187 protein-coding genes, 3 tRNA genes, 1 rRNA gene and 6 pseudogenes are annotated in these 205,015 nt (G+C 48.5%); 138 read left to right on the top strand and 59 right to left on the bottom strand.

Annotation, left to right across the window (positions count from 1 at the left end; translation table 11 throughout):
• The first annotated feature begins 145 nt into the window (after positions 1–145).
• From rrf to G5S52_RS13535, 4 genes are all read left to right on the top strand, one after another.
• Positions 146–261, top strand: a 5S ribosomal RNA gene (gene rrf / locus G5S52_RS13550).
• Positions 262–276: 15 nt separating this feature from the next.
• Positions 277–353: transfer RNA gene (locus G5S52_RS13545), tRNA-Asp, on the top strand.
• A 36-nt stretch (positions 354–389) separates the two neighbouring features.
• Positions 390–466, top strand: a tRNA-Trp gene (locus tag G5S52_RS13540).
• 134 nt (positions 467–600) lie between these two features.
• Positions 601–1,458, top strand: a complete 858-nt coding sequence (locus G5S52_RS13535; protein WP_165014653.1) for an endonuclease/exonuclease/phosphatase family protein — start codon at positions 601–603, stop codon at positions 1,456–1,458.
• Positions 1,459–1,473: 15 nt separating this feature from the next.
• Here the strand turns inward: G5S52_RS13535 and focA are convergent, their stop codons facing one another.
• A complete protein-coding gene (focA, locus tag G5S52_RS13530) occupies positions 1,474–2,931 on the bottom strand; it encodes a formate transporter FocA (protein ID WP_165014650.1) in 1,458 nt (485 codons plus the stop codon).
• Between the two features lie 219 nt (positions 2,932–3,150).
• Here focA and G5S52_RS13525 point away from each other — a divergent pair, with 219 nt between their 5' ends.
• Positions 3,151–4,056 carry a LysR substrate-binding domain-containing protein gene (locus tag G5S52_RS13525; RefSeq protein WP_002537981.1) on the top strand — a complete coding sequence of 302 codons (906 nt, stop codon included), beginning with the start codon at positions 3,151–3,153 and terminating at the stop codon, positions 4,054–4,056.
• Positions 4,057–4,121: 65 nt separating this feature from the next.
• Here G5S52_RS13525 and G5S52_RS13520 read toward each other — a convergent pair whose 3' ends face one another.
• Both G5S52_RS13520 and gloB read right to left on the bottom strand, forming a co-directional pair.
• Positions 4,122–5,693 carry a lytic transglycosylase gene (locus G5S52_RS13520; protein ID WP_205743894.1) on the bottom strand — a complete coding sequence of 524 codons (1,572 nt, stop codon included), beginning with the start codon at positions 5,691–5,693 and terminating at the stop codon, positions 4,122–4,124.
• Positions 5,694–5,764: 71 nt separating this feature from the next.
• Positions 5,765–6,523, bottom strand: a complete 759-nt coding sequence (gene gloB / locus G5S52_RS13515; RefSeq protein ID WP_165014647.1) for a hydroxyacylglutathione hydrolase — start codon at positions 6,521–6,523, stop codon at positions 5,765–5,767.
• Positions 6,524–6,554: 31 nt separating this feature from the next.
• On the opposite strand from gloB, the gene G5S52_RS13510 reads away from it, so the two are divergent.
• The gene (locus G5S52_RS13510) at positions 6,555–7,280 is read left to right on the top strand and encodes a methyltransferase domain-containing protein (protein WP_046302852.1); all 726 of its coding nucleotides are present in this window, start codon (positions 6,555–6,557) and stop codon (positions 7,278–7,280) included.
• Positions 7,281–7,285: 5 nt separating this feature from the next.
• Here the strand turns inward: G5S52_RS13510 and rnhA are convergent, their stop codons facing one another.
• The gene (gene rnhA, locus G5S52_RS13505; protein WP_046302853.1) at positions 7,286–7,753 is read right to left on the bottom strand and encodes a ribonuclease HI; all 468 of its coding nucleotides are present in this window, start codon (positions 7,751–7,753) and stop codon (positions 7,286–7,288) included.
• A gap of 51 nt (positions 7,754–7,804) precedes the next feature.
• On the opposite strand from rnhA, the gene dnaQ reads away from it, so the two are divergent.
• Together dnaQ and G5S52_RS13495 are read left to right on the top strand one after the other, a co-directional pair.
• Positions 7,805–8,548: a DNA polymerase III subunit epsilon gene (gene dnaQ, locus G5S52_RS13500; protein ID WP_165014644.1), complete on the top strand. Its 744-nt coding sequence runs from the start codon at positions 7,805–7,807 to the stop codon at positions 8,546–8,548.
• A complete protein-coding gene (locus G5S52_RS13495) occupies positions 8,545–9,828 on the top strand; it encodes a TIGR03503 family protein (RefSeq protein WP_165014639.1) in 1,284 nt (427 codons plus the stop codon). The genes dnaQ and G5S52_RS13495 overlap by 4 nt, the downstream gene beginning before the upstream one ends.
• Before the next feature lie 67 nt (positions 9,829–9,895).
• On the opposite strand, the gene fadE is transcribed toward G5S52_RS13495, so the two are convergent.
• Entirely contained in the window at positions 9,896–12,346 is a 2,451-nt protein-coding gene (gene fadE, locus G5S52_RS13490) for an acyl-CoA dehydrogenase FadE (RefSeq protein ID WP_165014636.1), read from the bottom strand.
• Positions 12,347–12,677: 331 nt separating this feature from the next.
• Between fadE and lpcA the strand changes: the two genes are divergently transcribed.
• Both lpcA and G5S52_RS13480 read left to right on the top strand, forming a co-directional pair.
• Positions 12,678–13,256 (top strand): D-sedoheptulose 7-phosphate isomerase, encoded by a 579-nt coding sequence (gene lpcA / locus G5S52_RS13485; RefSeq protein WP_002537972.1) that lies wholly within the window; start codon positions 12,678–12,680, stop codon positions 13,254–13,256.
• A gap of 15 nt (positions 13,257–13,271) precedes the next feature.
• On the top strand, positions 13,272–14,096 hold the full coding sequence (locus G5S52_RS13480) for a class II glutamine amidotransferase (RefSeq protein ID WP_165014633.1): 825 nt from the start codon (positions 13,272–13,274) through the stop codon (positions 14,094–14,096).
• A gap of 65 nt (positions 14,097–14,161) precedes the next feature.
• Here G5S52_RS13480 and purN read toward each other — a convergent pair whose 3' ends face one another.
• On the bottom strand, positions 14,162–14,797 hold the full coding sequence (gene purN / locus G5S52_RS13475; protein ID WP_165014630.1) for a phosphoribosylglycinamide formyltransferase: 636 nt from the start codon (positions 14,795–14,797) through the stop codon (positions 14,162–14,164).
• A 2-nt stretch (positions 14,798–14,799) separates the two neighbouring features.
• Positions 14,800–15,843: a phosphoribosylformylglycinamidine cyclo-ligase gene (gene purM / locus G5S52_RS13470; protein ID WP_165014627.1), complete on the bottom strand. Its 1,044-nt coding sequence runs from the start codon at positions 15,841–15,843 to the stop codon at positions 14,800–14,802.
• Positions 15,844–16,033: 190 nt separating this feature from the next.
• On the opposite strand from purM, the gene upp reads away from it, so the two are divergent.
• Positions 16,034–16,660, top strand: coding sequence for a uracil phosphoribosyltransferase (upp, locus tag G5S52_RS13465; protein ID WP_002537967.1), 627 nt, complete (start codon positions 16,034–16,036; stop codon positions 16,658–16,660).
• A gap of 66 nt (positions 16,661–16,726) precedes the next feature.
• Here the strand turns inward: upp and G5S52_RS13460 are convergent, their stop codons facing one another.
• Positions 16,727–17,968, bottom strand: coding sequence for a uracil-xanthine permease family protein (locus tag G5S52_RS13460; protein WP_165014624.1), 1,242 nt, complete (start codon positions 17,966–17,968; stop codon positions 16,727–16,729).
• Positions 17,969–18,230: 262 nt separating this feature from the next.
• Between G5S52_RS13460 and G5S52_RS13455 the strand changes: the two genes are divergently transcribed.
• Positions 18,231–19,340, top strand: coding sequence for a DUF2066 domain-containing protein (locus G5S52_RS13455; protein ID WP_165014621.1), 1,110 nt, complete (start codon positions 18,231–18,233; stop codon positions 19,338–19,340).
• An 80-nt stretch (positions 19,341–19,420) separates the two neighbouring features.
• Here G5S52_RS13455 and G5S52_RS13450 read toward each other — a convergent pair whose 3' ends face one another.
• Genes G5S52_RS13450 through bepA form a run of 4 tightly spaced genes read right to left on the bottom strand, consistent with a single transcriptional unit; the run spans position 19,421 to position 22,277 of the window.
• On the bottom strand, positions 19,421–19,834 hold the full coding sequence (locus G5S52_RS13450) for a DUF2069 domain-containing protein (protein ID WP_165014618.1): 414 nt from the start codon (positions 19,832–19,834) through the stop codon (positions 19,421–19,423).
• Positions 19,835–19,851: 17 nt separating this feature from the next.
• Positions 19,852–20,433, bottom strand: coding sequence for an NAD(P)H:quinone oxidoreductase (gene wrbA, locus G5S52_RS13445; RefSeq protein WP_165014616.1), 582 nt, complete (start codon positions 20,431–20,433; stop codon positions 19,852–19,854).
• Positions 20,433–20,777: an arsenate reductase (glutaredoxin) gene (gene arsC / locus G5S52_RS13440; RefSeq protein ID WP_165014613.1), complete on the bottom strand. Its 345-nt coding sequence runs from the start codon at positions 20,775–20,777 to the stop codon at positions 20,433–20,435. Before arsC ends, wrbA begins: the two co-directional genes overlap by 1 nt.
• A 42-nt stretch (positions 20,778–20,819) precedes the next feature.
• On the bottom strand, positions 20,820–22,277 hold the full coding sequence (bepA, locus tag G5S52_RS13435; RefSeq protein WP_165014671.1) for a beta-barrel assembly-enhancing protease: 1,458 nt from the start codon (positions 22,275–22,277) through the stop codon (positions 20,820–20,822).
• Positions 22,278–22,448: 171 nt separating this feature from the next.
• Between bepA and G5S52_RS13430 the strand changes: the two genes are divergently transcribed.
• The 3 genes from G5S52_RS13430 (at position 22,449) to G5S52_RS13420 (ending at position 25,340) form a co-directional block, all read left to right on the top strand.
• Positions 22,449–22,670, top strand: a complete 222-nt coding sequence (locus G5S52_RS13430; protein ID WP_002537956.1) for a sulfurtransferase TusA family protein — start codon at positions 22,449–22,451, stop codon at positions 22,668–22,670.
• Between the two features lie 12 nt (positions 22,671–22,682).
• Positions 22,683–23,762 (top strand): AI-2E family transporter, encoded by a 1,080-nt coding sequence (locus tag G5S52_RS13425; RefSeq protein WP_165014610.1) that lies wholly within the window; start codon positions 22,683–22,685, stop codon positions 23,760–23,762.
• A gap of 99 nt (positions 23,763–23,861) precedes the next feature.
• Positions 23,862–25,340, top strand: a complete 1,479-nt coding sequence (locus tag G5S52_RS13420) for an FAD-dependent oxidoreductase (protein ID WP_165014607.1) — start codon at positions 23,862–23,864, stop codon at positions 25,338–25,340.
• Positions 25,341–25,410: 70 nt separating this feature from the next.
• Here G5S52_RS13420 and bcp read toward each other — a convergent pair whose 3' ends face one another.
• Positions 25,411–25,881 (bottom strand): thioredoxin-dependent thiol peroxidase, encoded by a 471-nt coding sequence (gene bcp, locus G5S52_RS13415; protein ID WP_165014603.1) that lies wholly within the window; start codon positions 25,879–25,881, stop codon positions 25,411–25,413.
• A 221-nt stretch (positions 25,882–26,102) separates the two neighbouring features.
• Here bcp and dapA point away from each other — a divergent pair, with 221 nt between their 5' ends.
• Both dapA and bamC read left to right on the top strand, forming a co-directional pair.
• Positions 26,103–26,981: a 4-hydroxy-tetrahydrodipicolinate synthase gene (dapA, locus tag G5S52_RS13410; RefSeq protein ID WP_046302952.1), complete on the top strand. Its 879-nt coding sequence runs from the start codon at positions 26,103–26,105 to the stop codon at positions 26,979–26,981.
• An 18-nt stretch (positions 26,982–26,999) separates the two neighbouring features.
• Positions 27,000–28,025, top strand: coding sequence for an NlpB/DapX family lipoprotein (bamC, locus tag G5S52_RS13405; RefSeq protein ID WP_165014600.1), 1,026 nt, complete (start codon positions 27,000–27,002; stop codon positions 28,023–28,025).
• Between the two features lie 66 nt (positions 28,026–28,091).
• Here the strand turns inward: bamC and G5S52_RS13400 are convergent, their stop codons facing one another.
• From G5S52_RS13400 to G5S52_RS13380, 5 genes are all read right to left on the bottom strand, one after another.
• Complete coding sequence (locus tag G5S52_RS13400) at positions 28,092–29,195, bottom strand: phosphoribosylaminoimidazolesuccinocarboxamide synthase (RefSeq protein WP_165014597.1); 1,104 nt, start codon at positions 29,193–29,195, stop codon at positions 28,092–28,094.
• A 208-nt stretch (positions 29,196–29,403) separates the two neighbouring features.
• Positions 29,404–29,613 carry a DUF2897 family protein gene (locus G5S52_RS13395; protein ID WP_002537949.1) on the bottom strand — a complete coding sequence of 70 codons (210 nt, stop codon included), beginning with the start codon at positions 29,611–29,613 and terminating at the stop codon, positions 29,404–29,406.
• Between the two features lie 2 nt (positions 29,614–29,615).
• Positions 29,616–30,287, bottom strand: a complete 672-nt coding sequence (locus tag G5S52_RS13390) for a M15 family metallopeptidase (RefSeq protein ID WP_165014594.1) — start codon at positions 30,285–30,287, stop codon at positions 29,616–29,618.
• Complete coding sequence (gene dapE / locus G5S52_RS13385; RefSeq protein WP_165014591.1) at positions 30,284–31,420, bottom strand: succinyl-diaminopimelate desuccinylase; 1,137 nt, start codon at positions 31,418–31,420, stop codon at positions 30,284–30,286. The genes G5S52_RS13390 and dapE overlap by 4 nt, the downstream gene beginning before the upstream one ends.
• A gap of 31 nt (positions 31,421–31,451) precedes the next feature.
• Positions 31,452–31,802, bottom strand: coding sequence for an ArsC family reductase (locus G5S52_RS13380; RefSeq protein WP_165014588.1), 351 nt, complete (start codon positions 31,800–31,802; stop codon positions 31,452–31,454).
• 204 nt (positions 31,803–32,006) lie between these two features.
• On the opposite strand from G5S52_RS13380, the gene G5S52_RS13375 reads away from it, so the two are divergent.
• Both G5S52_RS13375 and G5S52_RS13370 read left to right on the top strand, forming a co-directional pair.
• Positions 32,007–32,303, top strand: coding sequence for an ArsR/SmtB family transcription factor (locus G5S52_RS13375; protein ID WP_062710013.1), 297 nt, complete (start codon positions 32,007–32,009; stop codon positions 32,301–32,303).
• A 103-nt stretch (positions 32,304–32,406) separates the two neighbouring features.
• On the top strand, positions 32,407–32,688 hold the full coding sequence (locus G5S52_RS13370; protein ID WP_002537945.1) for a winged helix-turn-helix domain-containing protein: 282 nt from the start codon (positions 32,407–32,409) through the stop codon (positions 32,686–32,688).
• Between the two features lie 38 nt (positions 32,689–32,726).
• On the opposite strand, the gene G5S52_RS13365 is transcribed toward G5S52_RS13370, so the two are convergent.
• Genes G5S52_RS13365 through G5S52_RS13355 form a run of 3 tightly spaced genes read right to left on the bottom strand, consistent with a single transcriptional unit; the run spans position 32,727 to position 33,870 of the window.
• Positions 32,727–33,083, bottom strand: a complete 357-nt coding sequence (locus G5S52_RS13365; protein WP_165014585.1) for an MmcQ/YjbR family DNA-binding protein — start codon at positions 33,081–33,083, stop codon at positions 32,727–32,729.
• Positions 33,084–33,521 carry a DUF1499 domain-containing protein gene (locus G5S52_RS13360; RefSeq protein WP_165014582.1) on the bottom strand — a complete coding sequence of 146 codons (438 nt, stop codon included), beginning with the start codon at positions 33,519–33,521 and terminating at the stop codon, positions 33,084–33,086. It abuts the gene before it with no gap.
• 13 nt (positions 33,522–33,534) lie between these two features.
• Positions 33,535–33,870 carry a DUF2956 domain-containing protein gene (locus G5S52_RS13355; RefSeq protein WP_165014579.1) on the bottom strand — a complete coding sequence of 112 codons (336 nt, stop codon included), beginning with the start codon at positions 33,868–33,870 and terminating at the stop codon, positions 33,535–33,537.
• Between the two features lie 123 nt (positions 33,871–33,993).
• Here G5S52_RS13355 and G5S52_RS13350 point away from each other — a divergent pair, with 123 nt between their 5' ends.
• The 5 genes from G5S52_RS13350 (at position 33,994) to G5S52_RS13330 (ending at position 39,107) form a co-directional block, all read left to right on the top strand.
• Positions 33,994–34,314: a heavy metal-binding domain-containing protein gene (locus tag G5S52_RS13350; protein ID WP_165014576.1), complete on the top strand. Its 321-nt coding sequence runs from the start codon at positions 33,994–33,996 to the stop codon at positions 34,312–34,314.
• A gap of 170 nt (positions 34,315–34,484) precedes the next feature.
• On the top strand, positions 34,485–34,970 hold the full coding sequence (locus tag G5S52_RS13345) for a DUF2919 domain-containing protein (RefSeq protein WP_165014573.1): 486 nt from the start codon (positions 34,485–34,487) through the stop codon (positions 34,968–34,970).
• Positions 34,963–35,358, top strand: coding sequence for a hypothetical protein (locus G5S52_RS13340; RefSeq protein ID WP_062663039.1), 396 nt, complete (start codon positions 34,963–34,965; stop codon positions 35,356–35,358). The genes G5S52_RS13345 and G5S52_RS13340 overlap by 8 nt, the downstream gene beginning before the upstream one ends.
• A gap of 114 nt (positions 35,359–35,472) precedes the next feature.
• Entirely contained in the window at positions 35,473–36,369 is an 897-nt protein-coding gene (locus G5S52_RS13335) for a Dyp-type peroxidase (protein ID WP_165014569.1), read from the top strand.
• Positions 36,370–36,665: 296 nt separating this feature from the next.
• Positions 36,666–39,107 (top strand): beta-mannosidase, encoded by a 2,442-nt coding sequence (locus G5S52_RS13330; RefSeq protein WP_165014566.1) that lies wholly within the window; start codon positions 36,666–36,668, stop codon positions 39,105–39,107.
• An 89-nt stretch (positions 39,108–39,196) separates the two neighbouring features.
• On the opposite strand, the gene crr is transcribed toward G5S52_RS13330, so the two are convergent.
• From crr to cysZ, 5 genes are all read right to left on the bottom strand, one after another.
• Positions 39,197–39,706 (bottom strand): PTS glucose transporter subunit IIA, encoded by a 510-nt coding sequence (gene crr / locus G5S52_RS13325; protein ID WP_002537936.1) that lies wholly within the window; start codon positions 39,704–39,706, stop codon positions 39,197–39,199.
• 42 nt (positions 39,707–39,748) lie between these two features.
• A complete protein-coding gene (gene ptsI, locus G5S52_RS13320; protein ID WP_165014563.1) occupies positions 39,749–41,476 on the bottom strand; it encodes a phosphoenolpyruvate-protein phosphotransferase PtsI in 1,728 nt (575 codons plus the stop codon).
• Positions 41,477–41,531: 55 nt separating this feature from the next.
• Positions 41,532–41,789, bottom strand: coding sequence for an HPr family phosphocarrier protein (locus G5S52_RS13315; RefSeq protein WP_002537934.1), 258 nt, complete (start codon positions 41,787–41,789; stop codon positions 41,532–41,534).
• Positions 41,790–42,104: 315 nt separating this feature from the next.
• The gene (gene cysK / locus G5S52_RS13310) at positions 42,105–43,073 is read right to left on the bottom strand and encodes a cysteine synthase A (RefSeq protein WP_165014560.1); all 969 of its coding nucleotides are present in this window, start codon (positions 43,071–43,073) and stop codon (positions 42,105–42,107) included.
• Between the two features lie 209 nt (positions 43,074–43,282).
• Positions 43,283–44,044, bottom strand: coding sequence for a sulfate transporter CysZ (gene cysZ, locus G5S52_RS13305; protein ID WP_062663035.1), 762 nt, complete (start codon positions 44,042–44,044; stop codon positions 43,283–43,285).
• 492 nt (positions 44,045–44,536) lie between these two features.
• Here cysZ and zipA point away from each other — a divergent pair, with 492 nt between their 5' ends.
• Positions 44,537–45,496 carry a cell division protein ZipA gene (gene zipA / locus G5S52_RS13300; protein ID WP_165014556.1) on the top strand — a complete coding sequence of 320 codons (960 nt, stop codon included), beginning with the start codon at positions 44,537–44,539 and terminating at the stop codon, positions 45,494–45,496.
• Between the two features lie 74 nt (positions 45,497–45,570).
• Here zipA and G5S52_RS13295 read toward each other — a convergent pair whose 3' ends face one another.
• From G5S52_RS13295 to G5S52_RS13270, 6 genes are all read right to left on the bottom strand, one after another.
• Positions 45,571–47,133 (bottom strand): lytic polysaccharide monooxygenase, encoded by a 1,563-nt coding sequence (locus tag G5S52_RS13295; protein WP_165014552.1) that lies wholly within the window; start codon positions 47,131–47,133, stop codon positions 45,571–45,573.
• 225 nt (positions 47,134–47,358) lie between these two features.
• Entirely contained in the window at positions 47,359–47,880 is a 522-nt protein-coding gene (locus tag G5S52_RS13290) for a protein disulfide oxidoreductase (RefSeq protein ID WP_165014549.1), read from the bottom strand.
• Positions 47,881–47,884: 4 nt separating this feature from the next.
• A complete protein-coding gene (locus tag G5S52_RS13285) occupies positions 47,885–49,987 on the bottom strand; it encodes a protein-disulfide reductase DsbD family protein (protein WP_165014546.1) in 2,103 nt (700 codons plus the stop codon).
• A 168-nt stretch (positions 49,988–50,155) separates the two neighbouring features.
• Positions 50,156–51,052, bottom strand: a complete 897-nt coding sequence (gene secF, locus G5S52_RS13280; protein WP_165014543.1) for a protein translocase subunit SecF — start codon at positions 51,050–51,052, stop codon at positions 50,156–50,158.
• 2 nt (positions 51,053–51,054) lie between these two features.
• Positions 51,055–52,881, bottom strand: coding sequence for a protein translocase subunit SecD (gene secD, locus G5S52_RS13275; protein ID WP_165014539.1), 1,827 nt, complete (start codon positions 52,879–52,881; stop codon positions 51,055–51,057).
• A gap of 106 nt (positions 52,882–52,987) precedes the next feature.
• Complete coding sequence (locus G5S52_RS13270) at positions 52,988–53,452, bottom strand: hypothetical protein (RefSeq protein WP_165014536.1); 465 nt, start codon at positions 53,450–53,452, stop codon at positions 52,988–52,990.
• Between the two features lie 155 nt (positions 53,453–53,607).
• On the opposite strand from G5S52_RS13270, the gene ligA reads away from it, so the two are divergent.
• The 3 genes from ligA to G5S52_RS13255 all read left to right on the top strand — a co-directional run bounded on the left by ligA (position 53,608) and on the right by G5S52_RS13255 (position 57,943).
• On the top strand, positions 53,608–55,620 hold the full coding sequence (ligA, locus tag G5S52_RS13265) for an NAD-dependent DNA ligase LigA (protein WP_165014533.1): 2,013 nt from the start codon (positions 53,608–53,610) through the stop codon (positions 55,618–55,620).
• 530 nt (positions 55,621–56,150) lie between these two features.
• Positions 56,151–57,152, top strand: coding sequence for a porin (locus G5S52_RS13260; RefSeq protein ID WP_165014530.1), 1,002 nt, complete (start codon positions 56,151–56,153; stop codon positions 57,150–57,152).
• A gap of 83 nt (positions 57,153–57,235) precedes the next feature.
• Entirely contained in the window at positions 57,236–57,943 is a 708-nt protein-coding gene (locus tag G5S52_RS13255; protein WP_165014525.1) for a DUF2057 family protein, read from the top strand.
• Positions 57,944–58,027: 84 nt separating this feature from the next.
• On the opposite strand, the gene G5S52_RS13250 is transcribed toward G5S52_RS13255, so the two are convergent.
• Complete coding sequence (locus G5S52_RS13250) at positions 58,028–58,201, bottom strand: hypothetical protein (RefSeq protein WP_165014522.1); 174 nt, start codon at positions 58,199–58,201, stop codon at positions 58,028–58,030.
• 875 nt (positions 58,202–59,076) lie between these two features.
• Between G5S52_RS13250 and gltX the strand changes: the two genes are divergently transcribed.
• The 4 genes from gltX (at position 59,077) to G5S52_RS13230 (ending at position 62,742) form a co-directional block, all read left to right on the top strand.
• Positions 59,077–60,501, top strand: coding sequence for a glutamate--tRNA ligase (gltX, locus tag G5S52_RS13245; protein WP_165014202.1), 1,425 nt, complete (start codon positions 59,077–59,079; stop codon positions 60,499–60,501).
• 446 nt (positions 60,502–60,947) lie between these two features.
• Positions 60,948–61,949: a porin gene (locus G5S52_RS13240; RefSeq protein ID WP_165014200.1), complete on the top strand. Its 1,002-nt coding sequence runs from the start codon at positions 60,948–60,950 to the stop codon at positions 61,947–61,949.
• Between the two features lie 83 nt (positions 61,950–62,032).
• Complete coding sequence (locus G5S52_RS13235) at positions 62,033–62,527, top strand: DUF2057 family protein (protein ID WP_165014197.1); 495 nt, start codon at positions 62,033–62,035, stop codon at positions 62,525–62,527.
• A gap of 11 nt (positions 62,528–62,538) precedes the next feature.
• Positions 62,539–62,742: a hypothetical protein gene (locus G5S52_RS13230; RefSeq protein ID WP_165014195.1), complete on the top strand. Its 204-nt coding sequence runs from the start codon at positions 62,539–62,541 to the stop codon at positions 62,740–62,742.
• Positions 62,743–62,983: 241 nt separating this feature from the next.
• On the opposite strand, the gene G5S52_RS13225 is transcribed toward G5S52_RS13230, so the two are convergent.
• Together G5S52_RS13225 and G5S52_RS13220 are read right to left on the bottom strand one after the other, a co-directional pair.
• A tRNA-Arg gene (locus tag G5S52_RS13225) sits at positions 62,984–63,059 on the bottom strand.
• A 79-nt stretch (positions 63,060–63,138) separates the two neighbouring features.
• On the bottom strand, positions 63,139–64,272 hold the full coding sequence (locus G5S52_RS13220; protein ID WP_165014193.1) for a flagella assembly protein FlgT: 1,134 nt from the start codon (positions 64,270–64,272) through the stop codon (positions 63,139–63,141).
• Positions 64,273–64,472: 200 nt separating this feature from the next.
• Here G5S52_RS13220 and G5S52_RS13215 point away from each other — a divergent pair, with 200 nt between their 5' ends.
• A complete protein-coding gene (locus G5S52_RS13215; RefSeq protein ID WP_165014191.1) occupies positions 64,473–65,108 on the top strand; it encodes a FlgO family outer membrane protein in 636 nt (211 codons plus the stop codon).
• Between the two features lie 13 nt (positions 65,109–65,121).
• Positions 65,122–65,550, top strand: coding sequence for an LPP20 family lipoprotein (locus tag G5S52_RS13210; protein WP_165014189.1), 429 nt, complete (start codon positions 65,122–65,124; stop codon positions 65,548–65,550).
• A 62-nt stretch (positions 65,551–65,612) separates the two neighbouring features.
• Here G5S52_RS13210 and G5S52_RS13205 read toward each other — a convergent pair whose 3' ends face one another.
• The 3 genes from G5S52_RS13205 to flgA all read right to left on the bottom strand — a co-directional run bounded on the left by G5S52_RS13205 (position 65,613) and on the right by flgA (position 67,149).
• Positions 65,613–66,041: a flagella synthesis protein FlgN gene (locus tag G5S52_RS13205; RefSeq protein WP_165014187.1), complete on the bottom strand. Its 429-nt coding sequence runs from the start codon at positions 66,039–66,041 to the stop codon at positions 65,613–65,615.
• A gap of 6 nt (positions 66,042–66,047) precedes the next feature.
• The gene (gene flgM / locus G5S52_RS13200) at positions 66,048–66,365 is read right to left on the bottom strand and encodes a flagellar biosynthesis anti-sigma factor FlgM (protein ID WP_165014185.1); all 318 of its coding nucleotides are present in this window, start codon (positions 66,363–66,365) and stop codon (positions 66,048–66,050) included.
• 85 nt (positions 66,366–66,450) lie between these two features.
• A complete protein-coding gene (flgA, locus tag G5S52_RS13195; RefSeq protein ID WP_165014183.1) occupies positions 66,451–67,149 on the bottom strand; it encodes a flagellar basal body P-ring formation chaperone FlgA in 699 nt (232 codons plus the stop codon).
• Positions 67,150–67,281: 132 nt separating this feature from the next.
• Here flgA and G5S52_RS13190 point away from each other — a divergent pair, with 132 nt between their 5' ends.
• From G5S52_RS13190 to flgL, 14 genes are all read left to right on the top strand, one after another.
• A complete protein-coding gene (locus G5S52_RS13190; protein WP_165014181.1) occupies positions 67,282–68,220 on the top strand; it encodes a chemotaxis protein CheV in 939 nt (312 codons plus the stop codon).
• A 3-nt stretch (positions 68,221–68,223) separates the two neighbouring features.
• Positions 68,224–69,051 (top strand): CheR family methyltransferase, encoded by an 828-nt coding sequence (locus G5S52_RS13185; protein WP_165014179.1) that lies wholly within the window; start codon positions 68,224–68,226, stop codon positions 69,049–69,051.
• Between the two features lie 198 nt (positions 69,052–69,249).
• Complete coding sequence (gene flgB, locus G5S52_RS13180) at positions 69,250–69,645, top strand: flagellar basal body rod protein FlgB (protein ID WP_165014177.1); 396 nt, start codon at positions 69,250–69,252, stop codon at positions 69,643–69,645.
• A 3-nt stretch (positions 69,646–69,648) separates the two neighbouring features.
• Positions 69,649–70,059 (top strand): flagellar basal body rod protein FlgC, encoded by a 411-nt coding sequence (gene flgC, locus G5S52_RS13175; protein ID WP_002537908.1) that lies wholly within the window; start codon positions 69,649–69,651, stop codon positions 70,057–70,059.
• A gap of 17 nt (positions 70,060–70,076) precedes the next feature.
• The gene (gene flgD / locus G5S52_RS13170) at positions 70,077–70,832 is read left to right on the top strand and encodes a flagellar hook assembly protein FlgD (protein ID WP_165014175.1); all 756 of its coding nucleotides are present in this window, start codon (positions 70,077–70,079) and stop codon (positions 70,830–70,832) included.
• A 21-nt stretch (positions 70,833–70,853) separates the two neighbouring features.
• The gene (flgE, locus tag G5S52_RS13165) at positions 70,854–72,161 is read left to right on the top strand and encodes a flagellar hook protein FlgE (RefSeq protein ID WP_165014173.1); all 1,308 of its coding nucleotides are present in this window, start codon (positions 70,854–70,856) and stop codon (positions 72,159–72,161) included.
• Between the two features lie 177 nt (positions 72,162–72,338).
• Complete coding sequence (flgF, locus tag G5S52_RS13160) at positions 72,339–73,088, top strand: flagellar basal-body rod protein FlgF (protein WP_165014171.1); 750 nt, start codon at positions 72,339–72,341, stop codon at positions 73,086–73,088.
• 16 nt (positions 73,089–73,104) lie between these two features.
• Entirely contained in the window at positions 73,105–73,893 is a 789-nt protein-coding gene (flgG, locus tag G5S52_RS13155; RefSeq protein ID WP_002537902.1) for a flagellar basal-body rod protein FlgG, read from the top strand.
• Between the two features lie 15 nt (positions 73,894–73,908).
• Positions 73,909–74,700, top strand: a complete 792-nt coding sequence (flgH, locus tag G5S52_RS13150; protein WP_165014169.1) for a flagellar basal body L-ring protein FlgH — start codon at positions 73,909–73,911, stop codon at positions 74,698–74,700.
• 28 nt (positions 74,701–74,728) lie between these two features.
• On the top strand, positions 74,729–75,820 hold the full coding sequence (locus G5S52_RS13145) for a flagellar basal body P-ring protein FlgI (RefSeq protein WP_002537900.1): 1,092 nt from the start codon (positions 74,729–74,731) through the stop codon (positions 75,818–75,820).
• A 3-nt stretch (positions 75,821–75,823) separates the two neighbouring features.
• Entirely contained in the window at positions 75,824–76,804 is a 981-nt protein-coding gene (gene flgJ, locus G5S52_RS13140) for a flagellar assembly peptidoglycan hydrolase FlgJ (protein WP_165014167.1), read from the top strand.
• A 54-nt stretch (positions 76,805–76,858) separates the two neighbouring features.
• A complete protein-coding gene (locus tag G5S52_RS13135; protein ID WP_205743893.1) occupies positions 76,859–77,317 on the top strand; it encodes a hypothetical protein in 459 nt (152 codons plus the stop codon).
• Between the two features lie 228 nt (positions 77,318–77,545).
• Positions 77,546–79,423 (top strand): flagellar hook-associated protein FlgK, encoded by a 1,878-nt coding sequence (gene flgK / locus G5S52_RS13130; protein ID WP_002537896.1) that lies wholly within the window; start codon positions 77,546–77,548, stop codon positions 79,421–79,423.
• Between the two features lie 11 nt (positions 79,424–79,434).
• Positions 79,435–80,628, top strand: a complete 1,194-nt coding sequence (flgL, locus tag G5S52_RS13125; protein WP_165014165.1) for a flagellar hook-associated protein FlgL — start codon at positions 79,435–79,437, stop codon at positions 80,626–80,628.
• Between the two features lie 93 nt (positions 80,629–80,721).
• Here flgL and G5S52_RS13120 read toward each other — a convergent pair whose 3' ends face one another.
• Positions 80,722–81,609: an AraC family transcriptional regulator gene (locus tag G5S52_RS13120; RefSeq protein WP_165014163.1), complete on the bottom strand. Its 888-nt coding sequence runs from the start codon at positions 81,607–81,609 to the stop codon at positions 80,722–80,724.
• A 190-nt stretch (positions 81,610–81,799) separates the two neighbouring features.
• Between G5S52_RS13120 and G5S52_RS13115 the strand changes: the two genes are divergently transcribed.
• Positions 81,800–83,020 (top strand): sugar efflux transporter, encoded by a 1,221-nt coding sequence (locus G5S52_RS13115; RefSeq protein ID WP_165014161.1) that lies wholly within the window; start codon positions 81,800–81,802, stop codon positions 83,018–83,020.
• A gap of 74 nt (positions 83,021–83,094) precedes the next feature.
• Here G5S52_RS13115 and G5S52_RS13110 read toward each other — a convergent pair whose 3' ends face one another.
• Entirely contained in the window at positions 83,095–84,297 is a 1,203-nt protein-coding gene (locus G5S52_RS13110; protein ID WP_165014159.1) for an Acg family FMN-binding oxidoreductase, read from the bottom strand.
• Positions 84,298–84,406: 109 nt separating this feature from the next.
• Between G5S52_RS13110 and G5S52_RS13105 the strand changes: the two genes are divergently transcribed.
• The gene (locus tag G5S52_RS13105) at positions 84,407–85,411 is read left to right on the top strand and encodes a helix-turn-helix domain-containing protein (RefSeq protein WP_165014157.1); all 1,005 of its coding nucleotides are present in this window, start codon (positions 84,407–84,409) and stop codon (positions 85,409–85,411) included.
• 53 nt (positions 85,412–85,464) lie between these two features.
• Here the strand turns inward: G5S52_RS13105 and G5S52_RS13100 are convergent, their stop codons facing one another.
• Positions 85,465–87,561, bottom strand: a complete 2,097-nt coding sequence (locus G5S52_RS13100) for a tetratricopeptide repeat protein (RefSeq protein WP_165014155.1) — start codon at positions 87,559–87,561, stop codon at positions 85,465–85,467.
• 492 nt (positions 87,562–88,053) lie between these two features.
• Between G5S52_RS13100 and G5S52_RS13095 the strand changes: the two genes are divergently transcribed.
• From G5S52_RS13095 to G5S52_RS12920, 36 genes and pseudogenes are all read left to right on the top strand, one after another.
• Positions 88,054–89,196, top strand: a complete 1,143-nt coding sequence (locus tag G5S52_RS13095; RefSeq protein ID WP_165014153.1) for a flagellin — start codon at positions 88,054–88,056, stop codon at positions 89,194–89,196.
• A 372-nt stretch (positions 89,197–89,568) separates the two neighbouring features.
• On the top strand, positions 89,569–90,708 hold the full coding sequence (locus tag G5S52_RS13090) for a flagellin (RefSeq protein WP_165014151.1): 1,140 nt from the start codon (positions 89,569–89,571) through the stop codon (positions 90,706–90,708).
• 189 nt (positions 90,709–90,897) lie between these two features.
• Positions 90,898–91,197: a flagellar protein FlaG gene (locus G5S52_RS13085; protein ID WP_002537883.1), complete on the top strand. Its 300-nt coding sequence runs from the start codon at positions 90,898–90,900 to the stop codon at positions 91,195–91,197.
• Between the two features lie 16 nt (positions 91,198–91,213).
• Positions 91,214–92,584 carry a flagellar filament capping protein FliD gene (gene fliD / locus G5S52_RS13080; RefSeq protein ID WP_165014149.1) on the top strand — a complete coding sequence of 457 codons (1,371 nt, stop codon included), beginning with the start codon at positions 91,214–91,216 and terminating at the stop codon, positions 92,582–92,584.
• Between the two features lie 11 nt (positions 92,585–92,595).
• On the top strand, positions 92,596–92,889 hold the full coding sequence (locus tag G5S52_RS13075) for a hypothetical protein (protein ID WP_002537880.1): 294 nt from the start codon (positions 92,596–92,598) through the stop codon (positions 92,887–92,889).
• A 12-nt stretch (positions 92,890–92,901) separates the two neighbouring features.
• The gene (gene fliS, locus G5S52_RS13070; RefSeq protein WP_002537878.1) at positions 92,902–93,306 is read left to right on the top strand and encodes a flagellar export chaperone FliS; all 405 of its coding nucleotides are present in this window, start codon (positions 92,902–92,904) and stop codon (positions 93,304–93,306) included.
• 172 nt (positions 93,307–93,478) lie between these two features.
• The gene (locus tag G5S52_RS13065; protein WP_002537877.1) at positions 93,479–94,954 is read left to right on the top strand and encodes a sigma-54 dependent transcriptional regulator; all 1,476 of its coding nucleotides are present in this window, start codon (positions 93,479–93,481) and stop codon (positions 94,952–94,954) included.
• Between the two features lie 173 nt (positions 94,955–95,127).
• A complete protein-coding gene (locus tag G5S52_RS13060) occupies positions 95,128–96,177 on the top strand; it encodes a sensor histidine kinase (RefSeq protein ID WP_165014147.1) in 1,050 nt (349 codons plus the stop codon).
• Positions 96,174–97,595 carry a sigma-54-dependent transcriptional regulator gene (locus G5S52_RS13055; protein ID WP_165014145.1) on the top strand — a complete coding sequence of 474 codons (1,422 nt, stop codon included), beginning with the start codon at positions 96,174–96,176 and terminating at the stop codon, positions 97,593–97,595. The genes G5S52_RS13060 and G5S52_RS13055 overlap by 4 nt, the downstream gene beginning before the upstream one ends.
• Before the next feature lie 126 nt (positions 97,596–97,721).
• Entirely contained in the window at positions 97,722–98,033 is a 312-nt protein-coding gene (fliE, locus tag G5S52_RS13050) for a flagellar hook-basal body complex protein FliE (protein WP_002537874.1), read from the top strand.
• A 15-nt stretch (positions 98,034–98,048) separates the two neighbouring features.
• Positions 98,049–99,809 (top strand): flagellar basal-body MS-ring/collar protein FliF, encoded by a 1,761-nt coding sequence (gene fliF, locus G5S52_RS13045; RefSeq protein WP_165014143.1) that lies wholly within the window; start codon positions 98,049–98,051, stop codon positions 99,807–99,809.
• Positions 99,802–100,842 carry a flagellar motor switch protein FliG gene (gene fliG / locus G5S52_RS13040; protein WP_002537872.1) on the top strand — a complete coding sequence of 347 codons (1,041 nt, stop codon included), beginning with the start codon at positions 99,802–99,804 and terminating at the stop codon, positions 100,840–100,842. The genes fliF and fliG overlap by 8 nt, the downstream gene beginning before the upstream one ends.
• Before the next feature lie 58 nt (positions 100,843–100,900).
• On the top strand, positions 100,901–101,926 hold the full coding sequence (gene fliH, locus G5S52_RS13035; RefSeq protein ID WP_165014141.1) for a flagellar assembly protein FliH: 1,026 nt from the start codon (positions 100,901–100,903) through the stop codon (positions 101,924–101,926).
• Positions 101,910–103,226, top strand: a complete 1,317-nt coding sequence (fliI, locus tag G5S52_RS13030; RefSeq protein ID WP_002537870.1) for a flagellar protein export ATPase FliI — start codon at positions 101,910–101,912, stop codon at positions 103,224–103,226. The genes fliH and fliI overlap by 17 nt, the downstream gene beginning before the upstream one ends.
• Before the next feature lie 7 nt (positions 103,227–103,233).
• The gene (gene fliJ, locus G5S52_RS13025) at positions 103,234–103,683 is read left to right on the top strand and encodes a flagellar export protein FliJ (RefSeq protein WP_165014139.1); all 450 of its coding nucleotides are present in this window, start codon (positions 103,234–103,236) and stop codon (positions 103,681–103,683) included.
• A gap of 89 nt (positions 103,684–103,772) precedes the next feature.
• Entirely contained in the window at positions 103,773–105,719 is a 1,947-nt protein-coding gene (locus tag G5S52_RS13020; RefSeq protein ID WP_165014137.1) for a flagellar hook-length control protein FliK, read from the top strand.
• A gap of 65 nt (positions 105,720–105,784) precedes the next feature.
• Positions 105,785–106,282: a flagellar basal body-associated protein FliL gene (fliL, locus tag G5S52_RS13015; RefSeq protein ID WP_165014135.1), complete on the top strand. Its 498-nt coding sequence runs from the start codon at positions 105,785–105,787 to the stop codon at positions 106,280–106,282.
• 7 nt (positions 106,283–106,289) lie between these two features.
• Positions 106,290–107,356, top strand: a pseudogene (gene fliM, locus G5S52_RS13010) (flagellar motor switch protein FliM).
• A 21-nt stretch (positions 107,357–107,377) separates the two neighbouring features.
• On the top strand, positions 107,378–107,767 hold the full coding sequence (fliN, locus tag G5S52_RS13005; protein ID WP_005506661.1) for a flagellar motor switch protein FliN: 390 nt from the start codon (positions 107,378–107,380) through the stop codon (positions 107,765–107,767).
• Between the two features lie 121 nt (positions 107,768–107,888).
• Complete coding sequence (gene fliO / locus G5S52_RS13000; RefSeq protein ID WP_046302923.1) at positions 107,889–108,278, top strand: flagellar biosynthetic protein FliO; 390 nt, start codon at positions 107,889–107,891, stop codon at positions 108,276–108,278.
• Complete coding sequence (gene fliP, locus G5S52_RS12995; RefSeq protein WP_046302924.1) at positions 108,268–109,101, top strand: flagellar type III secretion system pore protein FliP; 834 nt, start codon at positions 108,268–108,270, stop codon at positions 109,099–109,101. The genes fliO and fliP overlap by 11 nt, the downstream gene beginning before the upstream one ends.
• Positions 109,102–109,110: 9 nt before the next feature.
• A complete protein-coding gene (gene fliQ / locus G5S52_RS12990) occupies positions 109,111–109,380 on the top strand; it encodes a flagellar biosynthesis protein FliQ (protein ID WP_062662983.1) in 270 nt (89 codons plus the stop codon).
• Between the two features lie 13 nt (positions 109,381–109,393).
• Positions 109,394–110,191 (top strand): flagellar biosynthetic protein FliR, encoded by a 798-nt coding sequence (gene fliR / locus G5S52_RS12985; RefSeq protein WP_165014133.1) that lies wholly within the window; start codon positions 109,394–109,396, stop codon positions 110,189–110,191.
• Positions 110,191–111,324: a flagellar biosynthesis protein FlhB gene (gene flhB / locus G5S52_RS12980; protein ID WP_165014131.1), complete on the top strand. Its 1,134-nt coding sequence runs from the start codon at positions 110,191–110,193 to the stop codon at positions 111,322–111,324. Before fliR ends, flhB begins: the two co-directional genes overlap by 1 nt.
• Positions 111,325–111,442: 118 nt before the next feature.
• Positions 111,443–113,548, top strand: coding sequence for a flagellar biosynthesis protein FlhA (gene flhA / locus G5S52_RS12975; RefSeq protein WP_165014129.1), 2,106 nt, complete (start codon positions 111,443–111,445; stop codon positions 113,546–113,548).
• 31 nt (positions 113,549–113,579) lie between these two features.
• Positions 113,580–115,208 carry a flagellar biosynthesis GTPase FlhF gene (gene flhF, locus G5S52_RS12970; protein ID WP_165014127.1) on the top strand — a complete coding sequence of 543 codons (1,629 nt, stop codon included), beginning with the start codon at positions 113,580–113,582 and terminating at the stop codon, positions 115,206–115,208.
• Positions 115,201–116,088 (top strand): MinD/ParA family protein, encoded by an 888-nt coding sequence (locus tag G5S52_RS12965; protein ID WP_046302928.1) that lies wholly within the window; start codon positions 115,201–115,203, stop codon positions 116,086–116,088. The genes flhF and G5S52_RS12965 overlap by 8 nt, the downstream gene beginning before the upstream one ends.
• Complete coding sequence (locus tag G5S52_RS12960) at positions 116,081–116,803, top strand: RNA polymerase sigma factor FliA (protein ID WP_039849820.1); 723 nt, start codon at positions 116,081–116,083, stop codon at positions 116,801–116,803. The genes G5S52_RS12965 and G5S52_RS12960 overlap by 8 nt, the downstream gene beginning before the upstream one ends.
• Positions 116,804–116,852: 49 nt before the next feature.
• Positions 116,853–117,221 carry a chemotaxis response regulator CheY gene (cheY, locus tag G5S52_RS12955; RefSeq protein WP_002537850.1) on the top strand — a complete coding sequence of 123 codons (369 nt, stop codon included), beginning with the start codon at positions 116,853–116,855 and terminating at the stop codon, positions 117,219–117,221.
• Between the two features lie 32 nt (positions 117,222–117,253).
• Positions 117,254–117,988: a protein phosphatase CheZ gene (locus tag G5S52_RS12950; protein WP_002537848.1), complete on the top strand. Its 735-nt coding sequence runs from the start codon at positions 117,254–117,256 to the stop codon at positions 117,986–117,988.
• 9 nt (positions 117,989–117,997) lie between these two features.
• Positions 117,998–120,172, top strand: a complete 2,175-nt coding sequence (locus G5S52_RS12945; protein ID WP_165014125.1) for a chemotaxis protein CheA — start codon at positions 117,998–118,000, stop codon at positions 120,170–120,172.
• A 16-nt stretch (positions 120,173–120,188) separates the two neighbouring features.
• Positions 120,189–121,340, top strand: coding sequence for a protein-glutamate methylesterase/protein-glutamine glutaminase (locus G5S52_RS12940; RefSeq protein ID WP_165014123.1), 1,152 nt, complete (start codon positions 120,189–120,191; stop codon positions 121,338–121,340).
• Between the two features lie 9 nt (positions 121,341–121,349).
• Positions 121,350–122,129, top strand: coding sequence for a ParA family protein (locus G5S52_RS12935; RefSeq protein ID WP_002537843.1), 780 nt, complete (start codon positions 121,350–121,352; stop codon positions 122,127–122,129).
• A pseudogene (locus G5S52_RS12930) lies at positions 122,119–123,290 on the top strand (chemotaxis protein CheW). The gene G5S52_RS12935 and the pseudogene G5S52_RS12930 overlap by 11 nt, the downstream one beginning before the upstream one ends.
• A 33-nt stretch (positions 123,291–123,323) precedes the next feature.
• On the top strand, positions 123,324–123,812 hold the full coding sequence (locus G5S52_RS12925; protein WP_002537841.1) for a chemotaxis protein CheW: 489 nt from the start codon (positions 123,324–123,326) through the stop codon (positions 123,810–123,812).
• Complete coding sequence (locus tag G5S52_RS12920) at positions 123,812–124,237, top strand: DUF2802 domain-containing protein (RefSeq protein ID WP_002537840.1); 426 nt, start codon at positions 123,812–123,814, stop codon at positions 124,235–124,237. The genes G5S52_RS12925 and G5S52_RS12920 overlap by 1 nt, the downstream gene beginning before the upstream one ends.
• A gap of 17 nt (positions 124,238–124,254) precedes the next feature.
• On the opposite strand, the gene G5S52_RS12915 is transcribed toward G5S52_RS12920, so the two are convergent.
• Both G5S52_RS12915 and G5S52_RS12910 read right to left on the bottom strand, forming a co-directional pair.
• Complete coding sequence (locus G5S52_RS12915; RefSeq protein WP_002537839.1) at positions 124,255–124,548, bottom strand: EscU/YscU/HrcU family type III secretion system export apparatus switch protein; 294 nt, start codon at positions 124,546–124,548, stop codon at positions 124,255–124,257.
• Positions 124,545–125,324, bottom strand: coding sequence for a flagellar hook-length control protein FliK (locus tag G5S52_RS12910; RefSeq protein WP_165014121.1), 780 nt, complete (start codon positions 125,322–125,324; stop codon positions 124,545–124,547). The genes G5S52_RS12915 and G5S52_RS12910 overlap by 4 nt, the downstream gene beginning before the upstream one ends.
• Positions 125,325–125,491: 167 nt before the next feature.
• Here G5S52_RS12910 and ccmA point away from each other — a divergent pair, with 167 nt between their 5' ends.
• The 10 genes and pseudogenes from ccmA to G5S52_RS12860 all read left to right on the top strand — a co-directional run bounded on the left by ccmA (position 125,492) and on the right by G5S52_RS12860 (position 133,343).
• Entirely contained in the window at positions 125,492–126,106 is a 615-nt protein-coding gene (ccmA, locus tag G5S52_RS12905; RefSeq protein ID WP_165014119.1) for a cytochrome c biogenesis heme-transporting ATPase CcmA, read from the top strand.
• Positions 126,106–126,774 (top strand): heme exporter protein CcmB, encoded by a 669-nt coding sequence (gene ccmB, locus G5S52_RS12900; RefSeq protein ID WP_039849818.1) that lies wholly within the window; start codon positions 126,106–126,108, stop codon positions 126,772–126,774. Before ccmA ends, ccmB begins: the two co-directional genes overlap by 1 nt.
• A gap of 41 nt (positions 126,775–126,815) precedes the next feature.
• Positions 126,816–127,553, top strand: coding sequence for a heme ABC transporter permease (locus tag G5S52_RS12895; RefSeq protein WP_046302933.1), 738 nt, complete (start codon positions 126,816–126,818; stop codon positions 127,551–127,553).
• Positions 127,554–127,555: 2 nt separating this feature from the next.
• Positions 127,556–127,761: pseudogene (gene ccmD / locus G5S52_RS12890) on the top strand (heme exporter protein CcmD).
• Positions 127,758–128,240, top strand: coding sequence for a cytochrome c maturation protein CcmE (gene ccmE / locus G5S52_RS12885; RefSeq protein WP_165014117.1), 483 nt, complete (start codon positions 127,758–127,760; stop codon positions 128,238–128,240). Before ccmD ends, ccmE begins: the two are co-directional and overlap by 4 nt.
• Positions 128,240–130,216, top strand: a complete 1,977-nt coding sequence (locus G5S52_RS12880) for a heme lyase CcmF/NrfE family subunit (protein ID WP_165014115.1) — start codon at positions 128,240–128,242, stop codon at positions 130,214–130,216. The genes ccmE and G5S52_RS12880 overlap by 1 nt, the downstream gene beginning before the upstream one ends.
• A 2-nt stretch (positions 130,217–130,218) precedes the next feature.
• Positions 130,219–130,773 carry a DsbE family thiol:disulfide interchange protein gene (locus G5S52_RS12875; RefSeq protein ID WP_002537828.1) on the top strand — a complete coding sequence of 185 codons (555 nt, stop codon included), beginning with the start codon at positions 130,219–130,221 and terminating at the stop codon, positions 130,771–130,773.
• Entirely contained in the window at positions 130,773–131,264 is a 492-nt protein-coding gene (locus tag G5S52_RS12870; protein WP_165014113.1) for a cytochrome c-type biogenesis protein, read from the top strand. Before G5S52_RS12875 ends, G5S52_RS12870 begins: the two co-directional genes overlap by 1 nt.
• Positions 131,261–132,475, top strand: coding sequence for a c-type cytochrome biogenesis protein CcmI (ccmI, locus tag G5S52_RS12865; protein WP_165014111.1), 1,215 nt, complete (start codon positions 131,261–131,263; stop codon positions 132,473–132,475). The genes G5S52_RS12870 and ccmI overlap by 4 nt, the downstream gene beginning before the upstream one ends.
• A gap of 79 nt (positions 132,476–132,554) precedes the next feature.
• Positions 132,555–133,343, top strand: coding sequence for an MlaA family lipoprotein (locus G5S52_RS12860; protein ID WP_165014109.1), 789 nt, complete (start codon positions 132,555–132,557; stop codon positions 133,341–133,343).
• Between the two features lie 63 nt (positions 133,344–133,406).
• Here the strand turns inward: G5S52_RS12860 and G5S52_RS12855 are convergent, their stop codons facing one another.
• The 4 genes from G5S52_RS12855 to G5S52_RS12840 form a co-directional block, all read right to left on the bottom strand.
• The gene (locus G5S52_RS12855) at positions 133,407–134,723 is read right to left on the bottom strand and encodes an outer membrane protein transport protein (RefSeq protein WP_165014107.1); all 1,317 of its coding nucleotides are present in this window, start codon (positions 134,721–134,723) and stop codon (positions 133,407–133,409) included.
• A gap of 319 nt (positions 134,724–135,042) precedes the next feature.
• A complete protein-coding gene (locus G5S52_RS12850) occupies positions 135,043–136,287 on the bottom strand; it encodes an outer membrane protein transport protein (RefSeq protein WP_165014104.1) in 1,245 nt (414 codons plus the stop codon).
• Positions 136,288–136,495: 208 nt separating this feature from the next.
• A complete protein-coding gene (locus G5S52_RS12845) occupies positions 136,496–137,221 on the bottom strand; it encodes a DUF3379 family protein (protein WP_165014102.1) in 726 nt (241 codons plus the stop codon).
• The gene (locus tag G5S52_RS12840; RefSeq protein ID WP_002537816.1) at positions 137,214–137,783 is read right to left on the bottom strand and encodes a sigma-70 family RNA polymerase sigma factor; all 570 of its coding nucleotides are present in this window, start codon (positions 137,781–137,783) and stop codon (positions 137,214–137,216) included. The genes G5S52_RS12845 and G5S52_RS12840 overlap by 8 nt, the downstream gene beginning before the upstream one ends.
• Before the next feature lie 866 nt (positions 137,784–138,649).
• Between G5S52_RS12840 and fadI the strand changes: the two genes are divergently transcribed.
• Together fadI and fadJ are read left to right on the top strand one after the other, a co-directional pair.
• Positions 138,650–139,960: an acetyl-CoA C-acyltransferase FadI gene (gene fadI / locus G5S52_RS12835; RefSeq protein WP_165014100.1), complete on the top strand. Its 1,311-nt coding sequence runs from the start codon at positions 138,650–138,652 to the stop codon at positions 139,958–139,960.
• Positions 139,960–142,079, top strand: a pseudogene (fadJ, locus tag G5S52_RS12830) (fatty acid oxidation complex subunit alpha FadJ). The gene fadI and the pseudogene fadJ overlap by 1 nt, the downstream one beginning before the upstream one ends.
• A gap of 88 nt (positions 142,080–142,167) precedes the next feature.
• On the opposite strand, the gene G5S52_RS12825 reads toward fadJ, so the two are convergent.
• Complete coding sequence (locus G5S52_RS12825; RefSeq protein WP_165014098.1) at positions 142,168–144,945, bottom strand: insulinase family protein; 2,778 nt, start codon at positions 144,943–144,945, stop codon at positions 142,168–142,170.
• Between the two features lie 141 nt (positions 144,946–145,086).
• On the opposite strand from G5S52_RS12825, the gene sixA reads away from it, so the two are divergent.
• Positions 145,087–145,581: a phosphohistidine phosphatase SixA gene (sixA, locus tag G5S52_RS12820; protein ID WP_165014096.1), complete on the top strand. Its 495-nt coding sequence runs from the start codon at positions 145,087–145,089 to the stop codon at positions 145,579–145,581.
• Between the two features lie 77 nt (positions 145,582–145,658).
• On the opposite strand, the gene smrB is transcribed toward sixA, so the two are convergent.
• A complete protein-coding gene (gene smrB, locus G5S52_RS12815) occupies positions 145,659–146,192 on the bottom strand; it encodes an endonuclease SmrB (protein ID WP_002537807.1) in 534 nt (177 codons plus the stop codon).
• Between the two features lie 109 nt (positions 146,193–146,301).
• Between smrB and prmB the strand changes: the two genes are divergently transcribed.
• Both prmB and aroC read left to right on the top strand, forming a co-directional pair.
• The gene (gene prmB, locus G5S52_RS12810; protein ID WP_165014095.1) at positions 146,302–147,234 is read left to right on the top strand and encodes a 50S ribosomal protein L3 N(5)-glutamine methyltransferase; all 933 of its coding nucleotides are present in this window, start codon (positions 146,302–146,304) and stop codon (positions 147,232–147,234) included.
• A 220-nt stretch (positions 147,235–147,454) separates the two neighbouring features.
• Positions 147,455–148,540: a chorismate synthase gene (gene aroC / locus G5S52_RS12805; protein WP_165014093.1), complete on the top strand. Its 1,086-nt coding sequence runs from the start codon at positions 147,455–147,457 to the stop codon at positions 148,538–148,540.
• A 120-nt stretch (positions 148,541–148,660) separates the two neighbouring features.
• Here the strand turns inward: aroC and G5S52_RS12800 are convergent, their stop codons facing one another.
• Positions 148,661–149,320 (bottom strand): trimeric intracellular cation channel family protein, encoded by a 660-nt coding sequence (locus G5S52_RS12800; protein ID WP_165014091.1) that lies wholly within the window; start codon positions 149,318–149,320, stop codon positions 148,661–148,663.
• A 224-nt stretch (positions 149,321–149,544) separates the two neighbouring features.
• On the opposite strand from G5S52_RS12800, the gene G5S52_RS12795 reads away from it, so the two are divergent.
• Both G5S52_RS12795 and G5S52_RS12790 read left to right on the top strand, forming a co-directional pair.
• Positions 149,545–150,069 (top strand): elongation factor P hydroxylase, encoded by a 525-nt coding sequence (locus G5S52_RS12795; protein ID WP_165014089.1) that lies wholly within the window; start codon positions 149,545–149,547, stop codon positions 150,067–150,069.
• 9 nt (positions 150,070–150,078) lie between these two features.
• Positions 150,079–150,345 (top strand): YfcL family protein, encoded by a 267-nt coding sequence (locus G5S52_RS12790; RefSeq protein WP_002537801.1) that lies wholly within the window; start codon positions 150,079–150,081, stop codon positions 150,343–150,345.
• Between the two features lie 59 nt (positions 150,346–150,404).
• Here G5S52_RS12790 and mnmC read toward each other — a convergent pair whose 3' ends face one another.
• The gene (gene mnmC, locus G5S52_RS12785; RefSeq protein ID WP_165014087.1) at positions 150,405–152,408 is read right to left on the bottom strand and encodes a bifunctional tRNA (5-methylaminomethyl-2-thiouridine)(34)-methyltransferase MnmC2/FAD-dependent 5-carboxymethylaminomethyl-2-thiouridine(34) oxidoreductase MnmC1; all 2,004 of its coding nucleotides are present in this window, start codon (positions 152,406–152,408) and stop codon (positions 150,405–150,407) included.
• Between the two features lie 199 nt (positions 152,409–152,607).
• Here mnmC and fabB point away from each other — a divergent pair, with 199 nt between their 5' ends.
• The 10 genes and pseudogenes from fabB to purF all read left to right on the top strand — a co-directional run bounded on the left by fabB (position 152,608) and on the right by purF (position 166,898).
• Positions 152,608–153,819 carry a beta-ketoacyl-ACP synthase I gene (fabB, locus tag G5S52_RS12780; protein WP_165014085.1) on the top strand — a complete coding sequence of 404 codons (1,212 nt, stop codon included), beginning with the start codon at positions 152,608–152,610 and terminating at the stop codon, positions 153,817–153,819.
• A gap of 207 nt (positions 153,820–154,026) precedes the next feature.
• Positions 154,027–155,166, top strand: a complete 1,140-nt coding sequence (locus G5S52_RS12775; RefSeq protein ID WP_165014083.1) for a 4-phosphoerythronate dehydrogenase — start codon at positions 154,027–154,029, stop codon at positions 155,164–155,166.
• Positions 155,167–155,168: 2 nt separating this feature from the next.
• Positions 155,169–156,194 carry an aspartate-semialdehyde dehydrogenase gene (locus G5S52_RS12770; protein WP_002537796.1) on the top strand — a complete coding sequence of 342 codons (1,026 nt, stop codon included), beginning with the start codon at positions 155,169–155,171 and terminating at the stop codon, positions 156,192–156,194.
• Positions 156,195–156,427: 233 nt separating this feature from the next.
• Positions 156,428–160,612, top strand: coding sequence for a FimV/HubP family polar landmark protein (locus G5S52_RS12765; RefSeq protein ID WP_165014081.1), 4,185 nt, complete (start codon positions 156,428–156,430; stop codon positions 160,610–160,612).
• Positions 160,613–160,889: 277 nt separating this feature from the next.
• A complete protein-coding gene (truA, locus tag G5S52_RS12760; RefSeq protein WP_002537793.1) occupies positions 160,890–161,684 on the top strand; it encodes a tRNA pseudouridine(38-40) synthase TruA in 795 nt (264 codons plus the stop codon).
• A 239-nt stretch (positions 161,685–161,923) separates the two neighbouring features.
• A complete protein-coding gene (gene accD, locus G5S52_RS12755) occupies positions 161,924–162,850 on the top strand; it encodes an acetyl-CoA carboxylase, carboxyltransferase subunit beta (RefSeq protein ID WP_046306163.1) in 927 nt (308 codons plus the stop codon).
• A 94-nt stretch (positions 162,851–162,944) separates the two neighbouring features.
• Positions 162,945–164,212: pseudogene (folC, locus tag G5S52_RS12750) on the top strand (bifunctional tetrahydrofolate synthase/dihydrofolate synthase).
• Between the two features lie 2 nt (positions 164,213–164,214).
• The gene (locus G5S52_RS12745) at positions 164,215–164,751 is read left to right on the top strand and encodes an SPOR domain-containing protein (protein WP_165014079.1); all 537 of its coding nucleotides are present in this window, start codon (positions 164,215–164,217) and stop codon (positions 164,749–164,751) included.
• Between the two features lie 63 nt (positions 164,752–164,814).
• Complete coding sequence (gene cvpA / locus G5S52_RS12740) at positions 164,815–165,306, top strand: colicin V production protein (protein WP_046306156.1); 492 nt, start codon at positions 164,815–164,817, stop codon at positions 165,304–165,306.
• Positions 165,307–165,383: 77 nt separating this feature from the next.
• The gene (purF, locus tag G5S52_RS12735; RefSeq protein ID WP_165014077.1) at positions 165,384–166,898 is read left to right on the top strand and encodes an amidophosphoribosyltransferase; all 1,515 of its coding nucleotides are present in this window, start codon (positions 165,384–165,386) and stop codon (positions 166,896–166,898) included.
• Positions 166,899–167,156: 258 nt separating this feature from the next.
• Here the strand turns inward: purF and G5S52_RS12730 are convergent, their stop codons facing one another.
• Together G5S52_RS12730 and G5S52_RS12725 are read right to left on the bottom strand one after the other, a co-directional pair.
• Positions 167,157–167,756, bottom strand: coding sequence for a Yip1 family protein (locus G5S52_RS12730; RefSeq protein WP_002537783.1), 600 nt, complete (start codon positions 167,754–167,756; stop codon positions 167,157–167,159).
• Positions 167,757–168,099: 343 nt separating this feature from the next.
• Positions 168,100–168,990 carry a LysR family transcriptional regulator gene (locus G5S52_RS12725; protein WP_165014075.1) on the bottom strand — a complete coding sequence of 297 codons (891 nt, stop codon included), beginning with the start codon at positions 168,988–168,990 and terminating at the stop codon, positions 168,100–168,102.
• A gap of 298 nt (positions 168,991–169,288) precedes the next feature.
• On the opposite strand from G5S52_RS12725, the gene G5S52_RS12720 reads away from it, so the two are divergent.
• From G5S52_RS12720 to G5S52_RS12630, 19 genes are all read left to right on the top strand, one after another.
• A complete protein-coding gene (locus tag G5S52_RS12720; RefSeq protein WP_165014073.1) occupies positions 169,289–170,344 on the top strand; it encodes a response regulator in 1,056 nt (351 codons plus the stop codon).
• Positions 170,345–170,565: 221 nt separating this feature from the next.
• Positions 170,566–171,063 carry a transcription/translation regulatory transformer protein RfaH gene (rfaH, locus tag G5S52_RS12715; protein WP_165014071.1) on the top strand — a complete coding sequence of 166 codons (498 nt, stop codon included), beginning with the start codon at positions 170,566–170,568 and terminating at the stop codon, positions 171,061–171,063.
• Positions 171,064–171,145: 82 nt separating this feature from the next.
• Complete coding sequence (locus G5S52_RS12710) at positions 171,146–172,231, top strand: Wzz/FepE/Etk N-terminal domain-containing protein (protein WP_165014069.1); 1,086 nt, start codon at positions 171,146–171,148, stop codon at positions 172,229–172,231.
• Positions 172,232–172,251: 20 nt separating this feature from the next.
• On the top strand, positions 172,252–173,442 hold the full coding sequence (locus G5S52_RS12705; protein ID WP_165014665.1) for a UDP-N-acetylglucosamine 4,6-dehydratase: 1,191 nt from the start codon (positions 172,252–172,254) through the stop codon (positions 173,440–173,442).
• A gap of 9 nt (positions 173,443–173,451) precedes the next feature.
• The gene (locus tag G5S52_RS12700; RefSeq protein WP_165014067.1) at positions 173,452–174,603 is read left to right on the top strand and encodes a LegC family aminotransferase; all 1,152 of its coding nucleotides are present in this window, start codon (positions 173,452–173,454) and stop codon (positions 174,601–174,603) included.
• 94 nt (positions 174,604–174,697) lie between these two features.
• Positions 174,698–175,879 carry a UDP-N-acetylglucosamine 2-epimerase gene (neuC, locus tag G5S52_RS12695; protein WP_165014065.1) on the top strand — a complete coding sequence of 394 codons (1,182 nt, stop codon included), beginning with the start codon at positions 174,698–174,700 and terminating at the stop codon, positions 175,877–175,879.
• Between the two features lie 3 nt (positions 175,880–175,882).
• Positions 175,883–176,956 (top strand): N-acetylneuraminate synthase, encoded by a 1,074-nt coding sequence (neuB, locus tag G5S52_RS12690; protein ID WP_165014063.1) that lies wholly within the window; start codon positions 175,883–175,885, stop codon positions 176,954–176,956.
• Positions 176,949–177,617, top strand: coding sequence for an acetyltransferase (locus tag G5S52_RS12685; protein WP_165014061.1), 669 nt, complete (start codon positions 176,949–176,951; stop codon positions 177,615–177,617). The genes neuB and G5S52_RS12685 overlap by 8 nt, the downstream gene beginning before the upstream one ends.
• A gap of 13 nt (positions 177,618–177,630) precedes the next feature.
• Positions 177,631–178,692, top strand: coding sequence for a nucleotidyltransferase family protein (locus G5S52_RS12680; RefSeq protein WP_165014059.1), 1,062 nt, complete (start codon positions 177,631–177,633; stop codon positions 178,690–178,692).
• Complete coding sequence (locus G5S52_RS12675; RefSeq protein WP_205743891.1) at positions 178,693–179,691, top strand: Gfo/Idh/MocA family protein; 999 nt, start codon at positions 178,693–178,695, stop codon at positions 179,689–179,691. It abuts the gene before it with no gap.
• Positions 179,692–179,695: 4 nt separating this feature from the next.
• A complete protein-coding gene (locus G5S52_RS12670) occupies positions 179,696–180,385 on the top strand; it encodes an acylneuraminate cytidylyltransferase family protein (protein ID WP_165014057.1) in 690 nt (229 codons plus the stop codon).
• Positions 180,385–181,155, top strand: a complete 771-nt coding sequence (locus G5S52_RS12665) for an oxidoreductase (protein ID WP_165014055.1) — start codon at positions 180,385–180,387, stop codon at positions 181,153–181,155. The genes G5S52_RS12670 and G5S52_RS12665 overlap by 1 nt, the downstream gene beginning before the upstream one ends.
• Positions 181,156–181,185: 30 nt before the next feature.
• Positions 181,186–182,604 carry a capsular polysaccharide export protein, LipB/KpsS family gene (locus tag G5S52_RS12660; RefSeq protein ID WP_165014053.1) on the top strand — a complete coding sequence of 473 codons (1,419 nt, stop codon included), beginning with the start codon at positions 181,186–181,188 and terminating at the stop codon, positions 182,602–182,604.
• A 198-nt stretch (positions 182,605–182,802) separates the two neighbouring features.
• A complete protein-coding gene (locus G5S52_RS12655; protein WP_165014051.1) occupies positions 182,803–183,768 on the top strand; it encodes a hypothetical protein in 966 nt (321 codons plus the stop codon).
• A gap of 87 nt (positions 183,769–183,855) precedes the next feature.
• The gene (locus tag G5S52_RS12650) at positions 183,856–185,073 is read left to right on the top strand and encodes an MATE family efflux transporter (RefSeq protein WP_165014049.1); all 1,218 of its coding nucleotides are present in this window, start codon (positions 183,856–183,858) and stop codon (positions 185,071–185,073) included.
• Entirely contained in the window at positions 185,060–186,913 is a 1,854-nt protein-coding gene (gene asnB, locus G5S52_RS12645; RefSeq protein ID WP_165014047.1) for an asparagine synthase (glutamine-hydrolyzing), read from the top strand. Before G5S52_RS12650 ends, asnB begins: the two co-directional genes overlap by 14 nt.
• Positions 186,914–186,919: 6 nt before the next feature.
• On the top strand, positions 186,920–188,557 hold the full coding sequence (locus G5S52_RS12640; protein WP_165014045.1) for a heparinase II/III family protein: 1,638 nt from the start codon (positions 186,920–186,922) through the stop codon (positions 188,555–188,557).
• Complete coding sequence (locus tag G5S52_RS12635; RefSeq protein ID WP_165014043.1) at positions 188,557–189,735, top strand: glycosyltransferase family 4 protein; 1,179 nt, start codon at positions 188,557–188,559, stop codon at positions 189,733–189,735. Before G5S52_RS12640 ends, G5S52_RS12635 begins: the two co-directional genes overlap by 1 nt.
• Positions 189,736–189,794: 59 nt before the next feature.
• Complete coding sequence (locus G5S52_RS12630; RefSeq protein WP_165014041.1) at positions 189,795–191,741, top strand: nucleoside-diphosphate sugar epimerase/dehydratase; 1,947 nt, start codon at positions 189,795–189,797, stop codon at positions 191,739–191,741.
• 140 nt (positions 191,742–191,881) lie between these two features.
• Here G5S52_RS12630 and wecC read toward each other — a convergent pair whose 3' ends face one another.
• The gene (gene wecC, locus G5S52_RS12625; protein WP_165014039.1) at positions 191,882–193,156 is read right to left on the bottom strand and encodes a UDP-N-acetyl-D-mannosamine dehydrogenase; all 1,275 of its coding nucleotides are present in this window, start codon (positions 193,154–193,156) and stop codon (positions 191,882–191,884) included.
• Between the two features lie 16 nt (positions 193,157–193,172).
• Positions 193,173–194,293, bottom strand: a pseudogene (wecB, locus tag G5S52_RS12620) (non-hydrolyzing UDP-N-acetylglucosamine 2-epimerase).
• 265 nt (positions 194,294–194,558) lie between these two features.
• On the opposite strand from wecB, the gene G5S52_RS12615 reads away from it, so the two are divergent.
• The 3 genes from G5S52_RS12615 to G5S52_RS12605 all read left to right on the top strand — a co-directional run bounded on the left by G5S52_RS12615 (position 194,559) and on the right by G5S52_RS12605 (position 197,659).
• A complete protein-coding gene (locus G5S52_RS12615; protein ID WP_165014037.1) occupies positions 194,559–195,506 on the top strand; it encodes a UDP-glucose 4-epimerase family protein in 948 nt (315 codons plus the stop codon).
• 21 nt (positions 195,507–195,527) lie between these two features.
• Positions 195,528–196,079: a sugar transferase gene (locus G5S52_RS12610; protein WP_165014035.1), complete on the top strand. Its 552-nt coding sequence runs from the start codon at positions 195,528–195,530 to the stop codon at positions 196,077–196,079.
• Between the two features lie 203 nt (positions 196,080–196,282).
• Complete coding sequence (locus G5S52_RS12605) at positions 196,283–197,659, top strand: MBL fold metallo-hydrolase RNA specificity domain-containing protein (protein WP_165014033.1); 1,377 nt, start codon at positions 196,283–196,285, stop codon at positions 197,657–197,659.
• Between the two features lie 199 nt (positions 197,660–197,858).
• Here the strand turns inward: G5S52_RS12605 and G5S52_RS12600 are convergent, their stop codons facing one another.
• The 4 genes from G5S52_RS12600 to G5S52_RS12585 all read right to left on the bottom strand — a co-directional run bounded on the left by G5S52_RS12600 (position 197,859) and on the right by G5S52_RS12585 (position 201,856).
• Positions 197,859–200,012 (bottom strand): YjbH domain-containing protein, encoded by a 2,154-nt coding sequence (locus G5S52_RS12600; RefSeq protein ID WP_165014031.1) that lies wholly within the window; start codon positions 200,010–200,012, stop codon positions 197,859–197,861.
• A 2-nt stretch (positions 200,013–200,014) separates the two neighbouring features.
• Positions 200,015–200,833, bottom strand: coding sequence for a capsule biosynthesis GfcC family protein (locus tag G5S52_RS12595; RefSeq protein ID WP_165014029.1), 819 nt, complete (start codon positions 200,831–200,833; stop codon positions 200,015–200,017).
• Between the two features lies 1 nt (position 200,834).
• Entirely contained in the window at positions 200,835–201,545 is a 711-nt protein-coding gene (locus G5S52_RS12590; protein ID WP_165014027.1) for a YjbF family lipoprotein, read from the bottom strand.
• 98 nt (positions 201,546–201,643) lie between these two features.
• Positions 201,644–201,856: a hypothetical protein gene (locus tag G5S52_RS12585; RefSeq protein WP_165014025.1), complete on the bottom strand. Its 213-nt coding sequence runs from the start codon at positions 201,854–201,856 to the stop codon at positions 201,644–201,646.
• A gap of 259 nt (positions 201,857–202,115) precedes the next feature.
• On the opposite strand from G5S52_RS12585, the gene G5S52_RS12580 reads away from it, so the two are divergent.
• The 3 genes from G5S52_RS12580 to G5S52_RS12570 all read left to right on the top strand — a co-directional run bounded on the left by G5S52_RS12580 (position 202,116) and on the right by G5S52_RS12570 (position 204,945).
• A complete protein-coding gene (locus G5S52_RS12580; protein WP_205743890.1) occupies positions 202,116–202,475 on the top strand; it encodes a hypothetical protein in 360 nt (119 codons plus the stop codon).
• Between the two features lie 744 nt (positions 202,476–203,219).
• A complete protein-coding gene (locus G5S52_RS12575) occupies positions 203,220–204,353 on the top strand; it encodes a polysaccharide export protein (RefSeq protein ID WP_438590721.1) in 1,134 nt (377 codons plus the stop codon).
• A 202-nt stretch (positions 204,354–204,555) separates the two neighbouring features.
• Positions 204,556–204,945: a four helix bundle protein gene (locus G5S52_RS12570; protein WP_165014023.1), complete on the top strand. Its 390-nt coding sequence runs from the start codon at positions 204,556–204,558 to the stop codon at positions 204,943–204,945.
• The last annotated feature ends 70 nt before the right edge of the window (positions 204,946–205,015 follow it).

Below are 205,015 nucleotides of genomic sequence, written 5' to 3'. Positions count from 1 at the left end.
CTGCGAGGCGTTGAGCTAACTGATACTAATTGCCCGTGAGGCTTAACCATACAACACCCAAGGGGTTTTGACGGACTCGAAGAGAACATTGAATGTGTAAGAACGAGAACAAACAAAGTCACTTTCCAAGATTTTAACGAATTTGCTTGGCGACCATAGCGTTATGGACCCACCTGACTCCATGCCGAACTCAGTAGTGAAACGTAACAGCGCCGATGGTAGTGTGGGGTCTCCCCATGTGAGAGTAGGACATCGCCAGGCATCCAATTTAAGTGTGGAGCGGTAGTTCAGTTGGTTAGAATACCGGCCTGTCACGCCGGGGGTCGCGGGTTCGAGTCCCGTCCGCTCCGCCACTTCTTAAAGAGAAGCTAACTCTTAAAAACAGCAACAGGGGTGTAGCTCCAATTGGCAGAGCAGCGGATTCCAAATCCGCGTGTTGGGGGTTCGAATCCCTCCACCCCTGCCACCTTTAAGCCTCAGCAGTAATGCTGGGGCTTTTTTGCATTTTGGTGTTTGGCTTTGCTCTTAAATCCCTGTGCGGGAGTGACTGTTTATGTGTATCCTTCAGGCTGGTTTAGTTCTCAAACACTAATCGGCACTATGAATCAACTTCGAAGCCTTTGGGTTATTCTCTCTACCGCATTTCTTCTACTAGGTATTGCTCTCGTCTACTTTCTTGTTGATGTCCCTGACTCACCTCAGCTTGCTTCAGGGCAAGGTGCTGTGAAATGCCGCGAGTATAAAAGTTCTTCGGAGATTGATGTATCGAAGCCTTTGAACATCGCTGTATGGAATATCTATAAACAGCAGTTGGAAGGTTGGGATACTGAACTTAAGTCGCTGGCGGCGGACAACACCATCATTTTGCTTCAGGAAGCGCAAACCAAACCACAAATGCTTAGCTATCTAGAACAAAGTGGCTGGCATAGTAATCAGGCTTATGCTTTTGCGATTAATGGGGAAATAGCAGGCGTGATGACGTTGTCTGAAGCTATTCCAGAGAAAGTCTGTGCTTATACCAAGGTTGAACCCTACTTACGATTACCAAAGAGTGCGTTGTACAGTGCTTTCCCGCTTTCCAATGGGGAAGTGTTGTCTGTGATTAACCTTCACAGTATCAATTTTACTTATGGCGTGACTGAGTACTCTGAGCAACTGGATGTGTTGGTAGAAGCGGTAGAGCCACTTAAGGGGCCTTTGATTATTGCAGGAGACTTAAACACCTGGAGTAATGAACGACTGTCTGTCGTGAGAGATAAGTTAAGTTCAATTGGGCTAAAGGAAGCGAATTTTCAGCCAGATGAAAGGCTACGGGTTTTCAGCCATCCGTTGGACCACGTATTTTATCGTGGTGTGACGTTACAGCACGCTAAATCTATCGATACTCCCGCCTCCGATCACGCGAGGCTCGAAGCGAGCTTTGTGTTTGATGAGGCAAAAGAAAAAGGCAGCGATTAACGCTGCCTTTCTTTTTCAGACTGCCTGCGACATTTGACTGATTGTTTCATTCGCATTGTAGAGTGGGCGCATCGCTTTCAATACATCTGAGCGAGAGATTACGCCAACCAGACGATTGTTTTCCAGTACTGGAAGGATATGAGGTTTACTCATTTTCGCTTCACAAACGCGGTCTTTAAGTGGTTTATAGCTTAGGCTGGTTGCAATACCCATATCAGAAACAGGAAAGGCTTTTTCTTTGTCGACGACTAAAAATTCAGCGACATCAATCAGGCTTTCGTTGGCGCTAAGAGCTGTCACATCGTCGTTCATTAAGTCGCCTACGCATTGTTCTGCATCTGGTAGGTAGTCCTCACACCATAGGTTGACCATCACATCGTGCACTGAGAAGAAGCCGACCACGTGCAGTTGATTGTCGCAAACCGGAGCACCAGTCAGTTGGTTTGAAAGCAGCACATCAATAGCATCTGCAGTGCGATCAGTGGCTTTCAATACGATAGGGCTGGTATTCATCAGATCTTTAACTTTCATTTTGTTCATCATGGCAGAATCCTTACTGGCTTTATTGAGTGTCACTGGCGAGTTGACGGCCAGCATTTCAGGTTGTTGCATTTGCTTTGTATAAATCCCCCAGTTGGCAAGGCCAACCAGTACAGCACCACCGACAACGTTGCCAAGCGTCACTGGGATAAGGTTATTAACGATAAAGTGGGAAACAGTTAAGTCAGCGTAACTTGATGCTGATACACCTAATTGCGTCCAGAAAGCGTCCGGTGAAAAGTGAGAAATGACGATACCCAGCGGAACCATAAACATGTTGGCGATACTGTGCTCGAAACCGCTGGACACGAACATGGCGACCGGCAGCATAGTCATCACAGCTTTGACGACAGGATTTGCAGAGCAAAAGGTTAGCCAAATCGCTGTGCAGACAAGAATGTTACAGAGCACGCCGAGCGTGAAAGCTTCAAGCCAAGTGTGATGGAGCTTATGCTGCGCTATATTGAGTGCATTCAGCCCCCATTGACCGCCATCCAACTGGTATAGCCCTGCTGCTGTTACCAGCGCTAGCAAAATCATCGCGCCGATAAAGTTGCCTAGGTAGACCTTGCCCCAGGTACTGAAAAGCTTTCCGATGCCTACCTGGTTGTTGGCCCAGGAGATACTAGAAAGTACTGTGCTGGTAAACAGCTCGCCTTCAAAGATCACTATAAGTATCAGGCCCATACTGAATGCGAGTCCGCCAATCAGCCTGGTCATTCCCCAACTTGCGCTGTCATTACCTGTGGTGACTGTGATGTAGAAAAGAAACGCGAGGCCGATAAAGGCGCCAGCTAGCACAGCGAGACTGATGGTGGCTCCACTTCTTTTGCTGATTTTCTTCAGTGCATAGCGCTCTGCCTCGGACATCATTTCAGCCGCAGAGAAGCCTTTCACTGAGACGAAGTCGTGATCAGAATACGCAGTTGTCATTTCTTCCCCTCCTGTGTTGTTTCATGGTGTTTTCCTTTTTCTTCGAGTCGGGCGGTATACCTGACTTCCCTTTCAGAGTAAGTGTGATTGAGTGGTCAAGTACAATTGATAATCCTTTGCTTTGTATTCAATTTTATTGATGAATTTTTTAGGGTGAGTACAATAAACCCATAAAAATAAAGAGGTTTAACGTTCGCTGCTTTTCTGGGGAGGGAAGTCATGCGCTATTCACTTAAACAACTGGCAGTTTTCGATGCCGTTGCGGATTGCGGCAGCGTCAGTCAGGCGGCAGATTTACTGGCTTTGACCCAGTCTGCGACCAGTATGTCGCTGTCTCAGCTCGAGAAAATGTTGGGCAGGCCGCTTTTTGAAAGGAAAGGGAAACGTCTTATCCTGACGCATTGGGGAGCATGGCTTCGACCAAAGGCCAAGCGGTTGTTGAGAGACGCCAAGCAGATTGAAATGGGCTTCTATGACCAGCACCTGTTGAGCGGCGAAATCCGCCTTGGGGCAAGTCAAACCCCAGCAGAACACCTGGTTCCGGACCTTATCAGTATTATTGATAATGACTTTCCAGAAATTCGAATTTCCTTAGGCGTGCGAAGTACCAGCTCTATTATTCAGGGTGTATTGGATTACCGCTATGATCTGGGGATTATTGAAGGTCGTGTAGATGACAATCGTCTGCATCAGGAGCCATGGTGCACGGATCACCTAACGATTGTGGCAGCGGCTCATCATCCTTTTGCCAAACGTGAACGCGTAAGTATGGCGCAGCTGGAGCAGGCGCAATGGATTTTGCGTGAACATGGTTCGGGAACAAGAATGGCTTTTGAGAGCGCAATTTCTCGCCATATCGCTGACCTTGATGTTTGGCGCGAGTATGAACATATTCCAGTTATCCGAAGTCTTGTTGCCAATGGGCCTTATGTTACGTGCTTACCTTACTTAGATGTTGAGCAGTATATTGAAGACGGAAAGTTGGTGGCGCTGAACGTACCAGAGTTAGATATCTCACGTTCACTTTCTTTTGTATGGCGGGCCGATATGGCGGAAAACCCGGTGGTGGATTGCTTTAAGCGGGAAGGTATCAGGATGATGAAGCGACACCCTATGGTGATGTAATCAATTTTGTTGATACAAAAAAGCGCGCAGCGAAAACGCTGCGCGCTTTTTTTACAAACTAGAAGCTAAGCGCTCACTTTGGTGACATCGATATACAGTTTCAGTTTTTGTCCTGGCTGGATATATGCGTTCTTCTTCAGCGAGTTCCATTTCACCAGATCGGACACGGACACCTTGTAGCGTGCTGCAATGCCGCTCAGTGAATCACCTTCACGGATTTGGTAGAAAATAGTGCGAATACGTGCGCCTTCATCGGCTTTTTTCCAAATCACCAAGTCCTGACCAATACGCAGCGGATCTTTCGGTGCCATACCGTTCCAGCGTGCCAGCGAAGTATGTGACACGCCGTGCTTGCGTGCGATCGTCCAGAAACTATCACCTTTTTGAACGGTATGAGTAAGTTTGATATCACCACGTTTCTTACTGGTCAGTTTGGCCAGACGCTGTGGTGCACTTAGCGTGTACTGACCTTCATCTTTTAGGGACACAGGAATCAGTAGGTGCTCGCCTACACGGATATTGGTGCCTTTTAAGCTATTGGCACGTTGAATGACTTTGACCGTTGTATTGTGGCGTTTTGCAATCAGACCCAGAGAGTCACCGCTTTTCACTTTATAGCGGGTCACTTTCACGCCCTGATTATTGTTTTCCGTTAGGTTGCTATTAAAGCGAGCCACATTATCTTTAGGTAACAGCAAGTGGCTTGCACCGTCTGGTGCTGTCGCCCAGTGGTTATAAGCAGGGTTCAGGCTTTGAAGCTCAGACAGAGACAGGCCAGCGTAGTTAGCTGCCAGCGCCAAGTCCATCTGCACACCTGGCTCTACTTGTTCAACCACAGGTTTATTGGCAATCGCTGGCAGATCCAAACCATAACGTTCTTTGTTCTTGACCACATCTGCAACGGCGATCAGCTTGGGTACATAGCCGCTGGTTTCCTTTGGTAAGGACAGATGCCAGAAGTCAGTTGGCAGCCCTTTGGCTTTGTTCTTTTTGATTGCTCTGAACACGCGACCTTCACCGGTGTTATAAGCGGCCAGCGCATGTAGCCAGTCACCATCAAATTTCTTGTGAAGGTATTCCAGCAAATCTAATGCAGCATCCGTTGAAGCGACGACATCACGGCGACCGTCATACCACCAGTTTTGTTCCAGGCCAAAGCGGCGGCCTGTGTCTGGAACAAATTGCCATAAACCCGCTGCGCGGCCATGGGAGTACGCAAATTGATCAAATGAGCTTTCTACGACTGGCAGAAGCGCGATCTCGAGTGGAATGCCGCGCTCTTCAACTTTTTCAGTGATGAGATACAGGAAAGGTTCAGCGCGTTCAGAGACTGTTTTGAGGTGTTGCGGATGCTTTAAGTACCAGTTGCGGTAGTAATTAACTCGCTTGTTTTCAGGTACGGGCATCTCAAGTTGCATGGCAATCCGTTCCCAGACATCGTCCTGCGTTTGAGGCGTGATGACAGGTTTGGTCTCCTCGACCTTTTCGGTTTCAACTGGCGTCTGAACGATGTCAGTCTTTAGGAGCGCTTCTTCCTGTTGCTCTGGCGTGTTAGTCGTGGTTGCGACATCACTTTGGCCGGTAATCTGGCATCCTGCGAGGAACATCGATCCCACTAACACATAACGGAACTTCATTAATCTCTGACCTTTCAAAAAATGGCCGATGATGATACTCGGCCGGAACTCCTGCTTACAAGTGACTTGTGTCAAAATTCATCTTTCCAGCGTCTGAGCGCCGCAAAAGTTTCGGTATCCGTAGAGTCAGTCGCACCTTGGCTTACCGCTGCTTTGACACTGTCGATGTGGGCGCGTAGGAAAGGGTTGATACACTTTTCTTTCCCAATCGAACTCGGCAAAGTGGGGATGTTTTTCTCCCGAAGTGCCTTAGCTTCAACAACATATTCGTTAAGCGCAGTATTGTTCGGTTCGACCGCGAGAGCAAATTTCAGGTTTGAAAGCGTGTATTCATGCGCACAAAACACCAGTGTGTCATCCGGTAAAGACGCCAGATGTGTCAAGGACTGGTGCATTTGTTTTGGGAGGCCTTCAAACAGCCGACCGCAACCTGCAGAAAATAGCGTATCCCCGCAAAACAGCATTCCCTCAGCGTAATAAGCAATGTGGTCGAGTGTATGTCCCGGAACGTGGAAAACTGTAAAGTCAGTGTTGAACAGTGTAAAACTCTGACCGTGTTTGAGAGGATGGTTGACCATAGGGAAACGGTCGGTCGCTGGGCCATAAATGGAGAGGGCTGGGAAGTGTTCCAGCAGGGTGCGGATACCGCCAATATGGTCATTGTGATGATGAGTGACCAGTATCCCATCCAGCTCCAGCCCTTCATTATTAAGGGCTTCAAGTACAGGCGTGGCATCACCGGGATCGACGACAACACAATGATTGTCATCATTTTTTAGCAGCCAGATGTAATTGTCATTGAATGCAGGTATGCTTGTTACAGATAGCATTGAATCTCTCCAGCTATAACTCTAAAACACTATGAAACCAGCACGCAGCCAACGTCCACTGGAATACCCGTACACTTGGGACCAATTCGCGCACGGCGAATGGGCGTGCACGCACGTGCAAACGCGGCTGGACGAGTGGTTGCCACGCTTGTTTGGTTACCACATGCTGAAACTTGGTGGCCTCAGCTGTGAGATGGTGACCGGGCATTGTAACATTCAGCATCAGGTCTGTATCGACAAGCTCAATCCTTTGCGGAACATGGAGGCCGAGAACTACGACCTGCCTTTTCTCGACAAAGCCTTTGACGTTTGCATTCTCGCCAACCAACTTGACTACACGGATGACCCTCACCGATTGCTGCGTGAGATCGACAGAGTCATGATAGACGATGGCTATCTGATCCTTTCAGGAGTTAATCCCAGTAGTTTGATGGGGATCGGCCGATTGATACCTTGGCGCAAGAATCGACTGCCTTGGAATGGACGAATGTTTACGCCATTGCGGGTGAGGGACTGGTTGGGAGTGTTAAACTACGAAATCGTTGAAATGTCGTGTTTCGGACTGATTCCGGCAACACGCCACCGTACGTGCGGCGTATGGTTTGAAAATGCCTGTTCGGGGCTTCTGCCTGCTATTGGCTCGCTCTATTTCATTGTTGCCCGTAAGCGAACTTATCCGCTGAAACCTATTAAACCGAAGTGGAAGCTGAAAAAATCGCTGTCGCCGGTGAGTGTGAACTACCGCACCGGCGGATAAGAGGTTTATTCAGAAGGAATGTAACCTTCGTCTGGCCCTGTCGGGTTTTCTGCCGCTGTTCTTGCCAGTTCATCACAGCGCTCATTTTCTGGATGACCTGCATGACCTTTCACCCATTGCCAATCCACAGTGTGGCGCTGGGTTTCGGTATCCAGACGCTGCCATAGGTCAGCATTTTTTACTGGCTTTTTATCTGCGGTTTTCCAACCACGTTTCTTCCAATTGTGTATCCACTGGGTGATCCCCTGACGCACGTATTGACTGTCTGTGGTCAGCGTGACGTTGCAAGACTCTTTCAGGCTCGCCAGACCCACAATGGCCGCCAGCAGTTCCATGCGGTTATTGGTGGTGAGCGCAAAGCCTTCGCTCATCTCTTTCTCGTGTTGTTTATAACGCATGACCACGCCATAACCACCCGGTCCTGGATTACCGAGACAAGAACCGTCCGTGAAAATTTCTACCTGCTTGACCATATTTGTTAGTATCTGTGGAAATTAATCGCCAAGTCTGACACAAGTGCCGCTATGAAAGCCAGTTACGACAGAATTATCGTTCTCGATACCGAAACCACGGGTATGAACCGTGAAGGTGGTCCCCATTACGAAGGGCACCGCATCATTGAAATCGGCGCGGTGGAAATCATCAACCGCAAGCTGACCGGTCGCCATTTCCACGTGTACATCAAACCCGATCGAGAAATCGATCCGGAAGCGATTTCCGTACACGGTATTACCGATCAGTTTTTGCGTGATAAGCCGGAATACGGCGATATTCATGCCGAATTCCTAGATTTTATCAAAGGCGCGGAACTTGTTGCCCACAACGCGCCCTTTGATACCGGCTTCATGGACTATGAATTCCAGATGCTGGATCCGTCGATTGGCAAAACCGACGACTTCTGCAAGGTGACCGATACCCTTGCCATGGCGAAGAAGATATTCCCGGGCAAGCGGAATAACCTTGATATTCTCTGTGAACGTTACGGCATAGACAACTCGCACCGTACCCTACACGGCGCATTGCTCGATGCCGAGATTCTGGCTGATGTATACCTGTTGATGACAGGTGGCCAGACAACGCTCAAGTTCAGTGGTAGTGATTCAAACGAAGAAGGCGATGAAAGTGAAGCCATTCGACGTGTCGAAGCCGGTACGAAAAAACTAAAGATTATCAGTGCCTCTGCCGATGAACTAAGTGAACATGAAAAGCAGCTCGATATCATCGAAAAGAATGGCAGCTGTTTGTGGAGGCAACAGGAGAGTGTATGAAAACAAGGTGGGCTGGGTTGCTGCTCACTCTGCTGATGGCGTTCAACGTCGCAGCGGAGCAGACATCGGATCGAGACATACGGTTACTGAATAATCGTTTCCGTATCGATTCCACCATTACTCAGGTTGCCTTTGTTATCTATCGCCAAAAACCCAGTCAGCCGGTTGTGCTTGTGCAGCCGGATGGCTCCAAGCTATATGAATTCCGTCATCCCGATAATGTTTCATGGCATAAAGAGGCGGACATGGACATTATTTCGATTCAAAACCCAATGCCAGGCCCGTGGCAGGCAATTGGTAAAGTCACTCCTGAAAACAAAATCCGTATTCTCTCCGAACTCAGTATGAAGGTAGATACCTTCCCAAGCCGTCTCTACCAAGGCGAAACCCTGAAGTTTACCGCCCGTTTAATGCAAGGTGATGTGCCACTGAATCTCAGGGATTTTCTCGATCGTGTTGAATTGACCGTTACCTTTACAGAGTATCTGGAAAGTGTGGATGACATTCCGGTGGATCAGCGCCCGCAGGAAATGTCTCTGGGCCGCTTCAAAGATGATGGGGCGGGGTTGGATGAATACGCCGGTGACGGCGTGTTTACCGTCGAGCTTTCTGTGAATGCTCATCCTGGAAAATATCGCGCACGGGTCACTTCAGGTAACGGCGTGTTTTTCCGCACTCTGGAGCAGGAAGTCTTGGTGTACCCAACGCCACTGATGGCGACCTTTAAACAAAGCCGCAAAAAAGCGCTGCCTCACCATCTTCTGGTGGAGTCTGATACCGCAAGCATAGAGCCAGGTTCAATCGCTGCACATTCGGAGTTTACGGATCCCAATGGCAAGTTATCTGTCTATCAGGGCGTAGCGGGCGAAGATTACACGGCGCTCACCGTCGATATCGATAACTTCGAAGAGCCGGGGCGTCATAAATGGCATGCATGGCTATATGGTACGGATAAGCTTTCCGGACGCCCTTTGATGTTCCATCTTCCTGAGCAGACGTTTGCCGTGGCAGATTATGAGGCGATCGAGCAGGCGAAGATCGAGCGTGAAGAGCGCGAAGCGGAGCGTAAGCGTATAGAAGATGAGCGCATTGCGGCTGAGAAACGTGAAGCAGACAGAAAGATGGCAATGATCACCATTATTGGTGGCAACATCTTGCTGCTTATCTTGGCGGTCGGTGGCTGGTTCGTCGTTCGTATGATCAAGCGTAAGAAGCTTGCTGCAGAAACGGAAGAGGAGCTGGAAGCACCGCCACCGGAAGAGCCGGACAAAGCGGCTTAATCCGTTTATTCAGTGCAAAGAAAAAGGAGAAGCTAAGCTTCTCCTTTTGTCGTTATCGGGTTTGATGTTAAGCAGCGTGTACCACTTTATCCAACGCTTTGCTCGCTGCTGCGAGCTCTGCAGGGTCAAAATCGTCAACATTGATAGTTTCGAGGCGACCTTCCTCTGCAATACGCAGGGTGTCTGCTTCTTTCTCTGAAATTACACCTTCACGAAGACCAATTTCAGCCACCTTGTCCAGGAACATAAACGGCAGTTTTTGACCTGTCGAATCGCACACTTTCTGGTAGACAGGCTCTGCGGCAAGGATATCCAGCAGGGCTTTTTCAATCTTACCTACCGCATTGTGCTCAGAGGCTTCAAGGAATTGGCCACGGCCAATACGGCTGCGGGTTTCACCTGGGGTTTGCAGAATCGCAGCCACTTTACCATCCAGTAAATCGCTTGGTTTGGTGCGACGGGTGCCGAATGGGAATAGCAGAGCACGCAGCGGTGCAGCTACCCAGCGGGCAGGGAAGTTGGCAAGGAAATCATCCAGTGCTTCTTCAGTTTGGTACATAGCATCTTGCATGCCCCAGTGAACCAAAGGCAGATCCGCTTTTTGGTAACCTTCGTCGGCATAGCGCTTCATGGTTGCCGAAGCCAAATACAATTGACTCAGAACATCACCCAGACGCGCTGAAAGACGCTCTTTACGCTTCAGGTTGCCACCCAGCACTGCCATTGAGATGTCAGATAACAGGGCGAGGTTAGATGCGTAGCGGTTCATCTGTTGGTAGTAGCGTGCCGTTTCGTCTTTACGTGGCACGCTGGAAGTGCGGCCATCAGTCAGGCCCAGCCAGACCGAACGAACCAGGTTACTGATCACAAAGCCAACATGGCCAAACAATGCCTGGTCAAATTCTGCCAAAGCTTCGCGCTCGTCTTCTTTGTAAGCGGCGTTTATTTCTTCCAGAACGAATGGATGACAACGGATAGCGCCTTGACCGAAGATGATCATCGAGCGGGTCAGAATGTTCGCACCTTCAACCGTAATGGCAATCGGTGCACCTTGATAACCGCGGGCTAGGAAGTTTTTCGGGCCGATACAGATACCTTTACCGCCGACGACGTCCATAGCGTCAATCACGCCACGTTGACCGCGGTGGGTACAGTGGTATTTCACAATGGCAGAGATGACCGAAGGCTTCTCACCCAAGTCGATACCAGCCACGGTCAATGCACTGGCTGCATCCATGACATAGGCGTTACCACCGATGCGTGCCAATGGTTCTTCAATACCTTCCATTTTACCGATAGGCAATTTGAACTGACGGCGAATGCGGGCATAAGCACCAGTCGCCAGCGCAGCCGTTTTGAGGCCACCTGTCGAGTTTGAAGGCAGGGTAATACCACGGCCAACGGACAGACATTCAACCAGCATTCGCCAACCCTGGCCTGCCATTTCTGGACCACCGATAATGAAATCAAGTGGTACAAAAATATTCTCACCACGGGTAGGACCGTTTTGGAACGGCAGGTTCAGCGGGAAATGACGGCGGCCGATGTCCACGCCTTCAATATCCGTAGGGATCAGCGCACAGGTGATACCCATATCCTCCTGATCGCCCAGAAGACCTTCCGGATCTTTCAGCTTAAATGCCAGACCAAGAACGGTCGCGACTGGCGCCAGCGTGATGTAACGCTTGTTCCAGGTGATGGACATACCCAGCACTTCTTTGCCTTGCCACATGCCTTTAGTGACAACACCTTCATCCGGGATAGAACCTGCATCAGAGCCAGCTTCAGGGCTTGTCAGTGCGAAACATGGGATTTCAAGGCCATTGGCCAGGCGTGGCAGGTAGTAATCTTTCTGGTCTGTAGTGCCATAGTGTTGCAGTAGCTCACCAGGTCCCAGACTGTTTGGCACACCAACGGTGGAAGATAGCACGCCTGAAACGCCGGTCAGTTTTTGCAGGACCAGTGATTGTGCGTACGCGGAGAATTCCAGACCACCGTATTCCTTTTTGATGATCATAGCGAAGAACTTGTTGTCCTTAAGGTATTGCCAAACCTCCGGTGGTAGATCAGCCAGTTCATGGGTGACTTGGTAGTCATTGACCATGCGGCACACTTCGTTGACTGGACCGTCTAGGAATGCACGCTCTTCAGCACTCAGGCGAGGTGCAGGAATGTCATGTAGCTTGTTCCAATCTGGCGCTCCACGGAAAAGATCGGCTTCCCACCAGACGGTGCCTGCGTCAATCGCTTCTTTTTCGGTCTGAGACATTTCAGGCATCACGCCTTTAAACATCTTCAACGCTGGCTTACTCAGCCAAGACTCACGGAATGAGCGGACGTTCAAAGGAATGGCGATTGCGATGAACACCAGCCAGCTGATTTGGCCAACAATGCCCATCACAGAGCCAACAATTAACATTCCCGCAGCCGCGGCGGTGAACAGTTTCAAGCCTGCACGGTGATACGCAAGTATCGCCATCAGTGCCAGAAACGTTATCAGGTACAGGGTTGTCGCCATTTTCGGTTCTCCTTATCCTTCAACCCAATCTTATAATGGTAAGAGGTCATACCACTTAATTGTAAGCAGGTTTTTAAGAGAATGTAAAACAGTGACCGGTAAAAATGTGCACCTCACTTCACAGAGAAACATAATGAAACAGTGTTCAGTTTTCAGACGATTGTTTTTACGAGAGAAGCATAAGGTGAGGCAGATTATCGACAGCTTCATCTTTTTGCGGGTACACTGCTTCTCATATCTTCGGGCGCTTGCCCTGCTAATAAATTCTTCTGGTCGCTATCAATAGCGCGGCTGGTAATGGACGAATAAACCAATAAATAGAGAATTGCCCATGTACCAAGATCTCATTCGCTCAGAGCTTAACGAAGCAGCTCAGGTGCTTAACGCGTTTCTAAGTGACGACAAGAACATTGCAGACATCGAAGCGGCAGCGAAACTGCTGGCTGATTCCTTTAAAGCGGGCGGTAAAGTGCTGTCATGCGGTAATGGCGGTTCGCATTGTGACGCGATGCACTTTGCTGAAGAGCTGACGGGTCGTTACCGTGAAAACCGCCCTGGTTATCCGGCGATCGCAATCTCTGATCCAAGCCACCTTTCTTGTGTATCGAATGACTTTGGTTACGAATACGTTTTCTCTCGTTATGTTCAGGCGGTAGGCGCAAAAGGTGATGTGCTGTTTGGTCTATCGACTTCTGGCAATTCTGGTAACGTTTTAAAAGCGATTGATGCCGCGAAAGAGAAGGGCATGAAGAGCATTATGTTGACCGGTAAAGATGGCGGCAAAATGGCGGGCTTGGCAGACATTGAAATCCGTGTCCCACATTTCGGCTACGCGGATCGTATTCAGGAAGTGCACATCAAGATTATTCACATCCTGATCCAGCTTGTCGAAAAAGAAATGGAAAAATAAGGATAACGTAAAGGAATGTGTGAACTGCTTGGCATGAGTGCCAATGTACCAACGGACATTTGTTTTAGTTTTACCGGCTTAATTCAGCGTGGGGGGAATACAGGCCCTCACCGTGATGGCTGGGGCATTGTCTTTTATGAAGGCAAAGGGTTTAGGACTTTTAAAGATCCGAATCCGAGCTGCGACTCTAAAATAGCTGAGCTTGTTCAGAGTTATCCGATAAAAAGCTGCGCCGTGATAAGCCATATTCGTCAGGCGAACCGCGGTGAAGTCAATCTGGAAAATACTCATCCGTTTACCCGCGAAATTTGGGGACGTTACTGGACCTATGCCCACAATGGGCAATTATCAGATTACGAAGATTTGCCGACAGGACACTTCAAGCCTGTTGGGGAAACGGACAGTGAAAAAGCCTTCTGCTATTTGCTGCACGAAATTGAAAAGCATTACCCCGACAAGCCGGACGATATGACAGAAGTGTTCCGTTTTATCGCCAGCCGCTGCGATAAACTTCGTGAACTAGGCGTGTTTAACATGTTGTTCAGTGACGGTGACTATGTGATGGCGTATTGCACCAATAACCTTCACTGGATTACCCGTCGAGCCCCGTTTGGCAAAGCCAGCCTGATTGATGAAGAAGTGACGGTCGACTTTCAGGAGGAGACGACACCGAATGACGTGGTGACCGTGATTGCGACACAGCCTCTGACCAACAATGAAACCTGGCACAAGATGCAGCCGGGTGAGTATTGCGTGTTTCATTTAGGTGAAGTGAATACCTGCAACCGCGCTGATATTGCAGCACAGGCAGAAGAGGCGGCTAGCGAATCCGATTCGTAATGCCATCTTCAGACGATAAAAAACGCGCCGTAAGAGGCGCGTTTTTTGTGTCCGGTAAAACGGAATTAATCAGCTGCGTAGCCAGACTGTCCCAGCACTTCGCCATCCATCACGGCTTTTTCATCCGCCATGTTGAGTCTGCCCTGACAAAACCATTCCACCACCAATGGGTAGATACGGTGCTCTTGCTCCTGAACACGTTCGAATACACTTTCCGCATCGTCATCTTCAAAAATCGGCACTCTGGCCTGAAGAATGACGGGGCCACCGTCGAGCTCTTCTGTTACGAAATGTACTGAAGTACCGTGCTCGTCATCCCCTGCGTCAATCGCACGCTGGTGGGTGTTGAGGCCAGTGTATTTCGGCAATAGGGAAGGGTGAATGTTCAGCATCTTGCCCTGATAGTGACGGACAAACTCTGGCGTCAGGATACGCATGAAACCCGCCAACACAATGAGGTCTGGCGAGTATTCATCGATAGTAGCCATGAGCTGACTGTCATATTGGCTTCGGTCTGAAATCCCTTTGCTGGCAACTACAACTGCCTCAATCCCGGCCTCTTTCGCACGGGTAAGGCCGTATGCGTCTTCTTTGTTTGCAATAACAGCCGAAATTTCAATACCGTTATTGCCATGACAGCGATCGATGATCGCCTGAAGATTTGAGCCGTTTCCAGAAACCAGAACAACCAGCTTTTTCATGGTTACCCCTTGATCTCTACCTGTTCTTCGCCAGCCGCAGCGTTCTCGATCGTGCCCAGCAGCCATGCGCTTTCGCCTTCCTGATTCAGGATGTCGATTGCTTTCTGAGCTTGTTCTGCAGGCAGCGCAATCACAAGACCCACGCCACAGTTGAAGGTACGGTACATTTCGTGCTCGGTCACGTTACCGTTTTCTTGCAGCCAGTTAAAAATAACAGGCCATTCCCAGCTGTTGCCATCGATCACGGCTTTGGTGCCTTCGGGCAGCACGCGTGGGATGTTTTCCCAGAAACCGCCACCTGTGATGTGTGAGATAGCGTGAACATCGCAGCTTTCAAGCATCTTCAGGGCAGGCTTAACATAAATGCGGGTCGGTTCCAGCAGATGGTCAGCCAACGTCTTGCCGTCAAGCTCAGCGTTAACGTCTGCGCCTGAAACCTCGATGATCTTGCGAACAAGGCTGTAGCCGTTAGAGTGAGGACCTGATGAAGCGACAGCGATGATCGCATCACCTTGAGCGACTCTAGTGCCGTCGATCACTTCTTCTTTCTCAACGACACCAACGCAGAAACCTGCCACGTCATAATCTTCACCGTGGTACATGCCCGGCATTTCAGCAGTTTCACCGCCGATAAGCGCACAGCCAGCTTGCAAACAGCCTTCGCCAATACCGGTTACCACGTCAGCAGCTGTATCAACGTCCAGCTTGCCTGTTGCGTAGTAATCAAGGAAGAACAGTGGTTCAGCCCCCTGAACAATCAGGTCATTGACACACATTGCCACCAGGTCGATACCAATGGTGTCGTGTTTTTTCAGATCCATCGCCAGGCGAAGTTTGGTACCTACACCGTCAGTACCTGAAACCAGGACTGGCTGTTTGTATTTTGTAGGCAGTTCACAAAGTGCACCGAAACCACCGATGCCACCCATCACTTCAGGACGACGAGTGCGCTTAACAACGCCTTTAATTCTGTCGACCAGGGCGTTACCTGCATCGATATCTACACCTGCATCTTTGTAGCTTAGAGAAGACTTATTATCGCTCACTGGGGATCCTTACCGAGTTATGGACTAAAAAGCGGCGCCATTTTAACAGCGGTATTTCAAAAAGGAAAACGTTTGCGTCAGGTTCAAAGCAGCGAATTTGGCCTAAAAAAGCGCAACCAGTTGTATGTAACTATTCCACCGAATTTTCTTGTGTATAATTCGTGGAATTTGTTTTTTGCAGGAGTCTGTCATGAAAGTCGTCGAAGTTAAGCACCCGCTGGTAAAACACAAAATCGGTCTTATGCGTGAGGGTGATATCAGCACCAAGCGTTTCCGTGAGTTGGCGACAGAAGTAGGCAGCCTGCTGACCTATGAAGCGACTTCAGATTTCGAAACTGAAAAAGTGACCATTGAAGGCTGGAATGGCCCGGTTGAAATCGACCGCATCAAGGGTAAGAAAGTGACTGTTGTGCCAATCCTTCGTGCAGGTCTGGGCATGATGGATGGTGTTTTGGAGCACATTCCAAGCGCACGTATCAGCGTAGTCGGAATTTACCGTGATGAAGAAACGCTGGAACCGGTTCCTTATTTCCACAAGCTTGCGAGCAATATCAACGAGCGTATGGCGCTGGTGGTTGACCCAATGCTGGCAACCGGTGGTTCTATGATCGCAACCATCGATCTACTGAAAGAGCACGGTTGTGACAACATCAAAGTGCTTGTTCTGGTAGCTGCACCGGAAGGTATTGAAGCGCTGGAAAAAGCACACCCGGATGTAGAGCTTTACACTGCAGCAATCGACCAGAAACTGAATGACAAAGGCTACATCGTGCCTGGTCTGGGCGATGCAGGCGATAAGATTTTCGGCACCAAATAAATAGCACGAAATCGAAATATGAAAGAGGCTTCCATTTGGAAGCCTCTTTTCGTTTGGTGCGGTGAATTAATCTTCCATCTGCGCGTTGTCGACAACGTGGGTTTCACCCATGTCGTGGGGCAGGATGAGGTTCAGCAAAATCGCAACGATACCGCAAAGGCTGATACCTTGTAGGCTGAACTCGCCAATACCAAACGCCATACCGCCGATACCAAAGACCAGAGTCACAGCCACAATAGCCAGGTTACGCGCTTTGTGTAGGTCGACCTGGTTTTTGATCAGGGTGTTCAGACCGACGGTTGCGATAGAGCCGAACAGCAAAATCATGATGCCACCCATCACAGGAACGGGAATGGTCTGTAGAATCGCACCCAACTTGCCAACGAATGCCAGTACAATCGCCGTAATGGCACCCCAAGTCATGATGGCAGGGTTGAAAGCGCGGGTGAGCATTACAGCGCCTGTGACTTCACTGTAAGTGGTGTTCGGTGGTGCGCCAAACATCGAAGCGGCCATCGTCGCAACGCCATCACCTGTCATGGTGCGATGAAGCCCTGGTTTTTTCAGGTAGTCTTTGTTGATCACGTTTGAAATCGCCAGCATGTCGCCAACATGCTCAACGGCCGGCGCAATCGCTACCGGAATCATGAACAGGATTGCGTTGATGTTAAATTCCGGTGCAGTGAAGTTTGGCATCGCCAGCCACGCTGCATTTTGGACCGGAGAAAAATCAACCACGCCAAAGAAAAGCGCAACCACATAGCCTGACACGATACCTGCCAGAATCGGCACCAGCTTAAAAAAGCCTTTAGCGAACACTGACACAGCGATGGTCGTGATGAGCGAAACTGCTGAAATCCAAAGTGCTACTGAGCCATCAACCAGCTGAATGGCACCGTCGCCGGATTTACCTACCGCCATGTTGACGGCTGCAGGTGCCAGACCCAAACCAATCACCATGATCACCGGGCCAACCACCACGGGTGGAAGCAGCTTGTGGATGAAACCAACACCACGCACTTTGATAAATCCGCCCATGCACACGTACACCAAGCCTGCTGCCATTAGGCCACCCATGGTTGCTGGAATACCCCAGGTCTGAACACCGAACAAGATGGGTGCAATAAAGGCAAAAGAGGAAGCGAGGAAAATGGGGACAGAACGTTTGGTGATGATTTGGAAGAGAAGGGTACCAATACCGGCACCGAAAAGAGCGACGTTAGGGTCAAGTCCCGTAAGGAGTGGAACCAGCACCAACGCGCCAAAGGCAACAAATAGCATTTGTGCCCCTTGTAACACTTGCATCATGACGCACCTTCCTGAAGTTTAAAAAATCGCGGGATACTATCATGATTTATAGGGGCAATTAAGTGAGCTATTGCATACTGTCAGTATACTTCACACTGATAGACAAACTTTCTGTCGGAAAAAATGTCAATGAAATAGAAGAGAGCTTGAATATTAAAGGGTACGCAACTGGTATAGCGCTCAATTTCGATGTTTAGCCATTGCTGACAGTAGGGCTTCACTTTATGATCAACGTTTAAAAATCGAGTTATCTGGCAAATATATGTTACGAACCTTCATTTTCGTTTTGGCACTCGTACTGGGGCAAACCAGTGCAATGGCCGCTTCACTGTTCAGTGCTGAAGTGGTGTTGGATGACAGCGATGCAGCAACGGAACAAGCTGCGAAAGAAACAGCATTTGTTGATGTATTGATCCGCGCGTCTGGCCAGTCTGAGGTGGGTAACAATCCCGTTATTCAAAAAGCACTCCCAACGGTGAACCAATACATTACACAGCTCGGCTATGGCAATGTCGAAGGTCAACGTTCTTTGGTTCTTGGTTTTGATGACCGGAAGATCCGCACACTGTTAACGCAAGCTCAAGCGACTTACTGGGGCACTCCGCGTCCGGAAGTCCTGTTCTGGCTGGTGGAAGATAATGCTTCTCAGCGCAATGTGGTGTGGGAACAATCTGCATCTCCACTCATCAACGAGCTGAAAGCGGAAGGCGAACGCCGCGGTTTACCTGTTTTGATGCCTGTGGGTGACTTTGACGATGTGGTTGCTGTTTCTATTCCTGATCTTTGGGGTGGATTCGCAGGACCTATCGCTCAGGCAAGTGCAAGATACAACCCGGCAGGTGTTGCCGTTGTCAAAGTGCACAATAACCGCATTAGCTGGCAACTTTTCCCAAATGCAGCAAGTATCGGTCAGGATGCACCTTTTGAAGGTCGCGCTTCAGGCTCACCTGAACAAGCATTCGCCACCATGATTGATGAGATGGCTGACTTCTATGCAGGTCGCCTTGCTGTGAATCTTGGTGTTGCTGACAGTGGTGCGAAAGCGTTGGAAGTGTCTGGTCTTGATGATGCAGAAGATTTCTTTGTTATTGAACGTACATTGAAAGGCTTAAACTCAGTGGCCTCGTTGCGATTGGAGTCGATTGTTGATGGTACCGCAACTTTCCGTATCAGCCTGCTAGCGTCTGAAGACATCTTTCACAATGAGATGATGGTAGACCGTCGTCTGCGTCGTGTTGAAGTACTGCCTCAACCACTGGTGGAAGAAGCTCCTGTTGTGACCGAAAGTGTTGATGGTGTGATTGTGCCTGTTGAGCCAACACCTGTTGCAGAGCCCGCAGAAGCGGCGATTCAATATGAGTGGATTGGCTAAGCTCCCTCAAAATCCCATACGTTGGAATCAAAAAAAGCAGGTTGAGAAACCTGCTTTTTTATTGCTTGAGGTTTGTGGCTTTATTGCTCGAAACGCGCTTTTTCTTCTTTCTCAACTTGGGAAAGTTTCTTTAGTCCCAATCCTTCTTCCTGACCTTTGCGCTTGGCGTAATACACGTTGCAGACAAACGAGAAAGAAGTCAGCACCAATTCAATAGCAGCCAACCAGCGCTCTCCCACATCGACCCATAGAATGGTCAGCGCATGCAGGAAATAGAACATCAAAACGAAATTAGCCCAAGCGTGGGTATACGCTTTGCCCTTCAAAATGCCCAAAAGCGGCAATAGCAAAGGAAGTATCCAAGCGATTGCCACACCAATTGGGTTTACATGTGGGTGCGGTGAAATCACACCGTGCCACAATGCGACCCAACCAATCAGTGCCAAATACGCGCCGAGAGCCAGAGGCCTCAGAGTTGAACTTGAAGAAAACAACGGGATAACTCCTTTTATCAATCTTTGAGGCGCGCGGCTATTTCAGCCAGACGCTTACCGCCAGAAATGGCGAGGTTTTTCTCTTCAGCATCAGGCTGTCGCCGACCTTCACCCGTGATGTGTGAAGGGCCGTAGGGGGAACCGCCGCCTTTTGTTGTGTGCAGGGCGGGCTCTGAGTGAGGCAGTCCGACAATCACCATACCGTGATGAAGCAGGGGCAGCATCATAGTGTTCAGCGTGGTTTCCTGACCGCCATGTAACATCGAGCCTGATGTAAACACCATGGCTGGCTTTCCGATCAGGGTGCCGGCGAGCCACTCTTTGGCCGTGCTGTCGATAAAGTGTTTGAGTGGTGCGGCCATGTTGCCAAAGCGAACAGGACTTCCGAGCGCCAAACCATGACAAGCTTTCAAGTCCTCTATCGACACGTACGGATCTTCCGGGATCTCAGCAGATGGTGTTTCGCCAACGGAGGCAATGTCAGGGACGGTCCGCAATCTTGCCACCGCACCTGATGCTTCGATGCCACGGGCAATCAGGCGGGCAATGCTTCTTGTCCCGCCATGTCGGCTGTAATAGAGAACCAGAACCTCAGTCATTACAGAATGGTCAATACGTTTTCTGGTGGTCGGCCCATCGCCGCTTTACCGTTCGCAACAACAATCGGACGTTCGATTAGCTTAGGGTTTTCAACCATGGCTAGAATCAATTGTTCGTCTGTCGCGTCAGCCAGTTGTAGCTCTTTATAGATGGCTTCTTTGGTGCGCATCATTTGGCGTGGGGAGTCGAAGCCCAGTTGCTCTAGCAGGGTTTTAAGTGTGTCTGCAGATGGCGGCGTTTCCAGATAAGCCACAACGTCTGGCTGAATGCCTTTTTCTTCCAGTAGCGCCAATGTTTGGCGGCTCTTTGAGCAACGGGAGTTGTGGTAAATAGTGACTGACATGACAGTTCCTTTCTCGTTTTATTTTGTTGTTCGGGCGATGACTTAGCGTTGCAACTCAGCGAAACGCGCTTCCTGCACCCTGAGCTGATCTATACGTGCATCGTAGCGAGCCTGATCAAGGCTGCCAAGCTCCACAAGCTGACTGGCTTGTGTGTAATTGTTAATGGCTTTGTGCCAACGTCCTTGAAGGGCATAAAGCTCTGCTTGTGCGGCGAGCGCGCCATGGCGGACACCATGGCTGTCGTAAGCTTCCTGAAGCAATGACCAACCGTTAGTATTGGTTGGGAAACGGTGTGTCACTTTCACCAAACCTTTTATCGCTTCTTCATAACGCCCTGCTTTTACCAACACGTAATCATGGTTCAAAAGCAACACGGCATTGTTTGGTTGGGTCGCGAGCGCTTTTTCAAGACGTTTCAGGGCTGCATCATAGTGTTTCTGTGCGACATCTAAATCTGTCATCGCATCCAAATAGAAGCGATTGTTTGGCTGCGCCTTGTAAAGCGGAGCTAAAAGCTTTCCGGCTTTGTCAAACTGTCTGCTGTCGATATATACCAGTGCTTTACCGTAGTTCAATGATTGAGCGCGGGCAGGGGAGGCCTTTTTAAGCTGGCGATCGAACCAGTCGATGGCAGCCGCGCTGTCGATACCGGCAAAACGCGCGATCACACGGGCACGGGCAAGATGGTATTCCGGTGATAATGGAACAGTACGTTGCGGATATTGCTGCGCACGGGAGCGAGAGTCAGTGATACGTGAGTCTGGCAATGGGTGAGTCAGCAAAAACTGAGGTGGCTTTGATGCAAAGCGGTATTGGTCAGCCATGCGGGTGAAGAACACAGGCATGGCGTTTACATCAAACCCTGAACGTGAAAGGGTTTCCAGACCAATACGGTCGGCTTCTTTCTCGTTGCTGCGGGTGTAGTTGATTTGGCTCTGAATAGAAGCCGCAGTGGTGGCTTGAGCCGCAGCAATGCCCGCTTGGGGCGCAGCAATCGCCAGCATCAATGAACCAACCAGTGCCGCCATGGTTAGCGGTGTTTGTCTTGCTTGCTCTTCCATGGCACGGGCTAGGTGGCGCTGTGTTAAGTGTGCGATTTCGTGCGCGACCACAGAGGCGAGTTCACTTTCGCTCTGCGCATGGAGAAACAGACCTGTGTGTAAGGCAACGTGACCACCAAAAAAGGCGAAAGCATTAATGTCACGATTCCGTATCAGAAAAAACTCAAAAGGTGTTTTAACATCATTAGCATTGGCAACCAGAGATGCCCCTAAAGCGGAAATGTATTCGGACAAAACCGGGTCATTCACGATAGGCTGGCTGCCACGAAGCATCCGCATATAAGCGTCGCCGTATTCGATTTCTTTCTGGACAGTCAAGGTGCCCGCAGCGGCAGTGCCGATTTCGGGGAGATCGTTATACGACGTCGCCATCACAGGTGATGTGAGGGCAAGTGATGCAATAAGAAGGCTCGTTGTGGCTTTTTTGAAAAGCAGCATGACTGACGTTGGTGCCTCCAGCACGCGAAATCTTTGGGGTGTTGATATAGATAGACAACGAGGCGGGCGAGAGGTTCTGGCTTTCGCGGCGAGGTTGTCAGAATACCCAAACTACTTATCCGCGTTGTTTGAGTATACAATGCCGACGATAATAGCGGTCAGCGAGAAAGAATGGAAATTCAATCCCTTGATTTGCGTGAGCAGCGTTGCCCTATGGCGCTGCTTTTGGCGAAAAGAGCCTGTGCATCACTGAAGCAAGGACAGCAAATAGCGCTATACATTACGGACAGTGGCGCCTTGAAGGATATTCCCCGCTACTTGGAGAAGAGTGGTTTTGAATTTGAGTGCCAGCCTGTTCAGGGAGCGACGGTGATTAACGTCACCAAACTATAAACAGGAAACTACATGCTAGAAATGCTTAACCGTTGGTATCAACGACGGTTCTCAGATCCGCACGCAGTAAGCTTGATTGCACTGCTCATCATGGGCTTTGTAGTCATCTACTTTTTCGGCAACCTGATTGCCCCACTTCTCGTCGCTATCGTATTGGCCTATCTGCTGGAATGGCCTGTCGCCAAAATGGTAGGACTGGGCTTAAACCGGACACTATCGGTGATACTGGTTTTGCTGCTTTTCGTTGGATTTATGATTCTGGCCTGCTTTGGCTTGATGCCAACTATCTGGAACCAAATCATCAACCTTATCGCTGACATTCCGAAAATGTTCAACGATTTCCAAAGCTATGTTTCCCATCTTCCTGATGAGTACCCTGAACTGATTCAACCGCATATGGTGAATACCTTTATCGACACACTGCAAAGCCGTGTGCTGGGTATGGGTGAAAGCGTAGTAAAAAGCTCCTTGTCTTCGCTGGTGAGCCTGGCTGCATTGGCGGTATATCTGATTTTGGTGCCATTGTTGGTTTTCTTCCTGCTAAAGGACAAAGAGGAAATGATGCGTTCGTTTACCTCGTTGCTGCCAAGAAACCGCCGCTTGACCAACAAAGTAGGGATGGAGATGAATGAACAAATCTCTAACTACATCCGTGGCAAAGTGACGGAAATTATTATCGTGGGTATCACCAGTTACATCACCTTCGCGATTCTGGACCTCCGTTACGCTGCGCTGTTGAGTGTGGCAACAGGTTTGTCTGTGCTCATCCCTTACATCGGTGCAGCAGCGGTCACTTTGCCCATCTTTATGGTGGCATTGTTCCAATGGGGCATCAGCCCAGAGCTTGGTTACCTGATGCTGGCATACGGTATTATTCAGGCGCTTGACGGTAATGTATTGGTGCCGGTGCTTTTCTCTGAAGCTGTGAATCTGCACCCTGTGGCAATCATCGTGGCGGTACTGGTATTTGGAGGGCTTTGGGGCTTCTGGGGTGTTTTCTTTGCTATCCCACTGGCAACCCTGGTGAAAGCAGTATGGAATGCGCTGCCTTCTAATGAACCGGAAGAAGCAATAGCAGAAACTAACAACTAAAATGATCTTCACCGTGATACAGTGAGTAAACACAAGTAGGGACCTGAATTTGGGTCTCTCTTTATTTTTGCCAGTGCTCAATGACTGGCTGCGATTAGAATGAACGAAAAGACCGAATTGTGTGTTGAGGGTAGTGCGTTGACGTTAAACAAACCGTTTACTGTTGGCATCGTGGGTGGTGGTGTTGCCGGTTCGACTGCAGCGTTGAAGCTGTCAGGGTTAGGCATCAATACCGTGCTGTTTGAAGCCAGTGAAAGCCTCGTCAGTGGGCCACCGATTTGTCACCTTCACGCAGGGGGAAACCTGTACCGCGAGATTTCTGAACAGCAGTGTGTGAAACTGTTGGAGCAATCTATTGCCACTGTCCGAGCCTACCCGCACTCTGTTAACCGACGCCCAACTGTGATTGCTATCCCGACCTCAGACCCGGGCGAACCTGAAGCGATTTTGAATCGCCTTGATGTACTTACCGCGCATTACAAAGCGTTGGTTGAGCAAGATCAGAACAATGCCGTATTGGGGCCTCCTGAGGATTATTACACGCTGTTTTCACGCGAAGACATGGACGCATTGGCGCAGCTTTCCCTGCCTGAATCGCCTCAAACGCCTCAGGAATGGATGATTCCTGTGGCGCATCACATGCCCCATGAAAATTTTAAATATCCGATCGTTGTGGTTCAGGAATATGGTCTGAGTGTTTTCCGTTTGGCCGCCACTGCTGCCCTGGGGCTTGAAAACTCACCATATTGTGAGATGAAACTTGGTCATAAGGTCATTGATGTGGTCAAAGAGCATGACGGCTGGACTATCCACGCACAGGACGTAGAAGGCGACGTCGTATCGCAATGTGTCGATTACCTCATCAATGCTGCCGGCTTCCGCACAGGTAAACTTGACGATATGGTTTCTTCACCGAGAGAGCGTTGGGTCGAGTACAAGGCGGCATATGTGGCTCATTGGCCCTCAAAACCCGGCCAATGGCCAGAAGTGATTATTCATGGAGAGCGCGGTACACCCCAAGGCATGGCGCAACTCACGCCTTACCCACAAGGCTTCATCCAGCTTCATGGTATGACGCAGGAGATCACCTTGTTTGAAGGTGGTTTGGTGAAAAGTGATGCAGAAACCGCTTATCCGCCGCTGCCTGAAAGCATGGTGGTGAAAGCGGATGGTGGCTGGGAATGGCCTGAAATCCGTGAGCGTACTTCCCGTGCCATTTCCCATTTCGCCAATTGGCTGCCTGCATTCGAACGAGCCGAAGTGGGTGGAAAGCCGCTTTGTGGCGCTCAGCAAATTCCGGGAGAGGATCCGAGTTTGCGTGCGGCTGACGCGTCCTTTGAAGGTGAGCGTTACGCACGTGTCGAGTTGGTGAAAGCCTCATCCGCACTGCAAGCCGCTGACCGCATCCTTGAGCAGCTAGAAGCGCTTCACGGTGTGAAATTGCCCGTTGGTTGGAATATTCCAACGCTGTCGCTGACCGAGTCATTGACCGAAGCGCAGGTAGTGGAGAAAGCGAAATCATTGACGGCGCTGAGAGGTTACCCGGAAGCACTGGCAATTCCGTTTCCAGAAAAATAGCGACCATAGGTGCGTTAGTCGCAGAAACAGCAAAGGCCGTCATTGACGGCCTTTTTCGTTCCTGTAGGGCTTACGCGCCTTTCAGGTAGTTGATCACCACATCATGGTGGTCTTTGGTTTTGAACTTGTTGAACACATGTTCGATAACACCGTTCTCATCGACCAAGAAGCTCAGACGGTGAATGCCGTCGTACTCTTTGCCCATGAACTTTTTTAGGCCCCAGACGCCGAAAGCGTCGGCAACAGCGTGGTCTTCATCACTCAGCAGGGTGAAGTTCAGCTCTTTCTTTTCTTCAAAGCCTTTCAGCTTTTTGACTGGATCTGGGCTTAGGCCAAGAACGACGGTGTTCAGTGCATCCAGTTCTGCTTTACTGTCACGCAGTGAGCAGGCCTGAGTTGTGCAACCCGGTGTCATTGCCTTCGGGTAGAAGTAAACCAACACCTTGTTTTTGCCTTTGAACTGACTCAAAGAGACAGTGTTTCCGTTTTGATCTTGCAGCGAGAATTCTGGTGCTGCTGCACCGGCTTCGAGCGTTTGCATGTTTCTTCCTTCTTAATTTTCATGTCGCAACGAATGAGCATGCGTCTCGTTAAAATACGCGGATAAATCAATGTCGCGAGTGGCAATACGTCCAAGCGCACAATATCGTTCATTTTCACGGTGATCAACCGCGCAAACACAGGGTATAAGGCACCTCTGCGTGCTTGTTTTTGCCTGTCGCCAAAAGTACCATGGGTCAAAACGCGTTTTTGGAGATGGAAATGTTTTCAGGAAGTATCGTGGCACTTGTCACGCCTATGGATAGCTCTGGTGAAGTTGATTACGCCAGTTTGAAAAATCTCGTTGATTTTCATGTTGATGCAGGCACTGACGCCATCGTCTCTGTCGGGACGACAGGTGAATCTGCCACTGTCACCGTAGAAGAGCATATCAAGATTGTTCTGAAGACACTCGAATTCGCCGATGGACGCATTCCCGTCATCGCAGGTACTGGTGCAAATGCCACCCATGAAGCGATTACCTTCAGCAAAATGTTTGCAGGTTCTGGTATCGCAGGCTGTCTGAGTGTAGTGCCTTACTACAACAAACCTTCTCAGGAAGGTCTGTACCAGCATTTCAAAGCTATCTCTGAGTCGAGCGAACTTCCACAGATTCTGTACAACGTACCAGGTCGCACTGTCGCTGACATGTTGCCTGAGACTGTCGCACGTCTTTCTGAGTTTGAAAACATTATTGGTATCAAAGATGCAACTGGTGATTTGGACCGCGTTCGCATTCACCGTGAACTTTGTGGCGAAGATTTTATCTTACTGAGTGGTGATGATCTCACTGGCCTGGATTTTGTTGCCGCTGGTGGCCATGGCGTGATTTCAGTAACCAACAACATTGCTGCTGCGCAAATGGCAAAAATGATCAAACTGGCGCTGGCAGGAGAAATGGACGAAGCCCGTTCAATCAATGAGAAGATAATGCCTCTGCACACTGATCTTTTCGTTGAAGCGAACCCAATTCCAGTGAAGTGGGCATTGCATGAAATGGGCTTGATTGCGGACGGAACACTGCGTCTGCCGCTGACCACTTTGGATGCGAAACTGCAGCCTAAAGTGAAGCAGGCTCTTGTAGATGCAGGCGTGCTGTAACGCTTCTTTGGAGTTTTAATGAAACCTGTTTTTAAGTTCGGCTTGAGTGCTGTGATGGTCGCCATGTTGGCGGCCTGCTCGAGCGCTGATTCGCGCCGTCAGGCGTCGGATGATTTTAAATACCTTGAAACACCACCGCTGTCAGATTGGAAAAACCTTCCTGATCAGCAGCCTGAGTTTTCCGGTGCTTACCGCATTCCAGCTAATGATTTCCAAGGCCCGGTAGGTCGTGATATTGATATTCGCCCTCCTCAGCAAATTCTCGAATTGATCCCTGGTGCGCGGTATGAGCGTGACAGACAAGGTGTCACCGTGTGGATGCCTCGTGAAGATCAAGCTCAGCGTCTTTGGTCAACCATTGAAGATATGGTCGCTAACTCCCAGATCCCGGTTCGTACCTCCTCACCGGATGGCATTGAGACTGACTGGTTAGTGTGGACGATTGATGAAGACGAAGAAGTCATTGAAAGCCGCTATGTCGTGAAGCCTACTCAAGATCGTGGCCGTCAGGGTTTCCATATCGAAATGGTGGAATGGAAACGCAACGGCTCGCCAGATAACCTGACTCAGGCATCACGTGATCGCTACAACGCACAGATGACCAACATGATCACTGCCCGCTATGATGCCGACCTGCGTGAAGAAGCGCGCCTGCGTGCATTGGAGTTGGTGAAGAACATCCCAATAAGCCTGGGTAAAGACCGTGGTGGTTCACCGGTGATTATTGCCCGTGCGCCTTACGAAGTGTTCTGGGAGCGTTTCCCGAACATGCTGAGTGAGCTTGGCTTTACTATCGAAGACCGAAACCGTTCACAAGGTACGCTGAGTGTGGAATACAAGTCTCCGGACGACGAGTTCTGGGAAGAAATTGGTGTGTTGCCACTGCAACTCAGCAAGAAGAACTACAACATCCTATTGGGGGACTTGGGTAACCGTACGTCAATTAACGTGACGGACAGTTCAGGCAAGCCTGTAAGTGAAGATGTGTTGGCAGGTATGGCGCCGGCATTCACTGCGGCTGTAGAGCGTTTGAATAACCAATAAGCCTGTACAGAACGAGAAAGAGGACGCCTTGGCGTCCTCTTTTTTTGTCTGTCGATTTGTTAGGGATCAGTCGATTAAACCGTATTCTTCTTTCAGGATATCAATGATTTCCTGTTTCGGGTTGTCACTCAGATGAATCGGTGCGCCAGTGATTTTCTCTGCAATACCAATGTAGGTGCGCGAAATGTCCATAAGCGCTTCAACGGGCAGGTCGTTATCGCGTGCTAAAGCTTCACGCTCTGGCATACGTTCTTTGTTAAGCAGAATGTCTGGATCAGGGAAATAGTTCAGCAGGAACTGGCGGAAGCCTTCTTTGGAGTTTTCCACGATATTGCCAGCCTCGTATTCCTTGGTGTCCCAAATACGTGAAGAATCCGGTGTACCCACTTCATCCATGTAGATGAGCTTTTCTTTACCTGCCGCATCAGTGACATAACCAAACTCAAACTTGGTGTCGACAAAGGTTTGGTCAATTGCTTCCAGTGCATTGCTGATCACACTGAAACCTTCTTTAAGCAAGGTTTCGTATCGTGCAATGTCATCGGCAGATGAGAAGTTAAATGCAGCGAAGTTGTCTTCGATGTTCTTGCGGGTGATGTTTACGTCATCCGCTTCAGGCACACCTGGAATGCCGCGCAAAATACCTTTAGTCGATGGTGTGATCAGAAGCTCTGGCAAGGCTTTGTCTTTTTCGAGTCCTTCAGGCAATTCAATGCCGCAGAATTCACGCTCGCCTTTTGCGTAGGCTCGCCACATGGAACCTGTGATGTATTTGCGGCAAATCGCTTCAATCATAACGGGTTTGGCTTTTTGAACAATCCAGACGAATGGGTGGGGAATATCAAGAATATGACTGTCTGCCAGGCCATTTTCCTTGAACAAGCGGAACCAATGGTTGGAAATGGCATTCAGTGCAGCGCCTTTGCCAGGGACACCTTTCAGACCGCCTTCGGCATGCCAGATACAATCAAACGCGGAGATACGGTCACTGATCACCATAATGGCCAGTGGCGCATCAGGGGCAACATCATAGCCTTTTTCCTGAATAAGACGTTTACTGTCTTCTTCTGTCAGCCAGTAGACAGAGCGGACTTTACCGCTATGAACAGGTTGGTGGGTACGAATGGGAAGATCGTCGTTAACGGCGAGAACTTGATCCGCAAGGCTCATTGAGACATTCCTATCTAAAAGTGGCCGGACGAGGCTTCGTCACTGGCAAGACAACATTCTATGCGGTGAGAGCGGCGACTTCCTGACTCTCACCCTCCAAACGCCTTGCATGATACCAGAACTGAACAGGGGCTGTTACCGAAAACGCAAACGTTTGCGCAAAAAGTTTCCTACAGAAAAAAGGCGACCCTGTGGTCGCCGCTATCGATCACCAGAAAGACGATTTGTCGTCGTCATCCTCATCATCGTAAGGTTTTCGCTCTTTCTTTTGCTCGTTGCTTTGGTCTTCATCTTTTGGTTTAGGCTTTTGCTTCATACCGAATTTGGCATTGGCCGTGTATTTCAGTGCCATGATGTTGCTGACCACAACGGCGACCACAATAAAGATGATCACGTAGGGATTGGTGAGTATATCCATGCTCAGACCTCGCACACGTTCGAGACGTATTGAGAATATATCCAATCCAGCAGGTTTAGGACAGTTTCCCGCCCGGCAATGTCAGAAGATGCGATCGCGGTGCGCAGTGCCTGCGGCGTGAGGATATCCAGCGCCCCTTGCGTGGTTGGGATGTGGCTGATATGCCAGGGCTCAAATGCCACACCGCCTCTATCTTCACGATAAGGCAGGTAAAAGCTGTGCGTTTTCATGTTAGCCAACAGCCAATCAAAGAAAGGCTTTTGGTGTCCGGTAAGGTATTCCCAAGGTTCAAGTTGGATGGAAACACCTTCAGGCAAGAGGTTTCTGGCATAGATGTCTATATCGGTGCCCCAGTGATGACGGCTTGCTCCCGGCAAGGCTGACCACCGCAAAATAGCCCGGACTTTATCGTCATCACTGAGCTGGCTGGCATCCAAAGTGTTTCCGTCGCCATCAAGCATGGGGCGTAGGCCATTGAACTTGTTGTCCCATATCATCTGCTGGCGGCTAAAATCACGAAAGCTGCTGGCAATAGTGAGTTCAAAGCCGGCTGTTTCTGCAGCGCTCTGCAGAGCTAAGAAATCCGCCTGAACGTCTTTATGCAGCAGACCATCGGTTAGAGAGCACAGATGATCTTGCGATTGTCCTGTCAGTGATGAAAGGGTCCAACTCATTTTGCCAGCACTTTCTCCAGTACCTTCTGGTACATGTCCGTCAGTTTTTCGAGATCATCAATCTTCACACACTCATTCACTTTGTGGATGGTGGCGTTGACTGGGCCCAGCTCAATAACCTGACCGCCCATTTGCGCGATAAAGCGACCGTCCGAAGTACCGCCCGTGGTGAGAAGCTGAGGCTTCTCGCTGTTCACTTCGTCCACGGCTTCAACGACAGCATCAAGCAAAGAACCGGCATCTGTCAGGAACGGCAAACCGTTGTAGGTCCATTTGATATCGTAGTCCAGACCGTGCGAGTCGAAGATAGCGTGAGTGCGGGTTTCGATGTCCTGCGCGGTCAATTCGGTGCTGTAGCGCAAGTTGAACTGGACGTGGAATTCACCTGGAACCACATTACTTGCACCTGTTCCTGCCGCGACGTTTGGAATTTGCAGGCTGGTTGGCGGGAAGTAGGCGTTACCTTCATCCCACTGAACGCTGGTCAGTTCTGCCAGTGCTGGCAGCGCCAGATGAACCGGATTTTTCGCAAGGTGCGGGTAGGCAACGTGGCCCTGGATGCCTTTGAAAGTGACATCACCCGTCAGTGAGCCGCGACGACCGTTTTTCACCACATCACCCACTGCGCTGGTGCTGCTTGGTTCACCCACAATGCACATGTCGATGATTTCATCACGCGCCATCAGGGTGTCTACGACACGGGTCGTTCCGTTGATAAACGGACCTTCCTCATCAGAGGTAATGAGAAAAGCCAGTGAGCCTTTATGGTCTGGGTTTTCTGCGATAAAGCGTTCGGTGGCAACAACCATCGCGGCCAGTGAGCCTTTCATGTCTGCCGCGCCGCGTCCATGCAGGTAACCGTCTACGATCGTCGGTTCAAAAGGCGGCGTTTTCCACTGCTCTAGCGGGCCTGCAGGCACCACATCGGTGTGGCCTGCAAACGCAAACAGTGGGCCTTCCGTGCCGCGACGAGCCCAAAGGTTGGTGGTGTCTTCAAACACCATACGTTCAATTTTGAATCCTAGCGCTTCGAGGCGCTCGATCATCAGTTCCTGACATCCTTCATCTTCTGGAGTCACGGATGGACGGCCTATTAATTCCTTGGCCAGAGACAATACCGCACTGTCTGTCATGGGGTTGTGTGTCCTTTTACTCTAATCGGTGTTATTTGCTAAATATGGTTTCGTATTCTGTAGCTTTGAAGCCGAGATGGTACGTGTCGTTGTGAACCAGAAGAGGGCGTTTAATCATCGCAGGATGAATCAGCATCAGCGCGATGGCGTTGGATTCATCCAGATTGTTTTTTTGCTCTTCTGACAGTGCACGGAAGGTGGTGCCACGTTTGTTGACCAGTGCTTCCCACCCCAGCTTTTCCACAAATTGCTTCAACATTTCCTGATCGATACCGTCTTTACGGTAGTCATGAAACGTGTACGGTTTGCCTTCCGCATCAAGCCACTTCAGCGCTTTCTTGATGGTGTCGCAATTCTTAATCCCGTAAACCATTGTGGTCATTCACTGTTTCCTCATAGTGCTACGTCGAGGGTGCTAGATTGACATTGCGAAGTGTTGAAAGCAAGGCGTGAAGCGACTTCACCTATCATTGAATTAACTTCTATTCGAATAGCTTCATAAATCAATTTCATTCAAAATTTCTACATTAGTGAATTCTGATGTAAATTAATTAGATAAGTCTAATTTAAAGGGTGTTTGTCAGTAATGGGTAAAGAACTTCAACAACAAGCCAATGAGGCGGCCAAAGTGCTGAGAATTCTCGCACACCCGGAAAGGTTGATGGTGCTCTGTCAGTTGCGGGAGGGGGAGAAAAATGTCTCGAGCCTTCTTGAGAACAGTGCCTTGAGTCAGTCTGCTTTTTCCCAGCACCTCACTGTGTTGCGACAAGCGGGATTAGTTGAGACACGCAAGGAGTCGCAATCAGTGTTTTACCGCATTGCAGGTGGCAAAGTGGAAAACCTGATCAATGCAATTCAAGGTGCATGGTGTGGCGAGCGCTAACGAGCAAACGACATGCTGATGAATAGGCGTTCAATTTGATCAAGCGCAATACCTCCTTTGCAATTCATTGAATAATGGAAAGCAGTCATATTAGGAGGTCTCAATGGAACTGAATCCGGTTTTTGCAAGAAGACTGTATCTCGCTTTTTTGGTTGAAGAAATGGAGCGCCCGAACGTTCCGCGTTTAATTGAAGCCACGGGCTGGCCACGTCGCACGATTCAGGACGTGATCAAATCACTGGCAGGTCTTGGTATTGAATTGTCATTCATTCAGGATGGACGCCGCCATAATGACGGATATTACCGACTGACTGACTGGGGCCCGTTCAAGCGTGAGTGGGTTGAAGACCGTAAACAGGACATTATGGGAACGCTTACGGTATAAAACAAAAAACGCAGCTAACGAGTCTGCGTTTTTTGTTTTCAGGCTTCGGCGTGAACTGGCCTTAGTGATTTCTGAACGTACTTGGGCAGTTTATCTACTACCAGATGCCAGGAACGGGAAATGATATTCTCTATTTCCTCCGTTGGCAGAGGGCAGTTTTTGCCAAATTCTATCCACCCAGCCCTAGCCAGGTGCGGTGCCGGACGGCAATCCGGGATCTCCGCCATCATAATGAACAAATCTTCCGGCACTTTGCAGGCCATCTTCTCTCCATCGTAGAAAATGCAAACCATCTTAGTCTGGTGCACGCTGTATACATCAACGCCACCCCACTTTACATCATGACGGATACCCACCAGTGATGCGCAGTGTGCCTTGAGTGCCGGGATGTCCATTTACTTGATGAGTCCTTTTTCCTTAAGCGCTGCTCTTAACGCTTCAACGCGTTTTCGGTTTACGCCAAAGTCAGAGTACCCAACGCGTGATTCAGAACGGACTATCAGCTGGTCGCCATCGATACGGAGTTCCAGGTCATCCACGAAACGCATGATTTTACTGACGCTCTCAACACGCACATAGCCAGGCTCCTGATCGCCAATACGAGTGCCTGGCATGCTGAGCGCGACTTCCAGAATGGGTGCTATCGAAGCACCTTCTGCCAACTCGAATGGCGCAACGTTGAAATCTTCACGTGGGTCATGTGTAGAGACACAGTTTGGTTTGTCGCCACATGGGGTAAGAGATTTATCGGTCACTGCGTCTTCTCCTTGTGCGCATCCGAGTGTGACTATCATTGCTACGCCGACAGCGGCGAATGAGAGCGTCTTTTTCATTGTATATTCCCTGTTATTGGTTGCTCAGTATATAGGCTGCAAACCCTACCCAACTCGCTATCAGGAGTCCCCAAGGCAGAAGATTGCGAGACGTAGACACGGGTTCAACGGTTTCTGTCACATCGTTTATTGATACGGTATCGACTTGTTTTTGCTTGAGTTGCTTTTTCCGTTCTTTATCGCGATCCCGAGCTTTGGCCTTTTGCTGTTTTTTGTATAGCGCAATCCCTTTCTCGATGCCTTGAGCAATCAGTTTTGTCTGCTCTTTGGTTTGCCCAGGCTTTTGGGTGGCCTTGGCAATCTTCATCGCTTCTTGTTGGGTCTCCGGTGAGGGTGTTGCATTACTCATTATTTATTCATCTTTAACCGTATTACGTTGTAAGCGATTATACCGATGATAAGGGACTGCCATGAAACCAAAATCTGAGAATCGTGTCAGACCTCTAATGACAATAAAAGGGAGAAAGGACAAATGATCTTAACCACGACCCCAACTATCCAAGGGCACGAAATCACGCATTACCACGGTGTAGTAGTAGGAGAGGCAATCTTAGGTGCGAATATTTTCAAAGATATCTTTGCGAGTATTCGCGATATTGTTGGCGGGCGTTCTGCCGCTTACGAGCAAGAACTTGCTAAAGCGCGTGAAATTGCATTTGAGGAGCTCAGAGAGCGTGCACGCGCCGCAGGCGGAAACGCAGTGGTGGGTATCGACCTTGATTATGAAGTGGTCGGCCCCAATGGTGGAATGTTGATGGTGAGTGTTAGCGGAACCGCAGTCACTGTCGGATAAATGTGAGCGAGCTAAAAGCTTGGGCTGAAAGATACTGCGCTACACCGCAAAATGATGAGCCCGAGCTTTGTGCTCCCCATTACTACTGACAAAGTGCCAAGGAGGGTTATGAACATTGTTTTATTGCGCGCAGGATTTTGCGGGCACATAACCTTGAAGAACAAAGATAGATGAATACGCTTTTGTACCAATCTCCTGACTATTACGACAAACACGGTAACGCGAAGCCAAACCTGATGTTCTGGCTGACAGGCATCTTTCTGGCGCGTTCCTGGATAGTGTTTGTCATTGCAGGCGTCAGCCGGGAGCAAGGTAAAGATTTGCTCTCGCTGATTTACCCAAGTCATGATGCACTTTATGTCGGGCTGGCGTTGGGATTTCCCGCTGTAGCTTTGATGCTGATGGCGGGAAGTCTTCATCGTTTCCCAGCATTTTTTCAGCGTATTTGGCGGTTGGGTAAGTACATCCTCCTAGCGGCGTTGAGTGGTGATTTGATACTGCAAGTCAATCACCTGATGGTTCAGCGTTGGGAGTTCCACTGGAGTGGGGCGTTAATGTTACTGATAGCGATTTGGCTAGCGTTATACCTATTAAGAAGCCGCCGCATTCGGTTTTTATTCGAAGCCCCCATTACAAGAGAAGAAAAAAATGAATGAGTGGAAGAAAGGGCTTGTCCTGTTCAGCGCAATGTTAAGCCCCTTAGCCATGGCTGACTGGCAGGTTGATGTTAATTTCGAAATGGATCGTGCCGGCAAGCAACACCGCGCACAAACCTCTGTATCATTAGTGCCTGGAGAAGAAACTGTTCTGTTTGATAACGGTGAAGCGACAGGTGCACTCATTGGCAAAGCTGAGCTTTTGGAAGTGACGGCTGATGAGGTGAAAATTTCTCTTCTGGTTCAAGAGCAGTGCGACGATGGCGGCTGGCGAACCATCATGTCGCCAGTTGTCAGTGCGGGACTGAATACGCCGGCTTCTGTTAATCAAAGCAACGAGCAACTGGATGAATTTGCATCTTTAAAAGTGGAAATTACGTCGGTATAAGTGCCAGAAAGCCCACTTTACAGATCTGAGACAAAGTCTCGGCGCTTCACAGGTAATATGCTAGTTTTCTTAAAACTAAAATGAAAACTAGCAGTTTTTACTTGGAGGTAATACATGGCGGTTTCTCAACCGGCAATCGTTGCAGATGCAGGTCCTTTCGCGCTTTACACAGTTCTGAAAGTCAAAGGCTCTGCTTCAGAAGTTCTTGCTCAGTGTCGCGCACTTCACTCCCTTGTGGATGACATTAATGCCCAGCAACCCGATGCTGATTTGAAAGCAGCTGTGTCTTTTTCCTCAGCTTTCTGCGCGGAAAACGGTATTGCGACACCGACTGATTTCTCCGCTTTCCGCCCTCTGGGCGAAGGAGATGCCCATGCGCCCGCAACGGAGTGTGATATTTTCCTTCACGCTCACTCAACCCGTCATGATCTGAACTTCTTCCTGCTACGCAAGTTCTTGTCACCTATTGCTTCAGAGGTTGACGTCATTGATGAAACCTACGGCTATCGTTACCTTGATTCCCGTGACATGACAGGGTTTATCGACGGCACTGAAAACCCGGAAGGCGAAGAAGCGCGTCGCGATGTGGCGATTATCGCTGATGGTGAATGTGCTGGTGGCAGTGTCGTTATGATGCAGCGTTACGTACACAAACTGGCAGCATGGGAACCACTGACCATCAAGCAGCAAGAGAAAGTGATTGGCCGTACCAAGCCTGACTCGATTGAGCTTGACGACGTGCCACCAACTTCTCATGTTGGCCGTGTCGATATCAAAGAAGAGGGTAAAGGCCTGAAGATGGTTCGCCACAGTTTGCCCTATGGCTCTGTGTCAGGAGATCACGGGCTGCTGTTCTTGGCTTACTGCCATACCCAGCATGTTCACAAAACCATGTTGGAAAGCATGTTCGGTGAGCGCGATGGTAAAACCGACATGTTGCTTCGCTTTACCACGCCAGTCACAGGCGCTTACTTCTATGCGCCTTCAATGGAAGCACTAGAAAGTATCTGATTTATCAATATCTTGAATTCTATTGATAACATTAAAAGCACCGTCGCCCGGTGCTTTTTTTATGTCAATTTGTGAGCGTGGTTAAAAGGGCATTTCTGGTTTTTTGAGCCAGATTTTGGAAATGACAATTGGCGGGCATGTGCACGTTTATTCTTCTCGACGACATTTATTATCTGTGGTGTTCTCAGCCCAGTTTTTATGTTTTGAGAGTCGTTGAATGGGCGTGGTAACAGGGACGCTTTGCAGAATCAAGGAACTAGCGGTTCGCGGCATCTCGTTCTATTTGGAGAAATGGCGTGACCCAATTAATACTTGACGGTGAATGGAAACTAGCATCCTTAACAGATGGCAGCATTGTTGCACCGATCCAAATTCCCGGCGATGTTCATAGTGCCTTGTTGGCCTCTGATAAAATCCCTGACCCTTATTACGGCTGCAACGAAACTGACGTTCAATGGGTCAGTGAGCATGATTGGCTCCTGACGAAATCGTTCGAGGTAGATTCATCAACGCTGGAAGCACCTCGTGTTGACCTAATGCTGAGCATGGTCGATACCGTGGCATCTATAGCGGTGAATGGCGAGGTTGTCTTGCTGTGTGCCAATATGTTCCGAGAATATCGCGTTGATGTGCGTCCTTACCTCAAGCAAGGTGAGAACATTCTGGCTGTCACCTTGAAGCGTGCCGATATTGAAGCGAAAGCACGTGCTGAACGTTTGCCATTTCCTGTGCCTTGGGCGGTAGGTAACAATCAAATTCCTCATATGAATACCCTTCGTAAAACCCAATGCCACGCTGGCTGGGACTGGGGGATTTGTCTGCTTGCCAGCGGTATCTATGACAGCGTGAAGCTGCAGCCAATCCACAATATGGCACTCAAAGGAGTTCGTACCGCCCAGCAATGGCAAAGTAACGGTCAGTGTGACCTTACTGTATCGATCGAAGCTGAACGCCTTGGCACTGACTCTGCGTCGATTGAATGCGTGCTGACATCTCCATATGGTGAGTCGCAAAGCACTACCATTTCAGCGGACGCTGAGTCTTTGGCATGTGGTTTCACGATAGCTCACCCAGAGCGCTGGTGGCCAGCAGGGTATGGCAGTCAACCGCTCTACTCACTGACTGTATCGGTTGATGGTCAACAAGTCACCAAACGTATTGGTTTGCGAGAACTCCATCTGGATACCACGAAAGACGAAGCAGGATCGGCAATGACTTTTGTCGTCAATGGCAAAGCGATCATGTCCAAAGGGGCCAATTGGATTCCGTTGGATGCCATGCCGGGATGGCAAACACCAGAACGATACCGCCAACTTTTAGAAGATGCGAAAGCGGCGAACATGAATATGATTCGTGTCTGGGGCGGCGGCATGTATGAGCGCGACTGCTTCTACGAATTGTGCGATGAGCTAGGTCTGATGGTGTGGCAAGATCTCATGTTCGCCTGCGCGCTTTATCCGTCAACGCCTGAATTCCTGAAAGACGTTGAACAAGAAGTCGCGTATCAGGTTCGCCGTCTTAGCGATCATGCCTCTATTGCCCTGTGGTGTGGTGATAACGAAGTCATTGGTGCGATCGGTTGGTATCCAGAGTCGCGTACCAACCGCGAAAAGTACGTGGTGAATTATGATCGCCTTAACCGGGTGCTTCAGGAAGTGGTTGAGCGTGAGGATCCTTACCGCCGTTTCTGGGCGAGTTCGCCTTGTAATGGTGAGTTGGACTTTGGTGATGCCTGGCATGATGACAACAAGGGTGACATGCACTTCTGGGATGTGTGGCACTCAGGAAAGTCCTTTGATGCCTACCACACAGTAAAGCCGCGTTTTTGTAGTGAGTTTGGTTATCAGTCCTGGCCGTCTCTTCCAACAGTGAAAACCTTCGCTTCAGAAGCCGACTGGAACGTCACATCACCGACCTTTGAGCAACACCAGAAAAATGGACGTGGCAACAGCATCATGACGGAGATGTTCACCCGCTACTTCCGCTTCCCGAAAGATTTCGCACAGATGTTATATCTGAGCCAGGTTCAGCAGGCACTGGCAATTAAAACAGCGAGTGAATACTGGCGCGCCAACAAACCACTGTGCCGAGGGATCCTCTACTGGCAACTGAACGACTGTTGGCCGGTGAGCTCGTGGTCAAGCATTGAGTACACGGGGCGCTGGAAGCAACTCCACTATCATGCCAAGCGCTTCTTTGATGCTCAGGCGGCAGTATTTGTGGAAGAGCAAGATGCGTTGGCACTTCGTCTGATCAATGATGAGCACCGGAATGTGGATGCGAAAGGACAGGTAACTTGGTATGACTGGCAAGGCGAAGTGATTGATACCTGGCCGTTTGAAACCAAGCTGGACGAAGATGACAACCAAACAGTTTGGCAATGCGACAGGCAAGTGATTGATGAGCGTAAACATCAGGGCTTCTTCCATGTGGTCATGGAATGTGAAGGCAAGGAGAGCACCAACACCTGGTTTGATGATGTTTATAAGCGCTTGCCACTACCTAAGACCTCAGTGGATGTTGAAATCATAGAAGGGAAGGATGGCTTGCAGCTGTTATTGACGTCAGATCTGCCAGCATTCTTTGTTCACCTTGAGTTTGAAGGCGAGGGGCGCTTCAGTGACAGCAGTTTCACGCTGATGCCATGCTCTCCGGCCACAGTAAACTTCGAAGGCTGTGCTGATGCGGAGACATTGAAAGCAGGGCTGCGTGTTTACCAACTGTCAGAGACGTTTTAAACAAAAAGGGAGGCAATTGCCTCCCTTTCACTTTTTAACAGACACAAAAAAGCGCAGCCTAAGCTGCGCTTTTTCTTGCGATTCAAGAATTACTTCTTGATGCGCAGTACTGGCGTTTCACCAACAGAAACGGCACCAGAAAGCTTGTTCAGCTCTTTGATTTCGTCCATGTTAGAGATAACAACAGGAGTCAGGGTAGACTTCGCTTTCTCTTCCAGCATAGCCAGATCGAATTCGATGATTGGGTCGCCAACTTTAACAGTCTGACCTTCTTCAGCGATGCGCTTGAAGCCTTCACCTTTCAGTTCAACAGTATCAATACCGAAGTGAACGAACAGCTCGATGCCGTCTTCAGATTCGATAGAGAACGCGTGGTTAGTTTCGAAAATCTTACCAATGGTACCGTTTACTGGTGCAACCATTTTGTCGCCAGCTGGTTTGATCGCGATGCCGTCACCAACGATTTTCTCAGCGAAAACAACGTCTGGCACGTCTTCGATGTTTACGATTTCACCAGACAGTGGTGCGATGATTTCGATCGCGCCAGCGTCGTTGCTGTCGTCAGAAACCAGCTTCTTCAGTTTGTCAAACAGACCCATAGTGTTTGCTCCTAAGCGTTATCAATTCTTTGCTGCTGTATCTTAGCAGACAGTTTTCTCTGCAATGAATTTTTCTACATGCTCAGCAATCTCTGCTGCAGTAGGCATTGCCAGTGCTTCTTCCGCCATTGCTTTAACATCAGCAAAGTTAGCATTACGAATGATCTTCTTGATGCGTGGGATAGAGATACCACTCATGCTGAACTCGTCCAGACCCATACCCATCAGAAGCAGCGTTGCACGCTCGTCGCCAGCCAACTCACCACACATGCCGGTCCACTTACCTTCTTTGTGAGAAGCGTCGATAACCTGCTTGATAACGGTCAGTACTGCTGGAGACAGTGGGTTGTAGAGGTGAGAGATCAGCTCGTTACCACGGTCAACCGCAAGAGTATACTGGGTTAAGTCGTTTGTACCAATGCTAAAGAACTCAACTTCTTTTGCAAGGTGGTGAGCGATTGCAGCTGCAGCAGGCGTTTCAACCATGACGCCGATTTCGATGTTCTCGTCAAATGCCAGACCTTCAGCACGCAATTCTGCTTTGTATTCTTCAATCGCTTTTTTCAGCTCACGGATTTCTTCAACAGAGATGATCATTGGGAACATCACGCGAAGTTTACCGTGTGCAGAAGCACGCAGGATAGCACGCAGCTGGTCGCGAAGGATTTCACGACGGTCCAGGCTGATGCGAACTGCACGCCAACCCAGGAACGGGTTCATTTCTTTTGGCAGATCCATGTATGGCAGATCTTTGTCACCACCGATATCCATAGTACGGATAATCACTGGGTGGCCATGCATCGCTTCTGCAACTTCTTTGTACGCTTTGTACTGAATTTCTTCAGTTGGTAGCGCATCGCGGTCCATGAAAAGGAATTCGGTACGGTACAGGCCTACACCTTCGCCACCGTTGCGGTTAACGCCATCACAGTCTTTCACTGTACCGATGTTGCCGCATACTTCCACTTGGTGGCCATCCAGAGTGACAGCAGGCAGGTCTTTCAGTTTTGCCAGCTCTTCTTTCTCTGCGATGAACTCATCACGGATCGCTTTGAATTTGGTCAGTTCTTCTTCGCTTGGGTTGATAACAATCGTGTTGTTGATTGCATCAAGAACGAGCATGTCGCCGTTGTTCACACGCTTGGTGATGTCGTTGGTGCCAACGATCGCAGGCAGTTCCAGAGAACGCGCCATGATAGAAGTGTGAGACGTGCGACCACCGATGTCGGTGATGAAACCCAGCACGTAGTCCAGGTTGATTTGCGCAGTTTCAGAAGGAGTCAGGTCGTTAGCCACCAGAATCACTTCTTCGTTGATTGCGCTCAGGGACACGATGTTGATACCCAGTGCGTTCTTAACAAAACGTGAGCCGATGTCACGAATGTCAGTAGCACGCTCTTTCAGGTATTCGTCGTCCAGAGATTCTAGGGTAACTGCTTGCTCTTCGATAACGCTGTAGATTGCGTACTCGGTAGAAGCATTGTTGTCTTTAATGAAAGCTATGATTTCTTCTTCTAGCTCTTCATCTTCAAGCAGCATGATGTGACCTTCAAAGATCGCTTCTTTCTCTTCACCGAAAGTTTCGCGCGCCTTGTCTTTAATCACTTCAAGTTGCTGTTTAGATTTTTCGCGTGCGTCGTAAAGACGAGCGATTTCTGCGTCTAGCTGGTCAGCTGGAACTGGATTTTTGTTGATGACGATGTCGTCTTCTTGGAGTAGCAGCGCTTTACCAAAAGCAATACCAGGAGATGCCAGGATACCTGAAATCATAGCTTTACCCTACATTGATCAAATTGAAATACTAATGGATAGAAAAAGAGCTGGATTATTCCAGCTCGTCCATCAGCTTAACCAGGTGATCAACTGCTTCTTGAGCTTGTGCACCGTCAGCTTTGATAGTCACAACAGTACCCTTGGTCAGACCCAGAGTTTGCAGCTTGAACAGGCTAGTTGCGCTTGCTTCTTTACCGCCAGACTCTACAGTGATTTTTGCATCGAAGCCTTTCGCTTCTTTTACGAACTGAGCCGCAGGACGAGTGTGCAGACCGTTTTCAGCAGTGATTTCTACTTGCTTTTGATACATGTTTTACCCCGATACATTATTTATTTAGGTTTATGTATTAAATCTTCGGTTAGCTTAAACTGATTGACCAGTTTTGGCTATCGATGGACGGTAAACTAACCAAGATTTGAGTGCCCTAGCTTAATCCAAGTCAAACTTTTGTGACATTTTCGCTCAAAACAACACCTGACTCACACTCGAGGCGATGATTAATTTCGAGGCCGAAAATAAAAGGCGGGGAATTTTTACTAGAGCAGGATTAAAAAATCAAACAAAAAAGCCCCAACGGGCTTTTTGTTGCCAATCATGCGATTGGATTTGGAAGCTCGAGGCCTGTTATTGCTGGTTTTCAAGCTCTGTGAAGATACCAGCGAACAGTGCAGAACTCAGGTAACGCTCACCAGAACTTGGCAGAATCGTTACGATGTTTTTGCCTGCGAACTCAGGCAATTCTGCAATTTTGTTGGCAGCAACAACAGCTGCGCCTGAAGAAATACCCGCCAGGATACCTTCTTCTTCCATCAGACGGCGTGCCATTGCAATCGCTTCGTCAGAGGTAACCAGTACAGTTTTGTCAACCAGAGACAAATCCAGGTTGCCAGGTACGAAGCCTGCACCGATACCTTGGATTTTGTGAGGTGCTGGTTGTACGTCTTCACCATTCACAGTTTGAGTGATAACTGGAGACTCAGCAGGCTCTACTGCAACAGTGGTGATTGCTTTGCCTTTGGTGTTTTTGATGTAACGGCTAACACCAGTCAGCGTACCACCCGTACCTACGCCAGATACGAATACGTCGATTTCGCCTTCAGTATCTTCCCAAATTTCAGGACCTGTGGTCTTCTCGTGGATTTCTGGGTTAGCCGGGTTATTGAACTGTTGCAGCATCAGGAATTTCGCTGGGTCAGCAGCAACAATTTCTTCTGCTTTAGCAATCGCACCTTTCATGCCTTTCGCTGCTTCGGTCAGAACCAAATTTGCACCCAGTGCTTTCAGCAGCTTACGACGCTCAAGGCTCATTGACTCAGGCATGGTCAGCGTCAGTTTGTAACCACGGGCTGCAGCAACATAAGCCAGCGCGATACCTGTGTTACCACTGGTTGGCTCAACCAGTTCAACACCAGGCTTCAGCTTGCCGCTTTTCTCTGCATCCCAAATCATGTTTGCACCGATACGGCATTTAACGCTAAAGCTAGGGTTGCGAGCTTCAATTTTTACCAGCACTTTGCCGTTTGATACACGGTTAAGACGTACAAGCGGCGTGTTGCCGATAGTGGTTGAATTATCTTCGTAAATTTTACCCATCTTCTTCGTTCCTTCGGTTTGCAGGGGATATACGAGTTTTAGAATATCCTGATTTGGCTGAAAGCAAAGTAATCGTTAGTTATATCTTATTGTTATCAGCATGGTTTCAGATGCGGGTAACACTAAATAGTGTATTTAGAAGCAGAAAACACCTTTGCTCCGTCGAGCAAAGGTGTTTTTCCGACGCATTGAGGCGGAGTTAGGAGTCATTAATAGCGGGCAAGATTGCCGCGATATTTATCTACCCACATCGCCGTTGCACCACAGACGGCGGCCGGCATAACAAAAAGGTTGAGAATCGGTGTCATGGTGAAAAACATCACCAAAGCGCCAAAACTCATGGTGGAGCCTTTATTGTCACGCAGCGTGGCTTTCATATTGGGGAAAGAGACACGGTGGTTATCAAACGGGTAGTCACAGTATTGAATCCCCATCATCCAGGCGCTGAACAAAAACCACAGCACTGGGCCGAGTGTTTGGCCAATGGCGGGAATCCACATCAGCAATAACAGACCTAGTGCTTTCGGCAAGTAGTAAGCAAGCTTCTGCCATTCGCGTTTAAACACACGCGGTAAATCTTTAATGATGCCAGCAATGCCATCGTCTGGTGGACGTTTGCCTGTCAGCTTAGCTTCCAAGTGTTCAGCCAACAGGCCGTTGAAAGGGGCCGCAATCCAGTTGGCAACCGTGCTGAAAAAGTAAGAACAAATAACCAATATTGCTATTGCCAGCAGAGGCCACAAGACATATGAGAGCCAATTCAGCATTTCAGGTAGGTAGGATAACCAGCCATTAATCCAATCACTGAGTTGAGAAAGCACAACACCAATTAGGGTACCCATCAAAAGCAGGTTTACGACCAACGGAATAATTACAAAGCGACGGATCCCAGGCGTAAACATGAGGGAAAATCCGCGAAGAAAATAGCTCGCACCAGAAACCGGCTGCTTAGCCATTTGAGTTGGGTTCATAGAATCTCCTTTCCGTGCCTATCCCAAAGGCAAAAATTGAATGTTTTTATTGCTATAGCAGGAACTAAGCCAACTTTGACTTCATTTTACAGGTGACGGCGTATTGATATGAAACCTTGGATTTCCGGGGGGTTAAAACGCAATCTTGATGTTCCAGCTAGCGATGCAGCACCTTTATCGATGCCTCGTGATGAGAGAATGTTAACGTCTAAGACCAGATAATGGCAATTTACGCCACTGGTGAATTATTGAACTGCATCATTGTCAAACAGCATTGTGAAGTGAGTGAAAATGCACATTGGGCGTGTTTTCACTGTCAGAACAGTGACTTTTTCAGTGTTCTCGCGGTATGGACGTTAACTTTCATACGCTTTTTGGTACAGTAGTCAGCAATTTGTATGTGCGACATTGCCAAAGGTTGTACCAAGGTGTTTAGATAGGTTACAACCGCTTGCGGACTCTCGTCGTTAATTGGATAAATGCTGAGATTAAATGATGCAGGAATTGCGCCTTGTTTTAATCATTTTGGGTGCGGTGGCTATCGCCGCGTTGTTGCTTCATGGCTTGTGGACAAGCCGTAAGGAAAAGCCCGCGAAATTTGGCGAAAAGCCAATTGGTAAACTAAGAGAAAAAGATGAGACAGGATTTGATCAGGACGGTATTGGTTCAGTTCGAGTGATCAAGCCTGGTAGTAGCGACAAGCCTAAAACTGAGCGCAAAGAACCAGGTCTGAATTTCGGTGATAAACCTGATGTCGATCCTCTTTTTGCTGGACAGAGTGAAGACATGTCAGCAAAAGAGAAGGATGACGATGTTCCTTTACCGACATTTTCTGCTGACGACAGCGATGCAGACAAAGCAGCTGACGTGCCTGTGCAGTCGATTCAAACACTTCAGGAAGAAGCCCCTGTTGTTGACGCAGTCGCAGAGCCAGTGATTGAAGCACCAGAAAACGTGTCTTTTGTTGAAGATAAAGACGCTTCAGAAACTGTTGTTGATGATGTGGCACAAGTTGAAGAAGCACCAAAAGAGCCAGAGCAGCAGGTACTGATCATGAATGTTCAGGCTGCAAATAACAGTGAGTTTGATGGCGAAGAGCTGATTAACTGCCTTGAACAGCACGGCATGATTTTCGGTGAGATGGAAATCTTCCATCGTCATGCTGATTTGGCTGGTACAGGCAAAGTTTTGTTCAGTGCAGCAAACATGTTTAACCCAGGTAGCTTCCCGCTGGCAACGATTCATCAGTTCACCACACCGGGCATTACCCTGTTTATGACGCTGCCTTGTTACGGTGAAGCCGAGCAGAACTTTAAGCTCATGCTCCAAACTGCCCAACAAGTTGCTGATCAACTTGGTGGTTTGGTTACAGACGATAACCGCAATATGATGACACCACAGCGTCTTGATGGTTATCGTGACAAGATAAAACAGTTCCACGCACACGCCTGATTGAATCTGACAAGACAAAGAAAAACGCCCCTTCAGGGGCGTTTTTTATATCAGCAGCATCAAGGAAGAGTGTGTTATTTCACTTCCGCCCAAGGCCCGCCATTCGTTGGTAGATCGCCTTTGGTCCACCATTTTGCTTTGTAGGTTTTAGTCTCATAAACCACAGTATCGCCGCTGCTGTAGGCAATATCTTTACTCCAGGTTTGGTCGCCTGCACCTTTGTCCGCTACCCATACGGAAGACGTTCCCGGCTCCTCACCTTTGTTCCACCACTGCGCCGTATAAGTTACGCCAAAGTGCGTCACTTTATCGCCAGCCAGATAGGTTGCGTTCGCATCCCAGTTTGTTTCACCGCCAGTGCTGCCGCTGCCTTTCACGTTTACGTTGATCACAGTCTGGGCACTCGCTGTGCCGTCGGTAACTGTCACAGTAATCGTATCGTTAAGGTCTGTGGTGGTGGTTGGCGCGGTGTAACTGATGGTTGCATCATTGCCTGTGACTGTCACAGTGCCTTGGCTGGCACTGAAGGTCAGCGCATCGTTGTCAGCATCTGTCGCTGAAACAGCAATTTGAGTAGATTGACCGCTTTCTACACTCACTGCCAGTGGGGCGTTGAGAACCGGTACGTTGTTCACAACTTCCCGTTTGATATCAAGCTGGAAGGTAGCGCTTTGGTCTTTCACGTAAACCAGATTGCCGTAAAGATCGGCGTTGTCCCAAGACACCAAACCGTCTTGTGAGAGTTTACCAAGGCGAACACCGGTTGAACCATTGTTGATGATATCTGCTAACTGAGCAGCCCAAACCGCTTCGTCTTGGTTTGTCACGTCAATAGCGACCTTTTCGAACACGGTTTCTGTTCCACTTCCATCGAAAACGCGGAACCAAACGGTATCTCCACTATTGGCGTCGTCAGTCGCTTTGACTGCAGCACCAAGGCTTTGCCATGTTGGAACAACGATGTCACCACCAAAGCTGATGTCTGAACAGTTGTAGAAGCCTTCGCCAGCTGGGTCATCGCGCTGCCAGCGTGAATAAAGCACTGCGTTGCCGCTACGGTCTGTTGGCAGGGTGATAGTCATTTGGTAGTACTTTTTCTCGTTGATGGTCACAACGGGTACATTGCCAAATTCCGCAATCAAATCCAGATCTGACCATTTCAATGCATCAGTTGCCGAATTGTAGGCGGCGTTTGAGAGATAGAATTTCCAGAAGCTCGGATTGTGAGGCGTTGATGCACGGTATAGAAGGGTTAGCTTCCCGTTCAAGCTTGGGTCAATCGGTGTGGCTTGCCATTCAGAAGAAGGAATGTCGATACCGGCTTTTTTCGGGTCACCCGCAGAACACAGCGCGCCATCTGGTACGCCCGCTTCAACAGCAACTTGATTGGTGAAATCAGAAACGAGCTTGGCAAACTCCGGCTTTTGCACAAACGGATACCAGCCTGACTCTTTAAAAGCAGCGCGACAAGCGGCGTTCGGGATGGTTGAGCCATCCGTTGATTCCCAGTAGCCACCGTCGCTGTCACAAATTTCCTGACGTGCAGGTGGGTAGTCCATATAGCCGTGTGCAAAGGCGAGTTGAGGCATTGTCGCCGATACCACTGCCACCAAAGGGAGTAGTCGAGTACGTAACATGTTGTTTCCTCTCAGTGTTGGTTGTTTTTGTTGCTTTTTTGTTATTACACACTGATTTGGTTGAAAATTAGGCGGCGGGATTTTGTCGGTTTCTACAAATTAAAGGTGGCTCGAAAAAGGTTTTTGGATTTTTCATAGATATGAAAATGCCCAGCTTGATCAGGAATACATATCACTAATCAATGCTGGGCATATTTTGGGGTGAAGTGTATTAAAAACGGTGGGTTACGCTAACCAAAGTCGAGCCAACAAACCGGGTGGCGTGGTGATACCGGTGGTGATAGATGCGATTTTTCCGTCTTTAACAATCACTATGGTCGGCGTCGCGCGCACGCCCCACATACCTGACAAAGATCCTCTCTCATCATTGATGGTGGCGAATTTCAGGTCGTGATGTTGAAGGTAGGCCTCGACACGATCATTTGAGCCTGAAGTGATCGCAACAGAGACGACCTCATGATCTTCTGCCAACCAATCCACGGTTGGCGTCACAAATTTGCAGGCGCCACACCATGTGGCCCAAAAGTACAAAACCACGGGCTTGTCTTCACTTAGGGCAACTAAATCTATGGTTTCACCTGAAAGATCCTGTAAGGCAACATTAGGCAACTGCTCGTTCGGCATGTCCTGACTGCGCCAAAGATCCACCGCGAATGAAACAACGGAAAACAAGATCACCAGTGTCAGGATTTCCTTTATCCAGAATCCGGGCTGTTTCCATTTGCTCTTGTCTTTCGGAGTGTCCATGGTTTCAACCTCCTTTAGCATGATTGACGGCACGAATGACATCTTCACTCGACAGAACGACAGGAAGCGGAATGCCTTCTGGCGCTGCTGGGCCATAAACAATATTAAAAGGCACACCATAGCGGCCGTATTTACGCAGATAGTCAGTCACATAACCGTTGGGAGATGTCCAATCACCCTGGAGTGTCACCATATCTTCGGCTTGAAGTCTGGAGTAGACGGGCTCTTGCAGTAAAACACCAATTTTGTTCGCTTTGCAGGTGATACACCAATCTGCAGTGACATCCACAAACACAGTGTTTCCTGCATTCACTTCTTGCGCTATCCGCGATTCATCGAGCTTTTTCCACGCCAAATCAGGTGGGAGAGGTGTCACCCATTTAGAGGCTGTAAGGCTTGCAATTACCAGCGTCATAGCCGCCAGCAAAACGCCCACGCCACTGACGATCACTGCTGTTTTTTTTCCGTGAACTTTGTGGGTTCTGGTGATGAAAAAGGCAATGACGATGAAGCTAAGGATGATAAGCCAAAGCAGCGATAAATGATTGGCCAGCAATGTCAGTAGCCAGACGCTGGTTGCGAGCATCATAAGGCCAAATAACCACTTCACTCTGTTCATCCATGCGCCTGGCTTTGGCAATTTCGTTGCTAGGGAAGGCATTGCGGCAACGAGCAACCAAGGCAGCGCCATACCAAAAGCTAGCGCTGAGAAAATCGCAAACAGGGTTGGCGTTGATGCGGTTAGAGCAAACGCAACCGCGGTACCAAGAAACGGTGCAGAGCATGGGGTAGCAAGTAATGTGGCAAACATGCCTTGGGTAAAGTGCCCCACATAGGAGTTATCGCCCCGGGTTGCCAGCCAGGTATTCGCCGAAGAGGGTAGCCTGATCTCGAATAACCCCAACATGTTGGCAGCAAACAGCGTCGTAATTGCCACCATCACACCGATAAACAGCGGGCTTTGGAATTGAATGCCCCAACCGATCGCGTTACCAGTGAGTTTGAGAGTGAGTAGAAAGGCCGCGAGTAGCCAAAATGAAAACAAGATACCCGCCGCTGAGGCAAGAAATTGTTTACGTATTTGTACTTGCGCCAGACCCTGAGCGGTAATCATGGTGCTGAGTTTTAGGCCAAGCACCGGCAACACACAAGGCATGATATTAAGAATAAGCCCGCCTAGCAGCGCGAAGGCAATGGCAGACGCAAAGGAAAAATCCGGTACTGACTCAACAATGGTTCCCGCCTTTGCCGAGATTTCGTGCTCAGCCAGAAAATCCCTATCGATAAAGGTGAGCTTTATCGCTTCATCTGCCAGCGCAGGTTTTCCCATCCAACTGCTGGCGGAGTAGGTAGCGGTGACGGTCTCACCATTCACTGAAATTGTTGGCACAGAAAAAGCCACATCGGTTAGTGCGTCCGAACTGCCATCAACAATGATGTCGGGTGATTGCCAATCGACAGCTTTACTTGCGGAAACTTGCAGTTGTTGTTTTGTATCATCCCATATGGCGCTGATATTTTTCAGTTGAGGTGATGCTTTAGGGACTTGGCTAGCGGCCTGTGCATGCGTGTGCAGCAACTCTGCATTGGGCTTTAGATTGTCTGGTGTAAATGCCAGTTCAAACTCGTAGTCGGTGAGCACACACACTGTGGTACAGGAAGAGACCGTTAAGGTACCTGCAAAATTTGCGGGTTTGTTGATGTCCTCAACGTATAGCGTGATGGGAAAAATGATATCGCCTGTGTAGCCCAGCGTATCAATACCCAACAAATCGAAACGCTGTGGGGCAGGCCATTGCCAGTCCACCTCTTTGATGTTGTCTGAAGCGTGCCAGTTCAGACTCGGCGCCACGCCGCCTTCTCCGGGAGAGCGCCAGTAGGTTTTCCAGTCACCGGAGAGGTTGATTTCCAGAAAGCCTTGAACGGCGTTGGTTGATTCATTGACATTGCCAGTCAGCGCAACGCGGGCTTTGACCGGTGGATGAGCCGGGTTTGTTAGCCATCCGGTATCTGGTGTCTGGGCTTTCACTAGTAGCGACACAAAAAACATCAAAGCCAGTAAAGCGATGAGCCATTGCGTGCGTGATAGAAAAGATTCGTAATGCATGTCCTGAAACACTAATCGACTATTGTTGGGCATTGTCTTGAGCAACCTGAATGATTGCAAGTGACAGTCATTCCTAATATGTAAGTGACCGTGTTCGTTAGACATTGCTTACAGGATGATGGAGTGGAGATAAAAAAGCCCGCAGAAGCGGGCTTGGGAGGATAAGTATTAAGGTGCGTCAGACACCGGTGTTGGCATGTAATGTTCGGGACGCAGATTCGTCATTTCCGGAATAATGGTCGCGACCGTCATGGTTGACCAGGTACCGGCGACAATACCGATAAACATGGTGATGGAGAAACCATATAGTGGCTCTCCCCCCAACAGCCACAGTGACCCCACTGAAATCAGTGTGGTTCCTGAAGTGATGAGAGTGCGGGACATAGTAGAAGCAATCGCGCGGTTGTTGAGCTCTGCGATTGGCAAGGTCACGTTCGCTTTCAGCAGTTCCCTGATCCGGTCAGAGATAATGATCGAGTCATTCAGCGAGTAACCCAGCACGGCCAAGAGTGCAGCCAACACTGTCAGATTGAACTCCATCCCTGTGATAGAGAAAAAGCCCAGCAGGAGAACGACATCATGTACCAGTGCCAAGAGTGCGCCTGACGCCAAGCGCCACTCGAAGCGGAAACTCAGGTAACCCAGAATCACCAGCAGAGTAATAAGCACAGCCAATCCACCTTGCTCTGCGAGTTCTTGACCAACTTGTGGGCCGACCAGACTGACGTTAATCATTTCAACAGTTTGAGAGAATGATTCGAGGATAGGTTTGAGTTCAGGCTGTTCACTCAATTTCTCCGGCGCGGCGTAACGAAGTACCCAATCACCGGCTTCTCCGGCTGATACCACGGTGACGGGTTGTTGGAGTGCTGCTTCAAGCTTGTCCTGAATTTGGTTGGCAGTCAGCGTTGAGTCAAGTTGAACTTCACTGATCATACCGCCGGTAAAGTCGAGACCGAAATTGAGGCCTTTGGTGCTCAAGGTAAAGATAGAAAGCACCATGAGTACACAGGAAATCAGGCTGCCAATACGGCGAAGTTTTGTTGCATTTTTCATCGTAATCATCGTTATACCCTCACACCGCGACGTGAATCTCTACCCCAAACCAGATTGATCACTGCGCGAGACGCGAAGATTCCGGTAAACATACTGGTCAACAAACCTAAGCCCAATGTCAGAGCAAAACCTTGGATAGGGCCATTACCAATGGCATACAAGGTTGCAGCTGAGATAAGTGTGGTGATGTTAGAGTCGAGGATAGTGGCGAACGCACTGCTGAAACCCAAATCAATCGACTGAGCCAGGCTTCTTCCTTCACGGACTTTCTCTTTAATTCGTTCGAAGATCAGAACGTTGGTATCCACCGCCATGCCGACGGTAAGCACAAGACCTGCGATACCCGGAAGTGTAAGTACTGCGCCAGGAAGCAGGGCAATCAGACCCAGTAACATCACCATATTGACGACAAGGGCGAGGTTTGCCACCCAGCCAAGCTTGCGGTACCACACTGCCATAAACAGCAGGGTTAAGCCCATCCCCATTGCCAGCGCAGCAAAGCCGTTTTGAATGTTTTCAGCCCCTAAAGAAGGACCAATGGTGCGTTCTTCGACGATGGTTACTGGTGCAGTGAGAGAACCAGCACGCAGCAGCAGCGCCAAATCCTGCGCTTCAGGCAGGGTGCCAACGCCGGTAATACGGAAACGGTTACCCAGTTGGGACTGAATGGTCGCGACGCTGATGATGGACGTTTCTTGCTCAGTTTTATCTTCTGCATTGCGGCTGTATTCGCTGTAAGCGGTCGCCATAGGTTTGCCGATATGCTGTGCTGAGAAGTCAGACATTTTCTTACCGCCGGTCGAATCCAGCGAAATGTTCACTTCCGGCATGCCCATTTCACCCATGCTGGCGCGTGCATCGACAATGTGCTCACCTGACAGAACCGGCTTACGGTTGACATGCACCGGGCGACCGTTTTGCTCTGGGATCACCATAGAGCCAGGTTTGTAATCACTCACCACTTCATAGAACGCAAGACTTGCGGTTGCACCAATCACATTTTTGGCGGCGGCAGGGTCTTGAACGCCTGGCAGTTCGATACGGATGCGGTGTTCGCCCTGGCGCTGAACAGCTGCTTCTGTGATGCCGAGCTCCTCAATACGAGATCGCATGGTTTGCAGGTTCTGTTGCACAGTTAGGTTAGTGAGCGTTTGCTTTTCCGCTTCTTTCAAACTCATGGTCAGGGTGTTGTCACCGCTGCCTTTTACTTCCCATTGCGGATATTGTTCGCGGAGGAATTGGCGCAGCTCGCCTTCAGAAGCACTGGATGGTGCAACGATTTTTAAGTCACCATCGGCATTAACCTGAACCCGCACACCGCGGACGCGAAGCGCGCGCGCGTGCTCGCGGACCGCATCAGCGGCCTGTGTTGCATGAGCATGGAAAACTTGCTGCATGTCGACATCCAGCAGGAATTGCACACCGCCGCGAAGGTCAAGACCAAGCTTGATTGGCTTGAATCCCATGTCCAGCAGCCAGGCTGGTGCTGCTGGCACCATGGCCAGTGTCACGGTGTCATCTTCCGGCATACGTTTTGCCAAAATCTGCTTAGCCGCATTTTGTTGGGACGCATTGTCCAGCACCACGGTGGTTTTGTTACCTTGTTGGTCAATACGCGTCACGTCGACATCTTTGTTATCCAAGATGGCTTTGATCGCGACAGCCGATGGCGTATTCCCTTTGTGGGAAATCATGATAGCCGGGCTTTCGCCAAACCAAGACGGCAGGGCGCTGAACAACATAATGATGATGGTGGTGATCAGCACCACGTATTTCCATGCAGGATAGTGATTTAACAGAGTCGTTCGACCTGTTCTTTTTTGAGTTGTTTTTTGCATAGCTCTCGCTCGTCACCGCAAAACATTTACGGCAAATACGTCAAATCTTTAGTCCACTGCGTGGACGTGTTTAGTTCGCCGATGGAAATCAGCTGGGATTTGAAGTTCAGGCTTGAGCTTGAGAAATGAATCGGTATTGCAGGTTGGAATCTTTCCAGCCAGCGATACGGTGTCTGGTCGCAGGGGGAGAGCGAGTCCAGTCTTGCCAGTGGCTGAAAGTGTCATCGTAATGATAGTAATCAAGCAAAGTGGCAACGTTTGCCAGCTCGATAACGAGTTCATATTCGGGTTCAGTGTTGGCAAGCCTTTCTGGCAGCCAGGAACCGTTCCTGAGTAAAGTGGATAAACTAGGTGTGAGCGATTTGGCTGGCGCCCTGTGCTCAGCATTTAACGAAGTGAGCGCATCTTGTGCTGACGTCTGGATTTCATGCGGAGTGACTACCAGACAGTTTGAGTGAGCACTGTTTGTGTCGACAGAGTCTGTCGCGAATGATGGCAGCGAAAAAAAGACAAGCAGCAACGCGAGCAAAGCGCCCAAACTGCCGTTGTGTCTTAATGCGTTACCCTTCATGAGTGTCACTCAATGATAAATCTGACAGCATCATAATCGCATGGGTGCATTATCAACAAGCGGTATTTTCGCGCCTTGTGGGAGTTCGGGTATACTGGCCCACATTCTCAATATCTAAGCCACTAAAAAGTGGTGAAGCAAATTAGGCAGCATTGATGACCACGGAAATTCAACAAAAACTGCAGTCGCTGAAAACGCAGCTTAACTATCACGGCCACCTTTACTACGTCGAAGACAAACCCGAACTTCCGGATGCGGAATATGACCGCATGATGCAAGAACTGCTGGCGATAGAAGCCGAGTATCCAGAGTTGATGACGGCAGATTCGCCAAGCCAGCGTGTTGGTGGTGCCCCGCTAGGTGCCTTTGAACAGGTTCGTCACGAAATTCCAATGCTGTCTCTCGACAATGCCTTCGGTGATGAAGAGCTTGAAGCATTTGAAAAGCGCATGAAGGACAGGCTGAACATCTCAGGTGATTTCATTTTCAGCTGTGAGCCTAAGCTGGATGGTCTGGCAGTGAGCTTGATGTATGAGAATGGTGTTCTGGTACAAGCCGCTACCCGTGGTGACGGTGCGACAGGTGAGAACATCACTCACAATGTCCGTACCATCCGCAATGTTCCCTTGCAGCTTCAAGGGGAAGGCTGGCCTCAGCGTTTGGAAGTGCGTGGCGAAGTCTTCATGCCTAAGGAAGGCTTTGAAAAACTTAACGAAAAAAATATCAAAAAAGGTGAAAAGGCGTTTGCGAATCCGCGTAATGCCGCGGCCGGAAGCCTTCGTCAGCTAGACCCGAAAATTACCGCAACCCGTCCCCTTCGTTTCTATGCATATTCAGTGGGTGTGATGTCCGAAGCGTTTGGCGATTCCCATATCGGTCGTTTAGAACAACTGAAAAACTGGGGCATCCCACTCAGCCCGGAAGTCAAAAAAGTCGAAGGCATCGAAAACGTCAAAACCTACTATCAGGATATCGGCGCACGCCGCAATGACTTGCCGTATGAAATTGACGGTGTGGTGATCAAAGTTGATGCCATTGATACTCAAGAGCGTTTAGGTTTCGTCGCCCGGGCACCACGCTGGGCCATTGCCTACAAGTTCCCTGCTCAGGAAGAAATCACGGTATTACAAGATGTCGAATTTCAGGTTGGCCGCACCGGTGCTATTACGCCGGTTGCTAAACTGGAGCCTGTGTTTGTCGGCGGGGTAACCGTTTCCAATGCCACATTGCATAACGCGGATGAGATTGCGCGTCTTGGCGTAAAAGTTGGCGATACCGTCATTATTCGTCGTGCTGGTGATGTGATCCCGCAAATCGTTAGCGTCGTGGATAGTCGTCGACCCGATGATGCAAAAGACGTGATATTCCCTGATGCTTGTCCAGTTTGCCAATCTCACGTTGAACGCGTGGAAGGTGAAGCAGTTGCTCGCTGTACCGGTGGTTTGATTTGCCGTGCACAACGTAAAGAGGCCATTAAGCATTTCTCTTCGCGTAAAGCCCTGGATATCGATGGGCTTGGCGACAAAATTGTAGAGCAGCTAATTGAGAAAGAACTGATTAAAACACCGGCTGACTTGTTTAAGCTCACCGCGGGACAAGTCACCATGCTCGACCGTATGGGACCTAAATCTGCACAAAACCTTGTAGATGCGCTGGCTAAAGCGAAAGAAACCACACTGCCTCGATTTATTTACTCTCTGGGCATCAGGGAAGTAGGAGAGGCAACGGCAGCAAACCTGGCTAACCACTTCTTCACGTTCGAGGGGATTCGTGAAGCGACAGAAGAACATTTAGTCGAAGTACAAGATGTGGGCGTCATAGTCGCTAAACATGTGGTGAACTTCTTTAACGAAGAGCATAACAAAGAAGTGATTGACGCTTTGCTGGAAAGTGGCATTACTTGGCCTGCTATTGAACAGCGTGACGAAAATGAACCTCAACCATTGGCGGGTAAAATTGTTGTATTGACCGGAACCCTGTCGCAAATGTCTCGCAACGATGCAAAAGCAGCGCTTCAAGCATTGGGAGCAAAAGTGACGGGCAGCGTTTCTGCAAAAACCGATCTCTTGATTGCAGGTGAAGCAGCCGGCTCTAAGTTGGCTAAAGCACAGCAGCTTGGCATTGAAATTTTAGATGAAGACGGAATGGTGAGACTGCTGTCACGTTAATTCCATCAAATACAAACCCGCCACAAACGCCAGCATCATGCTGGCGTTTTTTATGCCCCGCCCTAAGCGCTTTTGCGATCCATTTCAGATATTTCACGAGATGAAATTTGGCCGTTAAAACGACTGGAAATTCATTTCTTTGTCTCGAAAATGAATATGTGATAACGATCTCAATACAGTCTTTTTGGTATTTTTATCGCTAGCGCTATGGCAGTAAACAATTGAATTTAAAGGTTTTATGTTTTTGTTTTTATGTGTTTATCTAAATAAGGGATCTCGATCACGAACATGGATGGAACTTTGCACCGAGTCATATTTTTTTAATAACAAATAAAGTTCTCGTTGATGTTTTTTCAGGTGAAAGTAGTCTGAGACTCATCGGTTGAGGGAGAGTTCAATCGGTGACAACAAATCTAAAACGATGAATTTGAGTCGTTTTAGAAAATCGAATAAACGAGTCATTGCTTCGGCGGCCAACCATAACGGCGATGACTTGGAATTCTGAAAAATCCCTTTAGGAGTTATTTTCCATGGAAAAAATGTTCAAACGCGCTCTACTTGGTACAGCGATCGCTGCAGTAGCTGCAGCTGGCTCTGCAAACGCAGCAGTTCAACTGGCTGGTGAAAACTTCGAAATTTACGGTACTGCAGCAGCGTACAACATGTTCGATTCACCAAAAGCAAGCGGCTCTGATTCAACTAACACTGTTGGTATCGAATCTAAAATCGGCTTCAAAGGCAAGCACGTTTACGAAGACTTCGGCCCTGACTTCCTGTGGCAAATCGAGTCTGGTTGGGCATCTCACGCAGATTCATCTTGGGCATCTGATCGTGGTCTGCTAGGTGGTCGTGATACGTTCATCGGTCTGGGCTTTGATTTCGGTAACCTGAAAATCGGTCGTATGACCCACGCTTCTTACGACATCGTTGACTGGCCACACTCTAACCCAGGTCTGGGTAATGTGTTTGACTGGAACAACGACCTTGGCGCTGGCTTCCAAGACCGTGCAGATAACATGATCCGTTTTGAATCTGCAGCAATGGGCCCAGTCAAGTTCAACGTGACCGCTTCAGGCATGGAAAGCTCTACTTCTGATATCATCACTTCTGCGGCTGTATACTTCACTCAAGATAAGTTTGGTCTGCACGCTGGTATCTACAGCCGTGGTGAAGCGGAAGATAACTCATTCGAAGAGCATTCTTACGCAATCGTAGGTGGTAACGTTTACCTGGATAAACTGACTCTGTCTGCTGCATACAAGCTGATGGAATACGGTGATAACGATCAAAGCGCTATCTCTGCAACTGCACAATACTTGTTTACTGACAAGTTGCTGGCGAAAGTAGGCTATGCATCGACTGACGACGCTGAAGGTACTACTGGCACTTCAGACCAAGCAATCACTGCACGTCTGGGTTACCTGCTGCCAAGCACTTACCTGTACATGGATGTTCGTAACTACGACATGAATGACAGCGATGAATCAGCAGACACTACTCGTCTTCTGATTGGTGCAGAATACTACTTCTAAGCTCAGTTATAAGTTGTTAATAACATAAGCTTTTTGTGCGGGCGCCCTATGGTGCTCGCATTTTTCTTAGAGAGGACTAAATAATGGGATTATTGAGAAAAACAATTGCAACAACGGCTATAATGGCATCATTTAGTTCTTTTGCTGCAGTTAATGTTGAGTTCGATGTAGCTATTGAACCAATGCTAGTTAATGGGGAGGAGGTTAGCTCCCTGCTTACACAAATGACCAAGGTGGAATTACCTGACGGCCCAAACCAGTTAGTGGTGAGAGTTTCAAAACTCATCAGAGAGAACGGTGTTTTCACTAAGTTTAAGTCCGAGCCAGTTGTGATGACTTTTGATGTGTCAAACGCCGATATCATGGTTGAGCCTGGTAAGAAGTTTACTTCTGTACAGGAAGTGGGTGATTTTGAAACCAAACCTACACTGAAGCTTTCATATAAGAATGGTGAGTCGTTGAATGCCCATACTGGAGTACTGACACGAGGTAAAGGGATTTTACGTGATTACGGTGATGAGCTTGCTGCTTACAACATGGCAAATGATTACACCTTTTCTTTTGCTCGCAAGACTACAGAGACAGCGGCAGCTCTTGAGGAAACACTGATTGCTGTCACCCAGAGTGAAGTGGCTGCAGATGCAGCTCTCGTTAAGAAGACCAAGGAAAGCCAAGAAGGCGTGAAAATCTCATTGCGAGAAACGGTAAAGGTCGAGAGTTTAAAAGGGCAGTTTAAAAGCTTAACGCCGACTGAGAAAAAAGAGTTCTTATCTTGGGCGATTATGCAATAACGTTAAACGAAAAAACCAGTGTGTTTACACTGGTTTTTTACTTCTGAGCCTTTCCTTGGGCCAGAACATGGCTTGCTACGTTGCTCAGTGTTTTCCACCAGTTACTTTGCAGTAACCAATGGGGACGTAGTTTGTCATTCCGCCAGAATAAACACACTCTACATTTTTGCCGAGGCCTGCTCCTTGCGATTCGCCCGACTGGGCCGAAGCATTGAACGCCAGCAAAGCACTTACGACTGCAAAAAAGATAATCTTCATTGAAGTTTCTCCAAGTTTTATTTTTAGGATATAAGCATTTAGTAGCGATGCTCACAACTAAAGTATGTAGAGAGATAAAGAAAGATCAAAAATTAAATTCTGTTTCTATTTAATTTTCTTAGTAAATTTTCCAAGTAAAAAATATTAAATAACCATTGGTATAAATGTGTCTCATCGTTTTTATTGCTTACTATTTATTGGTTGATGAGGTTTTTCGAGTGCATGAAACTACCATTTTTTTGATGAGAAATATTTCAAGGTAATGAATAAATTTAAAATATTCTTTTGTTTTTTTATAGTTGGCATTTGAGGTCTCAATGATAGTTCCGCCAACTCTTTCAGTCACCATGCCGTCAGAGTAACTGGTTGCCGGGAGCGCCATATACAAAGCCATTGTAGTGTGATTGAAGATGAAACAGACGGCACAATGCCGAATGATATGCCGATAAAATTTAAGACTGTCTGTAGGGTAAGCTGGACTTTATATAAAAATTACACTTTTTGCATAATCTTTATCTGTATTGTTTTAAAAAGAAAATAGGCTTCATTACTTTAATGACTTTTTTGCTCTCGTGAAAGAATGAATGAAAGATATTTTAAAGGCAAACTTAACTCGAGTTTGGTTACGCTACTGTATATATCTGTTAATGCGATCAGTGGTCGGCTAATAGATAAGGTGGTCAGTTGCAAAATAGATTTAATAGCTCCTTAATCAATGACTTTCGTTTAGTCAGCATTTTGTAGATGAATAGGGTGCGGAATCAACTTGGGGCAGTATCGAGGCAATGATTGTCCCCAAGCGCTTGTGCGCTTACAATAGCGCCCTATCGGAAACATCCGCTCAATTCAACAACGCCGAACGTTATAGGATTAACATGACTGTTAAAACTCGTTTTGCTCCAAGCCCAACAGGCTTCTTGCATGTAGGTGGTGCGCGTACTGCACTGTATTCTTGGCTTTGTGCCAAACACGCTGGTGGTGAGTTTGTCCTTCGAATCGAAGATACCGACCTGGAACGCTCAACCCAAGAAGCTATCGATGCAATCATTGAAGGCATGGAGTGGCTAGGGCTTGATTGGGACGAAGGACCTTACTATCAAACTAAACGCTTCGATCGCTACAACGAAGTTGTTGAACAGTTACTTGCAGAAGATAAAGCATACAAATGTTATGCGCCAAAAGAGCTGCTGGATGAAATCCGCGAAGAGCAAATGGCTGCCGGTGTAAAGCCGCGTTATGATGCAGGCCATCCTAAAGTGGTTGCAGCGAATGAAGCGGCGACAGAAGACTCACCATTTTGTATTCGTTTCCGTAATCCGAAAGAAGGCTCCGTGGTTTTTGATGACAAAATCCGTGGTCGCATCGAAATCGCAAACAGTGAGTTAGATGATCTAATTATCCGCCGAACTGATGGCAGCCCGACATACAATTTCTGTGTGGTCATTGATGACTGGGATATGGGGATTACTCAGGTTGTTCGTGGTGAAGATCACATCAACAATACTCCTCGCCAAATCAACATTTACAAAGCTATTGGTGCGGCAGTACCAGAATTCGCACATTGCTCAATGATCCTGGGTGATGATGGCGCAAAGCTCTCAAAACGCCATGGCGCAGTGAGTGTGATGCAGTACCGAGATGAAGGTTACCTCCCACAGGCACTGCTGAATTACCTTGTTCGCTTGGGATGGTCTCACGGCGATCAGGAAATCTTCTCTCTAGATGAAATGATTCAGTTGTTCAATCTTGAGTCGGTTAGTAAGTCGGCTTCTGCATTCAACACGGATAAACTGCTTTGGTTGAACAACCACTACATCAAGACGTCTGAGCCAGAGTATGTAGCGAAATACCTACAGTGGCATCTTGATGCGAAAGAAATTGATGTTAGCAACGGCCCGGCTATCACTGATGTGATCAAGCTTGTTGGAGAGCGCTGCAATACCTTGATTGAACTCGCCGACCAATGCCGTTACTTCTACCAAGACTTTGAAGAATTTGAAGCGGGTGCGGCGAAAAAGCACCTTCGCCCAGTCGCAAAAGAAGCTTTAGAGTTGGCACTAAGTAAAGCTGAGTCTATTGAAGAGTGGAACACTGAAAACCTCCACCAACTTATCGCTGACGTTTGCAATGAGCTCGAGTTAGGGATGGGTAAAGTGGGTATGCCACTTCGTGTTGCTGTGACTGGTCAAGGTCAATCACCATCCGTTGATGCTGTGATGAGCTTGATTGGTAAAGAGCGTGTCTTGTCCCGAATCAAACAGGCTATTGAGTTCATCGCTGCGCGTGAAGCTCAACAGTAAGCACTTTTAAACAAATCAGTGAAGCCCCGTCATTGGTGATGGGGCTTTTTTTTTGCCTCTTGGTCTGTGCCAACCCAGAAATGAATGCGAAACAGATCGACTAATTGTCCTTGAGGAAAATGAAGATTGAGTTCTCTGTTTTTCTTTTCTGGGAAATGATGAGATCTGTGTCATGCCAATAACCCTCCAGCTAAAAATTACTTTCTTTTATATTTTTATGCCCCCTTCATCCTTTTGTTTTTAAAGTGTTTTGATCGTTTTATCTTTTAATTTTGAACCAATTCAAACTTCATTCAGATACGGATTTTTTTTTTATCGTTCCGAATTAAGCTTCTCCACGTTGATAAATTACATCAATAAACAAACCCGGTGCCGTTTGCTTTCGGCGGCCAACTAGAAGCAAGCGTAACTCTCTACCGGTAAAAAACTTATTTAAGGAGTTATCCATGGATAAAATGTTTAAACGCACTCTAATCGGTGCAGCGATCGCTACTATGGCAGCTGCAGGTTCAGCAAACGCAGCAGTTCAACTGGCTGGTGAAAACTTCGAAATCTACGGTACCGCAGCAGCGTACAACATGTTCGACTCCCCAGCAGCAAGCGGCAAAGATTCTAACAACACTGTTGGTATTGAATCTAAAATCGGCTTCAAAGGTAAGCACGTATACGAAGATTTTGGTGCAGATTTTCTGTGGCAAATCGAGTCTGGCTGGGCTTCTCACGCTGACTCAGCATGGGCATCAGACCGCGGTATCCTAGGTGGCCGTGACACATTCGTTGGTTTGGGCTTTGATTTCGGTAACCTGAAAATTGGTCGTATGACTCATGCAGCTTACGACATCGTTGACTGGCCACACTCTAACCCTGGTCTGGGTAACGTGTTCGATTGGAACAATGATCTGGGCGTGTCTTTCCAAGATCGCGCGGACAACATGATCCGTTTTGAATCTGCTGCAATGGGCCCAGTGAAGTTTAATGTCACTGCTTCTGGCATGGAAAAATCAACTTCTGACATCATTATGTCAGCGGCAGTTTACTTCACTCAAGACATGTATGGCCTGCACGCAGGTTACTACAACCGTGGCGAAGCAGAAGATAAATCTTTCGTTGATCACTCTTACGCAATCGTAGGCGGTAACCTGTACCTGGACAAACTGACTCTGTCTGCTGCATACAAGATGATGGAAGCTGATGGCGACAATCAGAATGCAATTTCTGCAACTGCTCAGTACATGTTTACTGACAAGTTCCTGGCGAAACTTGGCTATGCATCAACAGACGACGCTGACGGTACTACCGATACTGCCGACCAAGCAATCACTGCGCGTTTAGGTTACCTGCTGCCAAGTACTTACCTGTACATGGATGTGCGTAACTATGACTTCAATGAAAGTGACGAATCAGCAGACACTACTCGTCTTCTGATTGGTGCAGAATACTACTTCTAAGCCCCGTTATAAATTTTAATAACGTGGAGCTTTTTGTGCGAGTGCCTTCCGGTGCTCGCATTTTTCTTAAAGAGGACTAAATAGTGGGATTATTAAAAAGAACAATTGCAACAGCAGCTATAATGGCATCATTTAGTTCTTTGGCCGCAGTCAATGTTGAGTTCGATGTGTCTATTGAGCCAATGTTGGTGAATGGAGAAGAAGTCAGTTCACTTCTTTCGCAGATGACGAAAGTAGAGCTACCTGATGGCCCTAATCAATTAGTTGTTAGGGTATCAAAACTCATCAGGGAAAATGGTGTTTTCACCAAGTTCAAATCAGAGCCAGTTGTAGTGACTTTTGATGTGTCAAATACCGACGTGCTTGTTGAGCCTGGGAAGAAGTTCGACTCTGCACAGGAGGTAGGTGACTTTAAAACCAAGCCAACGCTAAAGGTTTCGTATAATAATGGCCAGATCCTGGATGTTCACACTGGGGTGTTGCAGCGTGGAAAGGGTATATTGCGGGATTATGGTGAAGAACTTGCTGCCTACAACTTGGCAATGACTACACCTTCTCTTTTGCCAGCCAAAGTGTAGAAACACAGGATGTGCTTGATGGGACTCTGGATGTTGCAGCCAACCACAACAAGCTAACGACAGAAGTCGCTCCAAAGATAGAAAGCGAACAAAACCCTGAAGGGGTCAAAATCTCTCTGCGTGAGACTGTGAAAGTGGAAAGCTTAAAAGGGCAGTTTAAAAGCCTGACTCCAACAGAAAGAAAAGAGTTTCTATCATGGGCGATTATGCAGTAAATCAATGTTGAGCTGAAAACTGAGATACGGCGAACTCTCTATCAAAACTCAAACGCTGCAACATTCGTTGTTGAGTCATTAGCCTCTGGTTACACCAGAGGCTTTTTCGTGTAAGGACGTTCAATTGATGTGAGCTCGGTTTGAATCAATTTATGCCGCGAGAAGCAACAGAAAAGTGAATTGGCGGCCTGAATGGTGTCTAATCTAGAGAGGGTCGTTAAAAATGTCTGTTGATATGAAATGGCGCTCCCACAGGGACTCGAACCCCGATCGATCGCTTAGGAGGCGACTGCTCTATCCTGTTGAGCTATGGGAGCGTTGGCGCTGATGTGGAGAATATCAACGCCGGGTGGTTAGTATACCCAATTGTGCCCTAACGTTAAGGCTTTAAAGAAGTTACTGAGTGTATTTGGTCACCAAATCGCCGATCTGAATACTTGAACCCAGTTCGACAGGGGATACCGCAACTTCCGCCGAGCTCTCGTAAACACGGGTCACTGACAGACCAATAGCACTTTTCTTCATTTGGGTACGGTGAATGCCATATTGGTCAGTGAAAGAGGCGTTGTGCCACAGCGCCAGCTCGTCTCCATGTTTCACGCCATGAATACGACCGGCATTGATTTGCCCTGTTTGACCGTTGATCGAGACGATCTCTGGGGTTGTCGCTCTGCACGCAAGGTTACTTTCTAGATCCAACAAAATATTGCGGCTCATTCGCTGTGCCATTTCGCCATAGGGCGATGCCCAGAAACGCGCTGTTTTTGTGTCGACTTTACTATGTCGTTCAAACGGCCAAGAAGCGATGTCGCGGTAGATATTTTGATAGATCACCTCACCGGATTTCCCATCAATGACATCAATTGATAATGCCAGTTGACGGTTTGTCTGATCTTTCCTCAGCACTTTTTGGTCAATGGTTGCCGTCATATCAGTAATCGTGCCGACTAACAGATACTGTGCGCCAGTATCTTCCGCCACCATAGTGGCAACATCAGGCTGAGTCGGAGAAATTGAATAAGGCGTAATACCCTGAACAACAAAACTTTGGGCCTGGGTTTCAAATTGGCGCTGAAGCAGGACTGTGAAGTCATCGCCAAACTGGAAAATGCCGCCCAACGCCGCGTGTTGAGGGGAAACAATATCGAAACGACCCATGACTAGGCCTTTCTTGTATTGATGCTTGTGGCAAGCATTTGCCGTTGGGTAGATATCGATGCGGGCTGTCAATTTCATGACGCCGCCTTTTTCCTTGGTTTCCAGTACCTGAATGTGGCGGATTTCATCTCCACTGAACAGATAGTCGTTTTTCGCTTCTTTCAAGTAAGGGCGGATGCTTGTCAACCCGGCAATATCTGCGCCGGAGAATTTTAATGCCTGATAAATCGCATCTTCCAAGGCTCTTTCTCTTGCCTGCTCTTTGCTTTCCAAAACTGTGCTAACCCCAGTCACTTCGTACCACGCAGCGTTAACAGAGGCAGATGCCAGCGCGATACAAGCGACGAGAGGCTTAAGAATTCTTTTGCGCATAACCTTGTTTTCCAATAGTAGGTATAAAAATTGCTAGACCAGATAACATCGCTGAAAAAGCGGCAAGGTGGTTAGCCAATAAAGCGAGAATATAGCCACTCAATGCAAATAATGTTCCCGAAATAGGGATGAACAGTGGACTGGGCTTTTGCCCTAGGCGTAACAGGTCAGTCCTAAATCGTGTCCGGAGCCAGACGACAATGAAAAACTGGATAGTGATATTAATCAGTCTAGCAACCGTATCTTGCGCCTATAACCCGATTTATAACGGTAAAGAACCGTATTCGGGGAGCCAGTTCCTGTTGCAGCAAACCCCAAGGCACACATTGGATTACTTTATGGACGGTTTGGCGGAAGAGTTGCTGGAAACCAACAACTACCTCACAGCCAGAACGCCGATGGCGATTGTGTCTTTTGTCGATGTTGAAGAGATGGATGAAACCAACTGGCTGGGGAACTCCGTGACTGAAGGCATGATTTACCAGATGCAGCGACGCGGCTTTACCGTCATTGACTTCAAAAATACCGGTACCATCAGGGTAACCAAAGACGGCGATTTTTCACTAAGCCGTGATTGGAAAGAGTTACACCCAGAGCAGCAAATCGATTACGTACTGACTGGCACCATGCTACGCCAAGGTGGCGGTGTGCTGGTTAATGCCCGCATCGTTGGTATGCGCTCTCGTGTCGTGGTCGCATCGGCACAAGGCTTCCTGCCAGCGGACAGAATTGGCCGCGACATCGATACCTTGCGTAAAGTTCGCATTGAAGATGGCGTGATCATCCGTGGCGATCAGCGTAAGCATCCTACTGACACCATTATTTTGAAACCGTAATTCTGGAGTGAATATGAAAACTTGGCTAACCCTGGCAATGCTATTGATGTTGACCGCGTGCCAACCTATCACCACTATTCGCTCAGATGACATATTGACAGCGGTAGGTACGGCATCTATCAGCACGCAACGCGGCGAAACGGAAGAAGAAAAACAGTTCCGTGCTATGAGAGCGTCGAAGCTCGAAGCTTACAAAGAGTTGTCTGAGCAAGTGTACGGCATTCGCGTGAGTGGTTTGACCCAGGTGGAGGATCAGCAATTGGGACAGGACAGAACCCATGGTGCTTCAGATGGCATTATCCGTGCGGCGGAAGTGATTGCTAGTTACAAAGTGGGTGACAGCTACGTGACTGAGTTACAACTGAACCTGCGTAAGATGAAGAAAATGTCTGAGTATGGTGAGTCTCACCACGTGCCAAGAGATGACGCGATCATTTTCTAATTCCAGATAAATGTAAGAAAGCCGCTCAAATGAGCGGCTTTCTTTTTGAATTCATACGTGGGTCAGGCTTTTACATTGGTGCCCAGTGTTCGGCTGCCTGATGCCTGGCCTTCGCTGTCATAAGTCATTTCACTCTTACCTGCCGCTTCTTGGAACAGGTTGCGAAGCTTGTGCATGCTGAGTTGTGCACGTTGAAGCGCAACACCATTGGCCTCATTCGTCTGATGACATTTTTCTAGAGATGCTTTGATATGTGAGATAGCCGCAAGATGTTCTTTAGCAGGTGACTGGAGCTCGGGACATTTTGCTAATTGGGCATCTCTTAACTGGATGTTTTGGATCAGAGTGAGCTTTTGTTTCGCGCAGGCGTCAATGTCAGCTGCCTTTCTTGAGGCGATTGCCGAGGTTTCTTTTTCCATGACTTCAAGCAGCGCGTCAACATTTTCAGCCTGTGCCTGAAGAAGTTGCTCGAAAGAGAGTGCTTCAGACATGCAGGCTTACTTCATTCCACGAAGATCATCTTCGTGCTTCATGATGTTTGCAGCCAGTCGGTCTGCATCCACTTTGTATGAACCGTTTGCAATAGCTGCTTTGATCGCTGCTACCTTTGCGCTGTCAAAATGTGTTTCGCTAGCCATCTGCTGGTTAAGGGCGCCAATCGCACGACTTTCGTCGCTCATAGAGAATGCATCCCCGCGATGATTGCGCACTTCGCCCGCAGAACCGTTTTCGGCGGCAGTGCTTTGCGTCTTGCTTTGGTTGCTTCTGTTCGTGCTCAATGGCTGACCAGAACGCAGGTGATCGATACTTGCCATAATAAAGCCTTATATCTGTCCGAACCTTCTGTTGCTCACAGTATCGGCCGCATTACTATGAACTTTAGCACTTAATTGCATTTAGTTAGAATTTTACAATTACCTGACCGACTGCGGTAATTGTACCATCGACTATCCGATTGGATTTGCTGTTACGGACTTTAATTTGCTCACCGAGAGCACCGTCACTTAATGCTGTCCCTTTTGCAATAATATTCAGTCCACTACCGGACGCAGTAATAATCACTTCGTCATTACGGCAGACCATACAGATATCATTGCCATTGATGGGCTCGCCAATACCCACCACGCGTTTGATACGGGAGCCGACAATCGTAGCGCCATCGGTGTAAGTTTGTCCGCGTTGAAAGCGCGCATCGACCAGCTGCACAATCAAGTCATCGTGAGAAATCGTCACTCCTCTATCTAGGGGGCGACGAGCGACGACGACGGGCGTGAGTAGTTTAATTTGCACGGGCACATACACTTGCCAGCCATCTTCTTCACAGCTCACCATCACAGTGACACTCTTATTGAGAGATTGCCTGCCAGGAACATCTGCCTTTAATGGCGAAGGGCAGTGGGACAGCTGTAGGCGACTGTCCAGATTGCTTGCCTGAACTTCAAGCTTTCCATATTCGGGGGCAGTGATCAGAGATTCTACATGCGCTTCTGCTGCTTCTTTTACTGCATCGAGTTGACTTAATGGTGCAGCGGCTATAATTGAGCTAAAGCTATAGAGAAACGTGCCGATAAAGAGCCAGACTAATCGTTGATAACACATATGTCACATATTGGTTAGTATGGTGAATTTAGATGCAGCGATTCCTTCAATTCGCATGCCAAGAATGCGGGTGAAAACGAAGATGTTTGCTGCAATACGATAACAAAAACAGGGCAATATGGAGTTTATCTTATGTCGGGGATTCTTGATACGGTCAATCAGCGTACGCAACTGGTCGGACAAAACCGCTTAGAGCTGTTGACCTTTCGTTTGATGCGTAAGCAGCGTTACGGCATCAACGTTTTTAAAGTAAAGGAAGTACTCCAGTGCCCGAAGCTGACTTCCATGCCAAACTTACATCCGCTGGTTAAAGGTGTGGCGCACATCCGCGGACAAACCATTTCAGTCATCGACATGAGTCTGGCAACAGGCGGCATGCCGATCACAGACCCAGAAAACCGCTTTATCATCATTTCAGAGTTCAACCGTTCAACGCAGGGATTCTTGGTGGGTTCAGTAGAGCGTATTGTGAATATGCACTGGGAGTCGATTTTGCCACCACCAGAAGGTACTGGCAGTTCTAACTATCTGACCGCGGTGACTGAAATCGAAGGTGAGCTGGTTGAGATTCTTGACGTAGAAAAAATTCTGAATCAGATCTCGCCAGTGAACGAAGACATCAGTGAAGAAGTGCTGGCGAACAAACCTGTGTTTGAGGAAGGCGGAACAGCTCCTACTACCGTATTGGTAGCTGACGATTCAAGTGTGGCTCGCCGTCAGGTGAAGCGTGCGGTAGAAACCATTGGCTATAACGTTGTTTTGGCGCATGATGGACGAGATGCTCTGGATAAATTGCAGGGCATGGCGGCGGAAGGCACCATCAATGATCTCGCACTTGTCATCTCTGATATCGAAATGCCAGAGATGGATGGTTACACCTTAACGACTGAAATCAAAAAAGATCCTAACCTCAAAGATCTTCATGTAGTATTGCACTCGTCGCTCAGCGGTGTTTTCAACGAAGCGATGGTCCAGCGAGTTGGTGCAGATGCATTCATTCCGAAGTTTGACCCAGATGAACTCGGCGAAGCCGTAATGAACGCGGTGAATGGTAAAGGTCAAGAAAACTAATCCATGACGAATATAGCGATAACAGAACAAGAGTATCGTGATTTTTGTAAGTACCTCGAAAGCAAATGTGGAATTGTTCTAGGTGACAGCAAGCAATATCTTGTCAGAAGTCGACTCAGCCCTTTGCTGACGCGATACAAGCTTGCTTCAATGACTGAACTGTTTCAGCTTGTTCTTACAAACCGTAACCGCGATCTGGCTGTCTCAGCCATTGATGCCATGACCACAAACGAAACCTTGTGGTTCAGGGATTCCTACCCGTTTGAAGTGCTCGCCAACCGTCTCTTGCCAGAAGTGGCAGAGAGCAAAAGGCCAATCAAAATTTGGTCAGCGGCAAGTTCATCCGGACAAGAACCGTATTCGATTGCCATGACCATTCAGGAAGTGCAGCAAAAGAAGCCGGGTATGTTGGGAAATGTAGCCATCACAGCGACAGATATTTCTTCCACCATGCTCGAAAATTGCCGCACTGGTATTTACGACAACCTGGCATTGAGCCGAGGCCTGTCACCGGAACGCAAACGCCAGTTCTTTGAAGATGCCGGCGAAGGGCGAATGAAGGTGAAAGAGACACTCAAACGCATGGTGACCTTCAAGCCACAAAACTTGATGGAAAGCTATGGTATGCTGGGCAAGTTTGACATTATTTTTTGTCGTAACGTGTTGATTTACTTCTCACCTGACATGAAATCCAAAGTATTGAACCAGATGGCGGGCAGCCTGAACCCTGGCGGTTATCTGCTGCTGGGGGCATCAGAATCCCTGACTGGACTGACAGACAGGTTTGATATGATCCGTTGTAACCCCGGTATCATCTATAAATTAAAGTAGGTGTTGCCTACGTCTCGGAAAAGCGGCACGGAAGTTGCCGCTTTTTTTGTATCTATTGAAAAGCGCGTTGCCGCTTAACAAATAGCCGGATAACACTAAGTCCATGATTTTATAGATGCTAACACCTTTGGTGAATGAGATTTCAAAGTTGGCATCTTACTTGCAAAATATCCGGTAGAAGATTTTTGGAGGTGCCGTATGGCGATATCATTCGACAAAGCGCTGGGTGTTCATCAACACACTGTGGGTGTGCGTGCTCAAAGGGCAGAAACCCTGTCGAGCAACCTGGCAAATGCCAATACGCCGGGCTACAAAGCGCAGGATGTTGACTTCGAACGTGCGCTGCAAGCGGCAACCTCTGGGGCAAAATTTGGCCTGAGTCGTACCAACGAGCGGCATATCCCTGCCACCTCTCAGGTCAACGGCCAGAAAATGTACCGCATTCCAAATCAGCCTGATACCGGCGACGGCAACACCGTTGATGCGCAGGTAGAACGTAACCTGTTCATGCAAAATGCCCTTGAGTATCAAGCGTCATTGGATTTCCTTGGGTCCAAGTTCAAAAACATGTCCAAGGCACTGAAGGGGCAATAATGTATGAGTCTGTTTAACGTATTCAATGTCACAGGTTCTGCTATGAGTGCAGAATCCGTTCGACTCAACACCACTTCGAGTAACTTGGCAAATGCTAACTCTGTTAGCAGTTCAGCGGCGGAGACGTACAAAGCTCGTCACCCTGTTTTTGCAGCAGAGCTAAACAAATACCAGCAAGGCGACAGCGTACCGGTTCGTGTTGCAGGCATTGTTGAAAGCCAAAAGCCACTGCGCGCAGAGTATAACCCTGAGCATCCCATGGCCAATGCGGAAGGCTATATTTACAAGCCCAATGTCAACGTGATGGAAGAGATGGCTAACATGATTTCAGCATCCCGTTCTTATCAAACCAACGTAGAAGTGGCAGAAGCGAGCAAACAAATGCTGATGCGCACACTGCAAATGGGCAAATAAGGTAGGAGTACGGCACTATGAATCCTATTGACGGCGCAAGCGGAGCAGGTGGCGGTAGCTACATCGATCAGCTCAAAGCGCTGCAAGAAAAGCAACGTGCTGAGCGTGGTGATACTGGCGAGAAAGTCACTGGCCAGACCGACCTTAAGCAAGAAGATTTCTTGTCACTGCTGACCAAGCAGTTGGCAAACCAGGACCCGTTCAAACCTGTTGATAACGAGCAGATGATTGCACAGATGGCATCATTCGCGACCGTAGACGGCATCGGCAAAATGAACGACCAATTCGGTTCCTTGAACGCCGCTATGACGTCCAGTCAAGCGCTGCAAGCTTCCTCTCTGGTCGGGCAGGATGTGTTGGTTCCAGGTAACGAAGGCTTCAAATCAGCGGAAGGTGGCATTGCCGGCATGGTGAAACTGCCACAGGCCCTGAACGATGTGATTGTCCGAATCCAGAACGAGCGTGGCGAGTTGCTGAGAACCTTCAGCATGGGTGCCAAGTCTCCAGGGGATCACCGTGTTGAGTGGGACGGCAAAGACGATGCCGGCAACCCACTGCCGGAAGGTAATTACAAAGTCAACGTAAGCGGCAACATTGATGGTAAGTCTCAGGATCTTGAGCTTTCCACCTACGCGAACGTCAACAGTGTTCTATTGGGGAATGGCGACGGTAACGTGATGTTGAACATCGCCGGTTACGCATCTCCGGTCAAACTCACCGAAGTGCTTGAAGTAGGTAAATCATCCAGCCTTGGCAACGTGAGCAAGAGCTAAAAGGACAGAGGAGTTCCAGCAATGGCTTTAAATATCGCACTGAGTGGCCTGGCGGCAGCTCAAAAAGACATGAACACCACCAGTAATAACATTGCGAACGCCAACACTTTTGGTTTTAAAGAGTCGCGTGCTGAGTTTGGTGACGTTTATTCTGCGTCAATCTTCTCGAACGCAAAGACCACCACAGGTAGCGGTGTGCAAACCTCGATTGTTGCGCAGCAGTTCCATGAAGGTTCCAGTATCTACACCAATAACCCACTGGATCTTCGTATCAGTGGTAACGGTTACTTCGCGGTTGCTAACGACAACCTGGCAACGCAAAACAACGTGTTGACCCGTAACGGTGCTTTCCACCTTGATAAAAACAACAACATTGTTAACTCAGAGGGTCAGTTCCTGCTGGGCTACAACGTTGATAATGAAACATTGCAAGTAGGTTCTTTTGAGCCGAAAGCGCTGAACGTACCAGATCAATTTGGTCAGCCACGTGCATCTGAAAATGTCGATATTGGTTTGAACCTGCCAGCAGGTGGCGCAGAGAAAGATCCAGCGCTATTCAATCCTGAAGACCCAGACACATACAACAAATCGACATCAGCCACGATCTTTGACTCACTGGGCCAGCCATACAAACTGACCACTTACTACGTCAAAGATAACGTGACACCGAACAAGTGGGCCGTTTACTACACAGCGACAGATGCCACCGGTGAGAAGCCGCTTAGCCTGACAGCTGGTGAATTTACCAGTGCAACCGGACAGGTGGGCCATTCTGTTCAGTTCAATAGTGATGGCTCTGTAGATTCGGTTAATGGCGGCGCACCAATCCAGACAGTTGAGTTTGGCCCTAACGGTGCCGGCCTTGAAATGAACGGTGCTGACGGTTCGCAGGCGCTGACAATCAACTTTGAAGAGCCAACGCAGTACGCATCACCGTTTGAAATGCGTAAGTTCACCGAAGACGGTGCAACCACGGGTTACCTGGCGAAAGTGGATATCGATCCGAAAGGTACCATCATGGCGACCTACAGTAACGGCGAAAACGTTGCGCTGGGCCGAGTGGCGATGGTTCGTGTATCTAACCAGCAAGGTCTTTCTCAAGCGGGTAATACCCAGTGGAAAGTGACCCAGCAATCTGGTGAAGCCGTGTGGGGTGAGGCGATGCAAGGCGCGTTCGGTAAAGTGAAAAGCGGTACTATCGAGCAGTCAAACATCGACATGACTCAAGAGCTGGTGGACTTGATTACCGCACAGCGCAACTTCCAGGCGAACTCACGCTCGCTGGAAGTGGGTAACCAGATGCAACAGACGATTCTCCAGATTCGTTAATCGCTAGATGTGTTCTTTTGCCGCTCGGCGACCGGGCGGCAATTCTTTTCCCAGAATTATTCTTATCTCTCTCCTCAATCTGCTCACTTCTTGCACTAACTTGTTGTAATTCGACAATATTACATTTTGGCACTCTTCTTGCTTTCTTTAATGCATAAGCGACAGGAGAACGTCTTAATGGATCGCGCACTATTTCTCGCCATGAGTGGCGCCAAACAAGATATGCAGGCTTTACAGCTGCGTGCCAACAACCTGGCAAACGCCAGTACCACTGGCTTTCGCGCAGACCTGGAACAGGCTCGTGCTATGCAAGCATACGGAGAAGGCTTACCGACCCGTGTGTTCAACATGACAGAGCGTCCTGGGTACAGCTTTGCACAAGGTTCAACCATCACCACAGGTCGTGAACTTGACGTTGCCATTAAAGGTGACGGTTGGCTGGCGGTTTTGGATGGCACAGGTCAAGAGGGCTACACCCGAGTCGGTAACCTAAAAGTTGACCAAACGGGAATGCTGCAAAATGGTCACGGCCATATGATCCTGGGAGAGCGCGGCGCGCCAATCTTCCTTCCTTTACCGGTTTCGAAAATTGAAATCGGGACTGACGGTACAGTGTCTGTGTTGCCACAAGGCGCGCCACCGGAAGCGATGGAAGAAGTCGACCGCATCAAACTTGTCCGCCCGAATAACGATGAGCTTTTTAAAGACAAAAACGGTGTATTCAAGCCGATTAATCCCGGCACCGTGTATGAAGCTGACGCAGGAGTGTCACTTCTGACCGGCGCACTGGAAGGCAGTAACGTCAACCCGATCAATGAGATGACGGGACTGATTGACCTTCAGCGTCACTTTGAAATGCAAGTCAAACTAATGAAAACCGCAGAGGAAATGGATCAAGCATCTAACTCTCTGCTGCGCATGGGTTAATTGAGAGGAATTCAGTATGCATCCAGCACTGTGGGTGAGTAAAACCGGCCTAGACGCACAACAGACCAACATTTCGACCATTTCGAATAACTTGGCGAACGCCTCGACAGTGGGCTTTAAAAAGTCCCGCGCGGTTTTTGAAGATCTGTTTTATCAAAACATCAACCAGCCTGGCGGTCAGTCTTCACAGAACACTGAACTGCCAAGCGGCTTGATGTTGGGTGCCGGTTCGAAAGTGGTGGCAACGCAGCGCGTTCACACCAATGGTAATGCCCAAACTACCAACAACGCCCTCGACCTGATGATCGAAGGTGACGGCTTCTTCCAGATTTTGCTGCCAGACGGCAACATCGGTTACCAGCGCAACGGTCAATTCACGCTGAATGACGAAGGCGTGATTGTGACCTCTGGTGCGGGCTATCCACTGGAGCCAGAAATTGTCGTACCGCCGGATGCCATTCAGGTGACTATCGGTACTGATGGCGAAGTCTCTGCGAGATTGCGTGGACAGCAGGCCAATGCCGTTATTGGACAGATCACGACAGTTGACTTCATCAACCCAGGCGGTCTTGAGCCTATCGGACAAAACCTCTACCTGCCAACGGGCGCGAGTGGCGACCCACAAGAGGGTGTACCGGGTCTTGATGGCCTTGGCAGTGTCAGACAATCAATGCTGGAAACCTCCAACGTTAACGTCACCGAAGAATTGGTCAACATGATCGAAGCGCAGCGGGTTTATGAAATGAACTCCAAAGTGATTTCGTCTGTCGACCAGATGCTGAGCTACGTCAACCAGCAGCTATAAAGGAGTAAAAGGCGGATGAAAAAGTTACTGATCACAGGATTTATGCTGGCGACGGTTTCCGGCTGTGAAATGATGAATCCAGAAGCCTTTTTGGCGGAAAATCAAAGCGAAGTCGTGCAGGGCACAACCGAAACTGACGCGGTTGAAGGTAATACCGAACCGGGTAGTGAAGGGCTGATTGGCCTGCTTCGTGAACGCGAAGATCCGGTAGCCGGTGATCCAAACTGGACACCACTTCATCCGCCCCGTCAGCCGGAACACTATGCGACGGCAACAGGCTCGCTGTTCAGTGCAGTGAGCGCGCAAGATCTTTACGATGACACCAAACCGCGCAGCATTGGCGATATCGTGACTGTGATGTTGGAAGAGAAAACGCAGGCGAAAAAGAGCGCCAGCAGCGACGCGGCAAAATCGAGCGACCTGAGCATGGACCCACTGTCGTTAGGTGGTCAGGAAGTGACGATTGGCGACCGCAACCTGTCATATGCCGCCGCGCATGATAACTCTACCAGCGGCTCGACCAGTGCAGATCAGAGCAACAGCATTTCCGGTTCGATTTCCGTTGAAGTGATTGATGTGATGTCGAACGGTAACTTGCTGATCCGTGGTGAAAAATGGCTGACGCTGAACACTGGCGATGAATATATCCGTTTGAGCGGTACGATTCGCCCAGACGACATCACGTCAGAGAACACCATCGCCTCGACGCGTATTTCCAATGCCCGCATCCAGTATTCAGGCACTGGCGATCGTCAGGATACGCAGGATCAGGGATTCTTGGCACGATTCTTTAATGTCGTTCTATAACGCATAGAAAAGATGCCGGAGAATTGACGTGAAGAGTTGGCTAAAGCTGTTTTTAATTGCCCTATTGGTTGCCCCAGCGGCACAAGCTGCCCGCATTAAAGATGTGTCGGAAGTGGCGGGTGTACGTAGCAACCAATTGGTGGGATACGGATTAGTGGTAGGTCTTGCCGGAACAGGTGAGAGCACACCGTTTACCGATCAAAGCTTTAATGCCATGCTGAAAAACTTCGGCATCCAATTGCCGCCGGGCACCAAACCGAAAACCAAGAATGTGGCAGCCGTTGCCGTCAGTGCTGAGTTGCCGCCATTTTCAAAGCAAGGCCAGAAAATTGACATCACAGTGTCGTCTATCGGCTCTGCAAAGAGCTTGCGCGGCGGTACGCTGGTACAAACCTTCATGAAAGGTCTGGATGGTAAAGTCTACGCCGTGGCACAAGGCAACCTGATTGTGGGTGGCTTCAGTGCGGAAGGTGCAGACGGTTCATCCATTGTCGGTAACACGCCAACTGTTGGCCGCATCACCAACGGCGCGACAGTCGAGCAGGAAGTACCCTCACCGTTTGGCCGTGGCGACCACATTACCTTCAACCTGTTCGAATCTGACTTCACCACCGCACAGCGTATGGCAGACTCCATTAACAGTTTCCTTGGGCCAAATACCGCATCAGCAATGGATGCTACCTCAGTGCGTGTCCGTGCACCCCGTGATCTGTCCCAACGTGTTGCCTTCCTTTCTACGGTAGAAAATCTGGAGTTTGTTCCGGCCGATGCTGCGGCAAAAATCATCGTGAACAGCCGCACAGGCACCATCGTGGTGGGGCAAAACGTACGTCTTCGTCCAGCGGCAATCACACACGGCGGCATGACAGTCACCATTAACGAAAATCTGCAGGTCAGCCAGCCAGGTGCCTTCTCTGGCGGTGAAACCGTGGTCGTGCCGGATTCCGGTGTGGAAGTGACGGAAGAAGATGGCCGCATGTTCCACTTCAAACCCGGTGTCACGCTGGATGATTTGGTCCGCGCCGTGAATGGCGTTGGCGCGGCACCCTCGGACTTGATGGCAATCTTGCAGGCGCTCAAGCAAGCGGGCGCTATCGACGGTCAACTGATAGTGATTTAAGCCATGAAAGCACCATTAGATACCGGATTTATTCACGACCTCAGCCGATTGGACATTCTTCGTCAGAAGGCGGCGAACGGCGAGCAATCGGACGATGCCTTGCACGCAGCGGCAGAGCAGTTTGAAGCATTGTTTACCCAAATGCTCTTCAAATCGATGCGAAGTGCCAACGAAGCCTTCGAGTCAGATTTGATTGATAACCGCACGTCCAAATTCTATGAACAAATGGCAGACGAACAGCTTTCTAGCGCGCTTTCCCGCGAAGGTTCGTTGGGGCTGGCCGATCTGATTGTTCAGCAATTCAAAGGATTACAAAACAGCGAACCGATGGATGTGGGTGACAACAGCGCGAGCGATCGCATTCGCCTGCAGCCAACGCTGCCACTCGCGCCAAACATGACGGAAGAGGACGCAGCAGAGCAAGCGCTGCAGCCACTTTCTGACGATACGGTTATTCCAACTCCGCATATGCTGGCACAGCAAAACGCAGCGCCAAAAGTGGAAAGCAGTAAGCCGTTCGAAACACCGGATGAGTTCGTTAGCCGCCTGACACCTTACGCGAAAAAGGCTGCGCGCACGTTAGGCACAGATCCTGCGATTTTGATTGCACAGGCCGCGCTGGAAACAGGTTGGGGTAAGAAGGTGATCGCCAATGCGCGTGGTTCCAGCCACAACCTTTTCAACATCAAAGCGGACCCACGTTGGGACGGCAATAAAGTGGCGACTCAGACGCTGGAGTTCCACGATGATATCCCAGTGCAGGAAATGGCTTCATTTCGTGCCTATTCTTCATATGAAGACAGTTTCAATGATTACGTGAGTTTTCTGAACCGGAATCCGCGTTATGCCACCGCCCTACAACAGACCGCAGAGCCTGAACAGTTTATCCGTGGTCTGCATCAAGCGGGCTATGCAACGGATCCTAAGTACTCCGACAAAGTGATCAGTGTGTTTAACCGTGTTAAAGGCATGATGGAACAATAATCCGCAAGGGCGGTTTGTTGTTTTCCGCTCTGTCGCAGCGAAAGGTGAAGGCAAATGGCAGAGCAGCTACCCAAGCAGGAAAGAGAACCCGAACAGGGACAAAAAACCATCTCAGAGCATTCTAGCGGCTCTATTCAGCGCGATCCGTTTATCCGCTCATTTCTGGAGAGAACTCCGAAGGATGTTGCGGAATCCTTCACCGATGCGCAATTACTCCAGCTTAAACTTATGTTTGGCACCCGTGCGAAGGCTCGTCATGCCATCGACTTCAGAACCGTTATTGGTGGGTTTGGGTGGAACTACTACCTGGTGTTCCTCTTTGGACGTAACCGCCGTGAACTTACCCGTGCTGAAGAGAAGGCAGCCAATGCTGGACGTGTACTGGTTTTGCTATTGAGTAGCTTCATACTGTTCTCGGTTGTGATCACTTCTCTCTATTTACTGAAGTCATTCCTGGGTATCGATCTTTTGCCCAACTTTTCGCTCGGCCTTTGGAGCTGGCTTAACAGCTGATATACCCAAACAACCGGAAGGTGCCGGATTCAGCGAGCATCTTCAGGCCGTCTGGCGAGACAACTTGGCGGCAATCCCTTGCCCTTGGCGGCACAAGTCGACGCCAAGTTGTTGAAAATATCATCCATCTTATTGAATTTCAGACATTGAACTCTGTGGCACGATTCTTGAATTGTTCTGCTCAATAGACAATTTCATAGGTTATGCGTTTCCGCATACGGGGGCAGAATGGGGTTTGATCTGCTGACGCTCGGTTCTCAGGGCGTTCTGACAGCACAGCGGCAGCTGAACACAACGGGTCACAACATCTCGAACGTGAATACTGATGGCTACAGCCGTCAGTCCGTTGAGCAGCGTGCCAATGACTCCGCCTATTGGTCGGCAAACCAATGGGGCCACGGCGTGCACGCGGCAGCCGTTCGCCGCAACTACGACAAGTTTGCCGTTAACGAATTGAATATCACCACCTCTGCATTGGCTCACGCCCAAACCCGTAACAGTCAACTCACCATGTTGGATGACATGATGTCTCACTCTGCGAAGAAAATTCCAGAGAACATGAACGAGTTTTATGGTGCGGTAAAAGGGTTGGCAGACAGCCCAAGTGACATGGGTGCCCGTAAAGTGGTGCTGGAAAAATCCCGCCTGGTTGCTGCTGGTCTCAACGACATCAACAATGTTCTGCAAAACCAGGAAGCGGATACCACCGTCCAAATCGACGCCACACTGAAACGCATGAATGACATTGGGGCCGAGATTGTGGATATCCACAAAGCGATCCTTAAATCGCAGGCGGTGGATAACGATTTGCTCGACCGTCATCAGCAGCTTATCAATGAGCTCTCTGAATTTACCCAAGTCAGTGTGAACCAGCGTGATGATGGCTTGTATAACGTCATTATCGGTAGCGGTCATACATTGGTTTCCGGCTTGCATGCCAGTGAACTGCAAACGGTACCTGGCACACCGGACTACCAGAAACGCCGTTTGGCACTGGTGGAAGGTAAAGCACTCAAACCCATCGACAATGGCGACATTCGCGGCAAGCTGGGGGCGATGTTCGAATACCGTGATAACACGCTGGCACAGGCCCGTGATGAACTTGGCCGCTTAGCCGCAGGTTTTGCCATGTCGATCAACGAGCTGCAATCGCAGGGTTTTGATCTTGCTGGTCAGGTTGGTGAAAACATTTATGTGGACTTCAACAGCGAAGATTTCGCCCGTGATCGCGTGGTGAAAGCGTCGGATTCCACTGCCGAACTGAAAGTCTATATCGACGATTTGGCGCAACTGAAAATTGGCGATTACCACTTGAAGTTTGATGGTAGCCAATACACTTTGGTCGATCCGGAAAAGAACATGGTTGCTGTTACGCCTTCCGGTTCGCCACCGTCGATTGAATATGATGGTTTGCGCATTCAGGTTGATGTAGGTCTGGCTGCGGGCGAACGCGTCATTCTCCGCCCAGTGCGTCAAGGTGCCGGCCAGATTGCCGTCACCATGGAAGACCCGGCAAAAATTGCCGCCCAGAGTTATATCAGCTCCACCTCTGTTATCACTGGTCAGGGTAATCTGAAAGTGCTTCAACAAGGCGCGCAACAAGAGTTTCAGGTGGCGATTTCTCCTGATGCATCTCAGTTCGCCGTGCTGGACATGAAAGGCAATATTCTCCTTGCACCGCAAGCCTATCCGCCAGCATCTCCGGTGACTGTCAATGGCACCACGTTTGAGCTGACACCGGGCGCGGCAGCAGAAGATATTTTTGCAGTGAGTTTGCTTCCTGCCGACGGTGAGAACGGTAACCTTATCCGGATGCAGCAGCTGCAAACCCAGAAGCTGATGGATGGTGGCCGTTCCAGTCTGATTGACGTTTATGAAGGCCTGAACACGGATTTAGGTGTACAGAAAGCCTCCTTTGCCCGTCTTGAAGATGTCAGCCGCGTTGAACATGATGCAGCGGCAGGGCGTGTGGCAGAGATCTCTGGGGTTAACCTCGATGAAGAAGCAGCAAACATGATGAAATTCCAGCAAGCCTACATGGCGTCTTCCCGAATCATGACCGCCGCGAATGAAACCTTTGAAACCCTGCTGAATGCAACCCGATAAGGATCTGAGTGATGATTAGCCGTATTGCCAGTTTTCACAACTACCAGTCAGTCTCGAATGACCTGATGCGTCAGCAGGTGAAGTTGCAGGATAACCAAGACCAGCTTGCCACGGGTAAGCGTGTGCTGACAGCGGGGGACGATCCAGTTTCCTCGATTTATATCCAGAACTTCCGCCAGCAGGATAAACAGCTCGATCAATACATCGATTCGATCACCCTTGCCCGCAACCGCCAAACCCGTGCGGAAATCGCGGTGGATGATGCCGAAAAGTTGGTCGATAGCGCGAAACGTAAGACGATGGAAATGATCAACGGTTCCTTGTCTGATGATGACCGCACGGCTCACCGCCAGGATCTTAAAGGTCTGTTCGACAACTTCATGAATCTGGTCAACGCGAAAGATGAATCAGGCAACTTCCTGTTCTCTGGTACCCAGTCCAGTAAGCAACCTTTCTATCGCGACAGTGCGCTGAATGTGCGTTATGCCGGCGACAGTTATCACCGCACCGCGCAAGTCGCTCCGGCTGTTGAAGTGCAAACCAGCGATCCTGGCGATCAGGTGTTTATGGAAATCAAAAACCCGTTCGGTGACTATCAACCAGAATACGATCTGAACAGCGGTTCCTTGCTGTTGTTAGCGCAAGCGAAGAACACTAACAATGCTGATAACTCTGACTATGCGGTGAGCTTTAGCGTGGATAGTGGCGGCCAAACCACTTATGAGCTGACCCAAAATGGCAGCGTGGTCAGTGCCGGTGTCTACGATCCGCAAAACGGCGTGCAGTGGGGAACACTCAGCCTGAGTTTTGAAGGCGAAATGCTGGATGGTGACAAGATTGTGCTGGAGCGTCAGGATACGTTTAACGTGTTTGATGCGTTCAAGAAAGGCATCGAGCTATCACACGAAAGTATCTTCAATGCGTCAGCGACGGCCGAGTTGCATCAGGTCACCGAACAGTTTTCTGCTGCGTTCAAGCATCTCAACAAAGCGCGCTCTGAAGTCGGTACCCGTCTGACGACGCTGGACAGACAGGAAGGCATGCACAAAGACTTCAAGTTGGTACTTAACCGTTCGCTTGGCACCATGGAAGATTTGGATTACTCGACAGCGGTGATCGACATGAATGAAAACATGTTGGCATTGCAGGCTTCTCAGCAGGCGTTTGCCAAGACCAAAGATCTCTCGCTCTTCAACTACATTTAACGCGAGTACACTAATCCCATTGAAATGGCTGACAGGTGCTGTGAATCGAGAATATTTCGCCTCGGTGGCAGTGCCTGAATACTTTCTCAACTCTTATCCAAACAATTTCCTGAATTCGGTCGGGGTCATCCCTTTTGCTGTTTTGAATTGCCGGTTGAAGTTCGACAGGTTAGAAAATCCCACCCGCTCCGCCACAACTGACACTGGGATGTTAGAGCGCACCAGTATCTCGCAGGCTTTACCAAGTCGATAATTTTTAAGGTGATCTGAGAAGCTGTCATCAAAATGCTTTTCAAACATCCGGTACACAGAGCTTTCGCTCATGTGGAGGTGGCTGCATATATCTTGAACAGATATTTGCGCATTGTAATTGTCGGCGATAAACTGCTGCGCTTTTTCCAGCTTGTCGAGAATTGGCGTATCTTTCGCCACGTAAAAGCAGAAAGGGCGAGAAGTCAGTGTTTGCGCTGATTTGTCTTCACACAGCAGCATAAGGATTTCCACCACCCGCACAAACTGTGCGGCAGGTTTCAGCTGCGACGCGCCATTCATCAAAGGGTACAAAGCATCGAACGTCGCTTTGGATAACATCAGCCCTTTGTTTGCGCGTACCAACATGTCACTGACGGCAGACAATGCCGGCACCGTGACCACCAGGGATTGAATCCAAGACTGATCAAGCCAGAGCACATGTGAGCTGCTGGGACGTTCCGGCGTGGCCGTCGAAGCCACTCGGGTCAGCATATGCGGTAAACCGGGACCAGTGAGATAGGCATAACCATGTGCCGCTTCGCCGACGTAATCATCAATGATGATTTTACCGGGTGCCACATGATGAGGGTCGTAGTACAGCACCAGCTCGATTTCATCGTGGTAATGCCAGCCGCACTGCACGCCAATCTTAGGCTCGATGCAATGGTAATCCGCAAAGTGCCAGCTTGGGCTGACGGCTTTATGAACACGTTCAATGGTTGGCCGCATGAAGTTCTCTCGCTTGATAAAGGTTGGTGCAGTTGTAGTTTTACCCGGATTGTCAGTGGGTTGGAAGAAATTGAATGAATAGTATCAGCGGTTGCTCGATAGCTATCACACGAGATGCATATTTGTCCCTAAACTGCATCACAAATAAACCTAAACAAAGTCCACACAATTTTTTTTGTGAGAGAAAAACATGAAAAACTACGTTAGTTTTTTGACCAATAAAGCCGCGCTTTGTTACCTGCTGGTCAGCTTGTTTGCTGGTCTCGGCGGTGGCTTTTTCTATCCACTTTTAGGGATTTTTGTTGTCGATGGATTGGACGCTACGCCGTTGCAAATGGGCGTGTTTCTCGCCATCTCAATTTTTAGCGGAGTGATGGTTTCGCAGCGTATTGCGAAGTTGTCAGATGTGGGTTGGGAACGCCGCCAAATCATTTTGCTGGCGCAAGGCGCGTTTATCGTTGTGATGGCGCTGTTCATGATGATCCGCGATTTCTATCTGGCGTTGGCCGTGATGATCTTCATCTCGAGCTTTTCGGCCGCCGCTTTACCACAGACTTTTGCTCTTGGCCGCGAGTTTGCGGACAAGAATCTTGGCGATAACAGCACGCTGTTTGTATCGCTGATGCGCGCCATGATGTCCTTGTCTTGGGTTATTGGCCCGCCACTGGCTTTCGTCCTGTACGATGCTTTCGGTTTTAACGGCGCATTCCTGTTTGCTGCTGTCACCATGGTTATTTCGGTATTGATTGTTTGGCGTATGTTCCCGTCAACCAAAATCAAAGAAGCGGATACCCAAGGAGAAGCAGAAGTGCGCCTGTCATGGCGCAAAATCCCGGGAGCACCGTTGTACCTGGGCGCGGTGTTCATGTTGTTTTTGGCCAACAACATGTATGTCATGTCGATCCCTTTGTATGTGACAAAGGAACTGGATATGGCAGGATCAGTGGCGGGTCAGTTACTCGGTTTGGCTGCCTTTGTCGAAATTCCCGTGATGGTGCTGGCGGGCTTGTGGGCGGCTAAAATTGCGCCTCAACGCCTGATGGTGCTCAGTGCGGCAGCGGCTTGCTTCTTTTATGCCTTGCTGTTTAACGCGGGTGAACTTTGGCAAATGTATGCGCTGCAAATGCTGAATGGCTTGGCGGTGGGTATCAGTGCAAGCCTCGGGATGGTGGTGATTCAGAACAAGATGCCAAACCAGATGGGTGTGGCGACAACCTTGTTCAATAACGCCATCATGATTGCAAGTTTGGCATCCAGCGTGACGGTTGGTTTTGTTGCCGAGCTCTACAACTATCACACTGTGATTCTGGCGATGTTGCTGGCAGGCGCTGTGGCTTTTGGTTTGTTGCTGCTATCGGCAAGAGAGACCCGACGCCCATCATGCCCATCGCAGTTGGTCGCGGAAGCATAAAAGTCACCACACAATCAAAAGGTCAGCACATGCTGACCTTTTTCTTTTTGATACCAAAGCTCAACAGGCCTTATTTATGTGCTGGCGACCACGTCTTTCAGGGCGCGACGAGGGCTTGGGATCGCAGTCAGGGTTGGGTAGCCAGCCCGGAAAGCAAAAGTGGCAGATTGAGGTTTGCCGGATAACGCGCGCAGATCGTCGGCAAAAGTCTGTGGCTGTTCTAGCTGCTTTTGTCTGTCTATCACTTCACAGGTTTGGTTAACCGGCTGCATCGAAATACCTTGTGTCGTCGCCCAAAGATGAATGCGTTGCCACAATCTGCCAGCTTCAATGTTCTGCTTTGAGCTGTAGAGATTATTCAGCGTGATCAAGCCATGCATTGGTGTAGATTCCATGGTGCGTTGCGTACCTTCAATCCAATATTGATTCGATGACTCTTCAGATAAGGTCGGCATGATTTTACTGATGGCTCTCATGGCAGGAGGCAACCCTGCAGTATCAATGTAAACGCCATCGCGGTGCGCTTGCATCTCTTTATGGCTCAGTCTGAACCACCGGAAACTGTCAGATGACATCTGGTGATCGGCGGCAATAAAGCGGGTGGCATTGACCGTTTGTTGGGTAAAGGCGTCACGTTTTGCTTTCGTCGTCAGCAGGGAAAGGCTGACATCAGGGAAGCTCTCGTTGGCTATTGCCGTTAATGCAGACACTGAAGAAGCATCGATCGGCGTGTCGCGTTGGTATTCTCCCCGATCGGTATGTCGGTGACCAATGGCTTGGTAAAGCTCGCTTTGCTCCTGCTTTCCTGTCGGTGTGAGGGTTATCGTCGCGACATGCATAGGCACGCCGCTCCAGGTTTGTTTGGTCAGGTCTGTGTCGCCAAGCAATACTGTCGCTTCAAACCCGAATGCGGGAGCGGCTTGAACCATATTCTCCACGGCGCATCCCAAACCTATGCAAAGTTCACGGCCATAAACATCCATGGTGCCCAAATGGCGCGCTGTGTCTGCGTAGAGCCAAATCGCGTTGTCGCGCAATTCAAAAATCCAAGGCTGGGTATTGTGGGGGTTCGCGGCAAGCACGGCTGCGTTAATGATGGCGAGTTCACCGCTTTTTGACGCCGATTGCCAGTCGGTCCAAGGTGTAAATGGCTCACCTTTACCGACGCTGAATACGCCGTTATCAACCGCACGATAGACGGTACCGCCAGCGACCACAACACCGACACCCATCAATCCTTTTAAAAACTTACGGCGGCCATTTGTTTCTTCACGCATTTTTCTTCCCTCGTTCCCTTTGCATTTTTTTCAAATGTTAGTATCGGAGCCATGACAGTCACAGAGACCGTAGACATCAAATAGGGACTCTGGTCATCAAGGGATGGAAATGGACACTTCACCAACGTTGGTCATGGGCTTTTTGCTGGGGCTCGACAGGATCCTGTCAGATTTGGGATGGGATACCGAAGCGATTAAAACACAGCTAAAACTGCCGAAAGACTTAAAAAGCTCGCCAGATGAGAGATGCGGGCTTAATACCTATAACGCGTTCTGGAAACTGGCTTTGGCTCAGAGAAACGATCCGCTCCTTGGATTTAGGGTTGGCATTGATCCGGATTTCAAAGGTGCAAGTGCATTAGGCCAGGCCGTCAAACATAGCCCGACGTTGCGTCATTCTCTGCAGCAACTCAGCGAAATGTCACCGCTGCTCAACCAAGCTCAGCGGATCGTATTAGTGGAAGAGGAGGATATTGCCTACCTGCGGATACTGAATGAAAACGAGGCGTGGGAACTGGAGAAACATACCGACAGGATGCTGGGCGGCTTCGTGGCCTTCTCTGGTCAGAATTTGCCGCCGGATGCGGTCCAGAATGCGCATATCGAATTGACCCGCCATTTATCTGAGGCAGAACAAACCGCAGCCAGCCAATTACTGGGGTGTGAAGTGTTGGGCAACAAAGCATTTAATCAACTGGTCTTCGACACAAGATTCCTCAACATGCCGTTAAGTGGCAGTAATGAATATATTCATGGCGTTTTATCGGAACATGCTAGGCAATTGATGCAAGAGATTGCCGCTTCGGGTTCCTTTACCAATGAAGTGAAAAAGCGGATTGTGGACAGCCTTCATCACCAAAAAGCGAGTGCAGAAGAGATTGCAGACAGTCTCGGGGTCAGCGCGCAATCGCTATACAGAAAGCTCAAAGCCGAAGGGGAAACCTTTCAGGATATTATGGATACGACTAGGCATGATTTGGCTGTGGCTTACTTAAAGCAGGGCAGGCTGAGTATTAAGGAAATCAGCTATTGGTTGGCATTTTCGGAGCCCAGAGCTTTTCACCGAGCTTTCCGGCGCTGGGAAGGGTGCACGCCGAAAGAATTTGTTCAGTGAATTCACAAAAAGGCCGCATCACTATAATGCGGCCTTTTTGTTTTGGCTGTGAATCAGTTTGCTTGAATGTGGCGTACAATGGATTCCAGCAGCGGATATTTGTTTTCCAGCATAGGTGGGTAGAAGTAACCAAACTCGCTGTCGCAATACAAAGGTTCAGGCTGGTTGAAATCAGACTCTTCCGTGCCGGCAAAGAATACATGGCAAGGTGTGCCAACGGCAGTGGTCAGACGATGCACCGCGGTACCCGCAGTGATCACAGCATCCAACCCTTTGATGACGGCAGCTGTGCCTTCAAAGTCATCGCGCAGATCCAGACCTTCAAGCTGCATAATGCGTACGCCGGAAAGCTTTTCAATCTTGTTGAGTTCTTTGCTGCAATCCCCGTATTGAAGATTGATAAATACCGCATCCGGGAATTGCTTCACCAAATGCGCGACTTCTTCTGCAATCAGGTAATGGATGTTACGGGTTGCGGCGGCAAGGCCACTTCGCCAACAAATACCAATCAGTTTCTTGTCTGCGTTAACTGAACGAATCTCTGCTAATGTCGATTGCCAGCGCGTTTTGGTGTCTTCCGGCAAATTCACGTAACCAGACTGGTAAACGTGACGGCCATGTTTTTCAAAGCAGATGCCAGCCAGACTGCCGCCCGCCACCCAAGAGGTAATGTCGTTCATCACTTCCTCTGGAATATGAATGCTTTCGCCTTCAATACGTTTGATCGGCACCATGATTGCCTCTGGATACGCGCGGTTGAGCACAGATTCCAAGCGAGGGTCACAGGCAACATAAACTTTTTGGGTGTTTTCCAAAACCAAAGCAAGATTATGGAAATAAAGGATTTCATCCCCCACGCCTTGCTCTGGCATCACCAGAACAACGTCATCTTTCGGGCGTTCAAGGTTCCACTGAGGCATGTTGCCACTGTATTGGAGGCGACGATGGCAAGTCAGGCCGAGTTCATTGGCGCGGTAGTAGTTTTCCCATTCGCCGAGGGTACGGTAAACAAAACTGATATTGAAACCCGCTTCTACGTCGTCAGGGTATTGGGCAATGTAATCTTCAAGCAGGGCTTTTGAGGTTTTGGCTTCACCTTTGTACCAGAGTACTTCCGCAAGATAAGTGGAAAGACGCAGCTTGTTTTCTTCGTTTGCCACGCTTGCCGCCTGTTGGATGTGTTGCTGACATTCCAAAATTGCCGCTGGCGTGAAATTATGGCGAGTGCGCAGCAATTGGAAGCTTGCTGTTGCCAGCCTGTTCAGCAAATCCACGTCAGTCGGGTATGGCTTGATGAAAGTTTTCGCCTGTCGGTAGGCTTCCAGCCAGTTTTCTTCTTTTTCGTAACTCAGCACAATCAAGCGGCAAAAGAGTGGCTCTGCCGGCCAGGTGTTGAGGCCGAAGCGGGCATGGTCACGCGCTGCTTTGTAGTCTTCAATCTTGATGGCGCTGTGGCTAAGCAGAACCACGACTTCTTTTTCTGGCGTCTCGATATCAAACGCACGAAGCAGGTTTTGGCGTGCAAGGCCAAAGTTTTCCTCGCCCATATAAAGCTTTGCCAAACCAAGCAATGCCGCTGGGTTGTCTCCCGCCACACTGATCACGGCATTAAAGAGCTGTTTAGCTTGATCCAGATTGCCGCTTGCCACCATTTGGTCAGCCAGCGCCAGTGTCTCCTGAACTTCGGCATCCATGGCGGCATTTTTTTGTGCTGACGCCTGATGTATTTGTTTTGCCGTGCGGCGACTTTCGCCCAGATTGCCGATTGCCGCGGTAAGTTGTTGCCGCATAGCCAATAGTTCCTGATGATCAGGTGCCACACCGAGCAAGGCTTCAACGATTTCAAGGGCTTCTTTGTTCATGCCGTTTTCTGTCAGCAAGGTTGCCTTATCGAAAAGGAGAGAGGCATTGCCGGGGTCAATAGTTAGAGCATGGTCGAGCTTTTTCAAAGCGTTCTGCCAGGCGCCTTCTTCATTGTCCATGACCGCCAGTACCTGCAGGACAGGCAGGGCATCAGGCGCATGAGAAAGAATGTGTTCGAACACCTCTCTGGCTTCGCTTTTTTTCTGATGCTGATAGAGCGAAACGCCATGCTCAAACGCTTGTTCCAGTGTCATAGCACTTTCATTGGTTTGGGAGGGATTGTTCATAAGGAATCCATATAGTTATTCGTGCGAAAAACTGAAGTTTTTAAACTAAATAAAAGACAGCAAATACCGTGCCGGAAGACGTTTACTTTATGGATAAATTCGCACGTGTATAAAGGGTAAACTCCTTTGTCTCTGTTTTGAGAATAAAAAATTATTCGAACAAAATGTGATTCATCCCTCTTAATTACAAGATCTGGTGCTATGGTTATGAGGAGGCAATGACCGGAGGCGGCAAGTTGCCGATTTTCTTGAGGAGAAAATCAAATTATTTGCCGTTTTGTTAATCTACTCCGCTCTCGTTGCTCCTAAGTTTATGATAAACAAGACTTTCCAAAAATTGGCATGCTATTTGAATAACATTCGGCATGAGGTGTCAGTTGCACTGATACCGTTCCTGATAACGAACTGAAGGCTGGTCCCGCTTCTACATTCGGACAAGTTTGTCGCGGGTAGGCTGTTTCGCAAAATACGCGAAAGTCAAAGGAGAGCAAAATGGGTGTAACAGTTAACACCAACGTGTCTGCGATGACTGCGCAGCGTTACCTGAACAAGTCGACAAACGATCTCAATACGTCGATGGAACGCTTGTCGTCTGGTAGTCGGATCAACAGTGCGAAAGATGACGCCGCTGGTCTGCAGATTTCGAACCGACTCATCGCCCAGACCCGTGGCCTAGATGTTGCGATGCGCAACGCTAACGACGGTATCTCAATTGCCCAAACTGCAGAAGGTGCAATGCAGGAATCCACAAATATCCTGCAGCGTATGCGTGACCTTTCCCTGCAATCGGCTAACGGTGCAAATGGTAAGTCTGAGCGTATCGCGATCCAGGAAGAAGTATCAGCGCTTCAGGACGAACTCAACCGTATCGCAGAAACCACTGCGTTTGGTGGCCGTCGTCTTCTGAATGGCTCATTTGGTGAAGCTTCTTTCCAAATTGGTGCTGACTCGGGTGAGGCCATCATCATGGGGCTGACCAGTATTCGTGCTGATGATTTCCGTATGGGTGGTACCGAATTTATCGCCGCAAACGGCAAATCAGCAGGTTGGGAAGTGGCAAGTACTGCCGCGACACTGACTATGGCTTTCACCACGAAAGACGGTAACACCATCAACCTGAACATTGATGCCAAAGTTGGCGACGATATTGAGGAAGTCGCGACCTATATTAATGGTCAATCTGACGAGATGGTGACGGCATCTGTTGATGAAGCTGGCCAACTACAGATTTTCATCGCGGAAGAGAAGCTCTCTGGTAACGTCACCTTTGGTGGTGGTCTGGCAACCTCTCTGGGCTTAGTGACCGGTGCAGGTGCTGCAACCACGACGCAAGACATCGACGTCAGTGATGCGGGTGGTGCACAGATGGCCGTGGGTATTATCGACTCAGCGATGCAGTACATCGACAGTCAGCGTGCTGACCTGGGTGCGAAGCAAAACCGCTTGAGCCACACCATCAGTAACCTTTCTAACATCCAAGAGAACGTTTCTGCGTCTAACAGCCGCATCCGCGATACCGACTTCGCGAAAGAAACGACAGAGCTCACCAAAGGCCAAATCCTGCAACAGGCAAGTACTTCTATTCTTGCTCAAGCCAAGCAGTTGCCACAGGCGGCGCTCAACCTGCTCCAGTAATCTGGATTGTAGACCCCGAAAAGCGGCAAGCCATTGCCGCTTTTTTTGTGCTTTTTTTCAGCAAACAGTCTGAAGCCCCTAATCATCCCTTCTTTCTCTAAGCCTTGTTATTACTGGGTTTTCTGTCCTTCTATCTGCTTTTGGCGACAAATTTTTTAAATCATCACTAAAGTTTTTCCCCACTAAGGCGAAAACCTTCATAGCACCATGATTTTACGGCTTTTCACCCTCCTAGGTGGCTTGTAAAAAAAGTAGGAAAAAAGGTGTAAAGGTTTTTCCAAACGTGCCGTTACATGGGTTGTGAGAGATTTAGAACTGGTTTTCCCTGGGTTGCTGGGCGGAAGCCGGACTTAGTACCAAAGGAGAATAGTTATGGCTATTACAGTAAACACTAACGTGCCTGCAATGACCGCTCAGCGCTACCTGAACAGCTCAACCGACGCGTTGAACAATTCGATGGAGCGTCTGTCTTCGGGCTTCCGTATCAACAGCGCAAAAGATGACGCAGCAGGTCTGCAAATCTCTAACCGCCTGATTTCACAAAGCCGTGGTCTGGATGTTGCAGTACGTAACGCAAACGACGGTATCTCAATGTCACAAACTGCTGAAGGTGCGATGGAAGAATCCACCAACATCCTGCAGCGTATGCGTGACCTGGCACTGCAATCTGCTAACGGTGCTAACGGTGACCAAGAGCGTGTGGCAATCCAAGAAGAGATCGTTGCCCTTCAAGACGAGCTGAACCGTATCGCGGAAACCACTTCGTTTGGTGGCGCGAAACTGCTGAACGGTACTTACGGTACAAAAGCATTCCAAATCGGTGCTGACGCGGGTGAAGCGGTCTTCATGGAGTTCAAGAACATCCGTGCTGACGAAGCAATGATGGGTGGTGCGACCTATAAAGCGACTGTGGCGGCATCTGCAGACATGGCGGCTTGGACCGCGACTGGTGGTGCAACTCTGTCTATGGCAATTACCAATGCTGACGGTACTACTGCGACTATCAACGTTTCTGCTAAAGCAGGCGACGATGTTGAAGAAGTGGCAACCTACATCAACGGTCAAGCTGACGGCAAAGTATCTGCATCTGTGACTGAAAATGGCGAACTGCAAATCGTATCTGCTTCAGGTGCTGATGTTGCATTCACCGGCGCACTGGCGACCTCTCTGGGTATCGCAGGTGCAGCGAAAGTTGACCAAACTGTACAAGACGTTGACGTAAGTACTGTTGGTGGTGCACAGCGCGCTGTTGGCCTGGTGGATAACGCGATGCAATACATCGATTCACACCGTGCAGAACTGGGTGCGAAGCAGAACCGTCTGAGCCACGCAATCTCTAACTTGGATAACGTTAACGAAAACGTGAGTGCTTCTAACAGCCGTATCCGAGACGTTGATTTTGCTAAGGAAACGACGCAGTTCACTAAATCTCAGATCCTGCAGCAGTCTGGTACGTCTATACTTGCACAAGCGAAGCAAGCACCGTCAGCTGCACTGAGCCTGTTAGGCTAATAGCAAGACCAAAAATGACGGTGAGCTTGCCCCTCACCGTCAATAGCTAACAGGAGGTGAACTACGATGGACCTATCATCCGTTTCTACGTCATCCCTGTCTCATGTGACTCCACAGTCAGGCACGAAAGTTGCTAGCAGTAAACAATCTGTGGAGGGGACTCAACCCAACATCACGAACCAGCGGCAGATGGCAGAGAATGTTGAAAAGCTGTCTCAACGCCGGGTAGAACAAGTCCAAAAACTTGAAGCTACACGGGAGATGCAGCAAGAACAGCTCGAAATGCTGGTTGAGCGACTGGATGAGTTTGTGTCTACCTTTAACAAAGGCTTGTCATTTCGACTTGATGAGAGTTCTGGAAGAAGCGTTGTGACTGTTTACGAAATGAGTAGCGGTGACATCATCAGACAGATTCCTGAGAAAGAAATGCTAGAGCTAGCACAGCAACTGTCTCTTCATGCGAGGGGGCTCGTTGCAGAAAAGGTATAACTGAGGTGAGTGAAAAATGGGTTTAAGCGCAACGGGCCTTGGCAGTGGCATGGACATCAACTCCATGGTCAGCAAAATTGTTGAAGCTGAGCGTGCGCCTAAACAAGAGCGAATCGTTAAAGGCCTGAACGATGTTGAAACTAACATCAGCGCCTACGGTAGACTCAAGACCTCCCTCGATACGATGAAAGACTTGATGTATGACTTTCGCCGTAACAATACCTTCGCGGCGCGGAGTACAGTTTCAAGCAACGAAGAAGCTGTCTCCGCATCCGCCGACCACCAAGCCGTTACCGGCGTTTACTCCATCGACGTTCAGCAACTCGCACAGTCTCATAAACTCGTCTCTGACGGTTTAGATGCCAAAGCTGATTTTGGCGCAGGGCAAATCACGCTGAGTCTGGGCGGCCGAACCACCACCATTGATATCGACGAAAACAGTAGCTCCTTGCTCGATATCGTCCGCACCATCAACGGCAGTGCGAATAATCCTGGTATCAAAGCGTCCGTTATCAATGATGACAGCGGTGCACGATTGATCCTTGGTGGTGATAAAACCGGAGTCGATAACCAAATTTCCGTCAGTGTCAACGCACCGGTGACGTCACCGCTGCAAGCACTGGCTTATGACCCCGCGAGCCCGAGCAACTCAATGAATGAGATGCAGGCGGCGTTGGATGCCCGAATTCTGATTGATGGCCTGGCATCTGTGTCCAGCGACACCAATACGTTTTCTGATGCCATTCGCGGCGTCAACATCGATGTGTCCCAGCTGACTTCACCGTCAGATGGCCCTGTGATTGTCACTGTGGACGAAGACAGGGACACGGTGAAAGGGTCACTGGAAGAGTTTGTGGACGCCTACAACGCGTTCTACCAAGTGACAAAAGCGTTGTCGAAGTACGACCCTGAAACCCAACAGGGCGGCCCTTTGGTGGGTGACAGTGTGATTCGCTCCGCGGTTAACCAGATGCGCTCTTTGTTTTCTACGCCCATTGAAGGTGCGCCTGATTCGCTCAAAACATTGAGCGAGCTGGGTATCTCCACCACGATGGATGGCCGGTTGGAAATCAACTACAACCTGCTGGACAAACAATTGACGCGTAACTTCGGGGCATTGGAAGGTTTCTTCGGTGGTAATCAGGGGTTCGCCCGCAAGGTGGAAGAAACCGTACAGAACTTTACTGGTGTTGGCGGTGCTATTCGCAACCGCGAATCCAGCTTGGGCGATCAACGTATGCGCTTGCAAGATGAGCAGCAAACATTGGATCGCCGAATGGAAGATTTGGAAAACCGCACGTTAAAGCAGTTTTCCGCCATGGATAACGCGATGGCAGAGATGCAATCTCAACTGTCGGCCATGATGAATATCATGCCGTCGATGTAAGCGAGATAACGATGCACGCTTTGCTATCCCAACTGTCAGAGATTGATGAACAGCTTCTGGCAGTACTGAATTCAGACCCTGTTGACTCCAATGAGATGGCACGGTTATTGAATATTCGAAAACAATGTCTGGCAGAAATCACGATGTTGCCGGAGAAGCCGGAACAAGCCGCTTGGTCACAGGCCATTGCCAGAACTGAGCAGTTATTTAGCCTTATAAAAGTACAACGTGATAGTGCTGCAGCCCATGCCAGTCGTTTTAAGAAAGGGCGTCAGTCAGTGCAAATTTACAAAAAGTTCGAGTAGGTGAGGAATGTTATGAGAGGGTCACTTCAGGCCTACAAAAAGGTTTCAGTAGACAGCCAGTTGAGTGCGGCATCACCACATAAAGTGATTCAAATGCTGATGGCAGGTGCTATTGAACGTTTGGTTCAGGGCAAAGCAGCGATGCTGCAAGGCGACATTGCAGTGAAAGGTGAACGTCTGGGTAAGGCGCTGGATATTATCATCAGCTTGCGTACTTGTTTGTCGATGGAAGAGGGTGGGGAGATTGCTTCTAACCTGGATGCGCTTTATGACTACATGATCCGCCAAATCTCAGAGGCTAACCGAGACAACCTGGAAGCGCCGATCGATGAAGTTGTCGATATTTTGCGCGAAATTAAATCGGCGTGGGATCAAATACCGGCTGAGTATCACAATATCACCTCTGCAGACGCATAAAAACGCGTCAGATTCACTACAATCTAATCTGTCTTGGCACTGGAGTCACAGCTTTATTGTGTCTCTAGTTGCCTTATACCAAGCAATAATTACAATAGCTGGATTATTCTGTTATTGGTGACATCCGTCGCGCCGATGACTTAGATGGTTTTAGGGCAGATATATCTCACACATGCAAGGTTTAACGAAGATTCTTGTTATCGAGGATGATGAAAAATTTCGTCACGATTTAGGCGTTATCTTGGAGTTTATTGGTGAGCAATACCTGCTATGTTCAACCACTGAGCTAAATGATTCGCACTGGAAGCAGGCCGAGGGTGCTTGTTTTCTGGGTAACATCCACTCACCGCAGCGCTTATCCCAAGTGCTGGATAGTTTGGCGATTAATAATCACATTCCTATTATTGCGCTTGCAAAACACAAAGCGGAATTGTCTGGACTGCCAAACTTCGTCGGTGAGCTTGAGCTGCCACTAAATTATCCCCAACTTGCTGATGCACTCCGACATTGTCAGGAGTTTTCCGGCAAGCGCGCATTCAATATTCCTCAACTTAGCCGAAAAAATACGCTATTCAGAAGCATGGTCGGTCGCAGTGAAGCGATCGCTGATGTTCGTCATCTTATTGAGCAAGTTGCAGGTACCGATGCCAGCGTACTGATTCTGGGTGAATCCGGCACCGGTAAAGAAGTTGTCGCACGTAACATCCATTACCATTCGCAACGCGGGAAAGGGCCATTTGTGCCAGTGAACTGCGGTGCAATACCACCGGAACTGTTAGAAAGTGAGCTGTTCGGTCACGAGAAAGGTGCTTTTACCGGCGCGATTTCTGCGCGTAAAGGCCGTTTTGAGCTGGCAGAAGGTGGCACGCTGTTCCTGGATGAAATTGGTGATATGCCGCAGCCAATGCAGGTTAAGCTGCTGCGTGTACTTCAAGAACGTTGTTTCGAGCGAGTTGGCGGCAATAAGACCATTCAGGTGAATGTGCGCGTTGTCGCGGCGACACACCGCAACCTCGATACCATGATTGAAGAGGGCTCGTTCCGTGAAGACCTTTTCTATCGCCTGAACGTGTTCCCGATCGAAATGCCAGCGCTACGCGAACGTATTGAAGACATTCCACTTTTGATTCAAGAACTCATGGCGCGTTTGGAAGCAGAAGGAGCCAATCAGGTTCACCTGACGCCACGTGCGATCAGTTCTTTGATGGAGCACGAGTGGCCGGGCAACGTCCGTGAACTCGCTAACCTCATCGAGCGCATGGTGATTCTGTACCCAGGTCAGATGGTGGATGTAAACCGACTGCCGAAGAAGTATCGCTACAGCGATATTCCGGAGTTCCAGCCAGAAACCTTGGGTGGTTTGGAAGCCGAGGAAGATCTGGAGCGTGACGCACTGCATGCGGTGTTTGCGATGGACGAGCCGGAAGAAGAAATGCCGGGCTTTGCGAGTCCTTCTGCAGCAGGGCTACCACCGGAAGGTGTTGATCTGAAAGCCATGCTGGCGGACCTTGAAGTGGAAATGATTCGTCAGGCACTCGAAGCGCAAATGGGTATCGTTGCCCGTGCAGCCGACATGCTGGGTATGCGACGTACCACGCTGGTTGAGAAGATGCGTAAGTATGGCCTCAACAAAGAAGACGTGACCTGATTGTAAACACCTTTCATTAAAAAGGTTAACCGTGAAAGCGAAGTCATTTTTTTGACTTCGCTTTTTTGTTTGTATTCCTCTTAATCTACTGATTTTTAATGATTTAATAATTGGCACATTCCCTGCTTAGAGCTACTTAGCGTCAGAAAAAGAGAGCTAAATAGTCGAGCATCATGGAAGCGAATCATTCTCCTTTGGGAACCGTTGATCAGCAGGTTCTACGATACAAACAAGTGTTAGATGTCATGCCAGCAGGCGTGATATTGCTGGACCCGTTCGGTCGTGTGGCGGAGGCCAACCCAGAAGCATTTCGTCTGCTCGGCACGCCGTTAACCCAAGAACGTTGGGTTGATGTGATTAACCGTGCGTTCTCGCCCCGTGAAGATGACGGTCATGAAGTTTCGCTGCGTGACGGACGCAAAGTGAAGCTTAGTATTTCCGCCTCTGATTCCGGCCAGCTCATTATGATCACCGATATGACGGAAACCCGCCTTTTGCAATCGCGTGTCAGCGATCTCCAGCGCCTGTCCTCGCTGGGTAAGATGGTTGCCTCGCTGGCGCATCAGGTGCGTACACCGCTTTCCAGTGCCTTGCTCTATGCGGCAAACCTTGGTGCGCCAAACCTTAATGAGCCTACCCGTAAACGCTTCCAGATGAAGCTGGTGGACAGGCTTCACGATCTCGAAAAGCAGGTGAACGACATGCTGTTGTTTGCCAAAGGTGGCGACAACAAAGTCGTGAACACTTTTACCCTCGAGCACCTGCTGAATGAATTTGAGCCTATGGTCGAAGCCCTGGTGAGCAGTCAGCAAGTCGACTTTGAAATCAACTGTGATGATGAATCCCACCAGCTGCTCGGCAATATGAATGCGCTGGCCAGCGCCCTGTCGAATCTGGTGGTTAACGCCATTCAGGTGGCGGGTAAAGGCAGCAAAGTGGTTGTCGATGCCCGCGAAATACAGGGACAACTCTTCTTGTCGGTTGCCGACAATGGTCCCGGTATCGAGCCGGAACTTCAAAGCAAAATTCTCGAACCCTTTTTCACAACGAGACAGCAAGGCACTGGCCTTGGTCTCGCTGTTGTTCAAATGGTCTGTCATGCCCATAAAGGCAGGCTGACTCTTCAATCTCAACCGGGCCAGGGTGCCTGTTTTACGCTCTGCCTACCGCTGGCAGACAACTGCGATACCACGCAGGAAGAGGTATCAGGAGAAGCACAATGAATCAGAGCAAAGTACTTATCGTTGAAGATGATGAAGGCTTGCGTGAAGCCTTGGTGGATACCCTTGCACTTGCAGGTTACCAGTGGCTTGAAGCAGACAGCGCCGAACAGGCTCTGTTAATGCTGAAAAATGAAACTGTCGACATCGTAGTCTCTGATGTTCAGATGGCAGGGATGGACGGATTGGGTTTGCTTAGAAACCTCAAGCTGAACTACCCCAACCTGCCAGTGCTGCTGATGACGGCGTACGCGAATATTCAGGATGCAGTCGCCGCCATGAAAGAAGGTGCGATTGATTACATGGCCAAACCGTTTGCGCCCGAAGTACTGCTGAACATGGTGAGCCGTTATGCACCGGTTAAGGCTGACACGAGTGATGCTGTGGTCGCTGACCCGAAAAGTCAGGCACTGATTGCATTGGCTGACCGTGTAGCGAAGACCGATGCCAACGTGATGATCCTTGGCCCAAGCGGTTCAGGTAAAGAAGTCATGGCGCGCCATATACACCGTCAGTCTTTGCGTTCTGAAGGGGCTTTTGTCGCCATCAACTGTGCGGCGATTCCAGAAAACATGCTGGAAGCGACCCTGTTTGGTTACGAGAAAGGTGCTTTTACCGGAGCGGTTCAGGCGTGCCCGGGCAAATTTGAGCAGGCTCAGGGCGGCACCATCTTGCTGGATGAAATCAGTGAAATGGACTTGGCGCTGCAAGCCAAGTTGCTGCGCGTGCTTCAGGAGCGCGAAGTCGAGCGTCTGGGCAGCCGCAAGAGCATTAAGTTGGATGTGCGCGTGCTCGCAACCAGTAACCGCGATCTTCGTCAGTACGTGGAAGAAGGAAATTTCCGAGAAGATCTTTACTACCGTCTGAATGTTTTCCCAATCTCCTGGTTGCCGCTGTGTGAGCGTACTGGAGATATTATTCCGCTTGCCGAACACCTTTTGAAACGCCATTGCTGCAAGCTGGGACAAGCGGTTCCGCAACTGACCCAAGGTGCTGCCGAAAAACTGACACAGTATCGCTGGCCGGGGAATGTGCGTGAACTGGACAACGTGATGCAACGCGCTTTGATCCTTTGCAATCAGGGAGTGATTGAAGCTGTCGACATCCTTCTGGAAGGCGTTGACTGGCAAGACGCTGGTAGCTTGCAGAATCTGGTTGCTGGCAGTGAAGCTGTGTCACCGACCATTCAACCACAGGCCATGCCAAATCGCGTTGAGTCTTACCATCCCGAACCTGTTACTGCATCTTCTGACAGCCTGGGGAGTGAACTTCGCGATCAGGAGTTCGCCATCATTCTGGATACGATTCGTGCCTGTGAAGGTCGCCGGAAAGATGTAGCTGAGCGTTTAGGCATCAGTCCAAGAACCTTGCGTTACAAACTCGCCAAAATGCGTGATGCGGGGATCGACATTCCTCAGTGAATCGGTGCTTTTTGATGAGTGACTACGTTATAATAACTGGCTTAATAATTGCATAAATAGTAATCAGAAAGCCCAAAAAGCCCGAACTGACGGGAATTGCCAAAGTTTTGACAGCGAGGACGACCTATGAAAATTAACCCGATGCAGCATGAAATGCAGACCATGGCATTGGAAGCGCAGAACACGTCACGTGCTGCGACTGGTCAACAAGTCTCTCAGGACTTTGGTGAACTTTTGTCTGGCGCCATCAATTCCGTGAATGGCATTCAAAAGACTTCCAGTGAGTTGGCGACACGTTTTGACCAAGGCGACCGCAGCGTCAGCCTTTCAGATGTGATGATTGCGCGTAACAAGTCCAGCGTTGCTTTCGAAGCAACGGTGCAGACCCGCAACAAGCTGGTCGAAGCGTACAAAGAACTGATGAACATGCCTGTTTAACGTAGGACGTAACCTGTGGCGGAAGACAACGACAACACACAACTCGCTCTAAACGATGGTGCAGCAGCATTACCTGCCACCACCGATGGCGGATCGTCGCTTGCCGATCCGGACATGATGGAGCGAAATGTCACCCCAACCGGTCCACTGGGCGGGATTGATATTGCACGCCAACTGATCCTCGTTGCAGCCGTCGCTATTTGTATTTCTCTTGTTGTGCTGCTTTTCCTGTGGGTTCAAGAACCAGAAATGCGCCCATTGGGCACCTACGAAACGGAAGAGTTGATCCCGGTTCTTGACCATCTTGACCAGCAAAAAATCGATTACAAGCTAGAAGGCAACACCATTCGTGTGCCTGCGAAAGATTACTCGACCATCAAACTCAACCTCAGCCGTGCCGGTCTGAACTCTGCCACCGAAGCCGGTGACGATATTCTGATGCAGGACATGGGTTTTGGTGTTTCTCAGCAACTTGAACGTGAGCGTCTTAAACTGAGCCGCGAACGTCAGCTTGCTGCTGCGATTGAGAAAATCCGTGCAGTCAGCAAAGCCCGAGTGCTGCTGGCCATGCCGAAACAAAGCGTGTTCGTTCGCCACAACCAAGAAGCTTCCGCAACCGTGTTCCTTACCGTGCGCGGCACCACTCAGCTGGGTCAGGAAGAAGTGGACTCGATTGTTGATATGGTGGCGTCTGCCGTACCAAGCCTGAAACCTTCCCGAGTCACCGTGACTGACCAACATGGCCGTTTGCTAAGTTCAGGCAGTCAGGATCCAATGGCTTCTCAACGCCGCAAAGAATATGAGTTGGAGCGCAAGCAAGAACAGGCGCTTAGAGAAAAAATTGACGCGATTCTGATCCCGGTTCTGGGCCTGGGTAATTACACCTCTCAGGTCGATGTCACTATGGATTTCAGCTCCATTGAAGAAACCCGTAAGCGTTTCGACCCGGCTACGTCCTCGACCCGAAGCGAATACACCCGTGAGAACTACAACAATACCGACTATGTTGCCGGTATTCCGGGCGCGCTGAGTAACCAGCCACCGGCTGACTCAGCGATTCCGCAAGACGTGCAGGATCTGAAAAACGGCGGCGTCGGCGACAAAGGTTCACTCAGTCGCGAAGCCACCCGAAACTTTGAATTGGATACCACCATCAGTCACCGCCGTGGTCAGACAGGCACCATTGCCCGTCAAACTGTGTCAGTGGCTGTGGATTACATCGCTTCTACTAATCCGGAAACCGGTGAAATTACCCGTACGCCTGTTGGAGACGCGGAGCTGGAAAAAATCCGCCGCCTGCTTGTCGGTGGTGTGGGTTACGCGGAAAACCGCGGTGATATTTTAGAAGTGATTTCCGTACCGTTTGTGACGCCGGAAGAAGTGGCCTTGGGTGATGTGCCAATTTGGGAACACCAGAACTTCAACGACTGGGTGCGTTGGCTGGCGGCCTCTCTGGTTATCATCGTGGTGGTATTGGTGTTGATTCGCCCAGCGATGTCTAAACTGATTAACCCAGCGAAAGACGACGACAGCTTACTGGGACCAAACGGCGAGATGCTGGGGCCAGATGGCTTGCCTCTAAGCCCAGACGACGATATTGGCCTGATTGGTGCGGAGCTTGATGGCTCTAACAACTTTGGCATGAGTTCTTCGAACCTGAACCTGCCAGACCTCCATAAAGATGAAGACCTGCTGAAAGCAGTTCGGGCACTGGTTGCCAATGAACCTGATTTGGCAGCTCAGGTAGTGAAAAGCTGGGTAAGCAACGATGGCTAAAGACGATAAAGACTTACCTGCGAACACCTTTGATGTGTCGCAGCTATCAGGCATAGAAAAGGCCTCTATTCTCCTTCTCAGTCTCACTGAGCAGGACGCAGCCAGCATTATCCGCCACCTTGAACCAAAACAGGTTCAGAAGGTGGGTAGCGCCATGACCCAGTTGGCTGATCTTAATCAGGATAAAGTGAATGCTGTCCATCGCGCCTTCCTTGAAGACATTCAAGGCTACACGGCGATTGGCATGGGCAGTGAAGACTTCGTTCGTAATGCACTTGTTGCAGCATTGGGTGAGGACAAAGCCAACAACCTGGTCGATCAGATTGTGCTTGGCAGTGGCTCAAAAGGCCTCGATTCACTCAAGTGGATGGATCCTCGTCAGGTGGCTTCCATCATCATCAACGAACACCCGCAAATCCAGACCATCGTACTTTCTTACCTGGAGCCGGAGCAGTCAGCGGTCATTCTTTCTCAGTTCGCCGAACGTGACGCCCTCGACTTAGTGATGCGTATTGCTAACCTTGAAGAGGTTCAGCCTGCGGCACTGCATGAGCTGAATGAAATCATGGAGAAACAGTTCGCGGGTCAAGCAGGTGCACAGGCCGCGAAGATTGGTGGCCTGAAAGCGGCTGCCGATATCATGAACTACATGGACAACGCGCTCGAGTCTGCGCTGATGGAGCAAATTGGCCAGAACGACGAAGAAATGGCATCGCAAATTCAGGATCTCATGTTCGTCTTCGACAACCTGGCAGACGTGGACGACCGCGGTATTCAGGCTATCCTCAAAGACGTTCCTCAGGAAGCACTGCTCAAAGCACTCAAGGGTGCAGAAGAAGGGCTCCGCGACAAGATTTTGGGCAATATGTCGAAACGTGCTGCAGAGATGCTGCAGGACGATCTCGAAGCCATGGGTCCAATTCGCGTGGCAGATGTGGAAGCGGCGCAGAAAGAAATTCTGTCTGTGGCACGCAAACTGGCCGATGCTGGCGAAATCATGCTGGCGAGCGGCGGTGCGGACGAATTCCTGTAATTCCGTATTTTTTGTCCAATCAACCAAGCTTGAACACAGCGTTTTATAAGGTAACAGCATGAGTTTAGAACGTCGTCGCGGATACATTCGCGCAAGCGAGCAAACAGAAGACGTTCTGGAGCGTTGGGACATCCCTAACTACGACCCAGCGAATGCGCCTCCGCGCGATACCGCAATGAACTACGATCCGGGTTGGGAACCTGCCGAACGGGAAGAAGATGACCAGGAGCCTGAACTCGATCTTTCTATGCTGACTGCTGATGCGCTTGAGCAAATCCGCCAATCTGCTGTTGAAGAAGGTATGGCGGAAGGGCGTGAAGCGGGCTTTACCGAAGGCAAAGAAGCTGGCTTTGAAGAAGGCAAAACAGAAGGCTTTGATGCAGGTAAGGAAGAAGGGTATCAGCAAGGCATGGAAGAAGGTCAGCAGTTAATTGAAAACCGCTGTCACCAACTTGATGCCATTCTCTCCAAACTCGCGTTCCCTTTGTTACAGGTTGATCATCAGGTACAAAACCAGATGGTTGAACTGGTGCTGCACTTAGCTAAAGCCGTGATTCAAACCGAAGTGCAAACCAATCCCCAGGTGATCCTTAACACCTTGCGTGAGGCTGTCAATGCGCTGCCGATGAGTGGGCGTCAAATTACCATTTATCTCCATCCGGAAGATTTGGATGTAGTGACGACTGCGCACAGTGTTGAATCCCTTCGCGACCGCGAATGGCGTTTGATTGCAGAACCCTCGATTAACCGTGGGGATATTCAGGTAGCCTGTGGCGACTCTGTTGTGGACTACCGCATGGAAGATCGCATCCGTGAAATGCTAACCCGATTTGCTGGCCAGAATATGGCGAAAGAGCCAGAAGCACCTGCTGATGGCTTGGGTGCTGACGTTCTTCAAGGTGCAGACAAAGTGGTGACAGGTGAGATGCCTGAACAGCCAGAGGAATCTTTGTCTGAACCACAGGATGAAGACGTGCTCGCTTCTGCCGGTGAACCAGAACCAGCACAAGACGTGGAACCTGCCATCGAAGAAATTCCTGATGCAGACGTTCAGGCAGGAGAAGACGATGGTCAGCCTGTCTGAGCGCCTCGCCGCGCTGAAAACCGATAATCTTTCCACACGTCCGGTAGCCTCAGGCAAGCTGGTGCGTGTGGTTGGCCTGACATTAGAAGCCATCGGTTGCCGCGCCCCGGTTGGCAGCCTGTGCAAAGTCGAAACCCTGAACGGCACCATTGAAGCCGAAGTTGTGGGCTTTTCTGGCGAAACCCTATATCTGATGCCAAGCGAGCAAATCTCCGGTGTATTACCGGGCGCGCGCGTCACCCCGATGGTTGGCGAACAGGGTATTCCGGTTGGTCTTGAACTCCTTGGCCGCGTCATTGACGGCGTGGGCAATCCGCTGGATGGACTGGGGGATATCTTTACCGGACAAACGGCGCCTTTTACGCCTGCGGCTATCAACCCACTGGCAAGAAAGCCTATTGATACACCGCTGGATGTCGGCATTAAAGCCATCAATGGCCTGTTAACCGTAGGTAAAGGTCAGCGTATTGGTCTGTTTGCTGGCTCAGGTGTCGGTAAATCGGTGACGCTCGGCATGATGACCCGAGGCACGACTGCACAGGTAGTTGTGGTGGGGTTGATTGGTGAGCGTGGCCGTGAGGTGAAAGAATTCATTGATGAAATCCTTGGCAAAGAAGGCCGTGAGCGCTCAGTGGTGATTGCGGCCCCTGCCGATGCGTCACCTTTGATGCGTTTAAAGGGCTGTCAGACGGCACTCACCATTGCCGAGTTTTTCCGTGACCAGGGTTTGGATGTCCTGCTTCTAATGGACTCACTGACCCGATTCGCTCAGGCGCAGCGCGAGATTGCGTTGTCTGTTGGCGAACCGCCTGCCACCAAAGGTTACCCGCCTTCGGTATTTGCGAAACTCCCTGCACTGGTAGAACGTGCAGGTAATGGCAATGAAGGGCAGGGCTCTATCACGGCATTCTTTACGGTATTAACCGAAGGTGATGACCTGCAGGATCCTATCGCAGATGCAGCTCGTGCGATTCTTGATGGTCACATTGTGCTGTCTCGTGAAATGGCAGACGCTGGGCATTATCCGGCGATCGATGTCGAACGTTCAGTCAGTCGTGTGATGCCAAATATTGTTGATGACGAACATATGCTGATGGCGCGTGCTGTGCGGCAAGTGCTTTCCGTGTGTCGTAAAAATCAGGATTTGGTGTCGATTGGCGCGTATAAACCCGGCACCGATCAGGGTATCGATCAGGCGTTCACCCTCAAACCCCGTTTGGACATGTATCTGCAACAGGGGATGAAAGATGTGGTGCCTTACGACATGTGCGTCAACATGCTGCGTTCAACGCTTCAGTAGGTGAGCCATGTCTGAAGCCGCGATGAACCTTCTGATCGACCAAGCCAAAGAGCAGGAACAACAGGCTCAGCTGGCTTTGGTAGCTGCCCAGCAAGAACTTCAAAATTACTACCTTCAGGTAGAGCAGATTGAGCGTTACCGTCTGGATTACTTCCGCCAAATGTCCGAGCGTGGACAGGCAGGCTTAAGCGCCAGCAGCTATGGTCACCTGAACCGTTTTATCGTCCAACTGGATGAAACACTGGCAAAACAACGCCAGGCGGCAATGGATTTCGAAGACAATGTCGAGCAGTGCCGAGAGCACTGGCAGCAATGTCGACAGAAAACCAAGTCCCTAGAATGGCTGGTTGAAAAACGCCAGAACGAAGCAAAAATGCGGGCTGAACGTCTGGAGCAAAAACAGATGGACGAGTTCGCCACCCTTATTTATACCCGTCAAAATGCCACGAAATTCTAAGCTGGCCTGATAATTGCTTTTACCTTTGTAACACGTTGCCGGGCAAGGTTGCCGGCGTCAAACGATAAAGAATCTGAAGCGGGATAATTATGAGCCAAACCAGTTTCTTACTTTCCGGTGTATCAAGCAGCAAAGCCCCTGTTGGGGAGGGCAAAGCTGTCATGTCTCCAGAAGTGTCTGAAAGTGAAGGAGAAGGTTTCTTTGCACAACTGACGCAGCTGGTTTCTGGTGATGGTGAAGCCGACGTGGCTGTTGGTGAAAAAGCTGTTTCTGCCGAGGGTGATGCCGCCAGTGAAGAGGCGATTAATGCCGCTTTGACGAAAGCACTTGCCAGTGGCGACGGTGAAGATGCCGAAAAGTTGGCGCTGGATGAAGCGAATTTTGACGCTGAGGGCGAAGAAGTCGCCACAAAGTCTGTGGCAAACGGAGAAGCTGAAGCGCAAGTGCTGAAAGCCACGGCTTCTGAGGAAAATGGTGAAGAGGCTGTTGTGACACGCCAACAGGTCGCCAAGCAAGATGGCGAAGTCCTGTTGCAGCGCCTTAATGAGTCCAATCAGGCACTCCAAGCCAAAACCGATACATCATCAGAATTCAAAGCCGCGCAGGTTGAACCTGTGATGGCTGATGGCAAAAGCTTGCCGCCACAGAAAGCCAACACCGAAGTTCTGCTTGAAGAAGTAAAAGCCGCGTTGGCAATGCAGGTTGAAGCGCCAAAGGCAGCATTGGCAAAGGGTGCTTCTAAACTTGATGCTGAAGAACAGATGGATAGCGCCAAGCCAGCATTTGATAAAGCCGTTGAAGCCGAAGTGGATGCTTTGCTTTCCAAGCCCGTCAATATGCTCACCGATGAAGAAAAGGTTGTCATTCAACAACTGGTTGCCAGGGTAGAAGCAGATTCACTGAACGTTTCACCCGCCAAAAGTAGTCTAGAGGCTGATGCCAAACCTCTGAGCGACGCAGAGCTGGTTGCCGCAGTAGATGCCCTTCGCGCATCGACAGCACAAGAAATCACACAACCCGATTCACCGACTGCCGCAGCGCCGGTACTGGCCCAGGCAGCTTCAATGGCAGCTGCGAACGGTGACGTGGAAATCACACCGGAAATGATGGCGAAAGCCAGTCAGTCACCGGAGTGGGCGGGGACAAAAGCGCAACAGGACATGATGATGCGAGCCCAAATGGCGGCAGCATCGACCATGAGTGGTGAGCCAGAGAAAGCACTCGCGGCAGAATTGCAGGCGAAAGGGTTAACGCCGACTGCTCAGGCAAACATGAGTCAAGCCGCCTCTGCGGTGCAAGCAGCGGTGAACCCTCAAGCTCAGCAAACTACCCCAATGTCAGCGTTTGCCGCAATCCCATGGACGCCGGCAGGGATGCAAAATGGTGCTAACCAACCACAGCCTGCAGCCAGCCAAGCCGTTCTTGAAGCGACAGCCGCCCAACAGTTGACGGAAACCGCGCGCCCGGGTGAAGCCAAAGCAGATCACCTTGCTCAGCAACTGGCATCAAGTTTTGGTCAGCAAGCGGGCACCACAGCAGCAAAACTGGATGCCGCAGCGGCACAAACACCGTTACAAATGAGCCAAAACCAGACAGAAGCGGCGAATGCCTTGTCTGAACGCGTCAACATGATGATGTCGAAAAACCTCAAGCATGTGGATATTCGTCTCGACCCACCTGAACTGGGCAGACTGCAAATCAAACTGTCGGTGAACAACGATCAGGCTTCGGTGCAGTTTACGGTGGCGAATCAGACCGCAAGGGATTTGGTGGAACAGTCCATGCCGCGTCTTCGTGAAATGATGCAGCAGCAAGGCCTGCAATTGTCCCAGTCCTCTGTTCAACATCAGGATGCAGGCGGCAGACAGCAATTTGCAGGTAACCAAGCCCAACAGGGTGAAGGTCAGGGCGGGCAGAGTGGACAAGGTGACTCATCTCGATTTGGCTGGGGAAATGAACAGGACGCAGATCACTCTGTGGTAAACACTGAGCTCTATGTCAATACATCAAAAGATCGTGTTGACTATTATGCTTAATGTAGCATTCTTGCTGCGCTTGTTTTGAAACTGGAAATCGAATTAACCCGAAACTGAGGTGAATCATGGCAGATGAAGATATTGAAGCTGGCGGCGGTGGTGGCGGTAAAAAGAAACTGATCATTATCATCGTGGCGGCAGTGTTGTTACTCGGTGGTGGTGCAGGTGCTTTCTTTTTCCTGATGGGCGGTGATAGCGCGCCACAGGAAGACATTGTGATTGAAGAACCTGAACCAGTGAACCTTCAAGCGATTTACGTTACGTTACCGCAGCCTTTTGTGTTTAACGTAACCGGCGACATGCAACAACGGTTGGTACAAGTTAAAGTTCAGCTGTTGGTGCGTGGCGACCAGAACGAAACATTGGCGAAGCAGAATTTGCCTTTGGTTGAGCACAGCCTTCTGACAACGTTCGGGGCGGCAACCGTTGAGCAACTGCGCACGCCGCAAGGACAGGTGGAAGTCCGCAAGCAGGCTGTCGATACCGTGCAGGCTGCAATGGAAAAAGTCACCGGCAAAACAGTGGTTGAGCGGGTGTTATTTACTGGCTTTGTAATGCAATAGGTGCAATGTGACCGATCTCCTCAGTCAAGACGAAATTGATGCGCTTCTTCATGGTGTAGACGACGTTGAAGAAGAGGAACAGGATTCCGGCGGCGGTGGCGGCGATATCGCCTCGGCCTCGAATTTTGACTTCTCCTCTCAAGACCGAATCGTCCGTGGGCGCATGCCCACCCTGGAGCTGATAAACGAGCGATTTGCGCGTCATATGCGTATCAGCTTGTTTAACATGCTGCGCAAAACGGCTGAAGTGTCAATTAACGGGGTACAAATGGTGAAGTTTGGTGAATACCAAAACACCCTGTTTGTCCCAACCAGTTTGAACATGGTTCGCTTCCGTCCGCTGAAAGGGACCGCGTTGGTCACCATGGAAGCGCGCCTGGTGTTCATTCTGGTAGAAAACTTCTTTGGTGGTGACGGTCGATTCCACGCACGTATCGAAGGGCGAGAATTTACCCCAACCGAGCGTCGTGTCATTCAAATGCTGCTCAAGCTGATATTTGAAGACTACAAGACGCATGGGCACCGGTGATGAAGGTCGAGTTTGAATATCTCGACTCAGAAGTGAACCCGGCAATGGCGAACATTGTGAGCCCGACAGAAGTGATTGTTGTGAGCTCATTCCACATCGAACTTGATGGTGGTGGCGGTGATTTCCACGTTGTCATGCCTTATTCCATGGTCGAGCCTATCCGCGAATTGCTCGACGCAGGTATCCAGAGTGACAAGATGGATACCGATAAGCGCTGGTCGAAAGCGCTGCAAGATGAAGTGATGGATGTGGAAGTGGGGCTGACGGCTAAGCTGCTGGAAACCCAACTGTCGCTCCGTGATTTGATGGAGTTGGAAGCCGGTGATGTGATTCCGGTGAAAATGCCGGATGCCTGCACGATTTATATTGAAGACTTGCCGACCTTCCGGGGCAAGATGGGCCAGTCAAACGACAATCTGGCGATTAAGATCACTGACAAACTCAAACGACCGGAAGTGATGAAGAGTTCAGTGACCTTGTTAGAAGACGATCCGATCGAGTTGCTTGAAGACTTGGGCACCGATGGACAAAATTCTGAAGATTAATTAATACGTTGGTAGATAATCATGAGTGATGTAGAAGACGATTGGGCTGCAGCGCTTGCCGAACAGGCGGAAGTGGAAGGCGGTGATGATGTACAAACTGCCCCTTTAGATGAGTTGGTTGATGAAACACCACCCATCAATGCGGATGAAGCCCGAAAGCTGGACGCGATTCTTGATATTCCGGTGACCATTTCGATGGAAGTGGGACGCACCAACATCAACATTCGTAACCTGCTTCAGCTGAACCAAGGCTCGGTGGTCGAGTTAGACCGTCTGGCCGGTGAGTCACTGGATGTGCTGGTTAACGGAACCCTGATTGCCCATGGCGAAGTCGTGGTGGTGAACGACAAGTTCGGTATCCGACTCACTGACGTTATCAGCCAAACAGAACGAATTAAAAAGCTGCGTTAACGACAACCCCTTCGCTTGTTGAATGGAAGACGCCTGCCGCTTTGCGGTGGGCGTTTTTTTAGGCCTGGATTTTGCTTAAAGGGTGTATTACCCGAAAAAAACAGGCTGAGAAAGAGAGTTCATGGTATTTCTGCGACGAGCTGTAATTGGATTGACGTTTGCCCCTGGCGCTTACGCCGCCGCGCCTGATGGCCAGGATCTGGCAACGACGCTCGGTGCGTTGGTACTGGTGATTGGCGTGATCTTCGGCTTGGCCTGGGCGCTCAAACGCATGCAGGTTCCCTCGCTGATGGGCGCGAAATCTGGGCTGAAGGTGGTGAGCCAACTGCCGTTAGGCCAGAAAGAGCGTGTCGTGGTATTGGATGTGAACGGTGAGCAAGTGCTCGTGGGTGTCACACCTCAGCAAATCACGCTGATTAAATCACTGGAAAATCCGATCACTGAAGCGGAGTCCACCAAATCTTTCTCTTCCCAATTCAACCAGATTCTTAAGAAAAATGATGCGTCTTAAATCCGTCACTGCCATTTTTCTGGCGCTTTGCTGCTTTTTTGTCACTCCGTTTGCACTGGCTGAAGAAGAGCCAGCGCCAGCGTCAGAAACCATTACTGAAACCCTGATCAATGATGCTGGCGAAGCGTCGATGATTCAGGCGCGCAACGGTGGCGGTATTCCTGCGCTGACCATGACCGTCAACCCGGATGGCAGCGAGGATTATTCGGTCACCCTGCAGATCCTGGCGTTGATGACAGCGCTCGGCTTCCTGCCAGCGATTGTTATCCTGATGACCTCTTTCACCCGTATCGTGGTGGTGATGGCGATTTTGCGTCAAGCCATGGGCTTGCAGCAGACACCATCCAATCAGGTCATTATCGGTATCGCCATGTTCCTGACCTTCTTCATCATGTCACCGGTGATTGACCGTATGAACGTGACTGCGGTGCAGCCTTATCTCAATGAAGAAATCACCTCGCGCGAAGCGTTTGACCGTGTGCAGGTGCCTCTCCGTGAGTTCATGTTGCAACAGACGCGCGTAAAAGACCTCGAAACCTTTGTGAATATGTCCGGCTCACAGGTGACTGAAGCGGAAGAGGTGCCGATGACGGTGCTTATCCCAGCGTTTATTACCTCAGAGCTGAAAACGGCGTTCCAGATAGGCTTTATGCTTTTCCTGCCGTTTTTGATTATCGACCTGGTGGTGGCCTCGGTACTGATGGCGATGGGTATGATGATGCTCTCGCCAATGATTGTATCTTTGCCATTTAAGCTGATGTTGTTTGTGCTGGTGGACGGTTGGAACCTTATCCTGTCGACCCTCGCAGGCAGTTTCGGGTAGGAGTGAGTCATGGGACCAGAAGCTTTTGTCGAACTGTTCCAGGATGCACTGTATCTCATCCTGGTCATGGTTTGCGCTATTATCATTCCCGGTCTGATCGTTGGTTTGCTGGTGGCGATTTTTCAGGCCGCAACCTCGATTAACGAACAGACCTTGAGTTTCCTGCCGCGTTTGATCGCGACGCTGGTGGCGCTGATGTTCTTCGGCCATTGGATGACGCGCATGCTGATGGAGTATTTCTTCCGCTTGATTGAAGAAATACCTCAGCTGCTTTACTGACTGAGCATCAGGCATGGAATACCCGGCAGATATCATTCTTACTTGGCTGGCACACTACTTCTGGCCGTTTGCGCGCATCTCATCAATGATGATGACGATGACGTTTTTCGGTGCCCGTTTTGTGCCGGTTCGCATCCGTTTATATCTGTCTCTGGCTATCACCTTTGCAGTAATGCCTGCGCTACCTCAAGTGCCTGAAACTATCCAGTTAGTTTCTTTCGGTGGCTTTGTGGTATTGGCGCAACAAATCCTGATTGGCATTGCGATGGGGACGGTGACCCAGTTTGTGATTCAAACCTTCGTATTGCTCGGTCAAATCATCGGTATGCAATCGAGTCTGGGTTTTGCCTCTATGGTCGACCCGGCCAATGGGCAGAACACCCCTTTGCTGGGTCAGTTCTATCTCTTCGTTGCCACCATGATTTTCCTTTCCACTGACGGGCATCTTCAGATGCTAAATCTGGTGGTGATGAGTTTCAAAACCCTGCCTGTGGGTGAAATGCTGGGTGTTGCAGATTACCGCGCACTGGCGAGTTGGTTTGGCATCATGTTCAGTGTTGCGCTTGGTATGGCATTGGCGGGCATTATCGCTTTGCTGACGGTCAATCTCTCGTTCGGTGTCATGACCCGTGCCGCGCCTCAGTTGAACATCTTCTCACTCGGTTTTTCGTTTGCCTTGTTGGTGGGCTTGTTGATCTGTATGTACCTGCTCAATGGCATTTTGCCGCATTACCTCAATCACTGGGACACAGGGCTCAAGACCATCTGTGATCTTATCCGTCTCGAGTGTTATATCGAGGGAGGTGCCTGATGGCAGAGAACGACGGTCAGGAACGCACAGAAGACGCGACGCCCCGAAGGCGACAGCAGGCGCGGGAGAAAGGTCAGGTACCGCGCTCAAGAGAACTGGCATCAGTCGCCGTGCTCGTAGTCGGCGCAGTGGCATTGATGTGGTTTGGCGAGAGTCTTGGCAAAGCCTTGATGGAGATGATGCGAAAGCTTTTTACGCTCACACGTGAGGAGATTTTTGATGTCACCTCGCTGGGGCTGATTTCTTATGGCGCCATATTTCACATCATTTGGCCGATCACCTTTGTACTGCTGATGCTGTTTATCGCCGGTTTGATAGGTGCTTCCGCGCTTGGCGGGGTTTCTTTCTCTTGGGAAGCCGCCAGACCCAAGCTGTCCAAAATGAGCCCGCTACAGGGTATTAAGCGGATGTTCGGCAAGCAGAGCTGGGTCGAGCTTATCAAATCCATTTTGAAAGTGGCGCTGGTGTCAGGTGTGGCTTTCTACCTGATGTGGGTGAGTCTCGATGATTTCTACCAACTGAACATCGAAACCTTTCCGACCAACCTCTATCACGCGCTTGAGATTCTGATGAATTTCGTGCTGCTGATTTGCTGCTCATTGCTGGTGGTGGTGGCGATCGATGTGCCGTTCCAAATCTGGCAGCACAATGAACAGCTCAAGATGACCAAGCAGGAAATCAAAGACGAATACAAAGAAACCGAGGGTAAGCCTGAAGTTAAGGGGCGGATCCGGATGCTCCAGCGCGAAATGGCGCAGCGTCGTATGATGGCAGAAGTCCCATCTGCAGACGTCGTTATCACCAACCCGGAGCACTACTCGGTAGCGCTTCGTTACGACAGTAAAATCGATAAAGCGCCAGTGGTAGTCGCCAAAGGTTCGGACTTCCTGGCACTTAAAATCAGGGAAATAGCCGCTGAGCATGACATCACGATCGTGCCAGCACCACCGCTCGCCCGTGCAGTGTATTACAGTACCGAGTTGGAACAGCAGATCCCGGATGGCTTGTTTACGGCTGTCGCCCAGCTGCTTGCTTACGTGTTCCAGCTTAAACAGTACAAGAAAGGTCGTGGACGAAGGCCAAACCCGCTGGCGGATCAACAACTGCCAATACCGCCGGATTTACGTCGCTGATGTGATACTGCGCTTTTTATTTGCCAATAACTTATTGATAAATAGGCAGTGTAAAACTGGTTCGTTTTTTGCTTCTGAGGTCTTCAGTGATTAAGCCCAGAAGAACCTAAAACGACACATGAAGCTTTCTTTGCCGTTCTACGACAAGGTACAGGACAAAAACCCATTCAAGCGAGGGAATGCATTCCCAGCGATTGGTGCGCCGCTCCTCGTACTCTCAACCCTTGCGATGGTGGTGCTGCCTATGCCGCCATTGCTGCTCGACCTGATGTTCTCTTTTAACATTGCCCTTTCTCTGGTCGTGCTGTTGGTTACCGTTTACACCCGTAGACCGCTCGATTTCGCCGCATTTCCGACAGTGTTGCTGATAGCGACCCTGATGCGACTGGCATTGAACGTGGCTTCCACCCGTGTGGTGCTGCTTCATGGGCATGAAGGCCCAGGCGCAGCCGGTCAGGTGATTGATGCGTTTGGTTCGGTGGTGATTGGTGGTAACTACGCCGTCGGTCTGGTGGTGTTCCTTATCCTGATGATCATCAACTTCATGGTTGTGACCAAAGGTGCGGGCCGTATCTCCGAGGTGAGCGCGCGCTTCACCCTCGACGCCTTGCCGGGTAAGCAAATGGCTATCGATGCGGATTTGAATGCTGGCCTGATTAATCAGGATCAGGCACGTACCCGTCGTCAGGAAGTCACCAAAGAAGCTGACTTCTACGGTTCGATGGACGGTGCGTCAAAATTCGTTAAAGGAGATGCCATCGCCGGTATTCTGATCCTGGCGATTAACATTATCGGTGGTCTCTCCATCGGTATGATTCAGCATGACGTCAGTTTCTCTGACGCGATTGAAATCTACACCCTTCTGACCATCGGTGATGGTCTGGTTGCTCAAATCCCTTCACTCTTGCTGTCGATTGGCGCCGCCATCATGGTGACCCGTCAGAACACTGACGAAGACATGGGTCAACAGCTGGTATTCCAACTCGTGGACAACCCACGCGCACTTATTATCGCGACGGGTATCTTGACCGTGATGGGTATTGTTCCGGGTATGCCACACATTCCATTTTTGACGCTAGCGCTGGTTTGCGGTGGCTTCGCTTATTGGAAAACCAAAGAGCAGGCTAAAGCCAAGAAAGAAGCCGAAGCTGCACCGACAAAAGAAGTGGCACCGCCGAAGCCGAAAGAGCTGTCTTGGGACGACGTGCAGCCTGTTGATGTGATTGGTCTGGAAGTGGGTTATCGCCTGATCCCTATGGTTGACCGTGACCAAGGTGGTGAGTTGCTTGACCGCGTGAAAGGCGTGCGTAAGAAGCTGTCGCAAGACTTCGGTTTCCTTATCCCTCCTGTCCACATCCGTGACAACCTGGAACTGCCACCGAACAGCTATCGCATTACTCTGATGGGCGTTGCGGTCGGTGAGGCGGATATCCGCCCTGACAAAGAACTGGCGATTAACCCGGGTCAGGTGTTTGGCCCGGTTGATGGGGAAGGTACCGTTGACCCGGCATTTGGACTGGAAGCGGTATGGATTGAAAAATCACAGCGCGAACATGCCCAGGCACTTGGCTACACGGTGGTTGATTCCGCGACCGTTCTGGCAACCCACTTGAGCCAGATGCTGACCAACAACGCTGAACGCCTGCTGGGCCACGAAGAAGCGCAGAACCTTATTGATATGCTGGCTAAGCAGTCACCTCGATTGGTGGAGGGTCTTATCCCTGATCAAATCACCCTCGGTGCCGTGGTCAAGGTTATGCAGAACCTTCTCAATGAAGCGATTCCTATCCGCGATGTACGGACTATTATACAGACACTCTCTGAGTATGCGCCGAAGAGTCAAGATCCCGACATTTTGACGGCGGCAGTCCGAATTTCACTGCGACGTCTGATTGTTCAGGAAATCAATGGGGTAGAGCCAGAATTACCGGTTATTACTTTGGTTCCTGAACTGGAACAGATATTGCATAAAACTATGCAAGCGTCAGGTGGTGAATCAACCGGTATTGAACCGGGGCTGGCAGAAAGATTGCAACAAAGTCTGTCAGAAGCAACCCAGCATCAGGAACTGCAAGGTGAACCGGCCGTCCTGCTGACTTCAGGGGTACTGCGTTCCACACTGGCGAAGTTTGTGAAGAACACCATTCCGTCGCTGCGAGTCCTGTCTTATCAGGAAGTGCCGGATGAAAAACAAATAAGAATTGTAAGAGCGGTTGGCAACTGATGTGCGGCATCAGTAACTCAGGACGACGATTTTGAAGATTAAACGATTTTTTGCCAAAGACATGCGAACAGCGCTGGCCGAAGTGAAAGAAGCACTCGGCGCAGACGCAGTTATCATGTCCAACAAAAAAGTGACTGGCGGTGTCGAAATCGTGGCGGCAGTAGATACTGACGCACCAACCCGTGATGTGCGCAAAGAAGCGGCGAGAACGCAGATGGCGCAGAGCATGGACCGCGCTCAACAAACACGCCGACTGGCTGATGATACTGTGCATCTACGCCGTGATATCAGCAAAGAAGCCGCGCGCAAACCACTTGGCGGCGCACTGGGCAGCAAGTTCTCCAGCTTGCTTGACCGCTATCAGTCGCAACTGCCGGAAAATAGCGCAGCCGATGAACCTCAGCAGGAAGCCGATTCTTTAAGCGCATTGTTGGCGCGTCAAAATGATGCCCGTCTTCGTCAAAACGAAAATACGTACAACGCTGCGCCAGCCCGCCGTCCGAATGGCCAAAATGGTCATAACGGACAGAACAATGGCAACCGCAACGGGGCAAACAACGGCAACAATGGTTTCTCCCGCGCTCAGCAACAGGCAAAAGGGCAAGAGATTGAGCGCCTGTTACGTCAAAAACGTGACGAACAGGATCGCCGCGCACCGGGTCGCGATGACCGTTTTGAGTTGCGCACCGAACAGCGTCGTCAGCCTTCGCGTCAAGGCAACGAAGAAATTGAAGCGATGCGAAAAGAAATGGCGACGATTCGCAGCCTTCTAGAACACCAGCTTTCCGGTCTGATGTGGCAGGAAGTGGAGCGCAAAGAACCGCTTCGCGCCATGCTGATCAAACGTCTGGAAAAAATGGGTATCTCCCCGGTACTGGCTGACCAGCTGGCGGGTTATATCCCAGAAGACACACCACCGAATGAAGCGTGGTCGGAGTTACTGGATTTAGTGGCAGATCAAGTCATTACCACCAGTGAGAACCTACTGGAGTCAGGCGGTGTGATTGCACTGCTTGGTCCTACCGGAGTGGGCAAAACAACGACCATCGCAAAACTAGCAGCCAGAGCCGCAATGGACTTCGGCCCTGAAGAAATTGCCCTTGTGACAACCGATACCTTCCGTATCGGCGCACATGAGCAATTGGCAACCTATGGCAGAATTTTGGGTTGCCCCGTAAAAGTTGCTAAAGATGCGGATGAACTGGCCGATATACTGTATCAGTTACGTCACCGTCGACTGATCCTGTTGGATACCGCAGGCATGGGCCAGCGAGATCTGAGGCTATCAGAACAACTTGATACTCTTATCCAAAACAGTGGTTCACATATCCGAAGCCTTCTTGTATTGCCAGCGACCTCTCAGCGTCGCGTGCTGCAGGAGACTATTGATCACTTCCGACGTATTCCCCTCTCAGGGTGTGTACTGACGAAGTTGGATGAATCCCTCAGTCTGGGGGAATTATTGAGTGTGACCATAGAAAACGCCCTTCCGGTTACCTATCTGGCTGATGGCCAGCGTGTACCCGAGGACATTCGCCAGGCAAGTGGGAGATACCTGGTTAACAAGGCGAGTGAACTGATGGATCAAGATTCAGAGCAGCGAAACCATTTCTGGAGTCATGATGTACCAGAGTCGAATGCGGCGGACTTTTATGATTGAGACAACCATGCATGATCAAGCAAGCGGCCTCCGCCGCCTGACCAACCCGACTCGCACCAAAGTTATTACTGTTACTGGTGGTAAAGGCGGGGTGGGTAAAACCAACATCACCTTGGGTATGGCTGCGGCCATGGCCAAACAAGGTAAAAAAGTGATGGTGTTGGATGCTGACTTAGGATTGGCCAATGTCGACGTCCTGCTGGGCTTGCGGGTAGGTAAAAACCTCAGCCACGTGATGCAAGGCGTCTGCGACCTGAAAGACATTATTGTTGAAGGTCCACATGGCATGAAAATTATTCCTGCGTCCTCAGGCATGCGTGGAATGACAGAATTGAGCACCGCGCAGCATGCAGGTCTTATCCGTGCATTCGGTACGCTTGAAGAAGATGTCGATGTACTGCTGGTGGACACAGCGGCAGGTATCTCTGACATGGTGTTGAGCTTCTCCCGCGCGGCGCAGGACGTATTGATTGTGGTTTGCGATGAGCCAACTTCTATCACTGATGCCTACGCCCTGATCAAGCTTCTGAGCCGTGAACATGGCGTGACCCGCTTCAAGGTTGTTGCCAACATGGTGCGCAGTTATCGCGAGGGTCGCGATTTATTTACAAAATTAACTCGTGTAACAGAAAGATTTTTAAATGCTAATCTAGAATTAGTAGCATGTGTTCCACTTGACGAACATGTGCGTCAATCTGTGAAGAAGCAACGTGTCGTGATTGATGCGTTCCCTAAGTCTCCAGCCGCGCTTGCACTCAATGCGCTGGCAAACAAGGCCCTGACATGGCCTGTGCCACGAAATCCGGGCGGACACTTAGAGTTTTTTGTTGAGAGACTGCTGGTTCGAGACGAAGCAGCGGGGGATTACCTCAGTGAATAGGGCGCTGACCTACAGCAGGACTGGAGCATCAACGGAGACGGTGTTTGAGCAATACTCCACATTAGTGAAGCGAATTGCCCACCACCTGATCGCCCGTTTGCCCCCGAATGTGCAGGTTGAAGATCTCATTCAGGCGGGCATGATTGGCCTGCTCGAAGCGCAACAAAACTACGATCCTTCAAAAGGGGCGAGTTTCGAAACCTATGCCGGTATCCGCATTCGCGGTGCGATGTTGGATGATATCCGCAAAGGTGACTGGGTACCGCGCTCGGTACATAAGAATAACCGTCAGATCAGCGAAGTGATTTCACAGCTGGAAGGCGAGTTAGGGCGAGACCCTAACGATAAAGAAATAGCGAAACGCCTGGGAATGAGTCTGGATCAATACTATCAGGCTCAAAACGACATCAATGCAGGCAGACTCATTGGTATCGATGATCTGGGCGTCTCAGAAGATGCTTTCGTAACAGAAAGTCATCGTGACGAAAACCTTCCCTTTGAGGAGGTGGCCGGGGATAGCTTCAAATCGCACTTAGCGAATGCCATCCGCGGACTTCCTGAAAGAGAAGCTTTGGTACTCTCTCTCTATTACGACGAGGAACTCAACCTCAAGGAGATAGGGGCCATTATCGGGGTGAGTGAATCCCGGGTTTGCCAGATACAAAATCAGGCAATGCAGCGGTTACGGACCAAGCTTTCCGCTTGGTCGAAGTAAGTTTCTACAATAATAAGGAACCTCACTGGAGGCCACTTTGAACACAAATATGAAAATCCTCGTTGTTGATGACTTTTCAACAATGCGCCGTATCGTAAAAAACCTCCTTCGAGATCTGGGTTTCAACAACACCGTTGAAGCAGATGACGGCTTAACAGCACTGCCAATCCTCAAGAAAGGCGGTATTGATTTCGTCGTTACCGACTGGAACATGCCTGGCATGCAGGGTATTGACCTTCTGAAAAACATTCGTGCTGATGATGAGCTCAAGCATCTTCCAGTACTGATGATCACCGCAGAAGCCAAGCGTGAGCAAATTGTTGAAGCTGCTCAGGCTGGTGTGAATGGTTACATCGTTAAGCCGTTTACTGCCGCAACGCTCAAAGAAAAGCTGGACAAGATTTTCGAGCGCATGTGATTTTCCTCTTCGCGCAGTGAAGGATTATTTAGATGATAACTCTCGACCAAGCTAAAGAATTGGTCAGTTTGCTCGAAGAAGGGAATCAGGACGGCGCGAATGAATTACTGGCTAAGCTGGCCAGTGACGTGCGCAATCCGCTCTTCAATGAGGTAGGAAAACTGACCCGGCAACTGCATGACTCGTTGTCCAATTTCCGTTTAGATCCACGCGTCAGCGATCTGGCTACCAGCGAGATCCCAGATGCGAAAGATCGCCTGAACTTCGTGATGGAAAAAACGGAACTTGCTGCGAACCGTACTATGGATGCAGTGGAAGCAACCCTTCCCATCGCCGACAACCTACAAGAATGCCTTGCCCAGGTTCGACCTCAGTGGAACAACCTTATGGGGGGGCGGATTGACATAACAAGTTTCAAAGATTTGTGTCACCAAATCGATGGGTTACTGACACAAGTCGAAGGAGATACCACCAAACTCCACGGTCAACTGACCGAAATATTGATGGCGCAAGACTTCCAGGATCTGACTGGACAAGTTATTCGCCGCGTCATTGAATTGGTGCAAGAAGTAGAAAAACAACTGGTTGAAATCCTCACTGCCTTTGGTCTTGACGAAGAGCAGAAAGAACCAGAAACAGAAGCAGAACAACAGCAATCTGGCATTGTGGCTGAAGGTCCAGTGGTCTCCGAGAAAGAGCGTCAAGAGAAACAAGTGATGCAAAGTCAGGATGACGTCGATGACCTGCTTTCCAGCCTGGGCTTTTAGGGGTGCGTTATGAGTTTTGAAATGGATGAAGAAATCCTCCAGGACTTCTTAATTGAAGCCGGTGAGATTTTGGAGTTGCTGTCCGAGCAACTCGTCGATCTGGAAAAAACACCGGATGACAGAGACCTGCTCAATGCAATCTTCCGTGGTTTCCATACCGTTAAAGGTGGTGCAGGCTTCCTTTCACTCACCGAACTGGTAGAAACCTGTCACGGTGCAGAGAATATCTTCGATAACCTGCGTAACGGTGGCCGCGAACTCACTGCGGATGTCATGGATACTATCCTCCAGTCTTTGGACACGGTTAACGAGCAGTTCGCTTGTGTTCAGGAGCGCGAGCCAGTCCCTGCAGCAGACCCGGCACTGATTGAGGCACTACACAGATACAGCCGTCCTGCTTCAGAAGATGAAGCAGTAGAAGCGGCTGCCCCTGCACCAGAACCCGAGCCGGAACCAGAGCCAGAACCTGAACCTGAAGTGGTGGCTGAAGCCCCTGCTGAAGGCGGTGAAGCGATTGCTGGTGACTCTGTCGACGAAATTACAGATGACGAATTTGATCGCCTTCTGGATGAACTTCACGGCGCAGGCAAAGGCCCGCAAGCCGGTGGCAGCGCACCTGCACCAGCAGCCGACGCTGCGGGTGGTGGCGATGACATCACTGACGATGAATTCGAAAAGCTGCTGGATGACTTGCATGGCGCGGGTAAAGGCCCACTGGCAGGCGGCGCGGCAGAAGCAGCAACACCGCCGCCACAAAACGCGTCAGTAGAAAGCCCTGCCAGTGATGAGATCACTGACGATGAATTTGAAAAGCTGTTGGATGATTTGCACGGCAAGGGTAAAAGCCCTATTGCCAGTGGTGCAGCCCCTGCGGCTTCGGCACCACCTCCGCCGCCGAAAGCAGAGCCAAAACCTGCACCAGCTCCAGCACCAAAAGCAGAGCCTGCTGCAGCGAAACCGCCTGCGCCGGCTGCTAAGCCGCCAGCAAAAACTGACGACAAAAAGCCGCCTGCACCTCAAGTCGAACAGACTGTACGTGTTAACACCTCCACGCTTGATACCATCATGAACATGGTGGGTGAGTTGGTACTGGTGCGTAACCGTCTGGTCAGCCTTGGCGCAAGCAGCGACGACGAAAACATGGCGAAAGCCGTGACCAACCTCGACGTGGTGACTGCTGACCTGCAAGGTGCTGTAATGCAAACACGCATGCAGCCAATTAAGAAAGTGTTTGGCCGTTTCCCTCGCGTTGTTCGTGACTTGGCGCGAAGCCTGAAAAAAGACATCGTGCTGGAAATGCGCGGTGAAGAAACCGACTTGGATAAAAACCTGGTTGAGGCACTGGCAGATCCAATGGTCCACTTGGTGCGTAACTCGGTTGACCACGGTATCGAAATGCCGGATGTCCGAGAGGAAAAAGGCAAACCGCGTACAGGTACGATTACCCTTGCTGCTTCGCAGGAAGGTGACCACATTCTGTTGACCATCGAAGATGATGGTGGCGGTATGGATGCAGAGAAACTCCGCTCCATTGCCGTTGAACGTGGTGTGATGGATGCAGATGCTGCGGCACGCCTGAGCGATACCGAAGCCTACAACCTGATTTTTGCAGCAGGTTTCTCAACCAAAACCGAGATCTCAGATATCTCAGGTCGTGGTGTAGGCATGGACGTGGTGAAAACGGCGATTACTCAACTGAACGGTACCATTTCTATCGACTCAGAACTGGGCCGCGGCACCATTATCTCAATCAAAGTGCCTCTGACGCTGGCAATCCTGCCGACTCTGATGGTCGGTATCGGTGACAACCCATACGCGTTCCCATTGTCGAATGTGAATGAAATCATCAGTTTGGACCTGTCTAAAACCAATACGGTTGATGGTCAACTGACCCTGATTGTAAGAGAGAAAGCCATTCCGCTTTTCTATCTGCAAGATTGGCTGTGTCCTCGCCGCGGTTCGGTGAATCGCGAGGTCGGGCATGTTGTCATCATTCAAATGGGGCACCAGCCAGTCGCCTTCGTGGTCGATTCGCTGATTGGGCAAGAAGAAGTGGTTATCAAACCGCTGGATGAATTGTTGCAAGGTACGCCGGGTATGGCGGGTGCAACCATCACCAGTGATGGCCACATCGCATTGATTCTTGATGTGCCGAATCTGCTCAAGCGATACGCTGGCCGATAAAATCATAAGGAATGACATGGCAGTGAAAGTTTTGGTGGTGGACGATTCAAGTTTTTTCCGCCGCCGTGTTAGTGAAATTATTAACGGGGATCCTCGCCTTCAAGTCATTGATTGTGCGGTTAACGGGAAAGAGGCAGTTGAAAAGGCAGCACAGCTGAAACCTGATGTCATTACGATGGACATCGAAATGCCTGTGATGGATGGTATTACTGCGGTTCGAGAGATCATGCAGAGCAATCCAACGCCGATACTGATGTTTTCTTCGCTAACGCATGATGGGGCGAAAGCCACACTTGATGCCTTGGATGCGGGCGCGCTCGACTTCCTGCCAAAGAAATTCGAAGACATTGCTCGTAACCGTGATGAGGCGGTCTCTTTGCTACAACAGCGCGTGAGCGAAATTGCCCGCAAGCGCGCGTTTATGCGAAAACCAGCCCCATCTGCAAAACCTGCCACGGCTACGCCAACGGCGGCTCCTGCTGCGCGAGCGCCAGTGCGCCCGGCAACCGGGGGAAGCACAGCGGCACCGGCGCCTACTGCACCAGCTACTAGGCCCGCTTCTGCTGTAGCACGCTTCAAAGCCAGTGGCAAGCGTTACCAGTTGGTGGCGATTGGTACGTCAACAGGTGGCCCGGTCGCACTGCAAAAAGTGCTGACGGGACTTCCTGCGAATTTCCCGATGCCTATCGTGCTTATTCAACACATGCCTTCTACCTTTACGGCGGCTTTTGCCCAGCGCCTCAATGGCCTTTGCAAAATCACAGTGAAAGAAGCGCAAGATGGCGACCCATTGCAACCGGGAACCGCCTATCTGGCACCGGGTGGCATGCAGATGATGATCGATGGACGCCCAGGGGCGGCTCGTGTGAAAATTATCGACGGCGGCGATCGTATGAACTATAAGCCGTGCGTAGATGTAACCTTCGGCTCTGCAGCCAAAGTCTACAACGACAAAGTATTGTCGATGGTGTTGACGGGTATGGGCGCAGATGGCCGAGACGGTGCAAGATTGTTGAAACAACAAGGTTCAACGGTATGGGCACAGGACGAAGAAAGCTGTGTTGTTTACGGTATGCCGCAAGCCGTTGCTAAAGCGGGAATTTCAACCGAAGACTTGCCGTTGGATCGTATCACCGAGCGTATTCTCGTTGAGCTAAACCTCGTTTAAGGAGCGGCTGTGATAGTCTGGAGCATTGCAAACCAGAAAGGGGGCGTGGGGAAAACCACCACCACCATTACCCTCGCTGGGCTTCTCAGTGAAAAGAACAAGCGTGTATTGCTGATCGATACCGATCCGCATGCATCGCTGACAACCTATCTGAATTACGATTCGGAGCAGTTGCCACGTACCTTGTTCGACCTGTTCCAATTACAAACTATCAATCGTGATACCGTCAAACCGCTGATCCTTAATACCGAGTACAAAAACCTCGATATTTTGCCATCGCACATGTCTCTGGCAACGCTTGATCGCGCCATGGGCAACCGTGGTGGTATGGGTTTGATGCTGAAGAAAACCCTGGCATGTCTTGAAGATGAATATGACTATGCGTTGATTGATTGTCCGCCTATTCTCGGCGTGATGATGGTGAATGCACTGGCAGCAAGTAACCGTATATTGATCCCCGTGCAAACCGAGTTCCTGGCCATGAAAGGTTTGGAGCGTATGGTGCGGACGTTGCAAATCATGCAAAAGTCCCGCGCGTCAGCGTTCAAGGTTTGCATAATCCCGACCATGTACGACAAGCGTACCCGCGCTTCTTTGGAAACACTGCAAGAGCTTAAAGTGCGTTATCCGGATCAGGTTTGGACGTCCGCGGTACCGATTGATACCAAATTCCGCGATGCCAGTTTAAAACACATGCCGCCATCGTATTACGCAAAAAACTGTCGCGGCGTGTTTGCCTACAAAACGCTGCTCTCTTATCTGGAGCGACTTGAACAGGATGAAAGATAGCCGTGCCTTCTTATCCAGTGTTCAGGCGCTGGATGACTATTTTGATGCTCTGCTGGAAGAAGACTACTTTTCCCAGCAGCATGACACGGATGTAGCACCGCAGGACAGCGAGACCAGCGTTGAGCTGAAGCCGCAACCTGTGGTGATGGAGCCGATTGAAAAATTCAGCGGTGCGACGCTGACGAAAGACAAACGCGACATGTCTTCGGTAGAAAAACTGCTGAGCCAGCTTAAGTTGGACGAAGACATGGAAGTGGAAGTCGAGGAATTGACGGAAACGGACGTGCTTGTCGACAGCGAACTGGCAGTCGAAACCTACACTGAAGCGCTGACTCTGACAGAAACGGACACCGAGACTCTCACGGAAGCGATTGTTGAAACGACCGTTGAGACGGAAGTGGAAACCGAAGTCGCGACGGAGGTTGAAACAGACGTTGCGGTGGAAGTAGAAGCTGTCGTTGATACTGAAGTGGCGGTTGAAGCGGAAACCGCTGTTGAGCAAGAGCTTGAAACCATGGTTGAAACGGAAGTGGATACTGTGGTCGAAGAAGCGTTCGATACTGAGGTTATTACAGAGCCTGAGGTTGAAGTCGCAATTGAAGAAACTGTTGCTGAAGAAGTGGCGGAAACTGTCGATATAGAGACTGATACCGCATACGAGCCGGAAACTCAGGCTGAGGAAGATGTTGCACCACCTTGGCAAAACATCGCTTCTGAATATGCGTTTCAGGTGTTGTTCTTCGAATCGTTTGGCGTGACATACGCTGTTCCCCTTGCCGAATTAGGGGGAATTCATCGACTCGAAGATTGCAATCACCTGATTGGCAGACCCGATTGGTATTTAGGTCTGCAAACAGAGCGGGATCAGCAGTTGGATGTCGTCGATACCGCCAAATGGGTGATGCCGGAAAAATAGCGGATAACAACCATCGCGATGACTATAGTTATATTGTGATCTTGGGTGACAGCAAATGGGGCTTGGCTTGCAATGCCCTCCTGGGGACAGAGTCACTCAACGGAGAACAAGTGCGATGGCGCGAACAAGCTGGCAAACGGCCTTGGTTGGCCGGATTAGTCAAAGAAAAAATGTGCGCCTTGATCCACGTCGAAGCGCTGATTGCCATGCTGAATCAGGGTATTGATGCCAATGCGTTGGCGTAAGTGACGCAGCACAGCACGAAAAGAGGAAAATAAATGTCTCAGGTAGCTGAAGTTCAAAAAGAAAACGTGAATGACGAAGTCTTGCAGTGGGTGACTTTCCAGCTGGAAGACGAAACCTACGGCATTAACGTTATGCAGGTTCGGGAAGTATTGCGCTATACCGAAATTGCGCCTGTACCAGGTGCGCCAGATTACGTTCTTGGCATCATTAACCTGCGTGGTAATGTCGTGACGGTTATCGACACCCGTTCACGTTTTGGTCTTGCCCAAGGTGAAGTGTCCGACAACACACGCGTGATCGTGATTGAAGCTGAATCTCAAGTGATTGGCATCATGGTCGACAGTGTGGCTGAGGTGGTTTACCTCAAAACGTCTGAAATCGACACCACGCCTAGCGTAGGTACCGATGAAAGCGCCAAGTTCATCCAAGGTGTGAGCAACCGTAACGGTCATCTGCTCATTCTGGTTGACCTGAACAAACTGCTCTCTGATGAAGAGTGGTCTGAGATGGCAATGCTGTAATGCTCGACTTGGTGTTGCAATGGCTACCGCTGGGCATCTCTCTGAGTGTCGCGGTGGTTGCCTTGTTGATGTTGAGACGGGAAAAGAAAGCGCGCCAGAATCTGGAAGCGAAATTCCAGGCTATGGAGCTACTTTATAAAAATGCCCGTCAACAGCACGAGGGCCTGTCCAAGCAGTTTAACGAACTGCGTGCAGGCTCTATTGGCATGAGCCAGAAACTTGCCGAGCTCTCGCAGCGCTTTGATGAGTTGCTCGACAAGCAGAACGAGATGGAAATGCAGGATCCAGACGGTCGCCTCTACAGCCGTGCCAGTAAAATGGTGGAGCTCGGTGCCGATCTGCGTGAGCTGATGGAAGAGTGTGATCTGCCGAAAGCAGAAGCAGAGCTTCTATTGAATATCAGAAAGCAGCGCATGACGCGTTAATCGGATATTCCAAGGCTTCAAACCGTTTTGTTGACCATGGACCCTTCCCATCCGGGCGGGGTTTTTCCATCTAAGTACCAGGCAAAAGCAATCAATTCTGCGATCACTAGGTAGAGTTGTTCAGGGATTTCGTCACCCACTTCCAATGCCGCCAACCAATTCATCAGGGCTTCGTCACTATGTATGAGTCCGCCATTCTTCTCCATTTCTTCGATGAGCTTTTCAGCCAACGCATCGTAGCCTTTGGCAGAGACCTTGGGCGCATTAACACCATCGTATTTGAGCGCCACTGCGCTTTTGGCTTTCTTCATACCTGAATATTCACTCCTGACGAGATGGTTTCCGTCTGTGGGCTTTCTAACGTATTGATTTCACATTGCTGCAGCGCGATTTGATGTTGGGCGAGTTTTTCTTCGAGTTTGGGCATGGCTGTTTCAATCTGCTTTTTCAAGCCTTCAGCATCGGTGGAAAAACTGAGAGAAAGTGAATTGTCCTCAAGTTCTGCTGTCGCAGTGAGGTGACGGTTCTTTGCCAGAGTCAGGTTGAGTGTGATGCACCAGCGTAACTTTTTCTTTTTTCTTCCGGTCTTTTTCTCGACGTTAATGTTTACCGGGGAGAGGTTGTTGTCCCTGAAAGGAAACAGCCAATGGTAGTCGCCGGGTTTGGTCTGCTCATTGATGCGCTGTTCAGCCATTAGCATCAGCAAAGATTTCAACTTTCCCGAACCGTCTTGCTCATTGGTCTGTGTGGTTGCCTGGCGCAATGCTTCCAGCAACCCTTTATCCGCTTTCTGCTCGGCAAGCCATTTAGCGGCCTGTTTTGTATCAGCGGGCATGGTGAGCTGCTTCAGCAGCGTAAATATCACAGGCGGCAAGGAACCGGATTCGCTGCGTGTGCCTTTTAACAGTGAATAGAGTGGTAAAAGCGCCAAGAGTTGAGAGAGCTGGGAGCGCTGACCATCGCTCAGATGGGGCTGCTGACCGGGTTGCTGTAATGGTCTCCCTAAATCAAGCAGGCTTTTAACCGGAACATTCTTCAATGTTTCCTGCGCTAATGCATTGATGTGATTGATATTGTCGATTTTCATATTTACTCACAATTATTAACGCTTAGCGCATATACCCAGCCCTCATCAATCAGTAGGATTTGATTGCTTGAGTGACATTAGCGAGACCTCGCGGCTAACGACTTTAAACGCCTCTATGGTATTATCGGGCAAATTTTTCATAACTTTATCGGGAAAGCCAATTTCTCATGTTGGAAGTGCGCGAGCTCAGCTGTATCCGTGATGAAAGGGTGCTGTTTGAAGATCTCAGTTTTACGGTGTCATCCGGTGATCTTGTCCAAATTGAAGGACCAAACGGCGCGGGTAAAACAACATTGTTACGGATCATTGCCGGGTTGGGGCTGGCGGAATCTGGCGAAGTCTTCTGGGACGGAGAATTGGTGAATAAAGCCCGAGAAGAGTTTTATGGCAATTTACTGTTTCTTGGCCACAGCACTGGCGTAAAACGTGAGATGACCGCGTTCGAAAATCTGGCATTTTACCAGCGTATGCATGGTGAAGCAGATGAAGCCAGCCTTTGGGACGCATTGGCGCGTGTCGGGCTTGCTGGCCGGGAAGATGTGCCTGCCGCGCAGCTGTCTGCTGGTCAGAACCGTCGGGTTGCACTGGCACGGCTTTGGATCAGCCAATCTAAACTTTGGATTTTAGATGAACCATTAACTGCCATCGACAAACAGGGTGTAAAGGTGCTTGAGAGCCTTTTTCAACAGCATGTAAATAATGGAGGCATGGTGTTGTTTACCACCCACCAAGATATGTTCGAAGGCAACCCGGGTTTGCGCCGGATCAGGTTGGGGGCGTAATGGGATCAGCTATGTTTCACATGATCCGTCGCGAGCTGCTCGTGGCGTTTCGTCGCCAATCTGACATGCTGAATCCACTGTGGTTTTTCATCATTGTCATCACCTTGTTTCCATTGGGTGTCGGACCTGGTCCCAACTTACTGGCTGAAATAGCACCAGGGATTATCTGGGTGGCTGCGTTGTTGGCGGCGGTATTGTCATTGGATCGCTTGTTCCGTGATGACTTTATGGATGGCTCGTTAGAGCAGATGCTATTGATGCCAGAACCTTTGTCAGTTCTGGTTTTCGCAAAAATTGTTGCACATTGGCTGCTGACCGGTCTGCCACTATTGATCATAAGTCCGCTTCTGGCGGTATTACTTTCTTTAGACTGGGAAGCTTACAAAGCCGTTGTGCTAACACTGTTGTTAGGCACGCCGACGCTGAGCTTCCTTGGCGCGATTGGTGTGGCATTGACGGTAGGGCTGAGAAAGGGCGGCGCATTGCTGAGCCTTCTGGTCTTACCGTTGTTTATTCCGGTGCTTATCTTCGCGACATCGGCGATTGATATGGCTGCCGGAGGATTTCCGATAAACGGTCAGCTAGCCATTTTGGGTGCGATGCTGGCAGGTTCGGCCACGCTTTCCCCGTTTGCAGTATCTGCTGCTCTGCGGGTGAGTGTCCAATAATACTAATTATTACAACATATTAACTGAGAGTGATATCTGCAATGTGGAAATGGCTTCACCCATATGCCAAGCCCGAGGCAACCTACCAACTCTGTAACACATTGTTGCCATGGTTTGTGGTTTTGGCAGCCCTGTCTTTGGTCACCGGCACCATCTGGGGACTGGCATTCGCGCCTTCTGACTACCAGCAAGGTGATAGTTTCCGAATCATCTATATTCACGTTCCTGCAGCGATTTGGTCTATGGGCGCTTATATGTCGATGGCCATTGCAGCATTTATCGGCTTAGTGTGGCAAATCAAAACGTCTGATTGGGCAGCCGCGGCGATGGCGCCTGTAGGTGCGGTATTTACCTTTATTGCACTGGTGACTGGTGCAATCTGGGGTAAGCCAATGTGGGGCGCTTGGTGGGTATGGGATGCACGCCTGACTTCCGAGCTTATTCTCCTGTTCCTGTATCTTGGTGTGATCGCCCTTTACAACGCCTTTGATGATGACCGCACTGCTGGTCGTGCAGCGGGTATTCTGGCGATTGTGGGGGTGATTAACCTACCTATCATTCACTTTTCAGTGGAGTGGTGGAACACGCTGCACCAAGGCGCGACCATCACTAAATTTGCCAAGCCTTCCATTGCTTCAGATATGTTGTGGCCTCTGCTTCTGAATATTCTGGGCTTTGCTATGTTCTTTGGTGCCGTGTCGCTGATGGGACTGAAAAACAAAATTCTACAACGTGAAGCGCACCGTCCTTGGGTTCGTGAACTGGTTGAGAGGGGATAACCATGCACTTCGATTCTTTCTCTGAATTTCTGGCGATGGGTGGTTACGCTGGTTACGTCTGGGGCGCTTTCGCCATTACATTCGTGGCGATGGCTTGGGTAGCACTGGCGACCCGTTTCACCCGACGCAAACTGTTTAAAGAAATTAAAAACAAAGTTGCCCGAGAGCAACGCATTAAGAATGCCCAAAAATGGAGAACACACTATGAACCCGAGACGCAAGAAACGACTGGGGCTGGCTCTCGCCCTGGTGTTTGGTGTAGGCGCCACGATCGGTTTGATGTTGTATGCACTGAACCAAAACATGGATTTGTTCTACACGCCGACTGAATTGGTGAATGGTAAGCCTGATGGCACCAAACCTGAGGTCGGTCAACGTCTACGTATTGGTGGCATGGTGGTGACTGACTCAGTGGAGCGTGACCCAGAATCTCTGAAAGTGAGCTTCCGTGTTGCGGATGTTGGCCCTGAGGTCACCGTGGAATTTGAAGGCATTCTGCCTGACCTTTTCCGTGAAGGTCAGGGAATTGTTGCACAGGGTGTGCTGGTTGATGAACGTACCGTGTTCGCAAGCGAAGTATTGGCGAAACACGATGAAGAATATATGCCGCCTGAAATCGCAGAAGCGATGAACAAAGGGCATAAACCGCTTGAATACACCGAGCAGCAAAAACAGGGTAGCTACTAATGATTGCTGAATTAGGGCATTTCGCCCTTATTATCTCCCTTGGTTTCTCCGTCCTTCTGAGTATCTATCCTCTTTGGGGTGCTCACGTCGGAAACCAGGCCATGATGCGTTCCGCGCGTCCATTGGCTATCGGCATGTTCCTGATGCTATTGATGTCTTTTATCGCATTGAGCTGGGCATTCTACGTTAACGACTTTACGGTCACGTATGTGGCGAGTAACTCGAACAGTGCTTTGCCTTGGTACTACCGTTTGACGGCAGTCTGGGGTGCACACGAAGGCTCGTTGCTTCTTTGGGTGCTTATCCAGGCTGGTTGGACACTGGCCGTTGCCATTTTCAGCCGTGGCATGCCGTTGGAGTCCGTCTCCCGCGTATTGGCTGTGATGGGCATGATTGGCGTCGGCTTCCTGCTGTTCATTATTCTGACCTCTAACCCGTTTGAGCGCACACTGCCTTATTTCCCTGTTGATGGCCGCGACCTCAACCCGCTTCTTCAAGATCCTGGGCTGATTGTTCACCCTCCGATGCTTTACATGGGTTACGTGGGCTTCTCCGTGGCATTTGCTTTTGCGATTGCATCCTTGATGGCGGGTCGTCTTGATACAGCCTGGGCACGTTGGTCCCGTCCTTGGACAACCGCAGCTTGGGTATTCCTGACATTAGGTATCGCTCTGGGCTCTTGGTGGGCTTACTACGAACTTGGCTGGGGCGGCTGGTGGTTCTGGGACCCAGTAGAAAACGCCTCTTTTATGCCTTGGCTTGCGGGTACCGCGTTAATGCACTCATTGGCAGTGACGGAAAAACGCGGCACATTCAAAGCATGGACTGTGCTGTTGGCATTGTCTGCATTTTCACTCAGTTTGTTGGGCACCTTCCTGGTACGTTCTGGCGTACTGGTTTCAGTACATGCATTCGCTTCTGATCCAAGCCGTGGCCTGTTTATTCTTGGCTTCCTTGTGGTGGTTATCGGCGGCTCGCTGCTGCTTTACGCATTGCGTGCGTCAGAAGTCCGTGTGCGCGGTAACTTCGAGCTGGTCTCCCGTGAAAATGTCCTGTTGGCAAACAACATTCTGCTGGTTGCTGCTCTGGTTGTTGTTCTATTGGGGACATTGCTGCCATTGGTTCACAAACAGCTTGGCCTGGGGTCGGTTTCCATTGGTGAACCTTTCTTCAACCTGCTGTTCACCTGGCTTTCTGTGCCGTTTGCCTTCCTCCTTGGTATTGGTCCGCTGATCCGCTGGAAACGTGACAACCTCAAGAACGTGAAAAAAGAACTGCTGTTTAGTGGTGTGCTTTCCGTTGTTCTGGGGGGGGCACTGGTGTGGATTTTCGCTGATGTCTTTATGCCGCTTGCTGCGCTGGGTGCGGTGATGGGCCTTTGGGTCATCACTTTGTCATGCATCGAGGTGTATCAGCGTGCGACTCACCGTCATGATTTCGTCACCGGTCTCGGTAAGCTGGGTCGTAGCCACTGGGCGATGGTGCTTGGTCATATCGGTCTGGCAATCACAGTGCTCGGTATTGCAATGGTTCAGAACTATGACATCGAACGCGACGTGAAAATGGCACCGGGCGATCGCATTGAACTGCAAGGCTACGATTTCCATTTCGCAGGTCTTCGCGATAAAGATGGTCCGAACTACGACGGCTACATCGCTGACTTCGATATTTACCGTGGCGATAAGCGCGTAAACACACTGCATGCTGAGAAACGTTTCTACACAGTTCAGCGCTCCATGATGACCGAAGCGGCGATTGACCGCGGAATTACCCGTGACCTCTATGTGGCAATGGGTGAACGTTTGGACGATGGCTCTTGGGCAGTGCGTATCTACTACAAACCATTTGTTCGTTGGATTTGGTTCGGCTCACTCGTGATGTCATTGGGTGGTTTGCTGGCTATTTCGGACAAGCGTTACCGTTTTCGTAAGAAGGCTCAATCAGAAGTGTCTGCTGAGCCAGTGAAGGAGGCTTAAGGGTGAACAAACCTTTACTCTTTATTCCGTTTGCACTGTTTATGGTGTTGGTTGGTGTCTTCTTTGTGCAATTGGGCAAGAACGCCGAAGGTGATGACCCAACGAAGTTAGAGTCAGTGCTGGTAGGTAAACCAGTACCTTCGTTCCGTCTCGAAGATTTGGCGCAAGCCGGCAAACTGTATGATCAGGATATTTTCAAAGGCGAACCTTTGCTTTTGAACGTGTGGGCAACTTGGTGTCCTACCTGTTATGCAGAGCACACGTATCTGAATGAGTTGGCAGCCAATGGCGTGAAAATCATTGGCCTTAACTACAAGGACGATCGCGTAAAAGCGATCGGCTGGCTCAACCAATTAGGTAACCCTTATCTGGTCAGCCTGTTTGATGGTGATGGCATGCTAGGTCTGGATCTTGGTGTTTACGGCGCGCCAGAGACTTTCCTTATCGATGCCAATGGTGTGATTCGCTACCGTCATGTCGGTGATGTGAATGATAGAAACTGGAACGAAAAATTAGGCCCGATGTACGAGCAAATGCTGGCGGAGGCAAAAGGCTAATGAAACGTTTACTGTTAGCAATCATGCTGGCTGCAAGTGCTGCGTTCTCAGTCTCTGCAGCGATCGAAGTGTATGAGTTTGACACACCTGAACAAGAAGAGGCCTTCAAAAAACTCGGCAAAGAACTGCGCTGCCCTAAGTGTCAGAACAATAATATTGCCGATTCCAATGCTGGCTTGGCTCAGGATCTTCGTTTGAAGGTTTATGAGATGCTCAAGCAAGGTAAGAACGAAGACGAGATTGTCGATTACATGGTTGACCGATACGGCAACTTCGTGACTTACAACCCGCCACTGACGGCATCGACATTGATTCTTTGGGCTGGCCCGGCATTGTTTGTGGTGGTCGGATTCACTGTATTGGTGATGCGCAGCCGCAAGCCTAAAGCGAAAACCGTTAAAGCTGAACTTGATAGCGAAGAGCAGGCACGTCTGGATGCGTTGCTCAATGAAGGCTCGGCTGACAATAAAAATAAGGATAACAACGGATGACTGAAATGTGGTTCTGGCTGATCACAGCCTTAATGATGGTGGTCTCTGTTGGCTTATTTGTTTTGCCGATTTACCGCGGTAAGGAACAGGACGAAGCAGCGAGCCGTGATGAACTGAACAAAGCCTTCTTCCGTGATCGTATGGAAGAGCTTAATGAAGAAGCCGAGGAAGGTCTGGTAGAGAACCAGAACGAATTGGCGGTAGAACTCAAGCAGTCGCTGTTGGATGATATTCCAGCCAGTGAGAAATCAGCGACACAAAGCAAAGTTCCGTTTGTGGTGTTGGTGCCAGGCATCTTGATCATGATTGCCATGAGTTATGGTCTTTACAACACCATGGGTAACTATCGTGAAGTGGTTTCCTGGCAGGAGACAGCTTCTCGCTTGCCGGATCTGTCTCGTCGTTTGATGTCAGACACCAATGAGCCGATGACAGATCAGGAGATGGCGGAGTTGACGCTGTCTCTTCGTACCAAACTTCATCAAACCCCGGATGACGCGATGGGTTGGCTATTGCTGGGCCGAATTGGTCTGGCTAACCGTGATGTGCAAACCGCTGAAGGCGCGATGGCAAAAGCCTATAACCTGATGCCTGATGACAGCGACGTGAAGCTGGGTTATGCACAGTCATTGATGTTGTCGGGGGACGAGCAAAACAGCAATACAGCACGCAACTTACTGCGCGAAGTGATCAGAGTCGATCATGGCAACCTTCAAGCATTCTCTTTGCTGGCCTTTGATGCTTTTGAGCGCGGAGCCTACGAAGAAGCTGTGGCTGCTTGGTCAACCATGAAACAAATGCTGCCAGCGGACGATCCACGTATTTCTATGTTGGATCGCAGCATTCAACGTGCAGAAGCACAAATGGGCGCTGGCGAAGGACAGTCTGTTTCTGTGACAATTTCGCTGGATGAACAAGTCCAATTGCCAAGTGAGGGTGTATTGATTGTTTCGGTTCACTCTGCGGACGGTGCGCCAATGCCGGTTGCAGCGAAGCGTTTGCCGTTGAGCCGCTTCCCGGTAGAAGTTGAACTGACAGATGCGGACAGTATGATCCCGGAGCGTTTGATGTCTTCTTTGCCAGAGGTGATGGTGAAAGCCCGCATCGATAACGATGGCAACGTAATGACACGTGATGGTGATTGGTTTGGCGAAACCGTACCGTTTGAGCTCGGCGGAAGTTCACAGTTAGTGATTAACCAAAAGCAGTAAGTGCTTTATACTGCCAAAATAATGACAAAAGGTCGGTATTTAACCGACCTCTTTTTTAACTAAAGGACAAGTTATAACAATGTGGAAACAACTTATTCTGGCAGTTGGCGCGCTGGTTTTACTGAGTGGTTGTGCCCAATCCCCGGAAGAATCTCAGGCTGACGCTGAAACCAATGCCGAATTCGACATTTCGCATCCCAATGATCCTTTTGAAGGATTCAACCGGGCGATGTGGACGGTCAATTATGATTATCTAGACCCTTATATCGCAAAACCTGTGTCGCTGGCTTATGTCGACTATGTGCCAAGCTGGACACGAACGGGTATCTCTAATTTCCTCAGTAACCTTGAAGAGCCAGCAAGCATGGTGAACAGCATTGTCATGCTTGATGGTGATGCAGCACTCACCCACTTTAACCGCTTTTGGCTAAACACTGTCTTTGGTATTGGTGGTTTGATTGATATTGCATCCGCAGCCAATGTACCGAAAATCTCTGACCGTCAGTTTGGTGACGCCATGGGTTACTACGACATAGGGCAAGGGCCTTACTTTATGTTCCCGGTCTACGGTCCTATTACATTGAGAGAAGGGGCGGGGGATGTCGTTGATGGATTGTATCCACCACTGTCATTACTGACATTGCCGCAGTCAATCTTGAAATGGATGTTTGAAGGGATGGAAGACAGAGCTGCCCTGGTTCAACAAGAAAGTTTGCTGACCAATTCACCGGATCCATACGCGTTTGCACGTGATGCTTACCTTCAGAATAAAGAATTTAAGGCGCGCGGTGGAAAAGCGTCAGATTTACCAGAGCTAGATGAGAGTTATCTTGATGATGACCTGCTCGACGAAATTGATGACTACTAAAAATTACGCAAAAAAATGCCACTCAATTGAGTGGCATTTTTGTATCTGACATTTACTCAGCAATTAGAAGCGGTAAGTAGCTTGAACACCTGCCAGCCAGACGTTGCCAGAGGTTTGACCTTCGAAAGTGCCACCAAAAGGCACTGAGCTAAGGTCAGAACTGATTCCGTCACGAGGCTCTTTTACATCCGCGTCTTTTGCAAAGATGTAAGTGAAACCTGCGTCCAGCGTTAGGTTATCAGAGTAGTTGTAACCCGCGCCAAGGCTCAACCAAAGACGGTCAGTTTCTGGAATCGTAATGGTACGGTTAGCGTCGTCCACTGCTGCTGTATCATAAGCAACGCCAGAACGCAGTTGGGTTTTGGTATTCAACTGATAAGTGGCACCAACAGCAAAGCGGTAGTTATCTTTCCAGTTTTCCTGTTTAACCAATTGGTTTGGTTGAGAAAGAGAAGGAATGTTTGCTTCCAGCTTTTCGAAGGTGCTCCAGTCAGTCCAGTTGATGCTGGCGTGTACTGCAACTGTGTCGGTCAGTTGGTGGAAGCTTGCTATCTCTGCGGTTGCTGGCAGCGTCAGTTCCATACTGCCAGGCAATTGCGCAGTAGTTGTACCAAACGCTAGGCCAGTGGCATGGCCTTCCAGATTCAGATTCACTTCAGAACGATAGTTAAAGCCTAAACGGTTGTCTTCATTGATCTGCCATGCGGAGCCAACTTGCCAGCCCCAAGCAGTATCATCACCTTCCATGTATTTTAGAGTAGTACCAGTAGGTACGATGACATTGCCATTGAATGGGTTTTTTATATCTGCTGAGCTTTTTGCACCAATGCTTCCTTCGCCCATCACATAGCGAACACCTGCACCAACCGAGAACTGGTCGTTAATCTTGTATGCGATGTTAGGATTGATTTCCATGGTCATGACCGACGCTTCATTACCAAACTGGGTGCCTTTGAAGTCGTCATCCAGCTTAGTGTGCATACCGAAGTTCGAGCTCAGTGCCAGACCCAGATAAACCTTCTCGTTCAGTTGATGAGAGAGGTAGAAGTTTGGAATAAAGGCTGAATCTGCAAAATCCTCGGAAGAAGTTGGAGTACCCGGGTCTTGCTGTGTCCAGTATTGACGCCCTTTGACATCCACATTTGGATCAACGTAGATAAGGCCAGTAGAAACTTGGGTGCCTTCCAGATAAGTCATCATGGCTGGATTGCGGAATTGGGCTGATGCATTATCCGCCATCGCAGCTTCACCGGCGTACGCACGGCCAAGACCGGTTGCAGAATACTCTGCCAGTTGAAAACCTGCTGCGATTGCAGACGTTGAAGAAAGAGAGCCAAGTGCTGCAGCAATTGCCAGCGGAAGAAGTTTGTTCTTGTTCATTAGAGTATTTACTTGATTATTGTGGTCGGTACAGGGTACTGACAGGCAATCAATATGCAATTTTGATGATAGGGAGAGAATGTATTTAGATGAATATATCGAAGGATTAATACATTTCAGTAAAAGACACTAAAGGTTCGGTGGTTTGGAACAGGTGTACGCTGAGTTTCGGCGAACACGTGTTAATTATAAATGCCAGTTAACCGCACCGGTGTACGCTGAAAAGCCTTGGTTTTACTGAAGTTGTTTGCGTTAGGACTTATTTGAGCGAACAAAAGGGGAGCGAATGCTCCCCTTTAGTCACTGTGTTCTAATTCAACTAGAAGCTGCGGCTGTATTGCAGACCCATAAGAATCGCATTTGCTTGGGTTGTAGCATTGACAGAAGACAAAGTGATGCCATTAAGCACTGTACTTTCTGATACAGACACCTCTTCACCCATTAGGTAAGTAAAGCCGAAGTCAATGGTTGAGCTTTGGTCTAGGTTATATGTCAAACCAGCAGAGAACCACTGACGGTCTGAGTCAGGAACAGAAATTGATGTTAGGCTGTCTTGTGCGCTTGTGTCATACATATAACCGGCACGAAGAGTCCAATCGCTGTTCAGGTAGTAGGTACCACCGATGCTGTAGTGCCAGCCATCTTGCCATTCGTACGGCTTGCTGTATGCACCGGTAAGGGTTGTGCCTTGAAGATTCTCAAAATCGATTTTGTCGAAAGAACCCCAACCAATGTATTGAACGCTATAGTGGACGGCGAATTTGGTGTCTTCAATTTTATGGAAGCCAGAGAACTCAGCGATATCAGGCAGTGGAAGAGTGATCTTCTGGCCTTTGTCATCTTTGGCTTCAAACTCTGGGCTATAGCGGTAAGCAAAACCGAAGCGGTTGTTTTCATCCAACTCGTATACCGTACCAACGTTGAAACCCACAGCAAAACCGTCGGCGCCATCAACATTCAGTAAGTCGCTTCCCCCTAGGTCTTTGTTCGCTGTACGCTTCATTGTGCCTTGGCCATAAATGATGTCGAGACCAGCACCAAAGCTCCATTGGTCGTTCAAACGGTATGAACCAGCTAGACCCAGGTTAAAGCTTTTCACGTCGGTCAAACCGCCGTATTCAGTCGCCACATAGTCATCAGAGAACTCAGTTTTGGTGCCAAAGTTCGAATAGGCGTTAATACCAACAGCAAACTTTTCGTTGAGAGGCATGATGAAATGTACGTTTGGCGCAATGGAAGTGCCGCCCACATCATCAGTATCAGCAACTGGTACTGGCTGATAACGCGTTGCAATACTGCTGTAAGTTGCATCACTGACAGTGATATCAGTTGTGATGGTCTCAAAGCCAATCGAGAATGCTTTCTCATCAAACAGAGCCATTGCCGCAGAGTTTCGCGCCATAACAGCTGCGTTATCTGCGATTACAGCATCACCGGCAAAAGCACGGCCGATACCTGTTGCTGATTGTGCGTTAAGTTGGAAGCCAGCAGCCAGTGCTGACGTGGAGCTCGCTGCAACAGCCATTGCCACTGCTGAGCGGATAAACAGACGCTTCTTATTCATAATGTGAATATTCCGAATAAAATTATAATTTTTTTGATATTTATGCTCAGAATGAGCTGCGCAAATTCTATTGTGTAGGTGCTTTATTGGAAATCTGACCAGTTATAACATGCTGTTTTGTAAATGCTTGGGATGGCGCTAGGTGGTTGTAATTGCGGGAAAAGAAAAAGGGGAGCATCTGCTCCCCTAGATTTTGTAATGGATTGTATCAGGCCTTCTGATTGAGATGTTGCTTCAATTGTTCAGCGACAGGCATGATATCTGCGCCTTCTTTGCCTACTACAATCACACTGCTGTTATTGGTTGCTGGCAATGAAATAGCTTCCATATTGCCATCGCTATAGTTTTCCATAGCTTTGGATTGCTGCGGCACAACAAAAACAGTGAAATCTTCGCCATTGTTACCTTTAAGCACCATATGAACAGCATGCTTATCAGCAAAGCTGCAATGGTTGATGTACGACACTTCGCCAGGTAACTGACCATTAAAGGTTTTACCTAATGGTGACAGCTTGGCATTCACTTGGGTCAAGGTTGCACCCTCGAACACGTTATTGGTGAAGTCTTCTTCATGGTAATAGTGCTCTAGGGCAATTTGTCCCAAGCTTGCTTGTCCAGGCAATACCGGTAGCGCCTGCCAATTGAATTGGCCCAGCATAATGCCGAAAGCAAATGCAACAGAAGCGGCGATAGCCAGATGAAAGCGTGGCTTCCTTGCTTCCCGCACTACGTCACTGGTTTGTTTAAACAGGACTTTGTCGACCAAATCATCCGGCACATCCACGCGCAGGGTTTGATCTAACAGCGCATCTAGCTGATCCAGCTCTGATGCTAACTTTTGATTGGCAGGCGATTCGGATTTGGCTGCCAGAATCTCAGGATCTTTGTCCTGAGGGTCCGCCAGAAGGCGTCGACGAAATTCGAGCTCATCCATTTAGCGCACCTCGCTGGCCTGAAGTTTGATTGTCCATGAACTCTTTCAATTGATTTCTCGCTCTGAACAAACGCGTCATAACAGTGTTTTTATTTAGGTCTAAGATCTCAGCGATCTCTTCACCGCTAAACCCGGCAACGACCTGCAACACCAACGGTTCTCGATATTCTGGTGACAGACGCATGATTTGCTTGTGAAGCCATTGCTGTTCAACCGAGGCTTCTTCACTAGGGCGTGCATCGTCTGCAACCTGGTGGTCATCAATATCTACCAGTTCGAGTTGTTTACGCTCGAAACGGCGTGCATTTTCGCGCCTAAGGATGGTGATCAGCCAAGCTTTGGCGGCGTTGTCATCTTGAAGGCTATCAAGCGAGCGCCATGCACGTAGGCAGGTTTCCTGCACCAAATCTTCCGCTACGTGCTGGTCTTTCGTCAACCAGTATGCATAACGGTAGAGGTCTCTGTGCCAGGCTCTCACGAGCGCTTCGTATCGTCTCTGCTTTTCCATATCACTAGAGACCTTGGTTTCTGACTTTTTATTTCCAAACAATTTCAAAACCATTCTATCATCCTGATTATTTAGGATTTTAAATACCAAATTGCTGCAAAAATTATCACCAAAGGTCAACAGCCCCTAAGGAATCAATCTGGCTTTAAGACGGTTAGCCGCTCTGCTGTAATTGTAGTGTTGATTGGGCTAATAAATAACCATGTTAAATGTAAGGAGCTTGTCTTCTGAAGGTGATTTGGTTTGAATTTAATCAATTAGGCAGCAGTTGTAGTGTTTTAGACAGTTTTCTAAGAATCGAAATAGCCCAACTAAATGCATATTTATCCAAGCTAACTCGCAATCCTCCCTTCGCTTTAGCCTCTCTTTCCTTCGATTGATGAGTAATCAAACAAAAAATTGATCTGCTTCAAAATCGCTTCCTGACGCGTGGGTATAGTAGGCACTGTCATCTGGTGACGTGTTACAGGCTTCGTTGGTTTACCGAATCTGTTGCATGAAACCGTGTTGAGCAAGATGACAAACTTCCTTTTTGAAGGCTGACTTTACTTTCTCCTCAGGTCTATGACCTGATTTGCAATTGGCTTTACGTTAATTGATTTAATACGTGATTGCTTTCCACATACGTTGCCACACCTAATAGGTGTGGTTTTTTTTTGCTTTTTTTCTCAGTTATCCAGCAAGCTAATCTCTAATCTCTAATCTCTAATCTCTAATCTCTAATCTCTAATCTCTAATCTCTAATCTCTAATCTCTAATCTCTAATCTCTAATCTCTAATCTCTAATCTGGTTTTTATTTTCAAAAATGTCGTAACGGTCTATGTTTGCTTGGCAGATTTAATTAAAACGCACGTTTTAATCTGATAACAAATTGGTTACACTCTTCTGGTCTGACCTCTAATAATTGCAAGGAGCGGTAATGAACTCTCCCCAGAATCTGACTACGCGTCAGGGTGAACGTATCGCAGTCGTCTCGGGTTTACGTACCCCGTTTGCACGACAATCCACCGCTTATGCGGATGTGCCTGCTGTTGATCTCGGAAAGATGGTGGTTAGCGAAATGCTAAACCGTACCGACATTGATCCTAAGCTAATCGACCAGCTGGTTTTTGGACAGGTTGTTCAAATGCCGGAAGCGCCGAACATCGCACGTGAAATAGTGCTTGGCACAGGTATGAATGTTCACACTGATGCTTACAGTGTCAGCCGCGCTTGCGCGACCAGCTTCCAATCTGTCGTTAACGTAACCGAAAGCATCATGGCCGGTGCTGTCGATATCGGTATCGCAGGTGGCGCAGATTCTTCTTCCGTGCTGCCAATTGGTGTGTCCAAACACATGGCAGCGACCCTGTTGGCACTCAGCAAAGCCAAGACGATGAGTAAACGCTTAAAACTCCTGAGCAAACTCTCCCTCAAAGACTTGGCACCGGTTCCACCAGCCGTCGCGGAATATTCGACGGGTCTCAGCATGGGACAAACTGCTGAGCAAATGGCAAAGAGCCATGGCATCACCCGTGAAGAGCAAGATGCACTAGCACACCGCTCGCATTCTCTCGCAGCGAAAGCTTGGGCGGACGGATTGGTTCGTGACGAAGTGATGACCGCCTTCCCAGAACCTTATCGCCAGTGGATTGATAAAGACAATAATGTTCGCGAAGACTCCACGGTTGAAGGCTACGCGAAACTGCGTCCTGCTTTTGATCGCAAGCACGGCTCTGTGACTGCGGCAAACAGTACGCCGCTGACCGACGGTGCTGCAGCAGTGATGCTGATGCGTGAAGGGCGTGCCAAAGAACTTGGCCTAACGCCACTGGGTTACATTCGCTCATACGCGTTTTCTGCGATTCAGGTTGAGCATGACATGCTGATGGGGCCGTCTTACTCCACGCCAATCGCGTTAGATCGCGCTGGCATTACGCTGTCTGACCTCACTCTGATTGATATGCATGAAGCGTTTGCCGCGCAGACTTTGGCTAACGTAAAAATGTTTGCGTCCAAAAGCTTTGCAGAACAGAAGCTGGGTCGCAGTCAGGCAATTGGCGAAATCGACATGGACAAGTTCAATGTGCTGGGTGGCTCAATTGCTTACGGTCACCCATTTGCCGCGACCGGTGCGCGCATGATCACCCAAACCTTAAATGAACTTCGCCGCCGTGGTGGTGGTTTGGCATTGAATACTGCTTGTGCAGCAGGTGGTCTGGGTGCAGCGATGATCTTGGAGGCAGAATAATGACGGAACAAACAACCCCAACAAACGGAGCGTTCTCGCTGCGCTACGGTGACAACGGTGTGGCGTGGCTGAGCATTGATGTGCAGGGCGAAAGTATGAATACCCTGCAAGCCACCTTTGTTGATGAAATCAGTGCAATTCTGAGCGAGCTTGAAAGCAAAAGTGATATCAAAGGTCTGGTGCTGCACTCTGCAAAACCGGATAACTTTGTTGCCGGTGCTGACGTTCGCATGTTGGATGCCTGCAATACTGCGGAAGATGCACAGGCCATTGCTGAACACGGTCAGAAGCTTTTCTCCCGCATTGAGAAGCTGCCATTTCATGTCGTCGCAGCGATCCATGGCCAGCGCTGGGCGGTGGTTTGGAACTCGCTCTGGCTTGTCATAGCCGAGTCGCGAGTGATGATGATAAAACCCGTCTGGGTCTTCCGGAAGTGCAGCTTGGCTTATTGCCAGGCTCCGGCGGTACGCAACGTCTTCCAAGACTGATTGGTGTGCCGGGGGCGTTGGATATGATCCTGACGGGCAAACAGCTTCGCGCCAAGAAAGCGAAGAAAATGGGCGTAGTCGATGATGTGGTTCCTCAGTCTGTGTTGCTTCGTGTTGCTGAAGAGTTGGCGCTGAAGGGTAAGCCAAAACGCAAAGGTAGCTGGCAGGATTGGGCAATGGGCGGCAATGCACTTGGCCGCTCTGTCGTGTTCGATCAGGCTGCGAAGAAAACCCGTGAGAAAACCCGCGGTAATTACCCCGCCACTGAAGCTATCCTCGAAGTCATTAAACACGGCTTGGATAAAGGCGTAGAGAAAGGTCTGGCGCTGGAAGCAAAACGCTTTGGTGAGCTGGTAATGTCGTCAGAATCTGCCGCACTGCGCAGCATTTTCTTTGCGACAACTGCAATGAAAAAAGAAACCGGCGCTGATGCTGAGCCTCGCACCGTGACGGGCGTTACCGTACTTGGCGGTGGCTTGATGGGCGCTGGCATCGCTAGTGTGTCGGCGACCAAAGCCAACACGCCAGTGCGCGTCAAAGATGTCAGCAACGATGGTATTCTGAATGCCATGGCTTACAGCTACAAACTGCTGGATAAAAAGCGCAAGCGCCGCATCATTTCCAAAGCCGAAATGCAAAAGCAGATGGATCGCATTAGCGGTACGACGGACTATTCCGGTATGAGCCATAACAATGTGGTTGTTGAGGCCGTGTTTGAAGATCTGAAGCTGAAGCACCAAATGGTTGCCGAGGTCGAAGAGAATCTGAGTGAAGATACCATCTTCGCCACCAATACTTCTTCACTGCCAATCCATCAAATCGCCGAGGGTGCAAAGCGTCCTGAAAATATTGTGGGTCTGCATTACTTCTCGCCTGTCGATAAAATGCCGCTGGTAGAAGTCATTCCACATGCGGGCACTTCCGAAGAAGCGGTGGCGACAGTGGTGAAGCTTGCGAAGAAGCAAGGTAAAACGCCGATTGTGGTCGCTGACAAAGCCGGGTTCTATGTGAACCGTATTCTTGCGCCTTACATGAACGAAGCGGCAAGAACCTTACTGTCCGGTGAGTCGGTTGAGCACATTGACAATGCGCTGTTGGACTTCGGTTTCCCAGTTGGCCCAGTGACACTGCTGGATGAAGTGGGTATCGACATTGGTGCGAAGATCAGCCCAATCCTGTTGAACGAATTGGGCGAGCGTTTCCGCGCACCGGATGTGTTCGACGTGATGCTAAATGATGGTCGTAAAGGTCGCAAGAGTGGCAAAGGTTTCTTCGTTTACAACGGTAAGAAGAAAGAAGTCGATAAACGTGTTTACACCTTGCTGGGTGTTGAGCTGAAAAGTCAGCTTTCAGCACATGAACTGGCCATCCGCTGTGTGCTGATGATGCTGAATGAAGCTGCCCAGTGTCTGGATGAAGGCGTGGTGAAATCTGCCCGTGACGGTGACATTGGTGCCGTGTTCGGTATCGGATTCCCACCATTCCTTGGCGGTCCATTCCGCTATATGGATCATATTGGAATTAAGCGTCTGGTAGAAATGCTGGAACAACATGAAGCCAAATATGGTGAGCGTTTTGCACCGTGTGAGCTGCTTAAAGCCATGGCCGCGGAAGGGAAGACGTTCCACTAAATTAAGCCTTAAACAAAAAATCCCCGGCTGTCCCGGGGATTTTTATATCTGAAGCATGGAAAAAGGCACCAGCGAAGGTCGACAGACTTTAGTTAATCCGCTCTGTGCGATTGCGACGAAACGCTATGACAGATTCGATTTCCTTTGTGCCTTCAAGGCTACATTCATCGGGGTGAGCGCCACCGCAACTGTGCATGATCAGACGATCTGATGTACGCGGTTTCAATTGCTCGACCACAAACTTCACCATATCTGCGCGGTCCATATCGCGGATAGCGGCAGCAACGTTCTGGCGCTGGGTAAATTCAGCATCCTTATTGCCAATACTGATCCACAAACGCTGTGCGCGGGCGCGTAGGTTGGCATCAGGCTCTTCTATCTGTCCGAGTAACCCTTGTTTACTGGCTTGCCATTGCGCTTCGTTAAGCTCAAGCAGCACCAGGAAGAAGGCGTTAAGGAAGTCGTCTATTGCTTCCATTAATTTCGCTGGGCCAGCCTGAGGTGACTGCACGTAGAAGATCAAACCTGGGTGACGGTTCATTGGCATATTGCCTGAGCCTACCATATAGCCAAGTTGCTGCTTGGTACGCAGCTCGTTGAAGAAGATGGCAGACATCAAATGCTGAGCGAATGTAAATAAGGCGACATCCTGAGGTTCAGTGCCGTGGCTCTGGTAGTAAACCAGTACGGCTGAGTCTTGGCTGTCACATCCTAGATGATATGACGCACTACCAGCGCCTTTCAAAAGAACCAGTGGTCGGGTGGATTCCTGATAACGTTGATTGTGCACACGAAGGGCATCTTTTACGGGCTCAGCCAAATCCAGTGTTTGCTGTTTCTGCCAGTTGCCGTAAACAAACATCTCAACATGCAGTTCCGACATCACGCGATGTACAAAGTCAGGTAGCTCTGTCACCTGCAGTGGTTCCAATGCATCGATGAGCGCTTCATACGTTGGATTGTTCGGTTGCAAGATGCCTGTCATCGAATTGTATAAGCGGTTAATGGCTTTGTTTTGAGTCGCGTTCTTCCAACTACGCAGCAACTGGGTTTTGATGATTTCAAAGCGCTCAGGTTTAAAATCGCGCTTGGCAAATTTATCCAATACCAAATCCATCAGCAGCGGCAGCTTTTCATTGAAGCCGCTGAGCTTCAAAGTCACGCCACCTTGATGGGCATAGAGGTTGTAATTCAGGCCAGCAACTTCGGCAGGGTAGGCTGTCTCATTGATCGACTCCATCAGCATTTCAACACTGACGCGGGTCTTTACGATGTTCTCGACCGATTGCACCGCATGAGGGCTGTCTATCGCAACGTAAACCACGCCTTTCGGGACGCGAAAATCAGTGTCTTGCAAGTGCCACAAACGAAAGCCCGGTAACTCCTGAATCATCTCAGGTAGCTGTTGTTCTGGCGCTTCAAGTTCAGCAGGGTCGAGTTCATAGCTGATAAAAGGGTTTGGCTCTGGCAAAGCCAGTGCAGGAGAGATATGTGCCGCACGCCATTTTTCGAGCTGAGCTTTGGTGAATGGTTTCACGCTGTAAGGGGTGTCGTACCAATTTGCCATGCGATCATAATTGCCACCTTTGGCAATCAGCGTCAGGCGAAGATGGTCGGGTGTCAGGTAGCCAAGCATCTGGCGTATCAAGGCTTCGTCATATTCCTGCATGATGTAGTCGCCATACAGCACATCATCATCCTGATAATGCTGCATGTTGAGCACCATATGACTCACGGTATCGATAGGGCGTGACGGCTCTTGATAACGAAACGCCATTTCCTGTACCGCACGTTTTTCTGCATAACGCCAATCATCGAGACCCTGCTCGCGGATAAGGCTGATGGCCTGAAAAATGTAAGTCACGATATCGTCAATCTTGGTCAGTCCCGCCTCGGTCAGGCTAACACTGACTGAAAATTCGCGGAAATTCGAACCGCTGATGCCGCCACCAGCAGACAGATTATTGATGAGCCCTTTGGCTTTGAGCAAAGACATCACACTGCCAGTACCTTCATAACCAAGAAGATGGGCTATGTAGGAAAGTGGTTTTATTTTGTAATGCTCATCGGTCGCTGGCATCGAAAATGCCAGTGTCAGCTTACGAACATCTTTAAGCGGCTCGATGCAGACAAACTGCTGCAACTGGGCTTTATCGACAAACGGGACGTCTGGCACAAACGGCGACAGGTCAAGATTCGGAATATCACTGAATGTTTGGTTTGCCAGTGTTTCCAAATCGTCCAGCCTGAATGGGCCAGTGATAGAGGCTGCCATCAGGTTGGCACTGTAATGGGTCTTGTAAAAAGCAATCAGCTCATCACGTACCGAGCTGCCCTCGCGATCCGCAAGGGTGTCGAGGCTACCGACAGAAAATTTGGAGAAAGGGTGCGCCGGGTTGATGGTCTCTTTCTGCACCTGATAAATCCGGCGCACATCGTCCTGAAGCTTCAGGCGGTATTCTGAGTCAACCGCGTTGCGCTCTTTGTCGACTGCTTCTGCATTGAACAAAGGCGCAGAGAAGAATTGGCCGAATCGATCCAGCGCTTCTTCGAAATGGTCGTGTCGGATATCGAAGAAAAAGGTGGTGTTTTCGGTTCCGGTCCAGGCGTTGTTATTACCGCCATGGCGGCTGATAAAAGATTGGAACTCACCGACATCAGGATATTTCTCTGTACCGAGAAAAAGCATGTGTTCTAAGAAGTGCGCTAAACCTTCACGGTCAGCGGGATCACAGAAGTGTCCCACATTCACGGTTAACGCAGCAGCACTGCGCGGTGCTTGCACATCTTCTACCAGAAGCACCCTCAAATTGTTGGCGAGAGTAATAAGGCGGTAGCTACGATGATCGTTGGGACTGATTTGCACAAAGCACCTTCACTGGTAGTGGCAAGGTCTTAATTATGACCACGTAAGTAAATTGAGGCAAACATCTGTGCGATCAGTCGTTCCAGATTAAAGAATTGACTGGTAGCATATCGAAGAATACTCAAAATCAGCTGTTGTGATATGCGAATTTATATTATGCGCCACGGTGAGGCACACACCTTTGCCGCCAGTGATGAAGAACGTCCGCTGACCGATCGCGGTGAGCAACAATCGGTTGAAATGGCACGCTGGCTCGCACAAGAGCTGCCAGAGGGAAAACTGGACTTGGTTTTGGTGAGTCCTTATTTACGCGCACAGCAGACTTGGTCAGCATGTGCTGCCGTTTTGCCCGAAGCGAAAAGTGTTTTGACGGAAGACGGTATCACGCCGTATGGAGACAGCGAGCACGTTGCTTCTTACCTTCGCGCTTTAGTTTCCGTTGATAATCCAACGTCGATTCTTTTGGTTTCTCATCTACCGCTGGTGGGTTATCTCACGGCAGAGTTTGAGGCTGATTTGCAGCCGCCAATGTTCCCGACATCTTCGATTTCCTGCATTGAATACAATCCTGAAACAGAACAGAGCGAAGTGCTGTGGATGAAAAGTCCATCGCAAGTGATGGGTTACGCATCCTGACCGCTTGGTTGAAAACAGCTTTAAGCAGACATAAAAAACGCCCAACACAGGGCGTTTTTTTGCATTTGTGCTTCCGGCTATTTTTCCGGGATTTCAATCAGAACCAGTAAAGCGCCATCACCTCCAAATTCCAGTGGTGCCTGATGGAATGCCAATACGTCAGGGTGTTGCGCCAGCCAAAGTGGCGTCTTCTGTTTCAGTATGTGTTTGCCAATACCGTGCATGACACAGGCACAACTGATCCCTTCTTTTATACAGGCTGCAATCAATGCGCCTAACTCCCGCTTAGCTTCCAGTTGCGTCATGCCGTGTAGGTCCAGGAACATATCCGGCACGTAAACACCGCGGCGAAGCCTTTTCACTTCGTATTTGGAGACACCTGTACGCGCATATTGGGTTGGCCCATCTTCTTTCAGCAGCGGTTCAAACTCGTCTGAAAAATAGAAGGTGTGGTCGCGCGCCGCGGACTCTGTCTGCTTCTTGCGCGCTTGCTCTGTTGTCTGGCGTCTTGGCGGGTTTATGGTATCCTGCTGCAGTTTTTTAACGCCTTTCACCGCATCGCGGAACAATGACATGTCGTCATCTTCTGGGATCGGGGATTTCTTACTCATAAGTCATTTCCAAATTCTGTTAGCTGCATTTTACTTAAAATAAGAACAATGTCTGCTTTCCTGTTGGAATCGCCCTGACCGCGATGTGTTGAGGCTACTGGAGGCCATTTTGGATAGAATTATTGTTGATGAAGTCGTCAACGAGCTGCGTACGCTGCAAGACATGCTACGTTGGACGGTAAGTTGCTTTAATGCAGCAGGAATTTATTACGGTCACGGAACGGACAATGCATGGGACGAAGCGGTACAACTGGTACTGCCGACACTTTATCTGCCAATCGATGTGCCTGCAGAAACGCAAACTGCGCGTCTGACCACCAGTGAACGTCACCGTATTGTTGAACGCGTAATCCGTCGTATCAACGAGCGCACGCCAGTGGCTTACCTGACAAACAAAGCTTACTTCTGCGATTTGGAATTCTACGTGGATGAGCGTGTGCTGGTGCCACGTTCACCAATCGGTGAGCTGATTCAGAATCAGTTCAGCCCAATGCTGGAAGTCGAGCCAAACCGTATCATGGATCTGTGCACGGGCAGTGGCTGCATTGGTATTGCCTGTGCCTATGCGTTCCCTGGCGCTGAAGTAGATCTGGTGGACATTTCTACCGATGCGCTGGAAGTGGCAGAGATGAACATTCAGGAGCATGGCCTGGAGCAGCAGGTTTTCCCTATCCGCTCAGATTTGTTCCGCGATCTGCCAAAAGACAAATACGACCTGATTGTCTCTAACCCACCATACGTGGATGAGGAAGACATGAACTCGCTGCCGGATGAGTTCCGTCACGAGCCAGAGTTGGGTCTGGCTGCAGGAACCGATGGCCTGAAACTGATGCGCCGCATCATCGCCAATGCACCGGATTACCTCACCGAGCAAGGCATTTTGATCTGTGAAGTGGGTAACTCCATGGTTCACGTTCAGGAGCAGTATCCGCACCTGCCACTGACCTGGCTGGAGTTTGAAAATGGCGGCCACGGTGTCTTCCTGATGACCTATCAGGATCTGGTCAGTGTTGCTGACGAATTTTCTATCTATAAAGACTAATTGTTGTCTTTACCCCTAAGAAAAAGGCCGAAATTATAGATTTCGGCCTTTTTTGTATCTCTCTTTCCGGTTTTGCCTCATTTCTTGAAACCAGCCCAGTATTACAGGGAGTTTCCACCTGTACATAAAAAAAGCTTTTGCTTCTCAATCGCGGTTATGTTTCATTAGGTGCATGCTAATGCGGTTGTGATATGTCGACCGGAGAGAAACAGAGGAAGTAATGGCAGGCAATTCAATAGGTCAGGTTTTTCGGGTCACCACTTTTGGTGAAAGTCATGGATTGGCGTTGGGCTGCATTATTGACGGTTGCCCACCGGGACTTGAAATTTCAGAAGCAGATTTACAGGTCGATCTGGACCGTCGTCGTCCGGGCACCTCAAAATACACGACTCAACGTCGCGAACCTGATGAAGTGAAGTTCCTTTCTGGCGTTTTCGAAGGCAAAACAACGGGGACTTCGATTGGTCTGGTTATCGAAAACACCGACCAGCGCTCGCAGGATTACTCCAAAATTGCTGACCGCTTCCGTCCGGGTCATGCCGACTACACCTACCATCAAAAATACGGACACCGCGATTACCGTGGTGGTGGCCGTTCATCAGCGCGTGAAACGGCGATGCGTGTTGCTGCGGGCGCGATTGCGAAGAAATACCTTAAGCAAGAGTTTGGTATTGAAGTCCGCTGTTACCTCTCTCAAATGGGTGATGTGACCATCGACAAGGTCGATTGGGATCAAGTTGAGCAAAACCCATTCTTCTGCCCGGATGAATCAAAGCTTGAAGCCTTGGATGAACTGATCCGTGCGCTGAAAAAAGAAGGCGATTCTATCGGTGCCAAACTGACTGTGGTCGCGAATAACGTGCCTGTTGGTCTTGGTGAGCCAGTGTTTGATCGTTTAGACGCAGACATTGCTTACGCGCTGATGGGTATCAATGCCGTGAAAGGCGTGGAAGTGGGTGATGGCTTTGACGTCGTCAACCAGCGCGGCAGCGAGCACCGTGACGAACTGACGCCGGAAGGTTTTAAATCCAACCACGCGGGTGGCATCCTTGGTGGGATTTCATCTGGTCAGGATATCGTTGCGCACCTTGCATTGAAGCCAACTTCAAGCATCACGGTACCGGGTGAAACCATCAACGTAGATGGTGAAACCGTCGATGTGATTACCAAAGGTCGTCATGACCCGTGTGTCGGTATCCGCGCTGTGCCAATTGCAGAGGCCATGGTTGCGATTGTATTGATGGATCACCTGCTGCGTCACCGCGCGCAGAATGCGGGTGTGCATACCAATACACCGAAGATTTGAATGAAAGATCCTAGGGCCTAGGAAAAGAAGGTCCTAGAATTAGCAAAAGCCAATACAAGAGAAAAGGGCTGACGGTCTACACCGCCAGCCCTTCTTTTTGTTCTTTGCTCTTCCTAGGACCTAGGATCTAGGTCCTTCTTTTCCCAGAATGGTTTGTTCTTCCGCTTCAAAACTAAACACCGGCAGACTCCAACCAAACTTCACCGCCGACATACGGAAGACAAAGCCAGTCACCAGCGTAGAAATGGTCGCGATGTTCTCATCAATGCCAAATTGGTTTCCGTAGGTCATCAGTGCCCAATACATAGCGCCGGCTAAGAAAGCGACAGAGGCATAAAGCTCTTTATGCAGCACCATTGGCTGACGGCGACACAGCAAGTCACGCAAAAGGCCACCAAAGATGCCTGTGACCAGCGCAGACACCACACAAATCAGCGGCGACAACCCCATATCCATGCCCACGCGACAACCGATAATGCTGAAAGCAATCAGACCGAGTGAGTCCAGCCAGACGAAAAGCTTGTGATTGCGGGCAACCCAAGATGCCATCCAGGTCGTAATGATACCGGCAACGCAGACAATCACCAGATAGTGCGGGTTAGCGACCCAACCAAGCGGGTAGTGACCGAGCAAAATATCACGCACGGTACCGCCGCCAATGGCTGTGCAGGCTGCGACCAGCATGACACCAAACCAGTCCATATTCCTGCGGCCTGCCGCCAGTGCGCCTGTCATGGCTTCAGCGGTAATTCCAACGATGTATAACGTGGACAACAACATGATATTCAGTCACTTGCATTTAAATGGGGTGATTTCGCGCAATCATAGTTGTGATTAACCTCTCAATCCAATGAAAGGTTGTGAAGTCACGCATGAATTGAGTTCATGCTTTTGATGGTGGAATTGGCCTAAAACGGCGCTTTTTGCTGCGACAATGAGGGCTTTGGCAGGTAAAATGCCCGCTTAACTGAATTTGCTGTAACTTCATTATTACAATTCGCGCAATGCAACACGATTACAACGATCTTATTTCTGTCTTTAATCAGACTTTTATTGATTCTTTCAACACAGAATTGCTGCTGGGCGGCGATGAGCCGATTTATCTGCCTGCGGATGATGACAACCCACACCACCGAATCATCTTCGCCCGCGGGTTTTATGCTTCTGCGCTTCATGAAGTGTCACACTGGTGCATTGCCGGGCCTGAACGCCGTCTGTTGGAAGACTTTGGCTACTGGTATCTACCGGATGGACGCGATGAGCAGACGCAAGCTGAGTTTGAGAAAGTCGAAATCAAACCTCAGGCAGTTGAGTGGATTCTGTCGGCCAGTTGTGGCTTTCGCTTTCAGGTAAGTTGCGACAATTTAAACGGTTCTTTTGAACCTGACCGCTCGGTATTTACCGCAAAAGTGCGTGAGCAAGTGATGAAATATCTGAAAGACGGCATGCCAGCGCGCGCCAAAACCTATTCAGATGCCCTTCGAACGTTTTATAATCGTCCTCCTTTAACGCCAGCAGACTTTTCCTGAGAGCTAAAAATGATCCAAGAATACGAAGAGAAAATCCTCGACCTGATTGATGCCATGGTAGAAACCGCATCGGATGATGAGTTGTTTGCCAGCGGTTATCTACGCGGTCATGTCTCGCTGGCGGCCGCAGATTGTGAGCAGGACGGTATCGAAGATGTGTCTGCACTGAAGGTACGTGTTGACGAAAGCCTGAAAGAGAATTCAAACGAGCTGAACCCTTCCGATCAAGTGCTGGTGGGCAACCTCTGGGCATCGCTGCAGCAGCAGGCAGGTTAAATACCAACCAGATAAGAAGAAGGCGCCAATCGGCGCCTTCTTTGTTTGAATTGTCCCTACTAAAGAGCTTTACCCTTGAGCAGTTTTCTCACCCACATCCGTCCCGGATGCAAGGCATTGAGCACATCGACCGGCATGGGGAGTGGGTCGCCACAAAGTTGTGAAGCCAGAAGCTCACCGAGGATTGGCGCTGAGGTCAAACCGCGCGAACCGAGTGCCAACAGGCTATAGAGGTTCGGGTAAACCGGTACGTCTTCGGCACTGTCTTTCTTGTCACGTAAATCACCGTATACGGTTTTCAGGGCTTCAAAGTCGCAGACATCACCGACAAACGGCAAATGATCGCGGCTGGCACAGCGAATACCTACACGACCACCACCATGGTCAGTATCAATCTCTTTTGGCCACTCAGCAGGAATGCAATCGATCAGGCGCTGCTTGTTGTCAGCCTGATCGTCCATGCGGAAGTCCATGGAAGTATCATTCCGGCTGTAGCTGGCGCCAATGCAATGAGTGTCATTTTTTGGGTTGGCCGGCGTCAGGTAGCCGTCATAACACAACACGGTTTTAAGCTGCTTCAACGCTGGCGTGGTATTGATGTGGGACACCTGACCACGAACCGCATAAGCAGGAATGGGGGCGGTTTGCTCAAACTGGGTGAACTTGTGACCATTAGCAATCACCACGGTATCGTGAGTCCGTTCGCCTTGGTTTGAAGACAGTGTCCACGTCCCGTTCTGATGACTGGCTTTCGTCACTTCGGTATTGTAATGACAGATCAACAGGCCCGTTTTCTCTGCATTGGCAATCAACCCCTGGGTTAACTGTTGAGGGCACAACCAACCGCCGAGTGGATAGGTGACACCGCCGTGCCCGGTTTCAATGCCAGTCAGTGATTCGGCGTCTTCTTTGGTGATGCCATGGATAAGAGATTCCGGAAAACCGCCTGTCAGCATCTTCGCCAATTTGTCTGCGCTTTTCTCATCCCACCCCAATTGGGTGACGCCACACAAATCGTGATCAAAAGAAACCGTTTCTGCTGCCTGTTCAATAAACTGACGGGAGAACAGAAATGCCGGCGCAAAGAAGCGTGAAAGGGCATCGTCACTGCCATTTAAAAGTGGATACACCGCGCCTTGTCGGTTGCCAGAAGTGGCAAGCCCAGACTTGTCATGCTCGCAATAAAGGGTGACTGATTTTCCACGGCGTACCAGTGATATTGCCAAGGTGGCGCTCGCTACACCGCCACCAATAATCGCAATGTCATTGCTGTTTTGTGGTGCGGTACGTTTATACCAAGGAGCCTGTTGGTGCGGCTGGTTACGCTCGACCATGGAGCCGACAATCATGTCGCGCTTGGTGCCATAGCCCCTGGCTTTCTTCATTTCAAAGCCTGCGTCAATTAAGCCGCGGCGCACAAAGCCAGCTGCAGTGAAAGTGGCCACGGTACAGTCCTGTTTGGCCAATCTTGCCATGCCGTCAAACAGCGTCTGACTCCACATTTCAGGGTTCTTGCTTGGAGCAAAGCCGTCCAGAAACCAGCAATCCACAATTCCTTCATCAGACGTCCACACTTGCGGCATACAGTCTTTGATGTCGCCGAACCACAAGTCTAGCGTGATCATGCCATCTGCCAATACCAAACGGTGGCAGCCAGAAACTGCTGCTGGGTAGTGTTTGCGCAGTGCTTTAGCGAAATCCGCCAGTTCAGGCCAGGCTGCGTGGGCTTTTTCTAAATCAGTGACGGAGACTGGGAACTTCTCAAAGCTGATGAAATGAAGTTGGTTGACTTGAGCCTCAGGGTTTTCCTTTCTAAATTGGGCAAACCACTGCCACACAGCCAAGAAGTTAAGGCCTGTACCAAACCCGGTTTCCGCAATCACGAATCGGTCATGTGAAAAGGTATCCCAGCGGTTTGGTAGCTGGTTTTGCTGCAGGAACACGTAGCGCGTTTCTTCCAGACCATTGGCATTGGAAAAGTAAACATCGTCAAAGTTGTCAGAGACCGGTGTTCCGGCGTCATTCCAATGGATTTGGGCGTGTTCAATACGGGTTTGGGTCACAAGCCTTACCTTAATAAAAACGGGGTTTGCACGTCGAGCGCGGATTCTATCGCCAATTCGACGGAATATACAGAACCGACGACGGGTCTGTGTCAGTATGTGAAAAATTTCAGCTTACACCTGTACTCTAGGAAAGCTGACCACTTAGGCTTATCAAAACCGCTATCATCGGTGCGAACTCGAATTGTAGGAACAAAAGATGAAACGAGCCGTAATTACAGGTATGGGAATTGTTTCCAGCATCGGTAACAACGTTAAAGAAGTGCTGGAGTCATTAAAGACGGGTAAATCAGGGATTAGCTTTTCCCAACAGTTCGCAGACATGAAGCTTCGCAGTAATGTCTGGGGTGATTTAAAGCTCAATCCTGCTGATCACATTGATCGCAAAAAGTTTCGTTTTATGGGCGATGCTGCTGGCTTCGCTTATCTGTCAATGGAACAGGCTATCGAAGATGCCGGTTTGACAGAAGAGATGGTGTCTAACGACCGCACCGGTCTGGTTGCTGGTTCTGGTGGTGCATCATCAATTAACCAAGTTGCAGCCACAGACACATTACGTGAGAAAGGCGTAAAACGTGTTGGTCCTTACATGGTGCCACGTACCATGTCTTCGACGGTTTCAGCTTGTTTGGCAACACCATTCAAAATCCGCGGTGTGAACTACACCATGAGCTCTGCGTGTGCGACATCAGCACACTGTATTGGCCACGCGGTTGAACTGATTCAACTGGGCAAGCAAGACGTTGTTTTTGCAGGTGGTGGTGAAGAGCTGGATTGGTCACTGACCATGATGTTTGACGCTATGGGCGCGCTGTCGACCAAGTACAACGATAACCCAGAAAAAGCATCACGTACCTACGATGCAGACCGCGATGGTTTTGTTATCTCCGGTGGTGGCGGCATGATGGTTATCGAAGAGCTTGAGCATGCGCTGGCGCGTGGTGCGAAAATCTACGGTGAAATCGTGGGCTACGGTGCAACGTCAGATGGCTACGACATGGTAGCGCCATCAGGCGAAGGCGCGATCCGCTGTATGAAGATGGCGATGCAGGACGTTGATCAAATTGACTACATCAACACGCACGGCACCTCTACGCCAGTGGGTGATGTGAAAGAGCTGGGTGCGATTCAGGAAGTGTTCGGCAACAACAGCCCAGCAATTTCTGCCACCAAAGCCATGACCGGTCACGCGCTGGGTGCGGCAGGTGTTCACGAAGCGATTTACTCCACCATCATGCTGGAAAACAACTTCGTTGCACCAAGCATCAACATTGAAAACCTGGATCTAGCTGCTGAAGGTCTGGATATCGTGTCGGAAACCCGTGAAGTCGAGCTGAAGACAGTCATGTCTAACAGCTTCGGCTTCGGTGGTACCAACGCCACGCTGGTTATTAAAAAATACGAAGGATAGTTGTTAGCAATAGCCTAACGTGTCCTAACGGTTTTCCGGGACGTTGGCTTTATGCCTACAACAGACGCAGGTTTAGATCGTTGAGAGCCGATCTCTACCTTTCAGATCCTGGATTTTGCCCGGCCAATTGGCCGGGTTTTTTCGTTTTATCTGGCGCAAAAAACCGTCACAATAGCGCCAATGAAATAAATGTAAGAGTAAACGCACTTGAACATTCTGATTGATGAAAATATGCCGTATGCTGCTGAGCTGTTCAGCAAGCTGGGTACGGTGACCGCAAAAGCAGGGCGTACCCTGACAGCAGAAGACTTGATTGACGTTGATGCGTTGATGATTCGCTCCGTCACCAAGGTTGACGAAGCACTGCTTGAAAAAGCCAACAAACTGAAGTTTGTCGGCACGGCAACCGCAGGCACCGACCATGTTGATGCGGAGCTGCTTGCCAGCAAAGGTATCTTCTTTACTGCTGCGCCAGGCTGTAACAAAGTGGGTGTGGCTGAATACGTGATAAGCGCGCTGCTGGTACTGAGTCAGCAACAGGGCTTTTCTATTGCTGACCGTAAGGTCGGCATTGTGGGCGCAGGTCAGGTGGGAAGCTACCTGTCGAAGTGTCTGTCTGCGCTCAGTATTCCGCACCTTTTGTGCGACCCGCTCAAACAAGCGGAAGGCGACACACGGGAGTTTCATCCTCTACAAACCCTGATTGCAGAGTGTGATGTCCTGACCTTCCACACGCCGTTAACCAAAAGCGGTGAACACCCAACTCATCATCTGATGGGTGACGCGGAGATCGCTGCACTGAAGCCTGGTTCAATCCTTATCAACGCGGCTCGCGGTCCAGTAGTCAGTAACGACGCACTGAAAGCTGCGCTGAAAACACAGCAGTTAACTGCTGTGCTGGATGTTTTCGAGTTTGAGCCGGAAGTGGACATGGAACTTCTTCCTATGTTGGCTTTCGCCACCCCGCACGTTGCGGGTTACGGACTAGAAGGCAAAGCACGCGGCACCACCATGATCTACAACAGCTACTGCGAGTTTCTGGGTAATCAGGAAGAAAAAGTCGAAGCGGCGTCTTTGCTGCCAGTCGCGCCAATTCCAAAGGTATCACTGAGCAAGCCTTGGGACGAAAGCGATCTGATGGCACTGTGCCAGCTAATTTATGACATCCGCCGTGATGATGCCGAGTTTCGACGCGCGATGGCTGACATTGACCAGCAACGCACAAGCTTTGACCGCTTGCGCAAGAATTACTGGGACAGACGCGAGTACAGTGCAATTACAGTAGCGGGCGAGGCAGCGTTTGGGTTAGAGTCGCTCGCTAATTTAGGTTTTACCGTAGAGGAATAATCATGACACAAGAATTCGATGTGGCTTATGACGTCGCTGTTTTAGGTGCTACAGGCGCAGTAGGGCGCACCATTATCGAGGTGTTGGAAGAGCGTAAATTCCCTGTGCGCAACCTTCACTTGCTGGCAAGTGAGCGCAGTGCCGGTGAAACCATCCGTTTTAACGGTAAAAGTGTCCGCGTGAAAAACGTGGAAGACTTTGACTGGAGCCAGGTTCAAATCGCCCTGTTCTCAGCGGGTGCTGAATCTTCTGACCGTTGGGCTCCTATTGCTGCAGATGAGGGCGTGGTGGTTATCGATAACACCTCACGTTTCCGTTACGAATACGATGTTCCGCTGGTCGTGCCAGAAGTGAACCCGGAAGCAATTGCGGATTTCCGTAACCGTAACATCATCGCGAACCCTAACTGTTCGACCATCCAAATGCTGGTGGCACTGAAGCCAATTTACGATGCTGCAGGTATTGAGCGTATTAATGTGGCAACCTACCAGTCAGTATCTGGTTCAGGTAAGAAAGGCGTTGATGAGCTGGCAGGCCAGACAGTGAAACTGCTGAACAGCCAGGAAGCAGAGCCAAGCACTTACAAAAAGCAGATTGCGTTTAACTGTCTGCCACATATTGATGAGTTCATGGACAACGGCTACACCAAAGAAGAAATGAAAATGGTGTGGGAAACCCAGAAGATCCTTGGTGACGATTCCGTCGCGGTAAACCCGACCTGTGTTCGCGTGCCTGTGTTCTATGGCCACGCTGAAGCCGTACACATTGAATGTCAGCAGCCGTTGGATGCCACCGAAGCGATGGACCTGCTATCCCGTGCTGAAGGCGTTGAAGTGTACTACGGCGAAGATTACCCAACGCAGGTAAAAGAAGCGACAGGTAAAGACCATGTGATGGTCGGCCGTGTACGCAACGACATCAGTCACCCGAACGGTTTGAATATGTGGGTGGTTGCTGACAATGTCCGCAAAGGCGCAGCGACAAACTCAGTGCAAATTGCTGAACTTCTGATCCGCGATTACCTGTAATCATTCCTGATTTATTCAACCTAACAGCCGGCAGCAGTGATCTGTTGCCGGTTGTTTGATCACAAAACACAGTTTTATCTCTTCACACTACAGTTTTCAGCTGGGCTTCCGATATAGTTAGGGAAATAACCAGTAATATCAATCGCAGCAGGTGTTTAACGCCTTACCTCCCAACGACTTCAGTAGGGAAACGCGCCGCGATTGTGAAAAGCCTTTTATTCTGCCATAGGGGAATGCGGGCAGTGTCTGACCCAGATTTTTATAACGCGATGAAGCGAACTCTTTTTTCATACTTATCAGGTGGTCGTCTCGGCAAAGCGCTTGTCGTCTCGTCTTTATTGCTGAGCCTCGGTGTTCCGTTCTCTGCGCAGTCTGCTATTCGTATTCTTGGCCCGGTGGAAGAATCTCCTCCGCCTAACGCGACTGCACCTCTGGCTCAACAAAATCAGGCGCCACTATCTTCGGTGAACCGACGCCAATCTGTTGGTCCAACCCGAGACACCGACACCCTTTGGTCTATCGCGTCACGCTATCAGCCAAACAACTCTGTGACTGTCTATCAGACTATTGGCGCTATTTTCCGCCTCAATCCAGGCGCGTTCGAAGATGCCAATATTCACGGTCTGGTTCCTGGCAGTACTTTGGTGATGCCAACCCTGACGGAAATTCGCCGCGAAAGTACGGATGACGTCGCAAGTCGCCTGCAAATTGATCAGGCGCGCAAAGACGCACAACGTGTTGCTAACCAGCCTTTGAGTCAGCAAGTTACAGCACCTGCTGCCACACCAAAACCTGCGCCTAAGCCAGCGCCGAAACCTGAACCTGCAATGGTAGAAACTGCGAAGCCTGAAATGGAAGCCGTTGAAACGGAAACCATGGCTGAGAAAAAGCCAATGCAAGAGCAGGAGATGATGGAGCCCGAAGGGGACACATCCGGTGCACCAGCTAAACCAAACATGTCTACCGTTCAGAATCAGATTAATGAATCTGACCTGCAAATGGGCAAGCTGGTAGAAAGTAACCACATCCTCAAAATCCGTCTGGCTGAAGTTCAAAATGAACTGGCAGCACTGAAAGACCAAATGTCGGCAGATGAAGAGCTCACCGAAGAAATTCGCGAGTTCCTCGAAATCCAGCGCATGCGTCAGGCTCAGATGGAAATGAAGGAGCCTTCTTTCTTTGAATCCCTGATGGCAAGCCCACTGATGTTGGCGACCATGGCAATTATCCCTGCATTGTTAGTGATTGGTGCTGCCGCCTTCTTCATCATGCGTCGTCGTAAAGATGAAGATGTTGATGTGGAAGAACCGGAAGGGTTAGATGGCGAAGATCCGGAACTTGACGCTGTAATGGTGGCGGACGATGACACCGATGAACTGGTTCTGGAAGATGACGAACTCGAAGTTACCGATGATATCGATGCCGATCAGCTCTTTGGCGATGACATGGGCGATGATCTTGATGACATTAACCTGTCAGACACCCTTGAGCTTTCCGAAGAACCGGAAGAGGGTGGCCTCGACATTGATGCAGATACTGACCTGACATCGAATCTGGATGTTGGCTTGGATGATGAGTTCGATACCAGCACTGATTTAGATATCGAAGCCAACACTGACGGTGCAATCGGCCTTGAAGACATGGAGCGCGCGCTTGATGAAATGTCTTCCCAACCAGAAGAGTCCGAGCTGAGCCCAGATGAAGCACTCGCAGCAATGTGGGAGCAATCCCTGAGCGGCGGTGACGATGAAGAAGTTGATGACATTGACGCTCTGTTGAATGCAGAGCAGTCGGGTGACAGCGAAGAGGTCGCAGCGCAAGAAACAGAGTCAGAAGATATTGAACCCGCTCCAGAAGCACCGGAAGAAGAGGCTTCAGAGGGTGATCTTGAAACCAACGAAGCCCTGTTCGACAAGGTGCTGGATGATGAGCCTGAAGTGGATTTGTCTCAGGACATCGACCTCTCTGATGACGATATCGATGACCTTATTGGTGATACGGCGGCGCCAGAGCCAGAGCCAGAGCCAGAGCCAGAAGAGAGCGCAGATGACACAGCCATGTTGGACGGGCAGCTCGATGAAGACATTGATCTCATCAGCGATGGCGTCTCTGAAGATGAAGATATTGCCGATCCGGACGCGCTTCTGGATGAAATGCTGGGCGATGATCTGATTGATGAAGATGGCAATACGGTTGAGGCAGAAGTAAAAGACGACATCGATGATTTGTCACTGGACACTGAGCCAGAAGCTGATCTGTCTGAGACGGATGCTTTGCTTGATGAACTGGTCAGTGAAGATGACGACATCGATCCGCTGGATGAAAGCGCACTACTTGACGAGTCTATCGATGAAGATGACCTGTTGAGTGATGTGCTGGGTGACTCGGAAGAGCAGGAAGACGTTGATCTTGGCGAAACCGATGTACTGCTTGACGAACTGATTGATGATGGTGACACACTAGAAGACGAAAGTGCGTTACTTGATGAAGTCCCTGACGATGACTTGCTCGGTAATGACCTCGAAGTTGATAGTGAACTTGATATCGATAATGAGCTGGATATCGATAACGAACTCGATATTGATGGCGATCTTCTCGCGGAGGGTGCTGAAGAAAGTTCAGTCGATGCGTTGGATGATGTCCCTGAGGCAGCAGACGAACTGGATATTTCAGAGCCAGACATGGCTGAAGAGATGTCTGCGGCTTCGGACGAAGAGCATGCTGAATCAGAGGAGTCTTTAGTTGCTGACGACACAGAGGCGCTTGATGAGCTGAACGCTCTCGTTGAAGAAACCCCTGATAACCTTGAGGTAGAGCCGGAGGCGTCTGAATCTGATTTGGAATTGCTTGACGATGTTCTTGAGCAGGAAGAGCACACAGGCGATGAAGCCTCTCAAGATGACGAGCCTTTAGCAGAAGATACGGCGATTGAAGAGCCAGAGGCCACTGCTGATGACTTAGAGCTTCTCGACAGCCTGTTGGATGAAGAAACGACTTCTGAAGACTTTGAGCAAGCTGACGTAGAACCAGCCGATCTGGAACAGCCAGAGCAAACGTCAGCTGAGTCAGAAGACATTGCTGATTCTGAAGAGGCGACAGATGCTGAAGACCTCATTGCAGATGAAGCACTGGATTTGGAGAGCGCTGAGCCAGAAACAGAAAGCACCGAGCCAGAAGTTGAACTTGAAGCGCCTGAATTACCTGATCAAGAGCCTGAGGACCTTGCATTAGAGGAAGAGCCTCAAGACGCTTTTGAAGCAGAAGCAGAAGCAGAAGCAGAAGCAGAAGCAGAAGCAGAAGCGCCGTTGGATTTGTCTTCTTTACCGGAATATGACGAAGAGGCGGCGTTAGCGGACAGTGAAGGTGAGCCAGAGACAACCAGCGATTCGCTCCCTGAAGAAGACGACACGCCGCTGGATTTAGATAATCTGCCTGAATACACCGAAGAGGATGCCGCGCAGGAATATGACGTTGAACTGCCAGCTTCTCAGGAAACTCTGCCAGAAGAAGCAGAAAGCGACCTTGAGGACATTCAAGCACTTCAAGATGAACTGAGTCAGGAAGAGCAAGAAACAGAGGCTGATTCAGACGCACAAGCCTTCACTGCCACTGAGCCAAATACCCTTGCGTTCCCGAAAGTGGAGCCTATTGGGCTTGACGAGTTGGGTGAGTTTGACGAAGAGGATGCCTTATCAGCAGCGTTAGATGAACAGCGGGAACTGGAAGAGTTCTTGCCTCAGTCCCAAGATGAAGGCTTCACACAATCTTCCGCACCGGTTTCGCAAGCGCCGTACCGCGCGGCAGAGTTGGACGACCTGGCTCAGCTGGATGATGACGATCATCAGGTTGCTGGGCTTAATATGGAAGCGTTGCTTTCAGAAGAGTTGGATGATGAACACTCAGGGCTCGGTGATTTCAGTACTGAAGAGCTCGACATTCCGGAAGAAGAAACGGATGTATGGAGTGCTGAGCAGGCACCAGAGCCGGAGCTTGAAAGCGAAGATTGGTCTCAGCAGCCGGAAGTTTTGGGTGATGATATCAAGTCTATGGATCTGGAAGGTGACTTGGACGGTTTGCTGGACGATGTGGAAAGCGAACTGGTTGAAGAGTCGTCTCCGAGTGAGGATTACATCAGCATCGATGATCTGATGAAAGATGACGGTGCACCTCAGGAAGACCCTGATTCACTGAAGATGGATTTAGATGTCGGTTTGGAAGACTTCCCTGATGTACTGAGTGATATCCAACCAGCAGATGTAGACAGCAGTGGTGAAGCAGCAACTAATATGGATCTGGCGAAAGCCTACCTCGAGATGAACGATGTAGACGGCGCAATTCAGCTTCTGGAGAAGGTGATGCAAAGCGGCGATGCCAACCTCAAGGATGAAGCCAGATTGATGATAGAGAAGCTCAACTAAACAGGTGAAAATTAAAATGGCGGGTTATCCCGCCATTTTTATGCCTGACACTTTGGGTATATACCCAAACAACCTGAAGACGCTCGCATTGAGGGCCTCCCTTTGGGCGAGTTGACTGACGCTGTGCTCTTTGTTGTTCCTTTTTGATGGAGGTGACTACACCTACAAAGGAACGCCGCGATCACAACGCCAGTCAATCTCGCTGAATCCTGCATTTTCAGGTCGTTTGGGTATATAATGCGCCGCCTTAGATAACCAGCAATACAGAGAAAACACGATGAGAATTGCCCTGGGTGTGGAATACGACGGTGCGAAATTTTATGGTTGGCAACGCCAGCGTGAAGTACCGAGCGTTCAGGAACACCTTGAAAAAGCCCTGTCCAAAATCGCCAATCAGCCTATAGAAGTGCAGTGCGCTGGCCGCACCGATGCTGGCGTACACGGCACAGGTCAGGTTGTTCACTTCGATGTTGAAGGCTCAAGACCGCTTCGTGCGTGGACAATGGGCGTCAATACGCATTTGCCAGATGCCATTGCCGTGCGTTGGGCCAAAGAAGTACCAGACGAGTTTCACGCCCGCTTTACTGCCACTGCACGTCGTTATCGCTACGTTATTTACAACCACGCGTTGCGTCCGGGCATCCTGCGTCATGGTGTTAGCCACTACCATGGTGAGCTGGATGAAAAACTGATGCATGAAGCGGCACAGTATTTATTGGGCGAGAATGATTTCACTTCTTTCCGTGCTGCTCACTGTCAATCAAACAGTCCATGGCGAAATGTTCACCATATAAATGTGACTCGTCAGGGTTGTTACGTGATCATTGATATCAAGGCCAATGCATTCGTTCACCATATGGTGCGAAACATTACAGGCAGCCTGATTGCCGTTGGTCGCAAGGAACAAAAACCTGAGTGGCTGAAATGGCTACTGGAAATCAAAGATCGCAACTTAGCGGCGGCGACAGCTAAAGCAGAAGGATTGTATCTGGTAGAGGTCGACTATCCGGCGGAATATGAATTGCCATCCTCGCCGGTGGGTCCGCTGTTTCTGCCGGACGAACAACTGTAACCAGCAAAGCGTCGAGGAAAATCGCCTCTTCGTTACAAAGCAAAGTAGACAGAAGTGGGACTAACAATAGGTAGTACCAGTTTTTTGTCCAAAGTCTTAACAAGTTGTGTTTTAATTCTTCGTTGAATTCGTAGATATCAAGGCCACTTGCCCATCTCTGCACAGACCGCGTTCATGGTGAGCGAAACAGTGCATGGTAATGATGTAAGCGGCGGGTGCTCCAATACAAAAGGTCGTTCATGAGCTGGCTTGAAAAAATTCTGACAAAAAGCAATATCGGTTCTTCACGTAAGGCTTCGATTCCTGAAGGCGTCTGGACCAAGTGTTCGTCTTGCGAACAGGTGCTGTACCACGCAGAACTTGAGCGTAACCTGCACGTGTGTCCAAAGTGTGACCACCACATGCGCATGAGCGCACGCAAGCGTCTGGAAACCTTCCTTGATGAAGGTAACCGCGTAGAAATTGGTGATGAGCTGGAGCCGAAAGACCTGCTCAAATTCCGTGATTCAAAGAAATACAAAGACCGCATCTCAGCGGCGCAGAAATCAAGTGGCGAAAAAGATGCTCTAATCGTCATGAAAGGTGAGCTGCTGGGCATGCCAGTGGTTGCTGCTTCTTTTGAATTTGCCTTTATGGGTGGTTCAATGGGCGCTGTTGTCGGTGCGCGTTTCGTAAAAGCGGTGGACGCAGCCATTGAAAATAACTGTGGCTTGGTTTGTTTCTCTGCAAGTGGCGGCGCGCGTATGCAAGAAGCGCTGATGTCGCTGATGCAAATGGCGAAAACCAGTGCAGCGCTTGAGCGTTTGTCTGCAAAGGGCCTGCCTTTTGTATCTGTACTGACTGACCCAACTTTTGGTGGTGTCACTGCAAGCTTTGCGATGTTGGGCGACGTGAACATCGGTGAGCCAAAAGCACTGATCGGTTTCGCAGGCCAGCGTGTTATCGAGCAAACCGTGCGTGAGAAACTGCCAGAAGGTTTCCAGCGCAGTGAATTCCTGCTGGAACACGGTGCCATTGATATGATTGTCGACCGTCGTGAAATGCGTCAGCGAATCGGTGGTCTTTTAGCGAAGATGACTAATCAAGAGTCTCCATTGGTGGTATCTGTCGATAAACCATTGGAAGGCGAAGTGGTTGAAGCGGAGCCAGTGGACGATAACGAATAAGTGTCCCACAAATAAACATCAAAAGAGCGCCTTATGGCGCTCTTTGTCTTTTAACTGATATGATTGAAGCATTGGACAATAGAATAGATTACAAATGTCAGAACTCATTTCTCCGGGTGCAAATTCACCACTGTCTGCATGGTTGCAGTACCTTGAATCTCTTCATACCAGCGCGATTGACTTAGGCCTAGACCGCGTTTCTCTGGTTGCGAACAAAGGCAAGCTGACCAAACCAGCGCCAACAGTCATTACGGTAGCCGGCACCAATGGCAAAGGTTCGACTTGTGCCATTATCGAAACCATTCTTCTCAAGGCGGGTTATAAGGTTGGCGTTTACAGCTCTCCTCATTGGTGCGTTATAACGAGCGCGTGCGCATTAACGGGCAAGAGCTGGATGACGAGAGACACTCGGAAGCTTTTGCCGCGATTGAAGCGCTGCGAGGTGATACGAGTCTTAGCTTCTTTGAGTTCGGCACATTGTCAGCACTTTGGCTGTTCCAGGATAACCAGGTTGATGTGGTGGTACTGGAAGTTGGCTTAGGTGGCCGCTTGGACGCCACAAATGTCGTTGACCACGATGTATCGGTGATCACCAGTTTGGCACTGGACCATGTAGATTGGCTGGGTGATGACATCGAAGTGATTGGCTTTGAGAAAGCAGGGATCTTCCGCGCGGGTAAACCTGCAGTGTGTGGTCAGCCAGAGCCACCTGCAAGCGTTGCTGCCCATGCTGATGATATCGGGGCTAATCTCCATCAGGTGGGTTACCAGTTCACCTATGAAAAGGAAGGCGATGTGTGGCATTGGCAATGTGGCGCATTTGATTTGCGCGATTTACCCGTACCTAACTTGCCGCTGCCAAATGCCGCAACGGCGCTGATGGCGTTGGGCTTATCTGAGTTGGAAGTGACTGATGAACACATCGTTGATGGTTTGCAGTCAGTCAAACTGGCAGGCCGAATGGAACGCGTTTCTGAGTCTCCATTGATTTTGATGGACGTGGCGCACAACCCACATTCAGCGGCTTACCTGGCGAAACAGATTCATGAACTGAAAGACGCGGCGAATGGTAGCGTACATGCTGTCGTCGCCATGCTACATGACAAAGACATCGCCGCTACGGTCGAGGAAATGAAGCCTGTTGTGGATCGCTGGTATCCCGCTTCGCTTGCTGGTCCTCGCGCAGCTTCTTGGGAAGAAATTACTTCTCACCTACCTGATGGTGTTGAAGGCTTTGCATCTCCAACGCAGGCTTTTGAGAAAGCAAAAGCGGCGTTGGACTTTCATGGTGACATCCTCATCGTGTTCGGTTCATTCCATACCGTCGGTGAAATCGCCGACCACCTCCAAAAACAGGAGTAAACGTGGCAACCCAGTTTCAAAACCGCTTGGTCGGGACGCTCATTCTGGTTTCTCTGGGCGTGATTTTCCTCCCCGATGTATTTGATGGCGAGAAAGCACATTACGAAGAAAGCTATCAAGCTATTCCATTGCGTGAAGAAGTCGACGAGTCCGTGCTGGCAGAACCTGTTCAAGCACCGGAAGAGGTCGAAAGTTTTATGCCGCCGGAATCGCCAGTCATGGTGACCATCGACGAACCAGAGACGTCGCCGGCTTCTGTAGAGGCCTCCAAACCAAAAGATGGCTATGTCGATTCTGCTTGGGTGATCCGTCTCGGCACCTTCCGCAATATCGACAATGCCAAAAACCTGGTATCTACGCTCCGCAGTAAAGGCTATCCCGCTCAACTAATGCCGCGTGATATTCAGGAAGGTGAATTGGCCCGTGTCGAGGTAGGCCCTGATATCTCAAAAGAAAAACTTGAGTCGATGACTGCAGATTTAGAGTCTTTGACCGGATTGAAAGGCCAACTGCTTAGATTTAACCCACTCAACCCATAAGAAAACGTTTGCGTCGTCATTTTTTCTGTTAAAATGCGCGCGAATCGCTCAGATGATTAAAAGATGAATTGGATAGATTACATCATTATTGGCGTGATCAGCTTCTCTGCTCTGATTAGCTTGGTCCGCGGTTTTGTAAAAGAAGCCTTGTCGCTGGTGATATGGTTTGGTGCCTTCTTTGTTGCGAGCAACTTCTACCCGCAACTGGCTGCCTACTTTACAAATATTCATGACGAAATGATTCGAAACGGTGCGGCGATAGCGGCGCTGTTTATTGCCACCCTGATTGTTGGCGCGGTTGTCAACTACGTGATTGGTCAGTTAGTACAAAAAACTGGCCTTTCAGGCACAGATCGCGTGTTGGGGATTGTTTTCGGGGGAATTCGTGGCGTATTGATTGTCGCGGCACTACTGTTTTTCCTCGATGCCTTTACCAGCTTGGCGAACTCTCCAGAGTGGAAACAATCACAGTTAATCCCTAAATTTGGGGTAGTGATTGAGTGGTTTTTCTCTTATTTGGAGCAAAGCTCCAGCTTTCTGCCTAAGGTGATCTAAGGTTTTCCCGCGGCAAGCTTCGCGGGCAAACCCACAAGTTCCCTGGGCTCAATTTCGCGTTACAAGGAACAGCATACATGTGTGGGATTGTTGGGATCGTGGGCGAGACCCCGGTTAATCAGTCAATTTACGATGCGTTGACAGTACTTCAGCACCGTGGTCAGGATGCGGCAGGGATTGTCACCATTGACGATAACCGTTTCCGCCTGAGAAAAGCGAACGGCCTGGTCAAAGATGTTTTCCAACTGAAGCACATGCAAAGACTGCAGGGAACCGTGGGAATTGGCCATGCCCGTTACCCAACGGCAGGTAGCTCCAGTGCTTCCGAAGCGCAGCCATTTTACGTGAACTCCCCTTATGGCATCACGCTGGCGCACAATGGTAACCTGACCAATGCCAATCAACTGCGTGAATCTCTGTTTGAACAAGACCGTCGTCACCTCAACACCACCTCAGATTCCGAAGTTCTCCTCAATGTTCTTGCTCACCAAATTGACAATGTAGCCTCTAAAAAACTCACCGAAGAAGATGTGTTCAAAGCGGTTCGTGAATTGCACGCACAAGTGACCGGTGGCTACGCGGTGGTAGCGATGATTATTGGCCATGGTCTGATTGCTTTCCGCGACCCACATGGTATTCGTCCTCTTTGCTTGGGCAAGCGTATAGTGAATGGCCGTGAAGAGTACATGGTGGCTTCAGAGTCTGTGGCGCTCGATGCTGTCGGCTTTGATTTCGTGCGCGATATTGCGCCGGGCGAAGCTGTTTACGCTACGTTTGATGGCCGACTGTTTACCCGCCAATGTGCTGACAACCCTGCGTTGTCCCCATGTATCTTTGAGTTTGTTTACTTTGCACGTCCAGACTCGTTCATCGACAAGATTTCTGTGTATGGTGCGCGAGTTAACATGGGCCAAAAACTCGGCGCAAAAATCCGCCGCGAGTGGGATGATCTGGATATCGACGTTGTTATCCCAATTCCGGAAACCTCTTGTGACATCGCACTGGAAATCGCGCAGGTGCTGGAAAAGCCTTATCGTCAGGGTTTCGTGAAGAACCGTTATGTCGGCCGTACCTTCATCATGCCGGGTCAACAGCAACGTCGCAAGTCAGTGCGTCGTAAGCTCAATGCAATCCGCTCGGAGTTCAAAGATAAGTCGGTACTGCTGGTGGATGACTCGATTGTTCGTGGTACCACGTCTGAGCAAATCATTGAAATGGCACGTGAAGCAGGCGCGAAGCGTGTTTACATGGCGTCAGCGGCACCAGAAATTCGATTCCCGAACGTTTATGGCATCGATATGCCAAGCGCGAATGAGCTGATAGCACATGGTCGAGAAGTCGATGAAATTTGCCAAATCATTGGTGCTGATGGACTAGTTTTCCAAGATTTGACCGATTTGGAAGAAGCAGTACGCGAAGGCAACCCCGATATCAAACGATTTGAAAGCTCGGTATTTAGCGGTGACTATGTGACCAGTGATATCAACCAGGAATACTTGGATTATCTGGAAAGCCTGCGTAACGATGAATCTAAAGCGGTTCGTGAACAGCAGCAAGAATTGGCGAATCTCGAAATTTACAACGAGAGTTAACTTATACCAATCGTAGTAAATATCTGCTCATCCTAGCTTGTTAAAATGCTCGATAACTGCGTTGAAAAATTTGATTGTAGAATAACTACTTATCGAAATTTTCCGCCTTGTTCTCTAGCATTTTTCCTGCGCTATCTCTGATCACCTACTTACTGTGATTGGTATTAAGCGTCTTTTACAGAAAAGCTTCCAATAAAAAACGCGGCATTAAGCCGCGTTTTTTAATTTTCATCCTATTCAATGTTTGGACGAATCCATTTACTGAACAAACATTGGGCCGAAACCGACATTCCACATGATGACTGAGCTGGCAAGAATGGCAACCAGCAAAACCAGTCCACAGGTCACAACCGAGCTTGCGTAAATAAAGCCTCGCTCTTCAGGTATGTGCATGATGATGGGAACGCCCGTGTACAGAAGGTACACAGAGTAGGCGATACCTGCTAAGCCAACCAGCATCACAAACCAGACCACTGGATACAGTGCTGCGAGTCCAACCATGAAAATTGGCGTGGCTGTGTAAGCAGCCAATTCGAGTGCTTGCGTATAAGTGGGTGTTGACCCAAACGTACGGCTCATCCAAAGGGTCAGATACGCGAGTGCCATTACGCCGGTGATTAGTGCAAAGTACATGGCGCAGGCGATAATAATTGCGCTTTGTTGCGTGAGGAAAATTGGATCGCCAACACCAATCTGCCAGCCGATATGAACGCTAGAGTAATAGGCGCAGATAGGTGGAATTAGCGCCATAATAGCTGCGTGTCCAAGACTGTTCACCGTGCCTTCATGGCGATCGTCTATGTTTTTCCACTCTTCTTTCGGGTGAGTATAAAGGCCGAGCAAATGTCCCAGAATCATAGGTCGCTCCTTCCTGTGCAGTAACCAGTAGTTATACCAATCGTAGTAAATATCTGCTCATCCTAGCTTGTTAAAATGCTCGACAACTGCGTTCAAAAATTTGAATGTAGGATAACTACTTATCGAATTTTTCGCCTTGTTCTCGAGTGTTTTTCCTAGGCTATTTCTGATCACCTACCTACTGTGATTGGTATTAGTTATACGCAACAGCGATACTTGAACGATCGCTTTGTTACATACTAATAACATTAGGTGCTGAGCAGCGTCGTTAGCAAGTTTTAGCCACCAAAAGTATGGTGGTTTTTTAATCACTTATCGAATCTGGGACACTTGGTGATCAAGCTCACCCTTCTTTGCTTTCAGAGTGAAAATAAGAGAGTGAAAAGTCGATAAAAGCACGAAGTTTATCTGGATGATGCGTTTTATCGTGATACATCAGAAAGATATCCCTGGGCTCTGTCGTCCAATCCGGGAGAATTTGCACTAGTTCTCCAGAGGCGATGTCTTTTTGAACCAATACATCGGGAATAAGGGCGATGCCTAGCCCATCTTTCGCGGCGGCTCTCACCACGCGTAGCTCAGAGGCTTCAAAGCGTCCTTGTTGGGAAATACTCAGTTGCTGACCGTTTAGATTGGAAAGACGCCATTTCATCAAAGGCCATCCTTTCAATAAAGGATGTTTTTCTAAATCACTGGCATCCAAAACAGGGGCACTGGAAGAGAGATAATTGGGGCTTGCTATCAGGATGTCTCGGACCGTGTGAAGCTTTCTGGCGATCATCGAGGAATCGCGTTGAGGGCCAATTTTAATGAACGCGTGTTTATCATCCTGATTTGGTTGAGCGGCATCGCTGTAGAGTGACAAATCGATTTTGATGTCGGGGAACGCTACCAAGAAAGCGCTTAGCATCGGCTGAAGTAGCTTCATCGCAATATTGGAAGGAGCAGCGAGGCGAAGGGTTCCAGAGGTACCCTGGCAACTTTCTGAAAGGTTCTCTGTCGCCTCTACCAATTGTTCCAACAGCGGCGAACATCGGTCATAGAAGCTTTGCCCTGCTTCTGTAAGCGACAATTTTCTTGCGTCTCGATGAAGCAGTTTAATTTTAATGTCTTCTTCCAGCGCTTGAATCCGGCGGGTCAGCGTGGCAACAGGGATCCCCGTCTTTTTTGACGCCAGCGTGTAGCTTCCATTTTCGACGATTAGCCGGAAAAGATTGAGATCATCTAATTTCATTGGGTTTCACTGAGTTGCGATGCTGTTCAATAAAAAGCGGTATTTTAGCTATTTCAAATTAACATGGCCCTTTTTTCGTTGTCTCATATCAATAAGCAGGACGCTAATGGTGGTCTGAAGGTAAAGAAAGATAGAAGATATAGGAATTATTTTCTTATCTGGATACAGAAAGTTAACGACTTTTGCGTTGTCTATTGCGTGCTAGTGTCAACCTGAGGTGGATTTTCAAACTATCCTAGTAGTAACGAAATTGCCGTACTAGACACAAGCAAGGCAAGAGGAAACAGGAGAACATATTGTGTTGGAAGGAAAAGAAGTTCTCATTGTTGAAGATGATCCTGTATTTAGCCGGATCATTGGTAGCTTTCTTCGCAAAGAAGGCTGCGTCGTCAGAGAAGCTGAAAACGGACTGGATGGATTAAAAGCGCTGAGAGAAGGCATTCCGGATTTACTACTCAGTGATCTCTCTATGCCTGTAATGACAGGTCTGGAGTTCGTCGAAGAAGTCAGCTCAGAATACCCTATGGTGCCAGTGATTGTGATCTCCGGCACGGGTGGCATGTCTGATGTCGCGCAAGCGCTACGCTTTGGCGTTAAAGATTTTCTGATCAAACCTATCGAAGACATCATGGTCGTCAAATCAGCCATTATCTCTGTGTTGGAAGATGCCGATGGTGGCGTAAGTAGCGATGCAGATTTCTCGCAGCAGTGGTTTAAAGTTTCTCAAGATGGCGACCAACCACTAACCGAAGAACTGAAATGGCACCTCGAAGATTTGTTGGACAACCCAGGTAGTGCAAGAGACTTGCTGATGGGGTTAATGCCTGATCAAGATTCTCAACAAGGTGATTGGCGCTTGTCTTATCATTCTTTGCAGTCAGCAGACAGTAGCCCAGTGGTACTTGATTACACCTGGATGATGGACGGCCAGATGGCGTTTTACATGGTAGACAGCGCCTCCGCAGGACAAAATGGTACTGCAACGACGCTAATGATCCGTGCCTTTTTCAACGAGTATCTTCGCTCGCAAGATGCTGACGAACGTGGTTTCGTGCATCTTGTCCACCAAATTGAGCATGCGATAAAACGTTCGACATACGCCAGCCCAATCCGCGCTATGTTTGGCATTCTGAATGCTGCCGACAACCAGCTTGATGTGTTGTCTGCTGGGCTCAATGCCGTCGTCGATGGCTCCGGCAAAGCGCTCCTCGTCAAAAACGACAACTTACTAGGTATTGACGCATCCAGTATGCGATTCCAAACCATTGACTTATCTGGTGGTAGTGTCCGCGTGTCTCTCAGTGAGATTGGTCTAACTAGCTTTAGCTTGGACATCCAAAGACTAAGTGCATAATTCGTAAACATCATTATCAAAAAAAACCGCCGAATCAGGCGGTTTTTCTTTGTCCTTTGAAAAAAACTCAATCCCTGCAATCCAAACTATGAAGCAGAGCAGACTATTTACGCAGTTGAGGGCTGTATGCTTGCTGCGCCAAGGCCAGCCTAATATACTCTTGAGTTGCTTCGCAAAGACGATGCAAAACTGGCTAGCAATGTAATCGACGAGAACAAGAAATGAATCCATGGTATCTGCTCTATTGTAAACGCAGCGAGCAACAACGCGCTGAGCAGCACCTTAAACGACAAGGCGTCGATTGTTACTATCCCCAGGTGACAGTAGAAAAAATCCGCCGAGGAAAGCGATCCAGTGAATTGGAGCCGCTCTTTCCTAATTATGTATTCGCTTCCTTTGATCCTGAAAAAATCTCATACACTACCGTGCGTTCAACGCGTGGTGTGGTTGACTTCGTTCGACAGGGGGCAGTGCCAACCCTAGTGCCTGTAGAGCTAATCACCCATCTAATGTCCCATGAAGATAGCGATGAGCAGCGTGAAGCACTGGGCGATGTGTTCAAACCTGGTGACCAAGTGGAAGTGCTCTCGGGTCAATTTGAAGGGACAGACGCAATATATAAAGAGGCTGACGGGGAATTGCGTTCGATATTGTTGATCAACCTGATCAGCCGTCAGGTTGAAGTATCAACGGAAAACAAGGCGCTTCGTAAGAAGTAGTCAAACCAAACATAGATGCTATCGCGTACTTTGGGAGCGACACCTAAGGGCGGTAGCGTGTCAAATTTTGTAAGGGATTCTAGTGGAAAAAGACAACAACAACCTTAGATTAGCTGCAAACTCCAATGGTGAAATAGATATTGATTTATTGGTAAGAATTGTAAAGAAAAGTAAATTAACTGTGCTTTCTTTTTCGGGATTGTTTTTTATTTTATCTATGCTTTATGTTGCTACTGCTCAAGAGTATTGGACATCTGAAGCCATAGTTTCAAAACCATTGCCACAGGAAATTTTTGAATTTCGAAATCAAGTGAATAAGTTCAAATCATTTTTTGTCAAAGACTCTGCCGATGAAACCGAAAAGGTTGTAGATGATGAGCTTGGTGAGCTATCTGACGGTGGTGAGATTTTTAAGAAATTTATAGTTCTTTTTAATTCAAATAGTATAAAGAAGTCATTTTTTGAAAGTAACGAAATGGCTATATCCATTAAAGATAAGGCCGGATTGGGAAATGATGCTATTTTTAATGAGGTGTGGTTTAAAAGGATTTCTGCTACTCCAGTAAACAAAAAAGATAAAAGCTCTTATGTTTTGAGATTTCAATCCACAAGTCAAGAGTCTAGTCTTAAATTATTAGAAGATTACATAAGCTATGTGAACTCAAAACTTAGTCTTAGGCTTGTCAATTCTCTGAATGCTCTTATTGCAACTAAGGAAGTGGAACTAGAAGCAGCTATGAATATAGTAAGTGCTCAGGCGAAAAAAAAGTTAGAGATGAAAATTGACGAGGCGAGCCTAGCTTTGAAAATAGCCACCACTGTAGGCATATCGCAACCGCTAAAAAACTACACGAGTAAAGAAGACTTTAATGTAAGTCAAGGTTCGAAAAGTATAGAAGCTCAAATCCAGGCATTGCGAGAATTGAAAAACCTCAGTGTTGTTGAGCCAGAGTTGGCAACTTACAGTGCGAAACTGTCCGAGATAAGAAGTATTAAGATTGAAAGAGATAATCAATTTTATACATATTTCTATCTGGAAGCTCCTAAATATGAATTATCCCCTGACTCTCCTAAATCACTATTAATTATTTTTGGTGGAACAATTCTTGGACTTTTTGTAGGTTTTATTGCCTCGATATTTCTCGCATTTAGACGAAATGAAAAGTAAGTTTGATTTTAACTAATGAGGTGCTCATGATTCTGAGCCTGATAGGAAGAAGCGAAGAGCTCTTCGCTTCTGACATAATTTCCCGTGACTCCGATTTAAAGACAATCGTTAGTAGTTCTCGTTTCCTAGTTCTTGGTGGCGCAGGCTCAATTGGCCAAGCGGTGACAAAAGAGATCTTCAAGCGTCATCCGAAAAAGCTTCATGTTGTCGATATCAGTGAGAACAACATGGTGGAATTGGTGCGCGATATTCGCAGCTCATTCGGCTACATTGATGGTGACTTCCAAACCTTTGCTCTTGACATTGGCTCAGTCGAGTACGACGCGTTCATTAAAGCCGATGGTCAGTACGACTATGTGTTGAACTTGTCTGCGCTCAAGCATGTGCGTAGTGAAAAAGACCCGTTCACGCTGATGCGCATGATTGATGTCAACGTGTTCAACACCGACAAAACCATTCAGCAGTCGATTGATGCGGGCGTGAAAAAATACTTCTGCGTATCAACCGATAAAGCGGCGAACCCAGTCAACATGATGGGCGCTTCTAAACGCATCATGGAAATGTTCTTGATGCGCAAGAGCGAGCAAATTGCGATTTCTACTGCGCGTTTCGCCAACGTGGCATTTTCCGATGGCTCTTTGCTGCATGGCTTTAACCAGCGCTTGCAAAAGAATCAGCCGATTGTGGCGCCAAACGACATTAAGCGTTACTTCGTGACGCCACAAGAATCAGGCGAGTTGTGTCTGATGTCGTGCATTTTTGGTGAAAATCGTGACATCTTCTTCCCGAAACTGAGTGAAGCACTACACCTGATCACCTTTGCTGACATTGCGGTGAAATACCTCAAGCAGCGCGGCTATGAGCCACACTTGTGCGCGGATGAAGATGAAGCGCGTGAGCTGGTGCATACCCTCCCGGCACAAGGCAAATGGCCATGTTTATTCACCGAAAGTGACACCACGGGTGAGAAAGATTTCGAAGAGTTCTTTACCGACAATGAAACCCTCGACATGGCGCGCTTTGACAACCTTGGCGTGATAAAAAATGAGCCGCTTTACGAGCCAGAGAAACTGGCCTTGTTTGAGTCGACCATCGCGCAGATGAAAACCGATCGCGTTTGGACTAAAGAGCAAATTGTTGAGCTGTTTTTTGCCATGATCCCAGACTTTGGTCACAAAGAGACAGGCAAGTACCTCGACGGCAAGATGTAAGGAATGAGCATGAAACCATCCTCGATTGTCGAGTTTGTTCGCGACACTTACCAAACCAACGATTTCATTCCGTTGCACGCCCCAACCTTTAATGGCAATGAAAAAGCGTATGTGATGGAAACCATCGACAGTACTTTCGTCTCTAGCGTAGGTAAATTTGTCGACGATTTTGAACACAAAATGGAAGCCTTTACTGGCACAGCGAAAGCAGTGGCAACCGTCAATGGGACCGCGGCCCTGCATGCGGCGCTGTATATGGCTGGCGTGGAACGTGGTGATTTGGTTGTGACCCAAGCGCTGACGTTTGTCGCGACCTGTAACGCGCTTTACCACATGGGCGCAGAGCCGATTTTTGTTGATGTATCACCGGTGAGCCTTGGCTTGTGTCCAAAAGCACTGGAGCACTACCTTGAGGAACATGCAGAAATTACCGCGCAAGGCTGTGTTCATAAAGGCCGCAAACAGCGCATTAAAGCGGTGGTGCCAATGCACACGTTTGGCCATCCGGTAGAATTGGATGAGCTGCTCGCTGTGTGTCATAAGTGGCAACTTGCGCTAGTAGAAGATGCCGCTGAAAGCCTTGGCTCATTCTACAAAGGCAAGCACACCGGTACATTGGGCGAGTTTGGTGCAGTCAGTTTTAACGGCAACAAGATCATCACCACAGGTGGTGGTGGTATGGTGCTGTGTCGCGATCTGGAAGATGGCAAACGAACTAAGCACGTCACTACGACCGCGAAAGTACCGCATCCTTTTGAGTTTTACCATGATGAAGCGGGTTTTAACTACCGCATGCCAAATCTCAATGCCGCGCTGGGTTGTGCGCAGATGGAGGTGTTGGAAAGCTACTTGCAGCAAAAGCGCGTGTTAGCCGCACGTTATCAAGACTTTTTTGCTGGCGGTGACTTTGCGTTTGTTACCGAGCCAAGTTACGCGCAGTCGAACTATTGGCTTAATGCGGTGATTTGCCCAGACAGTGACATGCGCGATGCGCTGCTAGCGGGCACGAATGAGGCCGGGGTGATGACCCGTCCAATTTGGCAGTTGATGCACCGTTTGCCGATGTTTGCCGATGCGCCGCGTGGCGATTTAACTCAGTCGGAATATATAGAAGCGCATTTAGTTAACTTACCGAGCACTCCTGTGCTGTTGGCAGGCTAACGCTGAGCACTAGGTAACGCGTTGGTAATGATTTGCCCAGCTAGACTGGGCTTTTGCCACCTGCTGCATAAAACAGAACCAAGGAGCGAATGACATGGCGTCAGCGCACAAAACGAAAGTCGCGGTGTTTACCGGTACAAGAGCAGAATATGGCCTGCTCTTTTGGCTTTTAAGAGACATCCAAAATGATCCTGAATTGCAATTGCAGTTGCTGGTTTCAGGCATGCACTTATCGCCAGAGTTTGGTGAAACTTATCAACAGATCGAGCGAGATGGCTTCACCATTGATGAGAAAATTGAGATCTTACTCTCTTCTGATTCAGCGGTAGGTACAGCGAAAAGCATGGGCTTAGGGGTACTCGGTTTTGCCGATGCCCTGGCGCGTTTAGCGCCGGATGTACTCGTGATATTAGGCGATCGTTTTGAAGCCTTAGCCGCGGCGCAAACCGCGATGATTTTACGCATACCTATTGTGCATCTGCATGGGGGCGAGATCACCGAAGGCGCGTACGATGACGCTATTCGCCACGCTATCACCAAACTCAGTTATCTGCACGGCACCTCAACCGAAGAGTACCGTCAACGCGTGATCCAGCTTGGCGAAGCGCCAGAGCGCGTGCGTAACGTTGGGGCTATTGGTCTTGACCACCTTAAACGTGCGCAATTTATGTCGGTAGCAGAGTTGAGTGAGTCGCTTAACTTCCCCCTGAATAAACCCTATTTTTTGGTCACTTATCATCCGGTTACCCTTGGTAATGAAGCACCAGAAGCCTCTTTCCAAGCCCTGCTTGACGCACTTGATGCGCACTCTGATCACCAAGTAATTTTGACCTACCCAAACGCCGATGACGGCGGTCGCCGCATTATTCCGCTGTTGGAAGCCTATGCCAAAGCGCAACCCGAGCGTGTGCTGGCGATTCCGTCATTAGGTCAAGTACGTTATTTGAGCGCGGTGAAGCATGCAGCAGCGGTAATTGGTAACTCATCCAGCGGCATCATTGAAGTGCCGGCTTTTGATGTGCCAACCATTGACATTGGCGCACGCCAGAAAGGACGTTTGGCGGCGAAAAGTGTCTTACATTGTGCGCCGACGCAAGAGGCGATCAGTGCAGCCATTGGCCAAGCCTTATCACGTAGCTATTGCCAAGCCGGTGAAGTGATCGATAACCCTTATGGGCAGGGTGACAGCGGCGGGCAGGTGATTGAGATGATCAAATCACTGCAGTTTGACCCATGTAAAACCTTTTTTGATGTCGCTTTTAAGCGAGTGGAGTAACCCATGACCCTAATTATTGCTGAAGCCGGTGTGAACCATAACGGCGATGAAGCCTTAGCGTTTCAGTTAGTCGATGCGGCACATCAAGCGGGCGCGGACATTGTGAAATTCCAAACCTTTAAAGCGAAAAACTTGGTGACCGAGCAGGCCAAACAAGCCGAATACCAAGTGACCAATACGCAAAAAGAAGAATCGCAATTGGCGATGCTGAGCCGACTAGAGCTGTCCTATGACGTGCATCATCAACTGGTGCAGCATTGTCAGTCGTTGGGGATTGAGTTTCTATCGACCGCATTTGATTCAGAAAGCCTCGCCTTTTTGGTCGATGATCTTGGCCTAAAACGTCTCAAGCTGCCCTCTGGCGAATTGACCAATGCTCCATTGATTCTTGAGCATGCGCGTACGGGCTGTGATTTGATTGTTTCTACAGGCATGGCCACCATGGCTGAAATAGAGACTGCGCTTGGCGTGATTGCCTTTGGCTATACCGCAGAGCCAGACGCTGAGCCATCATTGCAAGCGTTTCAAGAAGCCTACGCCTCTGAGTCGGGACAACAAGCGCTACAACAAAAAGTAACCATCTTACATTGCACCACCGAATATCCGGCACCAATAGAAGAGATAAACTTGCGCGTAATGGACACTTTGGGTTTGGCTTTCGGTTTACCCGCTGGTTACTCTGATCACAGTGAGGGGATCACTATTCCTATCGCAGCAGTCGCCCGCGGTGCAGTATTGATTGAAAAGCATTTTACCTTGGACAAAACCATGGAGGGACCTGATCATAAAGCTTCCCTTGAGCCGCATGAATTATCGTCGATGGTTACGGCCATTCGCCAAGTAGAAGTGGCGCTGGGTAGTCGGGTGAAATCACCGACGGTGTCGGAAGTTAAAAACAAAGCGGTAGCACGTAAAAGTTTGGTTGCGGCGCGCGCGATCAAAGCGGGTGAGGCTTTTGATGCCGATAATGTCACGATCAAACGTCCAGGCACAGGTCAATCGCCATATCATTACTGGGATTTACTTAAACGCCGTGCAGGAAAAGACTATCAAGTTGGAGACCTGATCCTTGAGTAAATTCGATAGACCGATTGTACTGATTGGCGGTGGTGGTCATGCGGCCATATTAGCCGACTTATTGCTGCGCCAAGGTGCGACGATTATTGCTGTGATTGCCCCTGATGAGATTGCCGAGCGAGCGCTGTTTGCTCAGCTATTGCGGGCGGGCACACTGCATTATCGCCAAGACAATGATATCGAACACTTTGCGCCAGAATCGGTCTATTTGGTTAACGGTTTAGGCATGATGCCCAAATCAAGTTTTCGCCAGCGTCTTAATCAAGACTTTCTTGCTAAGGGCTATCAGTTTGCCTCAGTTGTTGCGAGTAGTGCTGAGATCTCGCCATTTGCCACGCTTGAAAGTGGGGTGCAAATTTTGGCTGGAGCGATTGTACAAGCGGGGGCATATATTGGTGCGCACAGCATTATTAATAGCGCGGCATTGGTTGAGCACGATTGTGTCATAGGCGCTTATAATCACCTTGCGCCACGTGCGACCTTATGTGGACAAGTCGTCACCGGTAAGCAAGTTTATGTTGGAGCTGGCGCGACGGTAATTCAATGTTTGTCTTTGGGCGATGATGCCATTGTCGGCGCAGGCGCGGTAGTGACTCACGATTTAGCGGCTGCTCATATTGCGTATCCGGCGCGATCTATTATAAAAAAAATTGAAAATTAAGGAAAAGTGACCCATGAGCCATTGTTGGAACAATGTGTTGATTAAGCCAAACAACACCGTGCGAGATGCACTGGAAATCATCGACAATGAAGCCTTACGTGTGGTGTTAGTGGTCGACGATTCGCAGAGATTGCTTGGTGTGGTTACCGATGGCGATATTCGTCGTAGCTTATTGAAGTGCCTGCCGTTGACTGAAACCGTTGATAAGGTTATGAACACGGAGCCGACTTTTGCGCCAATTGGAACCTCACGTAGCAGTTTGATTGCTCTGATGGAGCAGCGAGGTATTTTATCGGTCCCTTTGATTGACAATGATGGCGTTGTGGTTGGTCTAGAAACATTACACGGCGCATTACACAAACCAAAGCATGCTAATCCAGTTTTCATCATGGCGGGTGGTTTTGGTACACGATTACGCCCATTAACTGATACTTGCCCGAAACCAATGCTAGAGATTGGCAAAAAGCCAATTTTGGAAACTCTGGTCCGCAGTTTTATCAAAGCTGGTTTTGAGAACTTCTATATCTCAACGCATTATATGCCAGAGGTAATTATGGCGCATTTTGGTGATGGGAGTGCGCTTGGTGTGAGTATCACTTACGTGCATGAAGATACGCCGCTGGGCACTGGAGGTGCTTTAGGGTTGCTGCCGAAGGACTTACCGAAAGATTTGCCACTGATCATGATGAATGGCGATGTACTAACCAACGTCGACTTTCAGCGTTTACTCGATTTCCATGTGGAAAGTGATGCAGATGCCACAATGTGTGTACGCGAGTATGAGTATCAAATTCCCTATGGAGTGATTAATGGTGAGGGGAAAAAAATCGTCGGTATGGTGGAAAAGCCGATCCAACGCTTTTTTGTCAATGCGGGCATTTATGTGGTTTCACCGCGTGTGGTTAACTCTGTACCAGCCAATCATCATATAGATATGCCTGCTTTGCTCGAGCAACATATGATTGAACGAGATAATATCATGATGTTCCCGATACATGAGTACTGGCTGGATATTGGGCGAATGGACGATTTTAATCGTGCCCAAGCAGATATCCATACACTAGGAATGGATTAAATGAGCGAACCTTCTTCAATTAATAAAGTTGCAGTAATTGGACTTGGAAGTATCGCTACCCGCCATCGGCGCAATCTAAAGCTTCTGTTCCCAAAAGCCAGATTATTGGCAATGTCAGCCAGTGGGAGGCTGCCTGAAGAGGTAATCAGCGATTGCGATCAGTTAGTTTCGAGTATCCAACAACTAATCTCGGAACAAGTGCAGTTTGTGATAGTGGCCTCTCCGGCGCCTTTTCATGCGCATCATGCGATTGAACTTATTAAAGCAAAGATCCCGGTACTTATTGAAAAGCCTTTGGCGACTAGTAGTGGAGATTGTTCGGCTATTAATGAAGCTGCAGCGCAAAATGGCGCCCTGGTTTCAGTTGGATACTGTTTACGCTACTTAAGCTCCGCAAGGAAGATGAAAGTGCTGTTTGACCAGGAGTTGCTAGGTGAATTGTACCATGCGCATATTGAGATTGGTCAGTACCTGCCTGATTGGCGTCCAAGTAAAGATTATCGACAATGTGTTTCAGCTCGTCCAGAACTTGGCGGAGGCGCACTACTCGAACTTAGCCACGAGTTTGATTATAGTCAATGGCTGCTTGGACCATTGGTGTTGCAACATGCGATATTGCGTTCTTCGAGCGAACTTGGACTCGATGTTGAAGATAGCGCGGACGTTATGACCACGACTGCTAAAGGCGCTGTGGTGACGGTGCATCTTGATTTCCTCCAGCGCCAAGCGTATCGCCGCTGCCGCTTTGTCGGTAACAAAGGTGTGGTTGAATGGGATCTCATCGGCAATGCGATTTACTTCACCGATGGGCAAGGTCGTCGAGTTCTGTATAGCGAGCCTGATTGGGACAAGAACCAAATGTATTTAGAAATGGTGCGTGATTTTGTTCGTGCCATTGACCAACAAGCCAATCAAGTAATCACCTTGCCTGAAGCTATCTTAAGTGTGTCTCTTATAGAACAAATTAAGAAACAGACTAAGCCTAACTCGATTAGTTAACGACATGAAAAATTTTGCATTTATCTTTGTTCGTGGCGGCTCAAAAGGGCTGCCACGTAAAAACATAAAACCTCTGGATGGTAAGCCGTTGCTGCAGTACTCGATTGACACTGCCTTGGCCGCGCCTTCGATAGAGCGGGTGTTTGTTTCGACCGAAGATCCAGAGATTGCTGAGGTAGCTCGATGTGGGGGGGCGGTTGTGATTGACCGTCCCGTTGAGTTAGCAAGTGATACCAGCCCTGAATGGCTCTCATGGCGTCATGCAATTGAGTGGGCGCAGAGCCATTATGGTGCGTTTGACGGCTTTGTTAGCTTGCCAGCCACCAGCCCGTTACGCAGTGTTGATGATGTCGAAGCGGCCATCAGTAAGCGTATTGATGCTCAAGTTGATATCTGTATTTCCGTGACTCCCTCGAGTCGCAGTCCTTATTTCAATATGGTGAAGCAGACGGAATCGGGGTCGGTGGAACTAGTAAATCAGCCGCATGGAGATTTGACACGTCGTCAAGATGCACCTCGAATATTTGATATTACAACAGTAGTTTATGTAGCAACACCAATGTTTGTGCTCAATAACTATGGCTTGTTTAGTGGCAAAGTGGCCAGCATTGAAGTGCCTAAAGAGCGTGCTGTGGACATTGATGATATTTATGACTTCAAATTAGCAGAAGCTATAGTGCAGGAGCGAGGCTAATGGAACAGTTGCTAGAAAATAAAACGATTTTAATTGCTGGTGCTGGAGGACTTCTCGGAGCTAAGTTGGTGGCCGCTGTGTTGGCACAAGGCGCGAAAGTGATTGGCGCCGATCTACATGTTGAGGCGATGCGTGAGCGCTTGGTTGAGAATGGGGTGAATGTGACTCAGGATGAACTAACGCTGACAGAACTCGATATCACCAGTGAGGCGAGTGTCAAAGCGCTATTTGCCCAATTCTGCGAGATTGATGGTGCGGTTAACACCACGTATCCTCGCAATAAAACCTACGGTAAGCATTTTTATGATGTGACCTTAGAAAGCTTTAACGAAAACCTTTCGCTTCATCTGGGAAGTACATTCTTATTCACTCAACAATGTGCTGCACTTTTTAGAAGACAACTTAGGCCATTGTCACTTATTAATATCTCATCGATCTATGGTGTTATTGCACCTAAATTTGATATTTATTCAGGTACACACATGACAACACCAGTTGAATATGTGGCAATAAAATCGGCGATCCAGCATCTAAGTAAGTATGTGGTTGCGTATGTCAAAGATAGTAGGTTTCGTATAAATTGTGTAAGCCCGGGCGGAATAATGGACCAACAACCAGAAACGTTTTTGAATGAATACAAAAAGAATACGAATGGACATGGCATGCTTGATGCGAAAGATGTTGTTGGTGCAATCCTCTTTCTTCTATCTGATATGTCTAGGTACATTACTGGACAAAACATCATTGTAGATGATGGTTTTTCAAATTAAATAAAGTATGAGTAAACAGGTTAATATTTAATGAATGTTTTAGTATACACTAGACCTAGAATTGATAAGTTCTTTCATGCACTTGCTGAATCGATTGCTTGCTTTGACAATGTTATTTACGCTAGTGATCATAAAGGCCTAGAAAGCCTTTGGATCATGGAATATTATTACAAAGCCTATGAAGATATGGTAACACTTGGTACGTTGCCAGAAAGTGATATAGATACAGACGCCGTTGCTGCCCGTTGTAGGTATCTGAAGACACTCCCTAAAGATGAAGCGCAAAAGAAAATTGACGCTATGACCATTGCTGCCGAAAGAATAATCGACGAATATAAGATTGACTATATGTTTGGCATGGTCATGGATTCTTACCTTATGGATATATTCGATAGGGTTTTAAGAAAAAGAGGACGTCAATATATTGGTTTTCTTAACAATATGGTTAATGGTTATTCAAGACTTACTTGTCGAGGCGAGTTAATACAATTGGACTCAGTTGAACAAGAGCAAGTGAAAGGTGTAAGGAAGGAATTAGTCTCTAAACATTATATGCCTAACATGCAAAGAGACTTCATGTGGAATACAAGTCCATTTTCTATGTTTTTTACTAAATATATAAAAGAAAAACTGAAAACAACTTACTATCACTTTGCCAAGTTAAAGGATAAAGACAATTTCTACTATAACACAGTATCAGCAAAGCATTGTATGAGTTGTCATGATTTAGACCAGTTGTTTTTCAGGCGATTTCAAAATAATGATTGGTTGACTTCGGTCGATGAAGCTAGAAAACAAGGAAAAGTAATTCTCTATTTTCCACTTCAGTTTTATCCGGAATGTAGTATTGACTATTGGGGAACAAATAGAGATTTTATTGACTTTTATCGTGTTGTTGAAAAGATCATTGATAATGATTATAGCAATGTCATTATTTTGGCGAAAGAGCACCCTAGTGCAACCGGTTTGCGGAAGTCGGATTTCTATAAACTGTTTGCAAAAAATAAGCACGTAATCTTAACTCCATTCGATGTCGCATCTAACGATGTTATTGAAGCGTCAGACATTGTTCTTACCTGGACTGGTTCAGTGGGTTTTGAGGCCATTATGCGCGGTAAGCCACTAATTTCATTTGGTGAAGCCTATTACGATCCTGGATTCGGGATTCAAAAATTGGAGCACTTTGATGAGCTGGCGAATCTAGAGAGTATAGTCCTAGAAACAATGTCGAATAGAAGTACTTCTGGCAGTGATGATTACAAAGACTCGGTCGTTAAATTTATGCTAGAGGGATTGGTAAAGGGATATATTTTCCCTCTCGATTATTTAACTAAGAAAAATCCTGAGAATTCGGATGAACTGAAGATGTTGGGAGAGAACATATCTAATAATATTCTTAAAATTGCTGAATTAGGGAATTATGCGATAAAAGATGGCTGCTTCAAATAAGGAAAGCCACCTTCCGATACTCTTACATTCGGTGATACTTTTTTATGCTGTGTCACCGTTTTTGTATTTAGTAAGAGTTTTATATGGAGATGTGGGAATTGGTGCCTTTCTATTAAGGTCAATACAACCAGCGATATTCGTTCTTTTTTTATTTACTTTGTTACGGGGATATATAAAGAGAGAAAGCTTGATTATGTATTGATAGTTGCTTTATCTATTTCAATATATGGATCTGCACTAGGTTTATTGAATGATAACTCAATCTATGACATTGTTGCTGGTGCAATGCACTTTCTCCTTGGGCCATTAGTTTACTACTATTTTAGAACTAGTGAATTAGAACATGTATCAGAGTATTTTTTTGAGCGTCTATGTTATATAACACTGCTTTCTTATTCAATTGTAATTTTGGCTATGTATGTGTTACCAAAATTATTGGGTATAAACATCTACTTAGGCTTGGCTAGTCAAGTTCTGATTTTTTCATTTTTCTATTATTTGGCGAAAAATAAGCTATTGTTGAGTGCAATGACTCTCGGTGTTATATTTTTGTCGGGTAAACGAGGTGTTTTTGTTGCTTTAATATTTTCAAGTTGTGTGTTTCTTTTTCCTCACTTCATTCGTTATTACTATAAAACACTACTGAAGTTTCTAGCTATTTCTATCACTGCTATTATAGTTACTATAAGTATTTCTCCAGAATTAGTTGATAAGGCTGTTGATAAGTTTTCCATAGGAAGCGACTTTTCCTTAGAAACATACTCTTCTGGAAGAGTAGAAGAACTGAGCTCAGCGGTTGGAGCATGGACTAGTAATGATGGAAACATTGTCTTAGGTACAGGTTTCGGATTTAGATATACTTTTCTATATTCTGATCCAAACATCCCTGATGTTAATAATTATAAGAATGTACATTTCAGCTATATAAATCCAATAATTAGTTTTGGGGTAATACTAGGTCCACTATATTTATTGGTTGTACTCTTGATGTTTTTTTCTTGTCTACAAAACAAGAATGAAAATTTCAGGTTTTTAAAATGGTGTGCTGTATCTTTTTTGATATATTCTGCATTCGTATTTAATTTATACAACGAGATCTTACTGTGGATGATACTTGGAATGATAATGAAGTCTAGCTCTAAGTTTAAAGACAGCAAGATATAAAGAATGATAAATATTAGGACTGGTCTTAAGGTATCATTATTTGGTGAGTTCATATCAAAGATACCACTTTATATTTTTGAGATTATAATGGTGAGCACACTCACTGTTGCTGATTATGGTAAATGGACAGCTGTGTATTTCTTTGTGAGGTTGTCTCCTTATCTTCACTTTGGTGCGCTAAGTTATTTTAATAAGCGATACCCATATACTTTAGGAAAACAAATAAGTACAAAAAATGTAGAAAACTTCACCAAAACATCACTAAAGCTCATAGCTTATCTTATACTCTTGGTAGGAAGTATTAGTGTATTCTTTGTTGAAGAGCCTCTATATTGCTTCCTACTTTCTTTGGTTGCGACTTCAATGTTGCTCTACACTTTCTATCAGTCGAAGTTCAGATGCGATGGTAGGTTTTATTATTATACCTCAGGGTTGATATTATATGCTTTTTCGCAGCTAATACTTGCATATATATTAGTCTCAAGATATGGGATAGCTGGCGGACTAGTTTCAATACTTTTGGCCTATACTTTCGCTGTGATGTTTTATTATCTAATAGACAGAAAAGTTAAAAGAAACTGGAGTGATGATAGAAATCCACTAAGAATAAAGCGACTGAGAAAAGTAGTAACCATAGGATGGCCCTATTTTTTGCTTACTATATCATCTTTTATAGTCCAGTCCTCTGATAGAATAGCACTGATACTATATGGGAATGATATAAAATTAGCTTACTATGGTTTCTTTTTTATCTTTATGCAGATAGGAATAATTTTCATAAACTCCGTTGGTAAAATCATTGGTCCTGGTATCATTAATTTAATTGGTGGAGGTGAAATTAAAAATGTAGACAACATAGAAAATAGAACACTTTTTTCAATAATGCTTATGCATTTTGTTCTCTGCATTTTTTGGATTTTATTTGGTGATCTAATTATAAATTCCTATTTTGGAAAGTTTAATGGTTCAACACCCGGCGCATTTTCTTATTATTGTATTGGTATTATGTCATCAATATCAATTATATTTTATCCAAAAATTGTTGCTTTAAATAAAGAAAGATTCTTAATAGGCTTTAATATTATTCATTCTTTGTTTTTGACGTCTATTCTGTATATATTTCTTTTGTACTCTGATGGGGTGTTTAATTATGCATACATGTCTATAATTATTAATTTTATTTTTTATACACTTTTCTTTATAGTGACTTCCAAATTATTTTATATAAATTTAAAGAAAGTTCTTTTTGCAAATACACTTGTCTTTATTAGTTTCATAGGTTTTTTCTTTTATGTGTGGGATTAGTTTTTACTTTAGCCAAAAAAAAAGTTACATAAATGAATTAAAATTAAGTCTAAATAAAACGAATCATAGAGGACCAGATTCAAGTGGTGAGCTAAATTATCAGGCATCATCCACATTTATAGGGTTGGGACACAACAGACTGAGCGTGATCGAACTTTCTGAACTAGGTGCCCAACCTATGTCGCTTAGCTCTGGTGTTGATATTATATTCAATGGTGAAATATACAACTACAAAAAAATAAAGAAAGATCTTGAAGCGTTAGGAGTTAATTTCACCGGGTCCTCTGATACTGAAGTAATATTAAAAGCTTACAACCAATTTGGTGTCAGTGCATTTGCTATGCTTCAAGGAATGTATGGTTTTGTTATTGTTGATACTAAAACTAATAAAGCTTATATAGTCCGCGATCTTATTGGTATTAAGCCAATATACCTCACTGAAAAAGACGGTGAAGTTTTTGGTAGCTCTGAAATAAAAGGACTTGATGACTTTTGCAGTGGAAAGTTTTCGGTAGACCAGTTAGATGTTTACGAGTTCTTTAACAATGGTTTTGTTTATGAGCCCAATACTGGGCTCAAGGAAGTAAAGAAACTACTACCCGGACACTATCTAGAAATTGATCTGATAACATTCGAAAAGACTCTTGTTGAATTTCAGAAATTAGAAGATTTTGAGAATGAAGGTCACGAACATTTCGATAAAAAACTTAACGAGGCAGTAGATAAACAGCTTAATTCTGATGTTCCTTTGGGCTTATTCTATAGTGGTGGTCTAGATTCTACAGTAATCGCGAGTAAAACAAAAAATTCAGACCTGTTCTTTGCGGAATATTCGTCTGACATAAATGCCGATTTGGATAAGAAATATGCCCATAAAATAGCTAAAGTACTGGATAGAGAAGTTAAAGTTGTTGAAATGAAAGATGATGGGGCTGATATAAATACTTTGGTTGGTCAGATAGAGTTTGTGGCCAAAAATACAGAAGAGTTAATATCTGATTATACATTTTGGCCAACTTATCGGCTGGCTTCTGCAGCAAAAGAAAATGGTTATACTGTCATGTTGAGTGGAATGGGGGGCGACGAAGCTTTTTGTGGATATCCAAGGTATAAAATAGTAAATTTCCATTCGGTACTTTCAAAGTTAAAGATGCCAATAAAGCTTTGTCAGAAGTTCAGTTTATACCCGAAATCTTTTGACAAGAAAATTGACCGTCTATTATCTTATGCAACTGAGAAATATTGGCCTTTAGCCTATAGTCGATTACTAGGCTATTTTGGCCAGGATGAGCTCAGTATGCTGTTTGATAATGAAGAGCATTTAAAAAATGACTACTCCAAACGGTTAAAGGAAATAGCTGATAAATATACTGGCGATAAAAGTAATAAGTTGAAACTGGCGATGCATTTTGATCGTTACGGATTCCTTTCCCACAATCTTATGGTATCAGATAAAGCCAGTATGCTTGCAAGTATTGAGCTCAGAGTTCCTTTATTGGATGAGTGTGTATATGCAGCTGGTTCATCCATGGGAAATAAAGAGCTGATGAATAGAAAATATGGAAAATTGCCTTTATTTAATATTGCAAAAGCGATTCTCCCGAAAGAACTTGTCCAAAGACCAAAGACAGGATTTAATCCGCCTTTAGATGGAGTTATTGACAAACTGGGAAGAGACTTCATTGATAAGACTATTCATTCTCTAAGCCCATACATCTCAATAGAACACGCCTTGGAAATCTCTAAAGAGCATTTTAGTGGTGAACGAAATAACTCTTACAAGTTGTGGCAAATTACATATTTTAAATATTGGCTTGAAGGCCGTAATATTCCAAAGTGAAGATTGATGTTTAATAAAGTACTACAGTATTGGCATACCATAAAATATTTGAAATTTTCCCAAATATATTATCGAATCAAGTATAAATTTGGTCTGTTTAATAAGGAATTAACAGCCCCTGAATGTGGTGTGGAAAATTGGGAGTGGGTGAACCATTTCCCATATATGCAGTCTATAAGCAACGATGGCATAATGAACTTTCTTAAGGAGTCTTGTCAGTTTAATGACTCACTTGACTGGAACGACCCTAGTAAAGAAAAGTTATGGCTTTATAATCTTCATTATTTTGATGATCTTAATGCTATCAAATCCGAAGAGCGACAGGTTATACATGATGCCTTAATTAGCAGTTGGATTCAGCATAACCCAGAATTCCATGGTAATGGATGGGAGCCATACCCCCTGTCGCTAAGGATAGTGAATTGGGTAAAATATTTAAGTCGACAACCAGTAAAGTCGGATTTGCATATTGAGAGCTTGGTAAAACAGACCGAGGCTCTTAATCGTCAACTCGAATACCATCTTCTCGGAAATCACCTTTTCGCGAATGCTAAAGCTCTCGTTTTTGCGGGTGCTTTCATAAATCACGACTTAGGGATGAGATATATGGAGAAAGGCCTAGAGACCATTGAAGCGCAATTGCCTGAGCAGTTTTTGCCCGATGGTGGTCACTTTGAGCTATCGCCCATGTATCATTGCATATTGCTTTGGGATTTACTCGAGCTAATCGAACTTTGCAACATATCCTCTTCCGATACACTAAGAAAATATCAGTCTGATTGGTTAGAAGTGGCAGCAAGAGCTTTAGAATGGCTCCGCGATTTAATCCATCCAGACGGTAATGTAAGCTTTTTTAATGATTCAGCGATAGGGATTGCGCGTACACCCGATGAGATATTTAGTTACGCCGACTTGTTAGGTATAGAGTACTGCCGCAATATCGAAGCTCAAGCTCTTGTAAAAGAAGATACTGGGTTTACTAGAATCAAAAATGGTGATTTTCACCTTATATTCGATCACGGAAACGTAGGTCCGGACTATCTGCCGGGGCATTCTCATGCAGACACATTAAGCTTTGAGCTTTCGATAGGTAACGAACGTGTTTTCGTGAATTCAGGCACTTCATTGTATGGGAATAGCGAAGAGAGATTACGCCAGCGAAAAACACCAGCACACAACACCGTAACAGTTCTTGGTCAGGATTCCTCCGAAGTTTGGTCGGGGTTCCGTGTAGCAAAGAGAGCTCGCGCTAAAGTTGTGTACCGTTCTGTAGATAATGAAGCAGTAAATATATCTGCGCAACATGATGGTTACACTCGCTTGAAAAAAGGATTGATACATGAGAGACAATTGAAAGTTGAAAATTCAGTTTTGAGTGTTGTAGATAGAATCAGTCAGCCTCTTTCAAGTGTCTTTAACTTGCATATACACCCTGACATTCAGGTTAGTCTAACTAATGACTATGAAGCGGTTTTACACACAAAGTTAGGAAGGAAGTTTAGATTTACTTCTGATAAGAAAATTAATCTAGTTCCAAGTTCATGGCATCCTCAATTTGGTATTAGCGTTAATAACTACAAGTTTGAGATTCCTTTTTTTGAAGGTGAACTCGAAACAAAGCTATTGCTTTGTGAGGAAAATTAATGAAACTACTTTTACTAAGCTTTTATTACCGTCCAGATTTATGTGCCGGTTCTTTTCGAACCACCGCTCTAGTTGAATCTTTAATAGATAATGAAGACCTGGAAATTGAGCTAATTACAACTTACCCCAATAGATATGCCTCCTTTGAACTAGATGAGCAAGTCAGTTTACATGAAGTCAATAAAAGACTGACAGTTCATCGGATAGAGTTACCTAGCCATAAGAGCGGTTTTATTGACCAAGCAAAAGCATTTCTAGTTTTCTACCACAGAGTGATGAAGATTGTTTCGAAAAACAGATATGATATTGTCTTCTCAACTAGTTCACGCTTATTTACGGCCTTCCTAGGTGCCAGGATAAGTAATAAGTATAGAATTCCACTATATTTAGATATCCGAGACTTATTTATTGATACCATAAATGACGTTTTTCCTAAGGCAATAAATCTTCTGATCTCTCCTATTTTAAAAAGAATTGAGAGGTATACTTTTTCTTCGGCATCTCATATTAATTTGGTATCTGAGGGGTTTAGAAAATATTTTTCATCTTATCCCAATGCAGAATACACGTTCTTTACCAATGGCATAGACGACGAGTTTTTGCAGAGCTCTTATAATTTTGATCAGTATGATATTCACAGTGAAAAACCAATAGAGATACTATACGCAGGTAATATAGGAGAAGGTCAGGGACTTCACACTATTATCCCAGATCTTGCGAAAAGGCTCGGTGATAAGTATAGAATAACTATTGTGGGAGATGGTGGAAGAAAGCCATTGTTGGAAGCTTCAGTTAAAGAGCACTCAAATGTGATTATTCTACCTCCTGTTAAAAGGGATAAGCTCATCGAATATTATTCAAATTCTGATGTCTTATTTTTGCATTTAAACGATTATGATGCTTTTAAAAAAGTCCTCCCATCTAAGATTTTCGAGTATGCAGCTAGCGGAAAACCAATGCTAGCAGGTGTTGGAGGTTACGCAGCCGAATTTATACAAAGCGAAGTGGTAAATGCTGCTGTTTTTCCGCCATCTAATGCTTCTCAAGCAGAGAAAGCTCTGCGCGCACTCAAACTTGGGGTGGCCACAGACCGGCATTCATTTAAACATAAATATAGGCGAGAAAACATCATGAATCGAATGGCAGCTTCCATTTTAGAGCTTCCTTTTAAGTCCTAGTTTTTCAGCTAGTTCTCGTTTTCGTTCTATGTAGTTTTAAGAACCTAATGGTTAAACTTATGAATTTTCTCGATACTATATTTGATTTGAGTCGTATAAAGAAACGCTTTATCAGTGTTTTGATTGATATTGTATTTATCTTTATTTCTTTTTACGCTGCATATTGGGTACGAATCGGTGATATTGTAAAGATTAATTCACCAAAGATACCTTATTTACTGGTTGGTGTCATAGCAGTAACAATTTTCGGATTTATGAAACTGGGCTTGTATAGGGCTGTTTTAAGATACCTAACTTTTCATGCACTAGCTGTTGTGTCTTTTGGTACGTTAATTTCAGCAGCTTCAGTTGCTGTTTTGGCATTTTATCTTAGTGCTCCGATACCTAGGTCATTGCCAATAATTTACGGCGCTTTTTTATGTTTACTATGTGGTGGCTCTCGTCTAATTGTCAGGGTGCTAGTCTATCAAGTAGGTGGCAGAGGAAAGAAACCCGTATTAATTTATGGGGCAGGCTCTGCCGGCCGTCAATTAGCCCTGTCACTCAGAAACTCCGATTCTCACAGAGTTGTTGGTTTTGTCGACCAGGATCGCACGTTAATTGGTACTGTAATAATGGGCATTAATGTTTGTCCACTAAGTCGAGCTAAACACCTTGTTGAGCGTCACGAGGTAAAACAAATTCTTTTAGCTGTGCCAAGCGCTTCGCATTCAAGGAGAAAAGAGATACTCGATCTTCTTGTGCCTTTAGCTGCTGAGGTTTTGACCGTCCCGGATATGAAGGACATTGTAGAGGGAAGGGCAAAGATCGATGAATTGAAAGATGTTGATATTGAAGATTTATTAGGCCGCGACCCAGTAGAACCTCAGCTTGGTCTCATGCAGGCAAAAATCCACAATAAAGTTGTAATGGTGACTGGAGCAGGTGGTTCTATTGGTTCTGAGCTTTGCAGGCAGATAATCAAGCAAAACCCCAAATCGCTACTTCTTTTTGAAATTTCAGAGTATGGACTTTATAAGATAGAGCGTGAGCTTACAGCTACACTGAAAAAACAGCAGATAGACGTTAAAATAGTTCCGTTACTTGGTAGTGTACAATCCTACAAAAGACTTTTGATTTGTATGCAGACTTTTGGTGTTCAGACAGTATACCATGCTGCTGCATATAAACATGTTCCTTTGGTTGAATACAATGTCATTGAAGGCGTTCAGAATAATATTTTTGGCACCTACAATGCCGCGAAATCTGCTTTAGCGTCAGGCGTGTCTGATTTTGTACTTATTTCAACAGACAAGGCCGTCAGACCTACCAATATAATGGGCGCAACAAAACGCATGGCCGAGCTGTGTTTACAAGCTCTCTCAGAGGCTAATGGCGTTAACGGTGATACTTGCTTCAGTATGGTCCGGTTTGGAAATGTTCTAGGTTCATCAGGCTCAGTAATACCCTTATTTAAGAAACAGATAAGAGCAGGAGGTCCTGTTACAGTTACACACCCTGATATTATCCGTTATTTCATGACAATTCCCGAAGCAGCTCAGCTAGTAATACAAGCTGGTGCAATGGCGAAGGGGGGGGATGTATTCGTTTTGGATATGGGGGAGCCTGTAAAAATTACGGACCTTGCCGAAAATTTAGTCAGACTGTCCGGGCTGGAGTTGAAGTCTGAACAAAATCCTCATGGAGAAATCGGTATCGAATATACAGGTTTGAGACCAGGTGAAAAACTTTATGAAGAGCTGTTGATCGGATCAAATGTTCAAACCACGGCACACGAAAGAATAATGACCGCCAAAGAAGTGTTTCTACCAGAGTCAGATTACGAAAGTATTATTGAAAGGTTGAGACAAGCCTGTGAGAACTTCGATCAACAAGCTTTGGTACAGATATTACTCGAAGCACCCACTGACTTTTCTCCGAATCAAAGTATTATCAGCGACCTTGTTTGGAATGAAAGCACGTCAGAATTTAGAGAACAACGCCTTTATTCGAAAGGCTTGCATTGACTTTTAACTATGGTTGGACGAGTGAGATGAACTAAAGTCTAAACAGAAATTTCACGAGGAAGGCGATTTATCGATGCTCGCTGATAGAAAGTAGCCCTAACTTAGGTAAAGCTAGTTATGGGCTACTTTCTATAGATGTTTTAACTTTGCGGCCAGATACCTTTAGTATCAATGACAATGCCTTGTTTTGGTGTCTCTTCTTTAAACTCTCGATGGTCAACTAGCAAAAGATGTATGTCTGCTTTCAGTGCTGCAGTCTCAAAAGCTACCAATTCAATATGGGCTAAATGTTCGGGAAGCATATTAACATTTGGTTCTACAGCGAGTACGCTGCCACCATGAAACTTCGCCAATTCTTTGCAAATGTGTAAAGCAGGGCTTTCGCGTAAGTCATCTATATCAGGCTTAAACGCTAGACCATAACAAGCAATAGTCACGTCATTAACAGTTTTATCTGGATTTTGCTGAAGGTAATCTACTATCGCTAATTTGACTTTGCTCAACACCCAAGAAGGTTTACCGTCATTCACATTACGAGCAGTGTGAATTAGCTTGGCTTCCTCTGGTGTTTTGGAAACGATAAACCATGGATCAACAGCGATACAGTGTCCGCCGACTCCAGGGCCGGGCTGTAAAATATTTACTCTTGGGTGTCTATTTGCTAATTGTATCAACTCCCAAACATCTATGTTCAGTTTATCGCATATGATGGATAACTCATTCGCAAAAGCGATTTGGACGTCACGTGAACTATTTTCTGTTAGTTTCGCCATCTCTGCTGTTCTAGCGTTTGTTATTACACACTCTCCCGCTACAAAAGTTTTGTACAGTGACACAGCTTTTTCGGAGCATCTTGCTGACATTCCACCAATAACACGGTCATTTGTAACGAGTTCGTGAACAACTTGACCAGGTAAAACACGTTCAGGGCAATGTGCAATATTGACGTCTGCCGAGTCACCGGAATCTTGAGGAAATGACAGATCTGGTCTTGAACTTTTTAGCCAATTTGCCATTTTTTCTGTAGCACCGACAGGCGACGTTGACTCAAGGATTACCAAATCCCCTTTTTTAAGGACAGGCGCAACAGCTTTCGCTGCAGCTTCAATGTAAGACAAGTCAGGTTCAGGCACTCCTGAGTTGCTATTGGGCAAAAACGGTGTCGGAACAGCGATTAAAAATGCATCTGCAGGCTCTGGTGTAGTTACGGCTTTAAGGTATCCCTCACTCACCGCAGCGTGAACAATCATATCAAGTTCAGGTTCTACGATATGAATCTGTCCCTTATTAATCGTATTAACTGCATGTTGATTGACGTCTACGCCAATAACGTTTTTTTTGCGAGATGCAAACATAGCAGCAGTAGGAAGGCCGATATAGCCAAGCCCGATTACAGATATCGTATTAAACGGCATAAATACCCTTATTAATTTAAGCTAAAACATCCAGTATTCTTTTACACGCTTGCCCATCCCCATAGGGATTATGGGCAAAGGCCATCTTTGCATACTCATCTTGGTCAGTAAGAAGTGTTTCAATATGCAAAGTGATTTTCTCCACAGAAGTTCCAACGAGTTTGACGGTGCCAGCTTTCAATGCTTCTGGTCTTTCAGTTGTATCTCTCATCACTAAAACGGGCTTGCCAAGTGAAGGAGCTTCTTCCTGAATACCTCCTGAGTCGGTCAATATAATATGAGCCTTACTCATTAGGTATACAAAGGGTAGGTACTGTTGAGGCTCTATAAGAAATATATTTCCAATATCATTCAAGATTCGATTGACCGGCTCTCTAACATTAGGGTTTAAATGAACCGGATAAACGATCTGAACATCAGGATGTCTCTCCGCAACCTTTACCAAGGCTTCACAGATTCTCTCAAACCCGCCACCAAAACTCTCTCTCCGATGGCCTGTCACGAGTATCATTTTTTTATGATTATCTAAAATGGGAAGTCCTCATTGAGCCTAGCTCTCAGTGTCTCACTCTCGGTGACTTTACTTTTGACCCACAAAAGGGCATCAATCACAGTATTACCGGTCACATGAATGGTGGCATCATTGTAGCCTTCTGCAACAAGGTTTTGCTTTGATGCGCTGGTAGGAGCAAAGTGAAATGAAGTCAAAGCGCCGGTTAGTTTCCTGTTAGCCTCTTCTGGCCATGGTGAATATATATCACCAGTGCGGAGTCCTGCTTCGATATGGCCTACAGAAATTTGCTCATAATATGCTGCTAAGCTTGCGGCAAATGTTGTTGCAGTATCGCCATGCACGAGTACCACATCGGGTTTAAATGATTGAAGGACAGGTTTCAGTTCAATGAGGATTGATGCGGTTACATCGTTTAGAGTTTGCCCCGAGCGCATTAGATTTAGATCATAATCAGGTTTGATATCAAACAAATCAAGAACTTGGTCGAGCATTTCGCGGTGTTGAGCTGTAACACAGACTTTGGCATCGAATCGTTCATCTGCATCTAAAGCATGGACGAGAGGTGACATCTTTATAGCCTCTGGTCGGGTGCCAAAAACGGTCAGCACGCGTTTTTTGTTCATTTTCTTACCTAGTTATTCTGTCCCAATGATGATGAGGGATCTTAGCATTTTAAAAAGCTGAACTCTCTCTGAAATATCGAAATTACTACGCCTTAATACCAAAATATACCCCCTAAGCACATACATTTGTTAAATGTTTTAGGTTCGGAAAGAGCTAAGTCGAAGTGACGACTACTGCAGGGGGCATAGGTTGTAAGGATGTTTAATATGACTCGCTACTAGGTCATGTTAGTATTAGCCATTTGTTGTTTAGAGTGTATGCATAGTGAAGATTTTAGTGACTGGGGGAGGCGGGTTCGTTGGCAGTAAAGTCGTCGGATCCGCTAAATCGTCAGGATGGGAATGCTGTTTCCAGTCGAGGAACGAAAATGAATTGGAAGGGGCGATCACCATTCCTCAAATCGACGGAGGCACAGATTGGTCATCTGCTTTGAATAATATTGACGTTGTTGTGCACTGTGCGGCACGTGTTCATCAAATGACTGAGTCGAATAGTCCGGAAGAAATCTTAGCCAGTTATAGGTCAGTAAACACTGCTGGCACACTCAATCTCGCCAAGCAAGCCGCCCTACATGGTGTTAAACGATTGATCTTCATCAGCTCAATAAAAGTTAATGGTGAGTTTACAAATACAGGTCAGCCTTTCTTACCCATATTGGGCAAGGTGCCAAGCGATCCTTATGGATTGAGCAAGTATGAGGCTGAAGTGGGCCTACGACAAATAGCGGAAGAGACAGACTTAGAAGTGGTGATTATCCGTCCCCCTTTGGTCTATGGTCCTGATGTTAAGGCAAACTTCAAAGCGATGATGACGCTGATGTCCAAACCCATCCCCCTTCCCTTTGGAAAGATAAATAATCAGCGTAGCTTAGTTTATATTGATAATCTTGTTTCACTCATCCTAACTTGTTGCGAGCATCCTGCTGCGGCAAACAAAACGTTTCTTGTATCGGACAATGATGATGTTTCCACTACACGCTTGATGCGTCAAATTGGCATGGAAATGGACAAGTCTGCCATGCTTCTGCCCATACCTAAGGGCTTTATTGAATTGGTAGCCAAGCTGTGCCGTAAATCTAATCTAGCAGATAGGTTATGCGGTAATCTCCAACTGGATGTTTCTGAAACGCTAAACACGCTAGCTTGGAGGCCTCCCGTCTCTTTTGAGCAAGGCATTCAACATACGGTTCGTGCCTATTTGTCAGCTAAGTAAAGTACACTGTGAGAATTAATAATGTATAGAATCTTCGACTTTTTCCTTGCCCTGACGGGGTTGCTTTTTCTTTGGCCTGTGCTTCTTATCGTGACAGTGATTGGTTACTTTGATACTGGTTCTCCTATATTTCGTCAAACGCGAGTAGGCAAAGGACAGAAGCCTTTTACCTTGATTAAATTTCGCACAATGGCCCCGGACACGGTGTCAGTCGCGACGCATCTAGCAAGCGCTTCTTCAGTCACCAAGCTAGGGGCATTCTTAAGGAAAACAAAGCTGGACGAATTGCCTCAGCTTATCAACGTAGTGAAGGGTGAAATGAGCTTGGTGGGTCCTCGTCCTTGCCTTTTTAACCAAGAAGAGCTTATCGCTGAGCGAGCCTCCAGAGGCGTATTCGATGTATTACCCGGTATCACAGGCTTGGCTCAGGTAAATGAAATTGATATGTCGACCCCTAAGTTGCTTGCAGAATGGGATCAAAAAATGATCCAAACGCTGACCGTGAAACTTTACTTTACTTACATTGTTCAAACAGCAACTGGTGGCGGTGCAGGAGACAGGATAAAAAGCTAGTCAGATGCTCTATAGAAGCGCTCCCTATTGGAGCGCTTTATCATTGCGCTTACCGAATATTTCCGTTTGCTCGAATCCCTTTTGAAACTGCCGATCTATTTCAATCGAAATTACCAACTCCTCCCTGCAGTCAATCCCCTTCACTTTACTCCAATCTATAATGGCGCAAACTGGTTTAAATCCGCTTATTGCAGAGATAAATCATGCACATCACTCACTACGGCGCCAAAACCGGTGTCACCGGATCATGCCATCAACTCACTACGGAAAACGGAAAGCTCCTCATTGATTGTGGGTTGTTTCAGGGCGAGGAAGTATGTCCGTTAGACATAGAATTTGATGTACATGATATCGATACGTTGATCCTGACCCACGCTCACATAGACCATATCGGTCGTCTGCCTTGGCTTCTCGCAGCCGGTTTTCAGGCCCCGATTTACTGCACACTAGCCACCGCAAAGCTGGTTCCCATGATGCTGGATGATGCGCTTCGTCTTCAGCTTGGGCTCAAAAGAAAAGATCGCCAACGCGTCCTCAAACTTATCGAATCCCTGACTGTTCCCGTCAATTACCATACCTGGCACACTGTGAGTCATCAGCGCAGCGTGGTTGCCGATATTCGCTTTCAGCCTGCGGGTCATATCCTTGGTTCAGCGTATGTTGAAGTAAAACTCCCCACCAAAGAAGTGATCGTCTTTTCTGGCGATCTCGGCCCTAACAATACGCCGCTGCTTCCCGATCCTGAACCGCCTGCAAGGGCGGATGTGCTGGTGATCGAAAGTACCTATGGCGATGGTGTGCACGAGTCGATAGAACACAGAGCGCAGAGGCTAAAAACACTCATCAAACGATCACTTGAAGATGGTGGCGTCATTTTGATCCCGGCATTCAGCGTGGGAAGAACTCAGGAACTCCTTTTTGATATTGAAGCCATCATCGCTACGCAGTTGAATGACTTGGAAAGGCGGGAATGGTCGAAAATACCGATTATCTTAGATTCACCAATGGCAGCCAAAGTGACCGACCATTACCGGGAATTTAAAGCCCTTTGGGGAGAAGAAGCCAAAACCAGACTTGAAGCTGGCAGGCATCCTCTGGCCTTTGAGCAATGCGTCACCATCGACTCACATGGAGACCACCAAGCGCTTGTTAACCGTCTGCAACAAACCGGAGAGCCTGCCATTGTTGTTGCCGCCAGCGGAATGTGCAATGGCGGCCGTATTCTGAATTACCTCGAAGCCCTGCTGCCAGATGCCAGAACCGACGTGATACTCGCAGGCTACCAAGCCAAAGGCACCCTGGGCCGTAAACTCCAAAAAGGCGCAAAAAGGGTCGAAATTGGAAATCAGAACATCAAGGTAAGCGCCCACATACACACCATGTCAGGTTATTCCGCCCATGCTGATAAAAACGAGTTGCTTCAATTTATCGAAGGCATTCCCACAAAGCCCAAAGAAATCAGAATCGTTCATGGAGATAAAGAAGCGCAAGAAGCGTTGGCGGGTGAGATTGAACAGCGAGGTTTGGCAGAGAGGGTGGTGATGGGGGTAAGAGCCGGACCTGGGAAAAGAAGGCCCTAGGATCTAGGAAGAGCGGGTTCTAGGAGAGCAATAAGCTAGACGTTGAACCTACACCTCTAAATTGTCTGCAGAACCCAGAACCCAGAACCCAGAACCCAGAACCCAGGACCCAGAACCCAGAACCCAGAACCCAGAACCCAGGACCCAGAACCCAGGACCTAGGACCCAGGACCTATGCTCTTCCTGCTCTTCCTCGCGATTACCTATTCGTAAACTCCGCCCCCGGATAACGCGCATCCGTCATGCCATACAGGTTGTATTTCCTGATCAGCATTTGGCCGCCATCGCGGGAAAGTGGGGTCCAGCCGATGTAAGCGCGGTTTGAGCTTGGCTTAATGGTGAAAATGTCGAACGGAATCGAAATGTAGAAGCCTTTGTTAAAGCTGCCTTCACCAAATTCCTCTGCCGAAAGGTTGGTTTTCGCCATGTAAGCGCCGGCGATCACGCCGCTGTCAAATTGCTTGGAGACATCCAGCGTCACGCCTTTATCCTCCGCCAGATACTGTCCCACGCTTGCCTTAATCAGCAAATCGTTGAACCAGCTCCACTCCGGACGATAATACGTCGTGAAATGGCCGGTCGGTGTGCCGGTTTGAACGCGATAGTAGCGGCCGGTTGTTGGGTCATAGTGGCGCTCTTCGGTGAACACTCCGAAGGTAGAATCAGGGTCACGTTGTGCCACGTAGTTCATGTCTAAACCGAATGCCCAGTTACTGTTGAGTGGGCGATACAAAATTTCGCCACCCACGCCTGCAAACATGGTTTCCAGATAGCCGCCGTAACCCTGAACATAAATACTGTCCCCAAACTTATCGAAAGCCGTTAACTGCAGGTTGCTGACACGCACAGGGTTATCAGAAATGTACTGGCGAACCAGGGTGCGAACGCGCTTCAAGTCCGTGCCGTCTGGCGGTACGTCGTACAAAAACTTGTCATAGTTGTCATACAGGTTGACGTAAACGCCGCCGCCGATCTCAACATTGTCGCCAAACCAGTAGCTGGCACCGGCTGAAACACCAATATTGAACATATAGAAATCTTCAGAACCACCAATTGACTGCTGAAGCGTCGGTGAAACGCTCACCGACCAAGGCTTACCCGTGTCGGCTTGAAGCATACCGCGTGGTGATGCTGGGCTAACCAGTTGGGTGGCGTCTGTGACCTTTGCGCCTACGTATTCCTGATTAGCTACTTTTTCAAAGGCCGCAGTATCAATCACGGTTTGCGTGGTGGGCTGGTTAGCACTTTGCTCAACCAAATGAAACTGAGATGCCGTTGATCCTGTGTTGGTCAGAATCATTGCCGCTTTTTCATGGGCAATCTTGCGGTCTCGGTATTTTGATTGGCTGCCCACCACGGTCACGGATTCATTGTCAGCATAGACTTTGGTGTCGCTATATCCAGCAATGTTATCCAAATCGACAGCAACCTTGTCCCAGTCGATATCTGCCACATCTATTTCTTGCTTACCTTTATAAGCAGGCGTTGGCGTATCCACCCAGTTTTGTGAAAGCGTGTTGAAGTTGGTTTTCAGGGTAAAGCCCAGCGTCCAGGTGTTACCGCGCTCATAGCTTGCGCGCAGATCACCCCAGCGGTCAAAGCGGTATACCAGGCCGTAGTTAAAGTTTGAATCCTGAACCATATCCGGCGCAAAATCAGATGCATAGTTGTTAGCATCATATTCCACCTTCAATCGAAGCGGCTCCCACGGGGTTTGATATTCCACGCCGCCAAATACTGACATACAGCCCGTAAACCAACGGCTGTAATCAAAGCTGCCGCCTTTGCCTTTGTAGGAAGTATCACGGTCACAATCGAGACCGTTTGAGGTATCGCCACGAAGGTTGGCACTGTTGCCAATGTAGCCCCAGCCGACACCCAGGGTGACGTCAAGCGGTCCAAAATGCTTACTGGCGGCAATATACTCCCCATCAAAAAGGCCTGTTCCGCCTAAATCACGAAGGCCAATCGAGGTTTCAGGCAGCCAATAACCTTCTTCCCAAAGGCGCACTTTTACATCAATGCCTTTGTCAGTGTAATAAGTGTCACCGCTGAAACCCTCATCACCGCTATAAAGGCGCTCAGGCACCTGTGTGTAGCGAATAGTGGCTTCAAGCCAAGGCATGAGTTGCAGGGAGCTGTGGTAATGGCGATAGTCTGGGTTAAAAGTTGCACCGATGGAAAACTCACCTTCCGGGGCGACGCGGCCGGTTGGCATTTGCATCAAACCGACGCCGCCAAAATCACTTTGAGTCGGTTGGTAAGGCAAGGTTTGCACGGTTTCAGACAAAGCCGGTAAGGCATGCAGCACCGCAACAGATAAGAAAGACAGCTTAAAAATACGACGGTGCATGACTACATAACCCGGTGTTGAAGAAGACGAGGAAGCTTTTCATTAAGTGAAGAAAGGCCGAATGGCAAACGCTGGAAAGGCACGAAAATCACCGCGCCAGGCGGAATGTTCTGAGCCTCTCCATTCCAATAAGCGATCTTGTGGTTTGCTAGTTCGCCATTCATAGCCACAACGGCCACTTCGCTGATACCGAAGGTATTTAGGGTGTCAATGTGTGCCAAATACCCGTTCGCATCGGTCAATGTGGCGAAAGGCACATGCTTTGGTTCAACCACCGCGCCTATTACCGTCACTTGCTCAGGTCGACGCGGCAAAATCAGTGTCAGGTCGCCGTTAGCGAGTGGGTTAATGCGGCTGCCCATCAAATAAAAATCTTCATCCAGCGGTACATCCAGGCGTTCGCGGAAAGTGGAATCCTCGATATAACCAATCAGCGCATCGACAGATGCTTTGTACTCGGCATCATCAGCCCACTCCGCGCTTAAGGTGTGTAAATCCGCTTTCACGCTTTCCAGAAGATCAGTGGTAGCGTCTGACAGCGTATTGCTGAAAAGTGAAGCGCCTTGCCAGTAAATCAGCTCGCTTTGGTGCGCTTGTGCCTGGTTTAAGAGGTGAGGGCGAATAACCCTGGCACCTTCAGAAACCAGCTGGGACACACGAGGCGCAGCATCAAAAGAAACAGTGAATGCCGTGTTGCTCTCTAAAGACGTAGAAACATAAACCTGTGTTTGCTCACTGGCCTGAGAGTGCAAAGGCAAGCTGACCAACGCAAAGAGCGCAGAGCGAAGTGCCAGAGCGCGAGAGGAAGAAAACGTAAACATCTTATTGTAACTCCCCGGCAAAGGGTTTCAGCACGGTGATATCAATACTTGCCAATCCCGGCGCTAAGAATTGTTTGCTGGCGATAACACGCCCACTGGAAGGGTGTAGCCAAAATTTATTTTCAAAATGCTGGTTGAGTTCAACCGCATAAACCGACTCGGTAAACAGCAAGGTTTCAACAGGGCTGTCGTTCACCATAATGGTTTGAGCGCCCTGGGCTTTAAACTCAGATTTAAGGGTGACGCTGCTGAAATGGCCAGGCTGCCAGTCAATCTGTCTTTCCCATATTTTTGGGGTATCTGCTTTCAGCAGGCCAAGCGCCAAAGGATCAGGCATAGAGGAGAAACTCGCGCTCAGGTTGCCACCAAGAAGGTTGATGGTTTTTACGATACGGCCACGTTCAGTGACCAGCATTTCATGATTGGCAGAAAGCCATTTTAAGCGATGAACGCCAGCGAGCGCTGAAACCTTAGAATGGGTAGGTTCTGCAAAGCCCAGCACCAAGAACGCCTGAGCGCTGTTTTCAACTTTTGCATACATGCTGGCATAGGGCAGGTCGATAACCTGTTCGGGTGGCAGAACAATATCTGCAGGCCCAGACAGCGCCAGTGACATCGTGTCTTGAACGTCCTGATACTTTTGGCTGCATCCGGAAAGTGCGGCAGCGAGAAAAAGAAACGCAAGTTTCGGAAAGATAAAGGGATGTTTCATTTCAATACAACGTTGTCATACGCAAAATTTCTGCGGAAGCTATAAACAAGAAAACCGAACAGCTTGCACTGTCCGGTTTTGTTACACGGTAAAGCAGATTAGTTCGCTGCAGTTACAGTGGTGGTCGTTGCCGTGTCATTGTTAGCTGCATCAACAGCAACAACAGTCGCTGCCACTACAGCGACGCCAACACCAACCGCAGTTGCGCTTACACCACCAACTGCCGCGCCGGTTGCACCAACACCACCGGTAGAGCCACCGGTAGTCGCTGCGACTTCTTCAGCTGCCATTACTGGCGAAGCCATCATCATTGCAGCGATTGCAGCAATAGCTGTTTTTTCATGGGATACTCCGTATCAAATGTATTACGCCTGTCTAAAAAAATGATCAGGTATATAAAATGCTAAACAGATACCACGGTTAAGTAAACCGAAAACGTGACTGAAACGTCTATTTCTGGGGGTTTTCTGAAAAAGTTGAGACATTGCTGGAGCAGGCTCAAATTTTTGAGCTTGTGCTCATTAGAGGCAGGCAAGTAGACTGCGCCAAATTTAACAGCAAGGTTGAAGTATGAGATTAGTCCTTTATGTTGCCACAGCAGCTTTAAGTGCACTTTTAACAGGATGTGCCGGATATGCGCCAAGAGAAAATGTTGATAACAACGCAGTCATTCATTGGTCTAGTGGTGTAAAAGAGAAAGTGCACGTCTCCCCCACGAATGAACACCTTGTTTTTGTTTCCCCTTCCGTTATGGCGAAAGACGTGGTGATCTACAGTCGTATCGTGGGCGCTGGCACTGAGAAATGCGAATATTATGTGAATGAACCCATGCCCCATGTGCGCTTAACCATATGTGGAGACGGAAACGTCGAGCTGCTCGAAAAAGGTGTTACTCTGAATGTGGGTAAACTAACCATCTTTGAATCGTAACAATTTGTTACGAGTGAGAGTTTTGAAGTGTCAAAATAAGAGTTTCGCCGAATTTTTGACACTCTATTCAACGACAGATTTCCCCTAACCTGCTGATATTTCCTCCTGATGCTGTTTGAAATGCAATCACACTTCTTATAAAAATCAATAAAAACATATGTATATAACCAATGGTTGCATTATGAAACAAATGTGCGCCTTAGAAAAAATATAACCTGTCCCCTGTACAAATTTCTGCATAGATAGTGTTAAACTCTGCCCGCCAAAAATAAGACTCTTGTCACTCAATTGAGAGGTCATGTTTTCGGATTGCATCTCAATATGCCCAATAAGTGACACTTAACACGAAAAGCAGAGCGTACCGCGTGGATTAGGAACGACACCTAAGGGCGGTAGCGTGTCTAAATTTCCAGAACACATGGTGAAGCAAGATCACGAAAGCGAGTCGAGCTCGCTTTTTTATGGCTTATTAAGTCTCAATTTATTAACTGATGTATTATTATCGGCGCGTATTTTTGATGAATGGTCATCGAGAACGGCAGAAGTGACCAATGCACAATTGTCGAGATTACTGATAGGACGTACCTAGAGCAGATAAACTGCAACCAGGACCCAGGACCCAGGACCCAGGACCCAGATCTTATTCCCCTTTTATAACCACCTAGTAGCTGTTGTCAGAAGCATGGATATTTCAAAAAAGTAGTAATTAGCGTTTTGCTTACAACATCCCTGGCTGGTTGTGCCATGCCGGGTAGCCACTTATCAGTGAGTGATAAGCACCAGACCGAAACCAACGAAGAAGAAAAAAGCATTGATCAACTGGTGAATGTTCACCTGTTGAAGCCTTCGAACATTTCTTCTTTCAAACAAGCTGAAGTGGCTGCGCAATCCAACCCAGAGTTAGATGCCGCGCTCACCCGCTATGAATACCGTGTTGGCCCTGGCGATATCCTCAATGTCACCATTTGGGACCACCCGGAACTCACCATTCCAGCTGGCTCTTACCGCAGCTCCAGCGAATCAGGTAACTGGGTACATGCAGATGGCACCATCTTCTACCCGTACATTGGTACCGTTTCGGTAGAAGGGAAAACGGTGACCGAAATCCGTGATGATATTGCAAAGCGTCTGGCCCGATTTATTGAAACCCCTCAAGTAGACGTGAACATTGCGGCATTCCGCTCACAAAAAACCTACATCACCGGTGAAGTCAACAAGCCGGGCAAACAGGCTATTACCAACATTCCACTCACGCTGTTGGATGCGGTTAACCATGCGGGTGGTTTGGCAGAAAACGCGGATTGGCGAAACGTTGCCCTGACGCGAAACGGCGTAGAGCAAAGTGTTTCACTCCATGCCTTGATGCAACGCGGCGACCTGACTCAAAACCGCCTGCTGCAACCAGGCGACATCGTCCATGTGCCACGTAACGATTCACAAAAAGTGTTCGTGATGGGCGAAGTGAACGACCCACAACTGCTGAAAATTGACCGCGCCGGAATGAGTCTGACCGAAGCCTTAAGCGCTGTCGGCGGCATCAATGAACTGGAAGCCGACGCCACTGGCGTGTTTGTAATTCGCTCCGAGCAGAGAAAGCAGGAAGGGCAGAAAGAGCAGAAAGGGCAGGGAGAGCAGAGAGAGCAGAGAGAGCAGAGCGGAGAGCAAGAGCAGAAGATTGCGAGTATTTATCAGCTTGATATCAAAGATGCCTCTGCACTGGTACTCGGCACTGAATTCGAACTGCAACCTTACGATATTGTTTACGTCACCGCGGCCCCAATCACCCGTTGGAACCGAGTCATCCGTCAGCTACTGCCAACCATCACTGGCTTCAACGAGCTAACGGAAGGCGCATTAAGGGTTAAGACGTGGCCATAAATCGCGTAGCGATTTTAGGACCTGGGAAGAGCGAAAAGCGGACCTGGGTCCTAGGAAGGGCTTAAAAGAGCAGGGGCTGGGAAGAGCGAAAGCGGGCCTGGGCCCTGGGTAGGGCTTAAAAGAATAGGGCCTGGGAAGGGCTTGAAAGAGTAGGACCTAGGAAGAGCGAGAAGCGGATTCTTAAAAAGCAAAGAGTGGCTAAATGGAGTACGAAAAGCTAAGAGTGTGGCAAGAGTCTTTTGCGCTTGCGTCTAAAGCATACAAAGCGATAGGTTCCTGCAAGGATTACGCTCTCAAAGACCAAATTCGTCGCTCTGCTGTTTCGGTTCCATCAAATATTGCTGAAGGCGAAGAGCGGGAAACTATAAAAGAATCGGTAAGGTTTTTGTACATCGCCAAAGGCTCTTGTGGAGAGCTATATACTCAGCTTCTGCTCGCTCGAGACTTCGGCTACTTAGACGAAACAATGTCTAATAGCCTTTTAGCCAAAACGAAATCCGTAAGCAAAATGATAGCTTCATTAATAAAGTATCGAACTGGCCACGTGAAAGAGCCTGCCGCACTTTACAGTATTGAAAATAAAATAAACTAAACAAAATCCTGAAGGACCCAGGACCCAGGACCCAGGACCCAGGACCCAGGACCCAGGACCCAGGACCAGG

Source organism: Grimontia sedimenti (assembly GCF_011045095.1).
Taxonomy (GTDB): domain Bacteria; phylum Pseudomonadota; class Gammaproteobacteria; order Enterobacterales; family Vibrionaceae; genus Enterovibrio; species Enterovibrio sedimenti.
The sequence above is the reverse complement of the archived record's forward strand: the minus strand, read 5'-3'. Positions and strand labels throughout refer to the sequence as shown.

Excerpts from the sequence above, each read along its gene's own strand:
- G5S52_RS13535 (WP_165014653.1), top strand. The coding sequence starts at position 601 with ATGAATCAACTTCGAAGCCTTTGGGTTATTCTCTCTACCGCATTTCTT.
- focA (WP_165014650.1), bottom strand. The coding sequence starts at position 2,931 with ATGACAACTGCGTATTCTGATCACGACTTCGTCTCAGTGAAAGGCTTC.
- G5S52_RS13525 (WP_002537981.1), top strand. The coding sequence starts at position 3,151 with ATGCGCTATTCACTTAAACAACTGGCAGTTTTCGATGCCGTTGCGGAT.
- G5S52_RS13520 (WP_205743894.1), bottom strand. The coding sequence starts at position 5,693 with ATGAAGTTCCGTTATGTGTTAGTGGGATCGATGTTCCTCGCAGGATGC.
- gloB (WP_165014647.1), bottom strand. The coding sequence starts at position 6,523 with ATGCTATCTGTAACAAGCATACCTGCATTCAATGACAATTACATCTGG.
- G5S52_RS13510 (WP_046302852.1), top strand. The coding sequence starts at position 6,555 with ATGAAACCAGCACGCAGCCAACGTCCACTGGAATACCCGTACACTTGG.
- rnhA (WP_046302853.1), bottom strand. The coding sequence starts at position 7,753 with ATGGTCAAGCAGGTAGAAATTTTCACGGACGGTTCTTGTCTCGGTAAT.
- dnaQ (WP_165014644.1), top strand. The coding sequence starts at position 7,805 with ATGAAAGCCAGTTACGACAGAATTATCGTTCTCGATACCGAAACCACG.
- G5S52_RS13495 (WP_165014639.1), top strand. The coding sequence starts at position 8,545 with ATGAAAACAAGGTGGGCTGGGTTGCTGCTCACTCTGCTGATGGCGTTC.
- fadE (WP_165014636.1), bottom strand. The coding sequence starts at position 12,346 with ATGGCGACAACCCTGTACCTGATAACGTTTCTGGCACTGATGGCGATA.
- lpcA (WP_002537972.1), top strand. The coding sequence starts at position 12,678 with ATGTACCAAGATCTCATTCGCTCAGAGCTTAACGAAGCAGCTCAGGTG.
- G5S52_RS13480 (WP_165014633.1), top strand. The coding sequence starts at position 13,272 with ATGTGTGAACTGCTTGGCATGAGTGCCAATGTACCAACGGACATTTGT.
- purN (WP_165014630.1), bottom strand. The coding sequence starts at position 14,797 with ATGAAAAAGCTGGTTGTTCTGGTTTCTGGAAACGGCTCAAATCTTCAG.
- upp (WP_002537967.1), top strand. The coding sequence starts at position 16,034 with ATGAAAGTCGTCGAAGTTAAGCACCCGCTGGTAAAACACAAAATCGGT.
- G5S52_RS13460 (WP_165014624.1), bottom strand. The coding sequence starts at position 17,968 with ATGATGCAAGTGTTACAAGGGGCACAAATGCTATTTGTTGCCTTTGGC.
- G5S52_RS13455 (WP_165014621.1), top strand. The coding sequence starts at position 18,231 with ATGTTACGAACCTTCATTTTCGTTTTGGCACTCGTACTGGGGCAAACC.
- wrbA (WP_165014616.1), bottom strand. The coding sequence starts at position 20,433 with ATGACTGAGGTTCTGGTTCTCTATTACAGCCGACATGGCGGGACAAGA.
- arsC (WP_165014613.1), bottom strand. The coding sequence starts at position 20,777 with ATGTCAGTCACTATTTACCACAACTCCCGTTGCTCAAAGAGCCGCCAA.
- bepA (WP_165014671.1), bottom strand. The coding sequence starts at position 22,277 with ATGCTGCTTTTCAAAAAAGCCACAACGAGCCTTCTTATTGCATCACTT.
- G5S52_RS13430 (WP_002537956.1), top strand. The coding sequence starts at position 22,449 with ATGGAAATTCAATCCCTTGATTTGCGTGAGCAGCGTTGCCCTATGGCG.
- G5S52_RS13425 (WP_165014610.1), top strand. The coding sequence starts at position 22,683 with ATGCTAGAAATGCTTAACCGTTGGTATCAACGACGGTTCTCAGATCCG.
- G5S52_RS13420 (WP_165014607.1), top strand. The coding sequence starts at position 23,862 with ATGAACGAAAAGACCGAATTGTGTGTTGAGGGTAGTGCGTTGACGTTA.
- bcp (WP_165014603.1), bottom strand. The coding sequence starts at position 25,881 with ATGCAAACGCTCGAAGCCGGTGCAGCAGCACCAGAATTCTCGCTGCAA.
- dapA (WP_046302952.1), top strand. The coding sequence starts at position 26,103 with ATGTTTTCAGGAAGTATCGTGGCACTTGTCACGCCTATGGATAGCTCT.
- bamC (WP_165014600.1), top strand. The coding sequence starts at position 27,000 with ATGAAACCTGTTTTTAAGTTCGGCTTGAGTGCTGTGATGGTCGCCATG.
- G5S52_RS13400 (WP_165014597.1), bottom strand. The coding sequence starts at position 29,195 with ATGAGCCTTGCGGATCAAGTTCTCGCCGTTAACGACGATCTTCCCATT.
- G5S52_RS13395 (WP_002537949.1), bottom strand. The coding sequence starts at position 29,613 with ATGGATATACTCACCAATCCCTACGTGATCATCTTTATTGTGGTCGCC.
- G5S52_RS13390 (WP_165014594.1), bottom strand. The coding sequence starts at position 30,287 with ATGAGTTGGACCCTTTCATCACTGACAGGACAATCGCAAGATCATCTG.
- dapE (WP_165014591.1), bottom strand. The coding sequence starts at position 31,420 with ATGACAGACAGTGCGGTATTGTCTCTGGCCAAGGAATTAATAGGCCGT.
- G5S52_RS13380 (WP_165014588.1), bottom strand. The coding sequence starts at position 31,802 with ATGACCACAATGGTTTACGGGATTAAGAATTGCGACACCATCAAGAAA.
- G5S52_RS13375 (WP_062710013.1), top strand. The coding sequence starts at position 32,007 with ATGGGTAAAGAACTTCAACAACAAGCCAATGAGGCGGCCAAAGTGCTG.
- G5S52_RS13370 (WP_002537945.1), top strand. The coding sequence starts at position 32,407 with ATGGAACTGAATCCGGTTTTTGCAAGAAGACTGTATCTCGCTTTTTTG.
- G5S52_RS13365 (WP_165014585.1), bottom strand. The coding sequence starts at position 33,083 with ATGGACATCCCGGCACTCAAGGCACACTGCGCATCACTGGTGGGTATC.
- G5S52_RS13360 (WP_165014582.1), bottom strand. The coding sequence starts at position 33,521 with ATGAAAAAGACGCTCTCATTCGCCGCTGTCGGCGTAGCAATGATAGTC.
- G5S52_RS13355 (WP_165014579.1), bottom strand. The coding sequence starts at position 33,870 with ATGAGTAATGCAACACCCTCACCGGAGACCCAACAAGAAGCGATGAAG.
- G5S52_RS13350 (WP_165014576.1), top strand. The coding sequence starts at position 33,994 with ATGATCTTAACCACGACCCCAACTATCCAAGGGCACGAAATCACGCAT.
- G5S52_RS13345 (WP_165014573.1), top strand. The coding sequence starts at position 34,485 with ATGAATACGCTTTTGTACCAATCTCCTGACTATTACGACAAACACGGT.
- G5S52_RS13340 (WP_062663039.1), top strand. The coding sequence starts at position 34,963 with ATGAATGAGTGGAAGAAAGGGCTTGTCCTGTTCAGCGCAATGTTAAGC.
- G5S52_RS13335 (WP_165014569.1), top strand. The coding sequence starts at position 35,473 with ATGGCGGTTTCTCAACCGGCAATCGTTGCAGATGCAGGTCCTTTCGCG.
- crr (WP_002537936.1), bottom strand. The coding sequence starts at position 39,706 with ATGGGTCTGTTTGACAAACTGAAGAAGCTGGTTTCTGACGACAGCAAC.
- ptsI (WP_165014563.1), bottom strand. The coding sequence starts at position 41,476 with ATGATTTCAGGTATCCTGGCATCTCCTGGTATTGCTTTTGGTAAAGCG.
- G5S52_RS13315 (WP_002537934.1), bottom strand. The coding sequence starts at position 41,789 with ATGTATCAAAAGCAAGTAGAAATCACTGCTGAAAACGGTCTGCACACT.
- cysK (WP_165014560.1), bottom strand. The coding sequence starts at position 43,073 with ATGGGTAAAATTTACGAAGATAATTCAACCACTATCGGCAACACGCCG.
- cysZ (WP_062663035.1), bottom strand. The coding sequence starts at position 44,044 with ATGAACCCAACTCAAATGGCTAAGCAGCCGGTTTCTGGTGCGAGCTAT.
- zipA (WP_165014556.1), top strand. The coding sequence starts at position 44,537 with ATGATGCAGGAATTGCGCCTTGTTTTAATCATTTTGGGTGCGGTGGCT.
- G5S52_RS13295 (WP_165014552.1), bottom strand. The coding sequence starts at position 47,133 with ATGTTACGTACTCGACTACTCCCTTTGGTGGCAGTGGTATCGGCGACA.
- G5S52_RS13290 (WP_165014549.1), bottom strand. The coding sequence starts at position 47,880 with ATGGACACTCCGAAAGACAAGAGCAAATGGAAACAGCCCGGATTCTGG.
- G5S52_RS13285 (WP_165014546.1), bottom strand. The coding sequence starts at position 49,987 with ATGCATTACGAATCTTTTCTATCACGCACGCAATGGCTCATCGCTTTA.
- secF (WP_165014543.1), bottom strand. The coding sequence starts at position 51,052 with ATGATTACGATGAAAAATGCAACAAAACTTCGCCGTATTGGCAGCCTG.
- secD (WP_165014539.1), bottom strand. The coding sequence starts at position 52,881 with ATGCAAAAAACAACTCAAAAAAGAACAGGTCGAACGACTCTGTTAAAT.
- G5S52_RS13270 (WP_165014536.1), bottom strand. The coding sequence starts at position 53,452 with ATGAAGGGTAACGCATTAAGACACAACGGCAGTTTGGGCGCTTTGCTC.
- ligA (WP_165014533.1), top strand. The coding sequence starts at position 53,608 with ATGACCACGGAAATTCAACAAAAACTGCAGTCGCTGAAAACGCAGCTT.
- G5S52_RS13260 (WP_165014530.1), top strand. The coding sequence starts at position 56,151 with ATGGAAAAAATGTTCAAACGCGCTCTACTTGGTACAGCGATCGCTGCA.
- G5S52_RS13255 (WP_165014525.1), top strand. The coding sequence starts at position 57,236 with ATGGGATTATTGAGAAAAACAATTGCAACAACGGCTATAATGGCATCA.
- G5S52_RS13250 (WP_165014522.1), bottom strand. The coding sequence starts at position 58,201 with ATGAAGATTATCTTTTTTGCAGTCGTAAGTGCTTTGCTGGCGTTCAAT.
- gltX (WP_165014202.1), top strand. The coding sequence starts at position 59,077 with ATGACTGTTAAAACTCGTTTTGCTCCAAGCCCAACAGGCTTCTTGCAT.
- G5S52_RS13240 (WP_165014200.1), top strand. The coding sequence starts at position 60,948 with ATGGATAAAATGTTTAAACGCACTCTAATCGGTGCAGCGATCGCTACT.
- G5S52_RS13220 (WP_165014193.1), bottom strand. The coding sequence starts at position 64,272 with ATGCGCAAAAGAATTCTTAAGCCTCTCGTCGCTTGTATCGCGCTGGCA.
- G5S52_RS13215 (WP_165014191.1), top strand. The coding sequence starts at position 64,473 with ATGAAAAACTGGATAGTGATATTAATCAGTCTAGCAACCGTATCTTGC.
- G5S52_RS13210 (WP_165014189.1), top strand. The coding sequence starts at position 65,122 with ATGAAAACTTGGCTAACCCTGGCAATGCTATTGATGTTGACCGCGTGC.
- G5S52_RS13205 (WP_165014187.1), bottom strand. The coding sequence starts at position 66,041 with ATGTCTGAAGCACTCTCTTTCGAGCAACTTCTTCAGGCACAGGCTGAA.
- flgM (WP_165014185.1), bottom strand. The coding sequence starts at position 66,365 with ATGGCAAGTATCGATCACCTGCGTTCTGGTCAGCCATTGAGCACGAAC.
- flgA (WP_165014183.1), bottom strand. The coding sequence starts at position 67,149 with ATGTGTTATCAACGATTAGTCTGGCTCTTTATCGGCACGTTTCTCTAT.
- G5S52_RS13190 (WP_165014181.1), top strand. The coding sequence starts at position 67,282 with ATGTCGGGGATTCTTGATACGGTCAATCAGCGTACGCAACTGGTCGGA.
- G5S52_RS13185 (WP_165014179.1), top strand. The coding sequence starts at position 68,224 with ATGACGAATATAGCGATAACAGAACAAGAGTATCGTGATTTTTGTAAG.
- flgB (WP_165014177.1), top strand. The coding sequence starts at position 69,250 with ATGGCGATATCATTCGACAAAGCGCTGGGTGTTCATCAACACACTGTG.
- flgC (WP_002537908.1), top strand. The coding sequence starts at position 69,649 with ATGAGTCTGTTTAACGTATTCAATGTCACAGGTTCTGCTATGAGTGCA.
- flgD (WP_165014175.1), top strand. The coding sequence starts at position 70,077 with ATGAATCCTATTGACGGCGCAAGCGGAGCAGGTGGCGGTAGCTACATC.
- flgE (WP_165014173.1), top strand. The coding sequence starts at position 70,854 with ATGGCTTTAAATATCGCACTGAGTGGCCTGGCGGCAGCTCAAAAAGAC.
- flgF (WP_165014171.1), top strand. The coding sequence starts at position 72,339 with ATGGATCGCGCACTATTTCTCGCCATGAGTGGCGCCAAACAAGATATG.
- flgG (WP_002537902.1), top strand. The coding sequence starts at position 73,105 with ATGCATCCAGCACTGTGGGTGAGTAAAACCGGCCTAGACGCACAACAG.
- flgH (WP_165014169.1), top strand. The coding sequence starts at position 73,909 with ATGAAAAAGTTACTGATCACAGGATTTATGCTGGCGACGGTTTCCGGC.
- flgJ (WP_165014167.1), top strand. The coding sequence starts at position 75,824 with ATGAAAGCACCATTAGATACCGGATTTATTCACGACCTCAGCCGATTG.
- G5S52_RS13135 (WP_205743893.1), top strand. The coding sequence starts at position 76,859 with ATGGCAGAGCAGCTACCCAAGCAGGAAAGAGAACCCGAACAGGGACAA.
- flgK (WP_002537896.1), top strand. The coding sequence starts at position 77,546 with ATGGGGTTTGATCTGCTGACGCTCGGTTCTCAGGGCGTTCTGACAGCA.
- flgL (WP_165014165.1), top strand. The coding sequence starts at position 79,435 with ATGATTAGCCGTATTGCCAGTTTTCACAACTACCAGTCAGTCTCGAAT.
- G5S52_RS13120 (WP_165014163.1), bottom strand. The coding sequence starts at position 81,609 with ATGCGGCCAACCATTGAACGTGTTCATAAAGCCGTCAGCCCAAGCTGG.
- G5S52_RS13115 (WP_165014161.1), top strand. The coding sequence starts at position 81,800 with ATGAAAAACTACGTTAGTTTTTTGACCAATAAAGCCGCGCTTTGTTAC.
- G5S52_RS13110 (WP_165014159.1), bottom strand. The coding sequence starts at position 84,297 with ATGCGTGAAGAAACAAATGGCCGCCGTAAGTTTTTAAAAGGATTGATG.
- G5S52_RS13105 (WP_165014157.1), top strand. The coding sequence starts at position 84,407 with ATGGACACTTCACCAACGTTGGTCATGGGCTTTTTGCTGGGGCTCGAC.
- G5S52_RS13100 (WP_165014155.1), bottom strand. The coding sequence starts at position 87,561 with ATGAACAATCCCTCCCAAACCAATGAAAGTGCTATGACACTGGAACAA.
- G5S52_RS13095 (WP_165014153.1), top strand. The coding sequence starts at position 88,054 with ATGGGTGTAACAGTTAACACCAACGTGTCTGCGATGACTGCGCAGCGT.
- G5S52_RS13090 (WP_165014151.1), top strand. The coding sequence starts at position 89,569 with ATGGCTATTACAGTAAACACTAACGTGCCTGCAATGACCGCTCAGCGC.
- G5S52_RS13085 (WP_002537883.1), top strand. The coding sequence starts at position 90,898 with ATGGCAGAGAATGTTGAAAAGCTGTCTCAACGCCGGGTAGAACAAGTC.
- fliD (WP_165014149.1), top strand. The coding sequence starts at position 91,214 with ATGGGTTTAAGCGCAACGGGCCTTGGCAGTGGCATGGACATCAACTCC.
- G5S52_RS13075 (WP_002537880.1), top strand. The coding sequence starts at position 92,596 with ATGCACGCTTTGCTATCCCAACTGTCAGAGATTGATGAACAGCTTCTG.
- fliS (WP_002537878.1), top strand. The coding sequence starts at position 92,902 with ATGAGAGGGTCACTTCAGGCCTACAAAAAGGTTTCAGTAGACAGCCAG.
- G5S52_RS13065 (WP_002537877.1), top strand. The coding sequence starts at position 93,479 with ATGCAAGGTTTAACGAAGATTCTTGTTATCGAGGATGATGAAAAATTT.
- G5S52_RS13060 (WP_165014147.1), top strand. The coding sequence starts at position 95,128 with ATGGAAGCGAATCATTCTCCTTTGGGAACCGTTGATCAGCAGGTTCTA.
- G5S52_RS13055 (WP_165014145.1), top strand. The coding sequence starts at position 96,174 with ATGAATCAGAGCAAAGTACTTATCGTTGAAGATGATGAAGGCTTGCGT.
- fliE (WP_002537874.1), top strand. The coding sequence starts at position 97,722 with ATGAAAATTAACCCGATGCAGCATGAAATGCAGACCATGGCATTGGAA.
- fliG (WP_002537872.1), top strand. The coding sequence starts at position 99,802 with ATGGCTAAAGACGATAAAGACTTACCTGCGAACACCTTTGATGTGTCG.
- fliH (WP_165014141.1), top strand. The coding sequence starts at position 100,901 with ATGAGTTTAGAACGTCGTCGCGGATACATTCGCGCAAGCGAGCAAACA.
- fliI (WP_002537870.1), top strand. The coding sequence starts at position 101,910 with ATGGTCAGCCTGTCTGAGCGCCTCGCCGCGCTGAAAACCGATAATCTT.
- fliJ (WP_165014139.1), top strand. The coding sequence starts at position 103,234 with ATGTCTGAAGCCGCGATGAACCTTCTGATCGACCAAGCCAAAGAGCAG.
- G5S52_RS13020 (WP_165014137.1), top strand. The coding sequence starts at position 103,773 with ATGAGCCAAACCAGTTTCTTACTTTCCGGTGTATCAAGCAGCAAAGCC.
- fliL (WP_165014135.1), top strand. The coding sequence starts at position 105,785 with ATGGCAGATGAAGATATTGAAGCTGGCGGCGGTGGTGGCGGTAAAAAG.
- fliN (WP_005506661.1), top strand. The coding sequence starts at position 107,378 with ATGAGTGATGTAGAAGACGATTGGGCTGCAGCGCTTGCCGAACAGGCG.
- fliO (WP_046302923.1), top strand. The coding sequence starts at position 107,889 with ATGGTATTTCTGCGACGAGCTGTAATTGGATTGACGTTTGCCCCTGGC.
- fliP (WP_046302924.1), top strand. The coding sequence starts at position 108,268 with ATGCGTCTTAAATCCGTCACTGCCATTTTTCTGGCGCTTTGCTGCTTT.
- fliQ (WP_062662983.1), top strand. The coding sequence starts at position 109,111 with ATGGGACCAGAAGCTTTTGTCGAACTGTTCCAGGATGCACTGTATCTC.
- fliR (WP_165014133.1), top strand. The coding sequence starts at position 109,394 with ATGGAATACCCGGCAGATATCATTCTTACTTGGCTGGCACACTACTTC.
- flhB (WP_165014131.1), top strand. The coding sequence starts at position 110,191 with ATGGCAGAGAACGACGGTCAGGAACGCACAGAAGACGCGACGCCCCGA.
- flhA (WP_165014129.1), top strand. The coding sequence starts at position 111,443 with ATGAAGCTTTCTTTGCCGTTCTACGACAAGGTACAGGACAAAAACCCA.
- G5S52_RS12965 (WP_046302928.1), top strand. The coding sequence starts at position 115,201 with ATGATTGAGACAACCATGCATGATCAAGCAAGCGGCCTCCGCCGCCTG.
- cheY (WP_002537850.1), top strand. The coding sequence starts at position 116,853 with ATGAAAATCCTCGTTGTTGATGACTTTTCAACAATGCGCCGTATCGTA.
- G5S52_RS12950 (WP_002537848.1), top strand. The coding sequence starts at position 117,254 with ATGATAACTCTCGACCAAGCTAAAGAATTGGTCAGTTTGCTCGAAGAA.
- G5S52_RS12945 (WP_165014125.1), top strand. The coding sequence starts at position 117,998 with ATGAGTTTTGAAATGGATGAAGAAATCCTCCAGGACTTCTTAATTGAA.
- G5S52_RS12940 (WP_165014123.1), top strand. The coding sequence starts at position 120,189 with ATGGCAGTGAAAGTTTTGGTGGTGGACGATTCAAGTTTTTTCCGCCGC.
- G5S52_RS12925 (WP_002537841.1), top strand. The coding sequence starts at position 123,324 with ATGTCTCAGGTAGCTGAAGTTCAAAAAGAAAACGTGAATGACGAAGTC.
- G5S52_RS12920 (WP_002537840.1), top strand. The coding sequence starts at position 123,812 with ATGCTCGACTTGGTGTTGCAATGGCTACCGCTGGGCATCTCTCTGAGT.
- G5S52_RS12915 (WP_002537839.1), bottom strand. The coding sequence starts at position 124,548 with ATGAAGAAAGCCAAAAGCGCAGTGGCGCTCAAATACGATGGTGTTAAT.
- G5S52_RS12910 (WP_165014121.1), bottom strand. The coding sequence starts at position 125,324 with ATGAAAATCGACAATATCAATCACATCAATGCATTAGCGCAGGAAACA.
- ccmA (WP_165014119.1), top strand. The coding sequence starts at position 125,492 with ATGTTGGAAGTGCGCGAGCTCAGCTGTATCCGTGATGAAAGGGTGCTG.
- ccmB (WP_039849818.1), top strand. The coding sequence starts at position 126,106 with ATGGGATCAGCTATGTTTCACATGATCCGTCGCGAGCTGCTCGTGGCG.
- G5S52_RS12895 (WP_046302933.1), top strand. The coding sequence starts at position 126,816 with ATGTGGAAATGGCTTCACCCATATGCCAAGCCCGAGGCAACCTACCAA.
- ccmE (WP_165014117.1), top strand. The coding sequence starts at position 127,758 with ATGAACCCGAGACGCAAGAAACGACTGGGGCTGGCTCTCGCCCTGGTG.
- G5S52_RS12880 (WP_165014115.1), top strand. The coding sequence starts at position 128,240 with ATGATTGCTGAATTAGGGCATTTCGCCCTTATTATCTCCCTTGGTTTC.
- G5S52_RS12870 (WP_165014113.1), top strand. The coding sequence starts at position 130,773 with ATGAAACGTTTACTGTTAGCAATCATGCTGGCTGCAAGTGCTGCGTTC.
- ccmI (WP_165014111.1), top strand. The coding sequence starts at position 131,261 with ATGACTGAAATGTGGTTCTGGCTGATCACAGCCTTAATGATGGTGGTC.
- G5S52_RS12860 (WP_165014109.1), top strand. The coding sequence starts at position 132,555 with ATGTGGAAACAACTTATTCTGGCAGTTGGCGCGCTGGTTTTACTGAGT.
- G5S52_RS12855 (WP_165014107.1), bottom strand. The coding sequence starts at position 134,723 with ATGAACAAGAACAAACTTCTTCCGCTGGCAATTGCTGCAGCACTTGGC.
- G5S52_RS12850 (WP_165014104.1), bottom strand. The coding sequence starts at position 136,287 with ATGAATAAGAAGCGTCTGTTTATCCGCTCAGCAGTGGCAATGGCTGTT.
- G5S52_RS12845 (WP_165014102.1), bottom strand. The coding sequence starts at position 137,221 with ATGGATGAGCTCGAATTTCGTCGACGCCTTCTGGCGGACCCTCAGGAC.
- G5S52_RS12840 (WP_002537816.1), bottom strand. The coding sequence starts at position 137,783 with ATGGTTTTGAAATTGTTTGGAAATAAAAAGTCAGAAACCAAGGTCTCT.
- fadI (WP_165014100.1), top strand. The coding sequence starts at position 138,650 with ATGAACTCTCCCCAGAATCTGACTACGCGTCAGGGTGAACGTATCGCA.
- sixA (WP_165014096.1), top strand. The coding sequence starts at position 145,087 with ATGCGAATTTATATTATGCGCCACGGTGAGGCACACACCTTTGCCGCC.
- smrB (WP_002537807.1), bottom strand. The coding sequence starts at position 146,192 with ATGAGTAAGAAATCCCCGATCCCAGAAGATGACGACATGTCATTGTTC.
- aroC (WP_165014093.1), top strand. The coding sequence starts at position 147,455 with ATGGCAGGCAATTCAATAGGTCAGGTTTTTCGGGTCACCACTTTTGGT.
- G5S52_RS12800 (WP_165014091.1), bottom strand. The coding sequence starts at position 149,320 with ATGTTGTTGTCCACGTTATACATCGTTGGAATTACCGCTGAAGCCATG.
- G5S52_RS12795 (WP_165014089.1), top strand. The coding sequence starts at position 149,545 with ATGCAACACGATTACAACGATCTTATTTCTGTCTTTAATCAGACTTTT.
- G5S52_RS12790 (WP_002537801.1), top strand. The coding sequence starts at position 150,079 with ATGATCCAAGAATACGAAGAGAAAATCCTCGACCTGATTGATGCCATG.
- fabB (WP_165014085.1), top strand. The coding sequence starts at position 152,608 with ATGAAACGAGCCGTAATTACAGGTATGGGAATTGTTTCCAGCATCGGT.
- G5S52_RS12770 (WP_002537796.1), top strand. The coding sequence starts at position 155,169 with ATGACACAAGAATTCGATGTGGCTTATGACGTCGCTGTTTTAGGTGCT.
- G5S52_RS12765 (WP_165014081.1), top strand. The coding sequence starts at position 156,428 with ATGCGGGCAGTGTCTGACCCAGATTTTTATAACGCGATGAAGCGAACT.
- truA (WP_002537793.1), top strand. The coding sequence starts at position 160,890 with ATGAGAATTGCCCTGGGTGTGGAATACGACGGTGCGAAATTTTATGGT.
- accD (WP_046306163.1), top strand. The coding sequence starts at position 161,924 with ATGAGCTGGCTTGAAAAAATTCTGACAAAAAGCAATATCGGTTCTTCA.
- cvpA (WP_046306156.1), top strand. The coding sequence starts at position 164,815 with ATGAATTGGATAGATTACATCATTATTGGCGTGATCAGCTTCTCTGCT.
- purF (WP_165014077.1), top strand. The coding sequence starts at position 165,384 with ATGTGTGGGATTGTTGGGATCGTGGGCGAGACCCCGGTTAATCAGTCA.
- G5S52_RS12730 (WP_002537783.1), bottom strand. The coding sequence starts at position 167,756 with ATGATTCTGGGACATTTGCTCGGCCTTTATACTCACCCGAAAGAAGAG.
- G5S52_RS12725 (WP_165014075.1), bottom strand. The coding sequence starts at position 168,990 with ATGAAATTAGATGATCTCAATCTTTTCCGGCTAATCGTCGAAAATGGA.
- rfaH (WP_165014071.1), top strand. The coding sequence starts at position 170,566 with ATGAATCCATGGTATCTGCTCTATTGTAAACGCAGCGAGCAACAACGC.
- G5S52_RS12700 (WP_165014067.1), top strand. The coding sequence starts at position 173,452 with ATGAAACCATCCTCGATTGTCGAGTTTGTTCGCGACACTTACCAAACC.
- neuC (WP_165014065.1), top strand. The coding sequence starts at position 174,698 with ATGGCGTCAGCGCACAAAACGAAAGTCGCGGTGTTTACCGGTACAAGA.
- neuB (WP_165014063.1), top strand. The coding sequence starts at position 175,883 with ATGACCCTAATTATTGCTGAAGCCGGTGTGAACCATAACGGCGATGAA.
- G5S52_RS12680 (WP_165014059.1), top strand. The coding sequence starts at position 177,631 with ATGAGCCATTGTTGGAACAATGTGTTGATTAAGCCAAACAACACCGTG.
- G5S52_RS12675 (WP_205743891.1), top strand. The coding sequence starts at position 178,693 with ATGAGCGAACCTTCTTCAATTAATAAAGTTGCAGTAATTGGACTTGGA.
- G5S52_RS12670 (WP_165014057.1), top strand. The coding sequence starts at position 179,696 with ATGAAAAATTTTGCATTTATCTTTGTTCGTGGCGGCTCAAAAGGGCTG.
- G5S52_RS12665 (WP_165014055.1), top strand. The coding sequence starts at position 180,385 with ATGGAACAGTTGCTAGAAAATAAAACGATTTTAATTGCTGGTGCTGGA.
- G5S52_RS12660 (WP_165014053.1), top strand. The coding sequence starts at position 181,186 with ATGAATGTTTTAGTATACACTAGACCTAGAATTGATAAGTTCTTTCAT.
- G5S52_RS12650 (WP_165014049.1), top strand. The coding sequence starts at position 183,856 with ATGGTGAGCACACTCACTGTTGCTGATTATGGTAAATGGACAGCTGTG.
- asnB (WP_165014047.1), top strand. The coding sequence starts at position 185,060 with ATGTGTGGGATTAGTTTTTACTTTAGCCAAAAAAAAAGTTACATAAAT.
- G5S52_RS12640 (WP_165014045.1), top strand. The coding sequence starts at position 186,920 with ATGTTTAATAAAGTACTACAGTATTGGCATACCATAAAATATTTGAAA.
- G5S52_RS12635 (WP_165014043.1), top strand. The coding sequence starts at position 188,557 with ATGAAACTACTTTTACTAAGCTTTTATTACCGTCCAGATTTATGTGCC.
- G5S52_RS12630 (WP_165014041.1), top strand. The coding sequence starts at position 189,795 with ATGAATTTTCTCGATACTATATTTGATTTGAGTCGTATAAAGAAACGC.
- wecC (WP_165014039.1), bottom strand. The coding sequence starts at position 193,156 with ATGCCGTTTAATACGATATCTGTAATCGGGCTTGGCTATATCGGCCTT.
- G5S52_RS12610 (WP_165014035.1), top strand. The coding sequence starts at position 195,528 with ATGTATAGAATCTTCGACTTTTTCCTTGCCCTGACGGGGTTGCTTTTT.
- G5S52_RS12605 (WP_165014033.1), top strand. The coding sequence starts at position 196,283 with ATGCACATCACTCACTACGGCGCCAAAACCGGTGTCACCGGATCATGC.
- G5S52_RS12600 (WP_165014031.1), bottom strand. The coding sequence starts at position 200,012 with ATGCACCGTCGTATTTTTAAGCTGTCTTTCTTATCTGTTGCGGTGCTG.
- G5S52_RS12595 (WP_165014029.1), bottom strand. The coding sequence starts at position 200,833 with ATGTTTACGTTTTCTTCCTCTCGCGCTCTGGCACTTCGCTCTGCGCTC.
- G5S52_RS12590 (WP_165014027.1), bottom strand. The coding sequence starts at position 201,545 with ATGAAACATCCCTTTATCTTTCCGAAACTTGCGTTTCTTTTTCTCGCT.
- G5S52_RS12585 (WP_165014025.1), bottom strand. The coding sequence starts at position 201,856 with ATGATGATGGCTTCGCCAGTAATGGCAGCTGAAGAAGTCGCAGCGACT.
- G5S52_RS12580 (WP_205743890.1), top strand. The coding sequence starts at position 202,116 with ATGAGATTAGTCCTTTATGTTGCCACAGCAGCTTTAAGTGCACTTTTA.
- G5S52_RS12575 (WP_438590721.1), top strand. The coding sequence starts at position 203,220 with ATGCCGGGTAGCCACTTATCAGTGAGTGATAAGCACCAGACCGAAACC.
- G5S52_RS12570 (WP_165014023.1), top strand. The coding sequence starts at position 204,556 with ATGGAGTACGAAAAGCTAAGAGTGTGGCAAGAGTCTTTTGCGCTTGCG.